Annotated in this window: 225 protein-coding genes, 25 tRNA genes, 6 rRNA genes and 1 riboswitch (2 of these 257 cut by a window edge); of the genes, 75 read left to right on the forward strand and 181 right to left on the reverse strand. The window is 46.9% G+C overall.

From position 1 onward, the window contains the following. A protein-coding gene (gene hrpB, locus LY387_RS13860) for an ATP-dependent helicase HrpB (protein ID WP_234494523.1) crosses the window boundary here: on the reverse strand, positions 1–1,616 show its 5' portion. Its footprint begins 847 nt before the window's first position; only the first 1,616 of its 2,463 coding nucleotides appear in the window; its start codon is at positions 1,614–1,616; its stop codon lies off the left edge, out of view. 56 nt (positions 1,617–1,672) lie between these two features. Here hrpB and sfsA point away from each other — a divergent pair, with 56 nt between their 5' ends. The 7 genes from sfsA to panC all read left to right on the forward strand — a co-directional run bounded on the left by sfsA (position 1,673) and on the right by panC (position 7,561). Then, a complete protein-coding gene (sfsA, locus tag LY387_RS13865) occupies positions 1,673–2,389 on the forward strand; it encodes a DNA/RNA nuclease SfsA (protein ID WP_234494524.1) in 717 nt (238 codons plus the stop codon). 125 nt (positions 2,390–2,514) lie between these two features. Further along, positions 2,515–2,961 (forward strand): RNA polymerase-binding protein DksA, encoded by a 447-nt coding sequence (gene dksA / locus LY387_RS13870; protein ID WP_042475961.1) that lies wholly within the window; start codon positions 2,515–2,517, stop codon positions 2,959–2,961. 63 nt (positions 2,962–3,024) lie between these two features. After that, complete coding sequence (gene gluQRS / locus LY387_RS13875) at positions 3,025–3,912, forward strand: tRNA glutamyl-Q(34) synthetase GluQRS (protein ID WP_234494525.1); 888 nt, start codon at positions 3,025–3,027, stop codon at positions 3,910–3,912. 87 nt (positions 3,913–3,999) lie between these two features. Further along, positions 4,000–5,355, forward strand: a complete 1,356-nt coding sequence (gene pcnB, locus LY387_RS13880) for a polynucleotide adenylyltransferase PcnB (protein WP_042475958.1) — start codon at positions 4,000–4,002, stop codon at positions 5,353–5,355. Continuing rightward, entirely contained in the window at positions 5,355–5,840 is a 486-nt protein-coding gene (gene folK / locus LY387_RS13885; RefSeq protein ID WP_042475955.1) for a 2-amino-4-hydroxy-6-hydroxymethyldihydropteridine diphosphokinase, read from the forward strand. Before pcnB ends, folK begins: the two co-directional genes overlap by 1 nt. 24 nt (positions 5,841–5,864) lie before the next feature. Next, positions 5,865–6,659 (forward strand): 3-methyl-2-oxobutanoate hydroxymethyltransferase, encoded by a 795-nt coding sequence (gene panB, locus LY387_RS13890; protein WP_234494526.1) that lies wholly within the window; start codon positions 5,865–5,867, stop codon positions 6,657–6,659. Between the two features lie 8 nt (positions 6,660–6,667). Then, positions 6,668–7,561 carry a pantoate--beta-alanine ligase gene (gene panC / locus LY387_RS13895; RefSeq protein WP_234494527.1) on the forward strand — a complete coding sequence of 298 codons (894 nt, stop codon included), beginning with the start codon at positions 6,668–6,670 and terminating at the stop codon, positions 7,559–7,561. 81 nt (positions 7,562–7,642) lie between these two features. Here panC and LY387_RS13900 read toward each other — a convergent pair whose 3' ends face one another. After that, positions 7,643–8,899, reverse strand: coding sequence for a methyl-accepting chemotaxis protein (locus LY387_RS13900; RefSeq protein WP_234494528.1), 1,257 nt, complete (start codon positions 8,897–8,899; stop codon positions 7,643–7,645). Between the two features lie 134 nt (positions 8,900–9,033). Between LY387_RS13900 and LY387_RS13905 the strand changes: the two genes are divergently transcribed. Further along, a complete protein-coding gene (locus tag LY387_RS13905) occupies positions 9,034–9,804 on the forward strand; it encodes a potassium channel family protein (RefSeq protein WP_234494529.1) in 771 nt (256 codons plus the stop codon). Between the two features lie 32 nt (positions 9,805–9,836). Here LY387_RS13905 and LY387_RS13910 read toward each other — a convergent pair whose 3' ends face one another. Then, positions 9,837–11,354: an inorganic triphosphatase gene (locus tag LY387_RS13910; RefSeq protein ID WP_234494530.1), complete on the reverse strand. Its 1,518-nt coding sequence runs from the start codon at positions 11,352–11,354 to the stop codon at positions 9,837–9,839. 206 nt (positions 11,355–11,560) lie between these two features. Between LY387_RS13910 and LY387_RS13915 the strand changes: the two genes are divergently transcribed. The 3 genes from LY387_RS13915 to LY387_RS13925 all read left to right on the forward strand — a co-directional run bounded on the left by LY387_RS13915 (position 11,561) and on the right by LY387_RS13925 (position 14,460). Continuing rightward, positions 11,561–12,241: a TIGR00153 family protein gene (locus LY387_RS13915; RefSeq protein WP_128647969.1), complete on the forward strand. Its 681-nt coding sequence runs from the start codon at positions 11,561–11,563 to the stop codon at positions 12,239–12,241. Positions 12,242–12,365: 124 nt separating this feature from the next. Continuing rightward, positions 12,366–13,628: an inorganic phosphate transporter gene (locus LY387_RS13920; RefSeq protein ID WP_234494531.1), complete on the forward strand. Its 1,263-nt coding sequence runs from the start codon at positions 12,366–12,368 to the stop codon at positions 13,626–13,628. Positions 13,629–13,848: 220 nt separating this feature from the next. Continuing rightward, the gene (locus LY387_RS13925) at positions 13,849–14,460 is read left to right on the forward strand and encodes a TIGR04211 family SH3 domain-containing protein (protein WP_042475948.1); all 612 of its coding nucleotides are present in this window, start codon (positions 13,849–13,851) and stop codon (positions 14,458–14,460) included. Positions 14,461–14,529: 69 nt separating this feature from the next. Here the strand turns inward: LY387_RS13925 and rpoS are convergent, their stop codons facing one another. From rpoS to LY387_RS13970, 9 genes are all read right to left on the reverse strand, one after another. Beyond that, positions 14,530–15,513: an RNA polymerase sigma factor RpoS gene (rpoS, locus tag LY387_RS13930; protein WP_042475947.1), complete on the reverse strand. Its 984-nt coding sequence runs from the start codon at positions 15,511–15,513 to the stop codon at positions 14,530–14,532. Between the two features lie 118 nt (positions 15,514–15,631). Beyond that, complete coding sequence (gene nlpD, locus LY387_RS13935; RefSeq protein ID WP_234494532.1) at positions 15,632–16,603, reverse strand: murein hydrolase activator NlpD; 972 nt, start codon at positions 16,601–16,603, stop codon at positions 15,632–15,634. Then, positions 16,604–17,227 (reverse strand): protein-L-isoaspartate(D-aspartate) O-methyltransferase, encoded by a 624-nt coding sequence (locus tag LY387_RS13940; protein ID WP_128647967.1) that lies wholly within the window; start codon positions 17,225–17,227, stop codon positions 16,604–16,606. Between the two features lie 3 nt (positions 17,228–17,230). Continuing rightward, positions 17,231–17,992, reverse strand: coding sequence for a 5'/3'-nucleotidase SurE (gene surE / locus LY387_RS13945; protein WP_128647966.1), 762 nt, complete (start codon positions 17,990–17,992; stop codon positions 17,231–17,233). A 5-nt stretch (positions 17,993–17,997) separates the two neighbouring features. After that, a complete protein-coding gene (gene truD / locus LY387_RS13950; RefSeq protein ID WP_234494534.1) occupies positions 17,998–18,975 on the reverse strand; it encodes a tRNA pseudouridine(13) synthase TruD in 978 nt (325 codons plus the stop codon). Positions 18,976–18,987: 12 nt separating this feature from the next. Then, a complete protein-coding gene (gene ispF / locus LY387_RS13955; protein ID WP_128647964.1) occupies positions 18,988–19,467 on the reverse strand; it encodes a 2-C-methyl-D-erythritol 2,4-cyclodiphosphate synthase in 480 nt (159 codons plus the stop codon). Further along, positions 19,464–20,174, reverse strand: coding sequence for a 2-C-methyl-D-erythritol 4-phosphate cytidylyltransferase (gene ispD / locus LY387_RS13960; RefSeq protein WP_234494535.1), 711 nt, complete (start codon positions 20,172–20,174; stop codon positions 19,464–19,466). The genes ispF and ispD overlap by 4 nt, the downstream gene beginning before the upstream one ends. After that, positions 20,171–20,452, reverse strand: a complete 282-nt coding sequence (gene ftsB, locus LY387_RS13965; protein WP_128647962.1) for a cell division protein FtsB — start codon at positions 20,450–20,452, stop codon at positions 20,171–20,173. The genes ispD and ftsB overlap by 4 nt, the downstream gene beginning before the upstream one ends. A gap of 119 nt (positions 20,453–20,571) precedes the next feature. Further along, entirely contained in the window at positions 20,572–21,222 is a 651-nt protein-coding gene (locus tag LY387_RS13970; RefSeq protein ID WP_234494536.1) for a PilZ domain-containing protein, read from the reverse strand. Between the two features lie 219 nt (positions 21,223–21,441). Here LY387_RS13970 and LY387_RS13975 point away from each other — a divergent pair, with 219 nt between their 5' ends. The 3 genes from LY387_RS13975 to LY387_RS13985 all read left to right on the forward strand — a co-directional run bounded on the left by LY387_RS13975 (position 21,442) and on the right by LY387_RS13985 (position 26,569). Then, positions 21,442–23,553, forward strand: coding sequence for a TonB-dependent siderophore receptor (locus LY387_RS13975; protein ID WP_234494538.1), 2,112 nt, complete (start codon positions 21,442–21,444; stop codon positions 23,551–23,553). Between the two features lie 179 nt (positions 23,554–23,732). After that, the gene (locus tag LY387_RS13980) at positions 23,733–25,490 is read left to right on the forward strand and encodes a lysophospholipid acyltransferase family protein (RefSeq protein ID WP_234494540.1); all 1,758 of its coding nucleotides are present in this window, start codon (positions 23,733–23,735) and stop codon (positions 25,488–25,490) included. A 164-nt stretch (positions 25,491–25,654) separates the two neighbouring features. Continuing rightward, entirely contained in the window at positions 25,655–26,569 is a 915-nt protein-coding gene (locus tag LY387_RS13985) for a GGDEF domain-containing protein (protein WP_234494541.1), read from the forward strand. Positions 26,570–26,633: 64 nt separating this feature from the next. On the opposite strand, the gene arsB is transcribed toward LY387_RS13985, so the two are convergent. The 6 genes from arsB to LY387_RS14015 all read right to left on the reverse strand — a co-directional run bounded on the left by arsB (position 26,634) and on the right by LY387_RS14015 (position 31,416). Next, positions 26,634–27,689, reverse strand: coding sequence for an ACR3 family arsenite efflux transporter (gene arsB, locus LY387_RS13990; protein WP_234494542.1), 1,056 nt, complete (start codon positions 27,687–27,689; stop codon positions 26,634–26,636). A gap of 98 nt (positions 27,690–27,787) precedes the next feature. Further along, positions 27,788–28,096 carry an ArsR/SmtB family transcription factor gene (locus tag LY387_RS13995; protein WP_234496127.1) on the reverse strand — a complete coding sequence of 103 codons (309 nt, stop codon included), beginning with the start codon at positions 28,094–28,096 and terminating at the stop codon, positions 27,788–27,790. Positions 28,097–28,224: 128 nt separating this feature from the next. Beyond that, positions 28,225–29,445, reverse strand: a complete 1,221-nt coding sequence (arsJ, locus tag LY387_RS14000) for an organoarsenical effux MFS transporter ArsJ (RefSeq protein WP_234494544.1) — start codon at positions 29,443–29,445, stop codon at positions 28,225–28,227. Positions 29,446–29,537: 92 nt separating this feature from the next. Then, on the reverse strand, positions 29,538–30,032 hold the full coding sequence (locus LY387_RS14005) for a cyclin-dependent kinase inhibitor 3 family protein (protein WP_234496128.1): 495 nt from the start codon (positions 30,030–30,032) through the stop codon (positions 29,538–29,540). A 2-nt stretch (positions 30,033–30,034) separates the two neighbouring features. Beyond that, positions 30,035–31,039 (reverse strand): ArsJ-associated glyceraldehyde-3-phosphate dehydrogenase, encoded by a 1,005-nt coding sequence (locus LY387_RS14010; RefSeq protein ID WP_042475933.1) that lies wholly within the window; start codon positions 31,037–31,039, stop codon positions 30,035–30,037. A 47-nt stretch (positions 31,040–31,086) separates the two neighbouring features. Next, positions 31,087–31,416 (reverse strand): metalloregulator ArsR/SmtB family transcription factor, encoded by a 330-nt coding sequence (locus tag LY387_RS14015; protein WP_234494545.1) that lies wholly within the window; start codon positions 31,414–31,416, stop codon positions 31,087–31,089. A gap of 214 nt (positions 31,417–31,630) precedes the next feature. Between LY387_RS14015 and LY387_RS14020 the strand changes: the two genes are divergently transcribed. Then, positions 31,631–32,380: a metalloregulator ArsR/SmtB family transcription factor gene (locus tag LY387_RS14020; protein WP_234494546.1), complete on the forward strand. Its 750-nt coding sequence runs from the start codon at positions 31,631–31,633 to the stop codon at positions 32,378–32,380. Positions 32,381–32,395: 15 nt separating this feature from the next. Here LY387_RS14020 and LY387_RS14025 read toward each other — a convergent pair whose 3' ends face one another. Continuing rightward, positions 32,396–33,064 (reverse strand): HAD-IA family hydrolase, encoded by a 669-nt coding sequence (locus LY387_RS14025; RefSeq protein WP_042475926.1) that lies wholly within the window; start codon positions 33,062–33,064, stop codon positions 32,396–32,398. A gap of 533 nt (positions 33,065–33,597) precedes the next feature. Here LY387_RS14025 and pykF point away from each other — a divergent pair. Together pykF and LY387_RS14035 are read left to right on the forward strand one after the other, a co-directional pair. Continuing rightward, a complete protein-coding gene (gene pykF / locus LY387_RS14030; protein WP_042475922.1) occupies positions 33,598–35,010 on the forward strand; it encodes a pyruvate kinase PykF in 1,413 nt (470 codons plus the stop codon). A gap of 154 nt (positions 35,011–35,164) precedes the next feature. Beyond that, a complete protein-coding gene (locus tag LY387_RS14035) occupies positions 35,165–35,848 on the forward strand; it encodes a GntR family transcriptional regulator (RefSeq protein ID WP_128647997.1) in 684 nt (227 codons plus the stop codon). A 455-nt stretch (positions 35,849–36,303) separates the two neighbouring features. On the opposite strand, the gene sspB is transcribed toward LY387_RS14035, so the two are convergent. The 8 genes from sspB to zapE form a co-directional block, all read right to left on the reverse strand. Beyond that, positions 36,304–36,792: a ClpXP protease specificity-enhancing factor gene (sspB, locus tag LY387_RS14040; RefSeq protein WP_234494547.1), complete on the reverse strand. Its 489-nt coding sequence runs from the start codon at positions 36,790–36,792 to the stop codon at positions 36,304–36,306. A gap of 24 nt (positions 36,793–36,816) precedes the next feature. Further along, a complete protein-coding gene (gene sspA, locus LY387_RS14045) occupies positions 36,817–37,452 on the reverse strand; it encodes a stringent starvation protein SspA (protein ID WP_042475917.1) in 636 nt (211 codons plus the stop codon). A gap of 86 nt (positions 37,453–37,538) precedes the next feature. Further along, positions 37,539–38,276, reverse strand: a complete 738-nt coding sequence (locus LY387_RS14050) for a cytochrome c1 (protein ID WP_234494548.1) — start codon at positions 38,274–38,276, stop codon at positions 37,539–37,541. Beyond that, positions 38,273–39,538, reverse strand: coding sequence for a cytochrome b (locus tag LY387_RS14055; protein ID WP_042475912.1), 1,266 nt, complete (start codon positions 39,536–39,538; stop codon positions 38,273–38,275). The genes LY387_RS14050 and LY387_RS14055 overlap by 4 nt, the downstream gene beginning before the upstream one ends. Then, positions 39,538–40,128 carry a ubiquinol-cytochrome c reductase iron-sulfur subunit gene (gene petA / locus LY387_RS14060; RefSeq protein ID WP_234494549.1) on the reverse strand — a complete coding sequence of 197 codons (591 nt, stop codon included), beginning with the start codon at positions 40,126–40,128 and terminating at the stop codon, positions 39,538–39,540. The genes LY387_RS14055 and petA overlap by 1 nt, the downstream gene beginning before the upstream one ends. A gap of 464 nt (positions 40,129–40,592) precedes the next feature. Further along, positions 40,593–40,985 carry a 30S ribosomal protein S9 gene (gene rpsI, locus LY387_RS14065; RefSeq protein WP_042475909.1) on the reverse strand — a complete coding sequence of 131 codons (393 nt, stop codon included), beginning with the start codon at positions 40,983–40,985 and terminating at the stop codon, positions 40,593–40,595. Positions 40,986–41,000: 15 nt separating this feature from the next. Beyond that, the gene (rplM, locus tag LY387_RS14070) at positions 41,001–41,429 is read right to left on the reverse strand and encodes a 50S ribosomal protein L13 (protein WP_234494550.1); all 429 of its coding nucleotides are present in this window, start codon (positions 41,427–41,429) and stop codon (positions 41,001–41,003) included. A 211-nt stretch (positions 41,430–41,640) separates the two neighbouring features. Continuing rightward, positions 41,641–42,744 carry a cell division protein ZapE gene (zapE, locus tag LY387_RS14075; protein ID WP_234494551.1) on the reverse strand — a complete coding sequence of 368 codons (1,104 nt, stop codon included), beginning with the start codon at positions 42,742–42,744 and terminating at the stop codon, positions 41,641–41,643. Between the two features lie 141 nt (positions 42,745–42,885). On the opposite strand from zapE, the gene zapG reads away from it, so the two are divergent. The 3 genes from zapG (at position 42,886) to degS (ending at position 46,143) form a co-directional block, all read left to right on the forward strand. Further along, the gene (zapG, locus tag LY387_RS14080; RefSeq protein ID WP_234494553.1) at positions 42,886–43,362 is read left to right on the forward strand and encodes a Z-ring associated protein ZapG; all 477 of its coding nucleotides are present in this window, start codon (positions 42,886–42,888) and stop codon (positions 43,360–43,362) included. A gap of 116 nt (positions 43,363–43,478) precedes the next feature. Beyond that, positions 43,479–44,846 carry a Do family serine endopeptidase gene (locus tag LY387_RS14085; RefSeq protein WP_234496129.1) on the forward strand — a complete coding sequence of 456 codons (1,368 nt, stop codon included), beginning with the start codon at positions 43,479–43,481 and terminating at the stop codon, positions 44,844–44,846. A 232-nt stretch (positions 44,847–45,078) separates the two neighbouring features. Then, positions 45,079–46,143 (forward strand): outer membrane-stress sensor serine endopeptidase DegS, encoded by a 1,065-nt coding sequence (gene degS, locus LY387_RS14090; protein WP_234494555.1) that lies wholly within the window; start codon positions 45,079–45,081, stop codon positions 46,141–46,143. Positions 46,144–46,211: 68 nt separating this feature from the next. Here degS and parC read toward each other — a convergent pair whose 3' ends face one another. The 6 genes from parC to nudF form a co-directional block, all read right to left on the reverse strand. Next, on the reverse strand, positions 46,212–48,488 hold the full coding sequence (gene parC / locus LY387_RS14095) for a DNA topoisomerase IV subunit A (protein ID WP_234494556.1): 2,277 nt from the start codon (positions 48,486–48,488) through the stop codon (positions 46,212–46,214). A gap of 2 nt (positions 48,489–48,490) precedes the next feature. Then, positions 48,491–50,371, reverse strand: coding sequence for a DNA topoisomerase IV subunit B (gene parE / locus LY387_RS14100; protein WP_234494557.1), 1,881 nt, complete (start codon positions 50,369–50,371; stop codon positions 48,491–48,493). Positions 50,372–50,593: 222 nt separating this feature from the next. Continuing rightward, positions 50,594–51,181, reverse strand: a complete 588-nt coding sequence (gene yqiA, locus LY387_RS14105; protein WP_234494558.1) for an esterase YqiA — start codon at positions 51,179–51,181, stop codon at positions 50,594–50,596. Beyond that, a complete protein-coding gene (gene cpdA, locus LY387_RS14110) occupies positions 51,181–52,005 on the reverse strand; it encodes a 3',5'-cyclic-AMP phosphodiesterase (protein ID WP_234494559.1) in 825 nt (274 codons plus the stop codon). Before cpdA ends, yqiA begins: the two co-directional genes overlap by 1 nt. A 31-nt stretch (positions 52,006–52,036) precedes the next feature. After that, complete coding sequence (locus tag LY387_RS14115; RefSeq protein WP_042475892.1) at positions 52,037–52,483, reverse strand: DUF1249 family protein; 447 nt, start codon at positions 52,481–52,483, stop codon at positions 52,037–52,039. Positions 52,484–52,495: 12 nt separating this feature from the next. After that, positions 52,496–53,119, reverse strand: coding sequence for an ADP-ribose diphosphatase (gene nudF, locus LY387_RS14120; protein WP_234494560.1), 624 nt, complete (start codon positions 53,117–53,119; stop codon positions 52,496–52,498). 236 nt (positions 53,120–53,355) lie between these two features. Between nudF and tolC the strand changes: the two genes are divergently transcribed. Further along, on the forward strand, positions 53,356–54,675 hold the full coding sequence (tolC, locus tag LY387_RS14125) for an outer membrane channel protein TolC (protein ID WP_234494561.1): 1,320 nt from the start codon (positions 53,356–53,358) through the stop codon (positions 54,673–54,675). 78 nt (positions 54,676–54,753) lie between these two features. Here the strand turns inward: tolC and hldE are convergent, their stop codons facing one another. The 5 genes from hldE to LY387_RS14150 all read right to left on the reverse strand — a co-directional run bounded on the left by hldE (position 54,754) and on the right by LY387_RS14150 (position 62,838). Then, positions 54,754–56,184, reverse strand: a complete 1,431-nt coding sequence (gene hldE / locus LY387_RS14130) for a bifunctional D-glycero-beta-D-manno-heptose-7-phosphate kinase/D-glycero-beta-D-manno-heptose 1-phosphate adenylyltransferase HldE (RefSeq protein WP_234494562.1) — start codon at positions 56,182–56,184, stop codon at positions 54,754–54,756. A 154-nt stretch (positions 56,185–56,338) separates the two neighbouring features. Continuing rightward, positions 56,339–59,191, reverse strand: coding sequence for a bifunctional [glutamate--ammonia ligase]-adenylyl-L-tyrosine phosphorylase/[glutamate--ammonia-ligase] adenylyltransferase (gene glnE / locus LY387_RS14135; RefSeq protein ID WP_234494563.1), 2,853 nt, complete (start codon positions 59,189–59,191; stop codon positions 56,339–56,341). A gap of 116 nt (positions 59,192–59,307) precedes the next feature. Beyond that, positions 59,308–60,078 carry an ABC transporter permease gene (locus tag LY387_RS14140; RefSeq protein ID WP_042476118.1) on the reverse strand — a complete coding sequence of 257 codons (771 nt, stop codon included), beginning with the start codon at positions 60,076–60,078 and terminating at the stop codon, positions 59,308–59,310. 5 nt (positions 60,079–60,083) lie between these two features. Beyond that, the gene (locus LY387_RS14145) at positions 60,084–61,004 is read right to left on the reverse strand and encodes an ABC transporter ATP-binding protein (RefSeq protein WP_234494565.1); all 921 of its coding nucleotides are present in this window, start codon (positions 61,002–61,004) and stop codon (positions 60,084–60,086) included. A 187-nt stretch (positions 61,005–61,191) separates the two neighbouring features. Further along, positions 61,192–62,838 (reverse strand): SulP family inorganic anion transporter, encoded by a 1,647-nt coding sequence (locus tag LY387_RS14150; protein WP_234494566.1) that lies wholly within the window; start codon positions 62,836–62,838, stop codon positions 61,192–61,194. A 234-nt stretch (positions 62,839–63,072) separates the two neighbouring features. Between LY387_RS14150 and can the strand changes: the two genes are divergently transcribed. Then, positions 63,073–63,732 carry a carbonate dehydratase gene (gene can / locus LY387_RS14155; protein WP_234494567.1) on the forward strand — a complete coding sequence of 220 codons (660 nt, stop codon included), beginning with the start codon at positions 63,073–63,075 and terminating at the stop codon, positions 63,730–63,732. A 78-nt stretch (positions 63,733–63,810) separates the two neighbouring features. On the opposite strand, the gene hpt is transcribed toward can, so the two are convergent. Further along, positions 63,811–64,341 carry a hypoxanthine phosphoribosyltransferase gene (gene hpt / locus LY387_RS14160; protein WP_042475879.1) on the reverse strand — a complete coding sequence of 177 codons (531 nt, stop codon included), beginning with the start codon at positions 64,339–64,341 and terminating at the stop codon, positions 63,811–63,813. A 524-nt stretch (positions 64,342–64,865) separates the two neighbouring features. On the opposite strand from hpt, the gene LY387_RS14165 reads away from it, so the two are divergent. Further along, positions 64,866–65,486: a LuxR/HapR/OpaR family quorum-sensing transcriptional regulator gene (locus tag LY387_RS14165; protein ID WP_042475876.1), complete on the forward strand. Its 621-nt coding sequence runs from the start codon at positions 64,866–64,868 to the stop codon at positions 65,484–65,486. 76 nt (positions 65,487–65,562) lie between these two features. Here the strand turns inward: LY387_RS14165 and lpdA are convergent, their stop codons facing one another. The 5 genes from lpdA to ampD all read right to left on the reverse strand — a co-directional run bounded on the left by lpdA (position 65,563) and on the right by ampD (position 73,689). Further along, entirely contained in the window at positions 65,563–66,990 is a 1,428-nt protein-coding gene (gene lpdA / locus LY387_RS14170) for a dihydrolipoyl dehydrogenase (RefSeq protein ID WP_042475873.1), read from the reverse strand. A gap of 278 nt (positions 66,991–67,268) precedes the next feature. Beyond that, on the reverse strand, positions 67,269–69,179 hold the full coding sequence (aceF, locus tag LY387_RS14175; protein ID WP_234494568.1) for a pyruvate dehydrogenase complex dihydrolipoyllysine-residue acetyltransferase: 1,911 nt from the start codon (positions 69,177–69,179) through the stop codon (positions 67,269–67,271). Positions 69,180–69,209: 30 nt separating this feature from the next. Then, a complete protein-coding gene (aceE, locus tag LY387_RS14180; RefSeq protein ID WP_234494570.1) occupies positions 69,210–71,873 on the reverse strand; it encodes a pyruvate dehydrogenase (acetyl-transferring), homodimeric type in 2,664 nt (887 codons plus the stop codon). A 56-nt stretch (positions 71,874–71,929) separates the two neighbouring features. Next, positions 71,930–72,697, reverse strand: a complete 768-nt coding sequence (gene pdhR, locus LY387_RS14185) for a pyruvate dehydrogenase complex transcriptional repressor PdhR (protein ID WP_042475867.1) — start codon at positions 72,695–72,697, stop codon at positions 71,930–71,932. Between the two features lie 410 nt (positions 72,698–73,107). Next, complete coding sequence (gene ampD, locus LY387_RS14190) at positions 73,108–73,689, reverse strand: 1,6-anhydro-N-acetylmuramyl-L-alanine amidase AmpD (protein ID WP_234494571.1); 582 nt, start codon at positions 73,687–73,689, stop codon at positions 73,108–73,110. Between the two features lie 134 nt (positions 73,690–73,823). Between ampD and nadC the strand changes: the two genes are divergently transcribed. The 8 genes from nadC (at position 73,824) to yacG (ending at position 80,866) form a co-directional block, all read left to right on the forward strand. Further along, on the forward strand, positions 73,824–74,714 hold the full coding sequence (gene nadC, locus LY387_RS14195) for a carboxylating nicotinate-nucleotide diphosphorylase (RefSeq protein WP_234494573.1): 891 nt from the start codon (positions 73,824–73,826) through the stop codon (positions 74,712–74,714). Positions 74,715–74,975: 261 nt separating this feature from the next. Then, the gene (locus LY387_RS14200; protein ID WP_234494575.1) at positions 74,976–75,407 is read left to right on the forward strand and encodes a pilin; all 432 of its coding nucleotides are present in this window, start codon (positions 74,976–74,978) and stop codon (positions 75,405–75,407) included. Between the two features lie 8 nt (positions 75,408–75,415). Continuing rightward, positions 75,416–77,101, forward strand: coding sequence for a type IV-A pilus assembly ATPase PilB (gene pilB, locus LY387_RS14205; protein ID WP_419153450.1), 1,686 nt, complete (start codon positions 75,416–75,418; stop codon positions 77,099–77,101). Positions 77,102–77,113: 12 nt separating this feature from the next. Further along, positions 77,114–78,340, forward strand: coding sequence for a type II secretion system F family protein (locus tag LY387_RS14210; RefSeq protein WP_234496130.1), 1,227 nt, complete (start codon positions 77,114–77,116; stop codon positions 78,338–78,340). A 42-nt stretch (positions 78,341–78,382) separates the two neighbouring features. Continuing rightward, the gene (locus tag LY387_RS14215; protein WP_234494577.1) at positions 78,383–79,255 is read left to right on the forward strand and encodes a prepilin peptidase; all 873 of its coding nucleotides are present in this window, start codon (positions 78,383–78,385) and stop codon (positions 79,253–79,255) included. Continuing rightward, positions 79,255–79,863 (forward strand): dephospho-CoA kinase, encoded by a 609-nt coding sequence (coaE, locus tag LY387_RS14220; RefSeq protein ID WP_128647939.1) that lies wholly within the window; start codon positions 79,255–79,257, stop codon positions 79,861–79,863. Before LY387_RS14215 ends, coaE begins: the two co-directional genes overlap by 1 nt. 31 nt (positions 79,864–79,894) lie before the next feature. Further along, on the forward strand, positions 79,895–80,635 hold the full coding sequence (gene zapD, locus LY387_RS14225) for a cell division protein ZapD (protein WP_234494579.1): 741 nt from the start codon (positions 79,895–79,897) through the stop codon (positions 80,633–80,635). Positions 80,636–80,671: 36 nt separating this feature from the next. Continuing rightward, positions 80,672–80,866, forward strand: coding sequence for a DNA gyrase inhibitor YacG (gene yacG, locus LY387_RS14230; RefSeq protein WP_042475855.1), 195 nt, complete (start codon positions 80,672–80,674; stop codon positions 80,864–80,866). A gap of 108 nt (positions 80,867–80,974) precedes the next feature. Here yacG and rplS read toward each other — a convergent pair whose 3' ends face one another. From rplS to ffh, 5 genes are all read right to left on the reverse strand, one after another. Next, positions 80,975–81,328, reverse strand: a complete 354-nt coding sequence (rplS, locus tag LY387_RS14235) for a 50S ribosomal protein L19 (protein ID WP_112478814.1) — start codon at positions 81,326–81,328, stop codon at positions 80,975–80,977. Between the two features lie 42 nt (positions 81,329–81,370). Continuing rightward, positions 81,371–82,120 carry a tRNA (guanosine(37)-N1)-methyltransferase TrmD gene (gene trmD, locus LY387_RS14240; RefSeq protein ID WP_234494581.1) on the reverse strand — a complete coding sequence of 250 codons (750 nt, stop codon included), beginning with the start codon at positions 82,118–82,120 and terminating at the stop codon, positions 81,371–81,373. 35 nt (positions 82,121–82,155) lie between these two features. Beyond that, positions 82,156–82,686 carry a ribosome maturation factor RimM gene (gene rimM, locus LY387_RS14245; protein ID WP_042476112.1) on the reverse strand — a complete coding sequence of 177 codons (531 nt, stop codon included), beginning with the start codon at positions 82,684–82,686 and terminating at the stop codon, positions 82,156–82,158. Between the two features lie 46 nt (positions 82,687–82,732). Further along, positions 82,733–82,981: a 30S ribosomal protein S16 gene (gene rpsP / locus LY387_RS14250; RefSeq protein ID WP_042475851.1), complete on the reverse strand. Its 249-nt coding sequence runs from the start codon at positions 82,979–82,981 to the stop codon at positions 82,733–82,735. Positions 82,982–83,220: 239 nt separating this feature from the next. Continuing rightward, positions 83,221–84,606: a signal recognition particle protein gene (gene ffh / locus LY387_RS14255; protein ID WP_042475848.1), complete on the reverse strand. Its 1,386-nt coding sequence runs from the start codon at positions 84,604–84,606 to the stop codon at positions 83,221–83,223. Positions 84,607–84,779: 173 nt separating this feature from the next. Here ffh and LY387_RS14260 point away from each other — a divergent pair, with 173 nt between their 5' ends. Then, the gene (locus LY387_RS14260; RefSeq protein WP_128647936.1) at positions 84,780–85,574 is read left to right on the forward strand and encodes a cytochrome C assembly family protein; all 795 of its coding nucleotides are present in this window, start codon (positions 84,780–84,782) and stop codon (positions 85,572–85,574) included. Between the two features lie 97 nt (positions 85,575–85,671). Further along, positions 85,672–86,940, forward strand: a complete 1,269-nt coding sequence (locus LY387_RS14265; protein ID WP_042475840.1) for an HlyC/CorC family transporter — start codon at positions 85,672–85,674, stop codon at positions 86,938–86,940. A gap of 63 nt (positions 86,941–87,003) precedes the next feature. Here LY387_RS14265 and metH read toward each other — a convergent pair whose 3' ends face one another. Next, the gene (gene metH / locus LY387_RS14270) at positions 87,004–90,657 is read right to left on the reverse strand and encodes a methionine synthase (RefSeq protein ID WP_419153451.1); all 3,654 of its coding nucleotides are present in this window, start codon (positions 90,655–90,657) and stop codon (positions 87,004–87,006) included. Between the two features lie 343 nt (positions 90,658–91,000). On the opposite strand from metH, the gene LY387_RS14275 reads away from it, so the two are divergent. After that, positions 91,001–92,323: a cation:proton antiporter gene (locus tag LY387_RS14275; RefSeq protein ID WP_234494584.1), complete on the forward strand. Its 1,323-nt coding sequence runs from the start codon at positions 91,001–91,003 to the stop codon at positions 92,321–92,323. 358 nt (positions 92,324–92,681) lie between these two features. Here the strand turns inward: LY387_RS14275 and LY387_RS14280 are convergent. From LY387_RS14280 to mutY, 7 genes are all read right to left on the reverse strand, one after another. Next, positions 92,682–92,757 (reverse strand) — tRNA-Asn (locus LY387_RS14280). 52 nt (positions 92,758–92,809) lie between these two features. Further along, a tRNA-Phe gene (locus LY387_RS14285) sits at positions 92,810–92,885 on the reverse strand. A 7-nt stretch (positions 92,886–92,892) separates the two neighbouring features. Beyond that, positions 92,893–92,968, reverse strand: a tRNA-Thr gene (locus LY387_RS14290). A gap of 56 nt (positions 92,969–93,024) precedes the next feature. After that, positions 93,025–93,100 (reverse strand) — tRNA-Phe (locus tag LY387_RS14295). 125 nt (positions 93,101–93,225) lie between these two features. Further along, the gene (mltC, locus tag LY387_RS14300) at positions 93,226–94,362 is read right to left on the reverse strand and encodes a membrane-bound lytic murein transglycosylase MltC (RefSeq protein WP_042476109.1); all 1,137 of its coding nucleotides are present in this window, start codon (positions 94,360–94,362) and stop codon (positions 93,226–93,228) included. A 56-nt stretch (positions 94,363–94,418) separates the two neighbouring features. Next, on the reverse strand, positions 94,419–94,691 hold the full coding sequence (locus LY387_RS14305; RefSeq protein WP_042475836.1) for an oxidative damage protection protein: 273 nt from the start codon (positions 94,689–94,691) through the stop codon (positions 94,419–94,421). A gap of 14 nt (positions 94,692–94,705) precedes the next feature. Beyond that, on the reverse strand, positions 94,706–95,797 hold the full coding sequence (mutY, locus tag LY387_RS14310; protein ID WP_419153411.1) for an A/G-specific adenine glycosylase: 1,092 nt from the start codon (positions 95,795–95,797) through the stop codon (positions 94,706–94,708). A gap of 108 nt (positions 95,798–95,905) precedes the next feature. Here mutY and trmB point away from each other — a divergent pair, with 108 nt between their 5' ends. Both trmB and glsB read left to right on the forward strand, forming a co-directional pair. After that, positions 95,906–96,625 carry a tRNA (guanosine(46)-N7)-methyltransferase TrmB gene (gene trmB, locus LY387_RS14315; RefSeq protein WP_234494586.1) on the forward strand — a complete coding sequence of 240 codons (720 nt, stop codon included), beginning with the start codon at positions 95,906–95,908 and terminating at the stop codon, positions 96,623–96,625. Between the two features lie 79 nt (positions 96,626–96,704). Next, positions 96,705–97,625, forward strand: coding sequence for a glutaminase B (gene glsB / locus LY387_RS14320; protein WP_042475829.1), 921 nt, complete (start codon positions 96,705–96,707; stop codon positions 97,623–97,625). A gap of 68 nt (positions 97,626–97,693) precedes the next feature. Here glsB and hemW read toward each other — a convergent pair whose 3' ends face one another. The 7 genes from hemW to LY387_RS14355 are packed head-to-tail and all read right to left on the reverse strand — an operon-like array spanning position 97,694 to position 102,384. Next, complete coding sequence (hemW, locus tag LY387_RS14325; protein ID WP_234494587.1) at positions 97,694–98,863, reverse strand: radical SAM family heme chaperone HemW; 1,170 nt, start codon at positions 98,861–98,863, stop codon at positions 97,694–97,696. 3 nt (positions 98,864–98,866) lie between these two features. Then, positions 98,867–99,469: an XTP/dITP diphosphatase gene (locus LY387_RS14330; protein ID WP_234494588.1), complete on the reverse strand. Its 603-nt coding sequence runs from the start codon at positions 99,467–99,469 to the stop codon at positions 98,867–98,869. A gap of 15 nt (positions 99,470–99,484) precedes the next feature. Then, on the reverse strand, positions 99,485–99,916 hold the full coding sequence (locus tag LY387_RS14335; RefSeq protein ID WP_234494589.1) for a DUF4426 domain-containing protein: 432 nt from the start codon (positions 99,914–99,916) through the stop codon (positions 99,485–99,487). A gap of 24 nt (positions 99,917–99,940) precedes the next feature. Further along, complete coding sequence (yggU, locus tag LY387_RS14340; protein ID WP_042475818.1) at positions 99,941–100,228, reverse strand: DUF167 family protein YggU; 288 nt, start codon at positions 100,226–100,228, stop codon at positions 99,941–99,943. After that, a complete protein-coding gene (locus tag LY387_RS14345; RefSeq protein WP_128650533.1) occupies positions 100,228–100,785 on the reverse strand; it encodes a YggT family protein in 558 nt (185 codons plus the stop codon). Before LY387_RS14345 ends, yggU begins: the two co-directional genes overlap by 1 nt. 31 nt (positions 100,786–100,816) lie before the next feature. Continuing rightward, on the reverse strand, positions 100,817–101,635 hold the full coding sequence (gene proC / locus LY387_RS14350; protein ID WP_234494591.1) for a pyrroline-5-carboxylate reductase: 819 nt from the start codon (positions 101,633–101,635) through the stop codon (positions 100,817–100,819). 38 nt (positions 101,636–101,673) lie between these two features. After that, on the reverse strand, positions 101,674–102,384 hold the full coding sequence (locus tag LY387_RS14355) for a YggS family pyridoxal phosphate-dependent enzyme (protein WP_234494592.1): 711 nt from the start codon (positions 102,382–102,384) through the stop codon (positions 101,674–101,676). A 25-nt stretch (positions 102,385–102,409) separates the two neighbouring features. On the opposite strand from LY387_RS14355, the gene LY387_RS14360 reads away from it, so the two are divergent. After that, positions 102,410–103,450, forward strand: a complete 1,041-nt coding sequence (locus tag LY387_RS14360) for a type IV pilus twitching motility protein PilT (protein WP_234494593.1) — start codon at positions 102,410–102,412, stop codon at positions 103,448–103,450. A 9-nt stretch (positions 103,451–103,459) separates the two neighbouring features. Then, a complete protein-coding gene (locus tag LY387_RS14365) occupies positions 103,460–104,569 on the forward strand; it encodes a PilT/PilU family type 4a pilus ATPase (protein ID WP_234494594.1) in 1,110 nt (369 codons plus the stop codon). 61 nt (positions 104,570–104,630) lie between these two features. Here the strand turns inward: LY387_RS14365 and LY387_RS14370 are convergent. The 21 genes from LY387_RS14370 to dusA all read right to left on the reverse strand — a co-directional run bounded on the left by LY387_RS14370 (position 104,631) and on the right by dusA (position 125,036). Beyond that, positions 104,631–104,706: transfer RNA gene (locus LY387_RS14370), tRNA-Asn, on the reverse strand. 19 nt (positions 104,707–104,725) lie between these two features. After that, positions 104,726–104,801 (reverse strand) — tRNA-Thr (locus LY387_RS14375). Between the two features lie 32 nt (positions 104,802–104,833). Beyond that, positions 104,834–104,909, reverse strand: a tRNA-Asn gene (locus LY387_RS14380). 18 nt (positions 104,910–104,927) lie between these two features. Beyond that, positions 104,928–105,003, reverse strand: a tRNA-Thr gene (locus tag LY387_RS14385). A gap of 56 nt (positions 105,004–105,059) precedes the next feature. After that, positions 105,060–105,135 (reverse strand) — tRNA-Phe (locus tag LY387_RS14390). A 231-nt stretch (positions 105,136–105,366) separates the two neighbouring features. Then, a complete protein-coding gene (locus LY387_RS14395) occupies positions 105,367–106,989 on the reverse strand; it encodes a methyl-accepting chemotaxis protein (RefSeq protein ID WP_234494595.1) in 1,623 nt (540 codons plus the stop codon). 445 nt (positions 106,990–107,434) lie between these two features. Beyond that, positions 107,435–107,511: transfer RNA gene (locus LY387_RS14400), tRNA-Asp, on the reverse strand. Positions 107,512–107,567: 56 nt separating this feature from the next. Further along, positions 107,568–107,683: ribosomal RNA gene (gene rrf, locus LY387_RS14405) — 5S ribosomal RNA — on the reverse strand. 130 nt (positions 107,684–107,813) lie between these two features. Then, positions 107,814–110,700: ribosomal RNA gene (locus LY387_RS14410) — 23S ribosomal RNA — on the reverse strand. Positions 110,701–110,995: 295 nt separating this feature from the next. After that, a tRNA-Ala gene (locus LY387_RS14415) sits at positions 110,996–111,071 on the reverse strand. Between the two features lie 41 nt (positions 111,072–111,112). Beyond that, positions 111,113–111,189: transfer RNA gene (locus tag LY387_RS14420), tRNA-Ile, on the reverse strand. Positions 111,190–111,255: 66 nt separating this feature from the next. Then, a 16S ribosomal RNA gene (locus LY387_RS14425) occupies positions 111,256–112,807 on the reverse strand. A 368-nt stretch (positions 112,808–113,175) separates the two neighbouring features. Continuing rightward, positions 113,176–113,291: ribosomal RNA gene (rrf, locus tag LY387_RS14430) — 5S ribosomal RNA — on the reverse strand. 90 nt (positions 113,292–113,381) lie between these two features. Beyond that, a 23S ribosomal RNA gene (locus LY387_RS14435) occupies positions 113,382–116,268 on the reverse strand. Between the two features lie 378 nt (positions 116,269–116,646). Next, a 16S ribosomal RNA gene (locus tag LY387_RS14440) occupies positions 116,647–118,198 on the reverse strand. Together the 16S, 23S and 5S rRNA genes with 3 tRNA genes alongside form the textbook arrangement of a ribosomal RNA operon. Before the next feature lie 596 nt (positions 118,199–118,794). Beyond that, a complete protein-coding gene (locus LY387_RS14445) occupies positions 118,795–119,628 on the reverse strand; it encodes a phosphoadenylyl-sulfate reductase (protein WP_234494596.1) in 834 nt (277 codons plus the stop codon). Further along, a complete protein-coding gene (cysI, locus tag LY387_RS14450) occupies positions 119,621–121,354 on the reverse strand; it encodes an assimilatory sulfite reductase (NADPH) hemoprotein subunit (RefSeq protein ID WP_042478736.1) in 1,734 nt (577 codons plus the stop codon). The genes LY387_RS14445 and cysI overlap by 8 nt, the downstream gene beginning before the upstream one ends. Further along, positions 121,354–123,228 carry an assimilatory sulfite reductase (NADPH) flavoprotein subunit gene (locus LY387_RS14455; protein WP_419153412.1) on the reverse strand — a complete coding sequence of 625 codons (1,875 nt, stop codon included), beginning with the start codon at positions 123,226–123,228 and terminating at the stop codon, positions 121,354–121,356. Before LY387_RS14455 ends, cysI begins: the two co-directional genes overlap by 1 nt. 98 nt (positions 123,229–123,326) lie before the next feature. After that, positions 123,327–123,557: a hypothetical protein gene (locus LY387_RS14460; protein WP_042478735.1), complete on the reverse strand. Its 231-nt coding sequence runs from the start codon at positions 123,555–123,557 to the stop codon at positions 123,327–123,329. A 98-nt stretch (positions 123,558–123,655) separates the two neighbouring features. After that, positions 123,656–123,865, reverse strand: coding sequence for an envelope stress response protein PspG (locus LY387_RS14465; protein WP_042478737.1), 210 nt, complete (start codon positions 123,863–123,865; stop codon positions 123,656–123,658). 169 nt (positions 123,866–124,034) lie between these two features. Then, positions 124,035–125,036, reverse strand: a complete 1,002-nt coding sequence (gene dusA, locus LY387_RS14470; protein ID WP_234494599.1) for a tRNA dihydrouridine(20/20a) synthase DusA — start codon at positions 125,034–125,036, stop codon at positions 124,035–124,037. A gap of 110 nt (positions 125,037–125,146) precedes the next feature. Here dusA and LY387_RS14475 point away from each other — a divergent pair, with 110 nt between their 5' ends. The 3 genes from LY387_RS14475 (at position 125,147) to LY387_RS14485 (ending at position 127,997) form a co-directional block, all read left to right on the forward strand. Continuing rightward, positions 125,147–126,214: a site-specific integrase gene (locus LY387_RS14475; RefSeq protein WP_234494601.1), complete on the forward strand. Its 1,068-nt coding sequence runs from the start codon at positions 125,147–125,149 to the stop codon at positions 126,212–126,214. A 167-nt stretch (positions 126,215–126,381) separates the two neighbouring features. Next, positions 126,382–127,152 (forward strand): EAL domain-containing protein, encoded by a 771-nt coding sequence (locus LY387_RS14480; protein WP_234494603.1) that lies wholly within the window; start codon positions 126,382–126,384, stop codon positions 127,150–127,152. Beyond that, the gene (locus LY387_RS14485; protein WP_234494604.1) at positions 127,152–127,997 is read left to right on the forward strand and encodes a helix-turn-helix transcriptional regulator; all 846 of its coding nucleotides are present in this window, start codon (positions 127,152–127,154) and stop codon (positions 127,995–127,997) included. Before LY387_RS14480 ends, LY387_RS14485 begins: the two co-directional genes overlap by 1 nt. Positions 127,998–128,011: 14 nt before the next feature. Here LY387_RS14485 and LY387_RS14490 read toward each other — a convergent pair whose 3' ends face one another. Both LY387_RS14490 and LY387_RS14495 read right to left on the reverse strand, forming a co-directional pair. Further along, positions 128,012–128,164, reverse strand: coding sequence for a hypothetical protein (locus LY387_RS14490; RefSeq protein ID WP_234494605.1), 153 nt, complete (start codon positions 128,162–128,164; stop codon positions 128,012–128,014). Further along, positions 128,161–128,367: a hypothetical protein gene (locus LY387_RS14495; protein WP_234494607.1), complete on the reverse strand. Its 207-nt coding sequence runs from the start codon at positions 128,365–128,367 to the stop codon at positions 128,161–128,163. Before LY387_RS14495 ends, LY387_RS14490 begins: the two co-directional genes overlap by 4 nt. 310 nt (positions 128,368–128,677) lie before the next feature. On the opposite strand from LY387_RS14495, the gene LY387_RS14500 reads away from it, so the two are divergent. After that, a complete protein-coding gene (locus LY387_RS14500) occupies positions 128,678–129,193 on the forward strand; it encodes a hypothetical protein (RefSeq protein WP_234494609.1) in 516 nt (171 codons plus the stop codon). A 25-nt stretch (positions 129,194–129,218) separates the two neighbouring features. Then, positions 129,219–129,788, forward strand: a complete 570-nt coding sequence (locus LY387_RS14505; RefSeq protein ID WP_234494611.1) for a BRCT domain-containing protein — start codon at positions 129,219–129,221, stop codon at positions 129,786–129,788. Positions 129,789–129,877: 89 nt separating this feature from the next. On the opposite strand, the gene LY387_RS14510 is transcribed toward LY387_RS14505, so the two are convergent. Then, entirely contained in the window at positions 129,878–130,453 is a 576-nt protein-coding gene (locus LY387_RS14510; RefSeq protein ID WP_234494612.1) for an outer membrane beta-barrel protein, read from the reverse strand. A gap of 216 nt (positions 130,454–130,669) precedes the next feature. Between LY387_RS14510 and zur the strand changes: the two genes are divergently transcribed. Both zur and LY387_RS14520 read left to right on the forward strand, forming a co-directional pair. Further along, complete coding sequence (gene zur, locus LY387_RS14515) at positions 130,670–131,122, forward strand: zinc uptake transcriptional repressor Zur (RefSeq protein WP_419153413.1); 453 nt, start codon at positions 130,670–130,672, stop codon at positions 131,120–131,122. 8 nt (positions 131,123–131,130) lie between these two features. Then, positions 131,131–131,592 (forward strand): chemotaxis protein CheX, encoded by a 462-nt coding sequence (locus LY387_RS14520; protein WP_234494614.1) that lies wholly within the window; start codon positions 131,131–131,133, stop codon positions 131,590–131,592. Between the two features lie 72 nt (positions 131,593–131,664). On the opposite strand, the gene pmbA is transcribed toward LY387_RS14520, so the two are convergent. After that, on the reverse strand, positions 131,665–133,008 hold the full coding sequence (gene pmbA, locus LY387_RS14525; RefSeq protein WP_234494616.1) for a metalloprotease PmbA: 1,344 nt from the start codon (positions 133,006–133,008) through the stop codon (positions 131,665–131,667). Between the two features lie 117 nt (positions 133,009–133,125). On the opposite strand from pmbA, the gene yjgA reads away from it, so the two are divergent. Beyond that, on the forward strand, positions 133,126–133,653 hold the full coding sequence (gene yjgA / locus LY387_RS14530) for a ribosome biogenesis factor YjgA (protein WP_234494617.1): 528 nt from the start codon (positions 133,126–133,128) through the stop codon (positions 133,651–133,653). A 60-nt stretch (positions 133,654–133,713) separates the two neighbouring features. On the opposite strand, the gene thiQ is transcribed toward yjgA, so the two are convergent. The 5 genes from thiQ to mpl all read right to left on the reverse strand — a co-directional run bounded on the left by thiQ (position 133,714) and on the right by mpl (position 139,471). Beyond that, entirely contained in the window at positions 133,714–134,418 is a 705-nt protein-coding gene (gene thiQ / locus LY387_RS14535; RefSeq protein ID WP_234494618.1) for a thiamine ABC transporter ATP-binding protein, read from the reverse strand. Further along, positions 134,402–136,036 (reverse strand): thiamine/thiamine pyrophosphate ABC transporter permease, encoded by a 1,635-nt coding sequence (gene thiP / locus LY387_RS14540; protein ID WP_234494619.1) that lies wholly within the window; start codon positions 136,034–136,036, stop codon positions 134,402–134,404. Before thiP ends, thiQ begins: the two co-directional genes overlap by 17 nt. Before the next feature lie 126 nt (positions 136,037–136,162). After that, positions 136,163–137,161, reverse strand: a complete 999-nt coding sequence (gene thiB, locus LY387_RS14545) for a thiamine ABC transporter substrate binding subunit (RefSeq protein ID WP_234494620.1) — start codon at positions 137,159–137,161, stop codon at positions 136,163–136,165. Between the two features lie 142 nt (positions 137,162–137,303). After that, a riboswitch (TPP riboswitch) is annotated at positions 137,304–137,424 on the reverse strand. 77 nt (positions 137,425–137,501) lie between these two features. After that, positions 137,502–138,122: a flavin prenyltransferase UbiX gene (locus LY387_RS14550; protein WP_234494621.1), complete on the reverse strand. Its 621-nt coding sequence runs from the start codon at positions 138,120–138,122 to the stop codon at positions 137,502–137,504. Continuing rightward, entirely contained in the window at positions 138,122–139,471 is a 1,350-nt protein-coding gene (mpl, locus tag LY387_RS14555; protein ID WP_234494622.1) for a UDP-N-acetylmuramate:L-alanyl-gamma-D-glutamyl-meso-diaminopimelate ligase, read from the reverse strand. Before mpl ends, LY387_RS14550 begins: the two co-directional genes overlap by 1 nt. A 284-nt stretch (positions 139,472–139,755) precedes the next feature. Here mpl and fbp point away from each other — a divergent pair, with 284 nt between their 5' ends. Further along, positions 139,756–140,769 (forward strand): class 1 fructose-bisphosphatase, encoded by a 1,014-nt coding sequence (fbp, locus tag LY387_RS14560; protein WP_234494623.1) that lies wholly within the window; start codon positions 139,756–139,758, stop codon positions 140,767–140,769. 135 nt (positions 140,770–140,904) lie between these two features. Then, complete coding sequence (ppa, locus tag LY387_RS14565; RefSeq protein WP_128649142.1) at positions 140,905–141,435, forward strand: inorganic diphosphatase; 531 nt, start codon at positions 140,905–140,907, stop codon at positions 141,433–141,435. An 89-nt stretch (positions 141,436–141,524) separates the two neighbouring features. On the opposite strand, the gene LY387_RS14570 is transcribed toward ppa, so the two are convergent. The 4 genes from LY387_RS14570 to LY387_RS14585 all read right to left on the reverse strand — a co-directional run bounded on the left by LY387_RS14570 (position 141,525) and on the right by LY387_RS14585 (position 147,812). Beyond that, the gene (locus LY387_RS14570) at positions 141,525–141,884 is read right to left on the reverse strand and encodes a DUF2799 domain-containing protein (RefSeq protein WP_234494624.1); all 360 of its coding nucleotides are present in this window, start codon (positions 141,882–141,884) and stop codon (positions 141,525–141,527) included. Between the two features lie 12 nt (positions 141,885–141,896). Next, a complete protein-coding gene (locus tag LY387_RS14575) occupies positions 141,897–142,262 on the reverse strand; it encodes a DUF2799 domain-containing protein (RefSeq protein ID WP_234494625.1) in 366 nt (121 codons plus the stop codon). A 76-nt stretch (positions 142,263–142,338) separates the two neighbouring features. Beyond that, positions 142,339–146,097, reverse strand: coding sequence for a translocation/assembly module TamB domain-containing protein (locus LY387_RS14580; protein WP_234494627.1), 3,759 nt, complete (start codon positions 146,095–146,097; stop codon positions 142,339–142,341). Continuing rightward, positions 146,094–147,812 carry an autotransporter assembly complex protein TamA gene (locus tag LY387_RS14585; protein WP_234494629.1) on the reverse strand — a complete coding sequence of 573 codons (1,719 nt, stop codon included), beginning with the start codon at positions 147,810–147,812 and terminating at the stop codon, positions 146,094–146,096. Before LY387_RS14585 ends, LY387_RS14580 begins: the two co-directional genes overlap by 4 nt. A gap of 167 nt (positions 147,813–147,979) precedes the next feature. Between LY387_RS14585 and msrA the strand changes: the two genes are divergently transcribed. Continuing rightward, positions 147,980–148,606 carry a peptide-methionine (S)-S-oxide reductase MsrA gene (msrA, locus tag LY387_RS14590; RefSeq protein ID WP_234494630.1) on the forward strand — a complete coding sequence of 209 codons (627 nt, stop codon included), beginning with the start codon at positions 147,980–147,982 and terminating at the stop codon, positions 148,604–148,606. A gap of 49 nt (positions 148,607–148,655) precedes the next feature. On the opposite strand, the gene LY387_RS14595 is transcribed toward msrA, so the two are convergent. Beyond that, positions 148,656–148,856, reverse strand: coding sequence for a DUF1107 domain-containing protein (locus tag LY387_RS14595; RefSeq protein ID WP_042478719.1), 201 nt, complete (start codon positions 148,854–148,856; stop codon positions 148,656–148,658). Between the two features lie 281 nt (positions 148,857–149,137). On the opposite strand from LY387_RS14595, the gene LY387_RS14600 reads away from it, so the two are divergent. The 6 genes from LY387_RS14600 (at position 149,138) to LY387_RS14625 (ending at position 154,411) form a co-directional block, all read left to right on the forward strand. Further along, positions 149,138–149,689: a YtfJ family protein gene (locus LY387_RS14600; RefSeq protein ID WP_042478718.1), complete on the forward strand. Its 552-nt coding sequence runs from the start codon at positions 149,138–149,140 to the stop codon at positions 149,687–149,689. A gap of 243 nt (positions 149,690–149,932) precedes the next feature. Beyond that, positions 149,933–150,601, forward strand: a complete 669-nt coding sequence (gene zrgA, locus LY387_RS14605) for a zinc uptake protein ZrgA (RefSeq protein WP_234494631.1) — start codon at positions 149,933–149,935, stop codon at positions 150,599–150,601. A 56-nt stretch (positions 150,602–150,657) separates the two neighbouring features. Then, positions 150,658–151,347: an ABC transporter ATP-binding protein gene (locus tag LY387_RS14610; protein ID WP_234494632.1), complete on the forward strand. Its 690-nt coding sequence runs from the start codon at positions 150,658–150,660 to the stop codon at positions 151,345–151,347. Then, a complete protein-coding gene (locus LY387_RS14615; protein WP_234494633.1) occupies positions 151,344–152,603 on the forward strand; it encodes an ABC transporter permease in 1,260 nt (419 codons plus the stop codon). The genes LY387_RS14610 and LY387_RS14615 overlap by 4 nt, the downstream gene beginning before the upstream one ends. Before the next feature lie 55 nt (positions 152,604–152,658). Further along, a complete protein-coding gene (locus LY387_RS14620) occupies positions 152,659–153,144 on the forward strand; it encodes a DUF3299 domain-containing protein (RefSeq protein WP_419153452.1) in 486 nt (161 codons plus the stop codon). Positions 153,145–153,508: 364 nt separating this feature from the next. Continuing rightward, positions 153,509–154,411 (forward strand): TIGR03899 family protein, encoded by a 903-nt coding sequence (locus LY387_RS14625; RefSeq protein WP_234494635.1) that lies wholly within the window; start codon positions 153,509–153,511, stop codon positions 154,409–154,411. Positions 154,412–154,424: 13 nt separating this feature from the next. Here LY387_RS14625 and cysC read toward each other — a convergent pair whose 3' ends face one another. The 5 genes from cysC to cobA all read right to left on the reverse strand — a co-directional run bounded on the left by cysC (position 154,425) and on the right by cobA (position 160,215). Then, a complete protein-coding gene (gene cysC / locus LY387_RS14630; RefSeq protein WP_128649136.1) occupies positions 154,425–155,057 on the reverse strand; it encodes an adenylyl-sulfate kinase in 633 nt (210 codons plus the stop codon). Positions 155,058–155,079: 22 nt separating this feature from the next. Continuing rightward, entirely contained in the window at positions 155,080–156,804 is a 1,725-nt protein-coding gene (locus LY387_RS14635) for an SLC13 family permease (RefSeq protein WP_234494636.1), read from the reverse strand. 79 nt (positions 156,805–156,883) lie between these two features. Continuing rightward, positions 156,884–158,296 (reverse strand): sulfate adenylyltransferase subunit CysN, encoded by a 1,413-nt coding sequence (gene cysN, locus LY387_RS14640; protein ID WP_234494637.1) that lies wholly within the window; start codon positions 158,294–158,296, stop codon positions 156,884–156,886. Between the two features lie 18 nt (positions 158,297–158,314). After that, positions 158,315–159,223, reverse strand: a complete 909-nt coding sequence (gene cysD, locus LY387_RS14645) for a sulfate adenylyltransferase subunit CysD (RefSeq protein ID WP_042502781.1) — start codon at positions 159,221–159,223, stop codon at positions 158,315–158,317. Between the two features lie 83 nt (positions 159,224–159,306). Then, positions 159,307–160,215, reverse strand: coding sequence for a uroporphyrinogen-III C-methyltransferase (cobA, locus tag LY387_RS14650; protein ID WP_234494638.1), 909 nt, complete (start codon positions 160,213–160,215; stop codon positions 159,307–159,309). Positions 160,216–160,501: 286 nt separating this feature from the next. Here cobA and cpdB point away from each other — a divergent pair, with 286 nt between their 5' ends. Together cpdB and LY387_RS14660 are read left to right on the forward strand one after the other, a co-directional pair. Next, positions 160,502–162,463: a 2',3'-cyclic-nucleotide 2'-phosphodiesterase gene (cpdB, locus tag LY387_RS14655; protein WP_234494639.1), complete on the forward strand. Its 1,962-nt coding sequence runs from the start codon at positions 160,502–160,504 to the stop codon at positions 162,461–162,463. Positions 162,464–162,577: 114 nt separating this feature from the next. Beyond that, positions 162,578–163,030 (forward strand): GNAT family N-acetyltransferase, encoded by a 453-nt coding sequence (locus tag LY387_RS14660; RefSeq protein WP_234494641.1) that lies wholly within the window; start codon positions 162,578–162,580, stop codon positions 163,028–163,030. 33 nt (positions 163,031–163,063) lie between these two features. Here LY387_RS14660 and LY387_RS14665 read toward each other — a convergent pair whose 3' ends face one another. Further along, complete coding sequence (locus tag LY387_RS14665; protein WP_234496132.1) at positions 163,064–163,660, reverse strand: LysM-like peptidoglycan-binding domain-containing protein; 597 nt, start codon at positions 163,658–163,660, stop codon at positions 163,064–163,066. 211 nt (positions 163,661–163,871) lie between these two features. Here LY387_RS14665 and LY387_RS14670 point away from each other — a divergent pair, with 211 nt between their 5' ends. Beyond that, on the forward strand, positions 163,872–164,495 hold the full coding sequence (locus LY387_RS14670) for an FKBP-type peptidyl-prolyl cis-trans isomerase (RefSeq protein ID WP_042478697.1): 624 nt from the start codon (positions 163,872–163,874) through the stop codon (positions 164,493–164,495). Between the two features lie 94 nt (positions 164,496–164,589). Further along, on the forward strand, positions 164,590–165,057 hold the full coding sequence (locus LY387_RS14675; protein ID WP_234494642.1) for a DUF2780 domain-containing protein: 468 nt from the start codon (positions 164,590–164,592) through the stop codon (positions 165,055–165,057). 100 nt (positions 165,058–165,157) lie between these two features. On the opposite strand, the gene rplQ is transcribed toward LY387_RS14675, so the two are convergent. From rplQ to fkpA, 39 genes are all read right to left on the reverse strand, one after another. After that, complete coding sequence (gene rplQ / locus LY387_RS14680) at positions 165,158–165,544, reverse strand: 50S ribosomal protein L17 (RefSeq protein ID WP_031493230.1); 387 nt, start codon at positions 165,542–165,544, stop codon at positions 165,158–165,160. 26 nt (positions 165,545–165,570) lie between these two features. Further along, positions 165,571–166,563, reverse strand: coding sequence for a DNA-directed RNA polymerase subunit alpha (locus LY387_RS14685; protein ID WP_042478691.1), 993 nt, complete (start codon positions 166,561–166,563; stop codon positions 165,571–165,573). A 24-nt stretch (positions 166,564–166,587) separates the two neighbouring features. Then, a complete protein-coding gene (gene rpsD, locus LY387_RS14690; protein ID WP_031493229.1) occupies positions 166,588–167,208 on the reverse strand; it encodes a 30S ribosomal protein S4 in 621 nt (206 codons plus the stop codon). A gap of 27 nt (positions 167,209–167,235) precedes the next feature. Beyond that, positions 167,236–167,625: a 30S ribosomal protein S11 gene (gene rpsK / locus LY387_RS14695; protein WP_001118870.1), complete on the reverse strand. Its 390-nt coding sequence runs from the start codon at positions 167,623–167,625 to the stop codon at positions 167,236–167,238. An 18-nt stretch (positions 167,626–167,643) separates the two neighbouring features. Continuing rightward, entirely contained in the window at positions 167,644–168,000 is a 357-nt protein-coding gene (rpsM, locus tag LY387_RS14700) for a 30S ribosomal protein S13 (protein ID WP_005450559.1), read from the reverse strand. 148 nt (positions 168,001–168,148) lie between these two features. Then, positions 168,149–168,265, reverse strand: a complete 117-nt coding sequence (gene rpmJ, locus LY387_RS14705) for a 50S ribosomal protein L36 (protein WP_042478686.1) — start codon at positions 168,263–168,265, stop codon at positions 168,149–168,151. 39 nt (positions 168,266–168,304) lie between these two features. Next, positions 168,305–169,639, reverse strand: a complete 1,335-nt coding sequence (gene secY, locus LY387_RS14710) for a preprotein translocase subunit SecY (protein ID WP_234494643.1) — start codon at positions 169,637–169,639, stop codon at positions 168,305–168,307. A 20-nt stretch (positions 169,640–169,659) separates the two neighbouring features. Next, a complete protein-coding gene (gene rplO / locus LY387_RS14715; RefSeq protein WP_021712509.1) occupies positions 169,660–170,094 on the reverse strand; it encodes a 50S ribosomal protein L15 in 435 nt (144 codons plus the stop codon). 5 nt (positions 170,095–170,099) lie between these two features. Then, complete coding sequence (gene rpmD, locus LY387_RS14720) at positions 170,100–170,276, reverse strand: 50S ribosomal protein L30 (protein ID WP_004410429.1); 177 nt, start codon at positions 170,274–170,276, stop codon at positions 170,100–170,102. Between the two features lie 7 nt (positions 170,277–170,283). Next, positions 170,284–170,784 carry a 30S ribosomal protein S5 gene (gene rpsE / locus LY387_RS14725; protein ID WP_042478682.1) on the reverse strand — a complete coding sequence of 167 codons (501 nt, stop codon included), beginning with the start codon at positions 170,782–170,784 and terminating at the stop codon, positions 170,284–170,286. A gap of 14 nt (positions 170,785–170,798) precedes the next feature. Next, complete coding sequence (rplR, locus tag LY387_RS14730; protein ID WP_006075576.1) at positions 170,799–171,152, reverse strand: 50S ribosomal protein L18; 354 nt, start codon at positions 171,150–171,152, stop codon at positions 170,799–170,801. Positions 171,153–171,161: 9 nt separating this feature from the next. Continuing rightward, complete coding sequence (gene rplF / locus LY387_RS14735; protein ID WP_042478679.1) at positions 171,162–171,695, reverse strand: 50S ribosomal protein L6; 534 nt, start codon at positions 171,693–171,695, stop codon at positions 171,162–171,164. A gap of 12 nt (positions 171,696–171,707) precedes the next feature. Next, a complete protein-coding gene (gene rpsH, locus LY387_RS14740; RefSeq protein WP_006075574.1) occupies positions 171,708–172,100 on the reverse strand; it encodes a 30S ribosomal protein S8 in 393 nt (130 codons plus the stop codon). Between the two features lie 29 nt (positions 172,101–172,129). Further along, the gene (gene rpsN / locus LY387_RS14745; protein ID WP_004398460.1) at positions 172,130–172,435 is read right to left on the reverse strand and encodes a 30S ribosomal protein S14; all 306 of its coding nucleotides are present in this window, start codon (positions 172,433–172,435) and stop codon (positions 172,130–172,132) included. Between the two features lie 17 nt (positions 172,436–172,452). Continuing rightward, positions 172,453–172,992, reverse strand: coding sequence for a 50S ribosomal protein L5 (gene rplE / locus LY387_RS14750; protein ID WP_006075572.1), 540 nt, complete (start codon positions 172,990–172,992; stop codon positions 172,453–172,455). A 24-nt stretch (positions 172,993–173,016) separates the two neighbouring features. Further along, positions 173,017–173,334, reverse strand: a complete 318-nt coding sequence (gene rplX / locus LY387_RS14755) for a 50S ribosomal protein L24 (protein ID WP_042478676.1) — start codon at positions 173,332–173,334, stop codon at positions 173,017–173,019. A gap of 11 nt (positions 173,335–173,345) precedes the next feature. Beyond that, on the reverse strand, positions 173,346–173,717 hold the full coding sequence (gene rplN, locus LY387_RS14760) for a 50S ribosomal protein L14 (protein ID WP_006075569.1): 372 nt from the start codon (positions 173,715–173,717) through the stop codon (positions 173,346–173,348). A gap of 160 nt (positions 173,718–173,877) precedes the next feature. After that, the gene (rpsQ, locus tag LY387_RS14765) at positions 173,878–174,132 is read right to left on the reverse strand and encodes a 30S ribosomal protein S17 (RefSeq protein WP_042478674.1); all 255 of its coding nucleotides are present in this window, start codon (positions 174,130–174,132) and stop codon (positions 173,878–173,880) included. After that, positions 174,132–174,323: a 50S ribosomal protein L29 gene (gene rpmC, locus LY387_RS14770; RefSeq protein ID WP_004736737.1), complete on the reverse strand. Its 192-nt coding sequence runs from the start codon at positions 174,321–174,323 to the stop codon at positions 174,132–174,134. The genes rpsQ and rpmC overlap by 1 nt, the downstream gene beginning before the upstream one ends. Beyond that, positions 174,323–174,733, reverse strand: coding sequence for a 50S ribosomal protein L16 (gene rplP, locus LY387_RS14775; RefSeq protein WP_006075723.1), 411 nt, complete (start codon positions 174,731–174,733; stop codon positions 174,323–174,325). Before rplP ends, rpmC begins: the two co-directional genes overlap by 1 nt. Before the next feature lie 11 nt (positions 174,734–174,744). Further along, positions 174,745–175,443, reverse strand: coding sequence for a 30S ribosomal protein S3 (gene rpsC, locus LY387_RS14780; protein ID WP_112481252.1), 699 nt, complete (start codon positions 175,441–175,443; stop codon positions 174,745–174,747). Between the two features lie 16 nt (positions 175,444–175,459). After that, on the reverse strand, positions 175,460–175,792 hold the full coding sequence (gene rplV, locus LY387_RS14785; protein ID WP_042478670.1) for a 50S ribosomal protein L22: 333 nt from the start codon (positions 175,790–175,792) through the stop codon (positions 175,460–175,462). A 10-nt stretch (positions 175,793–175,802) separates the two neighbouring features. Continuing rightward, positions 175,803–176,081: a 30S ribosomal protein S19 gene (rpsS, locus tag LY387_RS14790; protein ID WP_031495622.1), complete on the reverse strand. Its 279-nt coding sequence runs from the start codon at positions 176,079–176,081 to the stop codon at positions 175,803–175,805. 19 nt (positions 176,082–176,100) lie between these two features. Next, positions 176,101–176,925 carry a 50S ribosomal protein L2 gene (rplB, locus tag LY387_RS14795; RefSeq protein ID WP_103881810.1) on the reverse strand — a complete coding sequence of 275 codons (825 nt, stop codon included), beginning with the start codon at positions 176,923–176,925 and terminating at the stop codon, positions 176,101–176,103. 15 nt (positions 176,926–176,940) lie between these two features. Further along, positions 176,941–177,243 carry a 50S ribosomal protein L23 gene (rplW, locus tag LY387_RS14800; protein ID WP_042502749.1) on the reverse strand — a complete coding sequence of 101 codons (303 nt, stop codon included), beginning with the start codon at positions 177,241–177,243 and terminating at the stop codon, positions 176,941–176,943. Next, complete coding sequence (gene rplD / locus LY387_RS14805; protein WP_042478663.1) at positions 177,240–177,842, reverse strand: 50S ribosomal protein L4; 603 nt, start codon at positions 177,840–177,842, stop codon at positions 177,240–177,242. The genes rplW and rplD overlap by 4 nt, the downstream gene beginning before the upstream one ends. A gap of 16 nt (positions 177,843–177,858) precedes the next feature. After that, the gene (gene rplC / locus LY387_RS14810; RefSeq protein WP_234494644.1) at positions 177,859–178,488 is read right to left on the reverse strand and encodes a 50S ribosomal protein L3; all 630 of its coding nucleotides are present in this window, start codon (positions 178,486–178,488) and stop codon (positions 177,859–177,861) included. Between the two features lie 14 nt (positions 178,489–178,502). After that, complete coding sequence (gene rpsJ, locus LY387_RS14815) at positions 178,503–178,814, reverse strand: 30S ribosomal protein S10 (protein ID WP_031495630.1); 312 nt, start codon at positions 178,812–178,814, stop codon at positions 178,503–178,505. Positions 178,815–179,185: 371 nt separating this feature from the next. Then, positions 179,186–179,662, reverse strand: coding sequence for a bacterioferritin (gene bfr / locus LY387_RS14820; RefSeq protein WP_042478657.1), 477 nt, complete (start codon positions 179,660–179,662; stop codon positions 179,186–179,188). 81 nt (positions 179,663–179,743) lie between these two features. After that, a complete protein-coding gene (locus LY387_RS14825; RefSeq protein ID WP_234494645.1) occupies positions 179,744–179,932 on the reverse strand; it encodes a (2Fe-2S)-binding protein in 189 nt (62 codons plus the stop codon). A gap of 184 nt (positions 179,933–180,116) precedes the next feature. Then, positions 180,117–181,301, reverse strand: coding sequence for an elongation factor Tu (gene tuf / locus LY387_RS14830; protein ID WP_234494646.1), 1,185 nt, complete (start codon positions 181,299–181,301; stop codon positions 180,117–180,119). Between the two features lie 123 nt (positions 181,302–181,424). Further along, positions 181,425–183,521, reverse strand: coding sequence for an elongation factor G (gene fusA, locus LY387_RS14835; RefSeq protein WP_038224544.1), 2,097 nt, complete (start codon positions 183,519–183,521; stop codon positions 181,425–181,427). A 77-nt stretch (positions 183,522–183,598) separates the two neighbouring features. Further along, on the reverse strand, positions 183,599–184,069 hold the full coding sequence (gene rpsG / locus LY387_RS14840; RefSeq protein WP_042478937.1) for a 30S ribosomal protein S7: 471 nt from the start codon (positions 184,067–184,069) through the stop codon (positions 183,599–183,601). A 97-nt stretch (positions 184,070–184,166) separates the two neighbouring features. Further along, the gene (rpsL, locus tag LY387_RS14845; protein ID WP_004399892.1) at positions 184,167–184,541 is read right to left on the reverse strand and encodes a 30S ribosomal protein S12; all 375 of its coding nucleotides are present in this window, start codon (positions 184,539–184,541) and stop codon (positions 184,167–184,169) included. Between the two features lie 175 nt (positions 184,542–184,716). Further along, entirely contained in the window at positions 184,717–184,980 is a 264-nt protein-coding gene (locus LY387_RS14850) for a DsrH/TusB family sulfur relay protein (protein WP_234494647.1), read from the reverse strand. Between the two features lie 7 nt (positions 184,981–184,987). Beyond that, the gene (gene tusC, locus LY387_RS14855; protein WP_234494649.1) at positions 184,988–185,344 is read right to left on the reverse strand and encodes a sulfurtransferase complex subunit TusC; all 357 of its coding nucleotides are present in this window, start codon (positions 185,342–185,344) and stop codon (positions 184,988–184,990) included. Then, complete coding sequence (gene tusD / locus LY387_RS14860; protein ID WP_197059265.1) at positions 185,341–185,736, reverse strand: sulfurtransferase complex subunit TusD; 396 nt, start codon at positions 185,734–185,736, stop codon at positions 185,341–185,343. Before tusD ends, tusC begins: the two co-directional genes overlap by 4 nt. Beyond that, complete coding sequence (locus tag LY387_RS14865; RefSeq protein WP_042478957.1) at positions 185,737–186,411, reverse strand: helix-turn-helix transcriptional regulator; 675 nt, start codon at positions 186,409–186,411, stop codon at positions 185,737–185,739. It abuts the gene before it with no gap. 223 nt (positions 186,412–186,634) lie between these two features. Then, positions 186,635–187,423, reverse strand: a complete 789-nt coding sequence (gene fkpA, locus LY387_RS14870; RefSeq protein WP_128650077.1) for an FKBP-type peptidyl-prolyl cis-trans isomerase — start codon at positions 187,421–187,423, stop codon at positions 186,635–186,637. A 168-nt stretch (positions 187,424–187,591) separates the two neighbouring features. On the opposite strand from fkpA, the gene LY387_RS14875 reads away from it, so the two are divergent. Next, the gene (locus tag LY387_RS14875; protein ID WP_234496133.1) at positions 187,592–188,572 is read left to right on the forward strand and encodes a WD40 repeat domain-containing protein; all 981 of its coding nucleotides are present in this window, start codon (positions 187,592–187,594) and stop codon (positions 188,570–188,572) included. Between the two features lie 4 nt (positions 188,573–188,576). After that, positions 188,577–188,804 (forward strand): SlyX family protein, encoded by a 228-nt coding sequence (locus LY387_RS14880; RefSeq protein WP_042478959.1) that lies wholly within the window; start codon positions 188,577–188,579, stop codon positions 188,802–188,804. A 72-nt stretch (positions 188,805–188,876) separates the two neighbouring features. Here the strand turns inward: LY387_RS14880 and rlmB are convergent, their stop codons facing one another. From rlmB to tsaE, 13 genes are all read right to left on the reverse strand, one after another. Further along, positions 188,877–189,614 carry a 23S rRNA (guanosine(2251)-2'-O)-methyltransferase RlmB gene (gene rlmB / locus LY387_RS14885; protein WP_042478943.1) on the reverse strand — a complete coding sequence of 246 codons (738 nt, stop codon included), beginning with the start codon at positions 189,612–189,614 and terminating at the stop codon, positions 188,877–188,879. An 18-nt stretch (positions 189,615–189,632) separates the two neighbouring features. After that, positions 189,633–192,113 carry a ribonuclease R gene (rnr, locus tag LY387_RS14890; protein ID WP_234494651.1) on the reverse strand — a complete coding sequence of 827 codons (2,481 nt, stop codon included), beginning with the start codon at positions 192,111–192,113 and terminating at the stop codon, positions 189,633–189,635. Positions 192,114–192,217: 104 nt separating this feature from the next. Then, a complete protein-coding gene (gene motX, locus LY387_RS14895) occupies positions 192,218–192,820 on the reverse strand; it encodes a flagellar protein MotX (protein WP_128650084.1) in 603 nt (200 codons plus the stop codon). Positions 192,821–193,101: 281 nt separating this feature from the next. Further along, positions 193,102–194,418 carry an adenylosuccinate synthase gene (locus LY387_RS14900; protein ID WP_234494653.1) on the reverse strand — a complete coding sequence of 439 codons (1,317 nt, stop codon included), beginning with the start codon at positions 194,416–194,418 and terminating at the stop codon, positions 193,102–193,104. Between the two features lie 133 nt (positions 194,419–194,551). After that, on the reverse strand, positions 194,552–194,740 hold the full coding sequence (locus tag LY387_RS14905) for a DUF2065 domain-containing protein (protein WP_042478945.1): 189 nt from the start codon (positions 194,738–194,740) through the stop codon (positions 194,552–194,554). Between the two features lie 60 nt (positions 194,741–194,800). Next, positions 194,801–195,784, reverse strand: a complete 984-nt coding sequence (hflC, locus tag LY387_RS14910; protein WP_234494655.1) for a protease modulator HflC — start codon at positions 195,782–195,784, stop codon at positions 194,801–194,803. Between the two features lie 2 nt (positions 195,785–195,786). Next, complete coding sequence (gene hflK, locus LY387_RS14915) at positions 195,787–197,001, reverse strand: FtsH protease activity modulator HflK (RefSeq protein ID WP_128650081.1); 1,215 nt, start codon at positions 196,999–197,001, stop codon at positions 195,787–195,789. Between the two features lie 45 nt (positions 197,002–197,046). Then, positions 197,047–198,336 carry a ribosome rescue GTPase HflX gene (gene hflX / locus LY387_RS14920; RefSeq protein WP_128650082.1) on the reverse strand — a complete coding sequence of 430 codons (1,290 nt, stop codon included), beginning with the start codon at positions 198,334–198,336 and terminating at the stop codon, positions 197,047–197,049. A 44-nt stretch (positions 198,337–198,380) separates the two neighbouring features. Next, positions 198,381–198,644, reverse strand: coding sequence for an RNA chaperone Hfq (gene hfq / locus LY387_RS14925; RefSeq protein WP_042478951.1), 264 nt, complete (start codon positions 198,642–198,644; stop codon positions 198,381–198,383). Between the two features lie 188 nt (positions 198,645–198,832). Continuing rightward, positions 198,833–199,780, reverse strand: coding sequence for a tRNA (adenosine(37)-N6)-dimethylallyltransferase MiaA (gene miaA / locus LY387_RS14930; protein ID WP_234494658.1), 948 nt, complete (start codon positions 199,778–199,780; stop codon positions 198,833–198,835). After that, positions 199,777–201,795: a DNA mismatch repair endonuclease MutL gene (gene mutL / locus LY387_RS14935; RefSeq protein WP_234494659.1), complete on the reverse strand. Its 2,019-nt coding sequence runs from the start codon at positions 201,793–201,795 to the stop codon at positions 199,777–199,779. The genes miaA and mutL overlap by 4 nt, the downstream gene beginning before the upstream one ends. 33 nt (positions 201,796–201,828) lie before the next feature. Further along, complete coding sequence (locus tag LY387_RS14940) at positions 201,829–203,520, reverse strand: LysM peptidoglycan-binding domain-containing protein (protein WP_234496134.1); 1,692 nt, start codon at positions 203,518–203,520, stop codon at positions 201,829–201,831. A gap of 20 nt (positions 203,521–203,540) precedes the next feature. Beyond that, on the reverse strand, positions 203,541–204,005 hold the full coding sequence (gene tsaE, locus LY387_RS14945; RefSeq protein ID WP_234494661.1) for a tRNA (adenosine(37)-N6)-threonylcarbamoyltransferase complex ATPase subunit type 1 TsaE: 465 nt from the start codon (positions 204,003–204,005) through the stop codon (positions 203,541–203,543). A 270-nt stretch (positions 204,006–204,275) separates the two neighbouring features. Between tsaE and queG the strand changes: the two genes are divergently transcribed. After that, the gene (gene queG / locus LY387_RS14950; RefSeq protein WP_234496135.1) at positions 204,276–205,403 is read left to right on the forward strand and encodes a tRNA epoxyqueuosine(34) reductase QueG; all 1,128 of its coding nucleotides are present in this window, start codon (positions 204,276–204,278) and stop codon (positions 205,401–205,403) included. Between the two features lie 583 nt (positions 205,404–205,986). Here queG and LY387_RS14955 read toward each other — a convergent pair. The 14 genes from LY387_RS14955 to orn form a co-directional block, all read right to left on the reverse strand. Continuing rightward, a tRNA-Gly gene (locus LY387_RS14955) sits at positions 205,987–206,062 on the reverse strand. 19 nt (positions 206,063–206,081) lie between these two features. Beyond that, positions 206,082–206,158, reverse strand: a tRNA-Met gene (locus LY387_RS14960). A gap of 104 nt (positions 206,159–206,262) precedes the next feature. After that, positions 206,263–206,338, reverse strand: a tRNA-Gly gene (locus LY387_RS14965). 99 nt (positions 206,339–206,437) lie between these two features. Next, positions 206,438–206,513 (reverse strand) — tRNA-Gly (locus LY387_RS14970). 37 nt (positions 206,514–206,550) lie between these two features. Further along, positions 206,551–206,626, reverse strand: a tRNA-Gly gene (locus tag LY387_RS14975). Positions 206,627–206,644: 18 nt separating this feature from the next. Continuing rightward, positions 206,645–206,721: transfer RNA gene (locus tag LY387_RS14980), tRNA-Met, on the reverse strand. Positions 206,722–206,762: 41 nt separating this feature from the next. Then, a tRNA-Gly gene (locus tag LY387_RS14985) sits at positions 206,763–206,838 on the reverse strand. Positions 206,839–206,868: 30 nt separating this feature from the next. Beyond that, a tRNA-Met gene (locus tag LY387_RS14990) sits at positions 206,869–206,945 on the reverse strand. Positions 206,946–206,988: 43 nt separating this feature from the next. After that, positions 206,989–207,064 (reverse strand) — tRNA-Gly (locus LY387_RS14995). A 19-nt stretch (positions 207,065–207,083) separates the two neighbouring features. Then, positions 207,084–207,160, reverse strand: a tRNA-Met gene (locus tag LY387_RS15000). A gap of 43 nt (positions 207,161–207,203) precedes the next feature. Continuing rightward, positions 207,204–207,279: transfer RNA gene (locus LY387_RS15005), tRNA-Gly, on the reverse strand. Between the two features lie 19 nt (positions 207,280–207,298). Next, positions 207,299–207,375 (reverse strand) — tRNA-Met (locus tag LY387_RS15010). Between the two features lie 43 nt (positions 207,376–207,418). Continuing rightward, positions 207,419–207,494 (reverse strand) — tRNA-Gly (locus LY387_RS15015). A 175-nt stretch (positions 207,495–207,669) separates the two neighbouring features. Beyond that, on the reverse strand, positions 207,670–208,215 hold the full coding sequence (orn, locus tag LY387_RS15020) for an oligoribonuclease (protein ID WP_234494662.1): 546 nt from the start codon (positions 208,213–208,215) through the stop codon (positions 207,670–207,672). Positions 208,216–208,314: 99 nt separating this feature from the next. On the opposite strand from orn, the gene rsgA reads away from it, so the two are divergent. The 4 genes from rsgA to LY387_RS15040 all read left to right on the forward strand — a co-directional run bounded on the left by rsgA (position 208,315) and on the right by LY387_RS15040 (position 213,109). Next, positions 208,315–209,370, forward strand: a complete 1,056-nt coding sequence (rsgA, locus tag LY387_RS15025; RefSeq protein WP_234494664.1) for a small ribosomal subunit biogenesis GTPase RsgA — start codon at positions 208,315–208,317, stop codon at positions 209,368–209,370. 133 nt (positions 209,371–209,503) lie between these two features. Beyond that, positions 209,504–210,409: an archaetidylserine decarboxylase gene (asd, locus tag LY387_RS15030; RefSeq protein WP_234494665.1), complete on the forward strand. Its 906-nt coding sequence runs from the start codon at positions 209,504–209,506 to the stop codon at positions 210,407–210,409. Between the two features lie 217 nt (positions 210,410–210,626). After that, on the forward strand, positions 210,627–212,042 hold the full coding sequence (locus LY387_RS15035) for an SLC13 family permease (RefSeq protein WP_234494667.1): 1,416 nt from the start codon (positions 210,627–210,629) through the stop codon (positions 212,040–212,042). Between the two features lie 152 nt (positions 212,043–212,194). Beyond that, a complete protein-coding gene (locus tag LY387_RS15040; protein WP_234494668.1) occupies positions 212,195–213,109 on the forward strand; it encodes a DMT family transporter in 915 nt (304 codons plus the stop codon). A gap of 9 nt (positions 213,110–213,118) precedes the next feature. Here the strand turns inward: LY387_RS15040 and epmA are convergent, their stop codons facing one another. After that, the gene (gene epmA / locus LY387_RS15045) at positions 213,119–214,090 is read right to left on the reverse strand and encodes an elongation factor P--(R)-beta-lysine ligase (RefSeq protein ID WP_234496136.1); all 972 of its coding nucleotides are present in this window, start codon (positions 214,088–214,090) and stop codon (positions 213,119–213,121) included. A 250-nt stretch (positions 214,091–214,340) separates the two neighbouring features. On the opposite strand from epmA, the gene frdA reads away from it, so the two are divergent. The 4 genes from frdA to frdD are packed head-to-tail and all read left to right on the forward strand — an operon-like array spanning position 214,341 to position 217,662. Then, on the forward strand, positions 214,341–216,164 hold the full coding sequence (gene frdA, locus LY387_RS15050) for a fumarate reductase (quinol) flavoprotein subunit (RefSeq protein ID WP_234494669.1): 1,824 nt from the start codon (positions 214,341–214,343) through the stop codon (positions 216,162–216,164). After that, a complete protein-coding gene (locus LY387_RS15055) occupies positions 216,164–216,904 on the forward strand; it encodes a succinate dehydrogenase/fumarate reductase iron-sulfur subunit (RefSeq protein WP_042478869.1) in 741 nt (246 codons plus the stop codon). Before frdA ends, LY387_RS15055 begins: the two co-directional genes overlap by 1 nt. 1 nt (position 216,905) lies before the next feature. Then, on the forward strand, positions 216,906–217,289 hold the full coding sequence (gene frdC / locus LY387_RS15060; RefSeq protein WP_234494670.1) for a fumarate reductase subunit FrdC: 384 nt from the start codon (positions 216,906–216,908) through the stop codon (positions 217,287–217,289). A 10-nt stretch (positions 217,290–217,299) separates the two neighbouring features. Continuing rightward, positions 217,300–217,662: a fumarate reductase subunit FrdD gene (frdD, locus tag LY387_RS15065; RefSeq protein ID WP_234494672.1), complete on the forward strand. Its 363-nt coding sequence runs from the start codon at positions 217,300–217,302 to the stop codon at positions 217,660–217,662. A gap of 67 nt (positions 217,663–217,729) precedes the next feature. Here the strand turns inward: frdD and LY387_RS15070 are convergent, their stop codons facing one another. After that, positions 217,730–219,145, reverse strand: coding sequence for an SPFH domain-containing protein (locus LY387_RS15070; protein WP_234494673.1), 1,416 nt, complete (start codon positions 219,143–219,145; stop codon positions 217,730–217,732). 290 nt (positions 219,146–219,435) lie between these two features. Between LY387_RS15070 and LY387_RS15075 the strand changes: the two genes are divergently transcribed. After that, the gene (locus LY387_RS15075; RefSeq protein ID WP_234494674.1) at positions 219,436–220,131 is read left to right on the forward strand and encodes a hypothetical protein; all 696 of its coding nucleotides are present in this window, start codon (positions 219,436–219,438) and stop codon (positions 220,129–220,131) included. Positions 220,132–220,222: 91 nt separating this feature from the next. On the opposite strand, the gene efp is transcribed toward LY387_RS15075, so the two are convergent. After that, a complete protein-coding gene (gene efp / locus LY387_RS15080; RefSeq protein WP_042478865.1) occupies positions 220,223–220,789 on the reverse strand; it encodes an elongation factor P in 567 nt (188 codons plus the stop codon). Between the two features lie 33 nt (positions 220,790–220,822). Between efp and epmB the strand changes: the two genes are divergently transcribed. Both epmB and LY387_RS15090 read left to right on the forward strand, forming a co-directional pair. After that, positions 220,823–221,845, forward strand: a complete 1,023-nt coding sequence (epmB, locus tag LY387_RS15085; protein WP_234494675.1) for an EF-P beta-lysylation protein EpmB — start codon at positions 220,823–220,825, stop codon at positions 221,843–221,845. A gap of 101 nt (positions 221,846–221,946) precedes the next feature. After that, positions 221,947–222,405 carry an MgtC/SapB family protein gene (locus tag LY387_RS15090; protein ID WP_042478882.1) on the forward strand — a complete coding sequence of 153 codons (459 nt, stop codon included), beginning with the start codon at positions 221,947–221,949 and terminating at the stop codon, positions 222,403–222,405. Positions 222,406–222,462: 57 nt separating this feature from the next. Here LY387_RS15090 and LY387_RS15095 read toward each other — a convergent pair whose 3' ends face one another. The 3 genes from LY387_RS15095 to LY387_RS15105 form a co-directional block, all read right to left on the reverse strand. Continuing rightward, positions 222,463–223,026 (reverse strand): VC2662 family protein, encoded by a 564-nt coding sequence (locus LY387_RS15095; protein ID WP_234494676.1) that lies wholly within the window; start codon positions 223,024–223,026, stop codon positions 222,463–222,465. Positions 223,027–223,213: 187 nt separating this feature from the next. Beyond that, entirely contained in the window at positions 223,214–224,851 is a 1,638-nt protein-coding gene (gene groL, locus LY387_RS15100) for a chaperonin GroEL (protein ID WP_234494677.1), read from the reverse strand. A gap of 69 nt (positions 224,852–224,920) precedes the next feature. Continuing rightward, positions 224,921–225,211: a co-chaperone GroES gene (locus LY387_RS15105; protein WP_031493033.1), complete on the reverse strand. Its 291-nt coding sequence runs from the start codon at positions 225,209–225,211 to the stop codon at positions 224,921–224,923. A 232-nt stretch (positions 225,212–225,443) separates the two neighbouring features. Here LY387_RS15105 and LY387_RS15110 point away from each other — a divergent pair, with 232 nt between their 5' ends. Next, positions 225,444–226,790 carry an MATE family efflux transporter gene (locus LY387_RS15110; RefSeq protein ID WP_234494679.1) on the forward strand — a complete coding sequence of 449 codons (1,347 nt, stop codon included), beginning with the start codon at positions 225,444–225,446 and terminating at the stop codon, positions 226,788–226,790. 53 nt (positions 226,791–226,843) lie between these two features. On the opposite strand, the gene cysE is transcribed toward LY387_RS15110, so the two are convergent. From cysE to LY387_RS15130, 4 genes are all read right to left on the reverse strand, one after another. Further along, positions 226,844–227,665 carry a serine O-acetyltransferase gene (gene cysE, locus LY387_RS15115; RefSeq protein WP_042478859.1) on the reverse strand — a complete coding sequence of 274 codons (822 nt, stop codon included), beginning with the start codon at positions 227,663–227,665 and terminating at the stop codon, positions 226,844–226,846. 40 nt (positions 227,666–227,705) lie between these two features. Further along, positions 227,706–228,728 carry an NAD(P)H-dependent glycerol-3-phosphate dehydrogenase gene (gene gpsA / locus LY387_RS15120; RefSeq protein WP_128649663.1) on the reverse strand — a complete coding sequence of 341 codons (1,023 nt, stop codon included), beginning with the start codon at positions 228,726–228,728 and terminating at the stop codon, positions 227,706–227,708. Between the two features lie 189 nt (positions 228,729–228,917). Next, positions 228,918–229,385, reverse strand: a complete 468-nt coding sequence (gene secB, locus LY387_RS15125; RefSeq protein ID WP_042478856.1) for a protein-export chaperone SecB — start codon at positions 229,383–229,385, stop codon at positions 228,918–228,920. A gap of 157 nt (positions 229,386–229,542) precedes the next feature. Further along, positions 229,543–229,977 (reverse strand): rhodanese-like domain-containing protein, encoded by a 435-nt coding sequence (locus LY387_RS15130; RefSeq protein ID WP_128649664.1) that lies wholly within the window; start codon positions 229,975–229,977, stop codon positions 229,543–229,545. A 410-nt stretch (positions 229,978–230,387) separates the two neighbouring features. Here LY387_RS15130 and gpmM point away from each other — a divergent pair, with 410 nt between their 5' ends. Then, on the forward strand, positions 230,388–230,686 hold the 5' end (the start) of the coding sequence (gpmM, locus tag LY387_RS15135) for a 2,3-bisphosphoglycerate-independent phosphoglycerate mutase (RefSeq protein WP_234494681.1). It continues 1,234 nt past the right edge of the window; 299 of the gene's 1,533 nt are visible here — the first part of the coding sequence; the start codon lies at positions 230,388–230,390; the stop codon falls past the right edge of the window.

A 230,686-nucleotide genomic window follows, 5' to 3' on the forward strand; every position in this document is an offset into this window, starting at 1 on the left:
TCATCCGACAAGCGATGCTGTTGATCCACAGAAGCACCATGACCATTGGCAAGCACGTAGAGGCCTGACTGCTTGCGAGCTAAGGCTATTCTATCTGGGAATGCCAACGCTGCGACAACGCCAAGTAAAGATTCGTCAACTTCATTAACATTAAAGCGACAAGAAAAGCGTGATGATAAGGTTTTCGCTCGCTGTTTCAGAGCGTTGTTTCGTGGGTGTCTCGCTTGTTGCCAGCGGTGCAAAGATTGGCGAAGGTCGACTTCATTACGCTCTGGCTCTTCAATCAAAGCGCATAATGCAACCGCACTCTTCAAGGCTTGCTCATCAATGAGGTTCGCTTGTAGCAGCATACTTGCCATTCGAGGCTCAACGCCTAACTGATAGGCTTCATTGCCAAGCGCTGTGGCTTTCCCCGTTTCATCGATAAGCTTTAGCGCAATCAGTAGCGACTTTGCTTGCTCAAGATGAGTAAATTTAGGTTCATCGATCCACGCGAGCTCACTTGCCTCATGACAACCCCAGCGGATCAATTCGAGCTGAAGCGAAGCGAGATCACTTCGCAATATCTCTGGCGTGCTCTGTTCAGGCTGTGCCTGAAACTGGCTCTCACTGTAAAGACGGACACACAAACCTGGCTCAGTCCTTCCCGCACGACCCGCTCGCTGAATAGCGGACGATTGTGCGATACGTCCTTGCTCGAGCTTTGATATTCCGGTCTTTAAATCGAACCAAGCCTGATTTTCTAAACCAGAGTCCACCACAAGGCGGATACCTTCAATGGTCAACGAGGTCTCGGCGATATTGGTCGCGAGTACGACTTTGCGCTCTCCTGCCTTGGCTGGCTGTATCGCAGCCTGCTGCGTTGCAAAGTCTAACTGACCGTAGAGTGGGCAAACTGTGGCATCTAGGTTGGCCTTTTGCAGCAGTTCTTGTACACGTTTTATTGCCCCGACTCCAGGAAGAAACGCCAGCAGGGAGCCGGACTCACGAATGAGTAGCCGCTCTACCTGCTTGGCCATAAAGTCGGGCAGATAATCATTTTGAGACATGGGCTGATAATCTATGTCGACCGGATACGAGCGTCCCTCTGATTGAATAAACTGAGCGGTTGGTAACACCCGAACTAGGTCATCTGGATCCAGCGTTGCTGACATTACGACGATCTTAAGATCTTCTCGCAGTGCTTCTTGGCTCTCTAGAGCAAAGGCTAACGCGGTATCAGCATGTAAACTGCGCTCATGAAACTCATCAAAAATGATCATATCGATGCCCGTCAGCTCAGGATCATCTTGCAGCATTCGCGTCAATATACCTTCGGTGACCACTTCAAGCTTGGTGCTTGCACTCACTTTAGACTCACCACGGACTCGATAACCCACCTGCTTACCGACGGGCTCTCCCAGTTGGGCTGCGACATACATTGCGATGTTTCGCGCCGCTATCCGACGAGGCTCAAGCATAACGACCTTACCCGAGATAATACCCGACAGAACCAACTTGAGGGGAAAGTGTGTCGACTTACCCGCACCTGTGGCCGCTTTTAAGATGATTTGATCCGATGTGCGAATAGCTTCAAAGAGCTCTGGCAACACGTGTTCGATGGGCAATTGTGACAACGCAATGACCTTATGATGTAATGAGGCTCATCATTCTAATAAAAAACGGCCTCAAAATGCACTTCGAACCACCTTTAGAATCGGGGAAGTTAGTTCAGCGCTATAAACGCTTCCTCGCGGACATTACTTTACCTGATAACAAAGAAATCACGATTCACTGTGCCAATACAGGCGCGATGACAGGCTGTGCGGAGCCTGACTCAACCGTCTGGTACTCCACTTCAGATAACCCCAAACGAAAATACCCCAACAGTTGGGAGCTTACCGAGACCAAAGCTGGGCACACCATTTGTGTGAATACCGCCCGCGCCAACACATTAGTTGTCGAAGCAATACAAAAAAACGTTGTAAAAGAGCTAATTGGTTACCAAACTTTACGAACAGAGGTGAAATACGGTCAAGAAAGCAGCAGAGTCGATATTTTATTGCAAGATAGTGATCGCGCAGATTGCTACATCGAAGTAAAAAGTGTCACACTGCTGGATGAAGGCAATACGGGACAAGGGTATTTTCCAGATGCTAAGACCACTCGCGGTCAAAAGCACTTGAGAGAGCTCACAGAAATGGTTCAATCAGGACATCGAGCCGTATTATTTTTCGCTGTTTTGCATTCAGGGATTGAAAAAGTGTCGGCGGCACACCATATAGATGCGAAATATTCACAATTACTTGAGCAAGCAAGACAAGCTGGGGTTGAAGTGATTTGTTACAAGGCGGCTTTTTCTGACAATGAAATGGCGCTGACATCGGCGTTGGATTTCATTCAAAAGTGATGTCACTTCACATAGAGAAGAACTTTAACAAACTTCGTTTGCCACCAGCATTTGTTTTTGCTATAGATACCCGCCTTAAAATTAACTGTTCGCACAGTTGACTAGGTGTAAGTAGGAGATGCTGCATGCCAGAAACTAAGAAAAAAGCGCTAGGCATCCTAGCCATTGCAGGTGTTGATCCATACCAAGAAAAAGCTGGTGAAGAATACATGTCACAAGCTCAGTTGGATCACTTTACAAAAATTTTGAGCGCTTGGCGCAACCAACTTAGGGAAGAAGTTGATCGAACTGTGCACCACATGCAAGACGAAGCAGCTAACTTTCCTGATCCAGTTGATAGAGCTTCTCAAGAAGAAGAATTCAGCTTAGAGCTACGCAACCGTGACCGTGAGCGTCGTTTGATCAAGAAGATTGAAAAGACGCTAAACAAGATTGAAGAAGACGATTTTGGTTTCTGTGAATCTTGTGGTATCGAAATCGGTATCCGTCGCTTAGAAGCCCGTCCTACTGCCGATTTATGTATCGACTGTAAGACACTTGCAGAAATCAAAGAAAGACAGATGCAAGGCTAACAAGCGAGAAAAAGGGAGCAAACGCTCCCTTTTTTGATCCACCCTTCACACACGAAAAGCACTATGTATATTGGTCGATTCGCGCCCTCTCCTTCGGGTCCCCTACACTTTGGTTCCTTAATTGCCGCACTGGGTAGCTATTTTCAAGCTCGATCTCACAATGGTCGTTGGCTGGTCAGGATTGAAGATATCGATCCGCCGCGAGAAGTGGAAGGTGCAGCAGAGCTGATATTAAAAACACTGCAAGCCTATCATCTGAATTGGGATGGTGAGGTGCTATACCAAAGTCAGCGCTTGAATGCCTACCAAACACAAATCGATCACTGGCTAGCCAGTGGACAAGCTTATTTGTGTGAGTGCACGAGAAAACAGATCAAAGCAGCGGGCGGCTTTTATCAAGGAACATGTCGTGATAAGCAGCTAACCACTGCCGACGGTTGTGCCGTTCGTCTTACCATGGACTACCCAGTCTCGTCTTTTATCGATGAGAAGCATGGTCAGCTGGATATCCCAGAGCAGCTTGCTCAAGAAGATTTTATTATCAAACGTCGAGATGGCTTATTTGCGTACAATCTCGCAGTGGTATTAGATGACATCTACCAAGGGGTCACAGAGGTCGTTCGTGGCGCAGATCTTATTGAGCCAACAGGGCGTCAAATCAGCCTATACAAAACCCTAGGTGTGGAGCCTGTGACCTATCTTCATCTACCGCTCGCGATCGATGACAACGGGAATAAGCTATCAAAACAGAACCACGCAACGGCTATCGATTTGGATAACCCCAAACCGACACTTCTCAATGCGATGCGCTTTCTTGGTTTCGATGTGGAGACTGAAATAGCCACGAAAGAAATCGCCGATATCATCCAATGGGGTGTGGAAAATTGGCGACTATCTCAGCTTCCTAAGCAGCTCAAAATCAAACCGCCATTCTCAAATGACGCTCTCTAGGCTAGAATAAGCGGCAAATTTCATGCGTCAGGCACGAAATGGGGTTAAAAAGCACTCTATTTCGCGAACCTTAATTGCGTTAATACTATGAATAAAAAAGAAAATTCTCAAAAAGCTCATCATGTATATAGTGACATCTCATTACACGTCCATACACGTGATGAGCACAACATCTCGCGCAAGCAGATCAGCGATAATGCGTTAAAAGTCCTATACCGCTTAAACGGTGCAGGCTATGACGCATATTTAGTTGGCGGTGGCGTGCGCGATCTGCTGCTTGGAGAACAACCTAAAGATTTCGATATAGCCACTAACGCGACGCCAGAGCAAATTAAAAAACTGTTCAGAAACTGTCGACTGATTGGTCGCCGTTTTCGACTCGCTCACATCATGTTTGGGCGTGATATTATCGAGGTTGCGACCTTCCGAGGTCACCACCAAGAGCAGGAAAAGAACGTTTCTCAGCAGAGCAAAGAAGGCATGCTGCTGCGGGACAATGTCTATGGCAGCATTGATGAAGACGCAGAACGTCGTGACTTCACCATCAACGCTATGTACTACAACATCGGTGACTACTCGATCCACGATTACGCAGGTGGTGTCGAAGACCTCAATGACCGACTTATTCGCCTCATTGGCGACCCAGATGTGCGCTACCGCGAAGACCCAGTCCGTATGCTTCGTGCGATTCGTTTCGCCGCTAAGCTGGATTTCGACATTGAAGAAGATACCGCAGCGCCAATCGAAGATTTGGCGCCGCTGTTGCGCGATATTCCTTCTGCGCGCTTGTACGAAGAAGCACTTAAACTGCTGCAATCAGGTTATGGTCTAGAGACCTACCACTTAATGCGCGAGTACAACCTGTTCCAGCAGTTGTTCCCTCTTATCGCTCCTCACTTCACAGAAGACTACTCGTCACAAACCGAGCAAGTTCTTGATCTCGTGTTGGATGCAACGGACGAGCGTATCGAAGAAGGCAAACGCGTTAATCCAGCCTTCATGTTTGCCGCCATGCTGTGGTATCCAATGATGGAAAGCGCCAAAGAGCTGATGTCGCGCGGCCTATCAGAGTACGACGCAATGATGGAAGCGAGTAATATCATACTGGACGAGCAGGTGAAATCGACTGCCATTCCACGTCGCCACACCGCAACTATTCGCGAAATCTGGCAGCTACAGCTGCGCCTTCCGCGTCGCTCAGGCAAACGCGCTTACCGCTTGATGGAGCTAAACAAGTTCCGTGCTGGCTTCGATTTCCTTGAAATGCGCGGCGAAATTGAAGGCGGTGAAGTGGCACTGCTGGCGAAATGGTGGGGCACATTCCAATCTGCGGGACGTAATATGCGTCAAGCGATGGTGAATGATATCGGTGGCTCTAGCTCACGCTCCGGTTCGCGTCGCAGACGCACGCCAAAGGCGAAAAACGCCAAGAGTGCTGAATAATGACCATCTGCTATATTGCTATCGGCAGTAACCTGTCCGACCCGGTTTCACAAGCCAAAGTGGCGATTGAGGCACTAAAAACACTTCCTAAGAGCGAGCTTCTGGCTTGCTCTTCACTTTACAGCAGCACTCCGATGGGGCCGCAAGACCAGCCTGATTACATCAATGCTGTTGCAAAGATTTCAACCGAATTAACGCCACTGGAACTGCTTGATTGCACCCAAACAATCGAACTGGAACAGGGGCGTGTCCGTAAAGATGAGAGGTGGGGCCCAAGAACCCTAGATCTCGACATCATTCTTTATGGCAATGAGGTGATCGATTCCGAGCGCTTAACCGTTCCTCATTACGGGATGAAACAACGCGAGTTTGTTCTCTATCCGCTTATGGAAATCGCACCAAATTTACAACTCCCTGATGGGACTGAGCTCACTACCCTCATCGATAGTGTTGACCGTAATGGACTCAGAGTTTGGCAATCCTAGCCAATCCCCTAATAAGGATTAAAAATGAAAAAAATCAACATTAACGACCTCGTTAAGTGGAAAAGCGAAGGTCGCAAATTTGCAACTTCAACGGCATACGATGCCAGTTTTGCAGCTTTGTTTGAAAGCCAAGAAATGCCTGTAATTTTGGTCGGCGATTCACTCGGCATGGTACTGCAAGGTCACAACGATACCTTGCCTGTTACTGTCGATGATATCGCTTACCACACGCGCGCTGTGCGCGCAGGCAGCCCGAATTGCCTATTGATGGCTGACATGCCATTCATGAGCTATGCGACACCACAGCAAGCGTGTGAAAGCGCTGCAGCGCTGATGCGTGCAGGTGCAAACATGGTGAAGCTAGAGGGTGGTGACTGGCTAGTTGATACAGTAAGAATGTTAACTGAGCGCGCAGTACCCGTCTGTGCTCACCTGGGTCTTACGCCTCAAAGCGTCAATATCTTCGGTGGCTATAAGGTGCAAGGTCGCGATCAGAAAAATGCGGATAAGATGGTTCGTGACGCACTCGCTCTACAAGAAGCAGGCGCACAAATTATCCTTCTTGAATGCGTACCTGCCGAGCTAGCAGCGCGCATCACTGAAGTACTAGACGTTCCAGTCATCGGTATTGGTGCTGGTAATGGTACCGATGGTCAAATCCTTGTGATGCACGACATGTTTGGCATTTCGGCTAATTACATGCCTAAATTCTCAAAGAACTTTTTGGCAGAAACAGGCGATATGCGCAGCGCCGTTGCTAAATATATCGCGGATGTGGAGAGCGGTGCTTTCCCAGACGACGCTCATACGATTGCCTAGGGGGAATCATGCAAACTTTCGCTGATATTGCTGATCTTAGAGAGCAGATTGCTCAGCTAAAACGTGAACAACGCCGTATCGCGTTTGTTCCGACCATGGGTAACCTTCATGAAGGTCACCTAACGCTGATGCGCAAAGCTCGAGAGAGCGCAGATGTGGTTGTGGCGAGTATTTTTGTTAACCCAATGCAGTTTGAACGCGCAGATGACCTCAACAACTATCCGCGCACGCTGGACGATGACCTGAGTAAGCTGACCGCTGAAGGGGTTGACTTGGTATTCACGCCAACACCAGAAATCATGTACCCGAACGGTCTTGATAAGCAAACCTTCGTTGAGGTACCTGGCATTTCGCACATGCTTGAAGGAGCATCTCGCCCAGGGCACTTTAGAGGCGTTGCGACTATCGTCACTAAGCTGTTCAACATTGTGCAGCCAGATGTTGCGTGTTTTGGTGAAAAAGACTACCAGCAGCTCGCGCTGATTCGTCAGATGGTGAACGACCTCGCTATGAATATCGAGATCATTGGCGTACCGACGGTACGCGAAATGGATGGTCTTGCTATGAGCTCTCGCAATGGCTATCTCACAATGGATGAGCGTCAACGTGCACCCGTGCTTGCGAAAACCATGCGTTGGATGAACAGTGCCATTCGTGGTGGTCGTGACGACTATGCATCCATCATCGAAGATGCCAGTGACCAGCTTCGCGCCGCGGGTTTGCAACCCGATGAGATCTTCATCCGTGATGCTCACACCCTTCAGGCTATCAGCGACAGTTCTACCCACGCGGTCATTTTGATGTCTGCTTTCTTGGGTAAAGCGCGCCTTATTGACAATCAAGTACTCGAACTGGCTCAAACGCAGGTTGAAGCAGAGACGGGTAGCGAAGAGAATCAATAAACACTCAGCTTAAAAAAAGCGGCTCACTAACACCAAGTGAGCCGCTTTTCTTTTGAGCTGTTTAGAACAATCTAACGCCGCTTAAACGTTGAAAGATTGGATCTTGTTATCGAGCTCAGCCGCGTTGTTTTGCATCATCTCAGACGTTTCCAGTAGCTCAGTAACCACCACAACCGATGCCTCTACCAACTCACGTACATTAGTTAGGTTTTGGTTCATCTCTTCAGCAACACTGCTTTGCTGCCCCGCTGCAGTCGCGATTTGGAAATTCATATCATTAATCTGGTTAACCTGGCTTACGATGCCATCAAGCTCTGTGCCCGCGTTAGTCACAAGCTCTACACCATCCGCCGCTTCAACCACACTCTTCTCCATCAGCTCTACCGCTGAATTGGCGCTCGATTGTAGCTGAGAGATCATCTCTTGGATTTCGACTGTCGCTTGCTGGGTACGCTGTGCAAGGTTACGTACCTCATCCGCTACCACAGCAAAACCACGTCCAGCTTCACCCGCTCGAGCGGCCTCAATCGCTGCATTCAGTGCAAGTAAGTTAGTCTGCTCAGAAATGCCTTGAATGGTGCCAACCACGCTACCAATCGATTCAACGCGCTCTTCTACCTGGTTTACCGCCGCGGCAGAAGCTGAGATGTCGTTCGATAGCTCGCTCATCTTAGTTACAGTGCCCTGCACAAAGCGCTGACCCGTCTCTGCTTGGCCCGAAGCCTGCTCGGTTAGTTGTGAGGCGTTATTCGCGTGGTCTGCAACGGTTTGAACCGTCGAGCTCATTTCGCTCATTGCAGTAGCCAGTTGGTCGATCTCTTGGAACTCTTCTTGAGATGACTCTTTGGTCTCAGACATGCTCAGTGTCATTACTTCAGTGAGTGTCGCCAGCTCTTGAGAGGTAGCTACTTGAGTTTTGATGATGTCTTGAAGCTGTGCACGCGTTCGTTCTAACTCACGAGCCACATCGCCGTACTCATCTTTACAGTCCATAATAATCGGAACAGTGAGATCTTTATCTGCCATTCGCTTGATGGCGTCACTTAGGTAGTTAGTCTGCTTAAGCATGGTTTTTGCTGCAAACATCAGCAGTGCCACAAACAGAACAATCATCAAGGCAGTTTGCCATACGACCTGAACCAGATAAGCTTCGTAGTGCTGCTGGGCAATCGCTTCGTTCTGGGTTGCGGCAAGAAGAGAGTCGTAAAATGTGCTTGCATCCCACAACTGCTTACCAACAAGCAGTACGGTACTAAAAATCATCAACATCAACATCTTAGGAACTAAGCGAACATCGGTGATGAGTCGCTCCCAAGGTTTAAATGCCAGTGTGGTCATTATCCGTTCTCCATTAATTATTATATAGTTAGGGAATCTTTCTCTAACTGAATGCCATTTTCACTTGCCTGCATGCCAAAAGCCGTAGGGGGGAATGTGAATCATGAGACCAAGTTATTTATTTCGAGCCTCGTATGAAAGCAAATGATACCAAAACTGAAACTAAGCCTCTGAGCTTATTGTCACTGTTCCTCTCTTTTATGGCGCTATTTGTGATCTCAGCCTTATTGTTTGCTCCCATCAACGAGGATGAGCGTACTGTTCTTATCGGCCTCGACTTTATAATCTGTAGCTTATTTATTCTGCAACTTGTTGTGGATCTGATCCGCTCCACAGATCGAGTGCAATTTTTGAAAACCCACTGGATCGACTTCCTAGCCAGCCTGCCGATGATCGAGCCACTAAGATATGCCCGCGTCTTTCATATTTTTCGTGTGGTACTAGTGATTCGCTCTGGTGAGGCCTTATTAAGACAACTCGCTCGTAATAAACATGAAACGACGATCGCATCGATCCTTTTGCTACTCGTGCTGCTCATTACCGTTGGGGCTGGGCTGATTATGTGGGCTGAGAGCGGCGATCCCGATGCCAACATTCAACATATTGGCGACGCCGTTTGGTGGGCTTTTGTCACGGTATCAACGGTCGGTTATGGCGACCACTACCCGGTTACAATCGTAGGTAAGTTCTTGGCAGGTATCATTATTATCTGTGGTGTGGGTATGTTTGGTATGACGTCGGGCTTGATTACCTCACTGCTCTCTTCACCCAGTTCTATGGATGAGAGACGCTCCAAACACAAAGAGGTCATGCTACAGAAGGTGCTTAACCAACAAGAAGTGATTTTGCATAAGCTTGAGAAGATGGAGCAAAAAATCGAATCACTCGAGCAAGATAAAAAATAGGGAGGCGTATTGCCTCCCTACTCTCAACCGAACTAATTTTGCCAGTATGGCTCGGCCTCAATACTGATCTGCCTGGTCTGCTCCATAGCGTGTAAGATTGAGCTCTCCTGACGACGCAACCAGCGCTCTAGCTGCTCGCGCTCTTCGCCCTCAAGTTTATCAACAAGCTTCTCTAACAATTCCAGCATCTGTAAATCATCGATACCCTGCAGCAAGTCTGCCCACGGCAAACGGAAGTTATTGCGCTCTTCCATGCTGTACAGGCTTGCAAAACCAACGCCGGTATATAAGTTGCGCATCAAACGATACTGCTGGTCGATGTACTCTTGACGAGACAGTAGCTTCTCTGGTGGAAACGCTTCAATGAGCTCAGCCCAAGTACGAGCGAGCTGTTTCACTGAGAATGGCTTAATGTCTTGAGACATTTTTTCACGCGCCTTGTCATCCAAGAATGGCTGCCAGCCTCTCGAAAGGATCCAGCGGCTAAGATCCAGCAACAAGCCTGCGTAACGCCCTGAGTGAATGAGCTTTAACATCTCTTCACGCTCAGGCAACTCTTGCTCCATCTCTTTAAGCTTAGCAACAAGAAACTTTCTTGCGTCTAGCTTTCTCAAAATGTGGCCTTTGTCTTCCAGCAAGGTCTCAAAGTGATCGTAGCTTTTTAGCCACTGCAACTCTTGCTCTAGCCATTTCAATTCTTGTCTCAAAATGGCGCTTGCGCGTCGCGGTACAATTCCACCGTAAACAGTCAGGACCTGGCGAATAAAGCTGAGCGCATGGCTGATCTCTTGCAAGGCCTCAATCGACTCATGCTCAACATAAATCTGCTCGTGATAATGCCAATGTGCCAGCGCATGCTCTAAGGAGTGAATAAAGCAGCTTTCAACACTATCTGTCGCCACAGTATCCACCAAATCCATGGTCTTGACTGGGTCGCCATCATAGTTAGCTGCCAGTCTATAGCCACGCGCCGCTTTACTTAGGTTACCAAGTCGAATGCCACCACTTTCACACAGCTCACGGGCCAGAGTGAACAAGGCATCTGTTTGTCCGGACTTTAGCTCGAGCTCAACTTCACAAATTGGGTAGGTTCTATCACCTGAAGAGACAACACCCTGATCAAACGCAACCTCAACCTGACTGCCATCAGTCATACCGATTAACCACTGTTCACGAGTGAAGTCGGTAGCAAATATTGGTAACAATTCTGATTGTAACGTCGCGATATCTTTCCCTTCTGGATAGATATCGGTAGGGTGAAGTGTTAAGTCTGGGATGTTAGAACTGTGTTCAGCGTTATATTCTGGACGTTGGTGCAGACCAGCCACAACGCGTCCTGCTGTCTTTACAGTCTGTACAAAAACATCGTCAAAGCGACGAATTCTGAGACCAATATCGTGTTGGCGCAGCCAGTTATCTGGCGTGTCGAAGTAAGTGTTTCCTAACTCACGACAACTGTGCTGAAGTACTTTTGTTTCAGCAATCTTGCTAAGCAAAGTTTCTGAAAATTCTGGAGAAACAAAAAACTTCAGTTCTATCTCGGTTTCCATAGTTTTACCTTTCGGGGGTACTGACAACAGGATATGAGCAATCGTACTAATCAGCAAGTGACAAATATCACCCAAATGATGATCTAAAACAGTTTAAATCGGCGTTTTAATGGGTTACCATGCGCGCCTTTATAGCCATCGCTCAACATTTCACCATGATATTGGTGTATGTTTATTTCAGGTTATATTAATTAGGTTGAACAACCATGCCAGTAAATACAATTATGGGGTTATTTGCAAAGTCCCCTATTAAGCCTTTGCAGCGCCACGTTGTGTGCGTAACAGAATGTTGCTCTCACCTTATCAACTTCTTTGAGACAAGCTCAAAGGGTGATTGGGAAAAAGCAGCGGAGATCCGTGCGCAGATTTCTCACCTAGAGAAGGAAGCCGACGTTTTGAAGCGTGAGATCCGTCTTAAACTACCACGCGGCCTGTTCTTGCCAGTGGACCGTAGCGATATGCTAGAGCTACTGACGCAGCAAGATAAGCTTGCCAACCTTGCCAAAGACATTGCCGGTCGTGTTTACGGTCGCCAACTTGTCATTCCTGCGCCACTTCAAGAAAACTTCATCGCTTACGTGAAGCGTTGTCTTGATGCAGCTAACCAAGCTCAGAACGTTATCAATGAGCTGGATGAACTGCTAGAGACGGGCTTTAAAGGTCGTGAAGTGACTCTGGTTGCAGAGATGATTCACCAACTCGATGTCATCGAAGATGATACCGATGCCATGCAAATCCAGCTTCGTCAGCAACTGATGACGATTGAACAAGATATGAATCCTATCGATGTCATGTTCTTGTACAAAATTCTTGAATGGGTCGGCGGTATTGCAGATCAAGCTCAGCGCGTAGGCGCTCGTCTTGAACTCATGCTGTCTAGGTCTTAAACACACGTTAACTAAGTAACAAAGAGCGAAGAAGTATTAGGCGTTGAGCACAGACAATGCTTAAGAGATTGCCCTGCGCCCGACTTTTGCTCCGCTTGTTATGAAACAAAACTAGGTTATTACAATGGATATTCTTGCAAACTACGGCACTATCCTGATTCTTGTTGCGGCGATGTTCGGTTTCCTTATGGCGATCGGTATCGGTGCAAACGATGTTGCCAATGCAATGGGTACTTCTGTTGGCTCTAAAGCTCTAACAGTTAAGCAAGCTATCATCATCGCGATGATCTTCGAATTCGCCGGCGCATACCTTGCTGGCGGTGAGGTAACAGACACTATCCGTAAGGGTGTGATTGAGACCTCTCTGTTTGCTCACCAGCCAGACGTTCTTGTGTTCGGTATGATGTCGTCACTATTGGCGGCAGGTACATGGCTATTGCTCGCGTCATACATGGGCTGGCCGGTATCTACGACTCACTCTATTATCGGTGCGATCATCGGTTTCGCTTGTGTGTCTGTCGGTACTGAAGCAGTAGACTGGGGTTCAGTAAAAGGCATCGTGGGTAGCTGGGTCATCACTCCGGTGATTTCAGGTTTCTTCGCTTACGTTATCTTTATCAGTGCACAACGCCTGATCTTTGATACTGAAAAACCGCTATTTAACGCAAAACGCTTCGTTCCGGTTTACATGTTCATTACCACTATGGTTATCGCACTGGTAACTATCAAGAAAGGTCTTAAGCACGTTGGCTTGCACCTTGAAGGTATGGAAGCATGGGCTTGGGCAGCGGGCGTTTCGTCTCTGGTTATGATTGGTGGTTACATCTACATTCAGCGTAAGTTTGCAGACCGTGAAGAAGACCATGGCTTCAGTGGCGTAGAAGGTATCTTCAGCGTGCTAATGGTTATCACAGCCTGTGCGATGGCATTTGCACACGGTTCAAATGATGTAGCGAACGCGATTGGTCCACTATCTGCTGTTGTGTCTACGGTTGAGCACATGGGTGAAATCACAGCGAAGAGCACCATCGCATGGTGGATTCTACCTCTAGGTGGTATCGGTATTGTTGTAGGTCTTGCGACTATGGGTCACAAGGTAATGGCTACTGTAGGTACCGGCATCACTGAGCTAACGCCAAGCCGCGGTTTCGCAGCACAGCTCGCAACAGCGTGTACTGTAGTATTAGCCTCTGGTACTGGTCTGCCAATCTCTACAACACAGACTCTAGTTGGTGCGGTATTGGGTGTTGGTTTCGCTCGTGGTATCGCAGCACTTAACCTAGGCGTTGTTCGTAACATCGTGGCTTCTTGGGTAGTGACTTTGCCTGCTGGTGCACTACTGGCAGTGGTATTCTACTACGCGATGCAAGCGGTATTTGGCGCATAAGCCAAAGCAAAACAAAAGTCAGGGAGATGTGAAGCTCACGTCATATTTGACTCAAATTCAAATAAAGGGAGGCTAAGCCTCCCTTCTTTGTTGCGCCCACTTAAGAAACTTCATACTATTTGGGCATTCTTAAAAGTTTACAATTTGAGAGTGCGTAACAGCCCTGCTGCTAGCGCTACTTTCTTCATCATTCCCCATTGATACACTTAAGGGACTTACTGTGAAAAAACTGATCTGCATGATCATGGTGTCGTTACTCGCTGCTCCTGCGGCGTTGGCTCAAGATCGTTATATTGCCGACAAGCTATTTACCTACCTACATTCTGGACCAAGCGCTCAGTACCGTATTATTGGTAGCATCAACGCAGGTGACAAGGTTCAGCTGCTATCGTCTAACCGTGAGACAGGTTACTCACAGGTCCAAGACAGCCGCGGTCGTAAAGGCTGGGTAGAATCTAAATTTGTCACGACTCAAGAAAGCATGGCGGTTAGACTGCCTCGTCTTGAGAAAGAACTGACGCAAGTGAAATCTCAGCTATCGAGCGCACGCGAAACAGCAGACAGTGAGAAAGGCGGCCTAGTCAGCTCGCTAGAAGCACGCAACAAGCAGATCGCTGAGCTTGAGCAAAACTACTCAGACATCAGTGAACAGCTGACCTCTTCTCAAACAGAAATCCGTGAGCTACGCGCTAAGCTAGACACACAGAAAGAAGACCTACTGCTTCGCTACTTCATGTACGGTGGCGGTGTAGCCGGTGCTGGTCTTCTATTCGGTCTGATTCTTCCGCATCTGATTCCGCGTCGTAAGAAAAGCCCGAATGGCTGGGCGTAATACGCTAACGCCATCAACACACAAAAAAACCGCCTTATAGGCGGTTTTTTTGTGTCGTTTGAATCGATTCTAATCGTCATCGAAGTTGAACAGCGACTCCATATTCAAACCCTGTTTCACTAGGATATCGCGCAACCTGCGAAGCCCTTCAACTTGGATCTGACGAACACGTTCACGAGTGAGGTTAATCTCTCTGCCAACCTCTTCAAGTGTCGATGGCTCGTAACCAAGAAGACCAAACCTTCGAGCCAGCACCTCTTTTTGTTTAGGATTTAGCTCATCTAACCAATGAATAAGTGATGATTTAATGTCATCGTCTTGGGTTGATACTTCTGGATCAGAATGGGTTGAATCAGGAATGATATCCAGTAGCGCCTTTTCACCATCTCCACCAATTGGCGTATCGACTGAGCTAATGCGCTCATTGAGGCGAAGCATTTTAGATACATCGCTGACCGGCTTATCGAGTTTTTGAGCGATCTCTTCAGCGGTCGGCTCATGGTCAAGCTTTTGCGACAGTTCACGAGCCGTACGAAGGTAAATATTCAGCTCTTTGACGACGTGAATTGGCAAACGAATGGTGCGCGTCTGATTCATCAAAGCACGTTCAATAGTTTGGCGGATCCACCAGGTCGCATAGGTTGAGAATCGGAAGCCACGTTCAGGGTCAAACTTCTCTACAGCACGGATCAAACCTAGATTGCCCTCTTCGATGAGATCAAGGAGTGCAAGGCCACGGTTGCTGTAGCGTCGAGAGATTTTCACAACGAGACGAAGGTTACTTTCAATCATACGTTTACGTGCAGCTTCATCTCCTTTGAGTGCACGTCTTGCATAAAGAACTTCTTCTTCAGCGGTAAGTAGTGGTGAGAAGCCAATTTCCCCTAGATAGAGCTGGGTCGCATCCAGGCTTTTGGCCGAGGCATCGTACAGGTCTTTCTCTTCGGCTTCTGAGTTGGAATCATCATTGGTCAATGTTGACTGCACAACATCAACGGATTCGTTTTCAATGTCGAAGTTTTCGTTCTTGGTTACTGCATTGCTGATACTCATAGCGCCTCCCCCTGGCGAGCTAGCAAGACATGACAACTCAACTATGTCGCTAACTTTCTCTGATTACGTCAATCAAATTGCAAGTAGCTTTTCGTACGTTGTAAACGTTATACGGCAGTTACGGCAAGTAGCGTTTAGGGTTTACCGATTTGCCTTGATATCGAATTTCAAAGTGCAGTCTTACGCTGTTGGTTCCGGAGCTTCCCATCGTAGCGATTTTTTGTCCGGCTTTGACACTTTGTCCTTCTGAGACCAATAGCCTATCGTTGTGTGCATATGCGCTTAAGTAGCTGTCGTTATGTTTGACGATAACGAGGTTTCCATAACCACGAAGTGCATTGCCCGAGTAAACCACAGTTCCTTTTGCAGTGGCGACAATGTCTTGACCACGCTGGCCAGCAATGTCTATCCCTTTGTTTCCTTGGTCCCCTGCAGAAAAGTTCTTTATTACACGTCCCTTTGTTGGCCAGACCCAGCTGGAGACTTTCGCGTTAGAGCTAGGCGGAGGTGTCGGCTTAGCTTTTGCTGTCTGCTGTGGCTTTGCTTGCGGCTTAGCGGTCTGTTTTGCCGTATTGGGTTTCGTGCTATTAACATTTTGTTTACCTTTAGACTCACCATACTCCTTTGTTTTGCTTTGATCAACCTTCTTTGCAGCCGTTTTTTGACTATTTTGTGTTGATGAGCTACTCGCTTTTGGAGCCGAGCTTGAGGCTGCTTTTGTGCTGCTTGAACTCGCTGCAGCCGTTGCTGCAGAAGCGGTCGCGACATCACCAGCCCCAGAACCACCAAATGCAGGTGGCGCATAAGCTTGACGCCACAAGTTGAGGCGTTGCCCCGGATGAATAGTATAAGGTGATTGAAGATTATTGAGTCTAATCAGGTCTTTAACATCTTTATCGGTGACGTAGGAGATAAAATAGAGGGTGTCACCTTTCTGGACTTCGTAGTAGCTACCTCGATAGCTGCCACGGGAGACATTATCGTACTTGCCTCCCAAATTTGAGACAGGCGCAGGCGAATGCCCAGCACACCCAATGAGTGCACTAGACAGAAAAACAACGGAAACCACTGCTTTCATTCGGCTTTGCATTTACGCCAATTCACCTGCTACGAGAGGAACAAACCTCACCAATTCAACAACTTCGGTACTAAAACTATCACCTTTACGGGTGATTTTTAATAATTGTTGCTCATTATCGCCGACTGGGATCACTAAACGTCCACCATCATTGAGCTGCGACAACAAGGCTTGGGGAACTTCGGAAGCAGCCGCGGTAACGATAATGGCATCGAATGGACCCTTTGCTTGCCAGCCCTGCCAACCATCACCATGCTTGGTGGAAACATTGTATATATCAAGGCGCTTCAATCGGCGTTTAGCTTCCCATTGCAGCGCTTTAATTCTTTCCACCGAGTAAACATGATCCACAAGCTGTGCGAGTACAGCAGTCTGATAGCCAGATCCCGTGCCGATTTCGAGTACGCGTGTCTCTCTTTCAAGATCCAGTAGTTCTGTCATCTTAGCAACAATATAAGGCTGCGAAATCGTCTGACCGGCACCGATAGGTAAGGCATTATTGTCGTAAGCTTGGTGAAGCATAGCCTGAGAAACGAACTGTTCTCTAGGTACAGCTAAAATGGCATCGAGCACCGATACGCTGTTCACTCCATGAGATCGGATAAACTCCACTAATTTTGCTGCTTGTGGGTTCATTAGTTACTCTCTCCCTGATACCCAACGTTCCATTGCGCCAATTGACTCATGAGCAGTTAAATCGACCTGCAAAGGTGTGATCGAGATATGCCCCTGTTCAATTGCATAAAAGTCGGTACCTATTCCAGCGTCTTGCTCCTTGCCAGGAGGTCCCAACCAATAGATATCATGACCACGCGGGTCTTGTTGTTTGATCATGCTCTCTGCATGATGTCGAGCGCCCAATCGTGTCACAGACACCTCGCCAAGATCTGCAAGGGCACGATCTGGGATATTAATGTTCAGTAATCGATTCGTGGGAACGCGCGTCGCTAAATGCCTTTCGACAAATTGACGAGCGATGATCGCTGCCGCTTTAAAATGCTGTTTACCGACCAAGCTGAATGCGATTGATTGTACACCTAGAAAGTGACCTTCCATTGCTGCAGCAACAGTTCCAGAGTAGAGCACATCATCACCTAGGTTCGCACCATGGTTGATCCCAGATAACACCAAGTCAGGCATATCATCTTTCATCAACTCGTTCAGGGCAAAGTGCACACAATCTGTCGGTGTGCCCTGCACTGAGTAGACTTTGGGCTCGATCTGATTGACTCGCAGGGGCTGCTCAAGAGTCAAAGAGTTTGAGGCGCCGGAACGATTACGATCTGGCGCTACAATAGTGACATCAGCGATCTGAGCCAGTTCCGCTGCTAAGGTGCGAATACCCTCGGCATGCACACCATCATCATTACTGATGAGAACTTTTATTCTTTTACTATCCATGAAACCTAGAATTGCCTTTCTACTTCTTCTACGTCTGCCAACTCTCTCAAGATTGATGTCGCAAAGCTGCCTGAATCAAGGAAGAAAGAGAGCGTTACGGCTTGTCCATCTGAGTCACTGTTTAGTGCCTCTGGTTTGAGCACAATCGCTCGTCGGTCGTGACGCATGCGATTACCGCGGATCAGAGCCATCAGATCAGGTTCGCCGTCAACAATGCTTTGCTCAAGCGCCATAGCCGCATCTTGTGTTGGTAGCGCATTATCACCTGCCAACGCTGCTGTGATCAGCCCTGTTTCATCCAGAATGTCACCAGGTAACTCTGAGTTAAAACAGCCTTGCTCAAGTCGCTTAGAAACGATTTGGTTAAAGATCCAAGAACGAGCTGCTGACAAATACAAGCTGCGCTTGTTCTGATTACGGGTGCGAACATTCTCACGCCCCCAACGCTTTGCTTCCGTAACGTTGTTGCCATCGCGACCAAAACGCTGTTGACCAAAATAGTTTGGCACGCCTGACTCAGACACTTTGGCGACTCTTTCCATTAAGCCTTCAACGTCAGACACTTCGGTAAGGCGAATTTCAAACTCGTTGCCAGCAAGGTCACCAGGGCGCAGCTTTTTGTTGTGCCAATCTGTTGCCACTATTTCAATACTAGGATATTGAGCAAGGAACGCTGAAAAGTCAGGAACATTCTTCTTAGGCAAATGGACACTGAGCCATTGCTCGGTAATCGCATGACGATCTTTTAAACCTGCCCAGCCGATATCTTTAGACTTAACGCCACATACCTTAGCAAGTTCATTGGCGACAAAGCTGGTGTTTTCACCATTTTTGCGCACGCGAAGCATTAAGTGTTCACCTTCGCCAGTAAACTCAAAGCCAAGTACTTCTTTGACAATAAAGTCTTCGTTGCTGGCTTTGAATTTAGCGCTAACCGCTGGTTTCCCGTATAGGTAGTTCAGTTCGTTGAGAACATCCGTCATGATATCTGCCTTTTAAGACGTTACTTTGTTGATCAGTACCACAGCTTCTGTGGCAATACCTTCTTTACGTCCTGTAAAACCAAGTCTCTCCGTAGTGGTCGCCTTAACATTGACGTTACCAATATCTGTATCTAGGTCTTGAGCGATGACCTGACACATGGATTCAATATGTGGCGCCATTTTCGGCGCTTGTGCCATGATGGTGATGTCCGCATTGACTAACTCGTAGCCTTTCGCTTTTACCTTACTGTAAACATCACGCAGCAGAGCGCGACTGTCCGCGCCTTTCCACTCTTCATCAGTGTCTGGGAAGTGACGACCGATATCACCCGCAGCGATAGCGCCCAGCAAGGCATCACACAATGCGTGTAATGCCACATCGCCATCTGAGTGAGCAATCAAGCCTTGCTCATAAGGAATCGAAACACCACCAATGATGACAGGTCCTTCACCACCAAACTTATGTACATCAAAGCCATGACCTATTCTCATTGTTCTGGTTCCTTATTTTTAAGATAGAACTCCGCCAGAGCGAGATCCTCTGGTCGAGTAATTTTAATGTTGTCACTGCGACCTTCCACCAGCAATGGCGCTAACCCTGTCCACTCGACAGCAGAGGCTTCATCGGTAATGGTGACCCCTTCCGATAGTGCATCACTCAGTGCACTGTGCAGCAGTTCCACTTTAAACATCTGTGGCGTAAGTGCATGCCAAAGACCCGCTCTATCCACCGTATGATCAATGCCTTTGGCACCGTTTGCGCGTTTCATCGTGTCTTTCACTGGCGCAGCAAGAATTCCCCCAACTGGGTGAGTGCTCACTTCATAAATGAGTTTGCTGATATCTTCGTGAGTGATACAAGGTCGCGCCGCATCGTGCACGAGACACCAAGCATTAGGCACACGCTGCTTCACATAGTCTATTGCAGATAAAACTGAATCGGCACGCTCACCACCGCCCGACACTCTAATGACGGGTTTCTCTGAGATAAACGACAGCCCTTCAAAGTAAGGGTCATTATCACTGATTGCGACAATCACACTCTCGATACTTTGATGCGACAATAGGCGCTCAATAGTGTGCTCAAGAATGGTCTGCTCGTGGATTTTTAGATACTGCTTGGGAATTTCCGCTTGCATTCGACTACCGACACCTGCTGCAGGCACGATAGCAATGATTGGATGATGCTCAGGGATCATTGGTTGTCCTCACCTATGATTCGGTAGAAAGTCTCTCCTTGCTGAATCATTCCGAGTTCATGCCTAGCGCGCTCTTCGATAGCATCCAGTCCCTGTCTGAGATCGTCTATTTCAGCAAACATCTCGTCGTTGCGGGTTTGAAGGTTACCATTTACTTGCTGCTGGACATGAATTTCTGCGTCTACTTGATTAAAGTCAACGATGCCATTTTTTCCAAACCAAAGAGTGTACTGAAGCCAAGAAAACACCACAAACAACACAAGTGTAAAGATACGCATAAGTCGGAACATTCCATTGAGAAATTCTGCTCTTTATATAGCACAGTTTACACTTTGAAATAAGCGAAGAAAAAGCATTGTTGTTATGTAGAAGTCAAAGTAAGCACACACTCGCTTTTTTAACTCACATTCAATGACAGCTCCGCGAGTGTGGTTTTTAAGCGATTAGACATTAAGACTTGTTGATTGAACTGAATGCCAAGTAGTGTTCCTTTGCCTTGCTTCTTCACCGTCACCACCTCAAAGCTTATTCCAGCCGGTAGGAATTGGTTCAATGGACACTCGACTTTGAGGGCTAATCCTTTACAGAAATCATGTGGTCCTTCGATATACACACCACAACCCGCCAATGAGAAATCCACCATTTTGCCCTCTACAGCAGACTGCCCAAAAGAAAGATTACATGGCACGGACAGCTTGTAGCGAGAGTGCTCCCTGATGGGCTTAGAGACAAAATCACAAGGCGCCGCCAAGAACAGATGCTGACACGGCTCATCCGCCCGCGAAATAAAGCGTGAACGAAAAGCGATAACATGACCAAAGCTTGAGTCTGAGAGTCCCCGAATGACAAGATCGCCGTCAGTCAGCTCTCCGAGAGCCTCTGAACCAACCTGAGAGACATCAACAATTAGAAAGGCGGAAGGTTTAAAGCCGATAAGGGTTGCGGCGATCCCTTTAATCTGCTGATTGTCGACAGATGATAGGCTTAGCTTCATCCCTGGTTTCAAGAAACGGTAACACTTATTTTGTTCTTCTAGTCCCCACTCCATTGATAGAACTCCTTTCACTAACAACAAGTTAATTACACTCCATTTACCATTGTTATGCAATCACTCCCTTGTATAAACAGGCGATACAATTGCTTACATTTATATTTATTGCAAATGATAATAAATAGCATTAGCATTCATCCCGCCATTTCAACTATTGGCATAACTCTCTAATAATAAAACCGTTTGTCTCGGATACTCGAGCAAGGAAAGCCCAGAATGAAATTCAAAGTGACCACACTTTGTAGTGCAGTGGTACTCGCACTCCATACCGCCCCAGCCTTCGCAAATGACGCACCCAATACAGTAGATGAAACGCTTGTTGTTCACGCTCAAGCCTTCGATGACTACAAAGTGGATAGTGCAACCGGCGCGATGCGAACTGACACCACTATGTTGGAAACGCCTCAATCCGTTAACGTTATTCCTGAGATTGTGCTTGATGAGCAGCTTGCAACCACACTAGGTGAAGCACTACAGAATGATGCAAGCGTCAATGCAGGTTCTCAGAAGTGGAATCGCGAAGAGTTCTATATTCGTGGCTTTGAGCTTTCATCAACCAACGGCTACCTTCGAAACGGGCATTCATTGTTTACACACTACATGCTGCCTATCGAGACACTGGATCGCATCGAAGTGATCAAAGGACCATCAAGTCTACTTTATGGTAACTCGGCACCAGGCGGCATGATCAACATGGTTTCAAAGAAACCGACGGCCAAACCTATGGTGAATGTAGGAACAGACTTCGATCACCTAGGTAGCACACGCTATCACATTGATGCATCAGGCAAGTTAAATGAATCTGGTACGTTGCGCGGGCGAACCGTTCTTGTAAAGCAAGATGCAGTAGAGACACGTCGCTATTCCAATGGCGAACAAAGAGAGCGCGATCGCTTCTTGGGATACGGCGTGATTGAAGCCGATCTTGCGGATTGGGGCTTGCTGTCTGTTAACTATGAAAAGACTAACGATCGTGCACCTATCGACTCTGGATCATGGTTAGATATGCAGGGCAATCGCCTTGGTGATCGTGACATGATCCGTGATGCACACTGGTCATTTATCGATAATGATGTAGAGAACTGGGGCGCGGATCTAGACCTATATATCAACTCTCAATGGCGAGCTAATCTGAGCTATAACTCGCAGCACATGAAGCGCCACCGCTACGATTCTCTGCCAACGCCAACCGCAGATACCATCGTTGATGGCAGTTACATACTAAAACCGTTTGATCGTCACGATACATGGAAGACTCAAGCATTCCACGCAGATCTTCACGGTGAGTTCACCGCATTAAGTGTCGATCACCAAGTGCTTCTTGGCGTTAATGGTCAGTTTTATGATTACGCCCAGCTTCGAGTATCAGGCGAGGCCATCGATGTGAATCCTGGTGATATCCCGAGCAACCCAGGGTTGGATTACAACAACGACAAAACGGTCTATGAGAGCAGCAACCATTTCTATGGTTTCTATGCTCAAGATTTAATTACCTTTAACGACCAGTGGCAGGCACTTGTTGGTGGACGTTATGATCAATATTTTGCTGATGGCACCAACCCAGCAACCGGTGACATTGTCAAAGGCGCCAATGATAGCCAAGCGTTTTCGCCAAAAGTCGGCGTTATCTATCACCCAAGTTACTCAGGCAGCATCTACGCAAACTACTCTGAGAGCTTCAACCCTGTTAGCAACGTTGTAAATGACGATGGTTCGGTCACCGAGCGTACCCCAGAAAAGAGCCGACAGTATGAATTAGGCACAAAGTGGGAACTGATGGATAACCGCTTGCTTCTAACGGGTGCGGTATTCGATATAGAAAAACGAAACATCAGCATCGAAGAAAATGGCATTACTACCCAAAATGGTAACCAGCTGCATCGCGGCGCAGAAGCTGGAGCACAGGGTCAATTGTCGGAGCAATGGTTTGTAATGGCGTCAGGTATGTACCTAGACGCGAAATACAACAATCACGACTTGTACCAAGACAAAACGCCAGCCAACGTTCCTGAATGGTCAGGTTCAGTATGGACGCGTTATGCATGGACTGAAGCGACTGCATTCAATATTGGTCTTTTCTACCAAGGTGAACGCTGGGCAGACAATGCGAATACCGTTCAATTGGATGGTTATGCTCGTGTTGATACCGGTGCATCACATAAGATTGCCAGCGATTACGTCACTTGGGACTTCCGCTTTAATATCGAAAACTTGTTCGACACGGAATACGTATCTGGTACCGGCGGCAGCACCAGCAACAATGTTGTCACAGACGTGCACTATGGCAATGAGCGTCGATTCAAGTTATCGGTTAATGCAACCTTCTAACCCGCATTAACCTCAATACATCTAAGAGCGCTTCGGGGCTCTTTTTTATTGCCTGCTGTCTATTTCGTCACCAATCTGACATCAATACGTCATCCATCCTCCATCTCCCTTACGCAATTTTGACACATGGGCGTCATACCCTTTTAACGACAATAAATGGAATTCGCCCAGAGGATGTTATGGAAACCACCAGCCCTTTTCGCTTGCCAAGAAAGACCCCTTTAGGAATTGCAGAGAACGTTGCAGAGTGGGCCACTGGCCTATCGGTACTTGACCAATTATATGCTCAGCGCCCTGTAGGCTGTGATACCGAGTCCTTCTTGCGTTTTTCATTAGAGATTTTGGGGATCGACTATCATGTTGTGTCGGGCAGTCGTGACAACATTCCACATACAGGCTCAACCCTGATCGTCGCAAATCACCCGCTCGGCTGTGTTGAAGGCGTCATACTCGCGGAGTTACTGCTGCAAGTTCGCAAAGACGTGAAAATACTGGCAAACGAGTTCCTTAAACTCGTCCCGGAGCTAGAGCCGCTATTTATTGGTGTCGATGTCTTTGATGGTGCTAACGCTCACCGCTCCAACACCCGTGCGCTAAGACAAGCTAACCAACACCTTGAACAAGGCGGAGCCTTGCTGGTCTTTCCCGCTGGAGAGGTATCTCAACTGGTTGATAGCAAAGCACTTCGCTTAGAGGATAAAGAGTGGAGTCGTTCTGTCAGTACCCTGATAAAGAAAAATAAGGCGCTCACCGTACCTGTTCATATAGGGGGGCTGAACTCAAAGCGTTTCTATCTAGCAGGAAAGGTACATCCTATGCTACGCACTGCCATGTTGGGTCGAGAGCTTCTAAACAAAAAAAATCGCCCTATCGGCATCTCGATTGGCGAAGCCATCAAATACAAAGAGGTAAATACCCTCGATAACCGACAGTTAGTCCACTACCTGAGACTCAATACCTACCTATTGGGCAGGGATCAGACCGAGCGAAACGTCTCTGATTCCGACACCTCCAACTACCAAGCTATCGCTCCTGCTGTGCATGTCAGTGATTTACTCGAAGATATAGAGCAGCTGCCAGCGGAGCATCATTTACTGTCCAGTGGTGAGTTTGAGGTTTACTGTACGACCATCGACCATATCCCATCAGTGATGCACGAGATTGGACGCATGCGAGAAAGCAATTTCCGCCAAGTCGGAGAAGGGACAGGGCAGTCGCTCGATATCGACCAGTTTGATAAGGACTATCATCACCTATTTGTGTGGGATAGAGACAAGCACAAACTTGTGGGCGCCTACCGCCTAGGTTTGGTGGATAAACTGCTTGAACAACACGGAATCCAAGGCTTGTATTCAAGAACCTTGTTCCAATACGACCAACCTTTTCTTGATACCATGGGCAAGTCTATTGAGATGGGTCGAAGCGTCATTGCCCTTGAATATCAAAAGAGCATGAGCGCTCTGCTACTGCTTTGGAAAGGCATTGCTGAGTTCGTACATCGACATTCGGAATACACTCACCTGTTTGGTCCGGTCAGTATCAGCAGTGACTACAGTGAGGTAGCAAGACAGCTTCTAGCGGATACCATGACACTGCATCACTACGACAGCGAGAGTGCAAAACATGTCATTGCACCAAATCCTCCAAAACTGGAAGATGCACCAAGCTGGAATACCCACCTACTGTCTGCTCTGGCTGACATGCAGCTTCTGTCACGCGTAATTTCTCGTCTGGATGAAGGTAAAGGGGTGCCCGTATTACTAAGACAATATCTAAGCCTTAATGGCAAGCTCGTCAGTTTTAACGTCGACCCTGATTTCAACAATGCGCTCGATGGACTTATTGTGGTGGATCTAAGGCGCGTGCCTCTCAAGTCTTTGTCTCGTTATATGGGTAGTGAACATGCCAAACAGTATCTCGCTCTTCACAATAGCTAATCGGTAAGTAATTGATAAGTTGAATATTTAAAAAGCAGCTTCGGCTGCTTTTTGTGGTTTCACCTGTCTCACACCTGAGAAAGAAGGCAAACACTGTCAGCAAAACCCTACAAATTGATATGCATCACAGTCCTTATGTATGACGCGTGATAGAAACAGCAAAAATGATAACTACCTCAACCACTTCCATTCGTAAGCCACGATTTGGTCTTGTGGGCTATAGTGGGATTTTTGCAGTGACAGATTTGACGTATCAGCAAGCGACGGCGCTTTTTCGCCATTTCCCTGGTTTTCTTTCTATCAGGAATGCGCAACATCAATATGTGTATATCAATGATAAGTTCACTGTTTGGCTACGCCAGTACTCTGATGTTGACCCTATTGGTCTTAACGCTGAGCAGCTTTCTGAACTGGTCCCGAGTAATGTTGGAGAGATGCTCAGAGAGTGTCACGACGCCAGTTTGGAATATCTAGGAGCAGGACAATGTGCACCCAAGATCATCAAGTTCACCAGTTTAGATAAAGTGTCTTACTTCAACGTCCTAAAATTTAAGGTACTGATTGACGGTGAACCTTATATCTATACCACCAGTTTCGATGTCACCGATTTGCATCACGAAGCCAAGTTCTTCGAGAAAAAAGCCTACACCGACCCCTTAACAAAGCTCCACAATCTCGCTTATCTGAGCTCAGTGCATTGGCAATACGGTTACTGCGTGGTGATAGATCTAGATAACTTCAAGCAGGTAAACGACACTTCTGGCCATAGCGAGGGGGATATTGTACTGATGCGCTTTGCGCGCTGCCTGAAACAGGCTTTTGCCGCTCAGGACATCTTGGTGCGCTATGGTGGCGATGAATTTGTAGTATTGACCCACCATCAAGACGAAGTCATGTTGCACTTAGCGCTTGAGAAGTTATCTGCCTTGTTTGAAAAGAACTTCGTAAACTATCCGATGCTATGCCACAGTGTGGGCTATACCCCTTTCCGTACCAGCCTGCGAGGAACCCTCAAGAAAGCGGATCTCGCCATGTACAAAGCAAAACACAACAAACGAAGTACGCTTGAACAGTCATAAAAAACGGAGCCACTTGGCTCCGTTTTCAGTTTTATCGCTCTGTCGCTAGATTCTGTACAGGACACTAAGAGGAGTAGCGCGCTTTCATCTTTAAGGTGAAGTTGACCAAGGCAATCAATACCGGCACTTCAATAAGAGGACCAATAACCCCCGCAAACGCCTCTGGTGAGTTCAAACCAAATACAGCAATAGCAACGGCAATGGCTAACTCAAAGTTATTACCTGTTGCGGTGTACGCAATAGAAGCATTCTTATCAAATGGCACGCCCATCTTTTTCGCAACAAAGAAGCTCACGAAGAACATCAAGAAGAAATAGATAGTCAAAGGTATGGCAACACGAACCACCTGCATCGGCAGTTCTACAATCATCTCACCTTTTAGGCTAAACATAAGTACAATCGTCGCCAGCAACGCGATCAAAGTAATAGGTGAAACTGCTGGGATAAACGTTTCGTTGTACCACTGCTCACCTTTCTTAGCGACTAAGATCTTACGGCTTAAGAATCCTGCCAAAAACGGAATACCAAGATAAATCATGACACTCTCGGCAATCTCTCCCATTGAGATATCAACGACTTGACCTTGAAAGCCAAATTTAGGTGGCAGAACGGTAATGAATAGCCATGCTAAGAAGCTGTACGTCACGATTTGAAATACACTGTTGAGTGCGACAAGGGCAGCCCCATACTCTTTGTTACCACCACCGATATCGTTCCACACTAGTACCATAGCGATACAACGCGCGAGACCAATCAGAATAACGCCTGTCATCAGGCTAGGCTCATCACCCAAGAAAGTCAGTGCCAGCACGAACATCAAGATCGGGCCCACTAACCAGTTCATGACCAAAGAGAGTGTAACGGCCTGCTTATCTTGCAGCACTTTGCCCATCAAACCATAGTTGACCTTGGCAAGAGGTGGATACATCATCAAAATCAGACCAATCGCTAGAGGAACATTGGTGCTGCCCACGGTCATTGACTCATTCAAGCCTTCGATTTGACTTGGAAACGCGACACCCAATAGAACACCAATACCCATGGCTAAAAAGATCCACAGGGTCAGAAATCTATCTAAAAAGCCCAGTTTTTTCGGTTGCTCAATCGCTAACTCAGACATGTTAACTCTCCAATATCGTTAATCGTCGAATAACGATAAATAAGTGGTAATAAAAGCCGGCATCGCCGACTTAATGATAATCAGGGCTCTTAGCCAGCTTAATCAAATGTGGATAAGCTCAGCGAAGAAAACTCCTCTAATGTTTCGCGCTGTATGCGATAGCAGACTTTAGGTGGTGTTGATTCTGCACTAATAAATCCTGCGACCTTCAAAATGCGCAAGTGTTCAGAGACCGTTGACTGAGCAAGACCTAACTGCGACACAAGGTCGCTATTCAAACACCCACCAGCGCGCTCCAAATCGGACAGAATACGTAAGATACGAATACGTGCAGGGTGTGACAGTGCTTTAGCTTGTGCAGCTAACCTCTTTTCTTGAGATAACTGCTGCTCAGAGGCGACAAACATTTCAGGATTTTCAACGCTACAACTGGTCACACTCTTTCCCCATCGTCTTTTGACGATAAATGTACGCCTGAAACAAAAAAGAGTCAATCGTCTTTTAACGATTGACTCTTTTTTAATGAATATTCACTTTATCCTGCGACGGCTTTTGGCGCACCCGGCAAACGAATTGAGATGATGGTCGTTAGCACTAAGAACGCAAACGACACCCACATACAAGCTGCGAGACCCGCCACTTGGAACACCCAACCAGACAACACAGTACCGATCAAACGCCCCATCGCGTTAGCCATGTAATAGAAGCCAACGTCCATCGACACGCCATCACCTTTCGCATAGCTCACAATCAGATAGCTGTGCAGGGATGAGTTTACTGCAAAGATAGCGCCAAAAATCAATAGCCCCACAACAATGACCGCTTGTGGGTACCATTGCATCTGAACACAGTAAGCGATGATGCCAGTCACCACAGCTAATGCCAGTGCCCACCACATGGCAGCACTACCATCTGGTACTCTACCCTGCGCCTTGCCGGTAATCTTTGGAGCTATGCCTTGAACGAAGCCATAAGCGATGACCCATAGCGCTAGAAATCCACCGACTAAGGTATGATCCCAACCAAAAATAGAGCCAAGATAAATTGGTAAGGCAACCACGAACCAAACATCACGAGCGCCAAATAGGAACATACGCGCAGCGGATAAAATATTGATGCTCTCTGATTTGGAGAAGATCTGCTTAAACTTAGGCTTGGCTTTTGCCTTGCCCATATCGCTTTCTAAGCTGATAACGCTGCCAATGAACACCAGTGTCAACACCGCCGCCATTGCCGCTACGGCATACTGAAAGCCTAATACCGACAGCAACAAACCACCGATAAAGAAACCTGCACCTTTCAGTGCATTCTTAGAGCCAGTAAGAATCGCAACCCATTTATAAAGCGCCCCTTGCTGCTCGTCAGGCACCAAGGTCTTGATGGCACTTTTCGCACTCATCTTATTCAGATCCTTAGCAATACCTGACAGCGCTTGAGCAGCCATGACCCATGGAATGGTTAGCCAAGCACTCGGAACGGCCAGCATTAGCAATGCAAAAATCTGCATCCCAAGCCCGATATTCATGGTGCGATTAAGCCCTAAACGTGCGCCTAGCCAGCCGCCAATGAGATTGGTGACCACACCGAAGAACTCATAGAAAAGGAACAGGGATGCGATGGCGAGCGAGCTGTATCCGAGATCGTGGAAGTAAAGCACCACCAACATTCGCAATGCACCATCGGTAATGGTGAAATTCCAGTAGTTAAAGGTCACCAACATATACTGGCGAACGCTTTTGCTAAGGTTAGACAACATAATTCTTCTGCCTAATAACAGGACATGTGTTGAGAAATAGAAGCCCTCTGATGAGAGCTTCTATTTAGGTTTACTCACTACGAGTGCTGCGCCTAGAACGTCGCGGCAAGCTTTTCTACATAGTCAATTTGAGGCTGCTTAGTGAAAGCCCCCGGGCGTAGTGCCTGAACTTCACGGCGAATCGTCTCAAGATCCCAACCTTTCTCAAGCAGAAGGTTTGCCGCAAGGAGGCCAGTACGACCAGAGCCGCCCATGCAATGCATAGCAATTTTTTCGCCCGCTTCAAGCGCTTGATGAAGCTCTGGTGAGATAGCTTTCCAGCCTGCTGCAAACTCAGAACCAGGAGCGCGATCATCTTCAATTGGCGTTTGGAACCACTTGATGCCTAGAGCCTGTGCTTTTTCTCCAAGCTCAGCAACGCCTGCTTCTGCCATCTCGTGATTATCCAAAGCCGTCACGATTACCGTAACACCTTGCTCTTTAAGTTGCGCTAGTGAGTCATCTAATGATGCTTCTTTGGTACCTGGACAAGGCGTTAGCACTAGCGCAGCGTTATCTACGTTTAGTTCCCATGTTGGATGCATCATCATTACCCCGCTAGACCGACTTTACGAACCAATTCTGCTGTGCGTGTTGCATATCCCATTTCATTGTCATACCACGCATAGATTTTCACCATGCGAGAGCCAACGACCATGGTAGATTGCGCATCTACGATGGTTGAGCGTTGATCACCACGGTAATCGATAGACACAAGCGGACGCTCTTCGAAACCAAGGATACCTTTTAGCTCACCTTCGGAAGCTTCTTTAAGAAGTGCGTTAACTTCTTCAGCCGTTGTATCGCGTTTTACATCAAAGATGATGTCGGTGAGTGATGCATTTGCTAGTGGTACACGCACTGCGTGGCCGTTGATCTTGCCTTTTAGCTCAGGGAAGATCTCAACGATCGCTGTTGCGCTACCCGTTGTGGTTGGGATAAGGCTCATACCACATGCACGAGCACGGCGCAGATCTTTGTGCGGCGCATCAAGGATAGTTTGCGTGTTGGTTAGATCGTGAATAGTTGTGAACGATGATTGCTCGATACCCAGTTTCTCGTGAATCACTTTCACCACAGGCGCGATACAGTTAGTTGTACAAGATGCCGCAGTCACGATACGGTGTGCTTCTGCATCAAAGATTTCGTCATTCACACCAACAACGATGTTGGCAATGCCTTCTTCTTTTACAGGCGCAGACACCACAACACGCTTAACGCCTTGGTCTAGGTATTTGTTTAGGAATTCAGTTTTACGGTGCACGCCTGTTGCTTCAATAACAACATCACAGCCAGACCAATCGATCGCGTCGATATCGCGCTCTTGGGTCGTTTTAATGCGCTTACCGTTCACCACAAGCTCATCACCTTCAACGGCTACACCGTGATGCCAAGTACCTTGGACTGAATCGAACTCCAATAGGTGACCTAGTGTGGTTGCATCACCTGCAACGTCATTAATCAAAACAAACTCAAGTTCGTCCCAATCAAATGCTGCGCGAAGCGCCAAACGGCCAATTCGACCAAATCCGTTAATACCTACTTTAATCGCCATAACTCAATCTCTTAATTACGTAAAATTTTCGGTTGTACCGTCAAGCTTTAAGCATCGTTCGATGATGACACAAGCTCGTTAAAGTTTAATTGATAAGCACTTTGCAAACAGTTCGACTGTTCAAGCCCTTTCAATGTTCGATAGAGCCAACCAGGCAGTCCTTCAGCTAAGCTGTAAAAGACGTGCTGCCCTTGCCTTGTATCCTTGAGCACCCCTGCTTGTCGTAGCATAGCTAAATGTCTCGATACTTTAGGCTGACTCTCTCCCAACGCCTCCACCAGTTCGTTGACACAGACCGAGCCGTTGGCCGACACCCAAAGCAGGGTTCGAATTCGGGTTTCATCAGATATCAATTTAAAAAACTCATGTGGAAGCATCTTTAAATACTCATATATGGATATGCGTATATATTAAAAAATATCACGACCAAGTCAAGGATCTTTTTGAACTGTTATAAAAGCTTCATACAGAATGTAGCTGATACTGGTTGAAACGATTTAGGGACAACGGAGGGATACAATGCTTTCATTCGCACCGATAAGCTTTCATAATATTGTGTGCGCTAATACAAGCCGATTTGATGAGGACACCATGACAAAAAAAATACTCTTTGTTTGCAGAGGAAACTCGGCACGCTCGCAGCTCGCAGAGGCGATCGTCAACAGAGATTATGCGGATCAATACCAAGCCTTTAGCGCTGGTAGCAATCCAAGTCATGTCGACAATAGAACGTTAACAACACTCAAAGAGTCTGGTTTTGATTGCGAAGGTCTGCGCTCAAAGTCGGTAGAAGAGTTCGAAGGACAGCATTTTGATTATGTCATCACGCTATGTTCTTCCGCGCATAAGGAATGCGGGGTATTTGAAAACAGCCAAGAGAGCCTTTTTTGGGATCTTCCCTCCCCCACCTCTTTATCGGAGACTTCTTTTGACGCCTCTTTATATGATCTGTACAAGCGAATCGAACTGTTTGTGGCCGTGCACAGTGACAGCAATGATTTAGATTTTGACCCACTGGTGATTCATAAGTGTCTGAGTGACCAAACAAGGCTTCTCATCACCTTAATGATATTTACTGAAGTGGAGCTCAGTGTGGGTGAGCTGTGCGATGCGCTGCAAGAATCTCAGCCAAAGATCTCCAGAGCGCTCGGCGTACTTCGAAACTGTGGGGTAGTTAGCGATAGACGCCGAGGACAATGGGCGTTTTATTCCATCTCAGATAAGCTACCGCTGTGGGCTATCGACATACTGGATGCATCTGTTGTCAGCATGCGTAGCAAACTACTTGCTGCTAATCAGTTACTCAACCAATCTGCCAATCGCCCAGACAAGCACAACTAACCTGCGCTTTGAAGTTCATTGAACAAAGGCTAGCAATTGCCTCATATCGGAGATGTAGTGTAGGTAAGGACTATCGATCTCAATCTCTTTATGAGGCTCTGCATGTGAGAAATATAAGGTGGTGACTTGTGCTCCTATGCCCGCTTGAACACCGACAAGAGAGTCATCAATAAATAGACACTCTTCTGCTCTCACTTGCATTTTATCCATGACGAAGTGCAGAAGTTTCGGATCTGGCTTCCAAGCATGTGCGTCTAATGCGCTGTACACCGTACCCTCGAAATAGTGGTCGAGTTTTGTCAGCGGTAAGGTAAACGCCATCTTTTCGTGAGGGGCATTGGACGCAATGCATATGGCAATGTTGTTGGCTTTGAGCTCATCTAAAACCTCATAGACGCCATCAATGACCGTGAGCTGCTCAGTGAACAGCTCCTGACAGCGCTGACGATAATGGCGAACAAGTCCTGTTAAGCTGTCATCACTAAGCAATGAGCTATCAGCGATAAGCTCGCCAAAGATCTTTTCAAGCTTTACCCCTTGGAACTGATCTTTCACCTTCTCATAATCAACATTAACGCCAACGCTCTCTAGTACTTCGACGATTGCCTGTATACATAAACGTTCGCTATCGATTAGCGTGCCGTCACAATCAAAAATCACACATTTGATGCGGTTTGAAGCCATATTTTACTACACCTCACGATTCCAACTGGCTCTTTTTGAACAGTAAACAGCCATACTGAGTACACAATATCACCAGCAATGAACCTCTTCAATGGACAGGATTCTGTACCGTATTGGTAACCATTTTGAAAAAAAGTTACCAAATGGTGTCGATTCATCCGGTTTATTTATTTTGATCCAAAAATTAAATCTTAAGCGCCGAAACCTTGCTCTAAAACAAGTTATGCACAGTGAAATCCGATCAATTCAGTGGTAGAATTCGTGCCCGAAAAGAAAATAAATTACAGAATTAGTGGTTATTTTTTTGTAATCTTACTGAATTATCTTAGTGAGAGCCCAAAAAAGTGGCCTAGAAAGCGCCTCAATCAGTCATAAAATGACTAAACTTGATGAAAGACTTTCATTTCTAGAAGAAGCGAAACTAGAGAAAAGATTGATAGCTCATGTGAATTATTTGTGGGCATCCCTAGCCTTCTAGAGAGACTAATACTAACTTTCAAATTGCAATTATATTTACTCGGAGAGTATCTTCCATGAAAAAGACCAAAATCGTATGTACGATCGGCCCTAAAACTGAGTCTGTAGAGAAACTGACTGAGCTAGTAAACGCAGGCATGAACGTTATGCGCCTAAACTTCTCTCACGGTAACTTCGAAGAGCACGCGAACCGCATCTCTAACTTCCGTGAAGTAATGGCAAACGTTGGCAAGCAACTAGCAATTCTTCTAGACACTAAAGGTCCAGAAATTCGTACTATCAAACTAGAAGGCGGCAATGACGTTGATCTAGTAGCTGGTCAAGAATTTACTTTCACTACTGACGCTTCTGTAGTTGGTAACAAGGACGTTGTAGCGGTAACTTACCTAGGTTTCGCTAAAGACCTATCTGCTGGTAACACTATCCTAGTAGACGACGGCCTAATCGAAATGGAAGTTATCTCAACAACTGAAACTGAAGTTAAGTGTAAAGTTCTTAACAACGGTGCTCTAGGTGAGAACAAAGGTGTTAACCTTCCAGGCGTTTCTGTACAGCTTCCAGCGCTTTCTGAAAAAGACAAAGCTGACCTGAAATTTGGTTGTGAGCAAGGCGTTGACTTCGTTGCTGCTTCTTTCATCCGTAAAGCTGCAGACGTTAAAGAAATCCGTGACCTTCTTGACGCAAACGGCGGCGAGAGCATCCACATCATCTCTAAGATCGAAAACCAAGAAGGCGTTGATAACTTCGACGAGATCCTAGAGCTTTCTGACGGTATCATGGTTGCTCGTGGCGACCTTGGTGTTGAAATCCCAGCTGAAGAAGTAATCTTCGCTCAGAAGATGATGATTGAGAAGTGTAACCGTGCTCGTAAGACAGTTATCACTGCAACTCAAATGCTTGACTCTATGATTCAAAATCCACGTCCAACTCGTGCAGAAGCGGGTGACGTTGCGAACGCAATCATGGACGGTACAGATGCAGTAATGCTTTCTGGTGAAACAGCGAAAGGTAAGTACCCTGTTGAAGCGGTAACTATCATGGCTCAAATCGCTAACCGTACTGACGGTGCGCTAAAAGCTGAACTAGGTTCTCGTCTAGACAGCCCACGTCTACGTATCACTGAAGCAGTATGTAAAGGTGCAGTAGACACAGCTGAGAAGCTAGCTGCTCCACTAATCATCGTTGCTACTGAAGGTGGTAAGTCTGCACGTTCTGTACGTAAATACTTCCCAACAGCAAGCATCGTTGCACTAACGACTAACGCTAAGACAGCTGCACAGCTAGTTCTTACTAAAGGTGTTCGTCCAGTTCTTGTTGACTCAATCGACAGCACTGATGAATTCTACAAAAACGGTAAAGAGTACGCTCTAGAATCTGGTTTTGGTAAGAAAGGCGACATCGTAGTTATGGTTTCTGGTGCACTAGTAGCATCTGGTACAACGAACACAGCATCTGTTCACGTACTATAATTCCGACGAGTTATACAAAATATCTATAAAAAGAGGGCTTCGGCCCTCTTTTTTTTATAATTGCCTTGCCCATTTTTTCAACACGCTGTACTATCAAAAACAGGTTTACAACATGGCATACCGCCATAGTTTTCCAACTATTGTTTTTAAAGTTATGAGGTGCATCGTGTCTAGCCCAACATTGACAGACAAGGTCGCAAAATTGATCTGTCAGGACATTCTTTCTGGAGAACTTAAGCCAAACCAAAAACTGGTAGTAGCAGAGCTTAAGGAAAAGTATAACGTCGGAGCCTCTCCGATAAGAGAAGCACTCATACAGCTTTCTTGGATTAAATACGTCAAGCTTGAGCCGCAAAAAGGCTGCTGGGTCGCTCCAATCTCGAAACTGGAGTTATATGATCTTTATGAGAGTCTTAAGGTGGTGTCTTCTGTGCTGCTTGAGAAGTCTATTCAACAAGGAAATGAAGGCTGGGAGCTCGAGATCCTAACCGAGTTCCACAAGCTATCTCGATTCAAATTCCAAGGTGATAACTTTAATTGGGTTGAGTGGGAAGAGCGTCAAGAAGCTTTCTATAGTTCACTACTTAGTGGATGCTTTTCAAAGAACATGCTCGATTTCTTCAACGATATCATTCGCCAAGTTAAGCGCTACCGTCGCGTCTCATTAAGCCACTCGCCTAAGCCATTTGCTGAGCTATTTAATCTTGAAGAGCACGAAAAGATGATGAAGCTGACACTCGACAAAGACTTAGACGGCGCTCGTCAGCAGCTTACTCAATACCTCACCGATATGATGAAGGATATCGAATCAACGGTAAATGAGATTGAAATGAAATAAAAAATCGGGGCTAGCCCCGATTTTTACCATCCAAAGAATTCTTTGTGATGTGTGTTGAGTAGCAGCACCATAGGCAAAAAGTATAATGCGCTCAACTTGATACCCAAAACGACTAATGCGCCGATGGTAAGCCTTACCAAAAAGTGATTGTACATAACAAACCTCTATCACCTAACTCATTGACATCCAAGATGATCTTGTCCAATCAAAGTAGAATTCCATTCTAGAGGAAGGGAAAAATGTGTACTAAAAAGTGTGACCTTTCTCCAAGAACGCCTAGTTTACTGATTACACTAAGATGGTCAAGTTTTAATCAGCATTAGACTAAAGTCTAATACAGTGGCACGTATTTTACACGTCTCAGAATGAAGAACAGACCAATGTCTAGCAAGGCAGAAAGGAGAAATGTAAATCGGATAGGGACAAAAAAGCCGCATATTGAATGCGGCTTTTTGTTATTTGACTACTCGAAGACTTGGTCGTCCTTTTGGTTTAGGCGGTTCATCGTCTCCGTTAGGCTCTTCATTGGTTTGCTCTGGCTGTTCCGTCTCAGCGGCAACAGACAAGCCTGTTGTCACTTCCGGCTGAGAGATGTCTTCTTCTTCAATAGAAAGATAAGCATCTTCAGGCTCGAACATAGTTCCAGCGCCGTTTTCACGAGCATAGATAGCTTGTACAGAGTACAGCGGAGCAATCACTGAGTGCGGTTTGCCACCAAAACGAGCGTGAAACGTAATCGCTTCGTTGCCCAGTTCCAGTTGTCCAACCGCTCTAGGAGCAATGTTAAGAATGATCTGACCATCTTGGACAAACTCCAAAGGAACTCGAACACCCGGCATGTTTGCATCAACAACAATATGCGGTGTCAGATCATTTTCAACAAGCCAATCATAAAATGCACGAAGCATATATGGTCGGCGAGGTGTCATTTTTTCAATATCCATCGTCTCAGGAGAAACCTATAAGGACTAGCGAACCAAACGCATCTCACGCTCAGCTTCTGTTAGAGAAGCTAGGAATGAATCACGTTCAAATACACGGTTCATGTACACTTTGATCTCTTTTGAGCCAGGACCAACTAGCTCGATACCCATTTCAGGTAGACGCCACAATAGTGGTGCTAGGTAGCAATCAATTAGGCTAAACTCTTCGCTCATGAAGTACTCATACTCAGCAAAAATAGGCGCTAGAGTCAGTAGGTCATTACGAAGCTTATTACGTGCCGCTTCTGCTTCTTCAGCAGAACCTTTCATTACTTTCTCAGCAAGTGAGTACCAGTTACGCTCAATACGATAAATCATCAGGCGGCTGTTACCACGAGCTACAGGGTATACTGGCATTAGCGGTGGATGCGGGAAACGCTCATCAAGGTATTCCATGATGATCTTAGAATCGTAAAGGGCTAGCTCACGATCGACCAAAGTTGGCACTGTCTTGTATGGGTTTAGTTCAGCAAGCTCAGCTGGGATGTTTACATCATCCACTAACTCGACTTCAACACTAACCCCTTTTTCCGCTAGAACGATTCGAACCTGGTGGCTATATAAATCAGTAGCACTGGAAAAAAGAGTCATCACAGAACGTTTATTGGCAGCTACAGCCATGGAGCCCTCCGGGATACTTACAAAAAACAATGGAGGCTGTGCCTCCATTGTGAACAAATTGGAATTAACGCGCTATGATAGCACAATTAGTGAACATCGCGCCAATACTCTTTCTTAAGCAGCACAACGACGATAGTAAAGATGACTAGGAACGCCATCACCCACCAACCTAGCGCATGACGCTCAAGCTTCACTGGGTCACCTGAGTATTCAAGGAAGTTGACGAGGTCACGCACTGCATCGTCATACTCACTTGAGCTCAGCTCACCACGACCATCGGTTTGAGTGCCAACAATCACTTGTACTTCCTCACCATCAACGATCTTAGTCTCGAAGATTGGTGTCGGGATACCTTGCAGCTCTTCAAGAACATGCGGCATACCCACATTCGGGAAGGTGGTATTGTTCACACCAAACGGACGACTTGGATCGACATAGAAAGTACGTAGGTATGTGTATAGCCAGTCTACGCCGCGAACACGAGCAACCAAGGTTAGATCCGGTGGCGCTGCACCAAACCAAGCCGCGGCTTGTTTCTGAGGCATAGAGTTAACCATCAAATCACCGATCTTAGCTTCTGGGTCGAACACTAGGTTCTCTTTTGCAAGATCAACCGGGATACCCAAGTCAGTCGCCACACGCTCATAGCGTTGATACTGCGTCGAGTGACAAGCAAAGCAGTAGTTCATAAACAGCTTGGCACCGTTTTGAAGCGACGCTTTGTCCGTCAAATCATTGTTTGCTTTATCAAGATTTACATTGCCACCAGCCGCTAGTGCTAGAGATGGCAGCAATGCGAAAAGTACTACAATCCACTTTTTCATTTGAATGTCACCCTCTCTGGCAATGGCTTGGTGTTCTCATTTTTACTGTAGAAGAACAGCAGAACGAAGAACATGAAGTAACCTAAACTGAAGATCTGAGCCAGTAGCGTGTACGTCGGCGTCGCTGGTAGCGCACCAAGAATACCCAAAGCAATAAAGCTAATGGTGAACTGGATGATGTTGATTAGGTGAATCTTACTTCTGTAGCGATAAGAGCGAACTTTACAGCGATCGAACCAAGGAAGTAGGAATAGGAACACAATCGATAGACCCATTGCTACCACACCCAACAGCTTGTCCGGAACCGCACGCAGAATCGCGTAGAACGGCGTGAAGTACCATACCGGAGCAATGTGCTCTGGAGTCTTCAGCGGGTTCGCTGCTTCAAAGTTAGGTGGCTCAAGGAAGTAACCGCCCATCTCTGGGTTAAAGAACAACACATAACAGAACAGGAAGAAGAAGCCAGCTACACCAACAAGATCTTTCACCGTACCGTAAGGATGGAAAGGAATCGAATCAATGATGTCGTATTTCTTACTGTAGTAATCGTGGAACTTGAACTGCGTCTTGTAGTCGTCGCCCATGCTGCCTTTAGGAAGCTTAGTCTCAATACCATCAGGGTTGTTTGAGCCTACTTCGTGTAGAGCGAGTACGTGCAAGACAACAAGAAGTAGCAGCACGATTGGCAGAGCAATCACGTGAAGCGCGAAGAAGCGGTTAAGCGTTGCACCAGAGATGATGTAATCACCACGGATCCAAAGCGTTAGGTCATCACCGATAACGGGAATAGCACCAAAGAGCGAGATGATTACCTGTGCACCCCAGTAAGACATTTGTCCCCAAGGTAGTAGGTATCCCATAAATGCTTCTGCCATCAACACAAGGAAGATCAGCATGCCGAATACCCACAGCAGCTCACGCGGCTTCTGGTAAGAACCGTAGATAAGACCACGGAACATATGAAGGTAGACAACAACGAAGAAGGCCGAGGCGCCCGTTGAGTGCATATAGCGGAGTAGCCATCCGTATTCCACATCACGCATGATGTATTCTACAGAGGCAAATGCACCTTCGCCAGAAGGTACGTAGTTCATTGTTAGCCAAATACCCGTTAGGATTTGGTTAACCAGCACTAGCATGGCTAGTGAGCCAAACAGATACCAAAAGTTGAAGTTTTTTGGCATTGGGTATTCAGACAAATGCTTCTTATAAGCATTCATTGCAGGTAGACGTTTTTCTACCCAATCAAGTAACACTTGCATTATGCATCCCCCTCATCAACACCAATAAGGATTCTGGTATCGCTCAAGTACATGTGTTTAGGAATGACAAGGTTGAGTGGCGCTGGTACGTTTTGGAAAACACGACCAGCCATATCAAACTTAGAACCATGACACGGGCAGAAGAAACCAGACTTCACACCTTGGACTTGTTCACTAAAGGAATCAGCAAGATAGGTAGGCGAACAACCTAGGTGGGTACAGAAACCAACGGCAACAAAGTACTCCGGTTTAATGGAGCGGTACACGTTTTGTGCATACTCTGGCTGTTGTTCTTCAGCGGAGTCTGGGTCACGTAGCTGATTGGCTAGGTTGCTTAGGTTGTCCACAACAGATTGCGCGCGACGCACAACCCATACCGGCTTACCCTGCCATTCAACACGAACCATTTGACCTTCTTCAAGCTTGCTGACGTCCACTTCAACAGGGGCACCAGCAGCTTTTGCTTTGGCACTTGGGTTCCAAGATTTAATAAAAGGAACGGCGACTGCAGCTGCTCCCAAACCACCGACAACCGCAGTTGTCGCAGTAAGGAAACGCCTGCGACCGTTATTTAAAGGCGCATTGCTCATCCAACATTTCTCCCATTTGCTCCTTTGGGTCAACACTGAGCGAATCCAAGTTGCTCTTTTAGATGGAATAACCCATTGGGGAACCATTCCTTGGGCTATTTTCCTTCAAATTGAACGAGCCAATAGTACTAATTATTTTGGCTACTTGAGTCTGCTCAGACATCGATTCCGACCAGTAGAGCATGGCTAACAAAATACGAATTTTAGTTGTATTTATTTGATAGCAAATGATAAAGAAAACCCTACTTTTTGACAAGATAAAGCTACCTTTTCGTAACATCTATAGCAGGAAATCGCTTGCTAGTTCACAAAAGGAGGGAAAAGGAGAGAGTGAAGATCAGAGTTTCTGAATTTAATGAGGTTATTGGACGTATAAATACAAAAAAGCCCAGCCGAAGCTGAGCTTTTTGATTCCACGTTCCAGCATAAAACTGGAAAGCATAATTTTCTCGGTAAGGAGAAAATTAACGCTTAGAGAACTGTGGACGACGACGTGCTTTACGTAGACCAACTTTCTTACGTTCAACGCAACGAGCGTCACGCGTAACGTAGCCAGCTGCACGTAGAGCAGGACGTAGAGTCTCATCGTATTCCATTAGCGCGCGAGTGATACCGTGACGGATAGCACCTGCTTGACCAGAAATACCGCCACCTTTTACAGTAACGAATAGGTCTAGCTTCTCAGTTAGTTCAGTTAGCTCTAGAGGCTGACGAACTACCATGCAAGAAGTTTCGCGACCGAAGTAAGTTTCTAGTTCACGCTTGTTAACTACGATATTGCCAGTGCCTGGTTTGATGAAAACACGAGCAGCTGAGCTTTTGCGACGGCCAGTGCCGTAGTATTGATTCTCTGCCATTTTCGAAATCCCCGATTAGATGTCTAGTACTTGTGGTTGTTGAGCAACATGGTTGTGCTCAGCGCCAGCGTAAACTTTAAGCTTACGGTACATAGCACGGCCTAGAGGACCACGTGGTAGCATACCTTTAACCGCTAGCTCAAGAGCCATTTCAGGCTTACGATCGATCAGCTTTTCAAAAGTGATTGATTTTAGGCCGCCTGGGAACTCAGAGTGGCGGTAGTAAACTTTGTTCTTAGCCTTGTTACCAGTTACAGTAACTTTCTCAGCGTTAACAACGATGATGTAATCACCAGTGTCAGTGTGCGGAGTGTATTCAGCTTTGTGTTTGCCACGTAGGCGAGATGCAATTTCACTTGCTAGACGGCCAAGAGTTTTACCTTCAGCGTCTACAACGTACCAGTCGCGTTTTACAGTTTCTGGTTTAGCAACGAAAGTTTTCATGCTAATAATAACCCGTTAATTAAATTTACACTTAAGGAGCTTTCGCTCCCACTGTCTAAGAGCCCATACATCACCCCTTCGAGTGTTGAAACTCTCGGCATCGTTCCTCAAAAAGTTTGAAGAAACTCGCCTGCAGTAACGGTGGGTCGCAGGATTATAGAGAAGCTCGAGGAAAAAATCATCTATTTTTTGGACAAATTTACCAAAAACATCAAGGTAGATGCTCTGAAGCTAAATAGTCATGGCTTTGCATCTCTGTAAGACGCGAGATACAGCGCTTGAACTCAAACTCCAACTGACCTTGGGTGTACAGCTCTTCCAGTGGTACCTCTGCAGAAATAATCAGTTTTACCCGTCTTTCATAGAATTCATCCACTAAGGCAATAAACCGCCTCGCAGCATCATCCAGTTTAGCATCCATCTGCTTAACATCGGCTAACAGCACTGTGTGGTAGATTCGAGACATCTCAATGTAGTCATTTTGACTGCGCATGGTCTGGCAAAGCTGCGCGAAACTAGCAAATAAGACGTCATCGGCAGCGGCAAAGACTTCAATATCGCGATGATTGATATCAATACTTGCTTCGTGAACGCGATCGTCCACCACCAGTTGATTGAAGTAACGCTCTAGGTTTTGGTTTGCGGCTTCATCTAATGGGAAATGGTAGATTTCGGCCTGTTCCAGGGTTCGAAGCCGATAATCGATACCACTATCTACATTCAGCACCACACATTGACTCTGAATAAGGGTAATTGCAGGCATGAATCGAGCGCGCTGCAGGCCATTACGATACAGGTCTTCAGGAGGGATGTTAGAGGTAGCGACCAGTACAACACCACGCTTAAAGAGTGCTTGTAACAACGTCGCTAAGATCATGGCGTCCGTTATGTCCGAAACAAAAAACTCATCAAAACAGATAATCTTCGCTTCTGCTTCAAACCTATCGGCAACTTTCTCAAGTGGGTTTTCCACATCACCAAGCTGTTTGAGTTCATCGTGAACTCGATACATAAAGCGGTGAAAGTGGACACGCATCTTTTTCGAAGTCGGTAAGCTATCGAAAAACGCATCCATCAAGTAGGTTTTACCGCGCCCTACTCCTCCCCAAAAATAGAGACCTTGCGGTGGCGTCGCTTCTTCAGGCTTCTTACCTAGCAGTTTTTGCATCATTGATAGCGCAGGCGCTTCAAACTGTAAGTAATCGTTAAACTGATGATGCAGCCTATCTAAGGCTTCCACAGCAGCCCGCTGGGCTGGGTCTGCTTGAAAACCATTCATTTTTATATCATGTTCGTATCTTTCTATGGGCGTCATGGATTACTCGCAACACTGATCCAAGGGCTGGAGAGCACGTATTTTTGCTTTATTGGCTCTAAATCTCATAGTAACATGGCTAAACGACGTGTGTAACCGCTTGGTAACGCACATGTTAATAATCATTATAAAGGAGCTGTTATGCCTTGGATATATGCCATTGTCGGCTTGCTAGTTGGTGCTATTCTCGGAATCATAATTTCCCGACTAACTACTCCACAATACAAGAAGCAAAAGACGCTACAAAAAGACCTTGAATCCGCAAAGTTTGCACTTGAGCAGCAACGTCAAGAACTCTCAGACCACTTCGCTCAAACCGCAGAGATGCTTGATACACTGGGTAAGGATTACACAAAACTGTATCAACACATGGCAAAGACCTCGACAGAGCTGATGCCTAACTTGCCAGAGCAAGACAATCCTTTCGTTAAGAAGATTGCCGAGCACAATGTGGAAACCATCGACGCTAATGCTGAGATTGAGCATCCACCGAAAGATTATGTAAACGGTGCAACTGGACTTCTTACCGAAGAAAAAAAAGAAGTCGTTGAAGCGCCCGAAGCTGTTGGACAAGAATCCGTTGTACAAGAACCCATGACAACAGCAAAAGCGTCTTAGCAGACAAACTACCACGGCCAGTAATTGAATAAATTACTGGCCGTTTTTACATTCAGGATGAACTTTACAACTTTCGTTGAGTCATAAACCTTACTGATCCAAAGAGGAGTTTTATGATGAAAAAACCAGTACTTGCATTAACTGTCCTTTCGTTAAGTCTGAGTGCAATCATCGCCCCACTACCTGCAACCGCTGCATTACCGCTGTCCGTAAACGGCGAACAGCTCCCTAGTCTAGCCCCTATGCTGGAAAAGGTGACACCCGCTGTCGTCAGTATTGCAGTGGAGGGTACACAAGTTTCTCGACAGCAATTGCCAGAGCAGTTTCGCTTCTTCTTCGGCCCTGACTTCCCAACCGAACAGCTTCAAGAGCGACCGTTTAGAGGTCTCGGCTCTGGTGTCGTTGTCGATGCGGACAAAGGCTATATTGTCACTAACTACCACGTGATTAATGGTGCGGAAGAGATTCGTATCAAACTTGGCGATGGACGTGAGTTCGATGCTGAGCTGGTTGGCGGCGATGAAATGTCAGACGTCGCGCTGCTAAAGGTCGATGGTGCCAAGAACCTCACCGAAATTAAGGTCGCGGACTCAGACGAACTTCGCGTCGGTGACTTTACCGTTGCAATCGGTAACCCATTTGGACTCGGTCAAACAGTTACCTCAGGTATCGTTTCAGCCCTTGGGCGCAGCGGGCTCAACCTAGAAAACTTTGAAAACTTCATTCAAACAGATGCTGCGATCAACAGTGGTAACTCTGGTGGCGCGTTGGTGAACCTTAATGGTGAGCTCATCGGCATCAACACTGCGATTCTCGGTCCTAACGGTGGAAACGTGGGGATTGGCTTTGCGATTCCATCTAATATGATGAAAAACCTCACAGACCAGATCATTGAGTTTGGCGAAGTGAAACGCGGCATGTTAGGTGTACAAGGCGGAGAAGTCACCTCTGAGCTCGCGGAGGCGCTGGGTTACAACTCGAGTAAAGGTGCATTCGTTAGCCAAGTCATTCCTGATAGCGCTGCGGACAAAGCGGGCCTTGAAGCCGGTGACATCATTGTCTCTGTTAACGGTAAGAAAATCTCTACGTTTAGCGAGCTTAGAGCAAAAGTCGCCACCTTGGGTGCTGGCAAAACCGTGACGCTAGGTATCGTTCGCGACGGCAAAGAGAAGTCCTACGATGTGACATTATCAGAGGCAGCGAAAACCATCACCAAAGCCGACAAACTTCACGAAGGCTTAACGGGTGCAGAGTTTGCTAACACCGACAGCAGCGATCCAGTTGAAGGCGTCAAAGTGAAATCTGTCGAGGAAGGCTCAGCGGCGGCTCAATATGAGTTGCAACAAGGTGACATTATCATCGGTGTTAACCGCGCTCGAGTGAAAAACGTGGGTGAACTGCGTAAGATCCTAGAGAAGAAACCTGGTGTACTTGCTCTAAACATACAGCGTGGTGACAGAACCATTTACCTCGTTGTACGTTAACGACAAATAGACTGAGTTAATTTTGTGTCATAGAGCAGCCGAATAGAGGCTGCTCTTTTATTATCTGCAGCAGAAATGATATCCTTTGCACCACAGCTGTGCTTATCAGAACTTTTTCGGTTAGTATCAAAAAATTATCTCGTTTTGACTCTCAGATAATACTAAGTTAAGAAGGTAACCGTTTGCGAATTCCGACATAGCGGCTCAAATTCCGATTCAACTAGAGGGAACAATGCTGAACTTTCTCATCCGCTCTGTATCTATGGGTCTCATTACAGCGCTACTCGTGCTACTTGCGGTTCCTTCCCTCAGACAAAACATCATACCGAATAATCTCGCTTCTCAACCTGAGTATGATACGACCGAACAGATCTCATTTAACCAAGCAGTCCGTAAAGCGGCCCCTGCCGTGGTCAATATCTACAGTCGTCAGTATAAAGAAAGTGACCGCACAACGCTCGCGACTCAAGGCTTGGGTTCAGGGGTTATTGTTAGCGACAAAGGGTACATCATTACCAACTATCACGTTGTCGCTAACGCAGACCAAATCATCGTCGCGCTGCAAGATGGACGCGTGGCAGCGGCCCAGCTAGTTGGTAAAGACCAGCGTACCGATATCGCTGTGTTGCGAATAGAAGGTGGCAACCTGCCTGTTATCCCGCTAAACCCGAGTTACTCACCTAAGGTAGGCGATGTAGTTCTCGCGATTGGTAACCCCTACAACCTGGGGCAAACAACCACATTTGGCATCATATCGGCAACAGGTCGCTCTTCGATTAGTGCAGGGGGCATTCAAGCCTTTATCCAGACTGATGCCGCGATCAACCAAGGCAACTCCGGTGGCGCTTTAGTTAATACACGTGGTGAACTGGTTGGCATCAATACCGCTTCATTCCAGCAAGCCACTGACCTTGAGACCTACGGCATTTCTTTCGCTATTCCCTATCAGCTCGCAAGCAAGATTATGGAAAAGATCATAGCGGATGGACGTGTGATTCGTGGTTACATTGGGGTTGATGGGCAAGACATTAATTCTGTGACGGCTCGCCTGCTAGGAAACGAGCATATCGGTGGCATTATCGTACTAGGCCTAGACCCCGAAGGACCTGCAGCAAAAGCGGGTATTCAAGTTCAGGATATTATCTTGATGATTGATGGCAATAAGCTTAACGGACGTCAAGGTGTGCTCGATTTGGTTACCGATTTAAGACCGGGTACCACAGTAGAAGCCAAGCTGCTTCGTGATGGTAAAGAGATTACCTTACCGATCACGGTAGGCGAAGACAGCCGAGAATAAGCCGCGTATAAAGCTATAACCATAAAAAAACCTCCGACAAGTCGGAGGTTTTTTATTACCTACTGAATTTATTCTTCAGTCGGCGTCTCTTGTGCGTCATTGCTTTCAACTTCGATACGAGTCACGCGCTGAAGACCCCTTGGTAGCAAGCCGCCACGACGACCGCGTTCGCCTCGGAAGTTGTCTAGGTCACTTGGTTTCAACCCTAACTTACGCTTACCGGCATACAAGGTGATTGATGTACCTTGAGGCAGCGCCATCAGATGCGAAACAAACTCTTCGCGCGCCTTAGCCTTCGCCGACGGAATATTGATGATCTTGTTACCCTTACCCTTACCAAGCTGAGGCAAGTCTTTAATCGGGAACAGCAGCATTCGACCTTGGTTAGTAATCGCCAGAATCTCATCGGACTCAAGATCGCCAACCATTGCAGGTGTCATTACTTCCGCCGCTTGAGGCAACGTCACTAACGCTTTACCACTGCGGTTTTTTGACAGTAAGTCACTGCCTTTACAAACAAAACCGTAGCCCGCGTCTGAGCCGACCAACCAAAGCTGGCTCTCTTCACCCATCACGACCTGACGAATACTTGAGCCCGCATTAATGTTTAGTCGACCTGTAATTGGTTCACCTTGGCTACGTGCTGACGGTAGAGAGTGTGACTCGAGCGAGTAGCTTCGGCCATCGCTTCCGAGGAAGACCGCTGGCTGATTACTCTTACCTCGGGCTGAGGCAAGGTACTTATCACCCGCTTTATAGTTGAGGCCACTCGCATCGACATCATGGCCTTTAGCGTGGCGAATCCAGCCTTTTTCAGACAACACAACTGTGATTGGCTCACTCGGAACAAGATCACGCTCAGTCATTGCTTTCGCTTCTGCACGCTCAACGATTGGAGAGCGACGGTCATCACCGTATTTTTCAGCGTCCGCTTGAATTTCTTTCTTAAGTAGCGTGTTCATACGACGCTCAGAGCCAAGCAGCTTCTCTAGCTTCTCGCGCTCTTTCTCAAGCTCTTCCTGCTCACCACGGATCTTCATTTCTTCCAGCTTAGCCAGGTGACGAAGCTTGGTATCTAAGATCGCATCCGCTTGAATGTCCGTGATACCAAAGCGCGACATCAGCACCGCTTTTGGTTCATCCTCAGTACGGATTATTTCAATCACTTCATCTAGGTTTAGGTAAGCAACCAACAAACCTTCCAGGATGTGCAGGCGAGCAAGGATCTTATCTAGACGATACTGAAGACGCTTACGCACTGTCTCACGGCGGTACTCGATCCACTCCGTTAAGATCTGCAGCAGACCTTTCACTTGTGGGCGATTATCAAGACCGATCATATTGAGGTTTACACGGAAGTTTTTCTCAAGATCCGTCGATGCGAACAAGTGGTTCATTAACTGATCACAATCGATACGGTTTGAGCGCGGTACCACGACGATACGCGTCGGGTTCTCATGATCCGACTCATCACGAAGATCGTCCACCATTGGCAGTTTCTTCGCACGCATCTGGTTCGCGATTTGCTCCAGAAGCTTCGCGCCAGATACCTGATGCGGCAGCGCAGTAATGACAATCTCTGCACCTTCTTTATGCCAAACAGCACGCATCTTCACGCTACCACGACCCGTACGATAGATTTTCTCTAAATCGGCTTGCGGTGAGATGATTTCAGCTTCCGTTGGATAGTCAGGTCCTTTCACAAACTCCATGACCTCGGCAAGCTCAGATTTTGGCTTATCGATAAGATGGATCGTTGCGTTGGCAATTTCACGAACGTTGTGCGGCGGAATATCTGTTGCCATACCAACGGCGATACCGGTGATGCCATTCAGCAAGATATGCGGCAATCGTGCAGGTAGGATCTTCGGCTCTTTCATGGTGCCGTCGAAGTTTGGCTGCCACTCGACCGTGCCTTGACCTAACTCACCTAACAGTACTTCAGCAAACTTAGACAGTTTTGCTTCGGTATAACGCATCGCAGCGAACGATTTCGGATCATCCGGCGCACCCCAGTTACCTTGACCATCCACCAGCGGATAACGGTAAGAGAATGGCTGAGCCATTAATACCATGGCTTCATAACAGGCTGAGTCACCGTGTGGGTGATATTTACCTAGAACGTCACCAACCGTACGAGCTGATTTTTTGTATTTCGCCGATGCCGAGAGACCAAGCTCAGACATCGCATAGATAATGCGGCGCTGAACAGGCTTTAGACCATCGCCAATATAAGGCAATGCACGATCCATAATCACGTACATTGAGTAATTCAGATAGGCGTCTTCAGTGAACTTTCGCAGAGGCAGCTGTTCTACGCCATCAAAAGACATTTCAGTCGACATTGTTATACCTCAGCCATGTCACCGTTGTTTTGTAGCCAGCTACGACGATCGTCCGCACGCTTTTTACCAAGCAGCATATCCATCATTTCATTGGTAGCTTCGTCATCATCAATGGTCAGTTGCACCAAACGGCGTGTATTCGGGTCCATCGTGGTTTCGCGCAGTTGAAGCGGGTTCATCTCACCTAGACCTTTGAATCGCTGAACGTTGATCTTCGCTTTCTTCTTACTAAGGCGCTCTAAAATGCCATCCTTCTCGTCATCATCGAGGGCGTAAAACACCTCTTTACCACAGTCGATTCGATACAAAGGCGGCATTGCCACATAGACGTGACCAGCTGCAACCAGAGAGCGGAAGTGCTTAGTAAATAGGGCACAGAGTAGCGTGGCAATATGCAGACCATCCGAGTCCGCATCGGCAAGGATACAGACTTTACCGTAGCGAAGACCGTCAAGGTTTTCGGTATCAGGGTCGATGCCAAGCGCCACGGAGATATCATGCACTTCTTGTGATGCGAGCACTTGGTCAGCCGAGACTTCCCAGGTATTAAGGATTTTACCGCGCAGTGGCATCACCGCTTGGAACTCACGATCACGTGCCTGTTTGGCACTACCACCCGCCGAGTCACCCTCCACGAAGAAGATTTCGGTGCGGTTAAGATCTTGCTGTGAACAATCGGTCAGCTTACCTGGCAGTGCAGGACCTGAAGCGACCTTCTTACGAACCACCTTTTTGCTGGCACGCATACGGCGGTGGGCATTAGCAATACAGACTTCAGCAAGCTGCTCTGCAAGTTGAGGTTTTTCGTTTAGCCACAGGCTGAACGCATCTTTAACCACACCAGAGACAAACGCTGCGCATTGGCGCGACGAGAGGCGCTCTTTGGTTTGACCCGCGAACTGCGGATCTTGCATCTTGATAGACAAGACATACGAGCAACGCTCAAAAACATCATCACCGGTAAGCTTAACGCCACGAGGCAGTAAGTTACGGAACTCACAAAACTCACGCATCGCATCAAGCAAGCCCTGACGCAGACCATTTACGTGGGTACCACCCTGAGCAGTCGGGATCAAGTTTACGTAGCTTTCGGTGATCATCTCACCACCTTCAGGCTGCCAAATGACCGCCCAAGTTGCCGCTTCGGTTTCCGCTGAGAATTCACCGGTAAACGGTGCTTCAGGCAGTACGGCATAACCTTTGACGCCTTCCGCTAGATAGTCTTTTAGACCATCTTCGTAATACCACTTGTAGTCTTTACCGTTCACTTTGTCGCTGAAGGTGATTTCTAATCCAGGACAAAGAACCGCTTTCGCTCTGAGATTGTTAACCAGTCGAGTAACAGAGAAGTTAGCAGAATCGAAGTAGCTTGCATCTGGCCAGAAGTGAACACTGGTGCCGCGATTACGTCGACCACAAGTGCCAGTGACCGTCAGCTCTTGAACCTTATTACCGTTCTCGAACGCCATCTCATACACTTGCCCGTCACGACGTACGGCAACTTCAACGCGCTTGGACAATGCGTTTACTACAGAGATACCAACACCGTGCAAACCGCCCGAGAATTGATAGTTCTTGTTCGAGAACTTACCACCAGCGTGCAACTTACAGAAAATCAGTTCAACACCCGAGATCTTTTCTTCAGGGTGAATATCGACGGGCATACCACGACCATCATCGATAACTTCTAACGATTGGTCGGCATGCAGAATGACTTGTACCTTAGAGGCATGTCCGGCTAGCGCTTCATCGACACTGTTATCGATAACTTCTTGGCCCAAATGGTTTGGGCGCGCTGTATCCGTATACATCCCTGGTCGGCGACGTACTGGCTCAAGACCATTGAGAACCTCAATGGCTCCAGCATTATATTGTTCTGTCATAATACGGAAATTTTACTCAAAATAATGATTGATACTTAGCAGCAAAAATAGTGTGCGATGGAAGATCGCAGTTCGCTCGGTGAATTGATACACAGTTCCGAGACTTACGCGCAAGTACAGACGTATCATAGTCTGGCTCAACGCCAGTGTTGTCAAGTTTCACGCAGAAGTTGGGGGGAAAATTATGACTGTCTCCTCAAGCGGAGACGAAAAAAGCATCGCTTACAGGGATAAGAAGCAGATTATCTGTTCAGGGAATCGCTCGAAGCCCACAAAGCTATGATCGCCATTTTCTTCAACAGTTTGCTTACTTTCACGATACTTACTCACCGCCTGGCGATAATCTAGCACCTCGTCACCCTCTTGCTGCAGTAGCCAAAAATCCTGTGGCGAAGTTAGCTCATTCACCTCTAGCGCTTTGAGTTCATCAATATGCTTGGCTTCTAGAAAGTAACGTTCATGTGTATAGGGGTTCTGCTGCTCACCAAGGTAATCCAACAACAGTTCATAAGGCTTTACGGCTGGGTTAATCAACACCGCTTTAAACCCATATAGATTATTTAGCCAAGTCGAAAGGTAGCCACCTAAAGAGCTGCCCACAAGCGCAATTTGGAACTCGCTTTGATACGTTTCGATCAGTTGCTGCAGATACTCCGCCGCTTGCTGGGGAAAGCATGGCATTTGCGGCACCACTACTTTAATGTCTGGTCGATGTTCGCGGCAATAGTCCATCATGACTTGCGCCTTGAATGACTGTGGCGAGCTGTTAAAACCATGAATATAAAGTAGTAGTGGCTTTTTGGTACTCATTAGTAGCCTTCCGCATTAAAATCAGGACGGAATGAACCATGTGGTAAGCGTTTGACCTCTGTATTCACCGTACCATCTGAGCAAAGCTCGAGTTCACGCCAACCTGGTGCACGGGTATCAAGCGCAAACTCATTCGAGTTAGGTTTAAACTGCACACAGGTCGAAGGGGTTGCAAGCACTCGAACGCCCTCGCGAATCACATCCATTTCCTGATGGATGTGACCACACAATACAGCACGCACATTGTCATGCTTATCCACTACCTGCCAAAACTCGTGCGCATCTTTCAAAGAGTGCTGATCGAGCCACGCACTGTTTACTAACAGCGGATGATGATGCAGTAGGACCAAGGTGTGTCGGTTGGCATGCTCTGTTAGCTTACGCTCCAAGAAATCCAACTGACTGTCACTAAGTCGACCATGTGGGACACCGACTACTTGAGAGTCCAACAATAAAACCTGCCAATGCTCTCCTAAAAGCGCATGAGTGACATCCTGAATGAGCGGTGTGCTTACTACACTGTTCATACACGGTTTGTAATCATGGTTGCCTGGTAGCCAATAGCAAGGCAATCCCAAAGGCTCTATACCCGCGACAAACTTTTGGTATGACGCTTCGGTATGGTCTTGAGAAATATCACCGGTGGCGAGCAGCGCTTCAAACTGAGTTCCTTGTTGAATCACCTCGGCCACAACGGCATGAAAACTGTCTTGGGTATTAACACTCAGCAAGCAACCATCATGAGGCGCAAACAGATGCGTGTCCGTTAATTGCAGCAACCTAACGCTACTTAACTGAGATTCATCACTGGGTGTTGTCTTCAAAATATTAAAAACCTGAACTTATAATTCTTCGTTAGCTACGATACATAATCGGAGCTCGACTAATGCCATTTTTTAAGCAAAACGTCAGCCAATCACTCAAAAACTGATTAAACTGAAACTTTTCATCCTTCTGATGCATTTTTGCATTGGGATAATCGTATCGTGCTTGAACTCGAGAAGCGTTTTCGCAATCACAGACTTCTGCAACCTTCGCATCGTGATAAAGCCTCACGGTCATTTTAGGCAAAGGAAAAACAGGAAGCTCATCATCTTGGAAAATTTCAACCAATGTTGTGTACTTCGTCACTTCTCTCACCTCTAACTGATAGGTGAGCGATCCCGCTTGATAACAGCGCACATCCCCGACTTCTGGAGCGGTTGGAATTAGACGATTCAGCTTTGCATAGTTCGTCTCATATATGCGCATTAGCTCTGCTAGATCAACATGATACGAATTAGTATCGACAACACGAGCCATAAAAAATTCCCTCTACCATTGCTGTTTTAGCTTTTGATAGTTTAGTTGTAACCATTGTAGAGCGATGATGGACGCACCGTTTTCAATCTCGCCGCTCTCTATCATTTGATAGGCTTGCTCTCGAGATACGACACTGACACGAATATCTTCCCCCTCACTCTCTAAACCATGGACGCCAGACGCTTGAGTCGCATCAACCTGGCCGACGAAAACCGAAATTCTCTCATTGCACCCACCCGAAGAAGGGTAGTATCGCGTGATCGGCACGAGATTCTTTACATCGACACCCGCCTCTTCGACCGCTTCTCGACAAACGAGCTCTTCAATACTCTCTTTCTTATCGACAATACCGGCAACAATTTCCATCTGCCATGGGCTTTCATGTTCTAGAGCCCCAACCCGAATCTGTTCGATTAGGACCACTTGGTCACGAACGGGGTCGTAAGGGAGCATTGCTGCGGCTTCACCGCGAACAAACATTTCTCTGTCAATCACTGAACTCCAGCCGCCTTCAAAACGTTTATGCTTGAAGCGAAACTGCACCATTTCAAAAAAGCCTTTAAAAACGGTCTCTTTTGACACAATGTCGACATCATCGGGCGTATACTTATCACCAGACTGTAGTGCGTTTCTCATAGCGGACCTCAAGTTACAGTGAATCTTATAGTTTACTCAAGGAATACAACGACTACCAAGGACGCGGTTCAATTTTTTACGTAAAAATTCAAAATAAATTTGATTCTGGTTAATTATTTGTCTCAATTTTTGGTGAGGATGCGTAAAAAAGTGCAAAGTTTCGAGTGAATTACGGTCATTTTAAGTTAAACTGTGAATCATACCTTTATTAGTATTACTAGGCAGGATTAGGACAAATGAAAAAACTGCTTCCACTCTTTATTACAGCTGCATTAGGAAGCGTAAGTGCAGCAACATGGGCCGACTCCCTAACAGAGATCTACGATCAAGCTAAACAAAACGATCCTCAGTTGCTTCGTGCAGCCGCTCAGCGTGATCGTGCATTTGAAGCGATCAATTCTGCTCGTGCAACACTATTACCACAGATCAACCTTACTGCAGGTCTTGATTTCACTGCATCAGACTTTGATCCTCAAGATAGTACCAACCTAACTGCCGGTGTGGGCTTTTCTCAAGAGCTATACAACCGTGCCAGCTGGATCACTTTGGACACTGCAGAAAAAACAGCGCGTCAAGCAGACTCGCAATATGCAGCAGCTCAACAAGACCTAATCCTTCGTACAGCGCAAGCGTACTTTGAAGTGCTGCGTTCAAAAGACAACCTAGAATCTGTTCGTGCTAACAAAGCAGCGGTTGCTCGTCAGCTAGAGCAGACTAAGCAGCGTTTTGAGGTTGGTCTATCGGCGATTACCGACGTACACGATGCTCAAGCTCAGTATGACCGAGTGTTGGCAGATGAAGTTGTGGCAGAAAACAACCTGTTAAACCAATACGAAGCACTGCGTGAGATCACCGGCCAAGAACACACGAACATTGATATTCTTGATACTGACCGCTTCTCAGCAGCGCGCCCAGAGCAAAGTGTGACTTTCTTCCTAGAGGAAGCGCAGTCGAAAAACTTAGATCTACTATCGGCACGTATCGGACAAGATATTGCTAAAGACAACATTACATTAGCAAGCTCTGGTCACCTACCGACGCTAACACTAGACGGTGGTTATGGATACGATAGCGAGCGTAACAGTAACAACAGCCGTTATGGCGGTCCATCAGAGAATATCAATGCATTCAATGCTGGTATCAACCTGTCTGTGCCTCTATACACTGGTGGTAACATTACTTCGCAAACCAAACAGGCAGAGTTCGCTTACGTTGAAGCAAGTGAGCAGCTAGAGCAAACTTACCGCTCTGTGGTTCGTAACGTTCGTGCGAATAACAACAACATCAACTCATCAATCGGCGCAATTCGCGCGTTTGAGCAAACCGTTATCTCTGCTGAATCAGCACTAGAGGCAACCAAAGCAGGTTTTGATGTAGGTACGCGTACTATCGTTGACGTACTAGAAGCGACACAGGCGCTTTACGATGCAGAAAGTAACTTGTCTGATGCTCGCTACGATTACATTGTCAGCGTACTTAACCTACGCCAATCAGTAGGTACTCTATCTGAGCAAGATATCGTAGACATCAATGCGGGTCTTAAGAAAGACAACTAATTGATACGATTGAATTAAAAAGGGACGCTATCGCGTCCCTTTTTGTTATCCGTGTCACTGGTAGTCAGTAAGAGGCGCTTAGCCCTTACCACCTTTAATCGCTTCGATGATTTCCGTCGTTGAACAGCCATCTTCAAAGTTAAGTACTTTGACTTCGCCACCAGCGGCAATCACTTCTTTACCACCCGCAATCTCTTCTGGTTTGTAGTCACCACCTTTAACAAGCAGAGACGGCAGTACTTCTGAGATCAAACGGCGCGGTGTCTCTTCAGAGAAAGGCACCACCCAGTCAACAGCACCAAGACCAGCCAATACCGCCATACGGCGATCTGTTGGGTTAACGGGGCGACCTGGGCCTTTGAGCTCACGGACTGATTCGTCTGTGTTTACAGCAACGATCAAGCGATCACCAAGCTCTGCGGCGTGATTGAGATAAGATACGTGACCTGCGTGTAAGATATCGAAGCAGCCATTAGTCATAACCACCTTCTCACCTTTTGCGCGCGCCTTAGCAACAGCTTCGATAAGCGCTTGCTCAGTGATCACTCCGTAATCTGTATCTTGGCTGCCGTGTACGGCTTCCGCGAGTTCAATCGTTGAAAGCGTTGAGGTACCCAATTTACCAACCACAACACCCGCAGCCGCATTTGCCAGCGCACACGCTTCATCAAGTGGTTTACCCGCAGCAACAGAGGCAGCAAGTACAGAGATTACCGTATCACCAGCACCCGTTACGTCGTACACTTCTTTTGCTTGAGTTGGCAGGTGGAAAGGTTCTTGATCGCGACGCAGTAGCGTCATACCGTGCTCACTGCGAGTCACAAGTAGCGCTTCAAAGTCGAACTTCTCGATAAGTGCATGACCCTTTTCAATCAGCTCTTCTTCATTTTTTACTTTACCAACAACATGTTCAAACTCGGCCATGTTTGGGGTAAGCAGAGTCGCACCACGATAACGCTCAAAGTCTGCACCTTTAGGGTCGATAAACACAGGTACACCAGCGGCTTTTGCCTTCTGGATATAGCTTTGGACATGCTCAAGGGCACCCTTGGCATAATCAGAAAGGATCACTGAGCGCACGTTTGGCAGTGCTTGTTCCATCTTAGCAAGCACTAACTCAGGGTCGGTGTTTTCGAATTTGTCTTCAAAGTCCAAACGGATCAGCTGTTGACCACGACTTAATACACGCAATTTGGTGATCGTCGGATAGTCTGGAAGCGCAACAAAGTCACACTTTACCTTAAGAGACGTCAGAGTCTCTGTCAGTACTTTTGCTGGCTCATCCATACCAACCAAGCCGATAGTATGAGCGTGACCACCCAGTGACGCAATATTCATTGCCACGTTAGCCGCGCCACCAGGGCGTTCTTCGTTGTTTTCTACTTTCACTACAGGTACAGGCGCTTCTGGTGAAATTCGTCCTGTCGGTCCATACCAGTAGCGGTCAAGCATGACATCGCCGACAATCAATACGCCAGAATCACTGTAATTCGGTAGGATGGGTTTCATTTCTTCACTCCAATTGAGTATGAGAAGGCGCCGCTGCCCCTTCTCATTCATTATCTATTTATGGCTTTTTCTGACTAAGCCTTTGATGGGATAGTAGCACAACTCTTGGTTTCACTACTAAAACATGGCGTTTTACTCAAAGACATTGATTCAATTATTTTGAACCTAGCCAGGCATTCCAAGCCTGAATCACAATCGCCTTTTCGGATTCAAACTTATCCTCTGCCACATCGGCATCGAGATTCAGTAAGTTTCGGTGATGGATTTCATCACGCAGCGTGGTATAAGCCTGCGTTAACGCCATTGCTTGCTCTTCTTCCATGACACCTTGCGCCATCATCGACTCAAAAATACGCACGTTGTCTGACCATCGTGTAAGCTTAGGCTTTTCGTGGCTAAATTGTAGAACGAGATATTGAGCCAAAAACTCAATATCTGTGATACCACCAGGGTCTTGCTTAAGCATAAAGCGCCCAGCTTTCTTACCGCCTAGGTGGTCACGCATTTTTATACGCATATCGACGACTTGGCCTATGAGCGTCTCTTTGTCGCGTACTTTACATAGGATGTCATTGCGCGTCCCACTAAAGGCCTGCTCAAGAGCCTGATCGCCATAGATCATGCGCGCTCTTACCAAGGCTTGATGCTCCCAAGTCCAGGCATCGTTATGTTGATATTCATCAAACGCATCGGTTGGACTCACCAAAAGACCCGAAGCGCCCGAAGGGCGAAGTCGAGTATCCACTTCATAGAGAATACCTGACGCCGTTCTCGTTGAGAAAATATGGATAATTCTCTGCGCCAGCCTCAGATAGAACTGACGACCATCAATCTCTTTCTTGCCATCGGTATACACGCTGACAGGACAATCGTGCATAAAGACGATATCAAGATCCGAGTTGTAACCTAGCTCCCAACCCCCGACTTTTCCGTAGCCAATCACAGCAAAGCCTTTGCTGCCGCGATCTTTAAGGTGAGTAGGCTCTCCATACTTCGCCGCCATTTGCTGCCAGGCCTGGTTGATCCCAGCTTCAACGATAGCTTCCGCCAGATAGGTCAAGTGGTCGCTCACCTTCATGACGGGTAGCACGCCTGCAATGTCTGCGGCAGCAATCCGTAAAATACAGGTCTGCTTGAATTGTCTTAGCGCCTCCATCTGCTGCTCCATATCCTCTTCAGGAATACGAGCTAGATAGTCACGTAGCTCCGTCTTATAAGATTCAAGCGGGACTGGATTATAGAGATGGGCCGGATCAAGCAACTCATCAAGCAAGATAGGATAACGCCCAAGTTGCTCGGAGATCATTGGACTCGCCGTACACAAGCGAACTAACTGAGTTAACGCCGCAGGGTGCTCATCAAGTAGCTCTAAGTAGGTGGTGCGAGTGACGATACGGTGCAGAACATGCAGAACTCGTGGCAAGCCAAACTCCGCATCTTTGTTACTGTAAATCGCACTGAAGATCTTTGGCATCAGCCTATTGAGAACCTCACGACCTCGAGGGCCCAGTGTTTTCTTGGCAAGATCGGCTTTAAACTGAAGGATCACATTTTGCTTTTCTTCGGGATTTTCCACCTGAAGATCGTGCTCAAGGATATGCGCAATCACGCCCTCACGCCCAGCCATGTCCCAAAGTTCATGAAAGTGCTTGGCAATAGGATCCGCCTCTTCGTCATCTTCTTCACCGATCAAGTTAGCGAAGACATGGTGAACATTGAGCATGTGCTGCTCAGTCTGCTTGAGCATGGTATCCCACGATTCAAACCCCATTGCAAAGGCAAGTTTCAATTGCTCACTTTGACAATCTGGTAGCGTCTGGGTCTGTTTATCCGCCATTGCCTGCAATAAATTCTCTTGGCGACGTAAGAAACGATACGCCTGTTGCAGATGCTCAACTTCCTTTGCATCAAGCAGCTTGAGGGTGTTTATCGCCTCGAGTGTCTCCAAGAGACCGCGACCACGTAAGCTTGGTTCACGTCCCCCGCGAATGAGCTGGAACACTTGCGCGATAAACTCCACCTCACGAATACCACCAGCACCGAGTTTGATATTGTTGCCCAAGCCACGACGACGTACTTCGCTGCTGATCATCGATTTCATTCGGCGCAGCGACTGAATCGCGCTAAAGTCGATATAGCGGCGGAACACAAACGGGCGCAGCATTTGACGAAGCTCTTGATACTCGGGGTACATTTCTCTCCCCATGACTCGCGCTTTGACCATGGCATAGCGCTCCCAATCGCGCCCTTGCTCTTGGTAATAGTCTTCTAGCGCTGCATAGCTCATCACAAGCGGGCCGCTCTCTCCAAAAGGTCTCAAACGCATATCGACGCGATAACAAAAGCCATCAAAGGTTTGCTGGTCAAGCGCTTTAATGATGCGCTGACCAAGTCGAGTAAAGAACTGCGCGTTGGCAATCGATCGTCTTGCTCCTTGCGTCTCGCCATTTTCTGGGTAAGTAAAGATAAGATCGATATCCGAAGAAAAGTTAAGCTCACCACCGCCAAGCTTACCCATACCAATAATCAGCATTGGTTGAGCCTCGCCCGCACTATTGCAAGGCGTACCCCACTCCTGACAACACGCTTTATATTGCCATTGGTAGGTTTCAAAAATCATCGCCTCTGCCAGCATAGAGAGATGGCTAAGGCTTTCATCTAGGGTCCAGTCATTTAAGAAATCACGCCAAGCGATGTACGCCATCTCGCGATTACGGAATCGGCGCAGCACGCGATGACCATCGGCTTCTACAGCACACGAATCCAACTCGCTGGCAAGGCGATCACGGTAATGCTCTTCGCGACTTGTGTGGGTAAGCATCTCTGGAAAAGATTGAAACAGCGCCTCATCTTTTTGCAATGCGTCTTTCACAAACTGACTCATCGCGACAACTTGCTTGAGTTGAGCTTGCTGTTGCTCAGACCATTGAGAAAAATCAGAGTAAGTTTCTTGTAGTTGTGTGAACGCTTGTTGAGCGCTTTGTTGTAGTTCTGCGGGCAGTTGCATTTGTCGTCCTTGTCTCGACTCATAACAAAAGTGGCGGCCTAGGCCACCACTTATCGTTGACTTGCTGCTAGTCTCTGGTCACTAAGATAATCAACCAAAGCCTCTCGCAATCTCGCTTAGCTTCTTAGGCCAATACCTTTTGTTACCAGATGGTGGGCTACCCCATAAAGTACCACGATAAACACCAAGAGTACGCCAAAAGATGTCACAATCCCCACATCCGACACACCAAGAAAACCGTAACGAAATGCATTGACCATGTAGACGATAGGATTGATCTTGGACACACCTTGCCAAAACTCAGGCAGCAGACTTATCGAATAGAACACCCCACCAAGATAGGTCAAAGGCGTTAGCACGAATGTTGGAATAATCGAGATATCATCGAAGGTCTTCGCAAAAACGGCATTGATAAGCCCACCCAACGAAAAGACCACTGAGGTTAAAAATACTGTCGCAATGATAATGCCCCAGTGCTCTACTTGCAGGTCCACAAAGAACAAGGACACCAAAGTTACGATAGCGCCGACCAACAGACCACGAACCACGCCGCCCATAACGAATCCAGCAATAATAATATAGTTCGGGACAGGTGCGACCAAGAGCTCTTCTATGTTGCGCTGAAACTTAGCACTAAAGAATGACGAAGCCACATTCGAGTAGGAGTTAGTGATGACCGACATCATGATCAGACCCGGCACAATGTACTCCATGTAGCTAAAGCCATTCATCTCGCCGATGCGAGAGCCAATCAAGCTACCAAAGATAATAAAGTATAGGGTCATTGTGATTGCAGGTGGCACCAGTGTTTGAACCCAAATGCGCGTAAAGCGATTAATTTCTTTGGTAAGCAGGCTCTTAAACGCTGTCCAATACAAGCCGTACATATTCATTATTTCGTCTCCGCCTGTTCACGAACAATAGAGACAAACAGCTCTTCAAGTCGGTTCGCTTTGTTTCTCATAGATAGCACCTTGATACCGGCAGCCGATAGCTGAGTGAAGATGTGATTGAGACCTTGCGTCTTTTCAATCTCGATCTCCAACGACCCGTTGACGACCTGCTGTGCATTAACGCCTTCTAACTCAGGCACTGGCGCATCCGTTTCAATATCTAGAATGAAGGTTTCTACGTGTAGCTTGTTCAGCAATGCTTTCATCGAGGTATTCTCGATCAACTCACCGCGCTGAATGATGCCGATGTTTCGACAAAGTAGCTCCGCCTCTTCGAGATAGTGCGTCGTCAAAATAATGGTAATGCCTTGTCGGTTGATCTCTTTAAGAAAATCCCACATTGAGCGGCGCAGTTCGATATCCACACCGGCGGTCGGCTCATCAAGAATAAGCAGCTTGGGCTCATGCATTAACGCACGCGCAATCATCAAACGCCGCTTCATGCCTCCAGAGAGGTTGCGAGCGCGTTCACTACGCTTCTCCCAAAGATCGAGCTGCGACAGGTATTTCTCAGCGCGCTGCTTCGCCACATCTTTGGGAACGCCATAGTAGCCAGCTTGCTGAAGTACGATTTGCTCAACGGTTTCAAACTGATTGAAATTGAACTCTTGTGGCACCAAGCCCAGTTGTTGTTTCGCCAACTCCAGTTCTTTGTCGATATCGTGCCCGAATACGGTCACCTTGCCGGAAGTCTTATTTACTAGTGATGTGATAATGCCAATCGTCGTTGACTTACCTGCCCCATTGGGCCCCAAGAGAGCATAAAAGTCCCCTTGTTCCACCGTTAAACTGACACCTTTGAGTGCTTCAAAGCCACCAGCGTATGTTTTTCTGAGCTGCTCTATTTCTAACGCGACCATACCTGACCATACCTACCGCTAAGATCTGACTCATCGGAAAGTTTGATATTTCCAATGATGTCGAAAAGTTATCTGATGGTACTACACATGATGCTGAAATCACCACTTTTCAAGTCAATTAGAAAAAATGAATATAAAAAAGCGAGTGCTGATAACAACACTCGCTAATGATAACTCTACAAGTAGATTAAGATGTGGCGGCACATGCAGCCTCGAGGGCTTTTTCCCGCTCTATATAGATATTGTCATCAGGCACCAAATCGATAACATGGAACTTGTCCAACTGTTGTTTTATTTTGCTATGTGGACACAACAGATACACGTGACAATGGGCATCTTTTGCATCTTTAATCGCATTCTCTAGAGCCAGACCAACAGTCACATCAATCATAGGTACGTCCGTCAAATCGAGGATCATCGCCTGATAGTCTGAAATACTTGAGTGCTGCCTAGAGATCGCTTTCGATACACTGAAGATCATAGGACCAGACAGGTAGAAAAACAGTACTTTCCCTTGCGCCTGTTCCAATAGTCCGCGTTCCCTGTCGGTTAATGGCACATCATCGTCATCTGCATCACTGATCGCCTTCACTTGCCTTGCTTGCTCGCGACTCAAACGTTCAATGATAATGATATTGGAAATAAAGACGCCAAGCCCTACTGCTACGATAAGGTCAACAAACACAGTCAACAGCATAACGCCATACATAATCGCCATACCCGGGATGCTGACTTTGTGGGCGCGCTGAATAAAGCTCCAGTCAAGAATATTAAAGCCAACGTATACCGCAATACCTGCCAATACCGCCATCGGAATAGGTTCGGTTAATCCACTTGCCACCAGTACTACAAGTGCCAAAACGAGCGCACGCACCACGCCAGACAGCGGAGAGCGAGCACCAACTTGGATATTAGTCACCGTACCCATCGTCGCGCCAGCACCAGGAAGCGCACCAAAGAGACCAGCAACCAAGTTCGCTAAGCCTTGCCCACGCAGCTCTTTGTCTGAGTCGTGCTCTTTACGAGTCAGAGAGTCGCCAATAACCGCCGTTAGCAAGGTATCGATACAACCCAAAGTACCAAGCACCAGCGCATCGATGATCATTTCAGTGAACATTTCTGCGTTGAAGTGAGGTATTACGAGAGAGGGAAGACCAGCAGGGATCTCACCAATGCGTCTTATCGTCCCATCGTCAAAAAACAGCACTGACAACAATGTCACGGCAACCAGTGCCACCAGTTGTGGCGGTACGTGCTGACGATACTTTTTAGGAAGTAGGAACAAAATCGCTAAGGTAAGTGCGCCAAGAAACAGCTCAGCGAAATCCACATTTGATAGCAGCTCTGGGATCGCGGTAAGCGTACCCACTACGCCTCCTGTTGGCGCAGCTTGTCCAAGCAAAGGGGCCAACTGAAGAATGATCAGAATAACCCCTATCCCCGACATAAAGCCAGAGACAACACTATAAGGCATGAGGGTGACGTATTTACCCAACTTCAGTGTGCCGAGCAATATTTGAAACACGCCCGCCATCATGACTACGGTGAACGTCATGGCTAATCCTGTTTCAGGATATTTCGCCATCATACTGGTCAATACCGCAGTCATGATTACGGTCATAGGACCTGTTGGTTCAGAAATCAATGTGGAGGAGCCACCAAACAAAGCAGCAAATAGCCCCACCATGATTGCGCCCCATAGTCCGGCTTCTGCCCCTGCTCCAGAGGCAACACCAAACGCCAGCGCGAGTGGTAAGGAGATGATCGCTGTGGTTACACCGCCAAACACATCTCCTTTTAGGTTAATATCTTCAAATCGACGTCCTAACTTCATTACTATCCCTGAGAAATAACCAAAAAATTGATTTAGGTTAACAAATGTGACGCCGAGTTAATATTTATTAAATGAAGTTTAAAATTCATAACTTATAAACCAATTGTCACTAAATCGTTAACTAATTGATTTTAGACGCATGAACACGTCAGATGAGTACATTTTGACACCTTTTTTGCGAGATTCGATTTGTAACATTGTGTATAGTGTGGCGAATCATTGAAGGGAAGTACCATGCCGGAAATCAAACAACTTTTTGACAACAACTCAAAGTGGTCTCAGGAGATCAAATCTGAACGCCCTGAGTATTTCGCCCAACTTGAAGAGGGCCAAAGCCCTGGCTTTTTGTGGATCGGTTGTTCAGATAGCCGCGTCCCCGCAGAGCGGCTGACTGGGTTGTACTCTGGTGAACTATTCGTTCACCGTAATGTTGCCAACCAAGTTATTCACACCGACCTTAACTGCTTGTCTGTCGTTCAATATGCCGTTGACGTTCTCAAGGTTAAGCACATTATTGTGTGTGGTCACTATGGATGTGGTGGCGTTAATGCCGCGATCGATAACCCGCAACTTGGGCTTATCAATAACTGGCTGCTCCATATACGCGATTTGTACCTAAAACACAGAAACTGGTTAGGCGAGATGCCTCGTGAGATGTGGGGCGATAAGCTCTGTGAGATTAACGTTGCTGAGCAGGTATACAACCTAGGCAACTCCACCATCATGCAGAATGCGTGGGAACGAGGACAAGATGTCGAAGTGCACGGTGTCGTGTATGGCATCGGCGATGGCAAATTGCAAGACTTGGGTGTGCGCTGTTCAAGCCGAGAAAGCCTTGAGGTCAACTATCAAGCGGCCATGGCGAAGATTCTAAGTACTGAAGTGAGCAAGTAACTCAAAAGTACAAACACCATAAAATAGCAAAATGCCCACCTCATTGAGGTGGGCATTTTTTAAATCAGCCTTAAGAGATTACTCTTGAGGAACGACTTTACCAATGTAAGGTAGGTGACGATATTTCTGAGCATAATCGATACCCACACCTACAACGAACTCATCAGGGATTTCAAAGCCAATCCACTTAACATCGACATCCACTTCGCGACGAGATGGCTTATCAAGCAAGGTACAGATCTCAATCGACTTTGGCTCACGTAGAGACAGGATCTCTTTGACCTTGTTTAGCGTGTTACCTGTATCAATAATATCTTCAACAAGCAGAATGTCTTTGCCTTTGATATCGTCATCAAGATCTTTAAGGATACGTACATCGCGAGAGCTTTCCATGGTGTTGCCGTAGCTAGAAGCCGTCATAAAATCCACGCAATGTGTCAAGTCGATAGCGCGAGCTAGGTCTGCCATAAATACAAACGAACCACGAAGCAAACCAACCATCACTAGGTCTTCGCTGCCTTTATAGTGTTCAGTGATCGCTTTACCCAACGCTTGTACGCGCTCATGAACTTCTTGCTCAGAGATCATGACTTCTACTGTATGTTTCATATCTATCTCGATGTTAGTAGGTTGATATAACAAACGTGGCCTCAGCCATGCGTCGCCTCATACAGTATAAAACATCAGAGACCCGCTGCTAAAACAGCACCACCTTGCCAATTAGCGCGCCATAGTATCACTTTCTTACACATGATAAAAATCGAGTACATGGGAATTTTTCAGTCATTAATCCCCTCTTCTACTATTCAACTGTTAACGGCTTCTGTTGAAAGGAGTGGTTAATTTCACTGCAAAATGTGATATGCAGGTAATTTACTCGTAATTATCATAATTATCAGTGTATGACTATTGACCACAAACATATGCACCATTACACTTATCTGGAATTAGAAAAATAAGAGCAGTGGATTTCCATTTTGGAAATAACCTAACTCGCCCTTTAGATTGACACGGTGACGTTAGGTTTATGTTGTTTTCCGCTTTGTGAGATAGCTGACTCTAAATAAAGCAGGGTGAAAAGGTAGATTCAAAAAGGATCACCAGCCCTAACTAACGTTGGCAAGGAAAATAATATGGACTCAATCGTAAAAAGACCTAGGACACGCCTGTCTCCGCAAAAGCGAAAGCTTCAGCTCATGGAGATAGCACTAGAAGTATTTGCAAAGCGCGGTATTGGCCGCGGCGGACACGCAGACATCGCAGAGATAGCGCAGGTATCTGTCGCTACAGTGTTTAACTACTTCCCTACTCGTGAAGACTTGGTGGACGAAGTACTTAATCACGTCGTTTGTCAATATTCCAACTTCCTCTCGAATACCATCGATCTCGATGTCAATATCAAGGACAACCTGACGAATATCCTAGATAGCGTCGTCGATATGGTGATCGAGGATTGTCACTGGAATAAAGTGTGGTTTGAATGGAGCACGTCTACTCGCGATGAGGTATGGCCGCTGTTTGTAAGCTCAAACAAGACTAGCCAAGCTCTAGTAGAAAATATGTTTATCAGAGCTATCGAACGTGGTGAAGTCTGCCCGCATCATAACCCTAAACACCTAACAAGCTTGTTCCACGGTCTTTGCTATTCGCTCTTCGTAGAAGCGATGCGCAATAATGATAGCGATGCGGTGAAATCATTGACGGATTGCTACATGGATATGGTGTGCATATATAACAATGGCGACGCTCACTAAGATTAGTCGATACAAAGTAAATCGAACACAAAAAAACGGCCAGTATCTCTACTGGCCGTTTTTCTTTATTCAGAAATTACTTCTTTTTCTTCGCTTTCGCATTTGGAAGGTCAGTGATTGTGCCTTCAAATACTTCTGCCGCAAGACCAACAGACTCGTGAAGCGTTGGGTGAGCGTGGATAGTCAAAGCGATATCTTCTGCATCACAACCCATCTCGATCGCTAGACCGATTTCACCAAGCAGTTCACCACCGTTAGTACCAACGATAGCACCACCAATAACACGGTGAGACTCTTTGTCGAAGATAAGCTTAGTCATACCGTCAGCACAGTCAGACGCGATTGCACGACCTGATGCTGCCCATGGGAATGTCGCCACTTCGTAGTTGATGCCCTCTGCTTTCGCTTCTTTTTCTGTCTTACCAACCCATGCCACTTCTGGCTCAGTGTAAGCAATTGAAGGAATAACTTTCGGGTCAAAGTAGTGCTTCTTACCAGAGATAACCTCTGCCGCTACGTGACCTTCATGCACACCTTTGTGAGCAAGCATTGGCTGACCAACGATGTCACCGATAGCGTGAATGTGTGGAACGTTAGTGCGCATTTGTTTATCAACATTGATAAAGCCACGCTCATCCACTTCAATACCTGCTTTCTCTGCATCAAGAAGCTTACCGTTTGGTACACGACCGATAGCAACAAGAACGGCATCGTAGCGCTCTGCATCAGCAGGAGCTTTCTTGCCTTCCATTGAAACGTAGATACCGTCTTCTTTCGCTTCAACGGCCGTTACTTTGGTCTCAAGCATCAAGTTGAACTTGTTTTTAATGCGCTTGGTGTAAACCTTAACCATATCTTTATCCGCTGCAGGGATAAGCTGGTCAAACATCTCAACAACGTCAACTTGAGAGCCTAAAGAGTGATAAACCGTTGCCATCTCAAGACCGATGATACCACCACCCATGATAAGCAGTTTTCCTGGTACTTCTTTCAGCTCAAGAGCGTCAGTTGAGTCCCAGATACGTGGATCTTCGTGTGGAATGAATGGCAGTTTGATAGGGCGAGAGCCCGCAGCGATGATAGCGTTGTCAAACGTTACTGTTGTTGACTCGCCTTCACCTTCAACAAGGATAGAGTTAGGACCAGTGAACTTACCGTAACCATTAACGATGTTAACTTTACGCATCTTAGCCATACCGCCAAGACCACCGGTAAGTTGGTTTACAACCTTCTCTTTCCAGATACGGATCTTGTTGATGTCTGTTTGTGGCTCACCGAAAACAACACCATGTTCAGCCATTGCTTTGGCTTCTTCGATAACTTTTGAAACGTGAAGAAGTGCTTTAGATGGGATACAACCCACATTCAGACAGACACCACCTAGGGTGCTATAACGTTCGATAAGTACCGTTTCAAGACCTAGGTCTGCACAACGGAATGCGGCAGAGTAACCAGCAGGACCAGAACCAAGTACAACAACTTGGGCTTTAATTTCTTTGCTCATTTTGACCTCTTGTAGTCATTATCCCTAACAGGCTGAGTGGGTATTGATTTTCTTTTTTATAAACTTCGCTTTGACGCCTAATGACAACGTTTATAGCGTAATGAGTTTAAATATTTATGATTTCAGACCGCTAACATTTTACAGAGATGTTAACGGTGTGAAAAGTAAATCAATTTAGCCTGTGAGCTAGACAACAATTCAATGGGAATTGTTGTATGAATTTGGTTTTTTACCCCTCTAGCTTCCCGGTTGGGGGAAGCTAGAGGGATCAAACTGCCTTAAAGTACCAAGCGACGAATATCGCTCAAGCAGCTGTTTAGATAAGTAATGAAACGTGCACCTTCCGCACCGTCAATCACACGGTGATCGTACGATAGTGAAAGTGGAAGCTGTAGGCGCGGTTCAAATTCTTTACCGTTCCATACTGGCTTCATTTCAGACTTAGACACACCAAGGATACCAACTTCAGGTGCATTTACGATAGGAGTAAATGCAGTACCACCGATGCCGCCTAGGCTTGAGATAGTGAAACAGCCACCTTGCATATCTGCAGCCGTTAGCTTGCCGGCACGTGCTTTCTTCGAGATAACCATTAGCTCTTCAGATAGCTCGTAGATACCCTTCTTGTTTACGTCCTTGAATACAGGAACAACAAGACCGTTTGGCGTATCCACTGCGATACCAACGTTCACGTACTTCTTAAGAATGATGCTCTCGCCATCTTCCGATAGAGAAGAGTTAAATGCAGGGAAGGCTTCAAGTGCTTTCGCAACAGCTTTCATGATGAACACAAGTGGCGTGATCTTCATACCTGAATCTTTCTTCGCTTCGATAGCGTTTTGCTCTTTACGGAACGCTTCTAGAGCTGTGATATCCGCGTTATCCCACTGTGTAACGTGCGGGATCATTACCCAGTTACGATGTAGGTTAGCACCAGAGATCTTCTTGATCTTAGAAAGCTTCTGAACTTCAGTCTCACCAAACTTGCTGAAGTCAACCTTCGGCCAAGGTAGTAGACCAAGAGCAGAGCCGTCACCGCCTTTGCCAGATGCCGCAGCACCAGACTCAAGACGCTTAAGTGCATCTTTAACGTAAGCTTGAACGTCTTCTTTCAGTACGCGGCTCTTACGACCCGTACCTTTTACTTTCGCTAGGTTAACACCAAACTCACGAGCTAGACGACGAACGACTGGAGACGCGTGCGCGTACTCGTGGTTCTCTTGGAAGTCGTTAGCTTGTGGTGCTGCATCCGCTTTCGCTGCTGGAGCCGGAGCCGCCGCAGGTGCTGCTGGAGTCGCTGCTTGTGCAGGTGCTGCAACAGGTGCAGGTGCTGCGCCCTCAACAACAAATGTCATGATTAGCGAGCCAGTCGTGACTTTATCGCCAGCTGCAATCTTGATTTCTTTAACTGTGCCAGCGAATGGTGCTGGTACTTCCATAGAAGCTTTGTCGCCTTCTACAGTGATAAGAGATTGCTCTTCTTCCACTGTATCGCCAACCGCTACCATTACTTCAGTAACTTCAACTTCGTCACCGCCGATATCTGGTACGTTTACTTCTTTTTCAGCTGCGGCCGGCGCTCCGGATGCCGCAGGAGCCGCCGCAGGTGCTGCAGAAGCTTCTGCTACTGGAGCTGCCGCGCCCGAACCTGCAGTTTCGAATACCATGACAAGAGAACCAGTTGTTACTGAATCACCTTCAGCAATCTTGATCTCTTTGACCGTACCTGCAAATGGTGCCGGTACTTCCATAGAAGCTTTGTCGCCTTCTACAGTTAGAAGAGATTGCTCTTCTTCCACTGCATCGCCAACTTTAACCATGATTTCAGTAACTTCTACTTCGTCACCACCGATGTCTGGAACGTGAACTTCTTTCAGTTCTGCTGCCGCTGCTGCTGGAGCTGGAGCCGCTGCTGGAGCCGCTTCAGCCGCAGGAGCAGGTGCAGCAGCTGCTGCACCTTCGGCTTCGAAAATCATGATAAGAGAACCCGTAGTAACAGAATCGCCTTCCGCTACTTTGATTTCTTTAACGATACCTGCTTGAGACGCTGGAACTTCCATAGAAGCCTTGTCGCCTTCAACAGTGATTAGAGACTGCTCTTCTTCCACCTTGTCGCCAACGCTTACAAGAATCTCAGTAACTTCAACCTCATCCGCACCGATGTCAGGTACATTAATTTCGATTGCCATTGCTTATTTACCTTCTAATTAAGCGCTGTATTAAGCGTAAAGTGGGTTAGTTTTTTCAGTGTCGATGTTGAACTTAGCAATTGCTTCAGTCACAACAGACTTCTCAACATCACCGCGCTTCGCTAGTTCAGTTAGCGCTGCAACTACCACGTAGCCTGCGTTAACTTCGAAGTGACGACGTAGGTTCTCACGGCTGTCTGAACGGCCGTAACCATCAGTACCAAGTACTTTGTAAGACTCAGTAGGCATGAATGCGCGGACTTGCTCAGAGTAGTTCTTCATGTAGTCAGTCGCCGCGATTGCTGGCTCAGTACCCATTACTTGTGCAATGTAAGGGACTTTCGCTTCTGCTTCTGGGTGAAGCATGTTGTAGCGCTCTGCGTCTTGACCGTCACGAGTTAGCTCGTTGAACGATGTTACAGAGAATACGTCAGAAGCGATGCCGTACTCTTCGCTTAGAATAGTCGCTGCTTTACGTACTTCGTTCATGATAGTACCAGAGCCCATTAGCTGAACTTTAGACTTGTCACCAGCGTAAGACTCAAGCTTGTAGATACCCTTACGGATGCCTTCTTCAGCACCTTCTGGCATTGCTGGCATTGCGTAGTTTTCGTTCATCACTGTTAGGTAGTAGAACACGTTCTCTTGGTTCTCACCGTACATGCGACGGATACCGTCTTGCATGATTACCGCCACTTCGTAAGCGAACGTTGGGTCGTAAGAGATACAGTTAGGAACCGTGTTCGCCATGATGTGCGAGTGACCATCTTCGTGCTGTAGACCTTCACCGTTTAGCGTTGTACGACCAGCCGTTGCGCCTAGTAGGAAACCGCGAGCTTGTTGGTCACCAGCCATCCATGCCATATCACCTACACGTTGGAAACCAAACATTGAGTAGTAGATGTAGAACGGAATCATTGGCAGGTCGTTAGTGCTGTATGATGTTGCCGCTGCAACCCAAGAAGCCATTGAGCCTAGCTCGTTGATACCTTCTTGTAGAACCTGACCTGACGTTGCTTCTTTGTAGTAAGAAACGATACCTTTATCTTCTGGCGTGTATTCCTGACCGTGCGGGTTGTAGATACCGATCTGACGGAATAGACCTTCCATACCAAACGTACGAGCTTCATCACAGATGATAGGAACAACGTTCTTACCAATGTTCTTGTTCTTAAGCAGGATATTAAGCGTACGAACGTATGCCATCGTCGTTGAGATGTCACGCTTCTGCTCGCTTAGTAGCGGCGCGAACTCTTCTAGCTCTGGCACTTTGAATTCTTGAGTAAACTTAGGTAGACGCTGTGGCGTGTAACCTTTTAGAGCTTTACGACGAGCGTGCAGGTATTCATATTCCGCGCTTCCTTCTTCCAGTTTTAGGTATGGAAGCTCTGCTACTTTCTCATCAGTTAGAATGTCTTGAAGACCTAGACGATCACGTAGGTGTAGAACGTGAGTCATGTCCATCTTCTTAACTTGGTGCGCGATGTTCTTACCTTCAGCCGCTTCACCCATGCCGTAACCTTTAACTGTCTTAGCTAGGATTACTGTTGGACGACCTTTAGTCTCTGCCGCGTTCTTGTATGCTGCGTACAGCTTAGAAGAATCGTGACCACCACGCTTAAGTGCGAAGATTTCGTCATCAGTCATGTCTGCAACAAGTGCTGCTGTTTCTGGGTACTTACCAAAGAAGTGCTCACGTACGTATGCACCATCTTTCGATTTAAATGTTTGGTAGTCACCGTCTACAGTTTCGTTCATTAGCTGTAGAAGTTTACCTGACGTGTCTTTCGCCAGTAGTGCATCCCAGTTGTTACCCCAGATAACCTTAACAACATTCCAGCCAGCGCCTTTGAATAGACCTTCAAGCTCTTGAATGATGCTGCCGTTACCCATTACAGGGCCATCTAGGCGCTGAAGGTTACAGTTGATTAGGAAACATAGGTTATCTAGTTTCTCACGCGCAGCGAAAGAAAGTGAACCACGTGATTCTGGCTCATCCATCTCACCGTCACCTAGGAAGGCATAAACACGCTGAGCTGAAGTGTCTTTTAGGCCGCGACCATTTAGGTACTTAAGGAAACGCGCTTGGTAGATCGCAGAAATAGGACCTAGACCCATAGATACTGTTGGGAACTGCCAGAACTCAGGCATCAGTTTAGGGTGTGGGTATGAAGGAATACCTTTACCGTCTACTTCTTGACGGAAGTTATCTAGCTGCTCTTCAGTCAGACGACCTTCTACGAATGCACGAGAGTAGATACCTGGTGAGATGTGACCTTGATAGTAAACTAGATCGCCACCGTCAGTCTCGTTAGGAGCACGGAAGAAGTGGTTGAAGCACACTTCATAAAATGCTGCTGCAGACTGGTAAGAAGCCATGTGACCGCCAAGGTCTAGGTCTTTCTTAGAAGCACGCAATACGATCATGATTGCGTTCCAGCGAATAATCGAACGAATACGACGCTCAAGCGTTGTATCACCAGGGTAAGCTGGCTCTTGTGCTGCTGGAATAGTATTAATGTAGTTAGTGTTGATGCCTGTTGGCATATCAACGCCATCTAAACGAGCTTTCTCTAGAACGGTTTCTAGTAGAAATTGTGCACGTTCTACACCTTCTTCACGAACAACGGATTCAAGTGCTTGAAGCCAATCTTGAGTTTCCAGTGCATCTACGTCATGCTTCATGTCAGACATGGCGATCTATCCTTCTGTTGGTTGGATCTACTTAATTAAAGTAAGCGTTTCTAGTTTTAAGAATCACTATCTTGTTGAATTCGTCTCAATGAGCGCTCACGACGAGACGCTTCTCGAGTCAAATCTAACAATGTTTCTTCGATGTAAGCTAAATGCGAATGCGACATCTCACGCGCCTTTTCTGGCTGACCAGCGACGATCGCTTCAACGATATTAGCTCGGTGTTTACTGACTTTCTCCACCACCTCGGATCGGCGGTGTAATAGCTCTAAATTCTGTAGAACATTTTGCTCAAGTAACGGTGCTAGGCTTCGAACAATGTGCAGCAACACAACGTTATGTGCAGCTTCTGTTAGTGCCACAAGAAATGCCATGACCGCAGAAGCTTCAGCCTCAACGTCGCCGGACTCTTGTGCTGTGCGAATATTGCCTAAACACGCTTCAATCTGAGCAAAATCTTCATCGGTGCCACGCAATGCAGCGAAGTAAGCAGAGATACCTTCCATAGCATGACGAGCCTCAAGCAAATCTAGCTGAGTCTCGTTGTGAGAAGATAGGAGGTCTAACAAGGGATCAGAGAAACTTTTCCAGATGTTCTCGCTAACGAACGTGCCACCGCCTTGACGACGGGTTAGAAGCTTCTTCGCTTCAAGTCGCTGAATTGCCTCTCGAATAGAAGGTCGAGAAACATCAAATTGCTTTGCCAGCTCACGTTCAGGTGGAAGCTGCTGCCCTGCTGAAAGCGTTCCTTCAACAATCAAGCGTTCCAATTCTTGCTCGATAACATCCGAAAGTTTCGGCTGACGGATCCTTTGATAAGCCATAACTATTATTCTTTTATTCTTCTACTTTCTAGAGCTGTTAATTGGTATTACCAATTTATAAGTTGGGGTAAAAATTAACACATTTAAAACACCAATGTCTAGTGAAAAATTGATTCACATCATAGAACCGGCCTTGCGTTAACCGTTATGAAACATTTATAGATTAAAACATCAACACCCTTGGTCAGACCAATTACATACGAGAAACTTATCGGGTAAATGACGTGCTATGAAAAGCCTTAAAAATCAATAAGAAAGGAGTTTATTTGTCAGACAAGGGAAATTGACCAATATCAAGTAAAGAAGGAATAACCAGTGCTCTGGTTATTTATAATTTGAATAACAAAATAAATCGTGATGCTGAAAAAGCACCACGAATTCTGCTCAAATGGGCAGGAGTGAATCTTTTATTACAATGTATTTTTGAAACGCGACCAGTCAAAAACTAGACCTGGATCGCTCTTTCTTAGCGGTGCTATGTATTGATGACCAGTGATGCGCTCACGAGTGATCTGCGGATACCGAGCCATTAGCGATTGTGTAAGACGTTGTAAACTCACATATTGAGCATCGGTGTAAGAGACATAATCGGTTCCTTCTAGTTCTATCCCAATTGAATAATCGTTACACCTCGCACGCCCCGCAAAACTCGAAACGCCAGCATGCCAAGCACGGGCACTGAAAGGAACAAACTGCACTACCTCCCCATCACGGCGTATCAAACAGTGTGCGGAGACTTTCATCTTTTCAATCACCTTAAAAAAGGGGTGACTCGACGCATCGAGCTGTCCGAGAAAGAAATCTTCTATATAGGGGCCACCAAATTGTGCCGGTGGCAGGCTGATATTATGCACCACCAGCAGCGACACATCCTCTTCGTCTGGCCTCGCATCAAAGTGGGGGGATACCACGCGTCGCGCAGCTTGATACCAACCTTGTTCGTCTATCTCATAAAAACCCTGAAAGCTATAAGGTCTATCTTGGTTTTGCATATATTTTGAGCCTATCTACATCGCTATCGCTTTGATTTTATCCGACAGCCAATAAAATGCGAGATTTGATGCTGAAATTCCGCACAAGCAGGAGTATCATGCCCACTTTGTTCCCCCACTAGACACGTTAAGCGATGAAAAACACACACAACAGCCAAGAACGTCTTGAATATCTAAAGCAGCAACTCCCTTCAGAAATTACTCGTGCCGTGGCAGACACGCTACGTGAAGACTTAGGTGGGACACTGGATGTGAGCGCAGACATCACGGCGAGCCTTATCCCGGCTGAGACTCAAAACGTCGCGACGATCATCACTCGTGAGCATGGTGTGTTCTGTGGTCAAATGTGGGCAGACGAAGTATTCAAACAGCTTGGTGGCGAAGTCCGCATTGAATGGCACGTTCAAGACGGTGACAAAGTAGAGCCAAACCAAGTGCTGTGCACCCTAACAGGCCCTGCACGCATTTTGCTCACTGGTGAGCGTAACGCGATGAACTTCATCCAAACGCTATCTGGCTGCGCGACTGTTACCGCTGAGTACGCAGAGAAAATCGCGCACACGCAGTGTCGTCTACTAGACACACGCAAAACGATTCCTGGCCTTCGCAGTGCACTAAAATACGCAGTCGCCTGTGGCGGTGGTTACAACCATCGTATTGGTGTCTTCGACGCTTACCTTATTAAAGAGAACCACATCATCGCTTGCGGTGGCATCACTAAAGCCATCGAGACGGCGAAACAGCTAAACCCAGGAAAACCTGTCGAAGTCGAAACTGAATCTCTTGAAGAGCTACAACAAGCCATAGATGCTGGCGCGGATATCATCATGCTCGATAACTTTACGACGGATATGATGCGTCAAGCGGTAGAGCTGAATGCAGGACGCGCTGCGCTTGAGAACTCGGGCAATGTAACCATGGAAACCATCGCTGAGTTTGCGGAAACAGGCGTTGATTACATCTCGGTTGGCGCTCTGACCAAACATCTTAAAGCGATGGACTTATCGATGAGATTCAAAGACTAACCCCGTCATTCTTATCGTTGCAGTAAAAAGCGAAGCCATGAGCTTCGCTTTTTTGTATCCGCCCCTCTACTCCACGATTTTCCCTCTCATTCAGCCGCGCTAGTCCCCAACCTTCAGAGTCAGTCGCACCCAAAATGCAACGACATGCAATGGGCCTTCATTTTTTAGAACCTGTTCTAGGGCGTTAACCCATTAACTTTATTGGGTTAAATCTCAAGAGTATGTTCGCTATGTGCAACTAATTTAATTGAGGGAATACAAATGAACAGAGCAAACAAGCAACAAGGTTTTACCTTGATTGAGTTAATGATTGTCGTCGCGGTGATTGGGGTATTGGCTGCAGTGGCACTACCTACATACCAAAACTATATTGCAAAAAGTGAAACATCGTCTGCCCTTGCAACTTTGTCTGCATTAAGAACGCCTATTGAAACGGAAACCTTATCAAATGGTCAGTTTCCGAATCCAGCAAGTGCCGCAAGCTATGGCATTCCACAATCCTATGCTCTAGGTACTATTACCTTGACGGGAAACAGCGGAGCTGCTGGCACAATTCGCGTAAGTTTTGAGACGGGAAAATCAAGCCCTAAGGTCGCTGGAAATACCCTAGACCTTGTGAGAACTGTCGAAGGAAGCTGGAGCTGCCAAGCAGCAAATATTGATAGTGAACTGCTTCCAAAAGGCTGTAACTAGCTTTGAGCATAAGTAGGCTGCCTAGCGTTCTTGCTGAGGCTCAAATTATTTCAGAGAGTCAAAAAGATCGTCTAATAGAATGCACGCAATCAAGTATGGAGTCTGTTCCATCAATCATTGTGGAATTGGGCTGGCTGACAGCCCAAGACTTAACTTCGGCTTTAGAGAAACTATTTGCTCTGCCCGCTAAACAACTGCATGACTACGACTACATAGAGCTGTGTCGAACAGCAGGATTACGCGAGCTAATTGTAAAAAACCACGCAATTCCGCTCAAGCAAAGTAGCCACACCCTCTCTATCGCAATATCCGACCCGAGCATTGTCGAGTTAGAAAACGATTTTCGTTTTGCGACCGGACTACAGATAGAGCTCGTCATCTGTGATTGCCTTGATATCACATCGGCCATTAAGCGTCTTTATGGCGAAAACCATAAGGGCATCAACCCTAGCTTTAGAGAGCTCACTTCTGAAGCACTAACCAACCTAGTCCCAATCAGCGATTCGGAGCTCGAGAACGTCGAAGACCTCTCCCAAGATGACTCTCCTGTAAGTCGCTTTATTCATCAGGTATTGACGGATGCCGTGCGCAAGAAAGCCTCGGATATTCATTTCGAACCTTATGAGCACTCTTATCGAATACGGCTTCGCTGTGATGGCATCTTGATAGAGACTCACCAGCCTGCGACGCAGCTTAGTCGTCGATTGGCAGCTCGGATTAAGATCTTGGCTAAACTTGATATCGCCGAAAGGCGCTTACCACAAGACGGTCGACTGAAACTGAAACTCTCTGAAGCAGCCTCTATCGACATGCGCGTTTCAACCCTACCCACAATGTGGGGTGAGAAAATCGTGTTAAGACTTTTGGACGCCGATGCCACCCAGCTCAACATTGATCAGCTAGGTTATACCGAGCAACAAAAATCGCTTTACCTCACCGCACTAAAAAAGCCCCAAGGTATGATCCTAATGACAGGTCCCACTGGCAGTGGAAAAACCGTTTCGCTATACACTGGACTTAGCATTCTCAATACCGCAGAGCGCAATATTTCTACTGCTGAAGATCCAGTTGAGATTCATCTTGAGGGCATCAATCAAGTTCAGATCAATCCAAAGATCGGCTTTGATTTCTCTACCGCCCTTCGATCTTTTTTAAGACAAGATCCCGATATTGTCATGCTCGGCGAAATCCGAGATATCGAAACCGCCGAAATTGCGGTCAAAGCCGCTCAAACGGGCCATCTAGTGTTATCTACACTGCACACCAACTCGGCCGCAGAGACCGTCATTAGGCTCAAAAACATGGGTGTCGACGCTATCAACTTGTCGTCCTCTCTATCGTTGATCATTGCTCAGCGCTTAGCACGAAAGCTGTGTGAGTGTTGTAAGATACCAGACCCAATGTCCCCTAAACTTCGTCACTCCCTCAACATTCCCAATGAGTCGATAGTCTACCTCGCCAACGAGCAAGGCTGTAACCATTGTAATCATGGTTTTCTCGGTAGGACTGGTATCTATGAGGTAATGGCGTTTACCCATGAACTCGCCAGCGCGATAGTTGCTAGCGCAAGCCTAAATGAAATAGAAGCTATTGCTAAGGCTCAGGGAATGAAGACGCTAAAGCAATCTGGTGTGGAAAAGCTAATCGCTGGTATTACTAGCTACAGCGAGTTGCAACGCGTGCTCTACTTTTAGTATCGGGAGAATATAGTGGGTAAGACTGAGCCAACACTAAGCGCATTCCACTGGAAGGGAGTGAACAGCCAAGGTAAAAAAGTCTCTGGACAAACGCTCGCCATCACCGAGATGGAAGCTAGAGCGTCGCTAAAGCAGCAGCATATCCAAGTCCGCAAGATAAAACGCCGTAGCCTCTCTACTTGGACAAGACTGACTCAACGCATCAATAGTAAGGACATTACGGTACTCACTCGACAACTGGCAACCATGCTCAGCACTGGAATACCGATTGTTCACGCCATTAAGCTCATAGCAGACAATCAATCTAAAGCCGAAATGAAGTCTGTACTATCGCAGATCAGTAAAGGGCTTGAGGCTGGCACACCGATATCACGAGTCATGCAATTCGCTAGCCGCCATTTTGACAGTTTTTACGTTGATATGGTCGCTACGGGAGAAAACTCAGGGAATCTAGCTGGGGTATTTCAACGCTTGGCCGATTATCGAGAAAAACAAGAAATGCTACGCTCAAAAGTAGTAAAAGCCCTTATCTATCCTGTGATGATTCTTTTGGTCTCACTCGGAGTTACCTATCTCATGCTAACCACGGTAGTACCTGAGTTTGAATCCATGTTTCGCGGCTTTAATGCTTCACTGCCATGGTTTACGGTTCAAGTCCTTAACCTATCAAGATGGTTTCAGGAAAATGGATTCTTAGTAGTTAACCTAGTCATTATTAGCACCTTAGGGCTAAAAGTCGCGAGGCAACGAAGTTTCGCCATTCGTCTATCAACCAGCCGTTTAGCCCTTACTGTTCCTATTATCGGACAGGTGATCACCAAGGCTTCCATTGCTAAGTTTAGCCGCACACTCTCTACTAGCTTTAGTGCGGGTATCCCAATCTTATCGAGCATCCAAACCAGTGCAAAGACGGCGGATAACCTTTTCTACCAGCAGGTCATCACATCGATCCACACTGATATTGTTGCGGGTGTTCCTATCCACTTAGCGATGCGGCAAGCCAATGCTTTCCCAGAAATGGTGTTGCAGATGGTGATGATAGGTGAGGAGTCTGGCACATTGGATGATATGTTGAATCGCGTTGCATCCATCTACGAAGCAGAAGTCGACAACACGGTGGATAACCTCGGTAAGATTCTCGAGCCTTTTATCATTGTCTTTTTGGGAACCCTAGTCGGTGGACTTGTGGTCGCAATGTACCTTCCCATCTTTAACTTAATGACAGTAATAGGCTAACATAGACATTAACTTATTGATTTATTGCCAGTGTAACCCTAAATGGACGTGTTGATTTATTATCCTTGGTTGTTCGTTGTCTTCGCCACCATTTTTGGTTTGATTATGGGCAGCTTTCTCAACGTCGTGATTCATCGCTTGCCTATTATGATGGAACGCGGTTGGCGAGAGGAATGTGCCGAGGCTTTTCCAGAGTACAAAATCACGCCCCCAGAGGGACAGTACAATCTCAGCGTGCCACGCAGTGCTTGCCCTAAGTGTAAGACGCCAATTCGCATCCTAGATAACATCCCCGTGTTGAGCTGGCTGATCCTAAAAGGTCGCTGTCGCCACTGCGATAACAAAATAAGCTGTCGGTATCCGTTAGTTGAACTGCTCACCGCCGCGATGTGTGGAATCGTCGCATGGTACTTGGGATTTAGCTGGTACAGTATTGCGCTTATTGGTATGACCTTGGTACTCATCAGTGCGACATTTATCGACCTTGATACTATGTTGCTCCCAGATCAACTCACTGTGCCACTGCTTTGGGTTGGGGTTGCATTAGCCTTGTTGGGTATCTCTCCTGTCTCACTTCAGGATTCTGTTATTGGCGCCATCGCGGGTTATCTATGCCTTTGGTCTGTGTACTGGCTGTTCAAGCTAGCAACAGGTAAAGAAGGGATGGGTTATGGTGACTTTAAACTGCTCGCAGCTCTCGGCGCATGGTTAGGCTGGCAATCTCTTCCTATGATTATTCTACTTTCTTCTGTTGTAGGCGTTGTGTTTGGTCTCATTCAGCTTAGAATGCAGAGCAAAGGCATCGATACGGCGTTCCCATTTGGCCCTTACCTTGCCATTGCTGGCTGGGTCAGCGCGCTGTGGGGCAGCCAGATTACGTATGCCTATCTTGCGATAACGACAGGAGTGTATTAATGGGGTTTGTTGTTGGTTTAACCGGTGGAATCGCAAGCGGCAAGACCACGGTAGCAAATTTGTTTCGTGATGAGTTTGGAATTGAACTTGTCGATGCCGATGTGGTCGCAAGAGATGTGGTTGATATCGGTTCTGAGGGATTAGCAGCACTAGAGACACACTTTGGCGCAGATATTTTGCAACCAGATGGCTCGCTCAACCGAGCTGAATTACGGGCACGTATCTTTGCGAATGATGAAGAGAAAACTTGGGTGAACAACCTACTTCATCCAATGATTCGAGAGCAAATGCTAACAAGGCTTCAAGCCTCGACAAGTCCGTACACATTACTTGTTGTGCCACTGCTGATTGAGAACAACCTTCAAGGTATGGCGGACAGAGTGTTGGTCGTCGATGTTAATGCCCAGACACAAATTAACCGAACAATGACACGTGACGGGGTGCCTGAGGAACAGGTGCGTTCTATACTCAAAGCACAAGTCGATAGAGACACACGGCTAATGCATGCTGATGATGTGATTGATAATAATACTGACAACGCTCAACTTTTGCCCCAAGTCACACAATTGCACCAAAAGTACCTAGCATTATGCGGTAAAAATCGGTGAAAATAGCATGGAAGCGTTTAAAGGCTAGCAGATGATCACAAATAGATTCGAACACCCTCTTAATGAAAAAACAAGAATTTACCTAAGAGTTGAATCTCTACTGAGACAGCTACAACATTCCTCGTCTTTTTCAGATAGCAACCAGCACCAAATCTTCTTCAAATCCATATTTGATTTATTGGAGATCTTCGAACAGATCCAGCTAAAAAGTGAGTTGGCGAAAGATCTTGAGAAGCAGAGACAAACCTACCGTGCTTGGCTGAATGTCGATGATGTTGATCAAGAGATGCTGGGCTCTATTCTTCGTGACCTCGATGGTGTCCATCGCGAGTTGATGGCAGCTGAACGATTTGGACAATCTTTCAAAGAGGACCGATTCTTAAGCACCATTCGCCAACGATTTGGGTTGCCTGGTGGTTCATGCTGCTTTGATCTTCCGACTTTGCACTACTGGTTGCACCTACCGCTCGATAAGCGAATGCACGATGCGGAAAAATGGCTAAGTTCACTCAAGCCATTAATGGATGCCCTACACATGTGGCTCAAACTAACGCGCGAAACAGGTCGCTTTAAACCACAGATTGCACGCGCTGGATTTTTCCAAAGTGATGCCGAAGAAGCCAATATATTGCGACTCAATATTCCCATGCACTATGGCGTGTATCCAATGGTATCTGGGCATAAAAACCGTTTTTCAGTGAAGTTTATTGCCTTTGAGTCGGGGCAAGCCTACCCTAACGATATCGAATTTGAATTAGCGGTTTGTAGCTAGTTCAGCTTTACCTAATAGCCGCACTCAGGAACCATTATGAGTAAACCAACCGTTGTCCCGTGCCCACAATGTCAAAAAGACGTGGTATGGGGTGAAGAAAGCCCGTTTCGTCCATTCTGCTCTAAGCAGTGCCAAATGATTGATTTTGGTGAGTGGGCGGATGAAGAGAACACCATTCCGGGCGCACCAGACATGTCAGACAGCGATGGCTGGTCAGAAGACAATTACTAGCATGCAGAGCCTCCACTGGAGGCTCTTTTTTTATCTACCATTTGCAGACATAAAAAAAGCGGAGTCCGAGGACTCCGCTTAATATTTGAGAACGCTAGTAAAATAGCATTACTTCTTAGCAAGTTTCTCTTTGATACGAGCAGACTTACCAGAACGCTCACGTAGGTAGTACAGCTTGGCACGACGTACTGCACCACGGCGTTTAACTTCGATGCTATCAACCATTGGAGAGTGAGTTTGGAACGTACGCTCAACACCTTCGCCGTTCGAGATCTTACGAACAGTGAAAGCAGAGTGAAGACCACGGTTACGGATAGCGATTACAACGCCTTCGTAAGCCTGTAGACGCTCACGGTCACCTTCTTTTACTTTAACCTGAACTACAACAGTGTCACCTGGTGCAAATTTAGGTAGGTCTGATTTCATTTGCTCTTCTTCAAGAGCCTTGATGATGTTACTCATGTTCTTAAATTCCTAGAATAAACTGATACTAAATTAAATAGGTTACTTGCTGTTATTTCGAGTTTCTTTAATGAACTCGGCAAGTAATTGTTCCTGTTCGTCAGTCAGAGCTAGGTTTTCCAGGAGCTCCGGTCTTCTTAGCCAAGTACGGCCTAACGACTGCTGTAGTCGCCAGCGACGAATGTCCTTGTGGTTGCCAGACTTGAGGACACTTGGTACCTCTAAATCGTCTAGAACTTCAGGGCGCGTATAGTGTGGACAATCTAGTAAGCCATTTGCAAAAGAATCTTCTTCTGCTGAAGCAAAATCGCCTAGTACTCCCGGAACAAACCGTGAGACTGAGTCGATTAGCGTCATGGCTGGGATTTCCCCACCTGTCATCACAAAATCTCCGATTGACCATTCTTCGTCAACCTCAGTTTGGATGATGCGCTCATCTACCCCTTCGTAGCGTCCACAAATCAACACAAGGTTGTCGTTTTTCGCTAGTTCTTCTACCCCAGTCTGATCGAGCTTACGACCTTGAGGAGAAAGGTAAATGACTTTCGTCTTACCCGGTGATGCCTGTTTGGCTGCGTGAATGGCATCGCGCAATGGCTGAACCATCATCAACATACCAGGACCACCACCGTAAGGTCTATCATCGACAGTGCGATGTTTGTCGTGAGTGAAATCACGAGGATTCCATGTCTCAATCGACAGTAGACCTTTTTTAACCGCTTGACCTGTTACTCCATAATCAGTAACGCTGCGGAACATGTCTGGAAAAAGGCTAATTACGCCAACCCACATCTGTTCTCTCGCTCTATTGAGTTACTAAAAATGAATTAGAATCCAGGATCCCAGTCAACTTCGATCCGTTGAGCTTCGCGATCAACTTTCTTGATCACTTGCTCTTCAAGGTACGGTACCAACCGTTCCTTTTGCCCAAAAGCATCTTTCAGATTTGCTTTCACAACCAAAACATCGTTCGAACCAGTTTCCATGATGTCAGTTACTTCCCCTAGGTCATAACCTTTCGTGGTCACTACTTTCATACCGAACAATTCGCGCCAGTAGAATTCATCTTCTGACAGCTCTGGTAGCACAGCTGGGTCGATTGCAATCTCGAAGTTGGTCAGTAGGTGAGCTTCTTCACGAACCTCAAGACCTTCTAGCTTACACACCATACCTTTGTTATGGCGCTTCCAACTTTCAACTTTGTACTCTACCCATTCACCCTTTTGGTTAATATACCAAGGGCTGTAATCGAAAATACTTTCAGGATTGTCTGTGTAGGTAAACACCTTAAGCCATCCGCGAATGCCGTAAGTAGAACCAAATTTACCTACAACAATTCTTTCGTCTTGATTGCTCATTGTGTCTTTACCTTTCATCGACGACATACTGCTTACTTAACTAGAATTAAGCCGCTTTTTGAGCGTCTTTAACTAGCTTAGCAACGCGGTCAGAAACTGTTGCGCCTTGACCAACCCAGTGGTTAACGCGCTCAAGGTCTAGACGTAGACCTTCTTCTTGACCTTTAGCAGTTGGGTTAAAGAAACCCACTTTCTCGATGAAACGGCCAGTTGCTGCATTGCGGCTGTCCGCTACTACGATTTGATAGAATGGACGCTTCTTAGCGCCGTGACGTGCCAAACGAATGGTAACCATATCGTCCTCTTTGCTTTCTCAATAATAAAAATGACCTCAGAAATGTTTCTCAAATGAGCAACCTGAGGTCTCGTGCCAAAATAAAGCCTCGGAATTTTACTCTTATTCCGAGGCATTGCAAGGGGTTTAGCTATTTTTTCACCAGTTTTTGGGCTCTGGTGAAGATGTGAGCTGGGTAACAGTTTGAAAGATCAATGAGTTGCTTTCAGTCGCTCTGTTACCCTTCGCGAATTGCGAGATTATCGGCCAAACGGATTGCCACCGCCGCCCATACCGCCCATGCCACCCATCATGCCCTGCATATTACGCATCATGCCGCGCATGCCACCTTTCTGCATCTTCTTCATCATCTTCTGCATTTGGGTGAATTGCTTAAGCAGGCGGTTCACATCTTGTACCTGAGTACCAGAACCTGCCGCGATACGTTTTTTGCGAGAGCCTTTGATAAGCTCAGGACGCTGACGTTCTTTCATGGTCATCGAGTTAATGATGGCTTCCATCTGCTTGAACATCTTGTCGTCAACTTTATCTTTGACGTTGTCTGGCAGGTTTGACATGCCTGGAAGTTTATCCATCATGCCCATCATGCCGCCCATGTTCTGCATCTGACCAAGCTGTTCGCGGAAGTCTTCAAGGTCAAAGCCTTTCTTCTCCTTGAACTTCTTCGCCATCTTCTCAGCTTTCTCAGTATCGACATTACGCTGAAGGTCTTCGATAAGAGAAAGAACGTCACCCATACCAAGGATACGTGAGGCCACACGGTCTGGGTGGAAAGGTTCTAGAGCGTCGGTCTTCTCACCTACACCCAAGAACTTGATTGGTTTACCTGTGATATGGCGAACGGAAAGCGCCGCACCACCACGTGCATCACCATCCACCTTAGTCAGGATCACACCGGTTAGTGGCAGTGCATCACCGAAGGCTTTCGCCGTGTTCGCCGCATCTTGACCTGTCATAGCGTCAACCACGAACAGGGTTTCAACTGGGTTGATTGCTGTATGAAGCTGCTGGATTTCATCCATCATTTCGTGGTCAACCGCTAGGCGACCTGCGGTATCGACAATCAATACATCGTAGAATTTCTTCTTAGCGTGGTCGATAGCAGCATTAGCAATATCGATTGGCTTTTGATCGGCTGTCGATGGGAAGAAGTCCACACCCACATCACCGGCTAGTGTTTCAAGCTGCTTGATTGCCGCTGGACGGTATACGTCGGCAGACACAACCAGTACTTTCTTTTTCTCGCGCTCATTTAGAAGCTTAGAGAGCTTGCCCACACTGGTGGTTTTACCTGCACCTTGTAGACCCGCCATAAGAATGACAGCTGGCGGCTGCGCAGCAAGATCAAGCGCTTCGTTCGATTCACCCATAACTTGCTCAAGCTCAGCTTGAACAATCTTGATGAACTCCTGACCTGGCGTGAGTGATTTAGACACCTCAACACCAACAGCGCGCTCTTTAACACCTTTGATAAACTCACGAACAACGGGCAGAGCAACGTCCGCCTCAAGTAGCGCCATGCGGACTTCGCGCAGCGTGTCTTTGATGTTGTCTTCGGTCAGACGACCTTTACCGCTGATATTCTTCAGCGTTTTGGATAGACGATCCGTTAAATTCTCAAACATTTCTTTCTCTTCGCTTCAAACTGGCGATCAATTGCAGTGAGTATACCTTAGCCAGCAGTGAGAGTCATATCTAACAAGATCAAATACGAGTCAATAGTTTTTACATCTGGCGTAGCCCAATAGGACGATGCAGGGTATAATTCGGGCTCTAAGCAATCGATTTTTTAGGAAAAATGGACAGTTTAATCGCAATTGCGGCCGCTATTCTTTATAGCTTGGCCATCGCAACAATCATCCCAGGCTTGGTCAATCAGGTCGGGATCCGTACGAAAACTGTTCTGGTTAGTGCTGTTTTAGCGCTGACTTTTCACGCGGTGTTACTCAGCGATCTCATCTTTAGTGGTGCAGGTCAAAACCTCAGTATTCTGAATGTCGCTTCTTTAATTAGCTTCATCATCTCGCTATTTATGAGCGTGGCTATGGTGAAAACACGTATTTGGTTTTTGCTTCCTGTTGTCTATAGCTTTGCTGCAATCAACTTATCAGCAGCGACCTTTGTACCAACGGCTTTCATCACTCATCTAGAGCACAACCCAAAGCTACTGATTCATATCTCGCTAGCGCTTTTCTCATACTCAACGCTATCGATTGGCGCACTCTATGCCATTCAACTAGCTTGGCTGGATCACAAACTGAAGAATAAGAAAGCGCTCACCATCAACCCTAACCTTCCTCCATTAATGATGGTGGAAAGACAACTTTTCAAGATCATCTTGATTGGTACTGGGCTATTAACCGCTACCTTGGTCACAGGTTTTGTATTTGTACAGGATATGTTTGCACAAGGAAAAGCTCACAAAGGTGTGTTGTCGTTTATGGCGTGGGTTATCTACACCGTGCTTCTATGGGGTCACTATCAAAAGGGCTGGCGCGGCAAAAAAGTCACTTGGTTTGCAGTTGCTGGGGCCACACTTCTCACACTCGCTTACTTTGGCAGCCGCTTTGTAAGAGAGATCATCTTGAACTAGGCGACTTCATCAACGCTCTACGACCAAAGGCGCGTTGACAATAAGGTTTAAGTAGTTCATAAATTAACCAGCTATTAACTAAAGGAATTCTAGGGCATTGGACGACATTTCGACCGGTATTTTATTTGCAATCCTTGCAGGTCTAATTGTAATTTCCGGCTATTTCTCGGGCTCAGAGACAGGGATGATGTCTTTGAACCGATACAGACTTAAACACTTATCCAAAACAGGCCATAAAGGTGCAAAGCGTGTTGAGAAACTGCTTAGCCGCCCCGACCGACTCATCGGCCTGATCCTTATCGGTAATAACCTAGTTAATATACTGGCGTCTGCAATCGCTACGGTACTTGGTCTGCGTTTGTTCGGTGACCTCGGTGTCGCGATCGCGACAGGTGCACTGACTATGATTATATTGGTGTTCGCAGAAGTAACGCCAAAAACGCTCGCCGCTCTTTATCCTGAACGCGTGTCGTTTATGAGTAGTATCGTGCTCACCATCTTGATGAAGCTGCTCTCGCCTCTCGTTATCCTGGTCAACTTCATTACCAACGGTTTTATCCGCCTGCTTGGACTTCGTGTCGACCATAACGATGAAGATCACTTGAGTTCAGAAGAGCTGCGGACAGTGGTAAACGAAGCGGGCTCGCTGATCCCTCGCCGCCACCAAGATATGTTGATTTCGATTCTCGACCTTGAGCACGTGACCGTAAACGACATCATGATTCCACGTAACGAGATCACCGGCATCAATATCAACGATGACTGGAAATCGATTGTTCGTCAGCTAACGCACTCGCCTCATGGCAGAGTGGTGCTGTATCGAGATCAAATCGATGAAGTCGTTGGCATGTTGAGACTACGTGAATCATATCGTCTGATGCTTGAGAAAAACGAGTTCACAAAAGAGACCCTGCTGCGAAGTGCAGACGAAGTTTACTTCATCCCTGAAGGGACACCTCTCAACGTGCAGATGCTTAAGTTCCAACGCAATAAAGAGCGTATCGGTCTTATCGTTGATGAGTATGGTGATATCAATGGGCTCGTGACTCTCGAAGATATTCTAGAAGAGATCGTGGGCGAGTTTACCACCTCAATGGCGCCTACTCTGTCTGACGAAATTACGCCTCAAGGCGATGGCAGTTTCCTTATTGAGGGCAGTGCTAACATTCGAGACATCAACAAAGGGCTGAAATGGACGTTGCCGACTGACGGTCCGCGCACCTTAAACGGTTTGATTCTAGAGTACTTAGAAGACATCCCTGAAAGCCACCTAAGCGTGCAGGTCGCCGACCATCCGATGGAAATAGTAGAGCTTGAGGAAAACCGCATTAAGATGGTGAAGGTTTTTCCAAAAACAAAGCGCTAATCAGAATTAAATACCCAAGAAAAAACGGCACCTTTCGGTGCCGTTTTGCGTTCTAATCTATGACTAGTTGATGTTAGGACCAAGCCACTTTTCGGCTTCTTCCAAGCTCCAACCTTTTCGGTCTGCGTAGCTATCAACTTGGTCTTGCTGAATCTGAGCAATAGCAAAGTAACGAGAGTCAGGGTGCGAGAAGTACCAACCCGATACCGACGCGCCCGGCCACATCGCATAGCTAGTAGTTAGCGACATACCAATCGTCTCTTCGACATTAAGCATCTCCCAAAGCGAGCCTTTCTCTGTGTGCTCTGGACACGCTGGATAGCCAGGTGCAGGGCGAATACCTTGGTATTTCTCACGGATAAGATCGTCGTTCGACAATGCTTCATCCGCAGAGTAGCCCCAGATTTCTTTACGCACTTTCTCGTGCAGGTACTCAGCAAAAGCTTCAGCCAATCGGTCAGCTACCGCTTGGATCATGATGGCATTGTAATCATCACCTTGCGCCTTGTATTCATCGGCAAGTTCTCGTTCGCCAATGCCACCGGTTACCGCGAAGGCACCAATCCAATCTTGCTTGCCACTCTCCTTCGGTGCAATGTAGTCCGATAGACAGTAGTTAAAGCCTTTTGGTTTTTCAGTTTGCTGGCGAAGGTTATGAAGGACAGTGCGAACTTCACTGCGTGTTTCATCGGTATAAACTTCGATGTCGTCACCCACAGAAGCAGCAGGGAACAATGCACACATGCCCGCGGCTTTTAGCAACCCTTCTCGTTCAACGCGATCGAGTAGGTCGTTAGCGTCTTTGTACAAACGCTTCGCCTCTTCACCTACTTCTTCGTGTTCTAGAATGACTGGGTACTTGCCCACCAGCGACCACGTCATAAAGAATGGTGTCCAGTCGATGTAATTACGCAGTGTCGCAACATCGAAATCTTCAAACACGTGCACGCCTGGCTTAGCCGGTTTTGGCGGCGTGTAATTCTGCCAGTCGATATCTACCTTGTTTTCACGCGCTTTTTCCAATGTGACTGGCTTAGTGCGTGGTTTCTTGCGGTTATGCTGATCACGAACACGCTCGTAATCAATATCTAGCTTCTCAACAAACGCAGGTTTTAGTTCGCTAGAAAGTAGCGAAGTACACACACCCACTGCACGTGATGCGTTGTTGACATAAACCACAGGCTCGCTGTAGTTCTGCTCAATCTTAACCGCGGTATGTGCTTTGGATGTCGTCGCGCCGCCAATCAATAGCGGCAGGTCGAAGCCTTGACGCTCCATCTCTTTGGCGACGTGAACCATTTCATCAAGTGATGGCGTAATAAGGCCTGACAGACCAATGATGTCGACGTTCTCTTCTTTAGCAACTTTAAGGATCTTTTCGCAAGGCACCATGACGCCAAGGTCGATGATCTCGTAGTTGTTACACTGCAAAACCACGCCAACGATATTCTTACCGATGTCGTGCACATCACCTTTAACAGTCGCAAGAAGAATCTTACCGTTGCTCGAGCCCGCTTGCTTAGACGCATTGATAAATGGTTCAAGGTGCGCCACGGCCTGCTTCATCACACGCGCCGATTTTACTACCTGAGGAAGGAACATCTTACCTTCACCAAATAGGTCACCGACCACGTTCATGCCATCCATTAAAGGACCTTCAATCACCTCGAGAGGTTTTGAGGCATTGACGCGCGCTTCTTCGGTATCCTCGACGATGAACTCGGTGATACCTTTCACAAGCGCATGCTCTAAACGCTTCTCTACTGGCCATGTACGCCACTCTAGTGCACTGGCATCATCTTCTTTACCAACACCTTTGTTAGCGTATTCAGCAGCAATGTCCAATAGTCGCTCAGTACCATCTTCACGACGGTTGAGTACCACATCTTCTACCGCTTCACGCAGTTTGTCTGGAACGTTATCGTAGATCTCAAGCTGACCGGCGTTAACAATACCCATGTCCATACCGTTCTTGAAACAGTGGTAAAGGAACACCGCATGAATCGCTTCACGAACATAGTTGTTACCACGGAACGAGAACGAAACATTCGATACGCCACCAGAGATCATCGCATGCGGCAGGTCACGCTTAATGTCTGCTACCGCCTCAATAAAGTCGACCGCATAGTTGTTGTGCTCTTCAATACCCGTCGCTACCGCGAAGATATTCGGGTCAAAGATGATGTCTTCTGGTGGGAAGCCAACTTCATCAACAAGAATACGATAAGCATTGGTACAGATTTCTAGTTTACGCTCGCGAGTTTCCGCCTGACCCACTTCGTCAAACGCCATCACGATAACGGCTGCACCATAACGGCGGATCAGCTTCGCTTGCTCGACAAACTTCTCTTTGCCTTCTTTTAGCGAGATGGAGTTAACAATGCCCTTACCTTGGATACACTTAAGGCCCGCTTCGATGACTTCCCATTTTGAGGAATCCACCATGATAGGTACTTTGGAGATCTCAGGCTCAGAGGCACACAGATTTAGGAATCGAACCATACAGGCTTCGGCATCTAGCATGCCCTCATCCATGTTGATATCGATGATCTGCGCACCATTTTCAACTTGCTGACGAGCCACTTCTAGCGCTTCATCATAAAGCTCTTCTTTGATAAGGCGCTTAAAGCGAGCAGAACCTGTCACGTTGGTACGCTCACCAACGTTAATGAATAGCGATTCCTTCTCGATGGTAAGAGGCTCTAGACCAGATAGCCGACAAGCGACAGGGAGTTCAGGCAATGGACGAGGAGTCACACCCTCGACAGCCTGTGCCATCTGGCGAATGTGTTCAGGCGTAGTACCACAACAGCCACCCACTAGGTTTAGGAAGCCGCTTCGTGCCCATTCACCGATGTGCTCAGCCATGTCTTCAGGAGAAAGGTCGTACTCACCAAAGGCATTCGGTAGACCAGCATTCGGGTGCGCAGAGACAAAACCTTCGGAGATGCGAGACATCTCTTCAACATATTGTCTTAACTCATCAGGTCCGAGAGCACAGTTGAGGCCGAAAGAGAGTGGCTTCACGTGGCGCAATGCGTTGTAGAAAGCTTCGGTAGTTTGCCCTGAAAGGGTACGACCAGACGCATCGGTAATGGTGCCTGAGATCATCACTGGAAGCTCGATACCTAGCTCTTCAAACACGGATTCAACCGCGAACGAACAGGCTTTGGCATTCAGCGTATCGAAAATGGTTTCAATAAGGATTAGGTCACTGCCGCCGCGAATCAGCGCACGAGTGGATTCAGAGTATGCTTCCACCAGCTCATCAAAGCTAACATTACGGTAGCCCGGATCATTTACGTCTGGGGAGATAGAACACGTACGGTTGGTTGGACCAAGAACACCGGCAACGTAGCGAGGTCGCTCTGGCGTTTTAGCTGTCCACTCATCGGCAGCAATTCTGGCAAGTCTAGCGGCTTCGTAGTTGATTTCCTCACTCAGTGATTCCATCTCGTAGTCAGCCATGGCGATCGTGGTGGCGTTGAAGGTGTTAGTTTCAAGAATGTCCGCACCCGCTTCTAGGTAGGCGCTATGGATCTCTTTGATCAGGTCTGGCTGAGTTAATACTAAAAGGTCATTGTTGCCTTTAAGATCACACTGCCAATCTGCAAAACGCTCGCCGCGATAGTCCTCTTCCTCAAGTTTGTATCCTTGGATCATGGTGCCCATACCACCATCGATCAAAAGAATACGCTGCTTGAGCTGATTTTCTATCTGAGTTTTTTTGCTAAGAGCTTTCTTGCCTTCAACGTACTTACTGCTTCCCACGATACTGCCTCATTCCTTGCTAATGCTGTCATCGTATCACAGATTTTTTAGAAATCTAGACGTCTAAAAAATCTTTACTGATTTGTTATCCCCTCAAATTATCGGACTCTCGGAACAGAAACAAGTTGTTCGTTGTCTACTCACTCGACTGAGTGAATAAAAAACAACAACATCGCGTAACTCGCCCTAATCTATAGGTGCGAAGAATAAATTCACAAATAGTGATTGATATTCACAGGTGAGAAGAACAAAATCTCATTAACATTTATTTACATATCTAGGTGAAGTGATGTCCGTCTATCAGACTTTATGCTTTTTGTCCGCAGCAGCCATGTTAATTGCTCTAATAAATAGCAAGATAGGTAAGATGCAAACCACCATTGCAATTACTGCCGGCGCTATGATGCTATCACTGCTCATCTTAATCGCAGGCCAAAATGATTGGTTTCAGTTAACCGAACTCGCGACCGAAACCGTCGCTGATATCGATTTTGAAGACTTCCTACTCCAAGGGATCCTCGGCTTCCTGCTGTTTGCCGGTGGTTTGGGTATCAAACTGCCCCACCTTAAAGATCAAAAATGGGAAATTACCGTCCTCGCCTTAGGCGCGACGCTATTCTCTACCTTCTTTATCGGGTTTGTGCTGTATGGCTTCTGTTTACTGATTGGCCTTCAATTTGATCTTATCTACTGCTTGCTATTCGGCGCCTTGATCTCTCCTACCGACCCTATCGCCGTTCTTGCGATCGTTAAAAAGTTGGATGCGCCACAACGTGTATCAACGCAAGTAGAAGGAGAATCCCTATTTAACGATGGTTTTGGTCTGGTTATCTTTGTCACCCTGTTTACGATTGCATTCGGCACAGAGGCACCAACGGTAGGCAGCGTGACTATGCTGTTCTTACAAGAAGCCATTGGCGGGATTGTTTATGGCTTTGTTCTAGGTCTGGTATTCCACTATCTGATTAGCTCTACAGACGATCACTCAATGGAGCTGCTACTAACGATAGGTATACCAACCGCAGGCTATGCGTTTGCAGAGTTCCTACATGTATCTGGACCATTATCTATGGTCGTTTCCGGCATTATGATTGGCAACTGGACACGTTACATTGGCTTTTCAAAACAGTCAGAGGAACACCTCGACCACTTCTGGGAGCTTGTAGACGAATTCTTAAATGGTGTGCTGTTCCTACTCATCGGTATGTCGATGCTGCTATTCCAATTCCATCAAGAAGACTGGATCATGATGGCCGTTTCAATACCGCTTGTACTTTGTGCGCGTTATTTGAGTGTAGCGCTGGCCTACGTGGGCTTTAAGCGCTATCGCCGCTATAACCCTTGGTCGGTGCGTATTTTAACGTGGGGTGGCTTACGCGGCGGTCTTGCGCTGGCAATGGCACTCTCTATCCCGTCCGGTATCTGGGTGATTGAGGATAAGCTCATCGACGTTAAAGAGATCATCATGGTCATGACCTACTCGGTTGTGGTGTTCTCCATCTTGATTCAAGGTTCAACCATTACCCCTATGATTGAGAAAGCCAAGTTAGCTGAGAAAGAGATGCAGAAAGAAACGCAGCCTGATGGCGAGATAAAAGCTCAGCAGGATTAGCAGCAAAGTGACTCTAAATAGCCTCGCAGAATTTGCGGGGCTTTTTTATTGCTTTACAGAATGGACTAAAAGTTTGGGAAATTTAAAATGCAAAAAAGCCGCATCTTTCGATGCGGCTTTCTTTAAAGTGGCTCCCCCTTCGGGCCTCGTACGCGGGCGGCTAGCTCTGCGACATCAAGCTTGCAAAGCTTGGGAGCATCAAATGCAAAAAGGCCGTATCTTTCGATACGGCCTTTTTTAAAGTGGCTCCCCCTGCGGGACTCGTACGCGGGCGGCTAGCTCTGCGACATCAAGCTTATAAAGCTTGGGAGCATTAAATGCAAAAAGGCCGCATCTTTCGATACGGCCTTCTTTAAAGTGGCTCCCCCTGCGGGACTCGAACCTGCGACATACGGATTAACAGTCCGCCGTTCTACCAACTGAACTAAGGGGGAATTATTTGTGTAAGCTAGGTCGTAAGACCATTATCAGCTTTACACTAAATAATGGTGCCTCGAGGCGGAGTCGAACCACCGACACGCGGATTTTCAATCCGCTGCTCTACCAACTGAGCTATCGAGGCAAATAAATGGTGCCGACTACCGGAATCGAACTGGTGACCTACTGATTACAAGTCAGTTGCTCTACCTACTGAGCTAAGTCGGCGACACTTTATTTGTTATTGCTCGTGTTTCTGTTAACAACACCAACAATCTAAATTGTGGTGCCCGGAGGCGGAATCGAACCACCGACACGAGGATTTTCAATCCTCTGCTCTACCGACTGAGCTATCCGGGCAACGGGGCGCTATTAAACGGATTTTCGGTCCTCCCGTCAACGCTTTTTTGAAAAAAACTTTAAAAAAGCGTTCAAGCGCTGCATTTTTCAGCGGATCGTATTTGTTTTAGGCAAATTTGGCAAAATTAGCCTTTTCCAGCATTAAAATCTTTTTTGAATTTAGTCACTTTCTCTAGATAACGACGAGCTTCAGCATTTGGGTGCTTTTTAGTCAGTGCCCAATAAACCTGATTAGGCTGGAGTGAATTGAGATCATTCATCGCCCGTTTTCGGTCTGTACGATGGAATGTATTCAATACGCCACCTGTGCCACCGTTGTACGCCGATATCATGCTGTATTCAAGTGACAGTGGGTGACGCACATCTCGAAGGTAACGGTTTTTTAGAATGTAAAAGTAAGCCGTGCCGGTATCGATATTCTGCTCTGGATTAAACAAGTACTCTGGGGTTGGTTCGCCCGGTTTATTCTTCACGAGCTTAAACACATCTCGCCCTGCCGTCTTCGGCACCACCTGCATCAAGCCATAGGCATTCGCCCAGCTCACAGCATACGGGTTGAAACTACTCTCGGTTTTGATAATGGCGTAAATCAGATCTTCTGGAATATCGTAACGCTTTGATGCGCGGCGAACGATATCTGAATATTGGTAACTTCGCTGCTGAAAGTGGTCAGCAACCATAGGGATCTCGACGTAATATGCCTTCTTGTAATCAACATTCTTAGTCTTGAGCTTGTTCGCGATCAGATAGTCAGCAAAGCGATTGGCACGCCAAGTCCATTGAATCGGCTTCTTCTCTTGGTCGACAACCTGATTGTACAAAAATGGCTGACCTTCGAGCGTAATCCCTTTTGATGAGAACAAATCTACACTCGATGGATCATCTGGTGTAAGCAGCGTCGTCACGATCGCTGTTTTGAGGTGCTTTTCAGGCTCTGTCGGTGATACGGTCTCTATGGTAATCAAACCTTTGCTGAAGTTAACCTCAGCACGGCTCAAATAGTTATCTATGTATTTAACGTAGTTACTCTTGCCTGCAACCTTAATCTCGCGGCTACCCCAACGCTTCTCGATGTTGCCGTTAAAGCTGCTGATAAGCGCATCCAGTGCAGCAACATCTTTAACGTACTGGCCTGGCAGTTGAGCCAAATTCTTAGCAAAGCGGTTAGTTGGTTCGTAGTTCACATCATAGATCTTTTCGATGAACTCACGGCTACAACCGAGCAATAGCAGCGGCGTTAAAAAATAGATTAACTTCTTCATAGATACCATTTAAAAACACCACCCGTAAGGTGGTGCTTGATTCATTCCTTGGTCAATTACTCAGATGGTGGCGTGTAGCCGTCGATAATGACGTCTTTTCCTTCAAACAAGAAGTTAACCATCTCAGCTTCAAGCAGCTTACGATGTTCAGGATCCATCATATTCAGCTTCTTTTCATTGATCAGCATCGTCTGCTTAGATTGCCACTCCGCCCACGCTTCTTTAGAAATATTATCGAAGATACGCTTACCCAGCTCTCCTGGGTACAGTTGAAAGTCTAGGCCTTCAGCATCTTTCTGTAGACGAGCACAAAAAACCATACGGCTCATAATGTTATCCTCAATTAATGTCGTTGTAAGGTGTCAATCAGCTGCTTCACTGGTGCAGCCAGCCCCACCTTTTCTGGTTGGGTAATGTTATACCAAAGACCTTTAGACTCTTCCATCATCATTGTCGGAAGCTGGTTCAGCGTCACGACGATTGGGGTGATATCCAAGTGATAATGACTAAAGGTATGCCTAAACGCTATCTCAACGTCTTTTGAGGCTACCATGGCTTCACGAATGCCTAACCCTTCAAGTACCGGCTCAATATCCGCTGTCGGGCTTTCAGGAAAACAAAACAGCCCACCCCAAATCCCCGTCTGCGGGCGCTGGGCAAGCCACAGCTCTTGGTTGTGCTTAACAATCACAAACCAGGTCTCTTTCTCTGGCTTTTGTTTCTTAGGCTTTTTGCCTGGATAGTCGAGGGGATTTCCTTGCCTGTTCGCCGTACACAATGACTCAATAGGACACAGTGTGCACTTAGGTTTGCTCCGCGTGCAGACCATCGCCCCCATATCCATCATGGCCTGATTATACTTATCAGTATCAACTTTAGGCGTATGCTGCTCAGCAATCTCCCACAACTGGTTCTCTACTTTTTTCTGCCCAGGCCAGCCTTCCACTGCAAAACTGCGAGCCAAGGTGCGCTTGACGTTCCCATCAAGAATCGCATGTGGCAATTTATGAACCGAGGACAGCACTGCAGCGGCGGTTGAGCGACCAACACCCGGCAATGCATTCATCTCTTCTAAGGTTAATGGAAATTCACCCCCATATTGTTCTACGACCACTTTGGCGGCTTTATGAAGGTTGCGTGCTCTTGCGTAGTAGCCAAGGCCCGTCCAGAGGTGCAATACCTCATCTTGTGGCGCGTTCGCTAAGGATTCAACTGTTGGGAAATGTTCTAGAAAGCGCTCGTAGTACGGTATTACGGTCGCGACTTGGGTTTGCTGAAGCATGATCTCAGACAGCCACACCTTATAAGCGGTTTTGTCTTGCTGCCACGGCAACTGTTTACGACCAAATTTGTCGTACCAGTCTAATATTGAGCGTGCAAAAGGCGTCACAATGTTTCTCTTCTCTCTTATAATTTGCCGGAAATTGCACCACACTTAGTAACAGAAGTAAAACCGCGTGAATTTCTGATCCAATAATGCTTGCTTGATGGCAAATTCTTTGGATAATTCCCGCTCTGATTATTGAATGAACAGGCTAAACCAATGAGTGAAGTGACTACTAACGAATACACTGAAGATGGCAAACTGATTCGCAAAGTTCGCAGTTTTGTTCGTCGCGAAGGACGTCTAACAAAAGGCCAAGAGGCGGCGATGGAAGCGTGCTGGCCAACGATGGGTATTGATTATCAAGAGTCACTACTCGACTGGGAACAGGTGTTTGGCAACAACAACCCTGTTGTTCTAGAGATCGGTTTCGGTATGGGCGCTTCATTGGTTGAAATGGCAAAGAACGCACCAGAAAAGAACTTCATTGGTATTGAAGTACACAGCCCAGGCGTTGGTGCTTGTTTGTCTTCTGCACGTGATGCAGGTGTCACTAACCTACGTGTAATGTGTCACGATGCGGTTGAAGTGTTCGCTAACATGATCCCTGAAGGCAGCCTAAGCACGCTGCAACTGTTCTTCCCAGACCCATGGCACAAAAAGCGTCACCACAAGCGCCGTATTGTTCAGCTAGATTTTGCAGAAATGGTAAGAACTAAACTGCTCCCTGAATCTGGTATTTTCCACATGGCAACAGACTGGGAGAACTACGCTGAGCACATGGTAGAGGTGATGAACGAAGCTCCTGGCTTTGAAAACATTGCTACCGATGGTGATTTCGTACCACGCCCAGAAGAGCGTCCACTGACTAAATTCGAAGCTCGTGGTCACCGTCTAGGTCACGGTGTTTGGGATATCAAGTACCGTCGCACTGCGTAAGCACACTGCGAAACTTTATTAATGAAAAGCCAACCTACCGTTGGCTTTTTTTAGCGCTAATGTTGGGAGAACAATAACCATGAAACCAACAAAACAGATCCTCTCTACCATTTTAAGCGAAGTAAAACCGCTGATTGGACAAGGCAAAGTCGCGGACTATATTCCTGCTCTTGCCAATGTGCCAAGCAACAAATTAGGTATCGCGGTCTACACCAACGAAGGTGAGGTCATCACCGCTGGCGATGCTGAAGAGAGCTTCTCTATTCAATCGATCTCGAAAGCCCTGAGCCTTACGCTTGCTATGATGCTGTATAAGCCAGAAGAAATCTGGCAACGCGTTGGCAAAGAACCATCAGGTCAAGCTTTTAACTCGCTAATCCAGCTTGAAATGGAACAAGGTATTCCTCGTAATCCATTCATCAATGCTGGCGCTATCGTGGTGGCGGATTTACTGCAGAGCCGCCTGTCAGCCCCTAGACAGCGCTTATTGGAGTTTGTGCGCGTGTTATCTGGCGATAGCCATATTGTCTATGACAAGATTGTTGCAGCCTCTGAGATGATGCACAGCGACAGAAATGCCGCTATCGCTTATCTGATGCGCTCTTTTGGTAACTTCAATAATGATGTTATCCCAGTACTCAACAACTACTTCCATGCCTGCGCGCTTAAAATGAGCTGTGTCGACCTTGCTAAGACCTTTAGCTACCTTGCCAACCAAGGTCAGTCGGTCAACACCAAAAAGCAAATCATCACACCAACACAAACCAAGCAGCTCAATGCGCTGCTGGCGACTTGTGGATTGTATGATGGTGCAGGCGAGTTCGCGTATCGAGTAGGCATGCCCGGTAAGTCGGGTGTGGGCGGCGGTATCATCGCAATTGTCCCAGGAGAAATGACGATTGCCGTATGGTCACCAGAACTCGATAAGTCAGGCAACTCACTAGCCGGTACTCGTGCTTTAGAGATGCTATCGGAACGAATTGGTCGCTCGATTTTCTAAGTATTGAAATGAAAGAAGCTGGTATCCACCAGCTTCTTATTTTACCTACAGTAATGCGAACCTAACGACTACTCGAGTTCAAATTGCTCCAGCACATCATTTAGAAATAGCTTTCCTTTTTCCGTCACAATCCAGCTATGCTCCAAATCATCGATGTAGCCATTTTCGATGCAGTAGTTCATTGGGGTTCGTATGGCATCTAAAGGCAAACCTGTGCGTTCTGTGAACTCAGATTTTGGACACGCTTCGAGTAGACGTAGTCGGTTGATAAAGAACTCAAACGGTCTTTCATCAGCTTCGACATGAGTTTCAGAATCCAAATACGGTTTCAGCATATTCAGATACCCTCGCGGATGCTTCACCTTGGTGGTACGAACAATTCGCCCATCATCAAAGCTCAGCTTACCGTGCGCACCGCAACCAATACCAAGGTAGTCACCAAATCGCCAGTAGTTAAGGTTATGCTGACACTGGTAATCAGGCTTACTGTAGCCCGACACCTCATATTGCTGATAACCCGCTTCCTCAAGCATCTTATGTCCTTGCTCATAGATATCCCAAAGATCATCATCATCAGGCAAGGTTGGCGGTTTTGAGTAGAAAAGCGTATTTGGCTCGATAGTCAACTGATACCAAGACAAATGAGGTGGCGCTAGATCAATGGCTTGCTGCAAGTCGCTCAGTGCATCACTGACAGACTGCTCAGGAAGTCCGTGCATCAAATCTAGGTTAAAGCTGTTTAAGCCAATGGTGTGCGCTAGCTTTGCAGCATTGATTGCCTCACTTTCACCGTGAATACGACCCAGCCGCTCGAGCTTTTGCTGCTGAAAACTCTGCACTCCGATTGAAATGCGAGTTACCCCACCAGTTTGATAACGCTTGAACCTCGCAGCTTCGATTGTCCCTGGGTTCGCTTCCATGGTGATTTCGATATCATCACGAAATGGAATGCGCTGCCTTACTCCATCTAGCAGTTCCTGAATCAACTCAGGAGCAATGAGGCTTGGCGTTCCACCACCAATAAAGATCGAGTGCAGTGGACGCTCATCATCAACCAGTTCATAGCGGGCAATATCAGCGTCTAAGTCTTCTAAAAGCGCAGTAATGTATGCCTGCTGTGGTATCTCACCCTTTTGCGCATGAGAGTTAAAATCACAGTAAGGGCACTTCTGCACACACCATGGTATATGAATGTAGAGACTAAGCGGCGGCGGCGTTATCGCAGAGAGAGTGGACATGAGTTATAGACCTTGCGCCTTGATAGTAGCGAATAACTCCTTCAACGCCTTACCACGGTGAGACAGCTGCTTTTTGCGCACTGGTTCAAGCTCTGCAGATGCACAGTTTTCTTCAGGGACAAAAAAGATTGGATCATAACCAAAGCCATTTTCACCACTCGCCTCAGCTAAGATGCGCCCTTCCCACTTTCCATGACAAACAATCGGAGTAGGATCGGCGGCGTGTCGCATCAATACCAACACACAATGGAAACGTGCTGTTCTTTGCTCTTCAGGGACGCCTTGCATCTCGCTCAGTACTTTCTCTAGGTTGAGCTTATCTGTCGCCCCTTCACCATAGTAACGAGCAGAGTAAATACCAGGCGCACCTTTTAGGTAATCAATCTCTAGACCAGAATCGTCGGCAATGGCTGCAAGACCCGTTTCCTGAGCAGCATGGCGCGCCTTAATAATGGCGTTTTCGATAAACGTAGTACCCGTTTCTTCAACGTCAGAAACCTGATACTCACTTTGAGCGTAAACCTCAAAACCAAAATCAGACAGCAAGTCAGCCATCTCTTTTACTTTGCCTTGGTTTCCTGTCGCTAGGACGATTTTTTTGTTCATGGGTATGTCTCGAGATTATTGTTCAACATAGAGTTTCTGGCTAAAGGAAATAGGACCACGCCCTTTGTTTCCTGCGTCGATATCAATCGTGAACTTGTAGGTATCTTCATTCACGATAGGAAATTGTGCGAGGTAGTATATCGCATCTCCCTCTTTAATTTCCTTAAACTCGAGCGTTCTCGTTTGACCAATGAGGTTTTTTGCAGAACCTTCAATCCCAACCGCCATTGCAGGCTTGCCAGCACTTGCTCTATCTAGCACACTCACATTCACCGTAGCGGTAAATTCATTTCGCTTGAGACCATAGCTGCGAGCAATTTGCGGAGTCATGAAGGTTGAGTTAAACACCACATAGTGCACCTCAGCATCCTTGATGGTTTTAAACTGTCCAGCTTGTGCTAGACCACTCGCGAGTATTGCAAAGATGAATAACAACGATTTTTTCATCCTATCTCTCCTTGTAAAAAGCCCTCATAAGAGGGCTTGGAATTCGTTCGGGATCTGAGTTGGCGCGACAATCCGCAATTGCTTATGCCGTCCCAATTCCCCCTTCTCTATCACTACCTGACCTTTCGCTACTTTAAACTGCTTCGCCAAGTATTTGCTCAGGTGGGCGTTCGCCTTGCCATCGACAGGAGGGGCAGTAATCGCAACTTTAAACTCATCGCCATGCTCCCCCACCAATTTGTCTCGGCTTGCTTTAGGCTGTACGTAGATACGCAGGATAAGATCGTCACCGACCCTAACAACCGCTGGCATTATAGTCGGTACCAGATTGGACCAATCAAATCACCCATCAGGAAGTTAGCAAACTGCAGCAAGATAAACAGTACTAACACACTGAGGTCAAATCCGCCCATCGCTGGAATAATGCGGCGAATTGGTGCCAACATAGGCTCAGTTAGTTGATGGAACACATACTCGATTGGGCTACGACCTTGGCTAACCCAGCTCAGGATAGCGCGGATCAAAAGCACCCAGAACAATAGACCGCCAGCAGCTTTTAGTAACGACAAGCCACCCCAAATAAAGAAGCCTGCATCTAGGCTAATGTTGCCACCCGACGAAACCAGAACCAACGCGACAAACTTACCCACGCTGAGTAGATAAGCAAATAGAACCGTTGCCATATCGATACTGCCGATCGATGGAATAACACGGCGCAGCGGCGCTACCACTGGCTGGGTCGCTTTGACGATAAATTGAGAGAATGGGTTGTAAAAATCAGCGCGAGCGGCTTGCAGCCAGATACGCAAAATAACGACCATGATATAGAGATCAAACAAGGTCGAGACTAAAAAACTCATTGAATTCATATAAAGCCCTTACGAATTATCATTATTGGGATTAGAACAGTTTTTCCATTTCTTCTGCACGCGATACTGCCGCCTGCATCGCTTTGGCTACAATGCCACGAATATCACTTTCTTCAAAGGTGCGCACGGCTTCTGCTGTGGTCCCACCTTTAGAGGTAACCTGCTGACGAAGCGTCGCAAGATCCGTTTCAGGGTTCTCAACAACCATAGTGGCGGCACCCAACGCCGTTTGCTGAACCAGCATACGAGCCGTCTCGGAATCAAAACCACTCTCTATCGCCTGCTGTTGAATCGCTTCCATAAACAAGAAGAAGTAGGCTGGCGCACTGCCTGCTGCTGCTATCACATCGTTAATACCGGATTCTTGTTCGACCCAGCATACCTCGCCAACAGCTTGCATTAAATCACCCGCAAACTGCTTATCGGTTTGTGGCGTTACAGAAGAAGCAAAAAGACCACTCATACCCTTACCAACCAGCGATGGCGTGTTTGGCATCACTCGAATCAGATTTAGCTCGCAGCCAAACATCTGCTGCATCCTTGCTACGTTGATGCCCGCAGCAATAGAGATCACTAACTTACCACTAAAATCGATGCCTTGAAGCGGTTTTGCGACCTCTTCCATCAACTGAGGCTTCACTGCCATAACGATAACGTCAGCCTGCTCCGCAGCGGCAACATTATCTGTGGTTACCTGCACACCAAAATCTTGCTGCATTGCAGTGAGCTTTGCTTCGCTGCGATTGGTCGCAGTAATAGAACTAGGCTCGTAGCCACTCGCGACGAGTCCAGCCACAATTGAGCGCGTCATATTACCCGCGCCAATAAACGCGACTTTTCTTTGTTCCATGAATCTGTTCCTAAATGAAAGCTTGTGAGCGGCGCTAACTAAGCTTTGTTACTGTAATCTCTTGCGCCAAATATAGCGGTACCAATACGAACTATGGTACTTCCCGCTTCAATCGCAGCTTCCATGTCGCCACTCATGCCCATCGACAGAGTATCAACACTTGGGTATTTCTGTGCCAATTTCTCTTTAACTTCAGCAAGCCCCTTAAACGCAGCTAACTGTGACTCGTAGTCGCTGACATTTTCCGGAATTGACATCACTCCTCTTAACGTGAGGTTTGGCAGCTCAGATATCAACTGCGCAAGTTCAAAGACTTGCTCATCATTGACTCCAGACTTACTGGTTTCACCACTTGTGTTCACCTGAATGAGCACTTGTATCGGCGACATATTTTCCGGTCTTTGATCACTTAAGCGCTGAGCAATTTTAGCTCTATCAATGGTATGAACCCAGTCAAAATGCTCCGCAACTGGGCGGGTTTTATTGGATTGAATCGGACCGATAAAGTGCCATTCGATATCGAGATCAGAGTGTTGTTCTCTGAACAGCGCTACCTTAGACACACCTTCTTGCACATAGTTTTCACCAAACATACGCTGCCCAGATTGGCACGCTTCTAAGATGGCTTCCACAGGCTTGGTTTTGCTTACCGCGAGCAATTGCACCTCACCTTGCACTCTCCCGCATTTTTGCTCCGTAGCCGCAATTTGCGAGTTGATAATTTGTATATTGTTCTGAATGCTAGTCATAGATATAAAGTCAAAAGGAAAATGAATGGATATCACCGAGTTACTAGACTTCAGTGTAAAGCATAATGCATCAGATCTACACCTTTCTGCTGGGGTTTCCCCCATGGTTAGAATTGATGGTGAAGTCAGAAAACTGGAGATACCATCACTCGAACATTCTGATGTGCACCGGCTCATCTTTGACATCATGAATGACAACCAGCGCAGTGAATATGAAGAACATCTAGAAATCGACTTCTCCTTTGAACTCCCGAACATTGGTCGCTTTCGCGTTAATGCATTTAATCAATCCCGCGGTTGTGCTGCCGTGTTTCGAAATATACCCACATCTCCTCCAACACTCGAAGAGATTGACGCCCCAAGAAAGTTTGCAGAATTAGCGAACCTCGAAAATGGATTAGTGCTTGTGACAGGTTCTACAGGCTCAGGAAAATCCACCACGCTTGCAGCAATGGTAAATCACATCAATGAGTTTCAAAACAAGCACATCCTTACTATTGAAGATCCCATTGAGTTTGTGCATAGCAATAAGAAATGCCTAGTCAATCAACGAGAAGTACACCGAGATACCCATAGCTTTAAAGCAGCCCTCAGATCGGCGCTTAGAGAAGATCCTGACATCATCCTAGTGGGTGAATTAAGAGACCATGAAACCATCAGTCTCGCACTGACCGCGGCCGAGACTGGGCACTTAGTGTTCGGCACAATGCATACGAATTCCGCTGCAAAATCCATTGACCGAATCATTGACGTTTTCCCGGCACAGGAGAAAGGTATGGTCAGATCTATGCTGTCTGAATCATTAAGAGCGGTGATTGCCCAAACACTGCTAAAACGCCTCGGTGGTGGCCGGGTAGCATGTCACGAGATTATGATGGGAACCCCTGCGATCAGGAATCTAATACGTGAAGACAAGGTAGCTCAAATGTTTTCGGTCATTCAAACAGGAGCTGCGCACGGCATGCAAACGATGGAGCAGAATGCTCAGCAACTCTTATCACAAGGGTTGGTCGATGTTGAGGAGATAAATAAAAGAGTCTTCATACAACAACCGATGCCTATGTAGGTCATATCTATGGATACGATGGATAATATTTTGAAGCAGATGCTCGCGTGTAGAGCGTCCGATCTTTATTTAACCGCGGATGCCCCCGTCTTATTCAGAGTGGATGGAGATCTAAAGCCGCACGGCTCAGCCCTGCATCACCACGATGTTCACTCACTGCTACAAGAGGTAATGGATAGCTCGAGTTATCAACAATACCAAGCAAGTAAAGAAGCTAATTTTGCCATTGTTAAGACTTATGGGCGCTTCCGTGTGAGCGCGTTCTTTCAAAGAGAACTGCCAGGTGCGGTCATAAGGCGTATCGAAACTCACATTCCCAGTTTTGAAGAACTCGCACTTCCTGATGTAGTACAAGATCTTGCTATCGCTAAGCGTGGACTAGTGCTGATCGTTGGAGGAACTGGCTCTGGTAAGTCTACAACCATGGCGGCAATGACAGGTTACAGGAACCGCCACCGCAGTGGACATATACTGACGGTGGAGGACCCTATCGAGTTCGTCCACCAACATCAAAAATGCATTGTTACGCAGAGGGAAGTAGGGCTAGACACTGAAAGCTACGACATCGCACTCAAAAACTCTCTTCGACAAGCACCAGATATGATCGTCATTGGCGAGATTCGTAACCGTTCAACCATGGAGTACGCAATGGCTTTTGCCGAAACGGGTCACCTATGTATGGCAACACTACATGCGAACAACGCTAATCAAGCCTTAGAGAGGATACTTCACTTAGTGCCAAAAGAGCGTAAGGAGCAGTTCCTGTTTGATCTCTCAGCGAACCTCAGAGGCATTGTCGCTCAGCAGCTTATTAGAGACAAATATGCACAAGGTAGGCATGGGGTTTTTGAGGTTATGCTGAGCAGTCCAAGAATCTCAGACCTTATCCGCAAAGGCGCGCTGCACGAGCTCAAAGCAGCAATGACGAAAAGTAATGATGTTGGAATGCAAACATTTGATCAGGCGCTATATCAATTGGTTAGGGCAGGAAAGATCAATCAAGAAGACGCTTTACACAGTGCAGACTCTCAAAATGATCTCAGGCTATTGCTAAAGTTTCAAGAAAGTGAATCTCAAGAGAGCAATCCGCTTAGGGGGATTAAGATTGATATGAGTTAGTGTCAGCGTTGCAAACTCAAATGCAAAAAAGCCGCATCTTTCGATGCGGCTTTTTCTTAAGTGGCTCCCCCTGCGGGACTCGAACCTGCGACATACGGATTAACAGTCCGCCGTTCTACCAACTGAACTAAGGGGGAATTGCTTTTAGCAATAAAGTGGTGCCGACTACCGGAATCGAACTGGTGACCTACTGATTACAAGTCAGTTGCTCTACCTACTGAGCTAAGTCGGCACTTAAAGCAAGCTTTCGCTTACTTTTGAAAGTGGCTCCCCCTGCGGGACTCGAACCTGCGACATACGGATTAACAGTCCGCCGTTCTACCAACTGAACTAAGGGGGAATTACTTTAAGTAATAAATGGTGCCGACTACCGGAATCGAACTGGTGACCTACTGATTACAAGTCAGTTGCTCTACCTACTGAGCTAAGTCGGCGACACTTTATTTGTTATTGCTCGTACTAATTGTCTTAGCACCAACAATCTAAATTGTGGTGCCCGGAGGCGGAATCGAACCACCGACACGAGGATTTTCAATCCTCTGCTCTACCGACTGAGCTATCCGGGCGACGAGGTGTATTAAACGGTTTTTCGGTCTTTAGGTCAACACTAAATTGCAAAAAAAATATCGTTTGTTGTTTTTATATACTCAGCGTTCTATTTTTATTCGTTTGGTGCTCAAAAACAAGCCCTGGCAGTGGGTCAGCCATTTTTAGACCACGTTATTGCTAGGCTCGAGATAGTTCTTAAGCACCAAAAAAGTATCTATTTTAACGCCTACAACTCACAGTGTTTTGCATTATGCCACCTCAAAACGGGCTACTTTCGAACTCAAGTCTTCAGAAAGCTGGTTCAGAGTTTGTGTTGAACGCTTGGTTTCGTCCACAACGCTTCTTAACTCACTACCACTATGCTCAATCATATTGATACGCTGAGAGATATCATCACTAACCTCGGTCTGCTCTGCCGCAGCTGTCGCTATCTGTTGGCTCTTCTCTGTAATAGCCTCAAGACTCAATACAACCTCCTGTAACGCTTGTGAAGCTGTTTGTGACTCCGATACGGTTGCTTGGCTTGTCTCTGCACATAGTAAGATGCTTTGGATGGCATTCTGAGAGCCTGACTGCAGGTTTCCAATCATCTCCTGAATCTCTTTCGTACTTTGCTGCGTGCGACCCGCTAAGTTTCGAACCTCATCGGCTACTACCGCAAACCCTCTTCCCTGCTCTCCTGCTCGCGCTGCCTCTATCGCAGCATTCAGCGCTAACAAGTTGGTTTGTTCTGCAATATCGCCTATCACATCGAGAACACGCGCAATGTTATGCACGTCGCTATCTAGGTCCGAGACTGCTGCGCTAGCGCCCTCTAACTGAGTAGCCAGGCCTTCGATATTAGAAACGGTTGCAAGAATGAGTTCACTCACCTGTTGGCTCTGCTTATCAGCCTCATCAGTGCTAAGTGCTGCATCTGTTGCCGACTGAGCAACGTGAGAAGCCGAAGACGCCATTTCGGTCATCGCTGTGGCTATCATTTCGGTACTTTGCTGCTGAGTCGATGTAAGGGATGCAATTACCGATGAGCGAGAGTCTGCGTCGGATAATTGTGTTGTGATCGAAGCTGTTACCTTTTCGATGCTAGAGAGCAGTGCAGCGAGCGATAAGTTCATCGTTTGCACCGAGTGAAAGATACTGCCCTCTATCGCCTTATGCTCAAAGCGAGTCTTTAGCTTACCATCAGCAACATCTCTTACAGCCTTAAGTACATCAGAAGGCTCACCACCAAGAATAGAAGTCATTCTATTTAGAGAAATCAGTAGTAAACCGACGATGGCGACTATGATGAGCAAACAAAATGAAAGCTGCCATTTAGCGGTTGACCAAAAACGTTCGTTCACCTCATTAAAACCAATCCCAGTACCTACAACCCAGTTCCAATGCGGCGTTCGCTCAGCAATTGAAAGTTTGTCCTCCACAGAGCCGTCAGGAAGAGATTGAGACCAATGATATTCAATCAGAGCCCCTGTGGTATTACCAAGTTTACTTAAGATGATATCCGCAACACTACGACCACCGCTGTCTTTGAAATCGTGGAAGCTAGTACCATGCAATTGAGGATCCAGTGGTGCAGCAATAAAAGTCATCTGCTCATCGGCAACATACACATACTCATTGTCTTTATACACATTGTTTCTGAGTATACGAGTTGCGATTGCTTTTGCTTCTGACTCTGAGAGTGTCCCTTCCTGAGCAAGCTTTTCTAGTTCAACGACCGTTGAATAAGTGCTGGTAAAGATCTCTGTTACCCTAGCCTTGTTATCGCTATTACTGGCGACACGCAGGGACCAAAGCCCCGAAATAGCAACTGCTACTACGGCTATTAGGATAATTAGCGATAATAAATATGTCTGATTTTTTAACTTCATTTTCTAGCTCAGATACCGTTAACGTACGAAATATTGCATTTTAATGAAGAATACATGACAGCGATATCTTTAAAAGCAGAGCTAACTAAAATTATGACCATGGTTAAATTTGCGATAAAAATTAAGTTTAAATCTAAAGAATCAATGCAAACGGTCGGGTACTAAATTAGAAATAGAAGTGCGCTAAACAAGTATGAGAGCAACTGGGGCTGCTGGGGCAACTGAATACTAGAGACGGAACACTTTTAATGAGGAACTAAAGAAGGCTTTGAGACAGTTTGGAATCTTACAAACATAAAAAAGCCTCGTCGTTAGACGAGGCTTCTCAATAAGTGGCGGAATGGCGGGGGTTGCCATCAACCGGGACTCGACTCCCTTGAAAAGGGAACAACCAAATCTTAGATAATAAAAAACCCGACGCTTTCGCATCGGGTTTTCTAATAAGTGGCGGAGTGGACGGGACTCGAACCCGCGACCCCCGGCGTGACAGGCCGGTATTCTAACCAACTGAACTACCACTCCGCAGTGGTCTATTTAAAGTCTTATCTAAATCGTGCTTTAAACAGATAATGTTCAAAGCCTGGCGATGTCCTACTCTCACATGGGGAAGCCCCACACTACCATCGGCGCTATTGCGTTTCACTTCTGAGTTCGGCATGGAGTCAGGTGGGTCCACAACGCTATGGTCGCCAAGCAAATTCTGCTTTGGTTTTCAGCTTTTCAAAAAAGCTAAAAGCCAAAATAATCTGGAAAGCTGTTAATGTGTTCTCATACACATTCAATCTGTTCTTGCTTTGAGTCCATCAAAACCCTTTGGGTGTTGTATGGTTAAGCCTCACGGGCAATTAGTACAGGTTAGCTCAACGCCTCACAACGCTTACACACCCTGCCTATCAACGTTCTAGTCTCGAACAACCCTTTAGGACACTTAAAGTGCCAGGGAAGACTCATCTCAGGGCTCGCTTCCCGCTTAGATGCTTTCAGCGGTTATCGATTCCGAACTTAGCTACCGGGCAATGCGATTGGCATCACAACCCGAACACCAGAGGTTCGTCCACTCCGGTCCTCTCGTACTAGGAGCAGCCCCCTTCAATCTTCCAACGCCCACGGCAGATAGGGACCGAACTGTCTCACGACGTTCTAAACCCAGCTCGCGTACCACTTTAAATGGCGAACAGCCATACCCTTGGGACCGACTTCAGCCCCAGGATGTGATGAGCCGACATCGAGGTGCCAAACACCGCCGTCGATATGAACTCTTGGGCGGTATCAGCCTGTTATCCCCGGAGTACCTTTTATCCGTTGAGCGATGGCCCTTCCATTCAGAACCACCGGATCACTATGACCTGCTTTCGCACCTGCTCGAATTGTCATTCTCGCAGTCAAGCGGGCTTATGCCATTGCACTAACCTCACGATGTCCAACCGTGATTAGCCCACCTTCGTGCTCCTCCGTTACTCTTTGGGAGGAGACCGCCCCAGTCAAACTACCCACCAGGCACTGTCCGCAACCCCGATAAGGGGTCGACGTTAGAACATCAACACTACAAGGGTGGTATTTCAAGGACGGCTCCACTAATACTGGCGTACTAGTTTCAAAGCCTCCCACCTATCCTACACATGTAGGGTCAATGTTCAGTGCCAAGCTGTAGTAAAGGTTCACGGGGTCTTTCCGTCTAGCCGCGGGTACACTGCATCTTCACAGCGATTTCAATTTCACTGAGTCTCGGGTGGAGACAGCGTGGCCATCATTACGCCATTCGTGCAGGTCGGAACTTACCCGACAAGGAATTTCGCTACCTTAGGACCGTTATAGTTACGGCCGCCGTTTACCGGGGCTTCGATCAAGAGCTTCGACCGAAGTCTAACCCCATCAATTAACCTTCCGGCACCGGGCAGGCGTCACACCGTATACGTCATCTTACGATTTTGCACAGTGCTGTGTTTTTAATAAACAGTTGCAGCCACCTGGTATCTGCGACTCCCCATAGCTCCATCCGCAAGGGACTTCACCGCGAGGAGCGTACCTTCTCCCGAAGTTACGGTACCATTTTGCCTAGTTCCTTCACCCGAGTTCTCTCAAGCGCCTTGGTATTCTCTACCCGACCACCTGTGTCGGTTTGGGGTACGATTCCTTACAATCTGAAGCTTAGAGGCTTTTCCTGGAAGCATGGCATCAATGACTTCACTACCGTAGTAGCTCGACATCGTGTCTCAGCCTTAAAAAGAGCCGGATTTACCTAACTCTTAAGCCTACGCACTTGAACCTGGACAACCGTCGCCAGGCCCACCTAGCCTTCTCCGTCCCCCCATCGCAATTGTAAGAAGTACGGGAATATTAACCCGTTTCCCATCGACTACGCCTTTCGGCCTCGCCTTAGGGGTCGACTCACCCTGCCCCGATTAACGTTGGACAGGAACCCTTGGTCTTCCGGCGAGGAGGTTTTTCACCCCCTTTATCGTTACTCATGTCAGCATTCGCACTTCTGATACCTCCAGCAAACCTTACAGTTCACCTTCAACGGCTTACAGAACGCTCCCCTACCCAATACATAAATGCATTGCCGCAGCTTCGGTTTATAGCTTAGCCCCGTTACATCTTCCGCGCAGGCCGACTCGACTAGTGAGCTATTACGCTTTCTTTAAATGATGGCTGCTTCTAAGCCAACATCCTAGCTGTCTAAGCCTTCCCACATCGTTTCCCACTTAGCTATAATTTGGGACCTTAGCTGGCGGTCTGGGTTGTTTCCCTCTCCACGACGGACGTTAGCACCCGCCGTGTGTCTCCCGGATAGTACTTACTGGTATTCGGAGTTTGCAAAGGGTTGGTAAGTCGGGATGACCCCCTAGCCTTAACAGTGCTCTACCCCCAGTAGTATTCGTCCGAGGCTCTACCTAAATAGATTTCGGGGAGAACCAGCTATCTCCAGGTTTGATTGGCCTTTCACCCCTAGCCACAAGTCATCCGCTAATTTTTCAACATTAGTCGGTTCGGTCCTCCAGTTGATGTTACTCAACCTTCAACCTGCCCATGGCTAGATCACCTGGTTTCGGGTCTATATCCAGAGACTGAACGCCCAGTTAAGACTCGGTTTCCCTACGGCTCCCCTAAACGGTTAACCTTGCCACTGAATATAAGTCGCTGACCCATTATACAAAAGGTACGCAGTCACACCACGAAGGTGCTCCTACTGCTTGTACGTACACGGTTTCAGGTTCTATTTCACTCCCCTCACAGGGGTTCTTTTCGCCTTTCCCTCACGGTACTGGTTCACTATCGGTCAGTCAGTAGTATTTAGCCTTGGAGGATGGTCCCCCCATATTCAGACAGGATATCACGTGTCCCGCCCTACTCGATTTCACTGATGATGAGATGTCGGTTACGGGGCTATCACCCTGTATCGCGGCACTTTCCAGAGCCTTCACCTGTCTCATTAAAAGCTTAAGGGCTAATCCAATTTCGCTCGCCGCTACTTTCGGAATCTCGGTTGATTTCTCTTCCTCGGGGTACTTAGATGTTTCAGTTCCCCCGGTTCGCCTCGCTGAGCTATGTATTCACTCAGCGATACCTGCTTATGCAGGTGGGTTTCCCCATTCAGGAATCCCAGACTCAAAGGTTATTACTACCTAATCTGGGCTTATCGCAAGTTATTACGCCTTTCATCGCCTCTGACTGCCAAGGCATCCACCGTGTACGCTTAGTCACTTAACCATACAACCCCAAAGGGTCTTTGTTACGTAACCAAAGTTGCCTGCATTTTTATACATGTGCAGACTCGATTTTGCCGGACTCAAAAATTTCTTTTGCTTTCTAAAAGCGAAAACAAAAGCCAAGAACACTTGAATGTGTGTTGGTACCTACATCTTTCGATATAGGATTTGAGAACTTTTAATTGAATAACATTAATCAAATGTTATTCGTCAGCTTTCCAAATTGTTAAAGAGCTAATTACTTCGTAATGAAGTAACCATTTTTAAGAATTCTCGATAGAGAAAACGCTTAAAGATGGTGGAGCTATGCGGGATCGAACCGCAGACCTCCTGCGTGCAAGGCAGGCGCTCTCCCAGCTGAGCTATAGCCCCATCAGTGTTGATGCTTACCGCCAATCATCTGGGAGGAAGATTGGTGGGTCTGAGTGGACTTGAACCACCGACCTCTCGCTTATCAGGCGAACGCTCTAACCACCTGAGCTACAGACCCAAGCATCGTCTTTAATTCATAAACCGTATCAATCTGTGTGAACACTCATCGCAATAATCTTTCGTATAAGGAGGTGATCCAGCCCCAGGTTCCCCTAGGGCTACCTTGTTACGACTTCACCCCAGTCATGAACCACAAAGTGGTGAGCGTCCTCCCGAAGGTTAAACTACCCACTTCTTTTGCAGCCCACTCCCATGGTGTGACGGGCGGTGTGTACAAGGCCCGGGAACGTATTCACCGTGGCATTCTGATCCACGATTACTAGCGATTCCGACTTCATGGAGTCGAGTTGCAGACTCCAATCCGGACTACGACGCACTTTTTGGGATTCGCTCACTTTCGCAAGTTGGCCGCCCTCTGTATGCGCCATTGTAGCACGTGTGTAGCCCTACTCGTAAGGGCCATGATGACTTGACGTCGTCCCCACCTTCCTCCGGTTTATCACCGGCAGTCTCCCTGGAGTTCCCACCCGAAGTGCTGGCAAACAAGGATAAGGGTTGCGCTCGTTGCGGGACTTAACCCAACATTTCACAACACGAGCTGACGACAGCCATGCAGCACCTGTCTCTCAGTTCCCGAAGGCACAAGACTGTCTCCAGTCTCTTCTGAGGATGTCAAGAGTAGGTAAGGTTCTTCGCGTTGCATCGAATTAAACCACATGCTCCACCGCTTGTGCGGGCCCCCGTCAATTCATTTGAGTTTTAATCTTGCGACCGTACTCCCCAGGCGGTCTACTTAACGCGTTAGCTCCGAAAGCCACGGCTCAAGGCCACAACCTCCAAGTAGACATCGTTTACGGCGTGGACTACCAGGGTATCTAATCCTGTTTGCTCCCCACGCTTTCGCATCTGAGTGTCAGTATCTGTCCAGGGGGCCGCCTTCGCCACCGGTATTCCTTCAGATCTCTACGCATTTCACCGCTACACCTGAAATTCTACCCCCCTCTACAGTACTCTAGTCAGCCAGTTTCAAATGCAGTTCCGAGGTTGAGCCCCGGGCTTTCACATCTGACTTAACTAACCACCTGCATGCGCTTTACGCCCAGTAATTCCGATTAACGCTCGCACCCTCCGTATTACCGCGGCTGCTGGCACGGAGTTAGCCGGTGCTTCTTCTGTCGCTAACGTCAAACGATGCCGCTATTAACGACACCGCCTTCCTCACGACTGAAAGTGCTTTACAACCCGAAGGCCTTCTTCACACACGCGGCATGGCTGCATCAGGCTTGCGCCCATTGTGCAATATTCCCCACTGCTGCCTCCCGTAGGAGTCTGGACCGTGTCTCAGTTCCAGTGTGGCTGATCATCCTCTCAGACCAGCTAGGGATCGTCGCCTTGGTGAGCCATTACCTCACCAACTAGCTAATCCCACCTGGGCATATCCTGACGCGAGAGGCCCGAAGGTCCCCCTCTTTGAGCCGAAGCTATTATGCGGTATTAGCCATCGTTTCCAATGGTTATCCCCCACATCAGGGCAATTTCCCAGGCATTACTCACCCGTCCGCCGCTCGACGCCGTTAACGTCCCCCGAAGGTTCAGTTAACTCGTTTCCGCTCGACTTGCATGTGTTAGGCCTGCCGCCAGCGTTCAATCTGAGCCATGATCAAACTCTTCAATTTAAGATTTTGTTCGGCTCAATGAATACTGAACATTGCTCTTGCTAATAAATAGCATAAGTAATGTTTGAATTGACTGTGCTGAATCTTTCGATTCAATGGTCACTTCGTTTCATTGAAACCTAATTTGATACCGAAGTATCTAATTTGATTATCATCAACGAGTGCCCACACAGATTGATAGGTTTATATTGTTAAAGAGCTTTGCTATCAAGGACTTGCCCTTGAAGCGGATGCGTATAATACGCTACTGACTCTGTAAGTCAACATAAAATTCTAAGTTTATTTAGAACTCTATGGTGACTTGCTTATCAAATAAGCAAAGTCGAACCTTTTGTCTTCACTTTTCAAAAAAGTGAAAATAAATAAGAGCCTGGCGATGTCCTACTCTCACATGGGGAAGCCCCACACTACCATCGGCGCTATTGCGTTTCACTTCTGAGTTCGGCATGGAGTCAGGTGGGTCCACAACGCTATGGTCGCCAAGCAAATTCTTAATTCGGAAAGCTGTTAATGCGTTCTCATACACATTCAATTCGTTCTTGCTTTGAGTCCATCAAAACCCTTTGGGTGTTGTATGGTTAAGCCTCACGGGCAATTAGTACAGGTTAGCTCAACGCCTCACAACGCTTACACACCCTGCCTATCAACGTTCTAGTCTCGAACAACCCTTTAGGACACTTAAAGTGCCAGGGAAGACTCATCTCAGGGCTCGCTTCCCGCTTAGATGCTTTCAGCGGTTATCGATTCCGAACTTAGCTACCGGGCAATGCGATTGGCATCACAACCCGAACACCAGAGGTTCGTCCACTCCGGTCCTCTCGTACTAGGAGCAGCCCCCTTCAATCTTCCAACGCCCACGGCAGATAGGGACCGAACTGTCTCACGACGTTCTAAACCCAGCTCGCGTACCACTTTAAATGGCGAACAGCCATACCCTTGGGACCGACTTCAGCCCCAGGATGTGATGAGCCGACATCGAGGTGCCAAACACCGCCGTCGATATGAACTCTTGGGCGGTATCAGCCTGTTATCCCCGGAGTACCTTTTATCCGTTGAGCGATGGCCCTTCCATTCAGAACCACCGGATCACTATGACCTGCTTTCGCACCTGCTCGAATTGTCATTCTCGCAGTCAAGCGGGCTTATGCCATTGCACTAACCTCACGATGTCCAACCGTGATTAGCCCACCTTCGTGCTCCTCCGTTACTCTTTGGGAGGAGACCGCCCCAGTCAAACTACCCACCAGGCACTGTCCGCAACCCCGATAAGGGGTCGACGTTAGAACATCAACACTACAAGGGTGGTATTTCAAGGACGGCTCCACTAATACTGGCGTACTAGTTTCAAAGCCTCCCACCTATCCTACACATGTAGGGTCAATGTTCAGTGCCAAGCTGTAGTAAAGGTTCACGGGGTCTTTCCGTCTAGCCGCGGGTACACTGCATCTTCACAGCGATTTCAATTTCACTGAGTCTCGGGTGGAGACAGCGTGGCCATCATTACGCCATTCGTGCAGGTCGGAACTTACCCGACAAGGAATTTCGCTACCTTAGGACCGTTATAGTTACGGCCGCCGTTTACCGGGGCTTCGATCAAGAGCTTCGACCGAAGTCTAACCCCATCAATTAACCTTCCGGCACCGGGCAGGCGTCACACCGTATACGTCATCTTACGATTTTGCACAGTGCTGTGTTTTTAATAAACAGTTGCAGCCACCTGGTATCTGCGACTCCCCATAGCTCCATCCGCAAGGGACTTCACCGCGAGGAGCGTACCTTCTCCCGAAGTTACGGTACCATTTTGCCTAGTTCCTTCACCCGAGTTCTCTCAAGCGCCTTGGTATTCTCTACCCGACCACCTGTGTCGGTTTGGGGTACGATTCCTTACAATCTGAAGCTTAGAGGCTTTTCCTGGAAGCATGGCATCAATGACTTCACTACCGTAGTAGCTCGACGTCGTGTCTCAGCCTTAAAGAGAGCCGGATTTACCTAACTCTCAAGCCTACGCACTTGAACCTGGACAACCGTCGCCAGGCCCACCTAGCCTTCTCCGTCCCCCCATCGCAATTGTAAGAAGTACGGGAATATTAACCCGTTTCCCATCGACTACGCCTTTCGGCCTCGCCTTAGGGGTCGACTCACCCTGCCCCGATTAACGTTGGACAGGAACCCTTGGTCTTCCGGCGAGGAGGTTTTTCACCCCCTTTATCGTTACTCATGTCAGCATTCGCACTTCTGATACCTCCAGCAAACCTTACAGTTCACCTTCAACGGCTTACAGAACGCTCCCCTACCCAATACATAAATGCATTGCCGCAGCTTCGGTTTATAGCTTAGCCCCGTTACATCTTCCGCGCAGGCCGACTCGACTAGTGAGCTATTACGCTTTCTTTAAATGATGGCTGCTTCTAAGCCAACATCCTAGCTGTCTAAGCCTTCCCACATCGTTTCCCACTTAGCTATAATTTGGGACCTTAGCTGGCGGTCTGGGTTGTTTCCCTCTCCACGACGGACGTTAGCACCCGCCGTGTGTCTCCCGGATAGTACTTACTGGTATTCGGAGTTTGCAAAGGGTTGGTAAGTCGGGATGACCCCCTAGCCTTAACAGTGCTCTACCCCCAGTAGTATTCGTCCGAGGCTCTACCTAAATAGATTTCGGGGAGAACCAGCTATCTCCAGGTTTGATTGGCCTTTCACCCCTAGCCACAAGTCATCCGCTAATTTTTCAACATTAGTCGGTTCGGTCCTCCAGTTGATGTTACTCAACCTTCAACCTGCCCATGGCTAGATCACCTGGTTTCGGGTCTATATCCAGAGACTGAACGCCCAGTTAAGACTCGGTTTCCCTACGGCTCCCCTAAACGGTTAACCTTGCCACTGAATATAAGTCGCTGACCCATTATACAAAAGGTACGCAGTCACACCACGAAGGTGCTCCTACTGCTTGTACGTACACGGTTTCAGGTTCTATTTCACTCCCCTCACAGGGGTTCTTTTCGCCTTTCCCTCACGGTACTGGTTCACTATCGGTCAGTCAGTAGTATTTAGCCTTGGAGGATGGTCCCCCCATATTCAGACAGGATATCACGTGTCCCGCCCTACTCGATTTCACTGATGATGAGATGTCGGTTACGGGGCTATCACCCTGTATCGCGGCACTTTCCAGAGCCTTCACCTGTCTCATTAAAAGCTTAAGGGCTAATCCAATTTCGCTCGCCGCTACTTTCGGAATCTCGGTTGATTTCTCTTCCTCGGGGTACTTAGATGTTTCAGTTCCCCCGGTTCGCCTCGCTGAGCTATGTATTCACTCAGCGATACCTACTTATGTAGGTGGGTTTCCCCATTCAGGAATCCCAGACTCACAGGTTATTACTACCTAATCTGGGCTTATCGCAAGTTATTACGCCTTTCATCGCCTCTGACTGCCAAGGCATCCACCGTGTACGCTTAGTCACTTAACCATACAACCCCAAAGGGTCTTTCTATTTGTCTTCACTTTTGAAAAGTGAAAGCAAACGGTCAAACAACCAAAGTTGTCTGCATTTTTATACATGTGCAGACTCGATTTTGCCGGACTCAAATATGAATAGCTTTCGCTATTCCCAAGAACACTTGAATGTGTGTTGGTACCTAATTCTCTTATGTTTCAAAGAAAGTTAGGATTTGAGAACTTTTAATTGAATAACATTAATCAAATGTTATTCGTCAGCTTTCCAAATTGTTAAAGAGCTTAAAGCAAAAAGCTTTAATCAATGACTAAACATTAATTAAAGCTCTTTCGTCTTTATTAATAAAAACCAATCAATCTGTGTGAACACTCATCGCAATAATCTTTCGTATAAGGAGGTGATCCAGCCCCAGGTTCCCCTAGGGCTACCTTGTTACGACTTCACCCCAGTCATGAACCACAAAGTGGTGAGCGTCCTCCCGAAGGTTAAACTACCCACTTCTTTTGCAGCCCACTCCCATGGTGTGACGGGCGGTGTGTACAAGGCCCGGGAACGTATTCACCGTGGCATTCTGATCCACGATTACTAGCGATTCCGACTTCATGGAGTCGAGTTGCAGACTCCAATCCGGACTACGACGCACTTTTTGGGATTCGCTCACTTTCGCAAGTTGGCTGCCCTCTGTATGCGCCATTGTAGCACGTGTGTAGCCCTACTCGTAAGGGCCATGATGACTTGACGTCGTCCCCACCTTCCTCCGGTTTATCACCGGCAGTCTCCCTGGAGTTCCCACCCGAAGTGCTGGCAAACAAGGATAAGGGTTGCGCTCGTTGCGGGACTTAACCCAACATTTCACAACACGAGCTGACGACAGCCATGCAGCACCTGTCTCTCAGTTCCCGAAGGCACAAGACTGTCTCCAGTCTCTTCTGAGGATGTCAAGAGTAGGTAAGGTTCTTCGCGTTGCATCGAATTAAACCACATGCTCCACCGCTTGTGCGGGCCCCCGTCAATTCATTTGAGTTTTAATCTTGCGACCGTACTCCCCAGGCGGTCTACTTAACGCGTTAGCTCCGAAAGCCACGGCTCAAGGCCACAACCTCCAAGTAGACATCGTTTACGGCGTGGACTACCAGGGTATCTAATCCTGTTTGCTCCCCACGCTTTCGCATCTGAGTGTCAGTATCTGTCCAGGGGGCCGCCTTCGCCACCGGTATTCCTTCAGATCTCTACGCATTTCACCGCTACACCTGAAATTCTACCCCCCTCTACAGTACTCTAGTCAGCCAGTTTCAAATGCAGTTCCGAGGTTGAGCCCCGGGCTTTCACATCTGACTTAACTAACCACCTGCATGCGCTTTACGCCCAGTAATTCCGATTAACGCTCGCACCCTCCGTATTACCGCGGCTGCTGGCACGGAGTTAGCCGGTGCTTCTTCTGTCGCTAACGTCAAACGATGCCGCTATTAACGACACCGCCTTCCTCACGACTGAAAGTGCTTTACAACCCGAAGGCCTTCTTCACACACGCGGCATGGCTGCATCAGGCTTGCGCCCATTGTGCAATATTCCCCACTGCTGCCTCCCGTAGGAGTCTGGACCGTGTCTCAGTTCCAGTGTGGCTGATCATCCTCTCAGACCAGCTAGGGATCGTCGCCTTGGTGAGCCATTACCTCACCAACTAGCTAATCCCACCTGGGCATATCCTGACGCGAGAGGCCCGAAGGTCCCCCTCTTTGAGCCGAAGCTATTATGCGGTATTAGCCATCGTTTCCAATGGTTATCCCCCACATCAGGGCAATTTCCCAGGCATTACTCACCCGTCCGCCGCTCGACGCCGTTAACGTTCCCCGAAGGTTCAGTTAACTCGTTTCCGCTCGACTTGCATGTGTTAGGCCTGCCGCCAGCGTTCAATCTGAGCCATGATCAAACTCTTCAATTTAAGATTTTGTCGGCTCAATGAATACTGACTTTAAACTACCTTAGTAATCTAAAGCTATTATCGTTCCAACAGAACGATAATGAATTGACTGTGCCAAGTCTTTCGACTTGATTGGTCACTCAGTTCATTGAAAACCTAATTTGATACCGAGGTATCTAATTTGATTATCATCAACGAGTGCCCACACAGATTGATAGGTCTATATTTTTAAAGAACATCTCTTCAACTGCTCGCTGCTGCGTTTCGTCTCAAGAGGCGGCCATTCTAGCGAGATGATTCTCAGTGTCAAACACTTTTTTCTAATTATTTTTGATTTTTTCAAATCTAACTAGAAGACCATCTTGTAAGCTGAATGCCTTACTGACTATCGCCTCGAACCCTTGTGGGCTCTGCCGTGTCAGTGGAAGCGCATTATAGAGAGCCTCATCACATTAGCAAGCCTTTTTTTAGAAAAAACACAAAAACAACGCCTAACCGCGTCTTTTTCATTCAAAGCCTTATTTATTCAACTTTATCCTAGCAATGACTACAAGTTATCCACAGAGTTATTAAAAAAGGAGGGCTAAGCCCTCCTTTTAGTAATGATGCAAACGAGGCTAAATACCAGAACCGTCTGTCTCACCGTCGTCTTCGTGCAAACCACACTCACGTTTTAAACCATTAAAGCGCGTTTCCTCTTCTTTCATACCAGGTTCCCACTTCACTGTGGAGTGGGTATCACCTAAAGATAGGTAACCCGCTTCTTTAAGAGGGTGATAACTCAAGCCGTGCTCTTCTATATAGCTATCAACTTGTTCGTTACTCCAATCGATGATTGGCAAGAACTTAAAGCGGCCGTTTTGAATCGCCAGTACTGGCAAGTTAGCTCGACTCTCTGACTGCTCACGTCTTAGGCCAGAAAACCAAGTGTGAACATCCAACTCTTCGAGTGCCCTTTTCATTGGCTCTACTTTATTAAGCTGGTTGTATTGTTTAAGTCCATCAAGCCCTTTTTCCCATAGCTTACCGTAGCGAGCCTCTTGCCAAGCTGGCGAGATGTTCGCTTTATAGATGTGTAGGTTCAGATCTAACTGCTTCTGAAGCTTATCTATAAACTGATACGTTTCTGGAAATAGATACCCTGTATCGGTAAGCACTACCGGAACGTCCGCTTTTACACTTGTCACTAAGTGAAGCATAACCGCCGCCTGAACTCCGAAGCTTGAACTTAGGATATGCCCACCTGGCAAATTCTCTAACGCCCACTCAACTCTCTGCTTCGCAGTCAATAGCTCAAGCTGACCATTTAGCTCTGCTAGCTTTAAAATCTGCTCGGTTTTAGTCAGTGACAGCAGCTCTTGAAGCTCTAGCGCTTTTGACTGATCTTGCGCGATTTCGCTAACTGAGCCTTCTTTAGCTGCTTGTTTCTGGGAAATAACGTCTCTAGGCATAGAAGTCCCTTTTCGATACTTTGACCTCTTCTATAATCCCTGCGCGGATAACGAAGTCACCAAATGCTTCACCTTCATTACGCTGCTCCGCCCACTGACCTACTAAAGCATCAATCTCTTCTAGGATTTGCGCATCCGTAATGTTCTCTTTGTACATCTTAGGTACACGGGTACCTGCTTTGTTGCCGCCTAAGTGCAGGTTGTATCGGCCCGGCGCTTTACCAACCAAACCAATTTCAGCCAACATCGCTCGACCACAACCATTTGGACATCCGGTGATCCTCAAGATGATGCTCTCATCACTTGGGATCTGGTGTTTATCCAGAATGCTCTCTACATCAGTAACAAAGCTTGGTAGGAAGCGTTCCGCTTCTGCCATTGCAAGAGGACAAGTTGGGAAAGCCACACACGCCATCGAGTTTTTGCGCTGCTCAGATACCGCATCGTCCATCAGACCATGTTCACGAGCGATCTTCTCAATCTTTGCTTTGTTTGACTTAGATACCTTGGCGACAATCAGGTTTTGGTTTGCCGTCATCCTAAAGTCGCCTTTGTGGATCTTAGCGATCTCAGCAACACCGGTTTTAAGAGGCTTACCAGGGAAGTCGAGCAGTCGACCATTCTCAATGAATAGTGCTAAGTGGTATTTACCATCGATACCCTCAACCCAACCAATTCTGTCGCCACGCTCAGTAAACTCGTAAGGACGGCTTTGCTCGAAGCTAATGCCAGCGCGTTTTTCAACTTCTGCTTTAAATACATCAATGCCAACACGGTCAAGTGTGTACTTAGTCTTAGCATTCTTACGATTTGAACGGTTACCCCAGTCACGCTGAGTCGTCACAACCGCTGCTGCTACATCTAGCGTTTTCTCCAGAGGAACAAAACCAAAGTCATCGGCACGTCTCGGGTACGTCGACGTATCACCGTGAGTCATGGCAAGACCACCACCAACAAGGACGTTGAAGCCCACCAGCTTGCCGTTATCAGCAATCGCGACAAAGTTCAGGTCATTGGCGTGCACGTCCACATCATTTTGCGGTGGGATCACCACTGTCGTTTTGAACTTACGTGGTAAGTAGTTTTTACCCAGAATAGGTTCGTCTTCTTCTGTGCTTTCTACTTTCTCACCATCAAGCCAAATCTCTGCATACGCTTTGGTTTTCGGAAGCAAATGCTCACTGATCTTTTTCGCCCACTCGTAGGCTTCTTGATGTAGCTCTGATTCCACAGGGTTAGTCGTACATAACACGTTACGGTTCACGTCACCGGCTGTCGCAATAGAATCAATACCGATAGAGTTCAGCGTTTGGTGCATTAGTTTGATGTTTGGCTTCAGCACACCATGAAACTGGAACGTTTGACGCGTCGTTAAACGAATACTTCCATACAACGAATGATCAGTCGCAAACTTGTCGATAGCTAACCATTGCTTAGGCGTGATAATACCGCCCGGCATACGCGCGCGAAGCATCACGTTGTGTAGAGGTTCTAGTTTTTGCTTAGCTCGCTCGTTACGGATATCACGGTCATCTTGCTGATACATACCGTGGAAGCGAATGAGCTGGAAGTTGTCGGCGGTAAATCCACCTGTAATACGATCTTGAAGATCGTTCTCAATGGTTCCACGCAGTAGGTTACTCTGCCCTTTTAGACGCTCGTTATCAGACAACGGCCCCAACTCTTCACCCAACACTTCTTGAATAGTGGCTGATTGCTTGCTCATTAGTACACATCCTTCTGATAACGTTTTGCTTTTCTTAGTTCGTTGACAAATTCTTCTGCCTGGTCAGCTTCTTTTCCACCATGCACCTTAACGATCTCAATCAGGGCATTGTGAACATCTTTGGCCATATGGTTGGCATCGCCACATACATAAATGTGGGCACCTTCCTGTAACCATTGCCATACCTGCTCACCTTGTTCTAGCAATCGATGCTGAACATACACCTTCTCATGCTGGTCACGGCTAAAGGCCACATCCAATCGGTTTAGCACACCTGACTTCAGATACTTTTGCCATTCCACTTGATATAGGAAATCTTGAGTGAACGTGCGGTCGCCAAAGAACAACCAGTTTTTGCCGCTGTCGCCTTGGTTATCACGCTCTTGAATGAAGCTTCTGAATGGCGCAATACCCGTACCTGGGCCCACCATAATCACAGGCGTATCACCATTTTCTGGTAGCTTGAAGTTATTGTTGTGCTCAACGAATACTTTAACTTCACCACCTTCTTCTAATCCACGAGATAGGAAGTAAGATGCACCACCAAATCGGCTTTCTTCACCGGCTTGATACTCAACAAGTCCAACCGTTAGATGAACTTCTTCATCCACTTCTTCTTGGCTCGATGCGATAGAATAGAGACGTGGGGTTAAACGGCGTAGTAGACCCAGTAATTGCTCGGCCTCTAGTTTTGCTTTCTTCTCTTTAAAGACATCAATCACTTGAGTATTCGAAGCATACTCGCGTAGTTTGTCTTTATCCGCGGCTAGCTTCTCAAGCTTTTTACTGCCTGAAATTTCCGCGTATTGTACTACTTGCTGAGGATTTGCCGCGGTGATCTCATAGTGCTTAATCAGCGCAGAACGTAAAGATAGGCTCTCCCCATCCACATCTACACTTTCAATACCTGATAGACCGACTTGAGCAAGAAGTGCATCCACCAGCTCACTGCTGTTCTCGAACCACACACCTAACGCATCGCCAGGCTTGTAAGTGATGCCAGAGCCTTCAAGATCAATCTCAATATGGCGAACATCTTTGCCAGAATCACGACCCGTGATCTTTTGGCTAGTCAGTAGTGTTGCGGTATATGGATTTTTCTTAGTGTAGTTAACCGTGGCAGCAGCTGTAGCAACAGGCAATGTCACAACATCTGCTGGTTGAGAGGCAAGATCTTCTTTGATGACCTCTAGCGCTTTCACTCGCCACTCTCCCGCTGGCGCGTCGTAATCAACGTCACAGTCGATGCGATCAATAAATGAGGTAGCACCTAACTTACCTAGGTACTCATCAAAATCTTTACCGGTTTGACAGAAGAACTCATAGCTAGAATCGCCTAAACCAATAACACCATACTTGAGGTTCGGAAGTTTTGGCGCTTTCTTAGATTGAAGGAACTCATGTAGCTCGATCGCGTTATCAGGCGCTTCGCCCTCACCGTTTGTAGAGGCAACAACGATGACGTGTGTCTCTTTCGCTAGGTTTTTACCTTTGTAGTCACTTGCATCAAATAGCTCAACATCGATACCAAGCGCAGAAGCTTCTTCTTTTAGCTCCTCAGCAACCCCTTTGGCGTTACCTGTTTGAGAAGCAAAGATAATGGTCAGCTTGCCTGCTGGTACAACTGCCGCAGCTGTATTCACTGCGCTGGCAACTGGAGTAAGCGCTGATGGTGCACCCGCCTGACTCAATCCCCAAAAATACCCGCTTACCCATGCAAGCTGGTTTGAAGATAGGTTCGTTGATGCTTGTTGTAGTTGTGATAGCTGCTGATCGTTAAGTGGAGCAGCTAGGCTTGGTAACTCTTGAGAATTGTTATTACCGTTCGGCGACTGTTTTACGTTTGAAGACATTGTCACGACATCCCTAATCATTGCGTGACGATAGATTAACCAACCACCTTAATAACAAGAAAGAATAGATATGAATGTTTTATAACTTTTTGGAAGAAGAGGCTCGTTTGGTAGGGAGGCTATTTAGCCTCAATACGAACCTCAGTGAAGCCGACGGCTAGCGCGGATTTAGACGCTTTGTCGAGATCATTATACTGACACTCAGCGCCGTGAATATCCGTCAGCATAACGAAACCGCCTTGCTTGTGGCGAAACTCAACGATCCAACCGCCTTCGGATTCGGCGGGTTCAATGATCGCTTCTGCCAGTAAATCTTGATGGAATAAATACTTCAATTCCGTAATTGTCATGGCTCCCTCCAGAAATCCGATAATGACCGACGCCCTTGGTCATATAGATAACTATAGCAATTGTGCTTATCCCTGTAGGGTTATTTGTGATCAGTTTGTTAATTTGTGGGCGCCATTACCTTTTTATAGATCCAAATCGCTATAAGGAAGGCAATAATGTAAGGCAAGAGATTTAAAACAACCCCAACCATACCCAACAGAAACATCACCGCGAACGACACCACAATCGCCATTGTCACAGTGACAAACGTAACGCCTGTCATGACAAGAGTTGCAAGAAATACCAAAACGAAAATTAGTTCAAACATAACCTCTCCCATTTCGTTGCTAGTTTAAGTCTTTTGAATTACTCAAATAGATTGCAGGAAGTGTTCCAACTTTTTGATTCTTTAAAAATCATATAGATAGCTAGAAACAAAAACTCCGACTTGCTTTCGCACAGTCGGAGTTGGTATTTATCGCCAAATGATTGGTAAATTACACATCCAGTTCAGATGGGATTTTTGCTAGTGCTGTTTCAAGCACTTCAATGCCAGCACCTTTCTTATGTGCATTTTCACTGATGTAACGACGCCATTGCCTTGCGCCTGGCATTGCTTGGAACAAGCCAATCATATGACGAGAGATATGACCAAGGTACGAGCCGTTAGAAAGCTGACGCTCAATGTACGGGTACATCTCTTCCACGATTTGCTTGCGCTTTTTCACTGGCGTGTCTAAACCAAAGATAAGCTGATCAACCTGGGCGAGGATGTAAGGGTTCTGATACGCCTCACGACCGATCATCACGCCATCAAGGTGCTGCAAGTGCTCTAGAGATTCTTCTAGTGTTTTAACGCCGCCATTTACTGCCACATTCAGATGTGGGAAGTCTTTCTTAATTTGGTAAGCGCGAGGGTAATCCAACGGTGGTATCTCTCGGTTCTCTTTCGGGCTCAAGCCACTTAGCCAAGCTTTACGTGCGTGAATGGTAAACTGATCCACACCGCCCTTCTCAGAAACTGTAGACACGAACTTAGTCAAAAACTCATACGAGTCTTGATCGTCGATACCAATACGAGTTTTTACCGTCACTGGAATATCAGCTACTTCACGCATCGCTGCCACGCACTCAGCCACTAAATCTGGTTCAGCCATCAGGCATGCACCAAAACGACCATTCTGTACGCGATCTGATGGACAACCTACGTTTAGGTTTACTTCATCATAGCCACGCTCCGCTGCGAGCTTTGCACAGGTCGCCAAGTCAGCTGGGTTTGAACCACCTAGCTGAAGCGCCACTGGGTGCTCTTCTTCGTTATACGCGAGAAAGTCACCTTTACCGTGAATGATCGCACCTGTTGTTACCATCTCGGTGTACAACAAAGTTTGAGATGACAGGAGACGATGGAAGTAACGGCAATGTCTGTCTGTCCAATCGAGCATGGGCGCAACGGATAAGCGGTTCGCAGTGTATTTACTAGTTTCTTCAGGTTTCATAACGTGTTACTCGAAATCTTGATACTGTATATATATACAGGAACTTGCTAGAATTGCCCCCAAATGCCCCTATCAGTACGCATATAGTACGCATGGAAGGAGTAGGACAAATGGCATCATTCAGCATTAAAAAACGCACACTGAAAAGCGGAGAGAGCCGCTTTACTGTAGACGTCGTCGTCAAAAATAGGTCGGTGATTATACACAGAGAATCGAAAACATTCAGAAAAAAAGAACATGCCCGTACATACGGTACGAAACGGGTTAGAGAGTTAGAAGATCCGTACTCTGCAATGCAAAAATCCGTACCGCTATCCGTACTGCTAGATAAGTTTATGGAAGAACCTGATTTATGGGATAAAACAGGCAGAACCAAGCAGTACGTAATTCGAATGCTCAGAGACTGCGACATAGCCAAAGTGGAGAGCGACAAGCTCCGAACTAGCGATTTAATCGAGCACTGCAAAAACCGAAAAGCTGCTGGAGCTGGCGGTGCTACTATCTACCATGACATTGCTTACTTACGCTCTGTTATGAAGAAAGCCAATCCAGTATTCAATATCTCAGCTAACTTTAATGTATTTGAGGAAGCAGTGCCCGTTCTTGTAGATATGGGCTTGGTTTGTAAAAGCCAAAAAAGAACTCGCCGCCCCACTGGTGAAGAGCTTGAAGCACTAAAACAAGGGCTGATTGAACGCCAGAACGCCAGAGCCAATGGACAAGCTCGCATCCCGTTTGTTGATATTCTTGAGTTTAGTATTTTGACTTGCATGAGGATTGGTGAAGTTTGTTCTCTGCGCTGGGAGGATATAAACGAAGAACATAGAACAGTAGTTGTACGTGACCGTAAAGATCCTCGCAAGAAACAAGGCAACCATATGATGGTACCTTTATTGGGTGAGTCTTTTGATATAGCAATGACGCAACCTAAAAGAAGCGAACTTATTTTCCCATTTAACTCTCGAAGTGTTACTGCCGGATTCCAGAGAGTTAGGAACAAACTCGGCATAGAGAATTTACGTTACCACGACTTGCGACGCGAGGGGGCAAGTCGACTATTTGAGAAAGGGTATTCTATCGAAGAGGTCGCCCTAGTAACTGGGCATCGTAACTTAAACATACTTTGGCAAGTATACACGCAGTTATATCCGCACAAATTGCATGCTAAAACGTTTTAAGTATCGCCGCCAAAGACTGTGTTTAGACAACTTAGGTGACAGTGATTTTTGCTATCGCTTTTACTACACTCATTCTATAAAAATTACATCGTATTTTGATAATGACATATAAATCAAGTTGACCATAAAGGAGCTCAACGGTTAGCTTTCGCCCAAAAGGGTGAAAAATGTCTATTCTAAAATACGAAAATATACGAAATGGAATACGTATATCTACAGACAACGAACAAGCAAGCTTTGTCGATTTAGAGTTTCTCTCACAACCTATATCCTCCTCGAGAGAGTTGCACATCATAGGATACGAAGTCTTATCTTCTATAGAGAGTAGTTTCGGGGGGAACTATGAAGCTCAATCTTTCTTTGAGGATGTGAGTGATGAAACGATAAAGGCAGTGTTCATAGCGCAGTTAGAGGTCATTCAGCGTTTAAACAACTCTAGGCAGCACAAAAAGCCACTGTTTATGTCTTTAAACTTAACTTTATCTAGTTTGAACGATGATCTATTTGTCGAGAAAGTCGTAGCCATGTCCGAGACACCAATTGCAATCGAGGTAAACGAATACTCTTTGTCCTCTATGAATAGAGCTGTCTTACGAAACGTCAAAAAATTGCAGAGCAATGGACATGAAATTTGGTTAGATGACTACTCCCCTTCGAATGAAGATGCAAACAGGACTCTAGGGGCGATTAAATGGGATAGGATAAAAATCGACAAATCATTCCTTTACCGCTCTAGCAACGACTTTCAACCCTTCAAGTCATTAGTGAGCTTGCTAAAAAATTATTGCCGCAAGGGAATAATTGTTGAAGGAGTAGAGTCCAAACACCAACAGCAATGTGTAATGGGGGATTCTGTTTATATTCAGGGCTATGCCCTCGGTTACCCTTTACCATTGGTAAACGAAGAAACACTGTTAGAAAAAGGAATTGTTGATTAATGCTGCAGTTAACCGGCAAAGCTAACTACAACAGAGTTACTATCCTCAAAGAAAGTTTCACAGCAGGAACTCAGTCAACGAGCTACAAGTTGATCAGGATAAAGAATGCGGGAGGTTTTCTAGGGGGATTCGGTCGAGTAAAAGAGCTAGATGGAGATGCTGTCGCTTTCGTGAGTATTGGCATGCATTTTAATCTAGCCTTACATAGATCGTCGAAAGACAATATTATTGTAGACGTTATTGATATTACAAAAGAATACCTTCAATACACTTTATCGTGTATTCGCAAGCGTTCCTTGTCGAAGGCTACAGAAGACGTTGCTGCACACAATGATTCTAATAGTATTTATCAATCACCTTCGGAGTTAGTCGGACAATTGTTCGACAGCTTAGAGCGTTTAGCGGCGTCTGAGTGCGATCTAAAAGAAGCTATTTTTGACGCTGTCTTTTTTCGTATTATGGTTGAACTGTATCATGAGAGTCAGATTTTAGATGTAATCGAAGCTTCAGATTATAAAAACATTACTGACTGTATCTCCGAAACTATAAGCGAAGACCTGAGCAAAAAGTGGAAAGTAGAAGACATAGCTAATGCACTGAACATGTCTAAAGCGACGTTACAGCGAAAGCTAAAGGAGAGTGGGAGTGACTTCAGTCAAACAATTAATACTTGCCGCCTAGATCATGCAAGGAAATTACTAATGTACACAGATTTATCTGTCTCCCAAATCGCAGTAAAGTGCGGTTTTGATAGCCATGCTTATTTTAGCGCTCTGTTTAAAAAGAAGTATGGTATTGCCCCTCGGGAATTTAAGAGCTACGTCACAACGGGTCAAAGGACATGATGACTCGCTCGACATCAATTTGCTTTTTCGAGTTCCCGAACCCGCTCTTTTAACTCTGCGATCATCTGCTTTAACCACATAACATCTGTTTTAATTACTGCAACGATGGCTATCGCACTTCCAACTAGTGTGATAGCCAGTATTGCTATCGGTTCAAGCAAACTCATTTCCAACTCTTATACCCATCTCTTAGACACTCCCAAATACCAATCACGAACGGTGCAGCCACTCCAATCAAGCCCCCTACTTGCAAACCTTCAGGTGTCACGCTCGCCGTTAATAGTTCAGGGTGCCCCGTTGCCAGTGCCACACCTGCACCAATGAGCGCAAGCCCTTTCTTAGTCGATGTCTGTTTCAAATCTATTTTCATTGCTGTTACTCCTAGCCGTTGATGCGCTTCCAGATATAAGCGCTGATTAAAGCGGTCAAGATGCCAACCGCTAGACGTTGCATTACTTCTTTTTGGGTCATGCCAGTGCTACCCCTTGCGCTGCATCTTCTAATGAGTAGTAACGCCCGACTTCCATAATCGACATGGAATGCACTAGGCGAGTCCCCTACGACTCTCCATCAGTTTTCAAAGTCAAAATATTTACCATCATTCTCTCAAATACACAGAGTTTCCTAAAAAAGCGATGTTTGGTTAATGTATCGCCGACTTACTTTGTAGAGGCCGTATTATGTGTTCGAATACTCCCCAAAACCGTTACCCTGAGGCAGGTAGTGACGCAATCCGTCACATAATTGATAGACGCATAAAGACGAATAAAAACAGATTCATAAGAATTGATGAAGACAAGCATGTTGCTTTCGTAGTACCCCAAATTACCTGGTGCCCAATTAAACAAAATGGCTCTCTAAACAATGACCATTGGCACTACAACGTCGGTTTTGGATTCAGAGAAGCCCTCGACTTGCTCTACATCGAGAGAATCAGAAACAAACGTAAGGTTCGTCTATGGACCCAAGGCCCTAACATTGCATTCAAAGAAGGGGACTTCATTGAATCACGAGACAAAAATAAAGCGATTCAGGTTATCTATGCCGATGCGATGGGGTGGGATACAACTAAAAACAATATGTTCTATGGCAGCGTCACATACAAAGTCTACGAACGTTCAATTAATGGGTTAGCAGTGACTAAACAAAATACTGCGACCCAATTAGAGTTCCTTGAAATATTAATAGGCGGCTAACTCACCTTTTAGGGTAAAACTTACTATGACAATTTTTGAATTACTTGGCATTAAACCCGGCGAGGCTATTTCAGCTGATAACCCATGGTCTGATAGTGGCTACAGAGAAGTAATCCCTCTCGCTTTATCACGAAATGGTATTTCAATTCGAGCTATTGACTGCCGTTACGGTGATATTTGCTATGTTGGTGCGGACTGGGGGATCATCCTTGAAGATGGAAGTGAAATCAAACTCAGGGACTTCGCACTGATTAGCAAAAACCTCGAAGAATGGAATGAGCAGAAAGCCAAACGGGAATCAGCTAAACAGAGGCTCGTTAAAGAGCCGTCTATGATGGATATAGAACGCGAGCTGGCAACATTCGATGAAGTGCTTTCAACCATCGATATCCAAAACTTGAAAGTTGCAATCACAGGTACTCTGCCGCTGCCACGAGCGAAATTCAAAAAACTACTTGAAGCCAAGGGGGCTATCGTAAATGGGTCTGTAAGTAGTCACACTTCATTGTTGTTCATGGGTGACACCGGTAAATATGAAGTTACAAGCAAAATGAAAAAAGCGCATGCATTAGGAGTTAGAATCATAACTCTCTAACGTCGAATGGATGGCGCCGGAGCCGACTGTTTATCCTGCAGGTAAGTGTTATGCTCTACCTCTTGATGACCAAGGTAGAGCATTAGAAGTTAGAAGCGGTAATAGATACCAGCGTTGAAACCAGAGATCGTAGAGTTGAGGTCCACACCATCTTCTTCGAAATCAATATAAACACCGCGATAGCCGACAGTAAAAGCAAAGCCATTCTCTGCCTCGTAACCGAAATCTACGCCATATTGCCAACCAAGATCGGTCGAATCACTTGTCTCTCTATTCGCTGTAATTAGCTCCGTGGCTGTCGTTTTGTATTGTCCAATACCACCTACAAGACCAACATAGATTGGTAGATCTTTGATGTAGAACTTAGGCTTAAGATTCAAAGACACGCCTTGCCCTTCAAGCTTCAACACATTTTGGAAGTTAGCATCGCTTAAGTTTCTGTATTCCAGCTCAAAGCCAAGACCAACATTATCTGCCACCGCCATCTCATAACCAGCAAACAAAGCAAATGGCACTCCGTCTACATTTTCATTCAAGCTTATACCATTCATTTCAAGCTCTACTTTGTTGAATAGACCAACTTGCCCGCCGACATAAGGTGCATTTTGAGCGCCTGCGAAAGCTAAAGAAGGGGCTAATAGTGAGACTAATAAAAGTTTTTTCATTCTAATACCTATTTAATTATTATATGCAACCGAGGGCATTAAATAGAAATAACGAATACAAATCAACCACCTAGAATAAGAAACAGTCCTCATATCACATTCATTACACTGAAATTTGATTAAAAGATCATCTGGTGTCTCTTTGAACAATGAAACTAACGACCTATTGTGGGATTTAGTATAAAATGGGCGGAATTCGCTAAGATAGGTGGACATGTGGATCAGAAGCTAATCAAACAACTAGAAGATATTTGCTCGGCACGAGGAGTTCGTTTAACACCTCAGCGAAAGCGTGTGTATGAACTCATTTGTGAAAGTAACAAGGCGTCTAGTGCTTATGAATTACTTGACCTGTTAAAAGTGAGCGAACCACAAGCGAAACCGCCAACGGTCTATCGCGCTTTAGACTTCCTTTTAGAACAAGGATTTATCCACCGAGTTGAATCTACCAACAGTTTTGTCTCTTGCTGTTCATTTGGTGAGCATAAACACTATTCGCATCTGCTGATTTGTGACAAGTGCGGTAATGTCGTTGAACTACAAGATGGTATTCTGATAGCCTTGCTAAATAGCAACGTTGAAAAACATGGCTTCCAATTGTCAAACCACGTCATAGAAACTCACGGCACATGCCAGACGTGTTTATCATTGGAAGAGCAGAATAAATAGAAGAAGTTATGCGCGCTGAATTTGTAAATCCGTTTTTAGCCTCACTGATGAACGTGCTAAAAACGATGGCTTCAATGGAGATCAAGCCACTTAAGCCAAGAATTAAAAAAGACGAAATCGCTCGTGGCGACGTCTCTGGTCTAATTGGTATGGTAGGGAATCAAACCCGCGGCTCGATGTCGATTACCTTTGAAGAGGGATTAGCCCTCGAGATCATGCAAAACATGTTAGGGGAAAAACCCCACGGCTTAAATGAAGAAGTCACCGATATGGTGGGTGAAATTACTAACATGGTGACAGGCGGAGCGAAGCGTATCCTCGCGGAAAATGGCTTTGACTTTGATATGGCAACACCCGTGGTCGTTTCAGGCAAAGGGCATACCATTCGTCACAAATGCGATGGCGCTATTATCCTCATGCCATTTACCTCTGAATGGGGTAATGCCTTTATTGAGATCTGCTTTGAGTAGTCCTTAACATCTGAATGTTAAAAAGGGCGTCATTGCAAAATGACGCCCTTTTTCTATCTGGTTGTCGAGTAGTTATTCACCTGCGACTTTCATTGACTCGAGCAAGATAGAACCGGTTTGGATCTGTGAGCGAGTTTCGACATCATTGCCTACCGCTACGATCTGTTGGAACATCTGTGCAAGGTTTCCGGCTACGGTAATTTCAGAGACTGGGTACTGGATTTCACCATTTTCAACCCAGAAACCTGCTGCTCCGCGAGAGTAATCACCGGTGACAATGTTCACACCCTGCCCCATCACTTCCGTGACCAATAAACCGGTACCAAGCTGTTTGAGCATGGCATCAAAATCTTGCCCTGTCGATTTCACAAACCAGTTGTGAATGCCACCCGCGTGACCGGTTGGTGTCATCTTCATCTTACGCGCTGCATAGCTTGTTAGCAGGTAGGTCGCTAATTTGCCATCGGTAATGATATCCATGTCCTTAGTGGCAACGCCTTCGTTATCAAACGGGCTTGAAGCCAAACCGCGCAGTAGGTGCGGTTTTTCTTGCACTGAGAACCAATCTGGCAGAATCTGTTCGCCCAGTTTATCTAGCAAGAAGGATGACTTACGGTAAAGGTTACCGCCACTGATACCCATCACTAGGTGACCAATCAAACCAGTTGCCACATCGTTGGCAAACAGCACTGGGTATTGACCCGTTTTGACCTTTCTTGGGTCTAGACGCTCAACGGTTTTCTTGGCTGCCTTCTCACCAACAGATTCTGGAGTCCAAAGATCATCACGGTGGCGCGCTAACGTGTAGCTGTAATCACGCTCCATATCACCGTTTTCGCCCTGACCGATCACGCTACAGCTGATGCTGTGACGGCTGGAGGCGTAACCCGCTAGCAAGCCGTGCGAGTTACCGTAAACTTTTACACCGTAGTGGCTGTCATAGCTGGCACCATCGCTTTGTTTGATCTTATCGCTATATGCCAACGCAGCTTTCTCAGCGGCAATGGCTTTTTGTGCCGCGGTATCCGGGTTAGGCTCATCAGGATGGAACAAATCGAGATCTGGTATATCCGTTACCATCAGTTCTTTTGGCGCAGGACCAGCGAAAGGGTCTTCTGAGGTGTACTGGGCGATATCCAATGCCGCTGCAACGGTCTGCGCTATCGCTTTCTCACTCAAATCGGAAGTAGAGGCGCTGCCTTTTTTCTGTCCGCGATATACGGTAATGCCAAGTGCACCGTCACTGTTGAATTCTACATTTTCAACCTCGCACATGCGAGTGGATACGCTAAGACCTGTGCTCTTGGTGATCGCAACCTCTGCAGCATCTGCACTTACTGAAGCCATATCTAACGCTTTCGCAACTGCTGCTTCTAGCTCAGCTTTTTGCTGGGCGACTTGCTCTCTTACGTCCATATTTATCTAATTCTTTGCCAATAACTTTGTCTAGAATAACAAGGTTTTCGCATTCTCCCCAGATTTCTTGCTAAAATAGCGGATATTCGTAATGAGATAGTGATATAGGCAGACATCATGGCCCGCAAAAATCAGAAAGCGCCTTGGGAAGAGGAAGAAGAGATCATTTGGGTAAGTAGAACCGAAATGAAAAACGACATGGAAGAGTTACAAAAACTCGGCGAAGAGTTGGTTGATCTAAAACCTGCTGTGTTGGATAAATTCCCACTAAGCGAAGATCTGAGAGAAGCGATCGCAGATGCGCAGCGCTTTAAGAACGAAGCTAAGCGTCGTCAGTTGCAATACATTGGTAAGCTAATGCGCACGGAAGATCCTGAGCCAATTCAAGCCGCTCTTGATCGTGTACGTAACAAGCACTCTCAATCTACTGCAGCTTTGCACAAGCTTGAGCAATTGCGCGACCGCATCATTGCAGAGGGTGATGAGGCAATTGCAGCAGCAATGGAGCTTTACCCTGAGCTTGACCGTCAGCGCTTGCGTCAACTTGCTCGTCAAGCAAACAAAGAGAACAAAGCCGGGAAGCCAGCAAAAGCATTCCGTGAAATCTTCCAGATGCTGAAGCATGAAGAAGAGCAAGAGTTCTAAACGTTAGGCTCATCGTGATATCAAATAGGCAACGGCGTGATTCGTTGCCTTTTTGTTTGCCTAATGCGCAGCTTGTACAAATGCCGCTAATGCTTGGTTAGGGTGCGTTGAGGTTAATTCTTCTATCTCCCCGATTACCTCGATTTTGCCATTGGCAAGATAGGTAAAACGATTGGCAATAGCACGCGCGTCACTAAGATGATGCGTCACCATAATCACCGTTGCCTGTTTTTCTGTTGCCAAGTCTTGCACCACCGTCAGCATCTCTTTGCGCAGGATGGGGTCAAGAGCGGAAAAAGGCTCATCCAAAAGCCAAATAGGATGCGGCTGCACAAAACAACGCGCCAGGGCAACTCGCTGTTTTTGACCACCTGAGAGCTCTGAGGGTAAGCGAGTTAACATCTCTCCTAACCCTACCTTTTCTGCTGCACTGACCACCGTTGCCTTGTCCGAACTGGTCAGTTTGAGCGCGGGGTTCAACCCCAACCCAATATTGTCGAACACCGTCAAATGGTCGAAAAGGTTGTGCTCTTGAAATAACATAGAGAGGGGTCTTTCATGAGGCTGCAAAGACGCAATACCCCGCCCTTCGACCTCAATATCGCCAGATTCTGGCTGACAAAAGCCAGAGACCAAAGCCAATAGTGTTGACTTGCCAGCCCCGCTTGGACCAATAAGGGAAACAATATCGCCGCGTTTTACCTCGAGCGAGAAATGAAACCAATCACTGTGGTAACGATAGGCGACGTTATTTAGATTCAGCATGACGAGAGCTTTCCTGACGTTTGGTTTGAGACGTGACGGTATGTGAGTACGAGGCTCGATTCAATGAATCGGTGAGTGAAAAAATACCAATGCTGAAAGCAAATAGCACCAGTGACACCACCGCTGCGGCCTCAAGCTGGTAGCTCCCCATCAGCTGATAAAGGTAAAGCGGTAAGGTGTTAAAATCTTGGCTGCCAAACAGTGCAATAACGGTCAGGTCACCCATAGACAAAATGAAACTGATGGCAAAAGCATGCAGTATCGGAGCACGAATGGCACGCCATTCCATCAACCAGAACCGACGTAATCCTTGCATGCCTAAGCTCTGCCACAATGGATAGTACTGTGTCGCAATACGCTGCATCGGTTGATTTAGGGTTTTGATGACATAAGGTAGTGCCATCAAGGCATTGACCAACACCACGATGCCAAACGCCAAGCTAAATACGTTCGTCATGCCTCGCAGCAACAAGAAGGTTGCTGTACTGAGCACCAAGGCGGGCGTAACTAAGATGATGGTACCAATGAGCTCAATGCTATCGGCGCGACGTGGCTGAGATTTGAGCCTAAGCACACGGGTGGTTGAGAGTAAAATAACACCCACCAGCAGCGAGATACATGCCGCAAGTATGGCCACTTGGATAGACGTGCTGACAGCACTCCAAAAGCGCAGGTCGCTAAGCACGCCCGTCAACTTTGAGTTCAATCCACTGAGCACAATAGCGAGTATCGGAGGGATAACGAGCATTAGGGTTGCTATGATCCAAATACTATCCCAGCTCTTTTTCAACACCGTGTCTTTGGGCTGTAGGCTTGGTTTCGTGCGAAAATTACTCTTACCCGATACCTGTTTGCTAAAGCGTCCCACCAACATCACTAAAGAGGCGCAGATGCCCATCTGCCACAGCGCTAGCACAGCGCCAGTCTGTAAATCAAAATCAAACTTTATCGCTTGATAGATGGCAAGCTCGATGGTGGTCGCCTGTGGACCTCCCCCCAACGCCATTACCGTGGCAAAGCTGGTAAAGCACAGCATGAAGACCAACCCAATAACATGGGGAAGATGCGATTTGAGCCTTGGCCACTCCACCAAACGAAAACATTGCCAACTGTTCATACCAAGATGAAGCGCCAGTTTACGCTGCTCTTCCGGCACGCCTTCGATGGTCACTAACAACAGACGTGTAGCAAAGGGAAGATTAAAGAAAACGTGCGCTAGGAGAATTCCGTTTAGCCCATAGATGGAAAAAAGCGCCGAGCCATCATTCAACCACCTTGAAATGATGCCTTGATTACCATAGATGGCAACAATACCAAACACACCGACCAGAACCGGCATCACCAAAGTGGTAGCAAACAACTTGAGCAGCCACTCTCGTCCCCAAAAATGACGACGGGAGAAAGCGTGAGCGACAGGCACGGCTAGCCCTACGCTCAATAGCGTAGATAGGCTTGCTTGCCAAAAACTAAACTTGGCAACGTGCTGATAATACGGGTCAGTAAAGAGAAGACCGATATCGCTGATCGAAGAGTATGACAGCAGTGTCCACAGGGACGCTGACACATACACTGCGATAAACAAGGCGACCACTAAGCCAGCTTTAGGGGTTTGAATCACAGTTACCTCAATGGAAAGTGGATGCCTGAAGAAAGTCACTCTAGGGATGGGAAAGTGACATCATCGGTTAGCGAAAACCGCTCGCCCCCTATCTATATAAACGAAGGGCGAACGTATTTCTGGGCGTTACTTGATCAGCGCAGCTTGCCACTCACGAATCCAAGCTTTGCGATTGCTTGCGACTTCATCTGGTGAGAACGACAGAGCTTTCGCTGGAACAGTTAGGTTTTCAAACCCTTCTGGCAGCTTACTATCTACAACAGGGTACATCCAGTTTCCGGTTGGGATGTTGGATTGGAAGCCGTCCGATACAATGAACTGCATAAACTCGTCGGCGAGTTTCTGATTTTTACTGCCCGCTACTTTCGCTGCAACTTCAACCTGAGTGTAGTGACCCTCAGCAAAGTCAGCCGCGACAAAGCGATTATCTTGCTCAGCAATAATGTGATAAGCCGGCGATGTGGTGTACGACAATACAAGATCCGATTCACCCTCTAGGAACATCGAATAAGCTTCTGACCACCCCTTAGTCACGGTCACGGTTTTCTTCGCTAGCTGCTGCCATGCCGCACTAGAATCGTCACCGTAGACCGACTTCATCCAAAGCAATAAACCTTGTCCTGGTGTGGAGGTGCGAGGGTCTTGGAAGATAACCTTTAGGTCATCACGCTGCTCGACCAGCTCCTTAAGGCTCTTAGGTGGGTTAGTCACTTTCTCTTTGTTGTACACAAACGCGAAATAACCGTAGTCAAATGGGACAAAAATATCATTGCTCCAACCGTTTGGTAGCGACACGGAAGACAAGTCTGCGTTGTGCTTGCCGAGCAGGCCTGATTTCTTCGCTTCACTCATCAAGTTGTTGTCCAAACCCAGCACCACATCGGCTTGTGTGCTGCTGCCTTCTAGGCGCAGTCGATTAAGGATCGAGACACCATCGTCAAGAGCAACAAAGTTTAGATCACAGCCACATTGTGCTTCGAATGCTTTCTCAATCGCAGGACCAGGTCCCCAGTCAGAAGCAAACGAATCATAGGTGTAGACCGTCAGCGTATCGGCTGCGGCAAGATGAGAGGTCGCAAGAAGTGCGGTCGCTAGAGCGACTTTGGTGATTGAGTGGTTTTTCACTGGTTCTGTCCTTAGTTATTGTTGTCAGATCCAGAAAAAATGTCGTAACGTTCTATAGCAGCAAAGAGCTATTGAACGCGATGCGATGGACAGAAATAACAGTCACCAGACATCATGATTCAAACCAAGTGAACATGCTCAGTGAGTATTGCAGCCTCATCCCTACGCCAGCATTATCTGGATCAGGGCTGTTCTCGAAAGTACGCGGGTATCAGGCTTCGCCTTCTCTCAGCACCACTGCTAGTGCACCCCGTGAGTTACAACCTTTTGCAGGCGAATTGTAACCTTTTCGTCACAGATTCGCCAAATCTATCCTTAATTTCAGTTAACCCACGCTCAATTATCGTTGGTCATATCCCCAGCGAGGCACAAGGTTTTGCTCAAGCCCCATATGGTCCAACACGCGAGCAACAATAAAGTCCACCAAGTCATCAATAGACTGAGGCTGATGATAAAAGCCAGGTGCCGCTGGCATAATTGTCACGCCCATCTGTGACAGCTTGTGCATGTTCTCCAGATGAATGGTCGAAAATGGCGTTTCACGCACCACCAAAAGAAGCTGACCTTTCTCTTTGATCACCACATCCGCAGCGCGCTCGATCAGATTATCCGACATACCATGCGCAATTGCCGCCACACTGCCCGCAGAGCAAGGACAAACGATCATTTGTTTAGGCGCCGCTGAACCTGATGCAACAGGAGAGAACCAATCCTCTTTACCACAAACAACCAGCTTCTCTGGATCGCACTTAAGGCGCTCGACTAGGGCTTTGTGTGCCGCATCTGGACCACTTGGCAGCTTGATATCGTGCTCGGTCGCCAACACCACGCGAGCTGCGGAAGAAATAAGAAGATAGACGGTGTAATCTTGAGCAAGCAAGCATTCAAGCAAGCGCATGCCGTAAGGCGCGCCTGACGCGCCAGTGAATGCTAGAGTAATGGCTTTGTCTGCCGGTTTCATTAGGCAAGTGCCTCCAGTAATTTCTGATGAATGCCACCAAAACCGCCGTTACTCATGACAAGGATTTGATCACCCGCTTGAGCCTGATCCGCGATCATTGCGACCAGTGAATCGATATCATCACTGACGCGCGCTGGTTGGATACAAGCATCAGCAATGTCTTGCACGGACCACTCAATGCTATCTGGCTGGAACAAGAAGACTTGGTCGGCTTTGGTTAAAGATTGCGCCAGCGTCTCTTTGTGTACACCACGCTTCATCGTTGCGCTGCGCGGCTCTAATACCGCAAAGATTCGCTTATCGCCGACCTTGTTACGAAGCCCATCCAATGTGAGTTCAATGGCTGTTGGATGATGGGCAAAGTCATCATAGACCGTCACTTGATTGACTTCGCCTTTTAGCTCTAAACGTCGCTTGGTATTGATGAACTTACCCAGCGCTTCGCAAGCGAGATCCGGTGTTACCCCCACATGTCTCGCACCTGCGATGGCCATCAGCGCATTATCCACATTGTGATCGCCAACCAAATCCCAGTTGACCTCCCCCACTTTTTCGCCGTGCAAGTAGACCTCAAAGTGTGAGCCGTCGATATTTAGCTTATTCGCATGCCAGTCAGCGTCAGGACCAGTGTGCTCGACCTCACTCCAGCAGCCACGCCCCAATACATCCACCAAGGCTTTATCGGCTTTCGGCGCCATAATGCGACCGTTACCTGGCACGGTTCTCACTAAGTGGTGGAACTGGCGCTTGATCGCCTCAAGATCATCGAAGATGTCCGCATGATCAAACTCTAGATTATTCATGATCAAGGTGCGTGGATGGTAGTGTACAAACTTAGAACGTTTGTCGAAAAAAGCACTGTCGTACTCATCCGCTTCGACGACAAAGAACATTGATTCACCTAGCCTTGCCGACTGACCAAAGTTCCCTAACACCCCGCCAACTAAGAAACCTGGTTGATAACCGCAGTCTTCTAATATCCAGCTCAGCATACTGGACGTCGTGGTTTTGCCATGAGTCCCTGATACCGCCAACACCCAGCGGTCATGCAGTAAGAATTCTTGTAGCCACTGAGGGCCTGAGGTGTATCGAAGATTGTGATTAAGTACATACTCGACACAAGGATTACCGCGACTCATTGCATTGCCGATAACAACAAGGTCTGGTGCCGGGTTAAGCTGCGATGGGTCGAAGCCCTCGATGATCTCGATACCCTCAGATTCCAATAACGTGCTCATTGGGGGGTAAACGTTGGCATCACTGCCCGTCACTCGATGTCCTAACTGCTGCGCCAAAACGGCAGCGCCACCCATAAAGGTGCCGCAGATACCAAGGATATGAATATGCATAACTTGCTCTCTTAATCTTTGTTGCGTGTTAGTTTACGCCATTGTCGCTATATATACCCAAAGCGCGTGTTAAAAGCGAGAAAGTTAGTGGTTAGACAAATAAATGTGACATTCATCATACAAATTAACACTCTGTAGTCTTACTTCATTACCATTAAAAAGTTCTGCCCCCTACAATAACCATGTGTGTAGATGAATACCCCCAAACTCGCGCAATCGTTTGACTGCGCGTCACTCCACGCACATACCCCCAAGAAAATAAGCAAAAAAGTTAAGGATATAACATGTCTGATATGCGCACCCTTGGCGAATTCATTGTTGAGAAGCAACATGATTTCCCCCACGCTAGCGGTGATCTCTCCTCTCTTTTGTCTTCTATTAGACTTGCTGCAAAAATTGTTAACCGCGAAATCAACAAGGCTGGTCTTGTTGATATCACTGGTGCTGTTGGCACAGACAATGTTCAAGGCGAAGCTCAGCAAAAACTTGATGTCTATGCGAACGATAAGTTCAAAGCAGCGCTAGAAGCGCGTGACCAAGTTTGTGGTGTCGCGAGTGAAGAAGAAGATGAGGCAGTCGCGTTCAATAAAGAACTCAACAAGAACGCTAAGTATGTTGTGTTGATGGATCCTCTAGACGGTTCGTCAAACATCGATGTTAACGTATCGGTTGGTACTATCTTCTCTATTTACCGTCGAATCTCTCCGGTAGGCACTCCACCTACTCAAGAAGACTTCCTGCAGCCTGGTAACAAACAAGTTGCCGCAGGTTACGTCGTCTACGGTTCATCAACCATGTTGGTATATACAACCGGTAAAGGCGTTAACGGCTTCACCTATGACCCGTCGATCGGCAGCTTCTGTCTGTCTCATGAGAATATGATGATCCCTGAAGATGGCACTATCTACTCGATCAACGAAGGGAACTACATCCGTTTCCCTATGGGTGTGAAGAAGTACATCAAGTACTGTCAGGAGAATGTGCCAGAAGATAAGCGTCCGTATACGTCACGCTACATCGGTTCATTGGTGTCAGATTTCCACCGCAACCTGCTAAAAGGCGGCATCTACCTGTACCCAAGTACACAGAGTCATCCAAGCGGTAAACTGCGTCTACTTTACGAGTGCAACCCTATGGCATTCATTATGGAGCAAGCTGGCGGTATCGCTTCAGATGGTGAACAGCGCATCATGGATATCAAGCCTACTGAGCTCCACCAGCGCGTGCCATTCTTTGTCGGCTCTAAGCGAATGGTCGAAAAAGTCGAATCATTCCTCGAAGAGTATAAAGACCAATAACTTCGAAGTGCCTCTCATTAGAGGCACTTTTTGTTTTAAAAGTAAGCAAGTATACTGACCTGTAAACGATTCGTATTTCAGCCCCACATTCCTTACGTCAGAGGGAATGATGTATAAAGAAAAAGGAAAGTCAAAATGAGCTTAAACAATGTACCAGCGGGTAAGTCGCTGCCTGATGATATCTATGTAGTAATCGAAATTCCTGCCAACGCAGATCCTATCAAGTACGAGGTAGATAAAGATTCTGGCGCAGTATTTGTTGATCGTTTCATGTCTGCCCCTATGTTCTACCCATGCAACTATGGTTACGTTAACCATACGCTCTCTTTGGATGGAGATCCGGTAGACGTATTGGTTCCAACACCTTATCCACTGATGCCAGGCTCAGTTATTCGATGCCGCCCTGTTGGCGTCTTGAAGATGACTGATGAGTCAGGTGAAGACGCAAAAGTGTTTGCAGTGCCGCACAGCAAGCTTTCAAAAGAGTATGACCATATTCAAGACGTCGGTGATATCCCAGAGTTACTAAAAGCTCAAATCACGCAGTTCTTTGAGCGCTACAAAGAGCTCGAAGCAGGTAAGTGGGTGAAAGTGGACGGTTGGGCTGACGTGCAAGCCGCTCGTGATGAGATTCAATCTTCATACGACCGCGCGCAAGGTAAGTAATCGAAGCGGTAATTAATCGAAGTAAATAGCATTTAAAAAGCTCTCGGCTTAACGTTCGAGAGCTTTTTTTGTGGATGACGCTTTACTACTCAATAAAGGCTTCGGCCCCGCGAGGCTTTGCCGTTGTTGTACCAGGTACGAAACGTCGGCCTCAACTCATCACAAATGCCGCGATAGAGCTCGCCTTTCTTACCCAGAATCTTGGGGTCTTGCATACAGTACTCTGCTCTTCCTTGCTCGTACCCATCAGAATACGCACTGTAGATCTCATTCGTTACTGAAACCGTTGCAGCCGCTGCTAGCTCTTGCGTGGTTTGTTTGACATAACCAACCAGCGCTTCCTCTTTGCCATATTGACGCCAATCGCTCGGCTTATTGCTTGCCGGCCCTGAAGACTGCGCACAAGCGACCAACAGCAACAGGGTTAGGGATGTTATTAACACTCTCATATCTCCCCCTTATCAACGTCGAGCGCGGGCGTTCTTGCCACGCCAGTATTCTTCGGCATAACGTCTATCTAAATCATTACAAATGCCGTAGTAGATATTTCCTTGGTGCCCAAGAATGAACGGGTCTTGCTTACAATATTCACTCTTTCCAGATTGATAGCCCGATTGATAGCTTTTGAAATTATCATCGCTAATATCCGGCACTTTTTTGGCAAGTTCATTCTGGCTTTCAATGATGTAGCCTTTCATCGCCCATTGGTAACCAAAATCTTGCCAGCGTTGTTGGTCACCTTGTGTCGGCGGCTTGAGCTGCACGCAAGCGGATATCAGCACCAATGTACTCAGTAGTAATAAGTGTCTCTGCATTTTCTTTGGCATAGAACCTCCTATTTACATAGCTAGTACGAAACAGTCTTGTCTTTGCATCAACTCACCGCTCTTCATTCGAGCTCTGTTAGTCGACCTCAAACTGATACAAGAAGGTCACTGAACTGTACAAGCCTGATACTGCTTCTACGTAAAAATCTTCGATGATTCGATAGCGCACCGTAAACTCACCGAGTGAGTTGAAGATACCTACACCATATTTAACCTGAAGCCCAGGCAATACATAACCACTCACTGTTACCTGTGAGTCATCACCTGTGCCTGCGGTGTCTAGTTGTAGGTCTTGTACACCGAATGCCTGACCAATATCACCCACAACCTTACCGCTACGAGCTAGACTCAAGCCAATCAAGGTCGTCGTGAGCGCGTTACCCCCCGTCTCACCATCAATATCCTGCCCCCTAAGTAGATAGGACAGCGCATTTGCCTGTGGCATTGTTGGGTCAGAGAAGATCTCGATCGTTGGCTCCGTCGCCAATCCAGAGACCTTTACCCCAGCTTTAACATCATCAGCCGTTGTATCTGGATTTCGAATCGCCGTAATGTTGACGTATGGCTGATCCACAGGTCCCGTCATCAGGATCTTACCCTCTTCGATAAGAAGGTCTTGACCAAATGAGCTATAAGAACCGTCAACAATGTTCACTTCACCTTGGACAAACGGACCTTGGTCTTTTTGTGATACATGCAGTTTGCCTCGCAAGCCACCTTTAAGACCGAACGCGGTAATGGTGAAGTCATTGCCAATAGTGATCGAAACGTCGGTTTCAATATTAAATGGCACTGCCGTCTCTTCGTCGACAGGCGTCATATCAGGGTTTAGTAGAACCTGATCGCTTGAAACCGCGACCGCACTCTGTGGCAGTTCCTCAACTAAAATTCGTCCCCATGGCAAACCGATAGAACCCGTGACCTTAGCTAGATTAGGGTTGGCCTCTATGGTCATATCAGGCACAACTTTAACTCTCACCATAGGTGGCACATCAACATTGAGCTCGTCTGCAAACACTCTAAGTTTAGTGCGCCATGCCTTAAGGTCTTGCCAATTACCATCACCCGCCAGTTTTAACTCGCCGTCAGAGGTTTGAATCTTGGCATCAAGCAATGCATCGTAACCACTAAAATCTATGTCTACCTGGCCCGAGTCGACTTGAATTGGCGAGATATCACCTTGAAGAGAGAGATCGGAAACTGAGAACTGACCAAATAATTGCGGGTGCAGTGCGTCACCTTTGATCTTAATATCGGCAGCAAGGTTCGCTTTCAGCTTGTTGAACTCACCAACGATAGGCTGAAGAAAATCTAGATTGAACGTCGATAGATTTAGCTCACCATCGATGGTCTTATTTTCTGCCAAAACGTTCGGCAAGGTTACGTTGCCCGACAAGTCACCATTATCTGTAACATCAATTAGCCAACTGGCATCAAGCTTGTCTTCGGCAAGATTTGCTTTCACGCTCACTTGCTCCCAGCCCAAAACCAATGGCGTTTCTAAGCTCTGTGTGACAGTGCCTTTTGGCAACGCGACGTCCAGTTTCACTTCTGGTGATGCATCCGGAGCCCACTTTGCCCACGCGGTAATATTGGCACTGCCATCAATGACCGTATTTTCCGGAATGTAAGCTTTGATCTGATCAAAGTTAAAATTCTTGATCGTAACAAGCGCCTCACCCGACTGTCCCGCCTCAATATCTTTCTCTAGACAAAGTCTAGAGTCAGCTTGTGCCCAGCAGTGCGCAGCAACATTGGCAACCTGTTTATCAATATCAACCTTGATGGCGACGGGCTCTGTTAGGTCTAGAGGCCCTTGTTCGGTTTCAATATGAACGTCAGCCAGCTCTCCTGCCCATGTAAGACTGGGCTTTTCTGTCAATGCACCACTGACAGCAAGTTTAATCGAAGCAAGCTTAGAGACCACATCGAGCGTCAATGTATGCGCTGCCTGCGTCCCAGAAAGCGTTACGTTTGCAGAGTCGACCGTCTGATCCTGATACTTGAGCCCACTCGCATTCAAACGAATATCGGCTTGTGCTTGCTCAATCGGCAGAGGTTTAGCGGTACCTACTAAAGAAAGCTGCTCAAGGCTAGCCTCTTGTTTCCACTGAACCTTTTCGATTCGAAGATCAGTAGCAATATCGGGCTCTTGCATCGCGCCTTTGAGCTCAACATTTCCCCTTAAGATGCCGGATAAATCGGGGACGGATTTCGCCAGATCAGAAAAGTCGATATCGACCTTCATATCCCAAGTTTTGTCCAGCTTACCCTGAGCATTGAGCTTGTTCGGTCCGTGAGCGATGGATAGCCCCTGAGTATCGACCTTAAACTCACCTGAGCTATTCTCATCTGAGGCCTCAACTTGCCCCTTGATATCGATAGGGTAGTCACGCAGAATGCCAACCACATCGAGTATTGGTACCGCTACTTGCCATCCTCCTGCATCGGTTAGAGAGCCCGAAGTCACGATGTGGCCACTGATATTACCCTCAGCATCTGGCCACTGTAGTCCTGGCTGAATATTGGTGAGGTTAATATCCCCCTGCCAATTTACAGGCGCAGCCCAGTTAGCCATCACTTGACCAGACACATTACCACCCAGGCTATCAATCGACAGTTTGCTCAAATCTATTTGCTCGAGGTCGCCTTTACCAACAAGATCAACAGCAACATCCGGAATCTCCTTACCGGACGCCGAAGCCTTTAAGCTCACATCATAGCCATCGAGTGACCCTTTGGCCGCCAATGATTCAACGGCAACTTGATAGTCTGATTCGCCCGTGAGAGGCCAAGTCGCCTTGGCGCTGGTAATGGTGGCATCAAACGGTAAAGTCGGCTCTAAGGGCTTCAATTGCCCTTTGAGAAGCCCCTCGATAACACCCGTAAACTCACTGTCTAAAGTGAGCTCTTCGACACTGCCATTTGCTTTAAGTGACAGTTTTTGACCTGCTAAATCGGTTTGTTTTAGGTGAGCATTGAGCAGCAAATCGAGAGGATACCCTTGATTAAGCGTAATATCACCGTTAAGTGAGGCATCGACCATCGGCATCTCAAGCTCAAGATTCGTCACGCGGACATCGTGCTCACCGGCCCGACCTATGAGCTTCAAACGATCCACGATAACAGGCTCTTCCTGCTCCAACTTAAAATCGACAATCTCGAGGCCCGCAATGTTAACAAACAGCGGGATCAGAACCTCGGGAAGCTCTATGGCTTGAGGGGTATCGTCTGTCTGTGGTGGTGTTGGTTCTGGCTCGCTTTCTGATTCTGGAAGCCTTACGATAGGTGTCAATAAACGAGTATCGCCCACCGTTAAGTTAGAGCCAGTCATGGCAAGTGAGGTGGTAAAACTATCCCAACTCACCTGCGTCCCAAGAATATCCAGCTTGATATCATCAAAACTGACCCGACCAATCGCAACAGGGATTGGCAGACTGATCTTGGTCAGAGGTTCACTTGGCTCTGGAGACGGCTCACTCGGAGCGACCTCTGGCATTTTGAAATCCAACCCCTGAATCGTAAGTTCGTTCACACACACTCGCGGGTCAGACAGGCAATTGAGATCCACGGCCAGAGTAAGTGAGTGAGCGTTTAAATCGATAAAAAGACTTTCATCGACAAACTTCACATCATTAAGAGTAAATCTAGGGAACAGTGCACCCTGCGTCTCACCAACCTCAAGTTGTGGCAGTGCCTTGTTAACACCCCACAACACGGTATTAAGACCGGCATTAGTAAACAGCGCAAAACCAATCGTTGCGATGATAAGCAAGATTAAAGTGACAAGACCGATAGAACACCATTTGGTGACACGCCAAACTTTCGACATCATAGTTCTGGCCCTAAGCTAAAGTGAATTCGCCATTCGGCTTGTGGTTTGTTATCGAGTCCGCGTGCATAGTCAAATTTGACGGGGCCAACTGGTGACACCCAACGCACGCCGAAGCCTGCGCCTCGTTTCCATTCTGGATCATCATCAAAGGCATCACCCACATCAAAGAAGGTTGCTCCCCACCAGTTACCCGTGATTCGATATTGATATTCGAGGGTACTGGTTGCGATGTATTGACCACCCGTTTTATTTCCTGCGTCATCCACTGGCGAGATACTTTCGTAGTCATAACCCCTAACACTGTTATCACCACCAGCGAAGAAGCGCAAAGAGGGTGACAGTTTAGACGGTTCCGCCGCTATGTTGGCACCCACATCGACCTTGAATAAGCCTCTATGGTTTTCACCGAGACTCGAAATCCAAGTCGAGGTACCTCGAAGCCTGAATACAGAGGTTTCCGACAGTGCTCGCTCATCCCCTACCTCAAACATGATGGTTTGCTTGTTACCGCTCATAATAAGCGGCCCACTACCACGAGTGACTACTCGTGAATAGGACAAGCCTGGCAGCACAAACTGACCTAGCTCACCCTGCGCGTTAAACTCATAGTTTTCAACAAGGTAACGAATATAGGCGGTACGATGCCAACCACTGTCTAGCACCCAGTGTCTCTCGAAGGCTAGGTTCGACTCCAAGGTTTTCTTATCACTACGGTTAACGTTTTTTAGACCGTATTGAATCACGTAGTAATCTTTGAGCACGTCGTCGAGAGGAATTTTATAACTTGCCGTTACTTGTTGCTCTGGAATCGACAAGTCCAAACTGGTATCAAAGCTATGCCCATGCTCATTGAGCCAAGGTTTCTTCCACTTGAATTTAAGCTTAGCGCCAACATCGGTTGAATAGCCCAAACCCGTTTCAAACTGATTTCGCACTTGCGGCGCCAGTGACACCTTCATCGGCAACTCGCGCCCTTTACCCACTTGAGAGAGATCAGGCTCAACAAATACTGATGAAAACCATTCCGTATTGGAAAGATTTTGGTTGTGCTGACCCACTTTGCTCACTTGATAATCGTCACCGATCTCATAAGGCTGCAGTGACTGAACCTTTTGAATATCAATTTGGCTGCCTGTAATGGTCGACTTACCAAACTGATAGCGAATGCCACTATCATAGTGAAGACGAATAATCGCTTCATTAAGCTTAGGAATAACCTCCAGACGACTGACAGAGTAGGCTCCGTCGAAATACCCTTTTTGTAGCGCTAAGTTGCGAATGCCAGACTTAAGGCTATCGTATTGGTTATGGTTAAGGGTCTGGCCCTCTTTTAACGGTGAGAGCCTGATAAGACGCATGAAATCTTCATCATCTTTCGCCTCTCCAGAGAGCTGTACATCGACAAGCTTGATCCTAGTTGGAGGTCCTGGGGTCACATTGACGGTAAGTTGATCCCCATTATCACTGACGACAAAATCGATCTCTGGGTTGTAATATCCTAAAGCATTGATGGCTTCTTCTATCTCTTTGGTCAATCGAGACTGAAATCTGAGTGATGTGGAGTATTCATTACTGGGGATCGCAGATACATACGCATCGACATTATCCTGAAGCGCTCCGCTAAGTCCTTTAATATCCAAAGAAACGCTCTCTTCGGCAAATACCAAAGTCGGCGATAGGATCAGCAATAGCGGTGGTAAAAGTCTCTTTATCATGCTTTATTGTGAGGCTGTGATGCGTTTGTTTTTGTTGTTACGTAGAATGATAACTCTGATCGATTTAGATGTCTTCAAGCAACAATCAAACAGATGCTATATCGGTGTTATATTTTAGTTTTCAGGCGCTTCGCACTTGAAATAATAGTCTAGAAAAGGAACTGACGATGGGTAAAAAAGAAATGATTTCCTCCGACCAAGCACTACCTGGCCGAGATGTGGCAATTGCCATCATGGAGCCTCATTTTGTTAATCAGTCAGACCTCAACGCTGAACTCAATCAAAATGAAGAAAGTATCGTTCTAGGCCTAGGTTGCTTTTGGGGGGCTGAGCGTTTGTTCTGGCAATTGCCTGGGGTGATATCAACCTCTGTAGGTTATTCAGGCGGCTTTACACCCAACCCTACATATGAAGAGGTATGCAGTGGTTTAACCGGCCACACAGAAGTCGTTCGAGTTGTGTTCGACACAACTAAGACTTCTTTACCGGAGATTTTACGCACCTTCTGGGAAAAGCACGACCCAACACAAGGGATGCGACAGGGCAACGATATTGGCACTCAGTATCGCTCTGCAATCTATACTGCAAACCTAGAACAAGACCAAGTCGCAAAACAGACCCAGCAACAATATCAGCAAGCATTAGGGTCGCAAGGAATCACTACAGAGATCTTACCGCTTGGCGAGTACTACTTTGCTGAAATCTACCACCAACAGTACCTGGCTAAAAATCCAAATGGTTACTGCGGAATCGGTGGCACCGGCGTGTGTTTTCCACCAGAGCTAAACCCGTAGACACGAAAAAGCCCTCGCAATGCGAGGGCTTGAAGAATTCTTTTGTCAGTTAGAGTGCTAGTGCAGCAATCTCGACATTAATCTCTTTGAAGGCGACAAGCTTTTGCCTGTCTGCCACTTCAGGTAACAACACCTTGCCGTTGTCGAATCGGAACAAACCAATACCAGCAATGAAGAACTGCCCCTTAAATAACGTCTTTACAAACTTCGCGATCTGACGCGGACGATAAACCGTAAACTTACGCAACATAACCTAACCTCAATATCCGTTTGAGTACATCCTAGTGTTACTCGCATCTTGCGAGTGAACTCGCAATATATTTTGCGATCGATTGAAATTATACGCTAAATTTCTTGAGACACAAACAAAAGTTAACAACTTTGCAACAAACTATAAATTGCTGTTATGCTTGAAATGATTTTATCAAGTGAGGGACATTTCTTGGTCAAATCAACACAATTAAAGTTGTGGCATATCATAAGTTCACCTAAGGTATGCCGCCCAATATTAAAGTAACGGAAACTATTACAATGAAACTAAAGCCTCTCCTCACCCTAGCCGTGCTGTTTATGCCTGCACTTGCTATGGCAACTAACCTCCAAGTAGGCAGTAATGCTCGCTCCGTATCGGTAAAAGATCACGGTGAGCTAATTCTCAACAACGATGCCATCAGCTATCAAGCATGGAGCAGTGGCGATATGCTTGGCAAAGTGCGCGTCATCCAAGCTATCGCGGGCCGCAGTAGCTCTAAAGAAATGAACGCGCCACTCATGGCGGCAATCACCGCTGCTGACTTTCCAAAAGAAAGCTACCAAACCACTACCGTCATTAACCAAGATGATGCTATGTGGGGTACAAGCTCATTTGTTAAATCATCAGCTGAAGACAGCAAGAAAGAGTTCCCATGGTCCTCGATGGTACTCGACAAGCACGGTCTCGTTGCAAACGCTTGGCAGCTAGCTGAAGAAAGCTCAGCAATCATCGTTCAAGACAAGCAAGGCAAGATTCTGTATGTCAAAGAGGGTGCACTAAGCGAAGCGGATATCCAGCAAGTGCTTAGCCTGGTCACAGACAACATCTAACCAGCGATAAAAAATTCTAAAAGGGAGCCTAAATGGCTCCTTTTTTTGTTGTTCTGAAAGAGAAACCACGAACCCGATGTTGTTTCTTCTGGAAAATATCTTCGTTTGTTATAACATAACAAACCACAGTTAAACGAGAACAAGTCGCATCGTTCTCGAGGGAGACCTCTGCACCCGGCGATTTATGCGCATCTTTACCGGCATTGGTATCCAGTACTTTTACATCGTTATTAAGGATTAATCATGAAACTAAAGATGACACTCTTAGCTGGTCTCGTTGTATCGCAATTCGCGGTTGCCGATGATCACTTCCGTCAACACGACGCCCATGTGCACGGCCACGTAGAATTTAATATTGCTCAAGATGGTCAAGATCTTTTAGTGGAAATTACTGCACCGGGTGCTGATGTTGTAGGTTTTGAGCATGCTCCTAAAACGGATGCCGAGAAAGCGGCAATGGCTGATGCAAAAGCAAAACTGAACGATGTTGATAGCATCCTTACCATTCCAGCAACAGCAAGCTGTAAGCTAGTAGAAGCGCATGTCGAAAATACGCTAGAGAAAGGCGAGCACCACGACGAGCACGATCACCATGATGATCATAAAGGTCACGAGCATCATGACGACCATAAAGGACATGATGACCACGATCACCATGACGAACACAAAGGTCACGACCACGACCACGACCACGACCACGACCACGACCACGACCACGACCATCATGATGGCCATGGTGAGTTCTCAGTTCAATACCAATTCTCTTGTGAAGATGTAGCTAAAGTGACTCAAATTGATACACAATGGTTTACACACTTCCCTTCAACTGAGAAAGTATCAGTGAACCTGCTAACGGATAGCGCACAATCGGCAACGGAACTGACTTCGGGTAATACGACAATTAAATTCTAATTCGTCCACCCTTCAGGTCTCACCCCGAGACCTGAAGGTGATTTCCAGAGGACACTATGGCTAGCGTAATCGAACTCAAAGACGTCACCTTCAAGTGGCAACCAGATCAACCCCCAACTCTCGACATTCCATCGCTCACCATAGAACAAGGTGAACATCTATTTTTAAAAGGCCCTAGTGGCTGCGGTAAGTCCACATTGCTCGGCTTACTAACGGGTATTAATACCCCGACGACTGGCGATGTTATCTCACTCAATCAATCACTCAAGACACTGTCTGCCAGCGCGCGCGACAAGTTTCGCGCTGACCATATTGGTTATATTTTTCAGCAATTTAACTTACTCCCCTACCTCTCTGTCATCGATAATGTCACGCTGCCTTGTGAGTTTTCTAGCGTGCGAAAGGATAAGGTGAGCGGCTCTTTACACCAGGAAGCCAAACGCATTCTCGACCATCTACGATTGCCTGAAAAACTCCTCAGCAAACCCGTGATTGAATTAAGTATTGGTCAGCAGCAACGTGTCGCCGCCGCGCGGGCCTTAATCGGTCAGCCAGAGTTTCTGATTGCCGACGAACCGACATCCGCACTCGACCATGACAACCGAGAAGCCTTCATTGAGCTACTGATGGAACAGGCTAACGCCGCGCATTCCACCTTGATTTTTGTTAGCCATGATCCAACGCTTGAGTCCTTATTTAAAAGAACCGAGAACCTTCAAGATATTAATCAAGTGAGGCCACTATGAGCATCACTCTAAAGCTGGCTTGGAAAAGCCTACTCAACCGCAAAACAACCGCCCTACTGACCATACTTACGGTAGCGATCTCTGTGATCCTCTTGATGGGCGTAGAGCGAATTCGTACTCAGGCAAAAAGCAGCTTTGCCAATACTATCTCTGGGACCGATTTGATTGTCGGTGGACGCTCGGGTCAAGTGAACCTTCTTCTCTATTCTGTATTTCGTATTGGCAATGCGACCAATAACATCGACTGGAAGAGCTTTGAAGAGTTTAGTAATCACCGCTCTGTGGATTGGGCTATTCCTATTTCACTCGGAGACTCACATAGAGGCTTTCGAGTAATGGGGACCAACCATAGTTACTTCGAGCACTACCAATACGGTCAAAAACAGCATCTGTCTCTTGCCAAAGGCGAAGAATTTGATGGGCTATTCGAGACCGTCATTGGCTCCGATGTTGCAAAATCTTTGGGTTATGAGATTGGTACTGAAATCATAATTGCTCACGGGATCAGCGATGTCGGCTTTAGCCGCCATGAGAATACGCCTTTTAAAGTGGTCGGTATTCTCGCGCCAACGGGCACGCCTGTGGACAAAACGGTGCACGTTTCTCTAGAGGCAATAGAAGCGATACACGTCGGGTGGGAGTCGGGGGCTAACCTTGGTAATGAGCCGAGTAAAGAGCAGCTACTAAAGATGGATTTCCAACCTAAGCAGATCACCGCCATGTTGATTGGCTTAAAAAGCAAGATCCAAACCTTCGCACTTCAGAGGCAGATTAATACCTACAAACAGGAGCCACTCAGTGCTATCTTACCAGGCGTTGCGCTTCACGAGTTGTGGGGCATGATGAGTGTGGCAGAGACCGCTCTGCTTATTGTCTCGGTCTTTGTAGTCGTTGCCGGACTCATGGGAATGCTCTCTAGCCTGTTGACTAGCTTGCAAGAGCGTCGCCGTGAGATGGCTATTTTACGTGCAATGGGCGCAAGACCGCGACATGTCTTTACCCTACTAGTCAGCGAAGCCACCGTGCTCACCAGTATCGGCATCGTTTGCGGAATTGGTGGCATGTATGCGATGCTTGCGATTGCCGCGCCCATCATCACGGCAAATTATGGCATCAACATAGCGTTATCTGGCATTACGTCGCATGAATGGATGTTGCTTGGATTTGTGCAGCTCGCTGGGGTTATTATAGGTTTCTTCCCAGCGCTACGAGCCTACCGACAGTCGTTGAGCGATGGGATGACAATCCGAATTTAGTGAGATTTGAATGAAAACAGTTAAAAACCTGTTCTGTGGTCTAGTGCTTTCGCTGATGGTGTTGGTGCCTCAGCTAGCAATGGCCCAAGAAGAGTCTGATGTATTGACACTCGACTGGATAGATTTGATTCCAGAAAGTGAGCGAAACCAGTTTGATGCTATGGGCATGCCGGCGATCGATCACTCGGGCGGCGTCATGGAGCAATCTAAAGTTGGTACGGTCCGCCAAGAGCTTAACGGTAGTCAGGTGAAAATACCTGGGTTTGTCATTCCGCTAGAAGGTGATGAAGACTCAGTCACCGAATTTCTATTGGTGCCTTACTTTGGTGCTTGTATTCACGTGCCGCCTCCACCACCTAACCAGATCATCTACGTGAAGTTTAAAGAGGGTGCGCCTGTACACCGTCTATGGGATGTTATCTACGTTGTCGGAACATTGAAGACCGAAACTATCGATTCTGAGCTCGCGCAAACGGGCTACCTAATCGAAGGGGTTGATATTGAAGATTACGATGATGGGTATTATGACGGAGACGAGTAACGGATACTCGTCTCCACAAATCCTGTTAGGTAATGATTTACGAAAGGTTGCTAGGCTGTGTTAGCCGATAAGCGTCGAGAGATAGCCTAGCACCCCGATATAAACACACAGCAATAACGCGATTGAGACGTGTTTTTTCGCTCTATTTTCTCCAGAGTGCCTCATAACGTCCTCCTTCATTCTCAACCTAGAATTTAACAAAGTTTTATCATTTATCCCAGACTTTTTTACAACACGCTTTGAGTCACACCAAAAGCGGACATCAGCTCACACAAATTACTCTGGTTTTTGCAGAAGATTCCCGCTAAATTGAAACTCTATTGCACAATAATCCTTCGTTTTCGCTTTGTACTGAGTGCCGGTAATGAGTCATCACCCTGTTGAGAGCAAGCTAGCTAGCCAAGAACCCAATTCATCCAATGAACAGGGACAAAAAAAAGCCCACCATATGAAAGACAGCGCCAGTCGCCTCAGAGCCATCGCTGAATCTCATTATTTAGATGCGCTCATACGAGAAGAAACCCCAAGCCAATCCTTGTTTGAAAGAGCAATGCTGCGCGAGAAGCAAGGTAAAGAACAGCGCCAAAAAAACCTAGAGCAGATCATCAAAGCCGCGATGGCGGCGTGCAAGAATGAAGTCGCTGGCGAGCCTGATTTTGACTGGCTGGTGCGGTATTTTGATATGGCGAAAGAGATCCATAACTCATCGATGCAAAAGCTTTGGGCGCAGGTACTTAAGCGAGAGATCACCAATCCTGGCGCCACCTCGATGAAGGCACTGAAAACACTCAGAGATATGACGCCCAAAGAGGCGCAAACGCTACAGCGCGCCGCTTCCCTAGCGTGCAGTTTTGGCACCGATACGAGTCGTAAGCTGCTACTTGGTATCAAGCATCAAACGGGCTTGTTCAGCTTTTCTCGCTGCGAGAGCGTTGATGAGTTAAGCCTTGGGGAATATCAGCTCCCCTACTCTAGCATCTTGCTGTTGGTGGAGCTTGGCGTGTTATTGGCGACAGAATTGGAATCGGGAGAAATAGCCAGAGAAGCCCCTTTAAAGCTCGGCTATCAGGGTCATGACATGATGCTTACAGCGAAAGGGAAAGGCATTACACTAACCTACTACCGCTTCACGCCAACAGGCAACGAGCTGTGCCAATTGCTCGGTCATCGCTCTAACGCCCAATATCAAGAGCAGCTCATAGAGCTGCTCAATCGAAAGTTTGTGGTTAAAGGAGACGTGCCAACCTCATTCCATCACAAGGTCTAGCCACGATAAGGGTTTAACGAATCACCTGATTAGCCGCTAATATCGATAGACATTGTTCCACCAGCTCAGCGACAGCGTGATCGCCGGCTTTAAGATGGATCTCAGCCTTAAGCGGCGCTTCGTATTCGGAGTCAATACCCGTGAAGTTAGGGATTTCACCGGCACGTGCTTTTTTGTATAGACCCTTTGGATCTCGAGACTCACACACCTCAAGGCTGGCATCCACAAACACTTCCATAAACTCGCCCTCAGGCAGCAGCTCACGCACCAACGCACGTTCGGCGCGATGTGGTGAGATGAAAGCAGATAGAACAATAAGACCCGCGTCAGCCATCAGCTTAGCTAACTCGCCTACTCGGCGAATATTCTCTCGGCGATCTTGCTCAGAGAAGCCTAAATCACGACACAGACCGTGTCGCACGTTGTCACCATCTAACAAGTAGGTGTGATAGCCACGGCTGGCCAGTTCAGTTTCTAACGCGCCCGCTACCGTCGATTTACCCGCCCCAGATAAACCAGTAAACCAAAGTACCACAGGCTTTTGTTTTTTAAGATCGGCGCGCTCTGATTTGGTGACCACATGTTGGTGCCAAATGACATTCTCATCTTTTTCGATAGTCTCAGAGGCTTGTACAGTATTCGACATAACTCGTCCTTAGGTAACGCCGTTAAAAGGGAAAAAAGTATGGGATCAAGGTCAACACCAGTACCGAGTAAACGATAGAGATGGGAATGCCAATCCGCATGTAATCTTTAAGTTGATAGTTTCCAACGCTATACACCAATAGGTTGGTTTGATACCCATAAGGGGAAACAAAGCTCGCGCTCGCGCCAAACAACACCGCCATGATAAAAGGCATAGGATCGACGCCATAGGCGACAGACATACTGTATCCAATCGGAAAAGCGAGTGCGGCAGCCGCATTATTAGTCACCAGCTCAGTCAGTAAAAGCGTCACTAAGTAAGTAGCCACTAACGCTCCAAATACTCCCCAACCGTTGAACATCTCGATGAACATATCCCCCATACGCTCTGAGAGACCGGTCGAAATCATCAGCTGCGCAATAGAAAGTGCAGAGCCAACAATCACCACGATATCCGTAGGAAAACGGCGGCGAAGCTCGCCAAGATTCACAATACCAAACGCCAAAACGGCAATGAGGTACAGGGCCAAACCTTTGATGATGGGTAACACGTTAGTAAGTGCTAACGCAATCACAGCGACAAACCCAAGTAAAACATAGCTGGATTTGGCGAGGTCGAGTTTAGCGCTCGAATCTAGGTCATTGACCAAGACAAATTCTTTGCGATGTTGGCGGCGAAGCGATTCAAAACGCTTACCCGGTGCCAACACAAGCGTATCGCCCGCTTGCAAAATGATATTGCCTAATCCGCCTTCAAGACGTTCATGTCCACGGCGAACCGCAACGACGACCGCGTCAAAACGATCACGAAATTGACTCGACTTTAGCGTGGTATTACAAAACGTCGCAGATGAGCTAACGACGACTTCCAGTAAGTTTTGACCATTTAGGTGATGCTGGCCAAAGAAGGTTAAACCGGTGATTTCTTGCAGAGTCGCAACGCTTTCTACATCACCACAAAACAGCAGTCGGTCTTTCGCCTCAAGGACAAAATCAGGTCCGACTGACGCCAGCGTCTCGCCGCCTCGTACCACTTCTGCTAAGAACAGCTTACGCAGCGCTCTTAGGTTATTTTCAGCGATACTGCGCCCAACTAGCGGCGAACCAGGTTCAACTCTCGCTTCCAAGAAGTAGGGTAAATCATCTTGGTTAGTATCATCATAATTTGGCAATAGGTAGCTCAGTGGAATAAGCACCAAAACGCCACCGACAAGCACACTCAAACCAATCCAAGTAGGTTCGAAGAATCCAAGGCTTGGCAACCCCACGTCTTCAACAAAGCTGTTGATAATCAGATTGGTCGAGGTACCAATTAAGGTTAGAGTGCCGCCTAAAATTGCTGCATAAGAGAGTGGAATCAGCAGCTTCGAAGGTGCGTGACGTTGATTACGTTTTATCGCACCAATAAGTGAGACCACAACAGCCGTATTATTGGTGAACGAAGAAAGTAGTGCGGTTGATATGCCGAGTTTCGCGACCACCGCCCCCAAACGCCCCGTGGCAATCGAGCGGCTAACCCAACTAATAAGGCGCGTTTTCTCCAAGGCTGCCGACGACAGGATCAGTAGCACCAAGGTCAATAGCGATGAATTAGTAAAGTTACTGGCAACTGCATTGATGTCTATCATCCCAGCAATAAACGCCAAAAACGCAGCACCCGCAAAAATAAGGCTCGGTTTAATCTGGGTTGCTATCAGGCACGTGATGATAGACATCAGCAAAGCTAGCACCACTCCTTGTTCCCACATGACCTCGTTCCTTATTCACTGCGTCGCTGCGTTGTATAGTAGGGCTCAGTTGAACACTCGAGCCCTTTCTTTGTTGCGGTTATATTTTTGCGTCCCACTCTGGGAAGTGCTTCATGATGAGCGCTTTCAGTTCTTTCTCGAATGCTCCCATGCGCTCTTGTGGTGAACGCTGCTCTTCAGCCAGAGCTTCACGAACCAAACCTGCACCGACCGTCACATTGGTCAAACGGTCAATCACGATAAAGCCGCCCGTATCTTGAACCGAGTCATAGCTATCCACCGCTACTGCTTCAGTAAGTGACCACTCACATAAACCAATACCGTTCAGTGGCAATGACTCTGACTCAAAGGACTTGAGCGAGTTGATATCGTACTGATGACGAATCGCGTCTAGTTGTCCTTGGGTTTTCTTACCAGCAATCTTGATGTCATAACTGCGACCAGCAGCTAGCGGTTCATCTGTCATCCAAACCACATCGGCAAGCAAGCGATTCGATGATGCGACTCGCGACTCTTGCTTAACAATGAGATCGCCACGGCTGATATCAATCTCATCCGTCAGCGTTAGTGTCACAGCTTGACCGGCGAATGCACGAGGCAAGTCACCATCGAACGTCACAATGCGTTCTACCTTGGAGGTTTTGCCTGAAGGTAGCGCCTTGATTTCATCACCAACACGGATCTCACCAGAGCCAATCGTGCCGGCAAAACCACGGAAATCCAGATTTGGACGGTTGACGTACTGCACAGGGAAACGGAATTCGCCTTGCTGTTTGCCTTGGTCGATATCGACTTTCTCAAGCAAGTCGAGCAAAGGTTCACCTTGGTACCAGCTCATCTTGTCACTCAGATCCACCACATTGTCGCCCTCAAGCGCAGAGATCGGGATCATTTGAATGTCGATGTCTTTACCTAGGTTTTCTGAGAATGTTAGGTATTCATCTCGAATTTCTTCATAGCGCTGCTGTGAATAATCAACCAAGTCCATTTTGTTTACGGCCACGATAAAGTGTTTAAGACCAAGCAGGCTGGAAATAAACGAGTGACGACGAGTTTGGTCGAGTACACCTTTACGTGCATCAATCAAGATCACCGCGAGATCACAGGTCGATGCACCTGTAGCCATGTTACGCGTGTACTGCTCGTGCCCTGGTGTATCGGCAATGATGAACTTACGTTTCTGGGTCGAGAAGTAACGGTATGCTACGTCAATCGTGATTCCTTGTTCACGCTCTGCCTGCAAGCCATCTACCAGCAATGCCAAGTCTGGCTTTTCACCTGTGGTACCCACACGTTGGCTGTCAGAGTGTACGGCCGCTAGCTGATCTTCATAAATTTGCTTTGAGTCGTGGAGCAAGCGTCCAATTAAGGTACTTTTGCCATCATCCACTGAGCCACACGTTAGGAATCGGAGTAACGATTTGTACTGGTGCTGACTCAGGTAACCTTCAATACCGAGTTCGGCAAGTTGTGCTTCTACTGCGCTGTTCATAATCTGTTCCTTCGATCCTTAAAAGTATCCTTGACGTTTCTTAAGCTCCATCGATCCTGACTGATCGTGGTCGATCGCTCGTCCTTGTCGCTCACTAGACGTTGCAACGAGCATTTCTTCGATAATTCCCGTGAGCGTGGTGGCTTCCGATTCGATAGCACCGGTTAATGGATAACAGCCGAGTGTTCTAAAGCGCACGCTCTTATGTTCAACCGTTTCATCCGGGCCAATCTCCATGCGATCGTCATCCACCATGATCAACATGCCATCGCGCTCTACTACAGGGCGAGGCGCCGCAAGGTATAGTGGAACGATTTCAATGCCTTCTAGCAGGATGTATTGCCAGATATCGAGCTCAGTCCAGTTAGAAAGAGGGAAGACACGAATGCTCTCACCCTTGTTAATTTGACCGTTATAGGTTTTCCAAAGCTCTGGACGCTGGTTCTTTGGATCCCATGTATGGTTTTTGTCGCGGAATGAGTAAACACGCTCTTTGGCACGAGATTTCTCTTCATCACGACGTGCACCACCAAATGCAGCATCAAAACCATATTTGTTGAGCGCCTGCTTGAGACCTTGGGTCTTCATAATGTCAGTGTGTTTCGATGAACCGTGCACAAATGGGCTACATCCCATAGCTAAACCTTCTGGGTTCTTGTGCACCAAAAGCTCGAATCCGTAGTTCTTTGCTGTACGGTCGCGAAATTCAATCATCTCTTTGAACTTCCAGTCTGTATCGACGTGCAGCAGTGGGAACGGGATTTTGCCTGGATAAAACGCCTTACGCGCTAGGTGCAGCATCACCGAAGAGTCTTTACCGATGGAGTACATCATGACGGGATTATCAAATTCCGCCGCGACCTCGCGGATAATGTGGATGCTTTCCGCTTCCAGCTGTTTAAGGTGTGTGAGTCTTTCTTGGTCCATGAGTTGTGCTTCCTTTGTTCATGTTGACGTGACTTGGCCAACACACGACTGATTTAGAATGAAAACAGGCTTTACGCTTTGGTTTAAGCCCTAATACTTTGTAATGCTTCAACTTGGCTTGGTGTTGCACTTCCTTTACCAAACCAAGAGAGTTCATCGGCCAAAGACACCACCTCACCAACCACAATGAGCGATGGTGATTGAGCCTCTTTTGCCATGTCAGGTAATGTTGCAAGTGTGCCGCGAAGCACCTTTTGGGTTGCTTGTGTCCCACGCTCGATAATCGCGACAGGCACATTTTGACTGCGACCATGCTTAATTAGCTGAGATTGAATGTATTCTGATTTCATCAACCCCATATAGATAACTAAGGTCTGGTTGCCACGAGCCAGCGTTGACCAATCCATATCGTCGCTATCAGGCTTAAGGTGACCGGTGACAAACAGCGCCGACTGCGCGTAATCACGGTGAGTTAGAGGTATGCCTGCGTATGCTGTTGCACCCGCTGCCGCGGTAATACCAGGGACGACTTGGAACCGGATACCAGCTTCAGCTAATACCTGCAGTTCTTCGCCACCACGACCAAACACAAATGGATCGCCGCCTTTGATGCGCACGACCTTGTGACCGCTCTCGGCAAACTCCACAAGAAGCTGATTGGTTTTTTCTTGAGGCACGCTGTGGTGACCTGCTCGCTTGCCAACACAGACCAAAATGGTGCTGTCCGGAACGAGAGCCATGATTTCTTCAGACACAAGGTAGTCGTAAAGTACAACATCGGCTTGCTGTAGTAGGTTTAAGGCTTTAAGAGTGAGAAGTTCAGGATCACCGGGCCCTGCACCAATAAGGGCTACCTCACCTTTGCTGAGCTGAGACTTAGGGAGCTTCGGCTTATCTTGGCTGCTAACCAGCGTTGGAGTGGCTACCTTGCCCGGCTGGTTAGTTGTAGTTGGGTTCATAATGACAATCCTTCGCTTATCGAATGATGGCATTATGACCACTCGCCTATATTACTTGAAATTCTAAAATTTCATTTTTTATTCCAAAAGTCACTAAAGGAATCATTTTCTTAGCGATTGAGTTCAAAATTTGAACGCATTTGATATCTAAAACCTGAATCGATTCTAGTCTTAAAGATAAAGCTGGGATACGCCTATCAGAACCTCAACAGGCATTAATCACAGATCACATTTTTACGTTGCTAGAAACATTTCTTACATAACAAATTGATACACTTGGCAAGTTTTTGAATCACCCTCTAATGTGAAGGATATGAAGATGAAAGTGGCAGTCAAACCTATTTCTATCGCTGTTCTAGGCGGCATGCTTGCGATGGCAGGCCCAGCGATGGCAGACGAGATCAAACTTCGAATTATCGAAACAACCGATATTCATACTAACGTCATGGACTATGACTACTACAAAGATAAACCGTCTCAAAAAATCGGTCTGACTCGTGCTGCTACTTTGGTTAAAGAAGCTCGTGGCGAAGTCATCAACAGTGTTTTAGTCGATAACGGTGACCTCATTCAGGGTAGCCCTATGGGCGACTATATGGCATCGAAAGGCATCAAGCCTGGCGAGATCCATCCAGTTTATAAGGCAATGAACCAACTGGATTATGATGTTGGTAATATTGGTAACCACGAGTTCAACTATGGACTCGAGTTCCTCAACACCACAATTGAGGGAGCAAACTTTCCGTACATTAGCGCTAACGTTTTTGACAAAAAAACGGGAGAGCACTATTTCAAGCCTTACCTAATCAAGACTCACACATTTAAAGATACCGACGGAAACATGCACGACGTTAAAGTCGGTTACATTGGCTTTGTACCACCTCAAATCATGGTCTGGGATAAAAAGAACCTAGAGGGTAAAGTGTTTGCAGAAGACATCAAAGAAACGGCTGAGAAGCTCGTTCCTCAGATGAAAAAAGAAGGTGCGGATATTATCGTCGCGATCCCACACTCTGGTGTCTCTAGCGATCCATACAAAGCAGGTGCTGAAAACTCAACATATTACTTGTCTGAAGTTGAGGGGATCGACGCAATCGCATTTGGTCACTCTCACGCCGTCTTCCCGGGTAAAGGATTTGATAACATCCAAGGCGTCGATAACGAAAAAGGCACCATCAATGGCGTAGCCGCTGTGATGCCAGGCCGCTGGGGCAGCCACGTCGGTGTCATGGATCTGGTACTAGAACAAGATGGCGACAGCTGGAAAGTCGCTAATGCGCAAACAGAGGCTCGCCCTATTTTCGATGCTGTTAACAAGAAATCTCTCGCGGAAGCAGACAAAGGCATCGTAGATGCAGTGAAGGGCGATCACAGTGCGACGCGTGACTTCGTGAACCAACCTATCGGCAAAGCTAACGACGTCATGTACAGCTTCTTGGCACTTGTTCAGGACGACCCTACCGTTCAAATCGTAAACCTTGCACAGAAAGACTACGTTGAAACTATGATTCAAGGCGATCCAGATCTTGATGGTCTACCTGTTCTTTCTGCTGCCGCACCTTTTAAAGCGGGCGGTCGTAAAAACGACCCTGCAAACTTTACCGAGGTTGAATCAGGTCAGCTAACATTCCGTAACGCGGCGGACTTGTATCTGTACCCGAACACGCTTGTAGCACTGAAAGTCACGGGTAAAGAAGTAAAAGAGTGGCTAGAGTGCTCGGCAGGACAGTTTAAACAAGTCGATGCGAACTCAGATAAGCCTCAGGCACTGATCGACTGGGATGGTTTCCGTACCTATAACTTCGACGTCATGGATGGTGTTGAATACCAAATCGATGTCACACAACCAGCACGCTATGACGGCGACTGTAAACTACTAAACGAGAACAGCGAGCGTATCGTCGGCCTGACCTATCAAGGTAAGCCTATTGATATGAAGCAAACCTTTATTATTGCGACAAACAACTACCGTGCTTACAGCAACAAGTTCCCTGGTACAGGTAGCGACTTTATCGCTTTTGACTCTCCAGATGAAAACCGTTCTATCGTAGCGAACTACATCTCCAAAGTGAGCAAAGAGAAAGGTGAAGTAACGCCAAGTGCAGACAACAACTGGTCGTTTGCACCAATTACGACAGACGTCGCGCTAGATGTTCGATTTGAAACCTCACCATCAGACAAAGCGGCACAATTCATCAACGACAAGGGTCAATACCCAATGAAGAAGGTCGCGACCGATGACGTGGGCTTTGCGGTATACCAAATCGACTTGAAGAAGTAACCGAAATCTAAGAGAAACTAGCCACGCTGTATGCGTGGCTTTTTTATTGGACTCGGTTTAGTCTACAGCTATAAATAAATGTTCGCTTTAGACCGTTAAAAAGAGAAATGAATCATGACAATCTGGAAGACTAAAACTTTCTCTGAGCTCACTACCATAGAACTGTATGAGTTGCTCAAACTGCGTGTCGACGTATTTGTGGTTGAGCAAACCTGTCCTTATCCAGAGCTGGATAACAAAGACCAAATAGAAGGTGTACATCACTTACTGGGTTATGAAGACAATGAACTGATAGCTTGTGCCCGCTTGCTACCCAAAGGAACGACTTACGACCAAGTCAGCATAGGGCGCGTAGCAACCAAACAGACCCATCGAGGTGGCGGATTAGGGCATGACTTACTGGTTGAAGCGAAACGCGAGTGTGAACGCCTGTGGCCGAATGAGAGCATCCAGATTGGCGCACAGTCACACCTGCAGGACTACTATTCCAAACATGGCTTCAGTGTCTGCTCAGAAGAGTATCTAGAAGATGACATCCCTCATATAGATATGAGGTTATTGAAATAATAAAGGGGCGAATTCGCCCCTTTTGCATCCATTCTATTTACTGCGGCCAAAGCCTCCATCAGAGAGGCGGAAAAACATGATCGACTGATCGCCCCGCTCTATCTGCAAAATATCTAGGCTTCCCTCTTGGTTGAACTTAAAGCGTATCAACTGACCTTGCTTAATCCGGCTGAGTGGTTTGTCACTGCCTTCTATGCGGGCAAGGGCGTTTAAATCCGCCATAGGTAGCTGATTAGTTCGAAAGACGCGTGCTAGCGTATCACCCTTTTTAACGGTGTACTCTCTCCAATCCGTCTCCACTAACTCTTCGACGTTGGCTTGGGAAGGTTGTTCACTTAGCGAGGCGGTATTGACGCTCACTGCGACACGCTGATTTGCTGGCGTTATCTGAGGTGTGTCTGCTTTTTGACTCGGCAGAAACAAAAGCACGATGACAATTGGGACGAGGACGCTCAAAATCCTTCGGTGCAGGCGCGGTAATTGAGTCCAAAGTCCTTTTGCCTTATCTCGAATTTCGGACAGTCGAGAGGTATCAATCTTCTTAAGGCGAGAGAAGTCGAGCGCTTGCCACTTATCTTTCAGCACTTGAACGTGGTCAACTTTTTGCTTTTTACGGTGACGACGATTCATTCCCATTTGTCTCCTACTACACAACCGTCTCAGTTTAAGAAAACCTGCGTTCAGAGTATAGAAAAATCGCAGGTGTCCTATTTTATAACCGCCTAATGTCACAAGTTTAACAACGAATGCGAATTAATTGGTAAAAGTTAGTTAGAGCGTTTCGGTTTGTAGCCAGAACTGGTATTCTTTCGTCTTCATTCGAATAGCAAGAGAGACCGTCATGTCTGACGTGAAATTAGAAACTGTAGAACAGAAAGCAAGCTATGGTATTGGTCTGCAAATGGGCCAACAGCTTGCAGGTAGCGGCCTTGAAGGTCTGAACGTAGACGCAATCGCTAAAGGCATTGCAACTGCACTTACTGGTGACATGCCAGAAATCGAAATCGACGAAATCAACAACGCACTGCAAGAGCTACACACTCGCGCAGAAGCAGTTCGTCAAGAAGCAGCAAAAGCAGCAGCTGCTGACGGTGAAGCGTTCCTAAAAGACAACGCACTTCGCCCAGAAGTAACGGTTCTTGAGTCTGGTCTTCAATACGAAGTCATCACTGAAGGTACTGGCGAAATCCCATCTGCAGACAAAACTGTACGTGTTCACTACCACGGTGAACTAACAGACGGTACTGTATTCGACAGCTCTGTATCTCGCGGTCAACCAGCTGAGTTCCCTGTAACTGGCGTGATTAAAGGTTGGGTTGAAGCACTTCAACTAATGCCTGTAGGTTCTAAGTGGAAACTATACATCCCTCAAGACCTAGCATACGGTGAGCGTGGCGCAGGCGCAGCGATTCCTCCGTTTGCAGCACTAGTATTCGAAGTTGAGCTACTAGACATCATCGCTTAATCTCAGCTCTGATACGCTATTTTTAAAAGCAGTGACTCGTCACTGCTTTTTTATTGTCTAATCTTAACGGGTAGACAATAAAATGGACGGTATCATGAGAACATTTCTAGCCCTTTCTACGGCACTATTAATTTCAGTTCCTACCCACGCTGCACTTAACCTCTCTGGTGTATCCGCAGACGACGCAAACAGCTTACTCTCTAGTGCAAACTCTATGATGGAAGCGAAAGACTCACCAGTCGTTAATGACCTGGTAAACGACCTATCTATCTCGCCGGAACAAGCGACAACAGGTGTTGGTGCACTGCTATCACTTGCGCAAAGCTCATTAGGTTCTGAGCAGCAGAGTGAACTCGGCTCACTTATTCCTGGCATGGATTCGCTGACGAGTAGCGGTCTATTATCTTCAATACAGGATATGGACAGTGTTAAGAGCGCATTCTCATCAGTGGGTCTCGATCCTTCAATGATTTCAGAGTTCGCGCCAATTGTGTTGGATTATCTTGGGTCGCAGGGGGCGAGCTCTGGCCTGATGGATTCTCTGACTTCCTTGTGGCAGTAAAAGGAATCACAGCCGTCATCGAAGATTAAGAACACGAATTTCAGATAGCAAAAAGCCGAGCATAAATGCTCGGCTTTTTTAGTTCTACGAACTTTACTGATTACTCAGCAGCAGCTTCTTCAGATGCTTCTGGGCGATCAACTAGCTCAATGTAAGCCATTGGAGCTTTATCGCCAGCACGGAAGCCAGCTTTTAGGATACGAGTGTAACCGCCCTGACGAGCAGCAAAACGTGGACCTAGTTCGTTGAATAGTTTCGCAACTACTTCGTTATCACGAGTACGTGCAAATGCTAGACGACGGTTAGCAACACTGTCAGTCTTAGCTAGTGTAATCAAAGGCTCAACTACGCGACGTAGCTCTTTTGCTTTAGGCAATGTAGTCTTGATTACTTCATGACGTACAAGAGAGCTAGCCATATTGCTGAACATCGCTTTGCGATGGCTGCTGTTGCGGTTGAGTTGACGACCACTCTTACGATGGCGCATGACCTAATCCTTCTAACTAGTATCGATTAATCTTCAGCGATAGACGCTGGTGGCCAGTTTTCTAGGCGCATGCCCAGAGACAGACCACGTGATGCAAGTACGTCTTTAATCTCAGTAAGAGATTTTTTACCAAGGTTTGGCGTTTTAAGTAGCTCAACCTCAGTACGCTGTACAAGATCACCGATGTAGTGAATCGCTTCTGCTTTTAGACAGTTAGCAGAGCGAACTGTTAGTTCAAGATCGTCTACAGGACGCAGTAGAATAGGATCGAACTCCGGCTTCTCTTCCTTCTCCTCAGGAACACGTACATCACGAAGATCTACGAACGCATCCAATTGCTCAGCTAGAATAGTAGCTGCGCGACGGATAGCTTCCTCAGGTTCTAGAGTACCGTTCGTTTCCATATCGATAACGAGCTTGTCTAGGTCAGTACGTTGCTCAACACGTGCCGCTTCTACAGCGTAGGCAATTTTGTCTACTGGGCTGTAAGTTGCGTCAACTAGCAAACGACCGATTGGACGCTCATCTTCTTCAGTATGGATACGAGCTGAAGCTGGAACGTAACCACGACCACGTTCAACTTTGATTCGCATAGAAATCTCAGCGTTGTCATCCGTTAGGTGACAAATAACGTGTTCTGGGTTAGCGATCTCTACATCACCATCATGGGTGATGTCACCTGCAACAACAGGGCCTGAGCCTGATTTGTTTAGTGTAATAAACACTTCATCTTTGCCTTCAGCAACGCGAACAGCTAGACCTTTCAGGTTAAGAAGAATCTCAAGGATATCTTCTTGTACACCTTCTTTAGTGCTGTACTCGTGCAGAACGCCTTCGATTTCAACTTCAGTCACTGCACAACCTGGCATTGACGAAAGCAAAATACGGCGAAGCGCATTACCTAGAGTGTGACCAAAGCCACGCTCTAATGGCTCAAGAGTTACTTTTGCGTGTGTCGTGCTAACTTGTTCGATGTCAACAAGACGTGGCTTAAGAAATTCTGTTACAGAACCCTGCATTGTGTCCTCTCTTTAGTTTAAACCTTACTTAGAGTAAAGCTCGACGATCAAGTGTTCGTTAATGTCAGCAGATAGATCTGAACGCTCAGGCATACGCTTGAATGTACCTTCCATCTTGCCAGCATCTACTTCAATCCAAGTTGGTTTTTCACGTTGTTCAGCAACTTCTAGAGCTGCTTTAATACGAGCTTGCTGTTTAGCCTTCTCGCGGATAGAAACAACGTCGTTAGCCGCAACTTTGAATGAAGGAACGTTTACAACTTTACCGTTAACTAGGATAGCTTTGTGGCTAACTAGCTGACGTGCTTCTGCGCGAGTAGCGCCAAAGCCCATGCGGTAAACTACGTTATCTAGACGACCTTCAAGAAGCTGAAGTAGGTTTTCACCAGTGTTGCCTTTAAGGCGAGCTGCTTCTTTGTAGTAGTTACGGAATTGTTTTTCTAGAACGCCGTAGATACGACGAACTTTTTGCTTCTCACGAAGCTGAACGCCATACTCAGATAGACGACCGCGACGAGCGCCGTGTACACCTGGTGCGTTATCGATTTTACACTTGGTATCGATCGCGCGTACGCCTGACTTAAGGAATAAGTCTGTACCTTCGCGACGGCTAAGCTTCAGCTTAGGACCCAAATATCTTGCCATGATTCTTCTCCAATTATCCTAGAAACGTTATACGCGACGTTTCTTAGGTGGACGACAACCGTTATGAGGGATTGGTGTCGCGTCAACGATGTTCGTGATGCGGAAACCAGCAGCGTTCAGTGCACGAACAGTAGATTCGCGACCTGGACCTGGACCCTTAACCATAACTTCCAAGTTCTTTAGACCGTATTCTTTAGCCATTTCAGCACAACGCTCAGCAGCAACCTGTGCAGCGAACGGAGTAGACTTACGAGAACCGCGGAAACCTGAACCACCTGCAGTAGCCCATGCTAGAGCGTTACCTTGACGGTCAGTAATAGTTACGATTGTGTTATTGAAAGAAGCATGGATGTGCGCAACGCCATCTGCAACTTGCTTGCGAACGCGCTTACGCGCGCGAGTTGGTTGTTTAGCCATTGTACTCTACCTTCCCGATTATTTCTTGATCGGCTTACGCGGACCCTTACGGGTGCGAGCGTTGGTTTTAGTACGCTGTCCACGTAGTGGTAGACTGCGACGATGACGAAGACCACGGTAACAGCCAAGGTCCATAAGACGCTTGATGTTCATTGATACTTCACGACGTAGATCACCTTCTACAGTGTACTTAGCTACACCATCACGCAGTTGATCGATCTGCTCTTCAGTTAGTTCACTGATCTTAACATCTTCAGCAATACCCACTTCAGCTAGGATAGCTTGAGAGCGAGTTTTACCAATGCCGTAGATCGCAGTTAGTGCGATTACAGCGTGTTTTTGATCAGGAATGTTAATGCCTGCTATACGGGCCATTATTCACTCCTAGTGTTTCTTAAAAAGAATAGCCGCAGCAAAGCCCGTTATGGATACGCTGCGGAGTGCTACTTCTTTTGCACGCAAAAGGTAGGCCGAGGAATATACTCGACCATACCTTATATTTCAAGTAAAAATTTCTGCTTAATTAGCCTTGGCGCTGCTTGTGCTTTGGCTCACTGCTACAGATAACACGCACAACACCGTTGCGCTTGATAACTTTACAGTTACGGCAGATTTTTTTAACGGAAGCACGAACTTTCATTGCTAAACTCCGTAGATGAAATCTGAGACTACCGCCGAATTAACGGCCGTAACCTTTCAGATTTGCTTTCTTCAACACAGAATCATACTGTTGTGACATCAGATGAGTCTGTACCTGTGCCATAAAGTCCATAATTACTACCACTACGATAAGTAGTGAAGTACCGCCGAAGTAGAAACGTACGTTCCACGCGACCATCATGAACTCGGGAATCAGACAGATAAAGGTAATATATAGAGCACCCGCTAGGGTTAGTCTAGTCATTACTTTATCGATGTATTTCGCTGTCTGCTCACCTGGGCGGATGCCGGGTACGAATGCACCTGACTTCTTCAAGTTATCTGCTGTTTCACGCGGATTGAAAACAAGAGCCGTGTAGAAGAAACAGAAGAAAATAATCGCTGCTGCATAAAGCATTACATACAACGGTTGACCTGGGCTAAGAGCCAATGACACGTCAGTTAACCAACCGAACGCGCTGCTCTCACCATTCTGACCAAACCACTGAGCCAGTGTTCCTGGGAACAGGATAATGCTTGAAGCAAAGATTGCTGGAATAACACCTGCCATGTTGATTTTCAACGGTAGGTGTGTGCTTTGTGCTGCGAAAACCTTACGGCCTTGTTGGCGCTTAGCGTAGTTAACGACGATACGACGTTGACCACGTTCCATAAACACCACAAAGTAAATCACAGCGAAAGCAAGTACAGCAATCAACAACAGAAGAAGTACGTGCAGTTCACCTTGACGCGCTTGCTCGATTGTTTGACCGATTGCCGAAGGCAATCCAGCAACAATACCTGCAAAAATTAGAATGGAAATACCATTACCAATTCCACGCTCTGTAATTTGTTCACCTAACCACATTAGGAACATGGTACCAGTTACTAAACTTACGGTTGCAATTAGCGTAAACATGGTTTGGTCGATAACGACCAGATTATTGACCATATTTGGAAGGCCAGTTGCGATACCTATTGCCTGGAATGTTGCAAGTACAAGCGTACCATAACGCGTATATTGGCTAATCTTACGACGCCCTGCCTCACCCTCTTTCTTGAGTTCGGCTAACGCTGGATGAACTACCGTTAGCAACTGGACAACAATCGACGCCGAAATATACGGCATGATGCCCAGTGCTAAAATAGATGCACGCTCTAATGCACCACCGGAGAACATGTTAAACATTTCTACGATGGTACCTTTTTGCTGTTCGAACAAATCGGCAAGTACAGCTGCGTCAATACCAGGGATCGGCACAAAAGAGCCGGCGCGGAACACTAAAAGTGCGCCTATCACGAATAAAAGTCTAGACTTAAGTTCGTTTAAGCCATTCTTTGCACTACTAAAATCTTGTCCTGGTTTCTTAGCCATCTGTACCTCATCCCTCGAGATTATTCCTCGATTTTACCGCCTGCAGCTTCGATTGCAGCTTTAGCGCCTTTAGTCACGCGTAGACCTTTAACAGTCACAGCTTTGTTGATTTCACCTGAAAGAACAACTTTAACAAATTCGATGTTCTTAGTGATAACGTTAGCTGCTTTAAGGCTGTTTAGGTCAACAACGTCACCAGTTACTTTCGCTAGCTCAGCTAGACGAACTTCAGCAGACACTAGGCTCTTACGAGAAGTGAAACCGAACTTAGGTAGACGCTGTTTCAAAGGCATTTGACCGCCTTCAAAACCTGGACGAACACTGCCGCCAGAACGTGATTTTTGACCTTTGTGACCACGGCCACCAGTTTTACCTAGGCCAGAACCGATACCACGACCTACGCGCTTCTTAGAAGGCTTAGAACCCGCAGCCGGTGATAGAGTATTCAAACGCATTCTGATTACTCCTCAACTTTAACCATGTAGTAAACCTTGTTGATCATACCGCGAACGCACGGAGTATCTTCAAGTTCTACTGTGTGGTTGATTTTACGAAGGCCAAGACCTTTAAGACACGCTTTGTGCTTAGGTAGGCGACCAATTGAGCTCTTAGTTTGAGTTACTTTGATAGTTGCCATGGTGTTCTTACTCCGAAATAGATTCAACAGTTAGACCACGTTTAGCAGCAACCATTTCTGGTGACTTCATGCTACCTAGAGCGTCGATCGTTGCACGAACGATGTTGATAGGGTTCGTAGAACCGTATGCTTTAGATAGTACGTTGTGTACACCTGCAACTTCTAGTACTGCACGCATCGCACCACCTGCGATAACACCCGTACCTTCTGCTGCTGGCTGCATGTAAACTTTAGAGCCAGAGTGGCGACCTTTCACCGGGTGGTGAAGAGTGCCTTCGTTAAGCGCGATCGTAGTCATGTTACGACGTGCTTTTTCCATTGCTTTTTGAATCGCAGCAGGTACTTCACGAGCTTTGCCGTAACCGAAACCTACACGACCGTTACCGTCACCAACTACTGTTAGTGCAGTGAAGCTCATGATTCGACCACCTTTAACCGTCTTAGAAACACGGTTAACGGCGATTAGCTTTTCTTGCAAATCACTAGCTTGTTGTTGTTCTTTAGCCATCTTCCAACCCTACCTTAGAATTTCAGACCAGCTTCGCGAGCAGATTCTGCTAGCGCCGCTACTCGACCGTGGTATTGGAAACCAGAACGATCGAATGCAACAGCAGATACGCCTTTCTCAAGCGCGCGCTCAGCAATAGCTTTACCTACTGCTTTAGCTGCATCGATGTTACCAGTACTCTTAACTTCTTCACGAATTGCTTTTTCTACCGTAGAAGCGGCTGCGATTACTTCAGAGCCGTTCGCTGCGATTACTTGAGCGTAAACGTGACGAGGAGTACGGTGTACTACTAGGCGAGTTGCACCCAGTTCTGCAATCTTACGACGTGCACGTGTAGCACGACGGATGCGAGATGCTTTCTTATCCATAGTGTTACCTTACTTCTTCTTAGCTTCTTTAGTACGCACATTTTCATCTGCGTAACGAACACCTTTACCTTTGTAAGGCTCAGGCTCACGGTAAGAACGAATGTCAGCTGCAACTTGACCAACTAGTTGCTTATCACAACCAGTAATGATGATCTCAGTTTGGCTTGGACATTCAGCTTTAATACCCGCTGGCAGCTCGTGCTCAACTGGGTGAGAGAAGCCTAGTGTTAGACCTACAGCGTTGCCTTTGATAGCAGCACGGTAACCAACACCTTTAAGAGTTAGCTTCTTAGTAAAGCCTTCAGTAACACCAACAACCATGTTGTTAACTAGTGCACGTGCAGTACCTGCCTGTGCCCATGCGTTAGCAACACCGTCGCGAGGACCGAAAGTAAGGTTGTTCTCTTCTTGCGCAATAACTACAGCGTTGTTTAGAACGCGAGTTAGTTCGCCTTTAGCGCCTTTAACAGTCACTTCTTGACCGTTAAGTTTCACCTCTACGCCAGCTGGAATAGCGACAGGTGCCTTAGCAACACGAGACATAATCTACTCCTATTAAGCTACGTAACAGATGATTTCACCGCCAAGACCTGCTTTACGAGCAGCGCGGTCTGACATCAGACCCTTGGAAGTAGAAACAACAGCAATACCCAAACCGCCCATCACAGTTGGTAGCGAGTCTTTGTTTTTGTAGACACGCAGACCAGGACGTGAAACACGTTTGATTTGCTCAATTACAGGTTTCGCTTGGAAGTACTTAAGAGTAACTTCTAGCTCTGGTTTTGCTTCGCCTTCAACAGCGAAGTCAACGATGTAACCTTCAGCTTTCAGTAGTGCAGCAATTGCAACTTTAAGCTTTGAAGAAGGCATTTTAACAGCAACTTTGTTTGCTGCTTGACCGTTACGAATGCGGGTCAGCATATCCGAAATCGGATCTTGCATGCTCATACGATTTACTCCAAATGATTAAGTGGCAATTACCAGCTAGCCTTACGAAGTCCAGGAATCTCGCCTTTCATGCAAGCTTCACGAACTTTGATACGGCTTAGACCGAACTTACGTAGGTAACCGTGTGGACGACCAGTTTGGTTACAACGGTTGCGCTGACGTGATGCACTTGAATCACGTGGAAGAGATTGCAGCTTAAGAACTGCATTCCAACGATCTTCTTCAGATGCGTTTACATCGCTGATGATAGCTTTTAGAGCTGAGCGCTTTTCAGCAAACTTAGCTACTAGCTTCGCGCGTTTTGCTTCGCGCGCTTTCATTGATTGTTTAGCCATAACAGTAACCCTTCACCTTACTTACGGAATGGGAAGTTAAAGGCAGCCAGCAGAGCTCGGCCTTCCTCATCGTTTGCAGCAGACGTCGTAATAGTGATGTCTAGGCCACGAACACGGTCTACTTTATCGTAGTCGATTTCCGGGAAGATGATTTGCTCGCGAACGCCCATGCTGTAGTTACCGCGTCCGTCAAAAGACTTAGCGCTAACGCCACGGAAGTCACGTACACGTGGAAGTGCGATAGAGATTAAACGCTCTAAAAATTCCCACATACGTTCGCCACGCAAGGTTACTTTACAACCAATTGGGTAGCCTTCACGAATTTTGAAACCTGCAACAGATTTACGCGCTTTAGTGATAAGAGGCTTTTGACCAGAGATCGTTGCCATATCAGCTGCTGCGTTTTCTAGCAGTTTCTTATCGTTGATTGCTTCACCAACGCCCATGTTTAGGGTGATTTTCTCAATCCTAGGGACTTGCATGACGCTTGAGTAGTTGAATTGTTTGGTCAATTCAGCAACTACAGACGACTTGTAGTAATCATGCAGTTTCGCCATAGTAGAACTCCAAATTACTTTCTATTAGTTAGAAACAGTTTCGCCGTTAGACTTGAAGAAACGAACTTTCTTGCCATCTTCGATACGGAAACCGATGCGGTCAGCTTTACCAGTAGCCGCGTTAAAGATTGCAACGTTAGAAGCGTCAATTGCTGCTTCTTGCTCAACGATGCCACCTTGTTGACCTAGAGCCGGTTGTGGCTTTTGGTGCTTCTTAACAAGGTTGATACCTTCAACGATAACTTTACCAGTTGCTAGAACCTTAGTTACTTTACCTTTCTTGCCTTTATCTTTACCAGCAAGAACGATTACTTCGTCATTACGACGGATTTTAGCTGCCATTTTATAGCTCCTTACAGTACTTCAGGTGCTAGTGAAACAATTTTCATGAATTTCGCGTTACGAAGTTCACGAGTCACTGGACCAAAGATACGTGTGCCGACTGGTTGCTCAGTAGTGTCGTTCAACAATACACAAGCATTACGGTCGAAGCGAATGACAGAACCGTCTGGACGACGTACGCCTTTACGGGTGCGAACTACTACCGCCTTCAGAACATCACCTTTTTTAACTTTACCGCGAGGAATTGCTTCTTTCACAGTAACTTTGATGATGTCGCCGATGTGTGCGTAACGACGGTGTGAGCCACCCAGAACCTTAATACACATTACCTTGCGCGCGCCAGAGTTATCTGCTGCGTCAAGTGTACTTTGCATTTGGATCATTGTTAGTGCTCCGCTAAATATTAAAAACTAGACCCTCTCGGGTCGGGCTGCCTCTTTAAAGGGACGCGAATTGTACCACCCTTTTTTGTGATTGGGTAGACAAAAAATAAGCGGCCCCAAAAATAATTTGGAGCCGCTTGATTTCGCTGTAGAAAAACGATTAAATTTTCGCTTTTTCTACGATGCTTACCAAAGTCCAAGACTTAGTCTTAGACAGTGGACGGCACTCACGAACTTCAACAGTGTCGCCAATGCCACACTCGTTGTTTTCGTCATGTGCGTGTAGTTTAGTCGTACGCTTTACGAATTTACCGTAAATTGGGTGTTTAACCATGCGTTCGATTGCAACAACAATAGACTTGTCGCCTTTGTTGCTAATTACACGACCTAGTTGAGTACGGATTTGTTCGCTCATTATGCGCCTGCCTTCTCAGTCAAAACAGTTTTCACACGTGCGATATCACGGCGTACAGCTTTTAGAGTATGAGTTTGCTGAAGCTGACCAGTAGCAGCTTGCATGCGCAAGTTGAACTGTTCACGTAGCAAATTCAAAAGCTCAGCGTTAAGCTCTTCAACGTTTTTTTCGCGTAGATCTTGTGCTTTCATCACATCACCTGCTTAGTTACAAATGTAGTTTTGAACGGCAGTTTGCGAGCCGCTAGGCGGAACGCTTCACGTGCCAACTCTTCAGGTACACCGTCCATTTCGTACATAACCTTACCAGGTTGGATTTGGGCTACCCAGTACTCAACGTTACCTTTACCCTTACCTTGACGAACTTCTAGTGGTTTTTCTGTGATAGGCTTGTCTGGGAATACACGAATCCAGATTTTACCTTGACGCTTAACGTGACGCGTCATTGCACGACGAGCCGCTTCGATCTGACGAGCAGTAAGACGACCACGACCAACAGCCTTAAGACCGAATGTGCCGAAGCTTACGTCTGTACCTTTAGCTAGACCACGGTTGCGACCAGTCTGAACCTTACGGAACTTAGTACGTTTAGGTTGTAGCATCTGTCGACTCCTTACTTACGGCCTTTGCGCTGCTTCTTAGGCTTATCGCCTTTTGGCTCTACAGCGTTAGCTGCTGGCATACCGCCTAGAATCTCACCTTTGAAGATCCAAACTTTAATGCCGATCACACCGTATTGAGTGTGAGCCGAAGAAGTTGCGTAATCAATGTCAGCACGTAGAGTGTGTAGAGGCACACGGCCTTCACGGTACCACTCAGAACGTGCGATTTCAGCGCCGCCTAGACGACCACTTACTTCCACTTTGATACCTTTAGCGCCAAGACGCATAGCATTTTGTACCGCACGCTTCATAGCACGACGGAACATAACGCGACGCTCAAGTTGAGACGCGATGCTATCAGCCACAAGTTGGCCGTCTAGCTCAGGCTTACGTACTTCAGCGATGTTAATTTGCGCTGGTACACCTGCGATTTTAGCTACAGCTGCGCGTAGCTTCTCAACGTCTTCACCTTTCTTACCGATAACAACGCCAGGACGAGCAGTGTGAATAGTCACACGGATGCTCTTAGCTGGACGCTCGATAACGATACGTGAAAGAGACGCTTTTGCTAGTTCCTTAGTAAGGAACTGACGTACCTTGAAGTCGCCGTCTAGGTTGTCAGCGAAATCTTTGGTGTTAGCAAACCATGTAGCATTCCAAGGCTTAACGATGCCAAGACGAATACCATTAGGATGTACTTTCTGACCCATTGCTTATCTCCTAGTCTTAAGCGTCTGCAACAACAACAGTGATGTGGCAAGAACGCTTCAAGATACGGTCGGCACGGCCTTTAGCACGAGGCATAATACGCTTCATGATAGGGCCTTCATCTACGAAGATTTTTGCGACTGAAAGATCGTCGATATCTGCACCTTCGTTGTGTTCCGCATTCGCGATTGCTGATTCAAGAACTTTCTTAACTAGTTCAGCAGCTTTTTTGTTGCTGAAAGTTAGTAGTTCAAGAGCTTGATCCACGCTTTTACCGCGGATTTGGTCTGCAACTAAGCGAGCTTTCTGTGGAGAAATACGAGCAAAGTTATGTTTAGCGATAGCTTCCATCATCTACTCCTTATTTCTTCTTAGCTTTCTTATCCGCAGCGTGGCCGCGGTAAGTGCGAGTTGGTGCAAATTCACCCAGTTTGTGACCGATCATTTCTTCGGTAACGAAAACTGGTACGTGCTGACGACCATTATGGACAGCGATGGTCAAACCAATCATTGATGGGATGATCATTGAACGACGGGACCAAGTCTTAACAGGCTTTTTGTCTCCGCTTTCCACCGCTTTCTCTACCTTCTTCAGCAAGTGTAGGTCAATAAAAGGACCTTTCTTGAGAGAACGTGGCATGGCGATTCCTCTTTATAGATTACTTGTTACGACGACGTACGATGTACTTGTCAGTGCGCTTGTTCTTACGAGTCTTAAAGCCTTTAGTTGGCTGACCCCAAGGAGATACTGGGTGACGGCCACCAGAAGTACGACCTTCACCACCACCGTGTGGGTGGTCTACTGGGTTCATTACCACACCGCGAACGGTTGGACGAACACCGCGCCAGCGGCTAGCACCAGCTTTACCTAGTTCACGTAGCATGTGCTCAGCATTACCAACTTCACCGATAGTTGCACGGCCTTCTGATAGTACTTTGCGCATTTCGCCAGAACGTAGGCGTAGAGTTACATATGCACCATCGCGAGCGATTATTTGTGCGTATGCACCTGCAGAACGAGCAATTTGTGCACCTTTACCAGGCTTAAGTTCAACACAGTGTACTGTAGAACCTACTGGGATGTTGCGCATTGGCAGAGTGTTACCTGCTTTGATAGGCGCATCAACACCAGATTGGATTTGGTCACCCGCTTGGATGCCTTTTGGTGCAATGATGTAGCGACGCTCACCGTCTGCGTACAGAACTAGAGCGATGTTTGCGCTACGGTTTGGATCGTATTCTAGGCGCTCAACTTTCGCTGGGATGCCATCTTTAGTACGTTTGAAGTCAACCAAACGGTAATGATGCTTGTGACCACCACCGATGTGACGTACTGTGATACGACCGTTGTTGTTACGACCACCGTTCTTAGAGTTTTTCTCTAGAAGTGGAGCGTAAGGCTTACCTTTGTGAAGGTCAGCATTAACAACTTTAACTACGTGACGACGACCAGGGGAAGTCGGCTTACATTTAACAATAGCCATTGTTTAACTCTCCTGTTATTCCGCACCGCCAACGAAGTCAAGATCTTGACCTTCCGCCAGAGTCACATACGCCTTCTTAACGTCGCTGCGGCGACCTTGACGTAGACCTTGACGTTTAGTCTTACCCTTAAGAACAAGAGTATTTACAGACTTAACTTCAACTTCAAATAGCTTTTCTACAGCTGCTTTGATCTCTTTCTTAGTTGCATCTTTAGCTACTTTGAAAACGATAGTGTTCGCTTTCTCAGCTGCCATAGTTGCTTTTTCAGAGATGTGCGGAGCACGTAGAACTTTTAGGATACGCTCTTCAGTGATCATGCTAGCATCTCCTCAACTTGTTTAACTGCAGCAGCAGTAATAACAACTTTGTCGAACGCGATTAGAGAAACTGGGTCGATACCAGCTACGTCACGTGCGTCAACTTTGTATAGGTTACGAGCAGCTAGGAATAGATTCTCATCTACTTCGCTAGTCACGATTAGCGCATCTGTTAGCTCAAGCTCTTTAAGCTTAGCTACAAGCTCTTTAGTTTTTGGAGCTTCTACAGAGAAGTTATCAACAACGATTAGACGCTCTTGACGAACTAGCTCAGAAAGAATGCTCTTCATAGCACCGCGGTACATTTTCTTGTTAACTTTTTGGCTGTGATCTTGTGGTTTCGCAGCAAAAGTAACACCACCTGTACGCCAGATTGGGCTACGAATTGTACCAGCACGTGCACGGCCAGTACCTTTTTGACGCCATGGCTTAGCGCCACCGCCAGATACTTCAGAACGAGTCTTTTGAGCGCGAGTACCTTGACGAGCACCTGCTGCATACGCAACAACTACTTGGTGTACTAGAGCTTCGTTGAAGTCACGTCCGAAAGTAGTCTCGGAAACAGTTAGTGCATCAGCACCTTTAACCATCAATTCCATTACTTACTCCTAGACGTTAAGCTTTAATAGCTGGTTTAACGATCACGTTGCCGCCTGTTGAGCCTGGTACTGCACCTTTGATAAGAAGCAGATTGCGCTCAGCGTCAACACGTACGATCTCTAGGTTTTGAGTCGTTACACGCTCAGCACCCATGTGACCTGCCATTTTTTTGCCTTTAAATACGCGACCTGGAGTTTGGCACTGACCAATTGAACCCGGAGCACGGTGAGACAAAGAGTTACCGTGAGTAGCATCTTGAGTAGAGAAGTTCCAACGCTTAACAGCGCCTTGGAAACCTTTACCTTTAGAAGTACCAGTAACGTCTACTTTTTTAACGTCGTTGAATAGTTCTACGTTTAGCTCAGCGCCAACTTCAAACTCTTCGCCGTTTTCCAAACGGAATTCCCAAAGACCGCGACCTGCTTCAACACCTGCTTTCGCAAAGTGGCCAGCTTCTGGCTTAGAAACACGGCTAGCTTTCTTAGCACCTGCAGTTACCTGGATTGCTGCATAACCGTCTGCTTCAAGTGTACGTACTTGAGTTACACGGTTCGCTTCAACCTCAACAACTGTTACAGGGATAGAAACGCCTTCTTCGGTAAAAATGCGGGTCATACCCACTTTACGTCCGACTAGACCAATCATTCTTCTAATCTCCCTTAACCTAGGCTGATTTGAACATCAACGCCAGCAGCAAGATCAAGACGCATTAGAGCGTCAACAGTTTTGTCTGTTGGCTCAACGATGTCGATCAAACGCTTGTGAGTACGGATTTCGTACTGGTCACGTGCATCTTTGTTGACGTGTGGAGAGATAAGAACAGTGAAACGCTCTTTACGAGTAGGTAGTGGAATTGGACCACGAACCTGTGCGCCGGTACGCTTAGCTGTTTCAACGATTTCCGCAGTTGACTGGTCGATTAGTTTATAATCGAAAGCCTTTAGGCGGATACGAATACGTTGGTTCTGCATGAGACAGAGCTCCAATAATTAAAAATTACACAAACAATATCGCCACTCATACTCGCGAAGGCGAGAGAATGCCGATTGATTTATGTGAAACCGTAGCACTCTAATTGAGCGCATTGTCAGCTAATTTTCGATTCACTCACTGCGAGGCAGAGAGTCAATTGTATTAACTGCGAACATAAGCTGAGTCTACGTTACTAAGCACCTTGCCGAGGCAATTTGCTTACTCCTCTTTGCTCATTGGTTCACAACTGAACTAAGTCAGTGGGCGGTATTATACAGATCACAAAACGGGATGCAATAGGTGGGGGAAAATTAAACGAATTTTGTTTTAGGGCCTAGTGGCTTGATACTAGGCCCTAGATTTTAGTGTCCTACTCTTCATCGACAAACTGAGCTTGTAGGTAGTTTTCGATCCCTACTTTCTCGATGAGTCCAAGTTGAGTTTCGAGCCAATCAACGTGTTCCTCTTCATCATTTAAGATGTCCTGGAATAAGTCGCGAGACACAAAGTCTCGTGTATCTTCGGCGTAGGCAATGGCATCCTTTAAGTCAGGGATTGCGATCATTTCCAGTTTTAAATCACATTCGAGCATCTCTTTGGTGTCTTCACCAATCATCAGTTTCCCGAGATCTTGGAGATTAGGAAGCCCTTCGAGAAACAAGATACGCTCTATGAGATGGTCAGCATGTTTCATCTCATCGATAGATTCGTGATATTCCTTATCTGCTAGGTGCTTTAAGCCCCAGTCTTTGTACATTCTTGCGTGTAGGAAGTATTGATTGATAGCAACGAGCTCGTTGCCGAGAATTTTATTGAGATGTTGAATGATGATTGGATCGCCTTTCATGACAAAGCCCTCCTCTTTGGCTCACTATTAACTGTAGAACCAATTGGGGAGGTGTCAAAGCAACCTGGCGAAGGTTTTGGGTTAGCTTACTTTTGCAAGCTGCAACGCCTGTGTTTCACTTAGGATTTCTTTTGCTTGTTTAACGCATTTACCACATTGAGAGCCAAGAGATGTGCACCTTCTGATAGTACGCATATCACTGATGCCCTCTTCAATAGCGAGCTTACGCAATTTTTTATCAGAGACGCCGTGGCATAAACAAACAAACATAAAACAATCCTTCACAATTCACGGAGTAGAATATAAACGAGAATTGTTAGCATTACCAGTGCTATTTTTACCTAAATTTACTTAGTTTGGCTAAGTCTATGAACAGGCTTTAGATTTATTTTCAGATAAAAAAAGAGGAGCCTAAGCTCCTCTTTTCGCGTTTATTGCGATTATCAACTAAATATTAGTCGAAGATCTTAGCAACAACACCAGCACCTACTGTACGGCCACCTTCACGGATAGCGAAACGTAGGCCTTCATCCATTGCGATTGGAGCGATTAGCTCAACTTTCATTTGGATGTTGTCGCCAGGCATTACCATTTCTACGCCGTCTGGTAGAGAGATATCACCAGTTACGTCAGTTGTACGGAAGTAGAACTGTGGACGGTAGCCTTTGAAGAACGGAGTATGACGGCCGCCTTCGTCTTTAGAAAGTACGTATACTTCAGACTCGAACTTAGTGTGTGGGTTGATTGAGCCAGGAGCTGCAAGAACTTGACCACGTTCAACTTCGTCACGCTTAGTACCACGTAGAAGTGCACCAACGTTCTCACCAGCGCGACCTTCGTCAAGAAGCTTACGGAACATCTCAACACCAGTACAAGTAGTAGTTGTAGTCTCTTTGATACCTACGATTTCTACTTCGTCACCTACGCGTAGGATACCACGCTCGATACGACCAGTTACAACAGTACCACGACCTTGGATCGAGAATACGTCTTCGATTGGTAGTAGGAATGGTTGGTCTACTGCACGCTCTGGCTCTGGGATGTAAGAGTCTAGTGCTTCAGCAAGCTCAACGATTTTGTCTTCCCACTGCTTCTCGCCGTTTAGAGCGCCTAGTGCAGAACCTTGGATAACTGGTAGGTCATCACCTGGGAATTCGTACTCAGATAGAAGTTCACGAACTTCCATTTCTACTAGCTCTAGAAGCTCTTCATCGTCAACCATGTCACATTTGTTCATGAATACGATGATGTATGGGATACCAACCTGACGGCCTAGTAGGATGTGCTCACGAGTCTGAGGCATTGGGCCGTCAGTTGCAGCAACAACTAGGATACCACCGTCCATCTGTGCAGCACCAGTGATCATGTTCTTAACATAATCCGCGTGTCCTGGACAGTCTACGTGTGCGTAGTGACGAGTTGGAGTGTCGTACTCAACGTGAGAAGTTGCGATTGTGATACCGCGCTCACGCTCTTCTGGAGCGTTATCGATAGATGCGAAGTCTTTCGCTTCACCGCCGTACACTTTAGCTAGAGTAGTACAGATTGCAGCAGTTAGAGTTGTTTTACCGTGGTCAACGTGGCCGATAGTACCAACGTTAACGTGCGGTTTAGTACGTTCAAATTTTTCTTTAGACACGATCGTGTTCCTTCCTAGTTATGATTCGCCCCGAGAACGAATTTTGTCGGGGCGCGCCAGAATTTGCTATTTTATGCGTCAATTTTACTCAACGCAACAGATTCATTACTAAACAATAGCTGATTAGCTGCGCTGTGCAATAATCGCATCAGCCACATTCTTCGGAGTCTCAGCGTATTCGCTAAATTCCATCGAATATGACGCACGACCCTGGGTCGCACTACGCAAGTCAGTTGCGTAACCAAACATCTCAGAGAGCGGTACTTGCGCACGGATGATCTTAAGGCCAGCGTGGCCGTCATCCATACCTTCGATCATGCCGCGGCGACGGTTAAGGTCACCAACAACATCACCCATCCAATCTTCTGGAGTCGTTACTTCAACCTTCATCATTGGCTCAAGCAGAACAGGTTGTGCTTCAAGCGCACCTTTTCTGAAGGCCATCGAGCCGGCGATCTTAAACGCCATCTCGCTAGAGTCGACATCATGGTAAGAGCCATCGTACAGTGTTGCTTTGACATCCAGTACAGGATAGCCAGCAAGAACACCGTTGTTCATCTGCTCTTCGATACCTTTCGATACCGAGCTGATGTATTCCTTAGGAACCACACCACCCACGATCTCGTCAACGAACACAAACCCTTCACCCGCTTCAGATGGCTCAAGCTTAAGCCATACGTGACCATATTGACCACGACCACCTGATTGGCGAACAAATTTGCCTTCAACTTCTGTGCTGCCGCGAATCGTTTCGCGGTACGCAACTTGAGGTTTACCCACGTTGCAATCAACACTGAATTCACGCTTCATACGGTCAACGATGATGTCTAGGTGAAGCTCACCCATACCTGAAATTAGCGTTTGGCCAGTTTCATCATCGGTTTCCACACGGAACGACGGGTCTTCTGCGGCTAGTTTACCTAGCGCAATACCCATTTTCTCTTGGTCAGCTTGAGAGCGAGGCTCTACCGCGATCTGAATAACTGGCTCAGGGAATTCCATGCGCTCAAGAATCACTTTGTGGTTCTGGTCACACAGGGTATCACCTGTCGTTACGTCTTTCAGACCAATCGCTGCTGCAATGTCACCCGCACGAACTTCTTTTACTTCTTCGCGCTTGTTCGAGTGCATCTGAACGATACGGCCAAAGCGTTCACGCTTTTGCTTCACTGAGTTATAAACGGCATCACCCGAGTTTACGACACCTGAGTAAACGCGCATAAACGCAAGGGTGCCTACAAACGGGTCAGTTGCAATCTTAAATGCAAGTGCAGCGAATGGTTCGTTGTCGTCAGCATGACGCTCTACTTCGTTCTCATCATCGTCGATACCTTTGATCGCAGGTACGTCTACTGGAGAAGGAAGGTATTCGATAACCGCGTCTAGTACCGCTTGCACACCTTTGTTCTTAAATGCACTACCACATGTTGCGAGTACAATTTCGTTATTTAGTGTACGAGTACGCAGACCCGCCTTGATTTCAGCTTCCGTTAGTTCGCCTTCTTCAAGGTACTTATCCATCAACTCTTCGCTTGCTTCTGCAGCGGCTTCAACCATGTTGTTGCGCCACTCTTCAGCTTCATCTTGCAGTTCTGCTGGAATCTCTTCGTAAGTGAAGGTCATGCCTTGATCGGCATCGTTCCAGTTGATTGCTTTCATCTTGATAAGGTCGATGACACCTTTGAACTCATCTTCTGCACCAATATTTAATTGGATTGGAACTGGGTTCGCACCAAGACGATTTTTAATTTGGTCCACAACGCGTAGGAAGTCTGCGCCTGCACGGTCCATCTTGTTCACAAATACCATACGTGGAACGTGATATTTATCAGCTTGACGCCATACAGTTTCAGACTGAGGTTCAACACCTGATGAGCCACAGAATACAACCACTGCACCATCAAGCACACGCAAAGAACGCTCTACTTCGATAGTAAAGTCAACGTGTCCAGGGGTATCAATGATGTTTACGCGATGATCTTGGAATTGTGCTTCCATACCACGCCAGAAGGTAGTAGTCGCAGCAGATGTGATAGTGATACCACGCTCTTGCTCCTGCTCCATCCAGTCCATGGTTGCAGCACCATCGTGAACTTCGCCGATTTTGTGAGAAAGGCCAGTGTAGAACAGAATACGCTCACTTGTGGTTGTTTTACCTGCATCTACGTGAGCAACGATACCGATATTACGATAGCGCTCAATAGGAGTTTTACGAGCCACGATTGTATCCTCTTACTAAGGTTAACCTTAGAGTATAGAAAAGTGCTGCGAGAGAACCTCGCAGCACTGAAAAGGTATTACCAGCGGTAATGAGCAAACGCTTTGTTAGCGTCAGCCATGCGGTGAACGTCTTCACGTTTCTTAACCGCAGTACCTTTGTTCTCAGACGCGTCTAGCATTTCAGCAGCTAGGCGTTGAGCCATAGATTTTTCACCACGCTTACGCGCAGCTTCAACCAACCAACGCATAGCAAGTGCGTTACGGCGAACCGGACGAACTTCTACTGGTACTTGGTAAGTTGAACCACCTACACGGCGAGATTTAACCTCTACCGCTGGGCGAACATTTTCAAGAGCTTCTTCAAATACAGCTAAGTGGTCTTTGCCAGACTTCTCAGCCATAGTTTCTAGTGCACCGTAAACGATTTTTTCAGCAGTTGATTTCTTACCGTCAACCATTACGATGTTTACAAATTTTGCCAGCAGCTCAGATTTGAACTTTGGATCTGGAAGGATCTTACGCTGACCAATTACGCGACGACGTGGCATGGATATTCTCCGTTGTCTTCTTCAGGTTATCCAAAACTTTTCAGTTTCTTCAAAAATTAAAAATAATTTAGTGTTTGGCCTTACTTAACGGAATCCATTAAGACTTAGGACGCTTCACACCGTACTTAGAACGACCTTGTTTACGGTCATTTACGCCAGCACAGTCAAGTGCGCCGCGAACAGTGTGGTAACGTACACCCGGAAGGTCTTTAACACGACCACCACGGATTAGAACAACTGAGTGCTCTTGAAGGTTGTGACCTTCACCGCCGATGTACGAAGTTACTTCGAAGCCGTTCGTTAGACGAACACGACATACTTTACGAAGTGCTGAGTTAGGTTTTTTAGGTGTAGTAGTGTAAACACGAGTACATACACCACGTTTTTGTGGGCACGCTTCTAGTGCAGGCACGTTGCTTTTAACAACTTGCTTTGCACGAGGCTTACGTACCAACTGGTTAATAGTTGCCATTAACTAGCTCCTGATTTACTTGAAAGTAAGCTTTGTGAAAAATCTTGCCCCAATCACCAATGGCAATTAGGGACGCAAAATTCTATGCAGCAGTGAGAGGTGTGTCAAGAAATATACAGATCTTTTTTGGAATATGCGTATCTTAGTATCGATGACTAAGACATAAGAAAGAAGGTTAATCCCAAGTTGTGCTGGCAACGTGACGTTCAGTTAGCTCTACAAAGCCTTTAAAATCGGTCACTTGCAACGCTTGTCCATTATCCTTGGCCAAGCCACGCGCATCCATATCTTGTTCTAGAAAGTAGCACTGCCACTCTTGCGTCGTATCAACACTAACTACTAAGTAGCACGCACTCTCAACAAAAAGGACATCATCCCCTTTTTGCAGGTACGCCTTAGCCTGTTGATAGCCTACTTCGCTTTTAATAATGTGCAGCATGGTAATCCTAGAAGGTTAATACTTTATGACATTGATTGAGTTCATCAGCAATCGCGGACGCTGAGACAACTTGAGCAGAGATAAGCAACTCTTCTTCTGTTAAGCGATAACGCTCTAGGCTTTGCTCACAGACAAACACTTGCTCAATGTCGTAAAGATCCATCAGTTTGAATGCGCTGATATAGTCTCTAGATAGGATAGACTGAGTTTCCTGCCCTTTACGGAGCTGATTCACGCCATTTCCGACAAAGAACACTTTGATGTCTTCAGTAAATGCAGACGTCGCGAGCAGCGCATCCAAGCCTTCTCTACCCGCAGCACTCGCATGCGGTAGTGAGCTAAATACAAAAGCTAATGTTGTCAAAACTGCACCACCCTATCTTGAGTCAGCATCGCACTGGCAAGACTGCCCAGCCCGGCTTGCTCGAAGCCGCTGGCTAAGTTGTCGGCATCACGTTGATGCTGCGACGCCTCATCGCTCCCTAACACGCCACGACGCAATGAAGCCGCAACGCAGGTTTCTAGGCGAACACCATGCTCTGTCGCGAGCGCTTGCCAGGCTGAGACCAAATCGAACTCATCATTGGCAGGTACCGTTAAGCGAGAAGCATTGTGAACGCCGTCTTGATAAAAGAAGACACTGACAAGCTTATGCCCTTTGGCGATCAGCGCGTTGGCAAATTGATAGGCGTTACGCGCTGACTGGCTTCCGTACACGGAGCCATTTACCACTAGACTGTAGGTCAAGGCAGACAATTACTCGTCCTCGGTCTTACGCTGACGAATATACAGGTAAACGGTGTGTTTCGAGATATTCAATCTATCGGCAACGCGGTTAATGGCATCTTTGATATCGAAGATCCCCTTGTCATAGAGCTCCATAACAATCTGACGATTCTTAGTGTTGTTAGACACTGACTTGTCGGCATTGATATCTTCAATCGTACGCTCTACCGTTTGATCAACAAGCTCTTCTACATCACTCGCGAAGTTAACCGATGAGGCCGCATCTTTGGCATCTTGTGTCGGCATAAAGGATTGAAGAATCTGTGAGAACGGCGCATCTAGGTTGACGTTGATACACAGCAGACCAATCACTCGGTTATCACCGTTGCGGATAGCAATAGTAATCGACTTCATCAATACGCCACCTTTGGCGCGAGTGAAGTAAGAGCGAGAGAAGTTGCGCTCAGAGCCTTCAATATCTTTCAGCATTTTAAGCGCTAAGTCGGTGATGGGTGACCCCACCTGACGCCCCGTGTTCTCGCCGTTAGCGATCTTTACTGCTGACGTGTTCAACGACTCAAGTGAGTGCAAAACGATTTCACAGAATGGTCCGATCAAGCTCGCAAGCCCATCTACCACCGCTTCATAGGATTGTAAGATGATTTTGTCGTGCTCGCTAAATGGTGCCACGTCAACCGACTCCATCTCGAGCAATTCATCTGGGTTAGAAATTTCAGTCACTGTAGTTGGACCCTAACGATACTTAAAAAAATTACCGTAAGTTTATCAGAAAATTTGAGAGCTACCTCTATGTATGTATCCAACAAGTGATTTAGGGCAAAAAAAGTGCTGTTTTTTCTTACACCTGAAATAAACCGCAATAAAAAAGGCTCACCGTAGTGAGCCTTTTGTCATGCAATATCAAGCATTATTGCGTTGCTTGAGCGTCATCGCCTTCAATTTTCAGTAGTTCAACTTCAAATACTAGCGTTGAGTTAGCAGGGATAGTCGGAGTATCTTGCTCACCGTATGCTAGCTCTGGCGGGATAACAAACTTGTACTTAGAACCCACAGTCATCAGCTGAACGCCTTCTGTCCAACCTGGGATAACGCGGTTAAGTGGGAACGTTGCTGGCTCACCACGATCGTAAGAGCTATCGAACTGAGTGCCGTCGATAAGCGTGCCTTTGTAATGAACCTGAACGGTATCAGTCTCTTTAGGCTTGTCACCAGTACCTTCTGTTTCTACTTGGTAAAGTAAACCAGATTCCGTCGCTGTTACGCCTTCTTGTTTCGCAAACTCAGTGCGGAAATCATCACCCGCCTTCATTGCAGCTGCTGCTTTCTCTTCAGCTTGCTTTTGCATCGTTTCCGCAACGCGCTTGTCTAGACCTTCTAGCGCCGCGCGGATCTCGTCTTCACTTAGCTCAGCATTACCAGCAAACGCCTGCTCAATACCTTTAAGTACCAGCTCTTTCTTAAGCTCAATACCAAACTCTGCTGGTTTCTCGATGCTTGTGCTTAGGTAGTTAGCAAAAGACACACCGATTGCGTAAGCCGCTTTGTCATCTTCTGTTTTAAAGTGAACCGCTTTACCTGTTTCAGCTTGTACTTGCTCTTGCGCTGCTGGCTCAACTTTTGGTTCTTCTTCTTTTTGACAACCGACTGCCAACATAACTGTCGCAGCAAGTAGCGACACTTTAAATAGTGATTTCATTTATTTCTCCAATGATGGACATTCTTGTAGACTTAATACCTAGCCATGCTTTAAGAATAACGTTCAGCAAGCATGCATAACTAACTAAATCTAGTAACTATTTCCTAGTAGCTCAAACTATAAATATACTAGCTTAAACTCAATACTCAACGTGGAATAACAGTAATGATGCGAATAATATCTCATTCTGTGCTGTGGTTAATTGTCATCAGCCTGTTAAATGGTTGCCTATTCTCCACAGACTCAGAAAAACGTTGGGACCTAGCGCTTGAAGGCTCAACCGCAATGGCACTGAGCCGAGACGCGAGATTCGCACTCCTCTATTCCAAACAGCAACACCTACAGCTTTGGGATCTCGAACAAAATAAGATCCTAGCTCGCTTGGGTATTCAAGACCCTGACGAAAACATTATTTCCCTTATTCGCTTTAGCGACAATGGACGCTTTGCCGTTACTGCCACTCAAACCAATTTCGCTATTTGGGACCTAGCTTGGTCTCAATCAACGGGGCTTTGGTCGATCTCAGATGGATTAATTCAAGACATCGCACTCGGTAATTCTGGTGACGAAGTCCTCGTTGGTCTGAGTAATGGTAAAGCAATATTTATCGATTTAGTCACTGGAAGGCGGCTAGAGTTCCTTGCTCACGTAGAAAAAGTTAATTCCGTGTCGCTATCGCCTAACGGTAAATACGCACTATCTGGAGGCAATGACCATAACGCCTATTTCTGGAGTACAGAATCTGGTCAGATATTACACCGTTTTGAACATCAGCAACGTGTTGGAACGGTCGAACTACAGAGAGATGGGTTATTTGCGCTTACGTCTGATACAGGTAATGACGCGATTATTTGGGATTTAACATCGGGTAAGCAGATTAGTCAGCTCAGTACCTGGACCCGACAATTGATCTTTTCCTCGGCCCGCTTTTCTGATGATGGTAAGCGACTAGTCACCGGCTCTCCCTCTTCACGTCTCATGGTCTGGGATAGTGAAACGGGAAAACGACTTGAGGGGTTCGAAGTGGAATTGCTAAAAGATGTTCGTCCGCCACGAGGAGTAGTGTATGATGCCGCCTTTGAGAGCAACCAGCGCGTGCTTTCTGCCTCGTCAGCTGGTGTCATCCAAGCTTGGAAAATTAGTGAGTAACCTTATGAGCAATAAAGAGATTCAAGCTCTCGAAGAGAGAATCAATGATATGGAGTGCAAAATGGCATTCCAAGAGCAGACCATCGAAGAACTCAATGATGCGTTGACTCAGCAACAGTTGCTGATCAGTAAAATGCAAGACCAGATGAAATATGTGGTTGGCAAAGTGAAAAACATGGATACCTCAAACTTGGCAGATCCATCAGAAGAGACACCACCGCCGCACTATTAAGTCACTGTGTCATCAAATAGAAAAAACAAAGCCCCAGTTTCTTACTGGGGCTTTGTCGTTCTAGCATACTGATTACAGAGCGCGTTGGCGAACCGCTTCAAAAAGACAAATACCTGATGCTACCGAGACGTTTAAGCTCGATACCGCACCAGCCATTGGGATCTTGATAAGGTCATCACAGGTTTCACGAGTCAGGCGGCGCATACCATCACCCTCTGCGCCCATGACAACCGCTAGAGAGCCAGACAGCTTCGCTTGATAAATATCGTGCGTCGCTTCACCTGCCGTTCCAACAATCCAGATGCCTTTTTCTTGTAGCGCACGCATTGTACGTGCCAAGTTGGTTACTCGGATAAGAGGAACAGTCTCAGCAGCGCCACACGCGACCTTGCTAACCGTCGCCGTCATCGGAGCAGAACGGTCCTTCGGTACAATCACCGCCGCTACACCTGCCGCATCCGCGTTGCGTAGACATGCGCCAAGGTTATGCGGGTCGGTGACACCATCTAAAATAAGCAGTAACGGCTGTTCATGCTGCGCTAATACATCATCGAGATCGTTTTCATTGAGCTGCTTAGCCGGTTTTACCTTGGCAATGATGCCTTGGTGATTCGCACCGCTGGCTTTGTCATCCAGTGTTTTGCGGTTCATTTGCTGAATCGACACACCAATTTGGTTGAGTTCGTTCAACAGCGGCATCAAGCGATCGTCTTGACGCCCTTTTAGTACATAGGCTTCCACAAAGCGTACTGGGTCTTTTTCAAGTACCGCTTTAATCGCATGGATGCCGTAAATAAATTCATTACTCATGGAATAATCCTGAATTCGTTATTTCTTCGCTTTACCGCGAGCCTTATTTTGGCGCGCCTTATTCTTGCGTGATTTGGTGGCTTTGGACTTCTTACGCTTATGAGGAAGTACATCCTCTTCTTGTCCATCTGGGCGTTTGGTGGCTTCGACCATCGGCTTCGCTGCTTTAGGGCTGCGCTTGCCTCTTACCTCAGCGACACGCTGTTTCGCTTTGGCTTTTTTCTTTTCAGCTTCAGCCATGCGTTTTTTAGCCGTCTTTCCTTTGCCACGTAGCTTACGACTTGTTTCGACTAATTCAAAGTCTATTTGCTTATCATCGAGGTTAACCGACAGCACTTTCACTTTAACGGCATCGCCCAAACGGTAAATCGCACCGAAGCTTTCACCGATAAGTCTTTGACCAATAGGGTCAAATTGATAGTAGTCGTTCGCCAGTGACGAAATATGCACTAGGCCATCGATGTGCAGCTCTGTTAAGCGCACGAAGAAGCCAAAACCAGTCACGTTGGCAATCACGCCATCAAGGACTTCACCTACGTGGTCTTGCATGTACTCACACTTGAGCCAATCGGCCACATCACGGGTTGCGTCATCGGCGCGACGCTCGGTCATAGAACACTGCTCACCGTAGTAATCCATATCGTCAAACGAATAGTGGTAACCACCGGTTGGCGTCCAGCGGTCGGTATTGCGGCCTTCTTGTTTGGCAATGAGATACTTGATTGCTCGGTGCAGCAGCAAATCTGGGTAACGACGAATTGGCGACGTAAAGTGCGCATAGCGTTTTAGCGCCAAACCAAAGTGTCCGGCGTTATCCGCATTGTAAACTGCCTGCTTCATAGAACGCAGCAGCATAGTTTGAATCAGCTCTTTATCTTGGCGCTCACCAATCTTTTTAATCAGCTCAGCATAGTCGGTCGGTGATGGCTCAAGACCGCCAGATAGATCAAGACCTAATTCGCCAAGGAAATCCCTAAAACCTTGCAGTCTCTCTTCACCCGGAGTTTCGTGCACTCGGTATAGAGCCGGCTCTTTGGCTTTTTCTACCAAAGAAGCAGAAGCGATATTCGCCAGAATCATACACTCTTCAATGATCTTGTGTGCGTCATTGCGAACCACAGGTTCGATGCGGTCGATCTTACGCTCGGCATTGAAAATGAACTTAGTTTCAACCGTTTCAAACTCAATCGCTCCACGATTATCACGGGCACCCTTGAGCACTTTATACATGTTGTGCAGCTCATGAAGGTGAGGAACCACAGCGCTGTAGCGCTCACGAAGCTCTTCGTTACCCTCGAGAATGTCGCTCACCTTGTTGTAAGTCAGACGCGCATGGGAGTTCATCACCGCTTCATAGTGTTTGTAGCCTGAAAGCTTGCCGGTCTCAGAAATGGTCATTTCACACACCATACACAAGCGATCCACTTGTGGGTTGAGTGAACAAAGGCCATTAGAGAGCACCTCTGGAAGCATAGGCACGACCTGAGACGGGAAGTAAACCGAGTTACCGCGCACGATCGCTTCTTTGTCGAGTGGGGTATCTGGGCGAACGTAGTAGCTGACATCCGCAATGGCGACCCATAAACGCCAACCACCGCTTTTCTTACGCTCACAGTAAACCGCATCGTCGAAGTCTCGGGCGTCTTCACCATCGATTGTGACTAGAGGCAGTTCTCGAAGATCGACACGCCCTTCCTTGGCTTCTTCTGGGACAAACTCACCAAATTGCTTGACCTGCTTGTCGACTTCTTCAGGCCATTCATGAGGAATTTGATGTGTGCGGATCGCAATCTGCGTCTCCATACCTGGTGCCATGTTCTCACCGAGTACTTCCACCACTTGTCCCATCATGCCACGCGAGCGACTGCCGCGGTCAGTTACTTCAACCACCACCACATTACCCATACGAGCACCACCACGATGCTCATTAGGGATCAAGATGTCTTGGCTGATGCGAGAATCATCCGCAACCACGTAGGCATAGCCGTATTCCATAAAGAAACGACCGACAACTTGGGTTTTTCGCTCTTCTAAAACGCGAACCAAACGGCCTTCTTTTCGGCCACGCTTGTCGGTACCCGATGGTTGAACCAATACGAAATCACCGTGTAGCAGGGTACGCATTTGATGATGTGGTAGCAGCACATCATTATCTTTATTCATGCTCCCTTCAGGTCGAACCCAGCCATGACCATCTTTATGGCCGATGACATAGCCTTTGATCATTTCTAGCTTGTCAGGGAGTGCATAACACTGACGTCGAGTAAACACCAACTGCCCATCGCGCTCCATTGCGCGCAAGCGACGGCGCAATCCTTCATACTGCTCTTCACCAGATAGACCCAATGCTTCGAACAGATCGTTTCTGTTCATGGGTACGTTAACACTTTCTAGGAAATCAGAGATGAACTCTCGGCTTGGGATGGGATTTTCGTAGTTCTCAGACTCTCTTGCTGCAAAAGGGTCGTCTACTTTTATATCGCTAGGCTTGTTCGACATAGTCTGACCTATATTTTAGGAGGGATAGGTCGATTATAACTGACGCAGCAGATAAGCTACAGAATTGCTTTACCTTTCTGCATCAGATTTAGAAGATTTAACGGCTACCAGAAGGTCGAACGACGCTTTGCTCGTGCAATGATGTTTTCCGGCATGCGCTGCTCAAGACCGCGCCTTAGCATAGAGATACGTTTGTGCTTACGACCGTCCGGTGTGACCGAGTTATAAAGCCAACGGTAAGCATCTTCATAATCCAGCGGGCTGCCGTAATCTCGCAGTAGCAGTTCAGCAAGTTGAATCCTCGCATCAATGTTGCCCATCGACGCTGCCTCACGGAAATACGGGATAGCTCGCTCTTTGTCTTGCTGAACAAAAGTGCCTTTTGAGTAGTAGCGACCAAGTTGTTCAAGGGCAACAGGCAAACCTTGATGAGCGGCGTTCTCCATATAATAAAGCCCAAGCTCAACATCTTGAGGAACACAAACGCCCCATGCCAGCATGTCCCCATAAAGAAACTCATAAGATGGCAGACTGATACGTGTGGCACGAGCCATGATGTCTTCGACAAGCTGACAATTATCTTCTTTCACGCGGGCTAGGTGTCGGTTCTCTTCAATCAAACCGATCAGCTCATCCTCGGAGTAAATCGGAATAGGCGCACCCACTTCTTTACTGTGCGCTGCTTTTACAGGGCCGAGTAGCGCCATGCAAACAAGTGCTGCCAGTTTGTGTCGCTTAATCACTAATCCTGCTCCTCATGCTTAGAAACTGCCTTCCACCAATAACTTGTCATTGGTCTCATTTTTATCGGCAGTCATCCGCCACGCTTTAGAAAAAACGGCAATATTTTGCCACTTTTCTTTCATCGAGTCGAAGCAACGTCAAATACTTGGCACAAGATCACACTAAGCAACTGAATAAACGTAAAAACAGCAGATACAAAAAAGCCAGCGACATGTCGCTGGCTCTCAATACTTACAAGGCTAAATTAAGACTCAAATGGGTGAATCTTGATGATAGTCTCGTTACGGTCAGGACCAGTAGAGATGATGTCTACAGGTACACCGGTTAGGTCTTCGATACGCTTGATGTAATCTAGAGCGGCTTGAGGTAGCTGCTCGATAGAAGTTGCACCAAATGTCGTTTCAGACCAGCCTGGCATTGTTTCGTAGATAGGCGTTGCTTGCTCGAATGACTCAGCAGCCATTGGAGAAACTTCTAGGATAGAGCCATCTTTCATCTTGTAACCAGTACAGATTTTTAGCTCTTCTAGGCCATCTAGTACGTCTAGTTTAGTTAGACAGAAACCAGAGATAGAGTTAATTTGGATAGCACGGCGCATTGCCACGGCATCAAACCAACCAGTACGACGTAGACGACCTGTTGTAGCGCCGAACTCGTGACCAACTGTACCTAGGTGCTTACCGATTGGATCTTGCTTGTCTACACCGTCGTATAGCTCAGTTGGGAATGGACCCGAACCTACACGAGTACAGTAAGCTTTAGTGATACCAAGGATGTAACCGATGTGACGAGGACCGAAACCAGAACCTGCCGCAACACCACCTGCTGTCGTGTTAGAAGAAGTTACGTACGGGTAAGTACCGTGGTCGATATCTAGAAGCGTACCTTGAGCACCTTCGAACATAATCTTATCGCCACGCTTACGCGCCGCGTCAAGTTCGTCAGTTACGTCGATAACCATAGAAGTGAGTAGGTCAGCGTAACCCATGCACTGCTCTAGTACGTCTTCGTAGCTTACTGTTTCAGCTTTGTAGAAGTGCTCTAGTTGGAAGTTGTGGAACTCCATCACTTCTTTTAGCTTCTCAGCGAAGACTTCTTTGTCAAACAGGTCGCCAACACGTAGACCGCGACGAGCAACTTTGTCTTCGTACGCAGGACCGATACCACGACCTGTTGTACCAATCGCTTTTTTACCACGAGCGATTTCACGCGCTTGGTCGATAGCGATGTGGTAAGGAAGAATTAGAGGACAAGCTTCAGAAACGAAAAGACGCTCACGAACTGGAATGCCGCGCTCTTCAAGAGGCTTCATTTCTTTAATTAATGCTTCAGGAGATAGAACAACACCGTTACCGATAATGCACTTGATGTTATCGCGAAGAATACCTGATGGAATCAAATGAAGAACGGTTTTTTCACCGTCAATGACTAGAGTGTGACCTGCATTGTGACCGCCTTGGTAGCGAACCACGTATTTTGCATCTTCAGTTAAAAGGTCTACGATTTTACCTTTACCTTCGTCACCCCATTGGGTGCCCAGAACGACTACGTTATTTCCCATCTTTCCAATCTGATTGCTAGTTAAAAAAGGATTCTAGCACCGAAATCACAATTATGCAGTCATTTTTTAAGCATAAAAATGTCACAAAGGGGTAAGTCCCTGATGCTGACTAATAAAAAGTCAAATATTGCGGCTAATTTAACAACATAAACGTGATCACTGCCCCTGCGACAACAAGGCAGCCACCGACTCTACGAATCTGCTCGTCGGGCTGCTGAGCAAGCTGCAACACCATATTACGCCATCCCTTTGGGGCCAATAACGGTCCCAGTCCCTCAACAATCAAAACCAGACCGAGTGCCACCCACAATGATTGAGACATATTTTTTCTCCAAAAAGATAGGGCTCCCTAAGGAGCCCTATTGTACAGTTTGTTAAACTCTTATTTCGCCGCTGGTGCGCCGTTCATGTCATTCATGTAACGGAAGAACTCGCTCTTAGGATCCAGAACGAGGATATCGCTCTTGTCCGCAAAAGAGGTCTTGTACGCAGATAGCGAGCGTAAGAAGCTAAAGAACTCAGGATCTTTGCTGTAAGCATTTGAGTAGATAGCCGCAGCTTCTGCATCCGCGCCACCTCGTGTTACACGAGCTGTTCTGTCTGCTTCCGCTAGTAGTGTCGCCACTTCTAGTTCCGCTTGTGCACGAATAACCTCAGCCTTCTCACGACCTTGAGAACGGTGCTTACGAGCAACCGATTCACGCTCTGCACGCATACGGCGGTAGATCGATTCACTGATTTCGTCAGGTAGGTTGATTTTCTTGATACGGAAATCCACCACTCGAACCCCTAAGTCGGTCATTGCGCTGTCACGTGTATCTCTCAATACGTTGCTCATAACCTTGTCGCGCTCACCATCAATTTCTAGTGCTTGGCGTGCCGCTTCTGTTGTGACTTCTTCACTGTCCGCACTGTCTGGAAGTACATCGGTGTTACGAGGTCCAGAAACGATTTGCTTGATTTCACGCGAACCGATTTCAGAACGAAGTACGTCCGTCACCTTACGCTCTAGAAGCGCTTGTGCTGTTAGCGCGTCACCGCCACCTGTTGCTAGATAGTACTGACGGAAATCTTCAATCTTCCATTTAACATAGGTGTTAATGATTACGTCTTTTTTCTCAGATGTAACGAAGCGGTCACCGCGTCCATCCATTGTTTGAATACGCGCGTCTAGTGTTTTCACACGGTCAAACAGTGGCATTTTGAAATGCAGGCCCGGCTCGTAAATACGAGACACCTGGTTATCATCAGAAAGAACACGACCAAATCGAATTACGATGCCACGCTCACCCTCAGGGATCACAAACAAGGACATCAGCATCAATGCTAAGGCAACGACTAATACTGGTATCATCAATTTACGCATTATTAGTATCTCCCTTGACGAGTCGAGTTGTTACGAGACGTGTTGTCGTTTGACGAAGTGCTGCTAGACGAAGGATCTAGTTGAATCTCTTCATAAGCCGACGTTTCTTTTGGCTTACGAGATTTCGATGCACCTTCCTGACCTGCTAGCTTGTCAATTGGCAGATACAGCAAGTTGCCGCTAGATTCAGAGTCAATCAACACCTTAGACGTATTCGAATACACCTCTTCCATTGTGTCGAGGTATAGACGGTTACGCGTTACGTCTGGAGCGGTTTGGTATTCAGGTAGCAGTTTCTCGAACTGAGCCACTTGACCCAATGCTTCGTTAACAATTCGCTCAGAGTAACCTTGCGCTTCTTTCTTCAAACGCTCAGAACGACCTGTCGCTTTAGGAATGATTTCGTTTTTGTACGCTTCCGCTTCACGGATGAAACGCTCTTCATCCTCACGCGCTGCAATCGCGTCATCAAACGCATCTTTAACCTGCTCAGGCGGACGTGCCGACTGGAAGTTGACGTCTACAATAGACAGCCCCATGTCGTAGTTGTCGATGATTTCGTTCAATGTTTCTTGTGTGCTCTGACGGATTTGCTGACGACCACTGGTCAGAATACTATCCATTAGAGAGTCACCAATCACCGCACGAAGCGCAGAGTCAGTCGCCTGGCTCAAGCTATCGTCAGCGTTAGTAACCACAAACAGGTATTTATATGGATCAGAAACGCGGTACTGAACGTCCATTGAGACGGTTACTACGTTTTCATCCTTAGTCAGCATCGTTCCCGACGCTCTCAGAGAGCGAATCGCTTGAACGTTGACTGGTTCATATTCGTCGATAAAGCGAGGACGCCAGTTAAGACCAGGATCGACAATACGATCGAACTTACCTAGACGGAGCACGACGCCGCGCTCACCTTCGCTAATGGTGTAGAAGCCAGAAAAGAACCAAATGACAACCGCGATCAACGCAATCACGCCGAAGCCAATTGCACTACCACCGCCGCCAATTGATGGGCCACCGCCACCACGCTTGCCAAACTTACCACCGATTTTTTGACTCAGCTTGTTAAAGACTTCATCTAAATCAGGCGGTCCTTGATCACGACCACCGTTGTTACGGTCGCCTTGATTACGGTCTCCACGATTGTTGTTCCCCCAAGGGTCCTTATCGCGGCCGTTGTTTCCATTATTATTACCAGGCTCATTCCACGCCATTAGGAAGCTCCATCATTTAGTATGACGTTATACTGTAGCAGTCCTTTAAGTAACTATAAAGTCACCTAAAACTGCCCCTTCTCTTTTTTCAAGTCTAGACCAATCTACTTGTTGCATCCGAATATCAATCAACAAGTTACCTTCTGAATCATACTCTTCTCGTTGAATACAATTCATCTGGAAAAATGTACTACGAAAACGCCCCTGAAATTGCGGCGGAATTCTCAGTTGATACTGAACCATTTGGCTTGCTAAACGCTCTGTGAGCGCTTCAAACAACAGTTCGATGCCTTGCCCTTCCATGGCAGAGACCCAAACGGTTCTCGGAATACCTTCGTCGTCACGTTCTATACGTGGACGCTGGCCATCTAGATTATCTATCTTGTTCATTACTACTAGTGTTGGTACCTCATCGGCATCAATTTCTTCTAGCACGTCATGAACAGCTTGAATATTCTCACGAAAACGCTCATCACTGGCATCGACAACATGTAACAAAATGTCAGCTTCCTGCGTTTCTTGCAGTGTTGCCTTAAATGCCGCGACCAAATCATGCGGAAGATGGCGAATAAATCCTACCGTGTCCGCTAAAATTGCCGAACCAACGTCCGCCAATTCTATTTTTCTCAATGTGGGGTCTAGAGTTGCGAATAATTGGTCAGCTGCATACACCCCAGCTTCAGTAATGCGGTTAAACAAGGTTGACTTGCCCGCATTGGTATAACCCACGAGGGAAATAGTGGGAATTTCGGCTCTATTTCGGGCTCGTCTGCCTTGTTCACGCTGTTTGGCAACTTTCTCTAAGCGACGCAAGATCGCTTTGATGCGGTCACGCAGCAATCGGCGGTCAGTTTCAAGCTGAGTTTCACCGGGACCACGTAGACCGATACCACCTTTCTGCCTCTCAAGGTGCGTCCAACCACGGATCAATCTTGTTGAGATATGACGTAGCTGTGCTAGCTCAACCTGCAACTTACCCTCATGGGTACGTGCGCGCTGGGCAAAAATGTCGAGGATCAGACCAGTACGGTCCAACACTCGACATTTACACAGACTTTCTAGGTTACGCTCTTGGGCAGGAGAAAGGGCATGATTGAAGATCACGATATCAGCACCAGTCAATTGAACCGTTTGTGCAATTTCCTGAGCTTTACCTTCCCCAACATAGTATTTGGGGTGAGGGGATTGTCTGCTACCCGTTACGGTCTGTAACGCGTTAACACCTGCAGAAGAGACCAGCATTTCAAATTCGCTAAGATCTTCCCACTCACCTTCTTGCGTGAAGTTGATATGAACAAGTACAGCCTGTTCACCCGATTCGTAACGGTCAAACAAGCGACCAACTCCTATTTAAGTATCTGTTTTTATTTATCTGGGTATTAATCGTCAGATTTCTCTTGTTGACGGTCACCACCAGAACGCTCACCACTGTGATGGCTAACAGCACGTGCTGGTACTACCGTTGAAATCGCATGCTTGTAAACCATTTGGTTTACAGTATTTTTCAGAAGGATCACAAACTGATCAAACGATTCAATCTGGCCTTGAAGCTTGATGCCGTTTACAAGGTAGATCGAAACAGGAATACGCTCGCGACGTAGTGCATTTAGGAATGGGTCTTGAAGAGATTGCCCCTTAGCCATTTTTATTTTCCTTATATTAGTATTGTAGTTTTAATTATTTAGCTATTGGTGCACTGCAATTTGGTGCTGCCTTTGCATCTGAGCTAAACCAATGAAATACCCCTTAGTTTTATAATCATAGAACAACAATCGTCTTTGAAAACAAAACTCAGTTCCTTTTTGGGTATTTGTACGCAAAAGCGACCACATTATACACAGTTAATACCATCAGATGCTATGGCGTCTGTGAGAGTTTTCATTGAATCCTCAATGTGTTCGCTATCGAGCCAAACCAAATCATCCCAACTCCTTAACCAGGTGATTTGTCGCTTGGCCAATTGTCGAGTCGCACAGATTCCGCGGAAAATCGCGTCGTCTAACGTACTCTCTCCATCTAAGTATTCCCACATCTGTCTGTAGCCGACACAACGGATCGACGGCAGATCTGGGTGAAGATCTTCTCGAGCATATAACGCTTTGACTTCATCTTCAAAGCCTGCTTTTATCATTTTCTCGAAGCGCAATTCAATGCGTTTATGTAACAAAGCGCGATCTTTGGGCGCTACCGCAAATTGTTTGACGCGAAACGGCAAAGGCTCCCCTTTGGTTTCAGTCAATTCTGTCAGAGACTTACCTGAGATTCGATACACCTCAAGTGCGCGTGACAAACGCTGCGGATCGTTTGGATGAATCCTCTCTGCTGAGACAGGATCTATCTCTTTAAGTTCATTATGAAGTGCTTGCCAGCCCTTTTCTTGCGCCTCTTTGTCGATTTGCGCTCGAATGTCTGGATTAGCAGCAGGTAACGGCGATAGTCCTTGAAGCAAGGCTTTGAAATACAACATGGTCCCGCCAACCAATAGCGGTATCTTGCCTTCAGCATGGATCTTGGCAATCTCATTTAATGCATCGCGGCGAAAATCAGCCGCAGAGTAGGCCTCTGACGGGTCTAATATATCGATAAGACGATGAGGCGCTAGCGCAAGCTCTTGGGCATCCGGCTTCGCGGTACCGATATCCATACCTTTGTAAATCAGCGCAGAATCGACGCTGATGATCTCCACAGGGTACTGCTGACGAAGACGAATCGCTAACTCCGTCTTACCAGAGGCAGTAGGACCCATTAAAAACAGAACGAGTGGTAATTGTTGATTCATGATGAAAACGCTGCAATTGTGGCCGTAAAATCGACAGGGCGGACAAATTTAGGGTCGCTCAAAGGTAGCTTACCGTCGTAAAGCTGCTCTAGATTACCGAGTATCTGAACAGACTCAGATAAAGTGTAGCTACTTTTCACTTGCAGCACTTTTTTGGTTAGCCAAAAACTCAAACGGCTCTTGCTAATGTCTTGCTGCTCAAGGGTCGCCAAGTATGACAGCATTTCATCAATTAACAATTGCAAATTTTGCTGACGAAGTGGCGACGGAACCCCCATCACCATAAGCGTCTGTTTGTTCCGAACCTTGATGTCGATACCAAACGCCAAAAGTAAGTCGACCTGAGCCTCTGCAAGCTCTCTTTGTTGATCCGTCACCTTAAGTGATAAAGGCACTAATAGAGGCTGCATCTTCAGGGGCTCAGCTTTCGGATCAAGCTGGGCAAATAATCGATAAAACTCGGCGCGGCGAAGAGAAACTAGGGCACAACAAGGCTCTGCTTTCACTAACACGTATGTGGGATCAGCCATAGCAATTGCTTTACCAACGCGCTCTATCACAACGTCATTGATCGCATCGTCACGCTCTACCGCCTGCTCCATGTCATTATCGGTCACAGGCGCTGGAAGATCTGGCGTTTGCATCAACTCTTGATAGACACGCACCTCTTCTGCGCTCGGGGCCTTTTCCGGCACTCGCGCTCCAGCCTTCGTACTATTTCGTTGTGGTGTTGAACTTGACGTCCACTCATTGAGAGGGTTCGCCTCTGCCACTCCCTCGTCTCTGCGATGTGATTTTGAAGAATAGTCGCTGTCACGGTTAGGCTGATAATCTGATCGCCCAGGATAAGCGGGTATACTCTCTACTGCCTGAATCAGTGATTCAGACACAGTGTGTGTGTCGCTATTTTCTGAGCGATTAGCATCGGTTGCATTATCAAGCTCTGAGGCAGCGGGTTTTGCCTCCGCCTCAAAATGGTTAAATGCTGAGGTTGATGCTGCCGGCGCTTCAATGGACTTCGCTTGTACTAAGGCATCACTAAGCGCTTGATAGATAAAGTCGTGTACCAACCTTGCCTGATGGAAGCGCACTTCGTGCTTTGCTGGGTGTACATTGACATCGACCTGATGCGGGTCAATCTCAATGAACAATACATACGCGGCATATTGCTCAGGCGCTAAACTGGTTTCGTAGCTCTGGCGAATAGCATGGTTGATGAGTTTATCTTTCATCATGCGCCCATTCACATAGCAATATTGAAGATCGCTTTGAGCCCTAGCCCCTTCCGGGGTGGTGATCCAACCATGAAGCTTTAGGTCATTGTGCTCCAATTCGATTTTCAACATGTGACGAACAAATGGTGCACCACAAACGGCCGCAATTCGCTTCTCCATTTGCGCATCATTTTTCGCAGCACGATATTGCCTAATGAGCTTGCCGTTATGCTTTAAATTGATAGAGACATCGAAGCGGCTCAACGCAATTCGCTTTAGTAGCTCATCGATATGGTTGAACTCGGTTTTTTCTGTACGAAGAAACTTGCGACGCGCCGGAGTATTAAAAAACAGATCCAGCACTTCAAGTGTGGTACCAATCGGGTGGGCGGCAGGTTTAAGCTTCACCGCCATATCACGACCTTCGGCGTAGGCGCTCCATGCCTGCTCTTGAATCGCAGGGCGAGAAGTCAGAGTCAGCCGTGCCACCGAGCTGATACTTGCTAAAGCCTCGCCGCGAAAGCCGAGACTCATAATAGCTTCAAGATCATCGAGCGTATGGATTTTCGAGGTGGCATGTCGACTGAGCGCCAACTGAAGCTCGTCTTTTGGGATACCTTTACCGTTATCCCGGACTCGAATCAGCTTGGCGCCGCCTTTTTCAATGTCGATATCGATTCGGGTCGCACCAGAGTCTAGGCTATTCTCGACCAGCTCTTTGACTACCGAGGCTGGCCTCTCAACCACCTCACCTGCTGCGATTTGGTTTGCCAGTCGAGCAGGTAGAATCTTTATCGTCACTCTGTTTCTCCGAACGAATCTGTCTAGATGAAATTACTTATGCGGAATCAACAACACTTGCCCAACAGCGAGTGAGTCTGAACGCAACTTATTGGCATCGCGGATGCTCTTAACACTCACCCCGTATTGCGACGCTATCTTGCCGAGATACTCTCCGCGCTTCACTGTGTGTTTGCGAAGTGGGAGATCCTTGAGGCTGACAGTGATATTGAGCTTTTGACCCAACTTAAGCACGTCAGATTTTAAGTTGTTCTCACGCTTGATATCGGCGACCGACACTTTGTACTTGTTGGCAACCTTACCAAGATAATCCCCTTTGACCACGGTATGAGTCACGGTCTTGGTTTCCACAGTATTCACTTTATTACTGACTTTGACAGGCGTGCTGCTGCCAGGAATTACCAGGGTTTGACCAACCGCTAATGACGTACTCTTCAGGTTATTCGCACTCTTAATTGCCGATACCGAAGAGCCATACTTCTGAGCGATCACTGATAGAGACTCACCACGCTTCACTGTGTGCTTGCGCTGTTGTCCACGATTAGCGAACAACGTACCTTCAGGCGGATTTGCTTCAAAATATTGAACAATCGCTTTTGCCAATGCACGTGCGAGTTTGTCTTGGTGACTGCGAGTGGTCAGAAGACGCTCTTCAGCCGGATTAGAAATAAAGCCTGTTTCAACCAGTACCGATGGAATATCCGGCGACTTCAATACCGCAAGACTGGCATTGACTGGTTCTTTCTTGTGTAAGTGTGCAACTTTACCCATCTCTCGCAGTATCTTGGTCGCCACCTTATAGCCCTCTTTCTGAGAGTGGCTAAACTGAAGATCGAGTAGAGTTTGGCTAACATTTCTATCATTGGTGTTCTTGGCGAGCACTTCCCCTGCACCGCCCAGAAGCTCTGATTGTTGCTCATGGTTTTCTACCCAGCGAGCAATCTCTGTATTTGCTCGGCGAGTATTGAGAACAAACACCGACGCTCCGCGAGGCTGAGGCGTTCTAAATGCATCGGCGTGAACCGACACCAGTAAGTGAGCACCATTTTTACGAGCAATCTCAGAGCGTTTGTTGAGGTTTACGAAATAATCTCCGCGGCGCGTAAGCACGGCCTTCATCCCAGGGATCGCGTCAATTTGTGCGGCCAGCTTCTTAGACACGCTCAAGGTGACATGCTTTTCGTATTTCTTCGTTGGACCAATTGAGCCAGGGTCCTCACCGCCATGACCCGCATCAATGGCGACAACAATGTCGGCGTTTCCACGCAGTTGCGACGCATCACGACTGACTTCGGTTTTACTGCTTGGTGTGCTGGCAGCAGGTTGGCTGGTCGTTTTCCCGTGAGGTAAATCAATCACCAATCGATGACCATACTGACCACCCGGCGTCGGGTTTAGCTTAAATATCTGTGGCGTCGAAGACTTCTTTAACTCAAATACCAGCCTGTAGGTTCCCTTATTAGGCGGAGAACTTTTGCGAATTTTGCTAAGGACAGGGCTATCCGATACCCCTATCGGCAGCTTGGTATTGAGTGAGGTGTTTTTTAAATCAACCACGATTCGGGAAGGCCCCGTCAACGAAAAGTAGCTGTAATCCGCTTCGGACTTGAGGTCTATAACGACTCGAGTCTCGTCAGGAGATGGCCAAACACGAATACCCTCTAATGCATTTGCAAGAGTGACGGCAGGAAACAGTAAGCATAACGGCAGCATGACTTTCATCATGCTGCTAAGAAAACGACTGATCAATTTAACTCCAACTGACTAATTAACTCTCTTCCATAATCGCTATTTGCCATGAAGGCGATCTCTCTCGCTTCTCCTACATAACGGATTTCGATATCCAGATCTGCAGAAGGCAAAATACCCTGACCTTTCTCCGGCCATTCGACCAGACAAATTGCATCGTCTGAGAAGTAATCACGGATGCCCATAAACTCCAGCTCTTCGGGATCCGCAAGACGATAAAGGTCAAAGTGGTAGACATTCCAGCCATCAAGCTCATAGGGCTCAACTAACGTATAGGTTGGGCTTTTCACATTACCTTTGTGACCTAAGCTTTGAATAAAGCCACGACTGAATGTGGTTTTTCCCGCACCAAGGTCACCGTGCAAATAGATCGTTGTCTGTTTTGAACAGAGATTAGCTAGTTTAGTTCCAATTAAAATGGTTTCTGATTCATTAGCTAAGGAAAATTTTTTAGTACTCATCACATTTTTCTCTGAGTGGTGCCTTTGAGAGCCGAAATAGTAAACTGTGTCGCTTTTCACAGACAAGTGATCTTCTGTAAGTAATCAGAAAATTTACCATTATTTTCAATTTAACCCTACTGTGAAAGTACAAAATAGTCGCCGAAAGTTTGTACAAGGCAACAAAGCACCGAGCAATCCACAATGGATCATTGCTTTTTTGCCGCTCATACTTGGGTAGCATTGGTTTTGAGTATAGAATACGCGTCCTTTTCTACTTGGGTAATCGTGATGGACTTAAACAAGCTGGCTAGCGACATTAAAGTTTGGGCACAAGAACTCGGATTTCAAAAAGCCGGTATCAGCGATATCGACCTTCGAGATCAAGAGACTGTACTCAAAAGTTGGTTAGAAGCGGGTTATCACGGTGATATGGCTTGGATGGAAACGCATCAAGATCTGCGAATCCATCCTGACAAACTGCATCCCAACACGTGCAGAATCATCAGCGTTCGCATGGATTACCTACCAGAAGATGCAGGCTTCGCTACTAACCTAGAAGACAAACATTCGGGTTATATCAGTCGCTACGCGCTTGGGCGTGACTATCACAAGCTTATCCGCAACAAACTCAAGAAACTTGGTCAACGTATCGAGCAAGAGGTCTCTGAACTGGGCTATCGACCCTTTGTCGACTCGGCACCTGTCTTAGAGCGACCGATTGCTGAAAAAGCAGGATTAGGTTGGACAGGAAAACACTCCCTATTACTCGATAAAGACGCGGGTTCTTGGTTCTTTCTTGGTGAGCTGTTTATAGACCTGCCGCTACCAGTAGATGCGCCTGTCGAGAATCAATGCGGTAAATGCTCTGCCTGTGTGACATCATGCCCCACCAACGCCATTCTTGATAATGGTGTCATTGATGCGAGACGCTGTATTTCTTACCTAACTATCGAATATAAAGGCGTGATTCCGGAATCATTGCGCTCTGCAATAGGCAACCGTATCTATGGCTGTGATGATTGCCAACTTGTTTGTCCTTGGAACCGCTTTGCCGATCTGGGTCAGCAACCAGACTTTCAAAGACGCCCTGCTTTTAATGACACCGACCTTGCCACTCTACTTACATGGGATGAAGCCACGTTTCTAAAATATATGGAAGGCTCAGCGATTCGAAGAATTGGTCATGAGCAGTGGCAGAGAAACCTCATCATAGCGATAGGCAACGCCCCTTATTCCGAGCGATATATTGAGGCACTAGCATCGATTCAAGGTCAATCAGAGCTTCTTGATGAACATATTGTGTGGGCGCGCAAGCAACTACTCGATCAGCTGCCTGGTTCAGTCGACTCCCAACTCGCGACGAAAAACCAACGATTGATTCGTATCGTGAGAAAGGGATTGCCCCGCGACGCCTAGCCGCCAATGGCTACAAAAAAATCAAATTAATTTTCTTGACTAACATCCCAAAATTCGATTTGTGGAAAAACTACATTTTCATCGACAGTTAGTCGTTGAGAAATCAGGTTAAACACAGATTCAATATATGACCAGGATCAAAAAAACGTCACTTGCTGATCATTTTACTGTCAAGTAAAAAGTAAAAACAAAATGACATATTCAATTAAAAACAAATACTTACACGTGTAAATTTAATTTTCTACGACGCCGCTGTCATGTAAAGATCTTTCAAGTTTCACTATTTAAACAGTCTCAAAAACAATTTATCAACCAACTTATCCACAGAATAATAATGTGGATAACTCTGTTAATTTAAGTGTAACTGACCCGCAGCTAAGGCAATTGCCTACTACGATAGCGGTGTGTAGAAAATAGAATACACAGCAAATATTTTCGATGACGTAATCAGTACAAATCGAAAACTAATAAGCGTTAAATTTTAGGGAGTGATGCTTCTCAGCATTAGGAAAGAGCATGCGGTTGTGGGACTAAGTTTCTCAACTTTGTTATAACCGCTTCTTAAACCATTTCGGGGGAGAAATGGAGCGACACACGAGGTTCGAACTCGTGACCTCAACCTTGGCAAGGTTGCGCTCTACCAACTGAGCTAGTGTCGCATGTTCTCATAGAGAGAATTGGTTGCGGGGGCCGGATTTGAACCGACGACCTTCGGGTTATGAGCCCGACGAGCTACCAAGCTGCTCCACCCCGCGTCCGTATTGTGTCACCGTTAAGTACGATGAAGACTATTTATTTGGAGCGACGCGACCAGCTTGGGCACGAGGTTCCTCGTGTGCTGCTTCGTCTTTCCTAAATTTGGAGCGACACACGAGGTTCGAACTCGTGACCTCAACCTTGGCAAGGTTGCGCTCTACCAACTGAGCTAGTGTCGCATTTTGTCACCGTTAAGTACGATGAAGACTATTTATTTGGAGCGACGCGACCAGCTTGGGCACGAGGTTCCTCGTGTGCTGCTTCGTCTTTCCTAAATTTGGAGCGACACACGAGGTTCGAACTCGTGACCTCAACCTTGGCAAGGTTGCGCTCTACCAACTGAGCTAGTGTCGCATTTTGTCACCGTTAAGTACGATGAAGACTATCTGTTTGGAGCGACACACGAGGTTCGAACTCGTGACCTCAACCTTGGCAAGGTTGCGCTCTACCAACTGAGCTAGTGTCGCATGTTCTCATAAGAGAATTGGTTGCGGGGGCCGGATTTGAACCGACGACCTTCGGGTTATGAGCCCGACGAGCTACCAAGCTGCTCCACCCCGCGTCCGTAGTCACCATTCAAAGCATGATGAAAGCTTATTAATTTGGAGCGACACACGAGGTTCGAACTCGTGACCTCAACCTTGGCAAGGTTGCGCTCTACCAACTGAGCTAGTGTCGCATATCAACAGCAAGTGCTATTGATTAAATTTGGTTGCGGGGGCCGGATTTGAACCGACGACCTTCGGGTTATGAGCCCGACGAGCTACCAAGCTGCTCCACCCCGCGTCCGTAATCATCATTTAAGGCATGATGAAAGCGCCTATCAAACTGGAGCGACACACGAGGTTCGAACTCGTGACCTCAACCTTGGCAAGGTTGCGCTCTACCAACTGAGCTAGTGTCGCATGTTCTCATAAAGAGAATTGGTTGCGGGGGCCGGATTTGAACCGACGACCTTCGGGTTATGAGCCCGACGAGCTACCAAGCTGCTCCACCCCGCGTCCGTAATCATCATTTAAGGCATGATGAAAGCGCCTATCAAACTGGAGCGACACACGAGGTTCGAACTCGTGACCTCAACCTTGGCAAGGTTGCGCTCTACCAACTGAGCTAGTGTCGCATCTTCTCATAAAGAGAATTGGTTGCGGGGGCCGGATTTGAACCGACGACCTTCGGGTTATGAGCCCGACGAGCTACCAAGCTGCTCCACCCCGCGTCCGTAATCATCATTTAAGGCATGATGAAAGCGCCTATCAAACTGGAGCGACACACGAGGTTCGAACTCGTGACCTCAACCTTGGCAAGGTTGCGCTCTACCAACTGAGCTAGTGTCGCATTGAACGTCTTTCGTCGTTCAGGGCTGCGAATTATAAGAGCATTTTTTTGTGATGCAAGTCCTTATCAGCAAAAAAATGATCTTTTTTCCCGTTTGATGAAAAAGCACACAATTTTGCGATAACTTCTTATCTTTCGCAGCTCAAAGTCATTGTTTTTAACAAGTATTCAACGATCAAATAGTGAAAATGGTTTCACGATAGAACTTAAGCTCAGCGATCGATTCTCGAATATCATCTAGCGCTAGGTGCGTACCCTGTTTAGTAAAGCCATCAAGCACCTCAGGCTTCCAGCGACGAGTCAGTTCTTTAATCGTGCTGACATCGACGTAACGGTAATGGAAGTACTCTTCAAGTTCTGGCATGTGTTTATACAAGAAACGACGATCTTGACCGATACTGTTGCCGCAAATAGGCGACTTACCTTTTGGTACCCACTTTTCCAAAAACGCGATAGTTTCACGGATCGAACTCTCCTCATCGTGGTCGCTTGCTTGAACACGAGCCACCAGCCCGCTAGCTGTGTGAGTATTGGTGCACCAGTCGTCCATCTTCGCTAATTCACTTTCTGGTTGATGGATGGCAATTACCGGTCCTTCAGCCAAGATATTCAACTCGCTATCGGTCACAATACTCGCGATCTCGATGATTTTGTGTGTCTCAGGATCCAGCCCGGTCATCTCCAGATCAACCCAGATCAAATTGTCATCGCTGAAAGACATAACGCCCTCGTCTATTTGTTTTCTGTCAAAAGAGGTACTATACCGAAATTAAATTCAGTAACCAAAATGGTTTGATGCGAATCGCATCAATGAAATATCGTGGCGAAAAAGAAAAAACTGACCAAAGGTCAAGTGCGTCGTGTACGCAGCAACCAAAAGAAGAAACTAGCAAAAGAAGAAACCATCCAGTGGGATGAGACCATGCTTGGCAATGTCAAGCAGGGGCTAGTGATCACTCGATTCGGTCAACATGCTGATATCGAAGATCTCGAAACCAAAGAAATCCATCGCTGCAACTTGCGTCGTGGCATTGAGTCCTTGGTGTCTGGCGACCGCGTGAAATGGCGCATTGGTCTCGAATCCATGCACGGCATCTCAGGTGTCGTCGAGGCCGTTGAACCAAGAAGCTCGATGCTGACGCGCCCAGATTACTACGACGGCCTCAAGCCCGTCGCCGCTAACGTTGATCAAATGGTTATTGTGTCAGCAGTAGTACCAGAGCTTTCACTGAATATCATCGACCGCTACCTTATCGCCTCGGAAACACTTCAGATTGCTCCATTAGTCGTGCTAAACAAGATTGACCTACTTCCAGAAGAGAGTCGCGACGAGTTTTACCAGCTGTTGGAGGTGTATAAAAACATCGGCTACAAGGTGCTACTCGTCAGTAAAGAATCTGGTGAAGGCATTGCGGAGCTTGAAGCTCACCTTAAAGACAAAATCAACATCTTCGTTGGTCAGTCTGGCGTAGGTAAATCTAGCTTGGTCAACGCACTCATGCCAGAGCTTGATGTGGAAGAAGGCGCGGTTTCTGAAAACTCAGGCCTAGGTCAGCACACCACGACAGCCGCTAGACTTTATCACTTCCCTTCCGGTGGTGATTTGATCGATTCTCCAGGGGTTCGAGAGTTTGGTTTGTGGCACTTAGAGCCGAGCGAAGTCACGGAAGCCTTTGTCGAATTCAGACCTTATCTAGGTGGGTGTAAGTTCCGCGATTGCAAACATTTAGATGACCCAGGTTGTATTCTGCGTGAAGCAGTGGAAGATGGAAAGATCGACCCGGTTCGATTTGATAACTATCACCGCATCATTGATAGCATGGCAGAAGGTAAAGCCAACCGTCAGTACTCACGGAACAAGAAAGCCGATCTGTAATTCATGATAAGACTCGGACTGGTTTAACACTCTGTCCGTGTACTTGTCACAATTTGCTGACATTTGAAGCGATTTCCATTAGTATCTCGCGCCCTGAAGTAATATCAATCAATTAACGTTGGAATTTTAGACGATGGATAAGATTAAAGTTGGACTGCAATACTGGATACCTCAACATGGGCTAACGCGCCTAGTAGGTAAGCTGGCATCAGCAAAAGCTGGCGGTCTAACAACAGCGATCATTCGTTGGTTTATCAAGCAATATAACGTCAACATGGATGAAGCGCTGCACAGCGATCCAAAGCACTTCAAAACGTTTAACGAGTTTTTCGTTCGTGAGTTAAAGCCGGGCATGCGTCCTATCGCCGAGGGCGAGTCAGTGATCGCTCACCCAGCGGATGCGTGTGTGAGCCAGTTTGGACCTATCACCGACGGTAAGCTTATCCAAGCGAAAAACCATGACTACACCGCTCAAGAACTACTAGGTGGCAACCCTGAGCTTGCAGCCGAGTTTGCTGAAGGTGAGTTTGCGACTCTGTACCTATCTCCACGTGACTACCACCGCGTTCATATGCCGTGTGATGGTACACTGCGTCAGATGATTTACGTGCCAGGCGACTTGTTCTCTGTAAACCCTCTAACGGCTGAGAACGTACCCAATCTGTTCGCTCGTAATGAGCGAGTGGTATGTATCTTCGATACCGAGTTTGGTCCTATGGCACAAGTACTGGTTGGGGCAACCATCGTAGGTGCTATCGAGCTCATCTGGGCGGGTACTGTAACTCCACCACGTGGTAATACCGTTTACACTTGGGACTACCCTGCTGAAGGCGACAAAGCGGTTGTACTCAAGAAAGGCGAGGAAATGGGCCGCTTCAAGCTTGGCTCTACCGTCATCAACCTGTTTGCTAAAGACGCCATTCGTTTTGATGAGACTATGGCCAACAATGCGCCGACGGTCATGGGCACACCTTACGCACACGCAGTGAAACCAGAAGCTCAAACTGATTCTGATAGCGAGTCAGAAAGCGAAGCTTAACAACAGAAAACGGCGCTAAGGCGCCGTTTTTATTGGCAAAAAGATCGTGCTACCCGCCGCTTTCCTTGCTCAAATACCGACGCGATTTTTGATACAAAGCAAAACACCATTCAAATCTTCCCTCGACTTTTCAAAACTTTAACGCCAGTCTAAGACCAAACGACGTTTATATTTTAACCTAGGTGGCAGTCTAACTTTTAACCCTGGTGCCGCGCCTATGCCGAAGATGAATCGCGGGACACTAATCAGGCTGCTGATCTGCTTCTTAGTGCCCCTTGGCGTCTTAATGATGCCAATTGATTGGATTCCAATCGATGACCTCACGTTGATCCAACACCGTCTGTTGGCAATATTCTTGCTCGCAGCCCTACTTTGGGTACTGGAGCCTGTCCCTGTTTTTGCTACCTCCATTCTGATTATTGCGCTTGAGCTCGTGATGATTTCAGATAAAGGGCTACATCTATTCCGTACACCACCAGCCGGTCACGATATTGGTGAGTTATTGGTGTATACCGATATCTTTAGTGCATTTTCTTCGCCGATAATCATCCTCTTCATGGGTGGTTTTGCTCTGGCTATTGCGGCGTCCAAATACGAGTTGGACAACAACTTAGCCCGTGTGCTTTTGCGCCCTTTTGGTGACCAACCCAAATTCATCATGCTTGGACTGATGCTGATTACTGCCGTGTTCTCGATGTTTATGTCTAACACGGCGACGACCGTCATGATGCTGGCTCTGCTTGGCCCCATCGTCGCCTCCGCCCCTAAAGGGGACCTTGGCATCAAGGCGTTGGTCCTCTGTATTCCGATTGCCGCCAATACTGGTGGCATTGCAACGCCAATAGGCACACCACCTAACGCTATCGCCTTGCAATACTTAACTGGTGAGAACACGATCGACTTCTTGCAATGGATGATGATGGGTCTCCCCTTCGTGATTATCCAACTTACTATCGCTTGGTTCCTACTGCAAAAGCTATTTCCATCCTCAGAAGGAAAGATGGTGCTCAAGCTCGAAGGCAAGTTCCAGCGTAATTGGCGAGCTATGGTCGTGTATGCCACATTTGCAGCGACTATTTTATTGTGGATGACCACAAAGCTTCACGGTATGAACACCTATGTCGTATCCATTATTCCGCTCGCCGTGTTCACCCTGACGGGCATCATGGGCAAAGAGGAACTCAAGCTGATTAACTGGGATGTACTCTGGCTAGTTGCGGGTGGTATTGCGATCGGTATTGGTTTGGATAAAACGGGGCTCGCAGAGGCGCTCGCTCATGCCATCGATTATGAATCTTTGTCTCCATTTGCCGTAGTGATTACCTTGTCTATAGTCTGCTGGTTAATGGCAAACTTCATGTCTAATACCGCAACCGCTAACTTGCTTATGCCGATTGCCGCAGCGATTGGGGCATCAATGGAAAGCTTGGCGGCAATTGGTGGCTTGCAAGGTTTACTCGTTGTGGTCGCCTTCTCCGCATCACTTGGCATGATCTTACCAGTTTCCACACCGCCTAATTCTCTCGCCTATTCTACGGGACTTATTGAGAGTAAAGATATGGCGAAGACCGGTCTTATCATAGGTATCATTGGTCTGCTTATCGTCTACGCGGCAATGCTTATACTGACCTAGGCATCCCTCTACTATTTAAACCAGAAATCCTCTCGCTAACGTGAGAGGATTTCAATTGCACTTTCTCACACCTCATAGTAAAACCTAGTTAAATCATTAATTAATCACTTATGCCCGCGTCGCCGGGTATCAAACATGCACTAGGGATAGTAATGGGATTTGAATGGCTGGCTCTTATCGCCGCATTTTTGTGGGCGGTCTCAAGTATTATTTCAGTCAAGCCAGCTAAACACCTTGGTTCGTTTTCTTATAGCCGTTGGAGAATGGGCTGTACCGCATTCATACTCTCTTCGATGGCGGCGATAACGGGTGGCTGGACAAGTGTCGAATCGGTACACATCACCCCTATGATGCTTTCTGGTCTTATCGGTATCTTTATCGGTGATACGGCTCTGTTTGCTTGCTTAAATCGAATGGGACCAAGACAGGCCGGGCTTCTGTTCTCCTGTCATGCAGTATTTTCAGCGGTACTAGGCTACTTCCTGTTCTCAGAGACTATGTCACCACTCGAACTGCTTGGATCCGCTCTGGTGTTCTCTGGTGTCGCCACAGCGATTTTCTTTGGTCGTAAAAGCTCTAACAAACAGACTGGCTCACAAAACAACAAAGCATCCGAGCTTGAAACCATCAAAGGCAATGTTTGGTTTGGAGTTGGACTCGGTATTACAGCGGCACTGTGCCAGGCATTAGGCGGCATTATTGCCAAACCTGTCATGCAGACCGAGATTGATCCTGTCGCCGCTTCTGCTATTCGTATGATCACAGCATTCATCGCTCATAGTCTGTTCCTATTTACAGGTGCCAGACACGCAAAAAGCCTCAACCCTATCAACTGGTCTATCTTTGGCATTACTGCCCTGAATGGCTTCTTAGCCATGGCTGTCGGGATGACCTTGATTCTGTTTGCATTGCAAACGGGGAATGTGGGAATGGTAGCCTTGCTGTCTTCGACCACCCCCATTATGGTTCTGCCGCTACTGTGGGTTTATACCAAGCAGAGACCAAACAAATACGCTTGGCTGGGTGCCGCCCTTGCCGTCGCGGGTACCAGCATTTTGGTCAGCTAACCCAGTTAGTTAAGCTCGAGGAAATGGAAACGCCACAACCTCATCAATATGAGTCGCTCCTAGGGCCAACATAATCAGTCTATCAATACCTAATGCCACACCAGCACATGCGGGCAGACCTGATTTCAGCGCTTCAATCAAATGATAATCAATGGGTTGAGGTGCCAGCCCCATCTTCTCGCGCTTACGGTTATCGTCTTTAAAGCGCGCCAATTGTTCATTCGGATTATCCAGCTCATGAAAACCATTGGCTAATTCGACTCCCTTGAAATACACCTCAAAGCGATCAGCGACACGTTCGTCATTTGGGTTCACCTTAGCGAGCGCCGCTTGCGATGCTGGAAAGTCGTAAACGAATGCGGGTACTTGTTTACCGATTTTCGTTTCAACACCCATGCTAAAGAGCAATTGAAGCAAGGTATCGCGATCTTCTTCTTGATCAGCAATATCGCTCAGTCCCAAAGGAGCCGCCGCCTCTTTCAGAGAAGACATATCGGCAGTGAGTGGGCAAACACCAAGCTGTGTAATGAATGCCTGTTGATAGGTCATACGCTCGGCTTTCGCACAGTTAAGTACCATCATGAGTAAGTCGTCCATCTCATCCATTAACTGATGATGATCAAACCCCACACGATACCATTCGAGCATAGTGAACTCAGGGTTGTGGTAACGCCCACTCTCTTCGTTGCGAAAAGCTTTGTTAATCTGATAAATCGATCCACTGCCAGCAGCGAGTAATCGCTTCATATGAAATTCGGGGCTCGTCATAAAGTAAAGCTGACGTCCATCCGCATAGCCCGGGCCAACAAACTCGGTTTTAAAGGTATGCAAATGCACATCGGTCACCGTTGCATGGCTCATTGCAGGGGTATCGACTTCCATTACCTCTCTTGACAGAAAGAAGCTACGAATCGCCTGTATCAGCTCGGCACGCTTTTTAAGTAAAGCCATAGAGGCTGTGGGCTGCCACTGGTTGGTAATCATTATCATGCTCATTAGTTAATGTTATTAATTATTGTAAGTGCGCACTCAAAAGTTCTCAATCACAAGTGATATTAATCACACATCATAGAAATACTATGCCTCGCAGTGCATTACCGAAGCAAAAACCTAACTCAGTCAATTTTTTTGCCATCTCGCTTATCTACACTGATTGCCTAAATAAAAAAGCTTTCAAGCCTTTAACTATAACTCGCGAGCAAAACTCGCTCTCACACACTGGAGGATAACTGTGAAAACAATTACCACAGATATCGCAGTCATCGGCGCAGGCGGCGCTGGTCTTCGTACTGCCATTGCAGCAGCAGAAGCTAACCCAGAAATGGAAGTAGCTCTGATCTCTAAAGTCTACCCTATGCGTTCACATACCGTGGCAGCTGAAGGTGGTTCTGCGGCTGTAATTAAGGATGAAGATAGCTTAGATAACCACTTCAACGATACCGTTGGCGGTGGCGACTGGCTTTGTGAACAGGATGTTGTTGAATATTTCGTTGAAAATGCCACACGTGAAATGATCCAGATGGAACAATGGGGTTGTCCATGGAGCCGTAAAGAAAACGGTGAAGTGAACGTCCGTCGTTTCGGTGGTATGAAGGTAGAACGCACATGGTTTGCGGCGGATAAAACCGGCTTCCATATGCTACATACGCTGTTCCAAACGTCGATGAAGTACGAGCAAATCAAACGATTTGATGAGTACTTTGTGGTTGACCTACTTGTGGTTGAAGGCGAGGTTCAGGGCCTGATTGCAATTCATATGTCTGAAGGTGAACTGGTCACTATCAAGGCAAAATCAGTTGTCCTAGCAACCGGCGGCGCGGGTCGTGTGTATCACTGTAATACTAACGGTGGCATCGTGACTGGCGACGGCATGGCGATGGCGTATCGTCACGGCGTTCCACTGCGTGATATGGAGTTTGTTCAATATCACCCAACAGGTCTACCTGGTACCGGCATTCTGATGACCGAAGGTTGTCGTGGTGAAGGCGGTATCATCGTCAACAAGAACGGCTACCGTTACCTGCAAGACTACGGCATGGGCCCTGAAACACCGGTTGGCGAGCCGAAAAACAAATACATGGAACTCGGTCCTCGTGACAAGGTTTCTCAAGCATTCTGGCATGAGCAGCAAAAAGGCAACACCATCAAGCACCCACTGGGCGATGTGGTTCACCTTGATCTTCGCCACCTTGGTGAAGAGTACCTGCAAGAGCGTTTACCGTTTATCTGTGAGCTCGCAAAAGCGTACGTCAACGTTGACCCTGCAAAAGAGCCAATCCCAATTCGTCCAACCGTGCACTACACCATGGGTGGTATCGAAACCAACGGAACTTGTGAAACTCGTATCCAAGGTCTATTCGCTGTGGGTGAGTGTGCGTCTGTCGGTCTTCACGGTGCAAACCGCCTAGGTTCTAACTCTCTCGCTGAGTTTGTCGTCTTCGGCCGTGTTGCCGGTGAGCAAGCGGTTGAGCGCGCTAAAGCTTTCAAGGGCTGGAATGACAGCGCTATCGAAGAGCAAGTGAAGGCAGTAGAAGCACGCATTGCCGCACTAATGAATCAAGAAGGCGATGAAAACTGGGCTGAAATCCGCACTGAAATGGGTCACACCATGGAAGCAGGCTGTGGTATCTACCGTCAAGAAGATCTAATGCAAGCGACACTTGAGAAGATTGCCGAGCTTAAACAGCGCTATAAGAAAATCAGCATCAAAGACAAAGGCAAAGTGTTCAACACAGACCTGCTGTACGCCATTGAAGTGGGTTACGGTCTAGAAGTTGCTGAAGCTATGGTTCACTCTGCAATCTTGCGTAAAGAGTCTCGTGGTGCGCACCAACGTCTTGATGACGGTTGTACTGAGCGTGATGATGAGAACTACCTAAAACACTCGCTAGCTTTCTTTAATGAAGACAGTGCACCAAGCATTGACTATAGCAACGTTACTATCACTAAGTCGCAGCCTAAAGCGCGTCTATACGGTGAAGCCGCTGAAAAAGCGGCAGCAGCAGAAGCGGCGAAGCAAGCCAACAAAGATCAAAATGCGGAGGAGCAAGCATAATGTCAGCAAACCGTATTCAGAAAGTGGAAATCCTGCGCTACGACCCAGAGAAAGACGCAGAGCCGTATTTCCAAACCTTCGAAGTACCGTTCGATGAGACCATGTCTGTGCTCGATGCGATTGGTTACATCAAAGATCACCTAGACAAAGATCTGTCTTACCGCTGGTCTTGTCGTATGGCGATTTGTGGCTCTTGCGGCATCATGGTGAACGGCGTGCCAAAACTGGCGTGTAAGAGCTTCCTGCGTGATCATCAAAATGGTCTGAAGATTGAGCCTCTTGCGAACTTCCCAATCGAGAAAGACTTGATTGTCGACATGACGCCGTTTATCGAGCGCCTAGAAGCCATCAAGCCATACATCATTGGTAACGACCGTAAGCCAGAAGATGGCACTAACATCCAAACACCTGAGCAAATGGCGAAATACAAGCAGTTTGCTGGTTGTATCAACTGTGGTCTTTGTTACGCGGCATGTCCTCAGTTTGGTCTAAACCCTGAGTTCATCGGTCCTGCGGCACTGACACTGGCACATCGTTATAACCTCGACAGCCGTGACAATGGTGCGGCTGAACGTATGAAGATGATCAACGGTGAGAACGGTGCATGGGGCTGTACGTTTGTGGGCTACTGCTCTGAGGTTTGTCCGAAGAACGTTGACCCTGCCGCGGCAGTAAACCAAGGCAAAGTGGCGTCTTCACAAGACTTCGTTATTGCCATGCTAAAACCACAGGAGGCATAAGATGAGCAACAGAAAACCTTATGTTCGTGAAATGAAGCGAACTTGGTGGAAAGATCACCCATTTTATCGCTTCTACATGCTACGTGAAGCCACCGTACTGCCACTGATCCTATTCACAATCTTCCTGACATTTGGTCTAGGTTCGCTAGTGAAAGGCCCAGAAGCTTGGCAAGGCTGGCTAGACTTTATGGCTAACCCAGTGGTTATCGCGATCAACATCGTGGCACTTGCGGGAAGCCTGTTCCACGCGCAAACCTTCTTCAGCATGATGCCACAGGTAATGCCAATCAAACTGAAAGGCAAGCCAGTCGAGAAGAAGACCATTGTCCTCGCTCAGTGGGCGGCGGTTGCGGCTATCTCATTAGTTGTTCTCATCATTGTATAAGGAGTGAATCGTGATTAATCAAAACCCAAAACGCTCTGACGAACCAGTATGGTGGGGACTATTTGGTGCCGGTGGTACATGGTTTGCCATGATCACCCCTGTGACGGTACTTGTGCTGGGCATCCTAGTGCCAATGGGCATTATCAGCCCAGAAGCGATGAGCTATGAGCGTGTGGCTGATTTTGCTACCAGCATCATCGGCGCGCTATTTATTATCGCTACCCTAGCACTGCCAATGTGGCATGCAATGCACCGTCTACACCACGGTATGCACGATCTTAAGATCCATGCGGGTGTGGTTGGTAAGATTGCTTGCTACTTTTTTGCAGCGCTTATCAGTGCACTGTCGGTTATCTTCATTTTCATGATCTAATCGCTCGGTAAAGAAAAGGCCGATGAGCAGTTAAGCTCATCGGCCTTTTTTATGTCTTGCGTTAAGACTACTGCTCAGCGGCTAATTGCTTAGTCTGGTTCATCAGCCCTAAAGCGCCAAAACCGGTAATCACATCTAGGTTGGTCGTCAAACCTTGCTCTTGTCCACCGCCAATGTAGTTTTGCGGCATTTGCACCTGGAAGTTAGTTAAGTTGTTGTAGAGCGAATTCGCCACATCTCGATTGAGCTCAGCCAGGTACACCTCGTGATTAGCCCCCAACGCGGCGTATTTTGCTTTCAGTACCTCCGCTTCTGCGCGACCTTTCTCCAAAATCGCCTTAGCTTCAAACTCTGCTGACAACGCATTGGCTTTTTGAATCGCTAGGTTAGCCTCTGCAATGGCTAGCTCTTTCTCTTTATCTACCTCAGCCAAACGCTTAGTTTTCTCAACTTCTACGATTTCCCGCTCGGCAATTTGTCTAGCAACTTCAACTTCTTTTTGCTGCGAAATGATCGCCAACTCTTTCTGACGCTGCGCATCTTGAACTTCACGCGTACGTTGGATCTCTTTACGCAGTTGCTCCGTTTCGGCTTGAGCCTTTGACGTTTCTTGCTCTTGGATTGCGCGAATACGATCGGCAACCAAACGCTTTTTGTCGGCAAGTAACTGATCAAGCTGCTTTTCCGGTTGTGGGTCACCAATCGTAACCTGAGTTACCTGAATACCGTATTGCTGCAACGGGTTATCTTGACGTATCGGCTGACCCGTAGAGTCTGCAACGGGCACCGTTTTCCAGACTAACTGTTTAGTTCTCTGCAATTGATTGGCATTCGATTGATCTACCCCAACAGGAGCTAGATCCATCTCCTCCACTTCAACCTTTCTACGCTCTGTCAGGTAAATACCTTCACGCAACTGATCGCCAAGCTTAGACTTGAACTGGTTGAGACCACCTTGGAAAAACTCTTCACCCGTGTATTGGGTCGCGGTTATCACGGTTACATTGCGCGCATTTTTGACCAGAAGCGCATCGATTAAGTTGCTGTTATTTCGAAATTCTCGGTGCATTTTCTTCATTGCTTCCGGATCGTTACTCAGCTTAAAGCGAAATGTGACCGGTATTTGACCTATGTAGGTATCGGCAAATCTCACCTGAACCGGATCTTGTGCTTGAAGTCGCTGATACAAGTTCTCTTCGATGCTATTGCCAAAAGAGACCGTGATGACTTGATCATACTTAGTGATCTTTGACAGGAACGGCATTCGAAAATGAATCCCCGGCTCTGTAAAGACATCCAACTCGCCCGTTAGGTTATTCTGATGGACGTAGCTGTAACCGGCATCCGTCATTAACACGGAACTGTTCACCGTTAGCCCCACTGCCAGAATCGGCAGTGCATAGACCATGGCTTTGATCCCATTGTGTAGCCATTTACGACGTTCAGTTATCTTCAGACTCTCTCCTATTCCACGACTTTCCATGTGTATCTCCTGTTTGTTGTCGTTGCGAAAATTTGACTTCAAAATATGCAACCAATTGACAACGCAATTAATGTATCAAAATGTTAACTGATGTAAAAATCGAATAATTCGCTTATATAACAAGGAATGGCCGAAGTAATTAGCAATTGAGAAAGTTGCGAGCCAGTAGACGCCATATGGACTCAGTGAACATTCGTGTGACACGGTAGGCGCGTGTACATACCCATACATTGTTACCGACACTCTATCGATAAAATCATCAGCGATTTATAACAACAAGAGATGTAACAATGAAAAAGTCTATTTGCGCACTACTGATTTCCAGTGCGCTGTTTGGGTGCGGTTCTACTGTCATGATGAAAAAATCGGAAGCGGTGGCGGCACAGCCTGAGCTACTGCTCAAGACCGATGGATCTTTCGGGGGATTTGGCCCAGAAGGCACCTTCGATATCGCGGGACGCTACCACGGTAAGTACTCCCGTAGCGCATCAACCAGTTCTTGGTTCAACACCATCAATACTAAAGATGGTGAAATGGTCGCTGAAGTCACACGCAATGATAACGGCGAAACCTGGACCCTAGTTTGTAGTGGCGGTGGTACCAGTGTTGATATTGGTAGCTTCTCATTTGGTGGCAATGACCCGTACATCTGCCAAATCAGTGAGCAAGGAGCTAACATTGGCGAGTATAAGATGGAACGCAAGTCTGAAGCGATCAGTCTCTCTACCGCAAAAAAAGAACACGGTTTTATCCGCCTTGGCAGCACACATTTCAATGTCGCTTCGGTACACGATGGTGAAGGGCTAATGATGAGCGTTGATAATCCACTTGGTTATAGCTTTAGTCGTGGTAGCGTAGAGGTTGCTGCGGCGCAAACTAATGGCAGTATCACACTGCAAACCCTCTCTGGATTACCAGAAGCAGAAATGGACACCTTAGCATTAGGCACCGTCGCCAGTGCTCTGAGCTGGCGACCTGAAGAGTAATCCCCTCAAACTCAAATAGTCAGCGCTCAGTTGCCGATACAAAAAAGGTCGCCCTTGGGCGACCTTTCAAATTCTTAAGTATCTCTAATGATTACTTAACGCGACCTACGTATTCCGCAGTACGAGTATCAACTTTGATCACTTCACCAATCTGGATGAACAGCGGTACACGTACCACAGCGCCAGTTGTTAGTGTTGCAGGCTTACCACCAGTACCTTGAGTATCACCCTTCAGACCTGGATCCGTTTCTGTTACTTCTAGCTCAACAAAGTTAGGCGGAGTCACAGTAATTGGGTTACCATTCCAAAGAGTAATCATACAAGTGTTGTTTTCTACCAACCATTTCGCGTTGTCGCCAACTGCTTTTACGTCTGCAGCGATTTGTTCGAATGTTTCGCTGTTCATAAAGTGGTAGAATTCACCATCTGTGTATAGGTAATCTAGGTCGATATCCATCACGTCAGCAACTTCAACAGTTTCGCCAGACTTGAAGGTTTTCTCTAGAACTTTACCAGACAGTAGCTTACGAATTTTAACGCGGTTGAACGCTTGACCTTTACCTGGCTTCACGTATTCATTTTCTAGAATTACGCAAGGCTCGTTGTCCAGCATTAGTTTAAGACCGCCTTTAAATTCATTGGTGCTAACAGTAGCCATTGTATCCTCTTAGTGTTCTTCGAGTTAAATTTAATGTCGCCTATCATAACCCGAAATCTTGTTTCTGTTGAGCAAAACTGGCTCAAACAGCTATCGAATGCGATCTCAGACCCTTACAAACTGCTTGAGCAGCTGGAAATTGAGGCGACCCCTTGGGAAAACGGACTCAAAGCAAGACGTTTGTTTCCCATGCGCGTTCCTCAAAGCTTTGTCGATCGCATGGAAAAAGGCAACCCGTACGATCCTTTGCTCAGACAGGTGTTGCCTCTTAGTCAAGAGTTTGAAGTCCACGATGGCTATTCAGAGGATCCTCTTGAAGAGCAAGACAATGCTGTACCCGGTCTGCTACACAAATACCACAATCGTGCTTTAATGATTGTCAAAGGTGGCTGCGCCGTGAACTGTCGCTACTGCTTCCGTCGCCATTTTCCGTACGACGAGAACAAAGGTGGCAAAACAAACTGGCAACTGGCACTCGACTACATCGCAGACAAGCCGGAGATTGATGAGCTCATCTTATCTGGTGGCGATCCATTGATGGCCAAAGATAGTGAACTTCTTTGGCTGATTGAACGCGCTGAACAGATCCCACACCTTAAAACGCTTCGAATTCATTCTCGCCTTCCGGTCGTGATACCAGCGCGAATTACCGCTCAGCTTTGTGACTTACTCGCAAACACGCGTCTCAACACTGTGCTGGTCACTCATATCAACCATGCCAACGAGATAGATAATGAGCTCAAGCTAGCGATGGCGCGTATTAAAGCTAGCGGTACGACACTTCTCAACCAAGGCGTACTGCTCAAAGGAGTCAACGATAGCGTGGAGGCTCAGTTTGAACTTAGCCACGCTCTGTTTGGCGCAGGAATTCTGCCGTATTACCTGCATGTACTCGATAAAGTACAAGGTGCCGCGCATTTTTACATCAGTGATGAACAAGCGAAAGCGATTATCAAAGGGCTGATTGCTCGTGTGTCAGGCTACCTTGTACCTAAGCTCACGCGAGAGGAAGGTGGCAAGGCGAGTAAAACGCCGCTGGATCTGCATCTCGAGTAATTTTTTCCGTCTCGACAAAATGATTTTGTTCGATCAGGCGGTCTTTTAGTCAGATACTGCGCTTTTTAGGAGGCAATGTGGAACTGACAGAATTACTCGATATGGGACCTTTCTCATGGCAAGCCTTAGGAGCATGCGTCCTCAATGGTGCCTTGGTGGGACTTGAGCGCCAAACTCGCGGTAAACCCGTGGGCATTCGCACTGCAATCTTAATCGTCTCAGGGACTTACCTGTTCATGTCTATGGCCGTGTCTCTATCTCCCAACACATTGGACCAAGCCCGAGTCTTAGGACAGATCATCACAGGTGTCGGCTTTCTTGGCGCCGGCGTCATGATGACGCAAGACGGCAAGATACACGGGGTGACCTCTGCTGCTGTGATTTGGGTACTCGCCGGTTTAGGTATGATGATTGGTTTAGGGCATCACAAAGAATCCGTGATCCTAACTGTACTCGCCTTAACGGTACTTTTGGGGGTGGACAAGATTGAAAGTAGCTTTAAGAGCTTGCGACGTGGCGTTCACCAAACTATGCAAAACCGCAACCGAATGAGAAAGTAAAAAGCCCTGCGTATGCAGGGCTTTATCAAATTCTAACGCTCTAAATCAGAGTCTGAATTACTTCGCAAAGTTGATGATTGGGAAGCACTTCAAGAAGCCGTTGTCCGCACAGTTGATAAGACCGATCTGTACGCCGTCAATGTTGTTTGTCTTGTTGAAAAGACCAAACTGGAAGTTAGACTTGTTTGAGAAGCTCGCAATACCAACGTCTGCCATTGTGTAGCCTTCAGAGTAGTTCACCGCACTCCAGTTAAGACCTTTCACATCGTTAGTGACGTTCACTGCTGCAAGGTTAACACCTGTCGTTTTACCTGTGTTCCAGTTGAAGATACCTAGAGACGCACCTTTCATTTCTTGCGTTACTTTAGAAGCACCAAAGAATAGACCGAAGTTCACACCCGTTGTACGCTGAGTTTCAGACATACCGAGTACAGAGAAGTCTACACCTTTAACTTCGTTCACTTGACCGTGAAGAACCGCAAGACGTACACCGCCAACTGCATTTGCATCAGGTGCGTTGAAACCGTTTAGTGATGAGAACATCACTGGGGTGCTTTCTGCTAGCGCCAATGGTGATGCCATTGCTGCTGCCACTGCTAGTACTGCTACTGCCTTTTTCATATTAGTCTCCACTGACTATTATTGTTATCAACTGATAAGTGTAGACGATGCTAGAGGCGCTAACCATAGCTTTTGTCAGGGAAATGTCATATTCATTAACACATACGATTAAGCATTGACCAATATTGGAACGGACATAAAAAAAGCCGAAGGTTTCCCTCCGGCTTTGTCAGAATCGTCTGATGGATTACATCATGCCTGGCATGCCGCCCATTCCGCCCATATCAGGCATTGCTGGAGCGTCTTTCTGAGGTACGTCAGTTACCATCGCTTCTGTTGTGATCATAAGACCGGCAACCGATGCTGCGAACTGAAGTGCAGAGCGAGTTACTTTAGTTGGATCTAGGATACCCATTGCGATCATGTCGCCGTACTCACCTGTTGCTGCGTTGTAGCCGTAGCTGCCTTCGCCTGCTTTCACGTTGTTTGCAACGACAGACTCTTCGTCACCTGCGTTTGCAGTGATTTGACGAATTGGCGCTTCCATAGCGCGAAGTGCAACGCGGATACCCACATTTTGCTCTTCGTTAGCACCTTCAAGACCCGCCACTTTTGACGCCGCGCGGATAAGTGCAACACCACCGCCCGCGACTACGCCTTCTTCAACCGCTGCGCGAGTTGCGTGTAGTGCATCTTCAACGCGGTCTTTCTTCTCTTTCATCTCAACTTCAGTTGCTGCGCCAACTTTGATTACCGCAACACCGCCAGCTAGCTTAGCTACGCGCTCTTGAAGTTTCTCTTTGTCGTAGTCAGACGTCGCTTCTTCGATTTGTTGACGAATTTGAGTTACACGGCCTTGAATCATTGCTTCTTCACCCACGCCATCGATGATAGTCGTATTTTCTTTAGTGATAGAAACGCGCTTCGCTTGACCTAGGTCTTCTAGCGTCACTTTCTCAAGGTCTAGACCGACTTCTTCAGAGATCACAGTACCAGCAGTTAGGATTGCGATATCTTGAAGCATAGACTTACGACGGTCACCGAAACCAGGCGCTTTAACAGCCGCTACTTTCACGATGCCGCGCATGTTGTTCACAACGAGCGTTGCAAGTGCTTCACCTTCTACGTCTTCTGCAATGATAAGCAGTGGACGAGATGCTTTAGCAACCGCTTCTAGCGTTGGAAGTAGCTCACGGATGTTTGATACTTTCTTGTCGATAAGAAGGATGAATGGGCTCTCTAACTCAACAGAACCTGCTTCTTGGTTGTTGATGAAGTATGGAGATAGGTAACCACGGTCGAACTGCATACCTTCAACCACGTCTAGCTCGTCTTGTAGAGCCTGACCTTCTTCAACCGTGATAACACCATCACGACCTACTTTTTCCATTGCTTCAGCAATGATGTTACCTACGCTCTCATCAGAGTTCGCAGAGATAGTACCAACCTGAGCAATCGCTTTAGTGTCTTCACAAGGAACAGACAGCGCTTTTAGCTCTTCTACCGCAGCAACAACGGCTTTGTCGATACCGCGCTTAAGATCCATTGGGTTCATGCCAGCAGCAACCGCTTTTAGGCCTTCGTTTACGATAGCCTGTGCAAGAACTGTTGCCGTTGTTGTACCGTCACCAGCAGCATCGTTCGCTTGAGAGGCTACTTCTTTAACCATTTGCGCGCCCATGTTTTGGAACTTGTCTTCAAGTTCGATTTCGCGCGCTACAGATACACCATCTTTAGTGATAGTTGGTGCACCGAAAGATTTGTCTAGAACTACGTTACGACCTTTAGGGCCCAGTGTTACTTTTACTGCATCCGCTAGAACGTTTACACCTTCTAGCATTTTAACTCGTGCGTCGTTACCAAACTTAACGTCTTTAGCAGCCATTGTTTATTTCCTTATCTAAATTCAGTGGATAGCTTGTTTAGAGTAAAAAATTACTCAACGTCTACTTAATTATTCAACGATAGCCATGATGTCATTTTCAGACATGATCAGAACTTCTTTACCGTCGATCTTTTCTGTCTTAGTGCCATAGCCTTCAGCAAAGATCACCGTATCACCTACTTTCACGTCTAGCGGCTGTACTGTTCCGTTTTCTAGGATGCGGCCTTTGCCCACAGCCAAAACTGTACCACGTGTTGATTTTTCTGCCGCAGAACCAGTTAAAACGATGCCACCAGCAGACTTAGATTCAACTTCTTGGCGCTCAACGATAACTCGGTCGTGTAGAGGACGGATATTCATCGGTCGATTCTCCTGATTATTTTCCATTTAGCTTATAGGGTTGCCTTCAAGGCCTTGTGTTGAATATGTTGGGGGCGTTTTTGGCGATCCCAAGGGGAGGATGCCAAAAAATTGTGACAAAAATAACGAAATTTAAGATTGGCATGCGAAAGCTAAGCTGCGGCGAGTCGGTTGTCGCGCCAGCTGGTTAATTACTGTATTCTAGCCTCCTGTTTACCAAGCTTAGAATGCCATGCAAGACAAACACGGCCTGCTCTCCGCGCCGATATCCAAAGTGCTTAGAAATATGACCGTGCCTATGGTCTTTGGCATGGTGGCAATACTGGCATTCAACCTTGTCGACACCTTCTTCATTTCGCTATTAGGCACCGAAGCCCTCGCTGCCATCAGCTTTACTTTTCCTGTGACCTTTGGCGTTAACTGCATCACCATGGGCATTGGTATGGGATTGTCCACCAATATCGGGCGCTTGCTTGGTCAGGGCAATACGCAGCACGCGGCGCGTTTCTCCACACATGGCTTGTTGCTTGCCGTGGTTTTGGTCATGTTAGCCTCCACCTTAGGTCTTTACACCATAGAACCACTATTCAAACTACTGGGTGCCAGCGACGACATTATCCCGCTGATCCGAGAGTACATGGTGATCTGGTACTTCACTGTACCACTGTTGGTGATACCGATGGCGGGTAACAGCGCCATTCGAGCCACCGGCGATACCAAAACGCCAGCTAAGATCATGATGCTGTCTGGCTTTATTAATGGCCTGCTCGACCCACTGCTGATTTTTGGTATCGGTCCATTCCCTGAGCTCGGCATTCAAGGTGCGGCGATTGCGAGTGGTATAGCTTGGCTAGGTGCGCTGACTGGCTCGCTGTATGTACTCACCAAGCGAGAAAAACTCCTTGGCCAGCTTAAACCTTCGCAGCTTTGGCAAGATTGGATTGCGATTCTACGTATTGGCATGCCTTCTGGTTTGTCGACGGCGATGTCGCCCATCTCAGGGGCAATCTTAATGAAGATGCTCTCTGTTCATGGCACGGCGGCCGTGGCAGCCTATGGGGCGGCGCAGCGTGTTGAGTCGATTCTTATATTAGTTCTGATATCACTCAGCTCAGCCCTAACGCCATTTATGTCGCAAAACTTTGGCGCCAAGCAAGCCGACCGCAGCTTTGCAGGACTGTTCCTCAGCATGCGCTTTTCGCTGTTATTTCAATTGCTGGTCTTTGTGATGATGGTGCCGCTCAGCATCCCAATCTCAGCGTTGTTCTCTCAAGAGCAAGCGGTGCGAGATATCCTTTGGCACTACCTACTCGTCGTGCCATTTAGCTACGGCTTTCAGGGCATCATTATGATGCTTGGAAGTGGAATGAATGCGCTGCATGAGCCCAACAAAGCATTTATGTGGAGTGCCATGAGGCTGTTTGTATTTACGCTTCCAGCCGCCGCTCTGGGTAGCATGCTGTATGGTGTCGAGGGGATGTTTATTGGTGTGGCTTTGGGGAATGTCATTGGTGGCGTGCTTGCCTACTTGTATGCACTGTCGGTGAGGCGAAAGCATTTGCCTTCATTAGCCAAATAGACAAAAAGCCAAGGCATTGCCTTGGCTTTTTAGCATTCTGCGTCGGTTATCGGTTAGATACCATCACCGCCCATAAAGGTCTGTGACTTACCATTAAACTGCTGGTCCATGTCCAGAGATGGCTTATCTGTCTTAGGCCTACCAACAATTTTCGCAGGTACACCTGCCGCTGTTGTATGTGGAGGCACAGGCTGAAGCACCACAGAGCAAGAGCCAATCTTGGCACCTTTACCCACTTCGATATTGCCGAGGATCTTAGCACCAGCACCAATCATCACGCCTTCGCGGATCTTAGGATGTCGGTCACCACACTCTTTACCGGTACCACCCAGTGTGACGTTCTGTAGGATAGAGACATCATTCTCCACCACTGCCGTTTCACCAATAACGATGCCCGTCGCATGGTCAAGCATGATGCCTTTGCCGATACGAGCTGCCGGATGAATATCCACCTGACACGCCACTGAGATCTGGTTTTGAAGGTACGTCGCCAAAGCGTTACGCCCCTGAGACCAGAGCCAGTTTGCGACTCGATAGCCTTGCAGGGCGTGATAGCCTTTTAGGTATAGAAGCGGCATTGAGTACATGGATACCGCAGGATCTCGATTCACTGTCGCACAAATGTCACACGCCGCTGCATCGGTAATGCTCGGGTCAGCATTAAACGCTTGCTCAACCACTTCACGCACAGCCATAGCCGGCATTGACGCTGTCTTTAGCTTGTTAGCAAGGATGTAGCTTAGCGCTGCTCCAAAGCTTTCATGATTAATTATGGTGGCATGATAGAAGCTAGCCAGCATCGGCTCTTGTTCCGCTGACTCACGGGCTTCTCTTACAATGCACTCCCAGACATTTTGTTTTTCACAGTGTTTCATTTTCGGTCCTACGATGGATACTCAATCATCCGTCGAGCGATTATTGCTGCTCGGCTTTTTTATCCCTAGCGAGTAGATCTTGCGCCGCAAGGCGCGCGTCCTTCCCTTGATACAATACTTGATAGATTTGGTCAACAATTGGCATCTCTACACCCATGCGTTGAGACAACAACCATACCTCTTTGGTATTGCGATAGCCTTCGACTACCTGACCAATTTCGGTTTGTGCGGTATCGACATCCTTACCCTCGCCCAGCGCAAGACCAAAGCGACGGTTGCGCGATTGGTTATCGGTACACGTCAACACCAAATCGCCCAGGCCAGCCATGCCCATAAAGGTGTCAGGTTTAGCGCCGAGTGCTGCACCTAGGCGAGTCATCTCCGCGAGACCACGAGTGATGAGTGCGGTACGAGCATTGGCACCAAAGCCAATGCCATCCGACATACCCGCGCCAATCGCGATGACGTTCTTCACGGCGCCGCCAAGCTGCATACCAGTGAAGTCATCATTAGCATAGACGCGGAATGTTTTACTGCAATGGATTTTCTCTTGAAGATCAGCCACAAACTCAGTGTCGGGAGAGGCAACAGCGATTGCCGTTGGTAGGCCAGCTGCCAGCTCTTTAGCAAAGGTTGGGCCTGATAGTACCGCCAGCGGGTAATTCTCACCAATGATGTCGTGTGCTACATCTTTAAGTAAGCGCCCTGTCTCAGGCTCAAGCCCTTTCGTCGCCCAGCAGATACGACTGTCTTCTCTGAGGTGTGGCTTAATGCTGTTGAGCACGATACCAAACACATGGCTTGGGACCACAACCAGTAAGTCACGACTCGCCTGAACCGCTTTCTGCAGATCCGATTCAACAATCAAAGACTCTGGAAACTCAATGCCAGGCAAGAACTCATGGTTTGCACGATCGGCGTCTAGTTTTGCCATGTGTTCAGGTTCGTGTCCCCAAATCACCACATTCGCACCGTTTCTCGCTAGCGAAATCGCAAGCGACGTGCCATAAGAGCCAGCACCAATAACGGTCATTGCGATTTCTTTTCCATATGCGTTATTCATAACACCACCTAATTTGTCGGTATGATTATGTTTCTTTGTTATACCCAAGTGACCCTAAAAGCAGCAATCTCTCGAGATGACTTGGGTATAAGTCTAAACCTGTATAAGCAAATAAAAAATGCACATCGCGGCGCGCTGTGCATTTTCATTACATAGACTCGTTAACGCAGAATCAGTCTGCGAAGGAGATTAAGCTTCCGCTTGACCTTCTTGCTGAGCTTGCTGCTGTAGGTAGTTCATGAACAGTGCGTCAAAGTTAACTGGCGCTAGGTTCAGTTGAGGGAACGTACCTTTCATCGTTAGGCTTGAGATAGTTTCACGAGCGTATGGGAATAGGATGTTCGGGCAGAATGCACCTAGGCAATGTGCAAGTTGACCTGCTTCCATTTGCTCTGCAGTGAAGATACCACCTTGTTGTACTTCACATAGGAATGCAGTTTCTTCTGCATTTTTCACTGTCACTGTCAGGCGAAGAACAACTTCGTATACGCCTTGACCTAGTTCACGGCTTTGAGTGTCAAGATCTAGCTTAACATCAGGGTTCCAGTCTTTCTGGAACATATCTGGCGAGTTTGGCGCCTCAAATGATACGTCTTTTAGAAAGATACGTTGGATTGAGAAGTTTTGTTGTGCTTCTTGTGGAGCTGCTTCAGCCATGATGATTTCCTTAAATACGTCTAAATTTGTCAAAACGTTAATGAGTTTTCTTGCAGACTAGCCGAGCCAATGTTTGATGACTAGGCGAGCCGTGAATTCCGTGGCATTTATCACATCCCTTAGTCATAACTGCCGCGAAATTACTCAAAATTCTGTGTTACTTCTTGCCTTTGATCAGCGGTAGGTTTGCTTCGCTCCAAGCCACTAGACCATTTTTCAGCAAGTAAACCTTTTCAAACCCTGCTTTTGCAAGCAAGTTCGCGCTCTCTTGCGCCGTTTGACCAGTCTTACATACCACAATGATTGGGTCTGATTTGTGGTTTTCAAGGCTGCCGAAAGAACCCGCTTTGATATCTGACGGTAAAACGTGAAGTGCGTCAGTAATGTGACCACGTTTGAATTCGTCTTTTGAACGAATATCCACCACGATGCCATTCTCACGGTTCATCATGTGTGTGACTTGTGCTGCAGAGACTTCTTTATATGCTGCGTTCGCTGATTTAAAGATGTTAGCGATCAGAGCAACAAATAGTGCAACCCACACTAGCGACATGATCATGTTTTGTTGAAAAAATTCTAAATACTCTTGCATAGCTTGCGCTCTTAGATAGTTGAACATTAAATCAGTCGAGGAGTATAGCGGCTTAGCCTCGCCGTGGCGAGAGGGGAAAATGTTTCGAGCGGAGAATTGAGATCCTTCTCCTCGCCTTGCCTGGCAATGGCGTCACTAGACACTATTGCAGAGATAGAAAAAACCGATTAGTCAAAGCGACTGAACAAGGCGTATTAATAGAGATAAAGCCGAGGTATCTCACGAAAATAACGTCTATGATTACCTCACAAAGAACATAAACAGACGAATTAGCTAGATAAAACTGTAACCCAGCAACGGTAATCACAAACATTATTTGATCTGCCACTACAGTTATGGGTAAAAAGTGTAGTAAAATTACGCTAATTTGTTTTCTGTAAAGTTACTATCGATTTGACGAGGTTATAACTATGTCAGCTAAGAAGCCAATGGCTCTAGTGATTCTTGACGGTTGGGGTTACCGTGAAGACAACGCAAGCAACGCAATCAACAACGCAAAAACTCCAGTAATGGATGGCTTGTGGGCAAACAACCCACGTACTCTTATTTCGGCTTCTGGTATGGACGTAGGTCTACCAGACGGTCAAATGGGTAACTCAGAAGTAGGTCACACTAACATCGGCGCGGGTCGTGTTGTTTATCAAGACCTAACTCGCATCACTAAATCAATCGCTGACGGTGAGTTTTCTCAGAACGAAGCGCTTGTTGC

Source organism: Vibrio maritimus (assembly GCF_021441885.1).
GTDB lineage: Bacteria > Pseudomonadota > Gammaproteobacteria > Enterobacterales > Vibrionaceae > Vibrio > Vibrio maritimus_B.

What these genes read in the sequence shown, in the direction of transcription:
- bfr (WP_042478657.1), bottom strand. Translation starts at nt 179,662, where the DNA reads ATGAAAGGCGATCCAATCATCATTCAACATCTCAATAAAATTCTCGGC.
- LY387_RS13905 (WP_234494529.1), top strand. Translation starts at nt 9,034, where the DNA reads ATGAAAGCAAATGATACCAAAACTGAAACTAAGCCTCTGAGCTTATTG.
- LY387_RS13995 (WP_234496127.1), bottom strand. Translation starts at nt 28,096, where the DNA reads ATGTTTGTCGCCTCTGAGCAGCAGTTATCTCAAGAAAAGAGGTTAGCT.
- rplV (WP_042478670.1), bottom strand. Translation starts at nt 175,792, where the DNA reads ATGGAAGCTATCGCTAAACATAACTTTGCTCGTATTTCTCCACAGAAA.
- rpsC (WP_112481252.1), bottom strand. Translation starts at nt 175,443, where the DNA reads ATGGGTCAGAAAGTACATCCTAATGGTATTCGTCTTGGCATCGTTAAG.
- trmD (WP_234494581.1), bottom strand. Translation starts at nt 82,120, where the DNA reads ATGTGGGTTGGCGTAATTAGCCTTTTTCCAGACATGTTCCGCAGCGTT.
- queG (WP_234496135.1), top strand. Translation starts at nt 204,276, where the DNA reads ATGGACTTAAACAAGCTGGCTAGCGACATTAAAGTTTGGGCACAAGAA.
- rpsE (WP_042478682.1), bottom strand. Translation starts at nt 170,784, where the DNA reads ATGGCTAAAGAACAACAACAAGCTAGTGATTTGCAAGAAAAGCTAATC.
- nadC (WP_234494573.1), top strand. Translation starts at nt 73,824, where the DNA reads ATGAAAAACACACACAACAGCCAAGAACGTCTTGAATATCTAAAGCAG.
- LY387_RS14465 (WP_042478737.1), bottom strand. Translation starts at nt 123,865, where the DNA reads ATGTTTGAACTAATTTTCGTTTTGGTATTTCTTGCAACTCTTGTCATG.
- LY387_RS14025 (WP_042475926.1), bottom strand. Translation starts at nt 33,064, where the DNA reads ATGGCTTCAAACCGCATCAAATGTGTGATTTTTGATTGTGACGGCACG.
- zapG (WP_234494553.1), top strand. Translation starts at nt 42,886, where the DNA reads ATGCCTTGGATATATGCCATTGTCGGCTTGCTAGTTGGTGCTATTCTC.
- LY387_RS14475 (WP_234494601.1), top strand. Translation starts at nt 125,147, where the DNA reads ATGGCATCATTCAGCATTAAAAAACGCACACTGAAAAGCGGAGAGAGC.
- LY387_RS14905 (WP_042478945.1), bottom strand. Translation starts at nt 194,740, where the DNA reads ATGTCTCAATCATTGTGGGTGGCACTCGGTCTGGTTTTGATTGTTGAG.
- LY387_RS14510 (WP_234494612.1), bottom strand. Translation starts at nt 130,453, where the DNA reads ATGAAAAAACTTTTATTAGTCTCACTATTAGCCCCTTCTTTAGCTTTC.
- panC (WP_234494527.1), top strand. Translation starts at nt 6,668, where the DNA reads ATGCAAACTTTCGCTGATATTGCTGATCTTAGAGAGCAGATTGCTCAG.
- LY387_RS14865 (WP_042478957.1), bottom strand. Translation starts at nt 186,411, where the DNA reads ATGGAGTCGGTTGACGTGGCACCATTTAGCGAGCACGACAAAATCATC.
- LY387_RS14505 (WP_234494611.1), top strand. Translation starts at nt 129,219, where the DNA reads ATGACAATTTTTGAATTACTTGGCATTAAACCCGGCGAGGCTATTTCA.
- LY387_RS14635 (WP_234494636.1), bottom strand. Translation starts at nt 156,804, where the DNA reads ATGTGGGAACAAGGAGTGGTGCTAGCTTTGCTGATGTCTATCATCACG.
- LY387_RS14880 (WP_042478959.1), top strand. Translation starts at nt 188,577, where the DNA reads ATGAGCAATAAAGAGATTCAAGCTCTCGAAGAGAGAATCAATGATATG.
- ftsB (WP_128647962.1), bottom strand. Translation starts at nt 20,452, where the DNA reads ATGCGTATCTTTACACTTGTGTTGTTTGTGGTGTTTTCTTGGCTTCAG.
- yacG (WP_042475855.1), top strand. Translation starts at nt 80,672, where the DNA reads ATGAGTAAACCAACCGTTGTCCCGTGCCCACAATGTCAAAAAGACGTG.
- LY387_RS14575 (WP_234494625.1), bottom strand. Translation starts at nt 142,262, where the DNA reads ATGCCAAAGAAAATGCAGAGACACTTATTACTACTGAGTACATTGGTG.
- LY387_RS14345 (WP_128650533.1), bottom strand. Translation starts at nt 100,785, where the DNA reads ATGAATTCAATGAGTTTTTTAGTCTCGACCTTGTTTGATCTCTATATC.
- LY387_RS14850 (WP_234494647.1), bottom strand. Translation starts at nt 184,980, where the DNA reads ATGCTGCACATTATTAAAAGCGAAGTAGGCTATCAACAGGCTAAGGCG.
- LY387_RS13985 (WP_234494541.1), top strand. Translation starts at nt 25,655, where the DNA reads ATGATAACTACCTCAACCACTTCCATTCGTAAGCCACGATTTGGTCTT.
- LY387_RS14330 (WP_234494588.1), bottom strand. Translation starts at nt 99,469, where the DNA reads ATGAACAAAAAAATCGTCCTAGCGACAGGAAACCAAGGCAAAGTAAAA.
- petA (WP_234494549.1), bottom strand. Translation starts at nt 40,128, where the DNA reads ATGAGCAATGCGCCTTTAAATAACGGTCGCAGGCGTTTCCTTACTGCG.
- rplC (WP_234494644.1), bottom strand. Translation starts at nt 178,488, where the DNA reads ATGATTGGTCTAGTCGGACGTAAAGTGGGTATGACCCGCATTTTTACC.
- sspA (WP_042475917.1), bottom strand. Translation starts at nt 37,452, where the DNA reads ATGGCTGTAGCTGCCAATAAACGTTCTGTGATGACTCTTTTTTCCAGT.
- coaE (WP_128647939.1), top strand. Translation starts at nt 79,255, where the DNA reads ATGGGGTTTGTTGTTGGTTTAACCGGTGGAATCGCAAGCGGCAAGACC.
- LY387_RS14275 (WP_234494584.1), top strand. Translation starts at nt 91,001, where the DNA reads ATGTCCGTCTATCAGACTTTATGCTTTTTGTCCGCAGCAGCCATGTTA.
- cysN (WP_234494637.1), bottom strand. Translation starts at nt 158,296, where the DNA reads ATGAACAGCGCAGTAGAAGCACAACTTGCCGAACTCGGTATTGAAGGT.
- cobA (WP_234494638.1), bottom strand. Translation starts at nt 160,215, where the DNA reads ATGCCATCATTCGATAAGCGAAGGATTGTCATTATGAACCCAACTACA.
- LY387_RS14665 (WP_234496132.1), bottom strand. Translation starts at nt 163,660, where the DNA reads ATGAATCGTCGTCACCGTAAAAAGCAAAAAGTTGACCACGTTCAAGTG.
- nlpD (WP_234494532.1), bottom strand. Translation starts at nt 16,603, where the DNA reads ATGCAAAGCCGAATGAAAGCAGTGGTTTCCGTTGTTTTTCTGTCTAGT.
- LY387_RS14215 (WP_234494577.1), top strand. Translation starts at nt 78,383, where the DNA reads ATGGACGTGTTGATTTATTATCCTTGGTTGTTCGTTGTCTTCGCCACC.
- LY387_RS13980 (WP_234494540.1), top strand. Translation starts at nt 23,733, where the DNA reads ATGGAAACCACCAGCCCTTTTCGCTTGCCAAGAAAGACCCCTTTAGGA.
- LY387_RS14445 (WP_234494596.1), bottom strand. Translation starts at nt 119,628, where the DNA reads ATGCCTAGAGACGTTATTTCCCAGAAACAAGCAGCTAAAGAAGGCTCA.
- mltC (WP_042476109.1), bottom strand. Translation starts at nt 94,362, where the DNA reads ATGAAGAAGTTAATCTATTTTTTAACGCCGCTGCTATTGCTCGGTTGT.
- rimM (WP_042476112.1), bottom strand. Translation starts at nt 82,686, where the DNA reads ATGAGCAATCAAGACGAAAGAATTGTTGTAGGTAAATTTGGTTCTACT.
- LY387_RS13940 (WP_128647967.1), bottom strand. Translation starts at nt 17,227, where the DNA reads ATGAACCCACAAGCAGCAAAATTAGTGGAGTTTATCCGATCTCATGGA.
- LY387_RS14570 (WP_234494624.1), bottom strand. Translation starts at nt 141,884, where the DNA reads ATGAGAGTGTTAATAACATCCCTAACCCTGTTGCTGTTGGTCGCTTGT.
- efp (WP_042478865.1), bottom strand. Translation starts at nt 220,789, where the DNA reads ATGGCTACTGTTAGCACCAATGAATTTAAAGGCGGTCTTAAACTAATG.
- hflK (WP_128650081.1), bottom strand. Translation starts at nt 197,001, where the DNA reads ATGGCGTGGAATGAGCCTGGTAATAATAATGGAAACAACGGCCGCGAT.
- rplE (WP_006075572.1), bottom strand. Translation starts at nt 172,992, where the DNA reads ATGGCGAAACTGCATGATTACTACAAGTCGTCTGTAGTTGCTGAATTG.
- rplF (WP_042478679.1), bottom strand. Translation starts at nt 171,695, where the DNA reads ATGTCTCGTGTTGCTAAGGCACCTGTCGCTATTCCAGCTGGCGTAGAG.
- ffh (WP_042475848.1), bottom strand. Translation starts at nt 84,606, where the DNA reads ATGTTTGAGAATTTAACGGATCGTCTATCCAAAACGCTGAAGAATATC.
- sspB (WP_234494547.1), bottom strand. Translation starts at nt 36,792, where the DNA reads ATGGATATTGAAAAAATGACACCTCGCCGACCATATATGCTTCGTGCA.
- rpsS (WP_031495622.1), bottom strand. Translation starts at nt 176,081, where the DNA reads ATGCCACGTTCTCTCAAGAAAGGTCCTTTTATTGACCTACACTTGCTG.
- secB (WP_042478856.1), bottom strand. Translation starts at nt 229,385, where the DNA reads ATGGCTGAAGCAGCTCCACAAGAAGCACAACAAAACTTCTCAATCCAA.
- LY387_RS14305 (WP_042475836.1), bottom strand. Translation starts at nt 94,691, where the DNA reads ATGAGCCGTATGGTTTTTTGTGCTCGTCTACAGAAAGATGCTGAAGGC.
- yqiA (WP_234494558.1), bottom strand. Translation starts at nt 51,181, where the DNA reads ATGAGTACCAAAAAGCCACTACTACTTTATATTCATGGTTTTAACAGC.
- rpsM (WP_005450559.1), bottom strand. Translation starts at nt 168,000, where the DNA reads ATGGCCCGTATAGCAGGCATTAACATTCCTGATCAAAAACACGCTGTA.
- LY387_RS15055 (WP_042478869.1), top strand. Translation starts at nt 216,164, where the DNA reads ATGTCAGCAAACCGTATTCAGAAAGTGGAAATCCTGCGCTACGACCCA.
- rplW (WP_042502749.1), bottom strand. Translation starts at nt 177,243, where the DNA reads ATGATCACTGAAGAGCGTATCCTAAAAGTTCTACGTGCTCCGCACATC.
- LY387_RS14875 (WP_234496133.1), top strand. Translation starts at nt 187,592, where the DNA reads ATGCGAATAATATCTCATTCTGTGCTGTGGTTAATTGTCATCAGCCTG.
- LY387_RS14360 (WP_234494593.1), top strand. Translation starts at nt 102,410, where the DNA reads ATGGATATCACCGAGTTACTAGACTTCAGTGTAAAGCATAATGCATCA.
- orn (WP_234494662.1), bottom strand. Translation starts at nt 208,215, where the DNA reads ATGTCTTTCAGCGATGACAATTTGATCTGGGTTGATCTGGAGATGACC.
- rpsI (WP_042475909.1), bottom strand. Translation starts at nt 40,985, where the DNA reads ATGGCAGAGAATCAATACTACGGCACTGGCCGTCGCAAAAGCTCAGCT.
- rpsD (WP_031493229.1), bottom strand. Translation starts at nt 167,208, where the DNA reads ATGGCAAGATATTTGGGTCCTAAGCTGAAGCTTAGCCGTCGCGAAGGT.
- msrA (WP_234494630.1), top strand. Translation starts at nt 147,980, where the DNA reads ATGGGTAAAAAAGAAATGATTTCCTCCGACCAAGCACTACCTGGCCGA.
- LY387_RS13970 (WP_234494536.1), bottom strand. Translation starts at nt 21,222, where the DNA reads ATGGAGTGGGGACTAGAAGAACAAAATAAGTGTTACCGTTTCTTGAAA.
- rpsH (WP_006075574.1), bottom strand. Translation starts at nt 172,100, where the DNA reads ATGAGCATGCAAGATCCGATTTCGGATATGCTGACCCGCATTCGTAAC.
- LY387_RS14495 (WP_234494607.1), bottom strand. Translation starts at nt 128,367, where the DNA reads ATGAAAATAGATTTGAAACAGACATCGACTAAGAAAGGGCTTGCGCTC.
- LY387_RS14625 (WP_234494635.1), top strand. Translation starts at nt 153,509, where the DNA reads ATGAGTCATCACCCTGTTGAGAGCAAGCTAGCTAGCCAAGAACCCAAT.
- LY387_RS15075 (WP_234494674.1), top strand. Translation starts at nt 219,436, where the DNA reads ATGAAAAAGTCTATTTGCGCACTACTGATTTCCAGTGCGCTGTTTGGG.
- panB (WP_234494526.1), top strand. Translation starts at nt 5,865, where the DNA reads ATGAAAAAAATCAACATTAACGACCTCGTTAAGTGGAAAAGCGAAGGT.
- LY387_RS15035 (WP_234494667.1), top strand. Translation starts at nt 210,627, where the DNA reads ATGCCGAAGATGAATCGCGGGACACTAATCAGGCTGCTGATCTGCTTC.
- zapE (WP_234494551.1), bottom strand. Translation starts at nt 42,744, where the DNA reads ATGACGCCCATAGAAAGATACGAACATGATATAAAAATGAATGGTTTT.
- truD (WP_234494534.1), bottom strand. Translation starts at nt 18,975, where the DNA reads ATGACGGATGTTCTCAACGAACTGAACTACCTATACGGGAAACCAGCG.
- LY387_RS14480 (WP_234494603.1), top strand. Translation starts at nt 126,382, where the DNA reads ATGTCTATTCTAAAATACGAAAATATACGAAATGGAATACGTATATCT.
- LY387_RS14020 (WP_234494546.1), top strand. Translation starts at nt 31,631, where the DNA reads ATGACAAAAAAAATACTCTTTGTTTGCAGAGGAAACTCGGCACGCTCG.
- cysC (WP_128649136.1), bottom strand. Translation starts at nt 155,057, where the DNA reads ATGTCGAATACTGTACAAGCCTCTGAGACTATCGAAAAAGATGAGAAT.
- cysI (WP_042478736.1), bottom strand. Translation starts at nt 121,354, where the DNA reads ATGAGCAAGCAATCAGCCACTATTCAAGAAGTGTTGGGTGAAGAGTTG.
- LY387_RS14005 (WP_234496128.1), bottom strand. Translation starts at nt 30,032, where the DNA reads ATGATGCATCCAACATGGGAACTAAACGTAGATAACGCTGCGCTAGTG.
- rnr (WP_234494651.1), bottom strand. Translation starts at nt 192,113, where the DNA reads ATGTCGAACAAGCCTAGCGATATAAAAGTAGACGACCCTTTTGCAGCA.
- frdC (WP_234494670.1), top strand. Translation starts at nt 216,906, where the DNA reads ATGAGCAACAGAAAACCTTATGTTCGTGAAATGAAGCGAACTTGGTGG.
- nudF (WP_234494560.1), bottom strand. Translation starts at nt 53,119, where the DNA reads ATGAGAAACGCACTACAGTCTGGTGATAAGTATACGCCCGATGATGTC.
- rpsL (WP_004399892.1), bottom strand. Translation starts at nt 184,541, where the DNA reads ATGGCAACTATTAACCAGTTGGTACGTAAGCCTCGTGCAAAGCAAGTT.
- cpdB (WP_234494639.1), top strand. Translation starts at nt 160,502, where the DNA reads ATGAAAGTGGCAGTCAAACCTATTTCTATCGCTGTTCTAGGCGGCATG.
- rplO (WP_021712509.1), bottom strand. Translation starts at nt 170,094, where the DNA reads ATGCGTTTGAATACTCTATCACCGGCTGCGGGTTCTAAGCCTTCTAAG.
- LY387_RS14490 (WP_234494605.1), bottom strand. Translation starts at nt 128,164, where the DNA reads ATGAGTTTGCTTGAACCGATAGCAATACTGGCTATCACACTAGTTGGA.
- hfq (WP_042478951.1), bottom strand. Translation starts at nt 198,644, where the DNA reads ATGGCTAAGGGGCAATCTCTTCAAGACCCATTCCTAAATGCACTACGT.
- groL (WP_234494677.1), bottom strand. Translation starts at nt 224,851, where the DNA reads ATGGCTGCTAAAGACGTTAAGTTTGGTAACGACGCACGAGTTAAAATG.
- tsaE (WP_234494661.1), bottom strand. Translation starts at nt 204,005, where the DNA reads ATGAGTACTAAAAAATTTTCCTTAGCTAATGAATCAGAAACCATTTTA.
- LY387_RS14455 (WP_419153412.1), bottom strand. Translation starts at nt 123,228, where the DNA reads ATGATTAGGGATGTCGTGACAATGTCTTCAAACGTAAAACAGTCGCCG.
- glnE (WP_234494563.1), bottom strand. Translation starts at nt 59,191, where the DNA reads ATGCAACTGCCCGCAGAACTACAACAAAGCGCTCAACAAGCGTTCACA.
- LY387_RS14035 (WP_128647997.1), top strand. Translation starts at nt 35,165, where the DNA reads ATGAGGTGCATCGTGTCTAGCCCAACATTGACAGACAAGGTCGCAAAA.
- arsJ (WP_234494544.1), bottom strand. Translation starts at nt 29,445, where the DNA reads ATGTTGTCTAACCTTAGCAAAAGCGTTCGCCAGTATATGTTGGTGACC.
- epmB (WP_234494675.1), top strand. Translation starts at nt 220,823, where the DNA reads ATGTCGCCTATCATAACCCGAAATCTTGTTTCTGTTGAGCAAAACTGG.
- rplM (WP_234494550.1), bottom strand. Translation starts at nt 41,429, where the DNA reads ATGAAAACTTTCGTTGCTAAACCAGAAACTGTAAAACGCGACTGGTAC.
- rplX (WP_042478676.1), bottom strand. Translation starts at nt 173,334, where the DNA reads ATGGCAGCTAAAATCCGTCGTAATGACGAAGTAATCGTTCTTGCTGGT.
- LY387_RS14940 (WP_234496134.1), bottom strand. Translation starts at nt 203,520, where the DNA reads ATGATGAAAGTCATGCTGCCGTTATGCTTACTGTTTCCTGCCGTCACT.
- LY387_RS14675 (WP_234494642.1), top strand. Translation starts at nt 164,590, where the DNA reads ATGAGAACATTTCTAGCCCTTTCTACGGCACTATTAATTTCAGTTCCT.
- pmbA (WP_234494616.1), bottom strand. Translation starts at nt 133,008, where the DNA reads ATGGACGTAAGAGAGCAAGTCGCCCAGCAAAAAGCTGAGCTAGAAGCA.
- glsB (WP_042475829.1), top strand. Translation starts at nt 96,705, where the DNA reads ATGAAACCAACAAAACAGATCCTCTCTACCATTTTAAGCGAAGTAAAA.
- LY387_RS14520 (WP_234494614.1), top strand. Translation starts at nt 131,131, where the DNA reads ATGCGCGCTGAATTTGTAAATCCGTTTTTAGCCTCACTGATGAACGTG.
- folK (WP_042475955.1), top strand. Translation starts at nt 5,355, where the DNA reads ATGACCATCTGCTATATTGCTATCGGCAGTAACCTGTCCGACCCGGTT.
- yjgA (WP_234494617.1), top strand. Translation starts at nt 133,126, where the DNA reads ATGGCCCGCAAAAATCAGAAAGCGCCTTGGGAAGAGGAAGAAGAGATC.
- degS (WP_234494555.1), top strand. Translation starts at nt 45,079, where the DNA reads ATGCTGAACTTTCTCATCCGCTCTGTATCTATGGGTCTCATTACAGCG.
- rpsG (WP_042478937.1), bottom strand. Translation starts at nt 184,069, where the DNA reads ATGCCACGTCGTCGCGTAATTGGTCAGCGTAAGATCCTTCCAGATCCA.
- tolC (WP_234494561.1), top strand. Translation starts at nt 53,356, where the DNA reads ATGAAAAAACTGCTTCCACTCTTTATTACAGCTGCATTAGGAAGCGTA.
- LY387_RS14055 (WP_042475912.1), bottom strand. Translation starts at nt 39,538, where the DNA reads ATGCAAGTGTTACTTGATTGGGTAGAAAAACGTCTACCTGCAATGAAT.
- hemW (WP_234494587.1), bottom strand. Translation starts at nt 98,863, where the DNA reads ATGTCCACTCTCTCTGCGATAACGCCGCCGCCGCTTAGTCTCTACATT.
- ampD (WP_234494571.1), bottom strand. Translation starts at nt 73,689, where the DNA reads ATGCAAAACCAAGATAGACCTTATAGCTTTCAGGGTTTTTATGAGATA.
- can (WP_234494567.1), top strand. Translation starts at nt 63,073, where the DNA reads ATGCCGGAAATCAAACAACTTTTTGACAACAACTCAAAGTGGTCTCAG.
- LY387_RS14900 (WP_234494653.1), bottom strand. Translation starts at nt 194,418, where the DNA reads ATGGGAAATAACGTAGTCGTTCTGGGCACCCAATGGGGTGACGAAGGT.
- surE (WP_128647966.1), bottom strand. Translation starts at nt 17,992, where the DNA reads ATGGATAGTAAAAGAATAAAAGTTCTCATCAGTAATGATGATGGTGTG.
- yggU (WP_042475818.1), bottom strand. Translation starts at nt 100,228, where the DNA reads ATGCCAGCGGTTGTTAGGGTCGGTGACGATCTTATCCTGCGTATCTAC.
- LY387_RS15070 (WP_234494673.1), bottom strand. Translation starts at nt 219,145, where the DNA reads ATGGAAAGTCGTGGAATAGGAGAGAGTCTGAAGATAACTGAACGTCGT.
- LY387_RS14685 (WP_042478691.1), bottom strand. Translation starts at nt 166,563, where the DNA reads ATGCAGGGTTCTGTAACAGAATTTCTTAAGCCACGTCTTGTTGACATC.
- cysD (WP_042502781.1), bottom strand. Translation starts at nt 159,223, where the DNA reads ATGGACCAAGAAAGACTCACACACCTTAAACAGCTGGAAGCGGAAAGC.
- arsB (WP_234494542.1), bottom strand. Translation starts at nt 27,689, where the DNA reads ATGTCTGAGTTAGCGATTGAGCAACCGAAAAAACTGGGCTTTTTAGAT.
- LY387_RS15095 (WP_234494676.1), bottom strand. Translation starts at nt 223,026, where the DNA reads ATGAAAAAGGCAGTAGCAGTACTAGCAGTGGCAGCAGCAATGGCATCA.
- ppa (WP_128649142.1), top strand. Translation starts at nt 140,905, where the DNA reads ATGAGCTTAAACAATGTACCAGCGGGTAAGTCGCTGCCTGATGATATC.
- LY387_RS15090 (WP_042478882.1), top strand. Translation starts at nt 221,947, where the DNA reads ATGGGACCTTTCTCATGGCAAGCCTTAGGAGCATGCGTCCTCAATGGT.
- LY387_RS14620 (WP_419153452.1), top strand. Translation starts at nt 152,659, where the DNA reads ATGGTGTTGGTGCCTCAGCTAGCAATGGCCCAAGAAGAGTCTGATGTA.
- rpsN (WP_004398460.1), bottom strand. Translation starts at nt 172,435, where the DNA reads ATGGCTAAACAATCAATGAAAGCGCGCGAAGCAAAACGCGCGAAGCTA.
- fbp (WP_234494623.1), top strand. Translation starts at nt 139,756, where the DNA reads ATGTCTGATATGCGCACCCTTGGCGAATTCATTGTTGAGAAGCAACAT.
- rplD (WP_042478663.1), bottom strand. Translation starts at nt 177,842, where the DNA reads ATGGAATTGATGGTTAAAGGTGCTGATGCACTAACTGTTTCCGAGACT.
- fkpA (WP_128650077.1), bottom strand. Translation starts at nt 187,423, where the DNA reads ATGAAATCACTATTTAAAGTGTCGCTACTTGCTGCGACAGTTATGTTG.
- LY387_RS14500 (WP_234494609.1), top strand. Translation starts at nt 128,678, where the DNA reads ATGTGTTCGAATACTCCCCAAAACCGTTACCCTGAGGCAGGTAGTGAC.
- rpmJ (WP_042478686.1), bottom strand. Translation starts at nt 168,265, where the DNA reads ATGAAAGTTCGTGCTTCCGTTAAAAAAATCTGCCGTAACTGTAAAGTT.
- rplR (WP_006075576.1), bottom strand. Translation starts at nt 171,152, where the DNA reads ATGGATAAGAAAGCATCTCGCATCCGTCGTGCTACACGTGCACGTCGT.
- LY387_RS14150 (WP_234494566.1), bottom strand. Translation starts at nt 62,838, where the DNA reads ATGAAGTTAGGACGTCGATTTGAAGATATTAACCTAAAAGGAGATGTG.
- aceF (WP_234494568.1), bottom strand. Translation starts at nt 69,179, where the DNA reads ATGGCAATCGAAATTAATGTACCTGACATCGGTGCGGATGAGGTTGAA.
- LY387_RS14140 (WP_042476118.1), bottom strand. Translation starts at nt 60,078, where the DNA reads ATGTACGGCTTGTATTGGACAGCGTTTAAGAGCCTGCTTACCAAAGAA.
- hflC (WP_234494655.1), bottom strand. Translation starts at nt 195,784, where the DNA reads ATGCGTAAATTGATGATACCAGTATTAGTCGTTGCCTTAGCATTGATG.
- LY387_RS14355 (WP_234494592.1), bottom strand. Translation starts at nt 102,384, where the DNA reads ATGACTAGCATTCAGAACAATATACAAATTATCAACTCGCAAATTGCG.
- rpsJ (WP_031495630.1), bottom strand. Translation starts at nt 178,814, where the DNA reads ATGCAGAACCAACGTATTCGTATCCGCCTAAAGGCTTTCGATTATAAA.
- LY387_RS14550 (WP_234494621.1), bottom strand. Translation starts at nt 138,122, where the DNA reads ATGAAACCGGCAGACAAAGCCATTACTCTAGCATTCACTGGCGCGTCA.
- LY387_RS14200 (WP_234494575.1), top strand. Translation starts at nt 74,976, where the DNA reads ATGAACAGAGCAAACAAGCAACAAGGTTTTACCTTGATTGAGTTAATG.
- pdhR (WP_042475867.1), bottom strand. Translation starts at nt 72,697, where the DNA reads ATGGCTTATCAAAGGATCCGTCAGCCGAAACTTTCGGATGTTATCGAG.
- LY387_RS14580 (WP_234494627.1), bottom strand. Translation starts at nt 146,097, where the DNA reads ATGATGTCGAAAGTTTGGCGTGTCACCAAATGGTGTTCTATCGGTCTT.
- LY387_RS14260 (WP_128647936.1), top strand. Translation starts at nt 84,780, where the DNA reads ATGGACAGTTTAATCGCAATTGCGGCCGCTATTCTTTATAGCTTGGCC.
- LY387_RS13915 (WP_128647969.1), top strand. Translation starts at nt 11,561, where the DNA reads ATGCCAGTAAATACAATTATGGGGTTATTTGCAAAGTCCCCTATTAAG.
- parC (WP_234494556.1), bottom strand. Translation starts at nt 48,488, where the DNA reads ATGTCGACTGAAATGTCTTTTGATGGCGTAGAACAGCTGCCTCTGCGA.
- dusA (WP_234494599.1), bottom strand. Translation starts at nt 125,036, where the DNA reads ATGAAACCTGAAGAAACTAGTAAATACACTGCGAACCGCTTATCCGTT.
- zapD (WP_234494579.1), top strand. Translation starts at nt 79,895, where the DNA reads ATGATCACAAATAGATTCGAACACCCTCTTAATGAAAAAACAAGAATT.
- rplB (WP_103881810.1), bottom strand. Translation starts at nt 176,925, where the DNA reads ATGGCTATTGTTAAATGTAAGCCGACTTCCCCTGGTCGTCGTCACGTA.
- miaA (WP_234494658.1), bottom strand. Translation starts at nt 199,780, where the DNA reads ATGAATCAACAATTACCACTCGTTCTGTTTTTAATGGGTCCTACTGCC.
- LY387_RS14660 (WP_234494641.1), top strand. Translation starts at nt 162,578, where the DNA reads ATGACAATCTGGAAGACTAAAACTTTCTCTGAGCTCACTACCATAGAA.
- gluQRS (WP_234494525.1), top strand. Translation starts at nt 3,025, where the DNA reads ATGTATATTGGTCGATTCGCGCCCTCTCCTTCGGGTCCCCTACACTTT.
- LY387_RS13910 (WP_234494530.1), bottom strand. Translation starts at nt 11,354, where the DNA reads ATGGAAACCGAGATAGAACTGAAGTTTTTTGTTTCTCCAGAATTTTCA.
- sfsA (WP_234494524.1), top strand. Translation starts at nt 1,673, where the DNA reads ATGCACTTCGAACCACCTTTAGAATCGGGGAAGTTAGTTCAGCGCTAT.
- trmB (WP_234494586.1), top strand. Translation starts at nt 95,906, where the DNA reads ATGAGTGAAGTGACTACTAACGAATACACTGAAGATGGCAAACTGATT.
- mpl (WP_234494622.1), bottom strand. Translation starts at nt 139,471, where the DNA reads ATGCATATTCATATCCTTGGTATCTGCGGCACCTTTATGGGTGGCGCT.
- LY387_RS14610 (WP_234494632.1), top strand. Translation starts at nt 150,658, where the DNA reads ATGGCTAGCGTAATCGAACTCAAAGACGTCACCTTCAAGTGGCAACCA.
- rpsQ (WP_042478674.1), bottom strand. Translation starts at nt 174,132, where the DNA reads ATGAGCGAACAAATCCGTACTCAACTAGGTCGTGTAATTAGCAACAAA.
- zrgA (WP_234494631.1), top strand. Translation starts at nt 149,933, where the DNA reads ATGAAACTAAAGATGACACTCTTAGCTGGTCTCGTTGTATCGCAATTC.
- hldE (WP_234494562.1), bottom strand. Translation starts at nt 56,184, where the DNA reads ATGAAACCCATCCTACCGAATTACAGTGATTCTGGCGTATTGATTGTC.
- LY387_RS14460 (WP_042478735.1), bottom strand. Translation starts at nt 123,557, where the DNA reads ATGACAATTACGGAATTGAAGTATTTATTCCATCAAGATTTACTGGCA.
- LY387_RS15130 (WP_128649664.1), bottom strand. Translation starts at nt 229,977, where the DNA reads ATGCAAGAGTATTTAGAATTTTTTCAACAAAACATGATCATGTCGCTA.
- rplN (WP_006075569.1), bottom strand. Translation starts at nt 173,717, where the DNA reads ATGATCCAAATGCAAAGTACACTTGACGCAGCAGATAACTCTGGCGCG.
- pykF (WP_042475922.1), top strand. Translation starts at nt 33,598, where the DNA reads ATGAAAAAGACCAAAATCGTATGTACGATCGGCCCTAAAACTGAGTCT.
- LY387_RS14585 (WP_234494629.1), bottom strand. Translation starts at nt 147,812, where the DNA reads ATGATAAAGAGACTTTTACCACCGCTATTGCTGATCCTATCGCCGACT.
- dksA (WP_042475961.1), top strand. Translation starts at nt 2,515, where the DNA reads ATGCCAGAAACTAAGAAAAAAGCGCTAGGCATCCTAGCCATTGCAGGT.
- rplS (WP_112478814.1), bottom strand. Translation starts at nt 81,328, where the DNA reads ATGAGTAACATCATCAAGGCTCTTGAAGAAGAGCAAATGAAATCAGAC.
- LY387_RS14165 (WP_042475876.1), top strand. Translation starts at nt 64,866, where the DNA reads ATGGACTCAATCGTAAAAAGACCTAGGACACGCCTGTCTCCGCAAAAG.
- gpsA (WP_128649663.1), bottom strand. Translation starts at nt 228,728, where the DNA reads ATGAATAACGCATATGGAAAAGAAATCGCAATGACCGTTATTGGTGCT.
- LY387_RS14335 (WP_234494589.1), bottom strand. Translation starts at nt 99,916, where the DNA reads ATGAAAAAATCGTTGTTATTCATCTTTGCAATACTCGCGAGTGGTCTA.
- LY387_RS14615 (WP_234494633.1), top strand. Translation starts at nt 151,344, where the DNA reads ATGAGCATCACTCTAAAGCTGGCTTGGAAAAGCCTACTCAACCGCAAA.
- LY387_RS14365 (WP_234494594.1), top strand. Translation starts at nt 103,460, where the DNA reads ATGGATACGATGGATAATATTTTGAAGCAGATGCTCGCGTGTAGAGCG.
- proC (WP_234494591.1), bottom strand. Translation starts at nt 101,635, where the DNA reads ATGGAACAAAGAAAAGTCGCGTTTATTGGCGCGGGTAATATGACGCGC.
- rpmC (WP_004736737.1), bottom strand. Translation starts at nt 174,323, where the DNA reads ATGAAAGCACAAGATCTACGCGAAAAAAACGTTGAAGAGCTTAACGCT.
- LY387_RS14485 (WP_234494604.1), top strand. Translation starts at nt 127,152, where the DNA reads ATGCTGCAGTTAACCGGCAAAGCTAACTACAACAGAGTTACTATCCTC.
- thiQ (WP_234494618.1), bottom strand. Translation starts at nt 134,418, where the DNA reads ATGCTGAATCTAAATAACGTCGCCTATCGTTACCACAGTGATTGGTTT.
- LY387_RS14145 (WP_234494565.1), bottom strand. Translation starts at nt 61,004, where the DNA reads ATGGTCGCGTTAGAAATAGAGCAGCTCAGAAAAACATACGCTGGTGGC.
- rpsK (WP_001118870.1), bottom strand. Translation starts at nt 167,625, where the DNA reads ATGGCTAAACAACCAACTCGCGCGCGTAAGCGCGTTCGCAAGCAAGTT.
- LY387_RS14115 (WP_042475892.1), bottom strand. Translation starts at nt 52,483, where the DNA reads ATGGCTCGTGTTGTCGATACTAATTCGTATCATGTTGATCTAGCAGAG.
- rpoS (WP_042475947.1), bottom strand. Translation starts at nt 15,513, where the DNA reads ATGAGTATCAGCAATGCAGTAACCAAGAACGAAAACTTCGACATTGAA.
- LY387_RS15105 (WP_031493033.1), bottom strand. Translation starts at nt 225,211, where the DNA reads ATGAATATCCGTCCTCTACACGACCGAGTTATCGTTGAGCGCCAAGAA.
- ispF (WP_128647964.1), bottom strand. Translation starts at nt 19,467, where the DNA reads ATGAGAATAGGTCATGGCTTTGATGTACATAAGTTTGGTGGTGAAGGA.
- lpdA (WP_042475873.1), bottom strand. Translation starts at nt 66,990, where the DNA reads ATGAGCAAAGAAATTAAAGCCCAAGTTGTTGTACTTGGTTCTGGTCCT.
- rpsP (WP_042475851.1), bottom strand. Translation starts at nt 82,981, where the DNA reads ATGGTTACCATTCGTTTGGCACGTCACGGCGCTAAGAAGCGTCCATTC.
- asd (WP_234494665.1), top strand. Translation starts at nt 209,504, where the DNA reads ATGGATAAGATTAAAGTTGGACTGCAATACTGGATACCTCAACATGGG.
- parE (WP_234494557.1), bottom strand. Translation starts at nt 50,371, where the DNA reads ATGACAGAACAATATAATGCTGGAGCCATTGAGGTTCTCAATGGTCTT.
- LY387_RS14010 (WP_042475933.1), bottom strand. Translation starts at nt 31,039, where the DNA reads ATGGCGATTAAAGTAGGTATTAACGGATTTGGTCGAATTGGCCGTTTG.
- LY387_RS14395 (WP_234494595.1), bottom strand. Translation starts at nt 106,989, where the DNA reads ATGAAGTTAAAAAATCAGACATATTTATTATCGCTAATTATCCTAATA.
- hpt (WP_042475879.1), bottom strand. Translation starts at nt 64,341, where the DNA reads ATGAAACATACAGTAGAAGTCATGATCTCTGAGCAAGAAGTTCATGAG.
- LY387_RS14085 (WP_234496129.1), top strand. Translation starts at nt 43,479, where the DNA reads ATGAAAAAACCAGTACTTGCATTAACTGTCCTTTCGTTAAGTCTGAGT.
- rplQ (WP_031493230.1), bottom strand. Translation starts at nt 165,544, where the DNA reads ATGCGCCATCGTAAGAGTGGTCGTCAACTCAACCGCAACAGCAGCCAT.
- LY387_RS15110 (WP_234494679.1), top strand. Translation starts at nt 225,444, where the DNA reads ATGCAAGACAAACACGGCCTGCTCTCCGCGCCGATATCCAAAGTGCTT.
- secY (WP_234494643.1), bottom strand. Translation starts at nt 169,639, where the DNA reads ATGGCTAAGAAACCAGGACAAGATTTTAGTAGTGCAAAGAATGGCTTA.
- LY387_RS14825 (WP_234494645.1), bottom strand. Translation starts at nt 179,932, where the DNA reads ATGTTTGTTTGTTTATGCCACGGCGTCTCTGATAAAAAATTGCGTAAG.
- LY387_RS13920 (WP_234494531.1), top strand. Translation starts at nt 12,366, where the DNA reads ATGGATATTCTTGCAAACTACGGCACTATCCTGATTCTTGTTGCGGCG.
- rplP (WP_006075723.1), bottom strand. Translation starts at nt 174,733, where the DNA reads ATGCTACAACCTAAACGTACTAAGTTCCGTAAGGTTCAGACTGGTCGC.
- aceE (WP_234494570.1), bottom strand. Translation starts at nt 71,873, where the DNA reads ATGTCTGACATGAAGCATGACGTAGATGCACTGGAAACTCAAGATTGG.
- LY387_RS15040 (WP_234494668.1), top strand. Translation starts at nt 212,195, where the DNA reads ATGGGATTTGAATGGCTGGCTCTTATCGCCGCATTTTTGTGGGCGGTC.
- LY387_RS13975 (WP_234494538.1), top strand. Translation starts at nt 21,442, where the DNA reads ATGAAATTCAAAGTGACCACACTTTGTAGTGCAGTGGTACTCGCACTC.
- motX (WP_128650084.1), bottom strand. Translation starts at nt 192,820, where the DNA reads ATGGCGCTACTCGGCCCTGTAAAAGCAGCGCACAGTAAAGAAGTGGGT.
- rlmB (WP_042478943.1), bottom strand. Translation starts at nt 189,614, where the DNA reads ATGAGTAATGAATTTATTTACGGCATCCATGCGATTAAAGCGGTACTT.
- ispD (WP_234494535.1), bottom strand. Translation starts at nt 20,174, where the DNA reads ATGATCCCTGAGCATCATCCAATCATTGCTATCGTGCCTGCAGCAGGT.
- LY387_RS13900 (WP_234494528.1), bottom strand. Translation starts at nt 8,899, where the DNA reads ATGACCACACTGGCATTTAAACCTTGGGAGCGACTCATCACCGATGTT.
- LY387_RS14600 (WP_042478718.1), top strand. Translation starts at nt 149,138, where the DNA reads ATGAAACTAAAGCCTCTCCTCACCCTAGCCGTGCTGTTTATGCCTGCA.
- LY387_RS14670 (WP_042478697.1), top strand. Translation starts at nt 163,872, where the DNA reads ATGTCTGACGTGAAATTAGAAACTGTAGAACAGAAAGCAAGCTATGGT.
- LY387_RS14015 (WP_234494545.1), bottom strand. Translation starts at nt 31,416, where the DNA reads ATGCTTCCACATGAGTTTTTTAAATTGATATCTGATGAAACCCGAATT.
- LY387_RS14595 (WP_042478719.1), bottom strand. Translation starts at nt 148,856, where the DNA reads ATGTTGCGTAAGTTTACGGTTTATCGTCCGCGTCAGATCGCGAAGTTT.
- cysE (WP_042478859.1), bottom strand. Translation starts at nt 227,665, where the DNA reads ATGAAACACTGTGAAAAACAAAATGTCTGGGAGTGCATTGTAAGAGAA.
- rpmD (WP_004410429.1), bottom strand. Translation starts at nt 170,276, where the DNA reads ATGGCAACTATCAAAGTAACTCAAACTAAGAGCTCAATTGGTCGCCTA.
- LY387_RS14050 (WP_234494548.1), bottom strand. Translation starts at nt 38,276, where the DNA reads ATGAAAAAGTGGATTGTAGTACTTTTCGCATTGCTGCCATCTCTAGCA.
- pcnB (WP_042475958.1), top strand. Translation starts at nt 4,000, where the DNA reads ATGAATAAAAAAGAAAATTCTCAAAAAGCTCATCATGTATATAGTGAC.